Annotated in this window: 194 protein-coding genes, 3 tRNA genes and 7 pseudogenes (1 of these 204 cut by a window edge); 114 read left to right on the forward strand and 90 right to left on the reverse strand. The window is 72.9% G+C overall.

Features of this window, described 5'->3' with window-relative positions:
* The first annotated feature begins 146 nt into the window (after positions 1-146).
* The 3 genes from BS72_RS16255 (at position 147) to BS72_RS16265 (ending at position 3,184) form a co-directional block, all read left to right on the forward strand.
* On the forward strand, positions 147-1,241 hold the full coding sequence (locus BS72_RS16255) for a metallophosphoesterase (protein WP_037911338.1): 1,095 nt from the start codon (positions 147-149) through the stop codon (positions 1,239-1,241).
* Positions 1,242-1,742: 501 nt separating this feature from the next.
* Positions 1,743-2,624 carry a hypothetical protein gene (locus tag BS72_RS16260; protein WP_037911339.1) on the forward strand — a complete coding sequence of 294 codons (882 nt, stop codon included), beginning with the start codon at positions 1,743-1,745 and terminating at the stop codon, positions 2,622-2,624.
* 176 nt (positions 2,625-2,800) lie between these two features.
* The gene (locus tag BS72_RS16265; RefSeq protein WP_157856256.1) at positions 2,801-3,184 is read left to right on the forward strand and encodes a hypothetical protein; all 384 of its coding nucleotides are present in this window, start codon (positions 2,801-2,803) and stop codon (positions 3,182-3,184) included.
* A 105-nt stretch (positions 3,185-3,289) separates the two neighbouring features.
* Here the strand turns inward: BS72_RS16265 and thiC are convergent, their stop codons facing one another.
* A complete protein-coding gene (thiC, locus tag BS72_RS16270) occupies positions 3,290-5,047 on the reverse strand; it encodes a phosphomethylpyrimidine synthase ThiC (protein WP_037911344.1) in 1,758 nt (585 codons plus the stop codon).
* Between the two features lie 173 nt (positions 5,048-5,220).
* Here thiC and BS72_RS16275 point away from each other — a divergent pair, with 173 nt between their 5' ends.
* Complete coding sequence (locus BS72_RS16275) at positions 5,221-6,780, forward strand: YibE/F family protein (protein WP_037911346.1); 1,560 nt, start codon at positions 5,221-5,223, stop codon at positions 6,778-6,780.
* Positions 6,781-6,906: 126 nt separating this feature from the next.
* Here BS72_RS16275 and BS72_RS16280 read toward each other — a convergent pair whose 3' ends face one another.
* Together BS72_RS16280 and BS72_RS16285 are read right to left on the reverse strand one after the other, a co-directional pair.
* Positions 6,907-7,125, reverse strand: a complete 219-nt coding sequence (locus BS72_RS16280; RefSeq protein WP_037911352.1) for a DUF5326 family protein — start codon at positions 7,123-7,125, stop codon at positions 6,907-6,909.
* A 168-nt stretch (positions 7,126-7,293) separates the two neighbouring features.
* The gene (locus BS72_RS16285) at positions 7,294-7,611 is read right to left on the reverse strand and encodes a cupin domain-containing protein (protein ID WP_037911354.1); all 318 of its coding nucleotides are present in this window, start codon (positions 7,609-7,611) and stop codon (positions 7,294-7,296) included.
* 80 nt (positions 7,612-7,691) lie between these two features.
* Here BS72_RS16285 and BS72_RS16290 point away from each other — a divergent pair, with 80 nt between their 5' ends.
* From BS72_RS16290 to BS72_RS16300, 3 genes are all read left to right on the forward strand, one after another.
* Entirely contained in the window at positions 7,692-8,069 is a 378-nt protein-coding gene (locus BS72_RS16290; RefSeq protein WP_037911357.1) for a phage holin family protein, read from the forward strand.
* A 164-nt stretch (positions 8,070-8,233) separates the two neighbouring features.
* Complete coding sequence (locus BS72_RS16295; protein WP_078901413.1) at positions 8,234-9,442, forward strand: cystathionine gamma-lyase; 1,209 nt, start codon at positions 8,234-8,236, stop codon at positions 9,440-9,442.
* Positions 9,443-9,500: 58 nt separating this feature from the next.
* On the forward strand, positions 9,501-9,998 hold the full coding sequence (locus BS72_RS16300) for an NUDIX domain-containing protein (RefSeq protein ID WP_037916199.1): 498 nt from the start codon (positions 9,501-9,503) through the stop codon (positions 9,996-9,998).
* 45 nt (positions 9,999-10,043) lie between these two features.
* On the opposite strand, the gene BS72_RS16305 is transcribed toward BS72_RS16300, so the two are convergent.
* The 3 genes from BS72_RS16305 to BS72_RS16315 all read right to left on the reverse strand — a co-directional run bounded on the left by BS72_RS16305 (position 10,044) and on the right by BS72_RS16315 (position 13,266).
* Complete coding sequence (locus BS72_RS16305; RefSeq protein ID WP_037911362.1) at positions 10,044-10,679, reverse strand: HAD family hydrolase; 636 nt, start codon at positions 10,677-10,679, stop codon at positions 10,044-10,046.
* A 200-nt stretch (positions 10,680-10,879) separates the two neighbouring features.
* Positions 10,880-12,292 (reverse strand): serine hydrolase domain-containing protein, encoded by a 1,413-nt coding sequence (locus tag BS72_RS16310; RefSeq protein ID WP_232792431.1) that lies wholly within the window; start codon positions 12,290-12,292, stop codon positions 10,880-10,882.
* A 98-nt stretch (positions 12,293-12,390) separates the two neighbouring features.
* Positions 12,391-13,266, reverse strand: a complete 876-nt coding sequence (locus BS72_RS16315; protein WP_051951171.1) for a class I SAM-dependent methyltransferase — start codon at positions 13,264-13,266, stop codon at positions 12,391-12,393.
* A 445-nt stretch (positions 13,267-13,711) separates the two neighbouring features.
* Between BS72_RS16315 and BS72_RS16320 the strand changes: the two genes are divergently transcribed.
* The 3 genes from BS72_RS16320 (at position 13,712) to BS72_RS16330 (ending at position 17,716) form a co-directional block, all read left to right on the forward strand.
* A complete protein-coding gene (locus BS72_RS16320) occupies positions 13,712-14,260 on the forward strand; it encodes a carboxymuconolactone decarboxylase family protein (RefSeq protein WP_037911366.1) in 549 nt (182 codons plus the stop codon).
* A gap of 297 nt (positions 14,261-14,557) precedes the next feature.
* On the forward strand, positions 14,558-16,459 hold the full coding sequence (locus BS72_RS16325; RefSeq protein ID WP_037911370.1) for an FAD/NAD(P)-binding protein: 1,902 nt from the start codon (positions 14,558-14,560) through the stop codon (positions 16,457-16,459).
* Positions 16,460-16,510: 51 nt separating this feature from the next.
* Positions 16,511-17,716, forward strand: coding sequence for a putative PEP-binding protein (locus BS72_RS16330; protein ID WP_407639045.1), 1,206 nt, complete (start codon positions 16,511-16,513; stop codon positions 17,714-17,716).
* Positions 17,717-17,989: 273 nt separating this feature from the next.
* Here the strand turns inward: BS72_RS16330 and BS72_RS16335 are convergent, their stop codons facing one another.
* The gene (locus BS72_RS16335) at positions 17,990-19,342 is read right to left on the reverse strand and encodes an MATE family efflux transporter (protein ID WP_063836087.1); all 1,353 of its coding nucleotides are present in this window, start codon (positions 19,340-19,342) and stop codon (positions 17,990-17,992) included.
* Between the two features lie 1,167 nt (positions 19,343-20,509).
* Between BS72_RS16335 and BS72_RS33225 the strand changes: the two genes are divergently transcribed.
* Positions 20,510-21,010, forward strand: coding sequence for a barstar family protein (locus BS72_RS33225; protein ID WP_107498806.1), 501 nt, complete (start codon positions 20,510-20,512; stop codon positions 21,008-21,010).
* A gap of 27 nt (positions 21,011-21,037) precedes the next feature.
* Here the strand turns inward: BS72_RS33225 and BS72_RS16355 are convergent, their stop codons facing one another.
* The gene (locus tag BS72_RS16355; RefSeq protein WP_037911378.1) at positions 21,038-21,634 is read right to left on the reverse strand and encodes a hypothetical protein; all 597 of its coding nucleotides are present in this window, start codon (positions 21,632-21,634) and stop codon (positions 21,038-21,040) included.
* Positions 21,635-21,825: 191 nt separating this feature from the next.
* On the opposite strand from BS72_RS16355, the gene BS72_RS36555 reads away from it, so the two are divergent.
* Entirely contained in the window at positions 21,826-21,999 is a 174-nt protein-coding gene (locus BS72_RS36555) for a hypothetical protein (RefSeq protein WP_157856257.1), read from the forward strand.
* A 293-nt stretch (positions 22,000-22,292) separates the two neighbouring features.
* Here BS72_RS36555 and BS72_RS16365 read toward each other — a convergent pair whose 3' ends face one another.
* Both BS72_RS16365 and BS72_RS16370 read right to left on the reverse strand, forming a co-directional pair.
* Positions 22,293-22,595: a hypothetical protein gene (locus BS72_RS16365; RefSeq protein ID WP_037916223.1), complete on the reverse strand. Its 303-nt coding sequence runs from the start codon at positions 22,593-22,595 to the stop codon at positions 22,293-22,295.
* Between the two features lie 8 nt (positions 22,596-22,603).
* Positions 22,604-24,061, reverse strand: a complete 1,458-nt coding sequence (locus BS72_RS16370) for a S1 RNA-binding domain-containing protein (protein WP_232792432.1) — start codon at positions 24,059-24,061, stop codon at positions 22,604-22,606.
* A gap of 285 nt (positions 24,062-24,346) precedes the next feature.
* Here BS72_RS16370 and BS72_RS16375 point away from each other — a divergent pair, with 285 nt between their 5' ends.
* Both BS72_RS16375 and BS72_RS36560 read left to right on the forward strand, forming a co-directional pair.
* A complete protein-coding gene (locus BS72_RS16375) occupies positions 24,347-24,775 on the forward strand; it encodes a hypothetical protein (RefSeq protein ID WP_037911388.1) in 429 nt (142 codons plus the stop codon).
* 66 nt (positions 24,776-24,841) lie between these two features.
* The gene (locus BS72_RS36560) at positions 24,842-25,174 is read left to right on the forward strand and encodes a hypothetical protein (RefSeq protein WP_157856258.1); all 333 of its coding nucleotides are present in this window, start codon (positions 24,842-24,844) and stop codon (positions 25,172-25,174) included.
* Positions 25,175-25,409: 235 nt separating this feature from the next.
* On the opposite strand, the gene dnaB is transcribed toward BS72_RS36560, so the two are convergent.
* Positions 25,410-26,858 (reverse strand): replicative DNA helicase, encoded by a 1,449-nt coding sequence (dnaB, locus tag BS72_RS16380; protein WP_037911390.1) that lies wholly within the window; start codon positions 26,856-26,858, stop codon positions 25,410-25,412.
* 523 nt (positions 26,859-27,381) lie between these two features.
* Between dnaB and BS72_RS16385 the strand changes: the two genes are divergently transcribed.
* The gene (locus BS72_RS16385) at positions 27,382-28,716 is read left to right on the forward strand and encodes an MATE family efflux transporter (RefSeq protein WP_037916224.1); all 1,335 of its coding nucleotides are present in this window, start codon (positions 27,382-27,384) and stop codon (positions 28,714-28,716) included.
* 283 nt (positions 28,717-28,999) lie between these two features.
* Here BS72_RS16385 and rplI read toward each other — a convergent pair whose 3' ends face one another.
* From rplI to rpsF, 4 genes are read right to left on the reverse strand one after another with little or no spacing between them, the layout of a single operon-like run.
* Complete coding sequence (gene rplI, locus BS72_RS16390; RefSeq protein ID WP_037911392.1) at positions 29,000-29,449, reverse strand: 50S ribosomal protein L9; 450 nt, start codon at positions 29,447-29,449, stop codon at positions 29,000-29,002.
* Between the two features lie 11 nt (positions 29,450-29,460).
* The gene (rpsR, locus tag BS72_RS16395; protein WP_037911393.1) at positions 29,461-29,697 is read right to left on the reverse strand and encodes a 30S ribosomal protein S18; all 237 of its coding nucleotides are present in this window, start codon (positions 29,695-29,697) and stop codon (positions 29,461-29,463) included.
* Positions 29,698-29,742: 45 nt separating this feature from the next.
* Complete coding sequence (locus BS72_RS16400) at positions 29,743-30,330, reverse strand: single-stranded DNA-binding protein (RefSeq protein WP_037911395.1); 588 nt, start codon at positions 30,328-30,330, stop codon at positions 29,743-29,745.
* Between the two features lie 55 nt (positions 30,331-30,385).
* Complete coding sequence (gene rpsF / locus BS72_RS16405; RefSeq protein ID WP_037911396.1) at positions 30,386-30,676, reverse strand: 30S ribosomal protein S6; 291 nt, start codon at positions 30,674-30,676, stop codon at positions 30,386-30,388.
* A 256-nt stretch (positions 30,677-30,932) separates the two neighbouring features.
* Here rpsF and BS72_RS16410 point away from each other — a divergent pair, with 256 nt between their 5' ends.
* The 3 genes from BS72_RS16410 (at position 30,933) to BS72_RS16420 (ending at position 33,799) form a co-directional block, all read left to right on the forward strand.
* Complete coding sequence (locus tag BS72_RS16410; RefSeq protein WP_037911399.1) at positions 30,933-31,235, forward strand: hypothetical protein; 303 nt, start codon at positions 30,933-30,935, stop codon at positions 31,233-31,235.
* Positions 31,236-31,543: 308 nt separating this feature from the next.
* Complete coding sequence (locus BS72_RS16415; RefSeq protein WP_037911401.1) at positions 31,544-32,665, forward strand: lipid II:glycine glycyltransferase FemX; 1,122 nt, start codon at positions 31,544-31,546, stop codon at positions 32,663-32,665.
* Between the two features lie 93 nt (positions 32,666-32,758).
* On the forward strand, positions 32,759-33,799 hold the full coding sequence (locus BS72_RS16420; protein ID WP_037911403.1) for an alanine racemase: 1,041 nt from the start codon (positions 32,759-32,761) through the stop codon (positions 33,797-33,799).
* A 111-nt stretch (positions 33,800-33,910) separates the two neighbouring features.
* Here BS72_RS16420 and BS72_RS16425 read toward each other — a convergent pair whose 3' ends face one another.
* Both BS72_RS16425 and BS72_RS16430 read right to left on the reverse strand, forming a co-directional pair.
* Positions 33,911-35,446: a glycosyltransferase family 87 protein gene (locus BS72_RS16425; RefSeq protein WP_063836089.1), complete on the reverse strand. Its 1,536-nt coding sequence runs from the start codon at positions 35,444-35,446 to the stop codon at positions 33,911-33,913.
* Positions 35,447-35,607: 161 nt separating this feature from the next.
* A complete protein-coding gene (locus BS72_RS16430) occupies positions 35,608-38,370 on the reverse strand; it encodes a transglycosylase domain-containing protein (protein WP_198545905.1) in 2,763 nt (920 codons plus the stop codon).
* A gap of 340 nt (positions 38,371-38,710) precedes the next feature.
* On the opposite strand from BS72_RS16430, the gene BS72_RS16435 reads away from it, so the two are divergent.
* The 3 genes from BS72_RS16435 (at position 38,711) to BS72_RS16445 (ending at position 41,879) form a co-directional block, all read left to right on the forward strand.
* A complete protein-coding gene (locus tag BS72_RS16435; RefSeq protein WP_037911404.1) occupies positions 38,711-39,349 on the forward strand; it encodes a PadR family transcriptional regulator in 639 nt (212 codons plus the stop codon).
* A 23-nt stretch (positions 39,350-39,372) separates the two neighbouring features.
* Positions 39,373-40,455 carry an inositol-3-phosphate synthase gene (locus tag BS72_RS16440; RefSeq protein ID WP_037911407.1) on the forward strand — a complete coding sequence of 361 codons (1,083 nt, stop codon included), beginning with the start codon at positions 39,373-39,375 and terminating at the stop codon, positions 40,453-40,455.
* Positions 40,456-40,577: 122 nt separating this feature from the next.
* Positions 40,578-41,879, forward strand: coding sequence for an MFS transporter (locus BS72_RS16445; RefSeq protein WP_037911409.1), 1,302 nt, complete (start codon positions 40,578-40,580; stop codon positions 41,877-41,879).
* 90 nt (positions 41,880-41,969) lie between these two features.
* Here the strand turns inward: BS72_RS16445 and BS72_RS16450 are convergent, their stop codons facing one another.
* Positions 41,970-43,400 carry a CCA tRNA nucleotidyltransferase gene (locus BS72_RS16450; RefSeq protein WP_051951174.1) on the reverse strand — a complete coding sequence of 477 codons (1,431 nt, stop codon included), beginning with the start codon at positions 43,398-43,400 and terminating at the stop codon, positions 41,970-41,972.
* A gap of 264 nt (positions 43,401-43,664) precedes the next feature.
* Here BS72_RS16450 and BS72_RS16455 point away from each other — a divergent pair, with 264 nt between their 5' ends.
* The 7 genes and pseudogenes from BS72_RS16455 (at position 43,665) to trxA (ending at position 53,865) form a co-directional block, all read left to right on the forward strand.
* Entirely contained in the window at positions 43,665-45,998 is a 2,334-nt protein-coding gene (locus tag BS72_RS16455; RefSeq protein WP_232792433.1) for a DUF6049 family protein, read from the forward strand.
* 26 nt (positions 45,999-46,024) lie between these two features.
* Complete coding sequence (gene murJ, locus BS72_RS16460; RefSeq protein ID WP_037911410.1) at positions 46,025-48,547, forward strand: murein biosynthesis integral membrane protein MurJ; 2,523 nt, start codon at positions 46,025-46,027, stop codon at positions 48,545-48,547.
* Positions 48,548-48,682: 135 nt separating this feature from the next.
* A pseudogene (locus BS72_RS16465) lies at positions 48,683-50,757 on the forward strand (protein kinase family protein).
* Between the two features lie 27 nt (positions 50,758-50,784).
* Complete coding sequence (gene sigM, locus BS72_RS16470) at positions 50,785-51,462, forward strand: RNA polymerase sigma factor SigM (RefSeq protein ID WP_051951175.1); 678 nt, start codon at positions 50,785-50,787, stop codon at positions 51,460-51,462.
* 581 nt (positions 51,463-52,043) lie between these two features.
* A complete protein-coding gene (locus BS72_RS34215; RefSeq protein WP_157856259.1) occupies positions 52,044-52,409 on the forward strand; it encodes a hypothetical protein in 366 nt (121 codons plus the stop codon).
* Positions 52,410-52,530: 121 nt separating this feature from the next.
* The gene (trxB, locus tag BS72_RS16480; RefSeq protein WP_037911414.1) at positions 52,531-53,481 is read left to right on the forward strand and encodes a thioredoxin-disulfide reductase; all 951 of its coding nucleotides are present in this window, start codon (positions 52,531-52,533) and stop codon (positions 53,479-53,481) included.
* A 54-nt stretch (positions 53,482-53,535) separates the two neighbouring features.
* Entirely contained in the window at positions 53,536-53,865 is a 330-nt protein-coding gene (gene trxA, locus BS72_RS16485; RefSeq protein ID WP_037916237.1) for a thioredoxin, read from the forward strand.
* Positions 53,866-53,975: 110 nt separating this feature from the next.
* Here trxA and BS72_RS16490 read toward each other — a convergent pair whose 3' ends face one another.
* From BS72_RS16490 to rpmH, 9 genes are all read right to left on the reverse strand, one after another.
* Positions 53,976-54,593 carry a GNAT family N-acetyltransferase gene (locus BS72_RS16490; protein ID WP_037911416.1) on the reverse strand — a complete coding sequence of 206 codons (618 nt, stop codon included), beginning with the start codon at positions 54,591-54,593 and terminating at the stop codon, positions 53,976-53,978.
* A gap of 74 nt (positions 54,594-54,667) precedes the next feature.
* On the reverse strand, positions 54,668-55,777 hold the full coding sequence (locus BS72_RS16495) for a ParB/RepB/Spo0J family partition protein (protein WP_037911418.1): 1,110 nt from the start codon (positions 55,775-55,777) through the stop codon (positions 54,668-54,670).
* On the reverse strand, positions 55,774-56,892 hold the full coding sequence (locus tag BS72_RS16500; protein WP_078901418.1) for a ParA family protein: 1,119 nt from the start codon (positions 56,890-56,892) through the stop codon (positions 55,774-55,776). The genes BS72_RS16495 and BS72_RS16500 overlap by 4 nt, the downstream gene beginning before the upstream one ends.
* A gap of 268 nt (positions 56,893-57,160) precedes the next feature.
* Positions 57,161-57,961, reverse strand: coding sequence for a 16S rRNA (guanine(527)-N(7))-methyltransferase RsmG (gene rsmG, locus BS72_RS16505; protein WP_078901419.1), 801 nt, complete (start codon positions 57,959-57,961; stop codon positions 57,161-57,163).
* A 102-nt stretch (positions 57,962-58,063) separates the two neighbouring features.
* Positions 58,064-58,579, reverse strand: a complete 516-nt coding sequence (locus tag BS72_RS16510) for a Jag family protein (protein WP_037911422.1) — start codon at positions 58,577-58,579, stop codon at positions 58,064-58,066.
* 15 nt (positions 58,580-58,594) lie between these two features.
* Positions 58,595-59,806 carry a membrane protein insertase YidC gene (yidC, locus tag BS72_RS16515; protein ID WP_037911424.1) on the reverse strand — a complete coding sequence of 404 codons (1,212 nt, stop codon included), beginning with the start codon at positions 59,804-59,806 and terminating at the stop codon, positions 58,595-58,597.
* A gap of 2 nt (positions 59,807-59,808) precedes the next feature.
* Positions 59,809-60,126, reverse strand: coding sequence for a membrane protein insertion efficiency factor YidD (yidD, locus tag BS72_RS16520; RefSeq protein WP_037911425.1), 318 nt, complete (start codon positions 60,124-60,126; stop codon positions 59,809-59,811).
* Complete coding sequence (gene rnpA / locus BS72_RS34220) at positions 60,123-60,521, reverse strand: ribonuclease P protein component (RefSeq protein WP_078901421.1); 399 nt, start codon at positions 60,519-60,521, stop codon at positions 60,123-60,125. The genes yidD and rnpA overlap by 4 nt, the downstream gene beginning before the upstream one ends.
* A gap of 19 nt (positions 60,522-60,540) precedes the next feature.
* A complete protein-coding gene (gene rpmH / locus BS72_RS16530) occupies positions 60,541-60,678 on the reverse strand; it encodes a 50S ribosomal protein L34 (protein ID WP_037911426.1) in 138 nt (45 codons plus the stop codon).
* Positions 60,679-61,087: 409 nt separating this feature from the next.
* On the opposite strand from rpmH, the gene dnaA reads away from it, so the two are divergent.
* The 11 genes and pseudogenes from dnaA to BS72_RS16580 all read left to right on the forward strand — a co-directional run bounded on the left by dnaA (position 61,088) and on the right by BS72_RS16580 (position 76,089).
* Complete coding sequence (gene dnaA / locus BS72_RS16535) at positions 61,088-63,088, forward strand: chromosomal replication initiator protein DnaA (RefSeq protein WP_037911427.1); 2,001 nt, start codon at positions 61,088-61,090, stop codon at positions 63,086-63,088.
* A gap of 1,149 nt (positions 63,089-64,237) precedes the next feature.
* On the forward strand, positions 64,238-65,368 hold the full coding sequence (gene dnaN / locus BS72_RS16540; protein ID WP_037911428.1) for a DNA polymerase III subunit beta: 1,131 nt from the start codon (positions 64,238-64,240) through the stop codon (positions 65,366-65,368).
* Between the two features lie 166 nt (positions 65,369-65,534).
* A pseudogene (gene gnd, locus BS72_RS16545) lies at positions 65,535-66,419 on the forward strand (phosphogluconate dehydrogenase (NAD(+)-dependent, decarboxylating)); the annotation flags it as partial.
* A gap of 11 nt (positions 66,420-66,430) precedes the next feature.
* Entirely contained in the window at positions 66,431-67,594 is a 1,164-nt protein-coding gene (gene recF, locus BS72_RS16550) for a DNA replication/repair protein RecF (RefSeq protein ID WP_037911433.1), read from the forward strand.
* 74 nt (positions 67,595-67,668) lie between these two features.
* Positions 67,669-68,208, forward strand: coding sequence for a DUF721 domain-containing protein (locus BS72_RS16555; RefSeq protein ID WP_037916239.1), 540 nt, complete (start codon positions 67,669-67,671; stop codon positions 68,206-68,208).
* 645 nt (positions 68,209-68,853) lie between these two features.
* On the forward strand, positions 68,854-70,854 hold the full coding sequence (gene gyrB, locus BS72_RS16560; protein WP_037911437.1) for a DNA topoisomerase (ATP-hydrolyzing) subunit B: 2,001 nt from the start codon (positions 68,854-68,856) through the stop codon (positions 70,852-70,854).
* Positions 70,855-70,898: 44 nt separating this feature from the next.
* Positions 70,899-73,562, forward strand: a complete 2,664-nt coding sequence (gyrA, locus tag BS72_RS16565; RefSeq protein WP_037911438.1) for a DNA gyrase subunit A — start codon at positions 70,899-70,901, stop codon at positions 73,560-73,562.
* Positions 73,563-73,577: 15 nt separating this feature from the next.
* Positions 73,578-74,168 (forward strand): DUF3566 domain-containing protein, encoded by a 591-nt coding sequence (locus tag BS72_RS16570; RefSeq protein ID WP_107498807.1) that lies wholly within the window; start codon positions 73,578-73,580, stop codon positions 74,166-74,168.
* Between the two features lie 48 nt (positions 74,169-74,216).
* Positions 74,217-74,290: transfer RNA gene (locus BS72_RS16575), tRNA-Ile, on the forward strand.
* A 230-nt stretch (positions 74,291-74,520) separates the two neighbouring features.
* Complete coding sequence (locus tag BS72_RS37275) at positions 74,521-74,661, forward strand: DLW-39 family protein (protein WP_198545906.1); 141 nt, start codon at positions 74,521-74,523, stop codon at positions 74,659-74,661.
* Between the two features lie 105 nt (positions 74,662-74,766).
* On the forward strand, positions 74,767-76,089 hold the full coding sequence (locus BS72_RS16580) for a hypothetical protein (protein WP_037911443.1): 1,323 nt from the start codon (positions 74,767-74,769) through the stop codon (positions 76,087-76,089).
* Between the two features lie 417 nt (positions 76,090-76,506).
* Here the strand turns inward: BS72_RS16580 and BS72_RS34230 are convergent, their stop codons facing one another.
* Positions 76,507-77,772 carry a serine/threonine-protein kinase gene (locus BS72_RS34230; RefSeq protein ID WP_198545907.1) on the reverse strand — a complete coding sequence of 422 codons (1,266 nt, stop codon included), beginning with the start codon at positions 77,770-77,772 and terminating at the stop codon, positions 76,507-76,509.
* Between the two features lie 178 nt (positions 77,773-77,950).
* Here BS72_RS34230 and BS72_RS16595 point away from each other — a divergent pair.
* A tRNA-Ala gene (locus BS72_RS16595) sits at positions 77,951-78,023 on the forward strand.
* 120 nt (positions 78,024-78,143) lie between these two features.
* On the opposite strand, the gene BS72_RS16600 is transcribed toward BS72_RS16595, so the two are convergent.
* Positions 78,144-78,641, reverse strand: coding sequence for a pyridoxamine 5'-phosphate oxidase family protein (locus BS72_RS16600; RefSeq protein ID WP_037911447.1), 498 nt, complete (start codon positions 78,639-78,641; stop codon positions 78,144-78,146).
* Between the two features lie 346 nt (positions 78,642-78,987).
* Entirely contained in the window at positions 78,988-79,761 is a 774-nt protein-coding gene (locus BS72_RS16605; protein ID WP_051951178.1) for a DUF5324 family protein, read from the reverse strand.
* 223 nt (positions 79,762-79,984) lie between these two features.
* Between BS72_RS16605 and BS72_RS16610 the strand changes: the two genes are divergently transcribed.
* Positions 79,985-80,533 (forward strand): peptidylprolyl isomerase, encoded by a 549-nt coding sequence (locus BS72_RS16610; protein ID WP_037911450.1) that lies wholly within the window; start codon positions 79,985-79,987, stop codon positions 80,531-80,533.
* Between the two features lie 303 nt (positions 80,534-80,836).
* A complete protein-coding gene (locus BS72_RS16615; protein ID WP_037911453.1) occupies positions 80,837-81,703 on the forward strand; it encodes a rhomboid family intramembrane serine protease in 867 nt (288 codons plus the stop codon).
* Positions 81,704-82,120: 417 nt separating this feature from the next.
* On the opposite strand, the gene crgA is transcribed toward BS72_RS16615, so the two are convergent.
* Positions 82,121-82,375 carry a cell division protein CrgA gene (gene crgA / locus BS72_RS16620; protein WP_037911455.1) on the reverse strand — a complete coding sequence of 85 codons (255 nt, stop codon included), beginning with the start codon at positions 82,373-82,375 and terminating at the stop codon, positions 82,121-82,123.
* Positions 82,376-82,515: 140 nt separating this feature from the next.
* On the opposite strand from crgA, the gene BS72_RS16625 reads away from it, so the two are divergent.
* The 5 genes from BS72_RS16625 (at position 82,516) to BS72_RS16645 (ending at position 86,692) form a co-directional block, all read left to right on the forward strand.
* Entirely contained in the window at positions 82,516-83,298 is a 783-nt protein-coding gene (locus tag BS72_RS16625; protein WP_078901425.1) for a DUF881 domain-containing protein, read from the forward strand.
* Positions 83,299-83,570: 272 nt separating this feature from the next.
* The gene (locus BS72_RS16630) at positions 83,571-83,771 is read left to right on the forward strand and encodes a hypothetical protein (protein ID WP_051951179.1); all 201 of its coding nucleotides are present in this window, start codon (positions 83,571-83,573) and stop codon (positions 83,769-83,771) included.
* Positions 83,768-84,421: an aminodeoxychorismate/anthranilate synthase component II gene (locus tag BS72_RS16635; protein WP_037911458.1), complete on the forward strand. Its 654-nt coding sequence runs from the start codon at positions 83,768-83,770 to the stop codon at positions 84,419-84,421. The genes BS72_RS16630 and BS72_RS16635 overlap by 4 nt, the downstream gene beginning before the upstream one ends.
* Complete coding sequence (locus BS72_RS34240) at positions 84,418-85,929, forward strand: class E sortase (protein WP_037911462.1); 1,512 nt, start codon at positions 84,418-84,420, stop codon at positions 85,927-85,929. The genes BS72_RS16635 and BS72_RS34240 overlap by 4 nt, the downstream gene beginning before the upstream one ends.
* Before the next feature lie 10 nt (positions 85,930-85,939).
* Entirely contained in the window at positions 85,940-86,692 is a 753-nt protein-coding gene (locus tag BS72_RS16645) for a class E sortase (protein ID WP_037911465.1), read from the forward strand.
* Positions 86,693-86,869: 177 nt separating this feature from the next.
* On the opposite strand, the gene pknB is transcribed toward BS72_RS16645, so the two are convergent.
* From pknB to BS72_RS39920, 6 genes and pseudogenes are all read right to left on the reverse strand, one after another.
* On the reverse strand, positions 86,870-88,864 hold the full coding sequence (gene pknB, locus BS72_RS16650; RefSeq protein WP_037911467.1) for a Stk1 family PASTA domain-containing Ser/Thr kinase: 1,995 nt from the start codon (positions 88,862-88,864) through the stop codon (positions 86,870-86,872).
* Between the two features lie 416 nt (positions 88,865-89,280).
* On the reverse strand, positions 89,281-90,741 hold the full coding sequence (locus BS72_RS16655) for a peptidoglycan D,D-transpeptidase FtsI family protein (RefSeq protein WP_037911469.1): 1,461 nt from the start codon (positions 90,739-90,741) through the stop codon (positions 89,281-89,283).
* Positions 90,738-92,120, reverse strand: a complete 1,383-nt coding sequence (locus BS72_RS16660) for an FtsW/RodA/SpoVE family cell cycle protein (RefSeq protein WP_037911472.1) — start codon at positions 92,118-92,120, stop codon at positions 90,738-90,740. Before BS72_RS16660 ends, BS72_RS16655 begins: the two co-directional genes overlap by 4 nt.
* 28 nt (positions 92,121-92,148) lie before the next feature.
* Positions 92,149-93,705, reverse strand: a complete 1,557-nt coding sequence (locus BS72_RS16665) for a Stp1/IreP family PP2C-type Ser/Thr phosphatase (protein ID WP_232792434.1) — start codon at positions 93,703-93,705, stop codon at positions 92,149-92,151.
* 90 nt (positions 93,706-93,795) lie between these two features.
* Positions 93,796-94,320: an FHA domain-containing protein FhaB/FipA gene (locus BS72_RS16670; protein WP_037911475.1), complete on the reverse strand. Its 525-nt coding sequence runs from the start codon at positions 94,318-94,320 to the stop codon at positions 93,796-93,798.
* A 10-nt stretch (positions 94,321-94,330) separates the two neighbouring features.
* Positions 94,331-95,226: pseudogene (locus BS72_RS39920) on the reverse strand (FhaA domain-containing protein).
* A gap of 615 nt (positions 95,227-95,841) precedes the next feature.
* On the opposite strand from BS72_RS39920, the gene BS72_RS16680 reads away from it, so the two are divergent.
* A tRNA-Leu gene (locus tag BS72_RS16680) sits at positions 95,842-95,925 on the forward strand.
* Between the two features lie 338 nt (positions 95,926-96,263).
* Here BS72_RS16680 and metG read toward each other — a convergent pair.
* Positions 96,264-97,880: a methionine--tRNA ligase gene (gene metG, locus BS72_RS16685; RefSeq protein WP_037911478.1), complete on the reverse strand. Its 1,617-nt coding sequence runs from the start codon at positions 97,878-97,880 to the stop codon at positions 96,264-96,266.
* 517 nt (positions 97,881-98,397) lie between these two features.
* On the opposite strand from metG, the gene BS72_RS16690 reads away from it, so the two are divergent.
* The gene (locus tag BS72_RS16690) at positions 98,398-98,973 is read left to right on the forward strand and encodes a TerD family protein (protein WP_037911479.1); all 576 of its coding nucleotides are present in this window, start codon (positions 98,398-98,400) and stop codon (positions 98,971-98,973) included.
* Positions 98,974-99,111: 138 nt separating this feature from the next.
* Here the strand turns inward: BS72_RS16690 and BS72_RS16695 are convergent, their stop codons facing one another.
* From BS72_RS16695 to BS72_RS38380, 3 genes are all read right to left on the reverse strand, one after another.
* Complete coding sequence (locus tag BS72_RS16695; RefSeq protein WP_037916253.1) at positions 99,112-99,546, reverse strand: MarR family winged helix-turn-helix transcriptional regulator; 435 nt, start codon at positions 99,544-99,546, stop codon at positions 99,112-99,114.
* 230 nt (positions 99,547-99,776) lie between these two features.
* Complete coding sequence (locus tag BS72_RS38375; RefSeq protein WP_063836090.1) at positions 99,777-101,390, reverse strand: ATP-binding SpoIIE family protein phosphatase; 1,614 nt, start codon at positions 101,388-101,390, stop codon at positions 99,777-99,779.
* Between the two features lie 210 nt (positions 101,391-101,600).
* Positions 101,601-102,920, reverse strand: a complete 1,320-nt coding sequence (locus tag BS72_RS38380) for a PAS domain-containing protein (protein ID WP_232792435.1) — start codon at positions 102,918-102,920, stop codon at positions 101,601-101,603.
* Positions 102,921-103,354: 434 nt separating this feature from the next.
* Here BS72_RS38380 and BS72_RS16705 point away from each other — a divergent pair, with 434 nt between their 5' ends.
* The 5 genes from BS72_RS16705 (at position 103,355) to BS72_RS16725 (ending at position 108,412) form a co-directional block, all read left to right on the forward strand.
* Positions 103,355-104,182, forward strand: coding sequence for a J domain-containing protein (locus tag BS72_RS16705; protein ID WP_037911480.1), 828 nt, complete (start codon positions 103,355-103,357; stop codon positions 104,180-104,182).
* Between the two features lie 338 nt (positions 104,183-104,520).
* The gene (locus BS72_RS16710; RefSeq protein WP_037911481.1) at positions 104,521-104,856 is read left to right on the forward strand and encodes a rhodanese-like domain-containing protein; all 336 of its coding nucleotides are present in this window, start codon (positions 104,521-104,523) and stop codon (positions 104,854-104,856) included.
* Positions 104,857-105,334: 478 nt separating this feature from the next.
* Positions 105,335-106,000, forward strand: coding sequence for a DUF5819 family protein (locus BS72_RS16715; RefSeq protein ID WP_037911482.1), 666 nt, complete (start codon positions 105,335-105,337; stop codon positions 105,998-106,000).
* A complete protein-coding gene (locus BS72_RS16720; RefSeq protein ID WP_051951180.1) occupies positions 105,997-107,526 on the forward strand; it encodes an HTTM domain-containing protein in 1,530 nt (509 codons plus the stop codon). Before BS72_RS16715 ends, BS72_RS16720 begins: the two co-directional genes overlap by 4 nt.
* Positions 107,527-107,650: 124 nt before the next feature.
* Positions 107,651-108,412: a TrmH family RNA methyltransferase gene (locus BS72_RS16725; RefSeq protein WP_037916257.1), complete on the forward strand. Its 762-nt coding sequence runs from the start codon at positions 107,651-107,653 to the stop codon at positions 108,410-108,412.
* Between the two features lie 326 nt (positions 108,413-108,738).
* Here the strand turns inward: BS72_RS16725 and paaN are convergent, their stop codons facing one another.
* A complete protein-coding gene (paaN, locus tag BS72_RS16730) occupies positions 108,739-110,415 on the reverse strand; it encodes a phenylacetic acid degradation protein PaaN (protein WP_037911483.1) in 1,677 nt (558 codons plus the stop codon).
* 371 nt (positions 110,416-110,786) lie between these two features.
* Here paaN and BS72_RS16735 point away from each other — a divergent pair, with 371 nt between their 5' ends.
* Positions 110,787-112,382, forward strand: a complete 1,596-nt coding sequence (locus BS72_RS16735) for a 3-hydroxyacyl-CoA dehydrogenase (protein WP_037911485.1) — start codon at positions 110,787-110,789, stop codon at positions 112,380-112,382.
* A complete protein-coding gene (locus BS72_RS16740) occupies positions 112,379-113,035 on the forward strand; it encodes a TetR/AcrR family transcriptional regulator (RefSeq protein WP_037911487.1) in 657 nt (218 codons plus the stop codon). Before BS72_RS16735 ends, BS72_RS16740 begins: the two co-directional genes overlap by 4 nt.
* A 266-nt stretch (positions 113,036-113,301) precedes the next feature.
* On the opposite strand, the gene BS72_RS16745 is transcribed toward BS72_RS16740, so the two are convergent.
* On the reverse strand, positions 113,302-113,799 hold the full coding sequence (locus BS72_RS16745) for an Lrp/AsnC family transcriptional regulator (protein WP_198545908.1): 498 nt from the start codon (positions 113,797-113,799) through the stop codon (positions 113,302-113,304).
* A gap of 181 nt (positions 113,800-113,980) precedes the next feature.
* Between BS72_RS16745 and pdhA (BS72_RS16750) the strand changes: the two genes are divergently transcribed.
* The 7 genes and pseudogenes from pdhA (BS72_RS16750) (at position 113,981) to BS72_RS16780 (ending at position 122,061) form a co-directional block, all read left to right on the forward strand.
* A complete protein-coding gene (pdhA, locus tag BS72_RS16750) occupies positions 113,981-115,090 on the forward strand; it encodes a pyruvate dehydrogenase (acetyl-transferring) E1 component subunit alpha (protein WP_037911489.1) in 1,110 nt (369 codons plus the stop codon).
* 77 nt (positions 115,091-115,167) lie between these two features.
* Positions 115,168-116,139, forward strand: a complete 972-nt coding sequence (locus tag BS72_RS16755; protein WP_232792627.1) for an alpha-ketoacid dehydrogenase subunit beta — start codon at positions 115,168-115,170, stop codon at positions 116,137-116,139.
* Entirely contained in the window at positions 116,139-117,548 is a 1,410-nt protein-coding gene (locus tag BS72_RS16760) for a dihydrolipoamide acetyltransferase family protein (RefSeq protein ID WP_037911494.1), read from the forward strand. The genes BS72_RS16755 and BS72_RS16760 overlap by 1 nt, the downstream gene beginning before the upstream one ends.
* A 180-nt stretch (positions 117,549-117,728) precedes the next feature.
* Positions 117,729-118,424 (forward strand): annotated as a pseudogene (gene mobA, locus BS72_RS16765) (molybdenum cofactor guanylyltransferase); the annotation flags it as partial.
* A gap of 202 nt (positions 118,425-118,626) precedes the next feature.
* Positions 118,627-118,920, forward strand: a pseudogene (locus tag BS72_RS16770) (DUF6457 domain-containing protein); the annotation flags it as partial.
* Between the two features lie 499 nt (positions 118,921-119,419).
* Positions 119,420-120,922 carry a molybdopterin molybdotransferase MoeA gene (locus BS72_RS16775; RefSeq protein WP_051951182.1) on the forward strand — a complete coding sequence of 501 codons (1,503 nt, stop codon included), beginning with the start codon at positions 119,420-119,422 and terminating at the stop codon, positions 120,920-120,922.
* A 131-nt stretch (positions 120,923-121,053) separates the two neighbouring features.
* Complete coding sequence (locus BS72_RS16780; protein WP_051951183.1) at positions 121,054-122,061, forward strand: potassium channel family protein; 1,008 nt, start codon at positions 121,054-121,056, stop codon at positions 122,059-122,061.
* Positions 122,062-122,118: 57 nt separating this feature from the next.
* Here BS72_RS16780 and BS72_RS16785 read toward each other — a convergent pair whose 3' ends face one another.
* Complete coding sequence (locus tag BS72_RS16785; RefSeq protein WP_198545909.1) at positions 122,119-123,732, reverse strand: MFS transporter; 1,614 nt, start codon at positions 123,730-123,732, stop codon at positions 122,119-122,121.
* A 315-nt stretch (positions 123,733-124,047) separates the two neighbouring features.
* Between BS72_RS16785 and BS72_RS16790 the strand changes: the two genes are divergently transcribed.
* The 3 genes from BS72_RS16790 (at position 124,048) to BS72_RS16795 (ending at position 127,182) form a co-directional block, all read left to right on the forward strand.
* Positions 124,048-125,004 carry an NAD(P)H-quinone oxidoreductase gene (locus BS72_RS16790; RefSeq protein WP_037911498.1) on the forward strand — a complete coding sequence of 319 codons (957 nt, stop codon included), beginning with the start codon at positions 124,048-124,050 and terminating at the stop codon, positions 125,002-125,004.
* A gap of 1,260 nt (positions 125,005-126,264) precedes the next feature.
* Positions 126,265-126,441, forward strand: coding sequence for a hypothetical protein (locus tag BS72_RS36565; RefSeq protein WP_157856260.1), 177 nt, complete (start codon positions 126,265-126,267; stop codon positions 126,439-126,441).
* A gap of 177 nt (positions 126,442-126,618) precedes the next feature.
* A complete protein-coding gene (locus BS72_RS16795; RefSeq protein ID WP_078901426.1) occupies positions 126,619-127,182 on the forward strand; it encodes a bacterial proteasome activator family protein in 564 nt (187 codons plus the stop codon).
* 299 nt (positions 127,183-127,481) lie between these two features.
* On the opposite strand, the gene BS72_RS16800 is transcribed toward BS72_RS16795, so the two are convergent.
* A complete protein-coding gene (locus BS72_RS16800) occupies positions 127,482-127,817 on the reverse strand; it encodes an EthD domain-containing protein (protein WP_037911503.1) in 336 nt (111 codons plus the stop codon).
* 143 nt (positions 127,818-127,960) lie between these two features.
* Here BS72_RS16800 and BS72_RS16805 point away from each other — a divergent pair, with 143 nt between their 5' ends.
* Complete coding sequence (locus tag BS72_RS16805) at positions 127,961-128,329, forward strand: MerR family transcriptional regulator (protein WP_037911505.1); 369 nt, start codon at positions 127,961-127,963, stop codon at positions 128,327-128,329.
* A gap of 147 nt (positions 128,330-128,476) precedes the next feature.
* On the opposite strand, the pseudogene BS72_RS16810 reads toward BS72_RS16805, so the two are convergent.
* Positions 128,477-130,163, reverse strand: a pseudogene (locus BS72_RS16810) (protein kinase domain-containing protein).
* Between the two features lie 434 nt (positions 130,164-130,597).
* Here BS72_RS16810 and BS72_RS16815 point away from each other — a divergent pair.
* A complete protein-coding gene (locus BS72_RS16815) occupies positions 130,598-132,247 on the forward strand; it encodes a protein kinase domain-containing protein (protein WP_063836092.1) in 1,650 nt (549 codons plus the stop codon).
* Positions 132,248-132,377: 130 nt separating this feature from the next.
* Here BS72_RS16815 and BS72_RS16820 read toward each other — a convergent pair whose 3' ends face one another.
* Positions 132,378-133,394 carry a phosphotransferase enzyme family protein gene (locus BS72_RS16820; RefSeq protein ID WP_232792436.1) on the reverse strand — a complete coding sequence of 339 codons (1,017 nt, stop codon included), beginning with the start codon at positions 133,392-133,394 and terminating at the stop codon, positions 132,378-132,380.
* Positions 133,395-134,046: 652 nt separating this feature from the next.
* Here BS72_RS16820 and pdhA (BS72_RS16825) point away from each other — a divergent pair.
* The 4 genes from pdhA (BS72_RS16825) to BS72_RS38385 all read left to right on the forward strand — a co-directional run bounded on the left by pdhA (BS72_RS16825) (position 134,047) and on the right by BS72_RS38385 (position 138,197).
* Positions 134,047-135,240 (forward strand): pyruvate dehydrogenase (acetyl-transferring) E1 component subunit alpha, encoded by a 1,194-nt coding sequence (gene pdhA / locus BS72_RS16825; protein WP_037911508.1) that lies wholly within the window; start codon positions 134,047-134,049, stop codon positions 135,238-135,240.
* A 1-nt stretch (position 135,241) separates the two neighbouring features.
* On the forward strand, positions 135,242-136,228 hold the full coding sequence (locus tag BS72_RS16830) for an alpha-ketoacid dehydrogenase subunit beta (RefSeq protein ID WP_037911511.1): 987 nt from the start codon (positions 135,242-135,244) through the stop codon (positions 136,226-136,228).
* 19 nt (positions 136,229-136,247) lie between these two features.
* Positions 136,248-137,711, forward strand: coding sequence for a dihydrolipoamide acetyltransferase family protein (locus BS72_RS16835; RefSeq protein WP_037916277.1), 1,464 nt, complete (start codon positions 136,248-136,250; stop codon positions 137,709-137,711).
* 291 nt (positions 137,712-138,002) lie between these two features.
* Positions 138,003-138,197: a hypothetical protein gene (locus tag BS72_RS38385; protein ID WP_232792628.1), complete on the forward strand. Its 195-nt coding sequence runs from the start codon at positions 138,003-138,005 to the stop codon at positions 138,195-138,197.
* 242 nt (positions 138,198-138,439) lie between these two features.
* Here the strand turns inward: BS72_RS38385 and lepB are convergent.
* The 3 genes and pseudogenes from lepB to BS72_RS16850 all read right to left on the reverse strand — a co-directional run.
* Positions 138,440-139,048, reverse strand: a pseudogene (gene lepB, locus BS72_RS38390) (signal peptidase I); the annotation flags it as partial.
* Positions 139,049-139,147: 99 nt separating this feature from the next.
* A complete protein-coding gene (locus BS72_RS16845; protein WP_037911514.1) occupies positions 139,148-139,876 on the reverse strand; it encodes a hypothetical protein in 729 nt (242 codons plus the stop codon).
* Entirely contained in the window at positions 139,876-140,247 is a 372-nt protein-coding gene (locus tag BS72_RS16850) for a hypothetical protein (protein WP_037911516.1), read from the reverse strand. Before BS72_RS16850 ends, BS72_RS16845 begins: the two co-directional genes overlap by 1 nt.
* A 283-nt stretch (positions 140,248-140,530) precedes the next feature.
* Here BS72_RS16850 and BS72_RS16855 point away from each other — a divergent pair, with 283 nt between their 5' ends.
* Together BS72_RS16855 and BS72_RS16860 are read left to right on the forward strand one after the other, a co-directional pair.
* Positions 140,531-141,217 carry a GntR family transcriptional regulator gene (locus tag BS72_RS16855; RefSeq protein ID WP_078901831.1) on the forward strand — a complete coding sequence of 229 codons (687 nt, stop codon included), beginning with the start codon at positions 140,531-140,533 and terminating at the stop codon, positions 141,215-141,217.
* Positions 141,214-142,560 (forward strand): MFS transporter, encoded by a 1,347-nt coding sequence (locus tag BS72_RS16860; protein ID WP_051951185.1) that lies wholly within the window; start codon positions 141,214-141,216, stop codon positions 142,558-142,560. Before BS72_RS16855 ends, BS72_RS16860 begins: the two co-directional genes overlap by 4 nt.
* 139 nt (positions 142,561-142,699) lie before the next feature.
* Here BS72_RS16860 and BS72_RS16865 read toward each other — a convergent pair whose 3' ends face one another.
* From BS72_RS16865 to BS72_RS16885, 5 genes are all read right to left on the reverse strand, one after another.
* On the reverse strand, positions 142,700-144,031 hold the full coding sequence (locus BS72_RS16865) for a cytochrome P450 family protein (protein WP_037911521.1): 1,332 nt from the start codon (positions 144,029-144,031) through the stop codon (positions 142,700-142,702).
* Between the two features lie 410 nt (positions 144,032-144,441).
* The gene (locus tag BS72_RS16870) at positions 144,442-144,804 is read right to left on the reverse strand and encodes a DUF742 domain-containing protein (RefSeq protein WP_037911524.1); all 363 of its coding nucleotides are present in this window, start codon (positions 144,802-144,804) and stop codon (positions 144,442-144,444) included.
* A complete protein-coding gene (locus BS72_RS16875; RefSeq protein ID WP_063836093.1) occupies positions 144,801-145,316 on the reverse strand; it encodes a roadblock/LC7 domain-containing protein in 516 nt (171 codons plus the stop codon). Before BS72_RS16875 ends, BS72_RS16870 begins: the two co-directional genes overlap by 4 nt.
* Entirely contained in the window at positions 145,313-147,511 is a 2,199-nt protein-coding gene (locus BS72_RS38395; RefSeq protein ID WP_051951186.1) for a sensor histidine kinase, read from the reverse strand. Before BS72_RS38395 ends, BS72_RS16875 begins: the two co-directional genes overlap by 4 nt.
* A gap of 212 nt (positions 147,512-147,723) precedes the next feature.
* Positions 147,724-148,551: a maleylpyruvate isomerase family mycothiol-dependent enzyme gene (locus BS72_RS16885; protein WP_037911526.1), complete on the reverse strand. Its 828-nt coding sequence runs from the start codon at positions 148,549-148,551 to the stop codon at positions 147,724-147,726.
* A gap of 134 nt (positions 148,552-148,685) precedes the next feature.
* Between BS72_RS16885 and BS72_RS16890 the strand changes: the two genes are divergently transcribed.
* The gene (locus BS72_RS16890; RefSeq protein ID WP_037916292.1) at positions 148,686-149,498 is read left to right on the forward strand and encodes a carbon-nitrogen family hydrolase; all 813 of its coding nucleotides are present in this window, start codon (positions 148,686-148,688) and stop codon (positions 149,496-149,498) included.
* 2 nt (positions 149,499-149,500) lie between these two features.
* Here the strand turns inward: BS72_RS16890 and BS72_RS16895 are convergent, their stop codons facing one another.
* Positions 149,501-149,929, reverse strand: coding sequence for an ATP-binding protein (locus tag BS72_RS16895; RefSeq protein ID WP_037911529.1), 429 nt, complete (start codon positions 149,927-149,929; stop codon positions 149,501-149,503).
* 260 nt (positions 149,930-150,189) lie between these two features.
* Between BS72_RS16895 and BS72_RS16900 the strand changes: the two genes are divergently transcribed.
* The 3 genes from BS72_RS16900 to BS72_RS16910 all read left to right on the forward strand — a co-directional run bounded on the left by BS72_RS16900 (position 150,190) and on the right by BS72_RS16910 (position 151,519).
* Positions 150,190-151,032, forward strand: a complete 843-nt coding sequence (locus BS72_RS16900; protein WP_051951187.1) for a helix-turn-helix domain-containing protein — start codon at positions 150,190-150,192, stop codon at positions 151,030-151,032.
* 9 nt (positions 151,033-151,041) lie between these two features.
* Positions 151,042-151,233, forward strand: coding sequence for a hypothetical protein (locus tag BS72_RS16905; RefSeq protein WP_037911531.1), 192 nt, complete (start codon positions 151,042-151,044; stop codon positions 151,231-151,233).
* Positions 151,234-151,327: 94 nt separating this feature from the next.
* On the forward strand, positions 151,328-151,519 hold the full coding sequence (locus BS72_RS16910; RefSeq protein ID WP_037911533.1) for a hypothetical protein: 192 nt from the start codon (positions 151,328-151,330) through the stop codon (positions 151,517-151,519).
* Between the two features lie 36 nt (positions 151,520-151,555).
* On the opposite strand, the gene BS72_RS16915 is transcribed toward BS72_RS16910, so the two are convergent.
* A complete protein-coding gene (locus BS72_RS16915; RefSeq protein ID WP_037911535.1) occupies positions 151,556-152,095 on the reverse strand; it encodes a class IV adenylate cyclase in 540 nt (179 codons plus the stop codon).
* A gap of 325 nt (positions 152,096-152,420) precedes the next feature.
* Between BS72_RS16915 and BS72_RS16920 the strand changes: the two genes are divergently transcribed.
* Both BS72_RS16920 and BS72_RS16925 read left to right on the forward strand, forming a co-directional pair.
* Entirely contained in the window at positions 152,421-154,613 is a 2,193-nt protein-coding gene (locus tag BS72_RS16920; RefSeq protein WP_232792437.1) for an acyltransferase family protein, read from the forward strand.
* Between the two features lie 207 nt (positions 154,614-154,820).
* Positions 154,821-155,360, forward strand: a complete 540-nt coding sequence (locus BS72_RS16925) for a GNAT family N-acetyltransferase (protein WP_037911540.1) — start codon at positions 154,821-154,823, stop codon at positions 155,358-155,360.
* A gap of 113 nt (positions 155,361-155,473) precedes the next feature.
* On the opposite strand, the gene BS72_RS16930 is transcribed toward BS72_RS16925, so the two are convergent.
* Entirely contained in the window at positions 155,474-155,968 is a 495-nt protein-coding gene (locus BS72_RS16930) for an LURP-one-related/scramblase family protein (protein WP_037911542.1), read from the reverse strand.
* Positions 155,969-156,256: 288 nt separating this feature from the next.
* On the opposite strand from BS72_RS16930, the gene BS72_RS16935 reads away from it, so the two are divergent.
* Together BS72_RS16935 and BS72_RS16940 are read left to right on the forward strand one after the other, a co-directional pair.
* A complete protein-coding gene (locus BS72_RS16935) occupies positions 156,257-157,258 on the forward strand; it encodes a Fic family protein (protein WP_198545910.1) in 1,002 nt (333 codons plus the stop codon).
* 58 nt (positions 157,259-157,316) lie between these two features.
* Positions 157,317-159,179 carry an NHL domain-containing thioredoxin family protein gene (locus tag BS72_RS16940; RefSeq protein WP_037911547.1) on the forward strand — a complete coding sequence of 621 codons (1,863 nt, stop codon included), beginning with the start codon at positions 157,317-157,319 and terminating at the stop codon, positions 159,177-159,179.
* A gap of 234 nt (positions 159,180-159,413) precedes the next feature.
* Here the strand turns inward: BS72_RS16940 and BS72_RS16945 are convergent, their stop codons facing one another.
* The gene (locus BS72_RS16945; protein WP_037911549.1) at positions 159,414-159,860 is read right to left on the reverse strand and encodes a MerR family transcriptional regulator; all 447 of its coding nucleotides are present in this window, start codon (positions 159,858-159,860) and stop codon (positions 159,414-159,416) included.
* A gap of 109 nt (positions 159,861-159,969) precedes the next feature.
* Between BS72_RS16945 and BS72_RS16950 the strand changes: the two genes are divergently transcribed.
* Complete coding sequence (locus BS72_RS16950) at positions 159,970-160,821, forward strand: SDR family oxidoreductase (RefSeq protein WP_037911551.1); 852 nt, start codon at positions 159,970-159,972, stop codon at positions 160,819-160,821.
* 217 nt (positions 160,822-161,038) lie between these two features.
* Here BS72_RS16950 and BS72_RS16955 read toward each other — a convergent pair whose 3' ends face one another.
* From BS72_RS16955 to BS72_RS16970, 4 genes are all read right to left on the reverse strand, one after another.
* A complete protein-coding gene (locus BS72_RS16955) occupies positions 161,039-162,181 on the reverse strand; it encodes an ABC transporter substrate-binding protein (RefSeq protein ID WP_037911554.1) in 1,143 nt (380 codons plus the stop codon).
* Between the two features lie 377 nt (positions 162,182-162,558).
* Positions 162,559-162,798 carry a hypothetical protein gene (locus tag BS72_RS16960; protein ID WP_037911557.1) on the reverse strand — a complete coding sequence of 80 codons (240 nt, stop codon included), beginning with the start codon at positions 162,796-162,798 and terminating at the stop codon, positions 162,559-162,561.
* A gap of 213 nt (positions 162,799-163,011) precedes the next feature.
* Positions 163,012-164,304 (reverse strand): M18 family aminopeptidase, encoded by a 1,293-nt coding sequence (locus BS72_RS16965; protein ID WP_037911558.1) that lies wholly within the window; start codon positions 164,302-164,304, stop codon positions 163,012-163,014.
* A gap of 242 nt (positions 164,305-164,546) precedes the next feature.
* Complete coding sequence (locus BS72_RS16970) at positions 164,547-166,373, reverse strand: acyl-CoA dehydrogenase (RefSeq protein ID WP_037911560.1); 1,827 nt, start codon at positions 166,371-166,373, stop codon at positions 164,547-164,549.
* Between the two features lie 177 nt (positions 166,374-166,550).
* Here BS72_RS16970 and BS72_RS16975 point away from each other — a divergent pair, with 177 nt between their 5' ends.
* From BS72_RS16975 to BS72_RS16985, 3 genes are all read left to right on the forward strand, one after another.
* Entirely contained in the window at positions 166,551-167,024 is a 474-nt protein-coding gene (locus BS72_RS16975; protein WP_037911563.1) for an SseB family protein, read from the forward strand.
* Positions 167,025-167,329: 305 nt separating this feature from the next.
* Complete coding sequence (locus BS72_RS16980) at positions 167,330-168,310, forward strand: pirin family protein (RefSeq protein ID WP_037911565.1); 981 nt, start codon at positions 167,330-167,332, stop codon at positions 168,308-168,310.
* Positions 168,311-168,573: 263 nt separating this feature from the next.
* Complete coding sequence (locus BS72_RS16985; protein ID WP_232792438.1) at positions 168,574-169,101, forward strand: hypothetical protein; 528 nt, start codon at positions 168,574-168,576, stop codon at positions 169,099-169,101.
* A 10-nt stretch (positions 169,102-169,111) separates the two neighbouring features.
* Here BS72_RS16985 and BS72_RS16990 read toward each other — a convergent pair whose 3' ends face one another.
* Both BS72_RS16990 and BS72_RS39925 read right to left on the reverse strand, forming a co-directional pair.
* Positions 169,112-170,755 carry an ATP-binding SpoIIE family protein phosphatase gene (locus BS72_RS16990; protein WP_232792439.1) on the reverse strand — a complete coding sequence of 548 codons (1,644 nt, stop codon included), beginning with the start codon at positions 170,753-170,755 and terminating at the stop codon, positions 169,112-169,114.
* The gene (locus BS72_RS39925) at positions 170,674-171,474 is read right to left on the reverse strand and encodes a hypothetical protein (protein WP_232792440.1); all 801 of its coding nucleotides are present in this window, start codon (positions 171,472-171,474) and stop codon (positions 170,674-170,676) included. Before BS72_RS39925 ends, BS72_RS16990 begins: the two co-directional genes overlap by 82 nt.
* 168 nt (positions 171,475-171,642) lie before the next feature.
* On the opposite strand from BS72_RS39925, the gene aspS reads away from it, so the two are divergent.
* Together aspS and BS72_RS17000 are read left to right on the forward strand one after the other, a co-directional pair.
* Positions 171,643-173,406 (forward strand): aspartate--tRNA ligase, encoded by a 1,764-nt coding sequence (gene aspS / locus BS72_RS16995; RefSeq protein ID WP_037911569.1) that lies wholly within the window; start codon positions 171,643-171,645, stop codon positions 173,404-173,406.
* An 836-nt stretch (positions 173,407-174,242) separates the two neighbouring features.
* Positions 174,243-174,479 carry a DUF397 domain-containing protein gene (locus BS72_RS17000; protein WP_037911570.1) on the forward strand — a complete coding sequence of 79 codons (237 nt, stop codon included), beginning with the start codon at positions 174,243-174,245 and terminating at the stop codon, positions 174,477-174,479.
* Between the two features lie 361 nt (positions 174,480-174,840).
* Here BS72_RS17000 and BS72_RS17005 read toward each other — a convergent pair whose 3' ends face one another.
* On the reverse strand, positions 174,841-175,320 hold the full coding sequence (locus tag BS72_RS17005; RefSeq protein WP_037911573.1) for an ATP-binding protein: 480 nt from the start codon (positions 175,318-175,320) through the stop codon (positions 174,841-174,843).
* 181 nt (positions 175,321-175,501) lie between these two features.
* Between BS72_RS17005 and BS72_RS17010 the strand changes: the two genes are divergently transcribed.
* Positions 175,502-176,368, forward strand: a complete 867-nt coding sequence (locus tag BS72_RS17010) for a helix-turn-helix domain-containing protein (RefSeq protein ID WP_037911575.1) — start codon at positions 175,502-175,504, stop codon at positions 176,366-176,368.
* A 654-nt stretch (positions 176,369-177,022) separates the two neighbouring features.
* The gene (locus BS72_RS17015; RefSeq protein ID WP_051951189.1) at positions 177,023-178,483 is read left to right on the forward strand and encodes an LCP family protein; all 1,461 of its coding nucleotides are present in this window, start codon (positions 177,023-177,025) and stop codon (positions 178,481-178,483) included.
* 147 nt (positions 178,484-178,630) lie between these two features.
* Here the strand turns inward: BS72_RS17015 and BS72_RS17020 are convergent, their stop codons facing one another.
* Positions 178,631-179,098: a PPOX class F420-dependent oxidoreductase gene (locus BS72_RS17020; RefSeq protein WP_407639046.1), complete on the reverse strand. Its 468-nt coding sequence runs from the start codon at positions 179,096-179,098 to the stop codon at positions 178,631-178,633.
* 149 nt (positions 179,099-179,247) lie between these two features.
* On the reverse strand, positions 179,248-179,472 hold the full coding sequence (locus tag BS72_RS17025; protein WP_037911580.1) for a DUF2277 domain-containing protein: 225 nt from the start codon (positions 179,470-179,472) through the stop codon (positions 179,248-179,250).
* A 216-nt stretch (positions 179,473-179,688) separates the two neighbouring features.
* Here BS72_RS17025 and BS72_RS17030 point away from each other — a divergent pair, with 216 nt between their 5' ends.
* Positions 179,689-180,552: a chitosanase gene (locus BS72_RS17030; protein WP_037911582.1), complete on the forward strand. Its 864-nt coding sequence runs from the start codon at positions 179,689-179,691 to the stop codon at positions 180,550-180,552.
* 123 nt (positions 180,553-180,675) lie between these two features.
* Positions 180,676-181,686 carry an aldo/keto reductase gene (locus tag BS72_RS17035; protein WP_037911585.1) on the forward strand — a complete coding sequence of 337 codons (1,011 nt, stop codon included), beginning with the start codon at positions 180,676-180,678 and terminating at the stop codon, positions 181,684-181,686.
* Positions 181,687-181,793: 107 nt separating this feature from the next.
* On the opposite strand, the gene BS72_RS17040 is transcribed toward BS72_RS17035, so the two are convergent.
* Positions 181,794-182,489 (reverse strand): hypothetical protein, encoded by a 696-nt coding sequence (locus tag BS72_RS17040; protein WP_051951190.1) that lies wholly within the window; start codon positions 182,487-182,489, stop codon positions 181,794-181,796.
* Positions 182,490-182,798: 309 nt separating this feature from the next.
* Here BS72_RS17040 and BS72_RS17045 point away from each other — a divergent pair, with 309 nt between their 5' ends.
* The 5 genes from BS72_RS17045 to BS72_RS32435 all read left to right on the forward strand — a co-directional run bounded on the left by BS72_RS17045 (position 182,799) and on the right by BS72_RS32435 (position 190,152).
* Complete coding sequence (locus BS72_RS17045) at positions 182,799-184,151, forward strand: efflux RND transporter periplasmic adaptor subunit (RefSeq protein ID WP_037911587.1); 1,353 nt, start codon at positions 182,799-182,801, stop codon at positions 184,149-184,151.
* Positions 184,151-186,316 carry an ABC transporter permease gene (locus tag BS72_RS38405; protein ID WP_078901430.1) on the forward strand — a complete coding sequence of 722 codons (2,166 nt, stop codon included), beginning with the start codon at positions 184,151-184,153 and terminating at the stop codon, positions 186,314-186,316. Before BS72_RS17045 ends, BS72_RS38405 begins: the two co-directional genes overlap by 1 nt.
* A 109-nt stretch (positions 186,317-186,425) precedes the next feature.
* A complete protein-coding gene (locus BS72_RS37295) occupies positions 186,426-187,268 on the forward strand; it encodes a hypothetical protein (RefSeq protein WP_051951191.1) in 843 nt (280 codons plus the stop codon).
* A 91-nt stretch (positions 187,269-187,359) separates the two neighbouring features.
* Positions 187,360-188,100: a response regulator transcription factor gene (locus BS72_RS17060; RefSeq protein ID WP_037916318.1), complete on the forward strand. Its 741-nt coding sequence runs from the start codon at positions 187,360-187,362 to the stop codon at positions 188,098-188,100.
* Between the two features lie 258 nt (positions 188,101-188,358).
* Positions 188,359-190,152: a sensor histidine kinase gene (locus BS72_RS32435; RefSeq protein ID WP_232792441.1), complete on the forward strand. Its 1,794-nt coding sequence runs from the start codon at positions 188,359-188,361 to the stop codon at positions 190,150-190,152.
* A 309-nt stretch (positions 190,153-190,461) separates the two neighbouring features.
* Here BS72_RS32435 and BS72_RS38410 read toward each other — a convergent pair whose 3' ends face one another.
* The 6 genes from BS72_RS38410 to BS72_RS17095 all read right to left on the reverse strand — a co-directional run bounded on the left by BS72_RS38410 (position 190,462) and on the right by BS72_RS17095 (position 195,452).
* Complete coding sequence (locus BS72_RS38410; RefSeq protein ID WP_051951193.1) at positions 190,462-190,923, reverse strand: DUF3618 domain-containing protein; 462 nt, start codon at positions 190,921-190,923, stop codon at positions 190,462-190,464.
* Positions 190,920-191,318 carry a phage holin family protein gene (locus BS72_RS17075; protein ID WP_037916326.1) on the reverse strand — a complete coding sequence of 133 codons (399 nt, stop codon included), beginning with the start codon at positions 191,316-191,318 and terminating at the stop codon, positions 190,920-190,922. The genes BS72_RS38410 and BS72_RS17075 overlap by 4 nt, the downstream gene beginning before the upstream one ends.
* 111 nt (positions 191,319-191,429) lie before the next feature.
* Complete coding sequence (locus BS72_RS17080) at positions 191,430-192,419, reverse strand: metal ABC transporter permease (RefSeq protein ID WP_078901431.1); 990 nt, start codon at positions 192,417-192,419, stop codon at positions 191,430-191,432.
* Entirely contained in the window at positions 192,416-193,291 is an 876-nt protein-coding gene (locus BS72_RS17085; RefSeq protein WP_037911588.1) for a metal ABC transporter permease, read from the reverse strand. Before BS72_RS17085 ends, BS72_RS17080 begins: the two co-directional genes overlap by 4 nt.
* A gap of 205 nt (positions 193,292-193,496) precedes the next feature.
* Entirely contained in the window at positions 193,497-194,312 is an 816-nt protein-coding gene (locus BS72_RS17090; RefSeq protein WP_232792442.1) for a metal ABC transporter ATP-binding protein, read from the reverse strand.
* A gap of 171 nt (positions 194,313-194,483) precedes the next feature.
* On the reverse strand, positions 194,484-195,452 hold the full coding sequence (locus tag BS72_RS17095) for a metal ABC transporter solute-binding protein, Zn/Mn family (protein ID WP_037911591.1): 969 nt from the start codon (positions 195,450-195,452) through the stop codon (positions 194,484-194,486).
* 174 nt (positions 195,453-195,626) lie between these two features.
* Here BS72_RS17095 and BS72_RS17100 point away from each other — a divergent pair, with 174 nt between their 5' ends.
* Complete coding sequence (locus BS72_RS17100; RefSeq protein ID WP_037911593.1) at positions 195,627-196,019, forward strand: hypothetical protein; 393 nt, start codon at positions 195,627-195,629, stop codon at positions 196,017-196,019.
* Between the two features lie 235 nt (positions 196,020-196,254).
* Here BS72_RS17100 and BS72_RS17105 read toward each other — a convergent pair whose 3' ends face one another.
* Complete coding sequence (locus BS72_RS17105; RefSeq protein WP_037911597.1) at positions 196,255-197,238, reverse strand: aldo/keto reductase; 984 nt, start codon at positions 197,236-197,238, stop codon at positions 196,255-196,257.
* 162 nt (positions 197,239-197,400) lie between these two features.
* Here BS72_RS17105 and BS72_RS17110 point away from each other — a divergent pair, with 162 nt between their 5' ends.
* The 3 genes from BS72_RS17110 (at position 197,401) to BS72_RS17120 (ending at position 199,348) form a co-directional block, all read left to right on the forward strand.
* Positions 197,401-197,850, forward strand: coding sequence for a type II toxin-antitoxin system PemK/MazF family toxin (locus BS72_RS17110; protein WP_037916333.1), 450 nt, complete (start codon positions 197,401-197,403; stop codon positions 197,848-197,850).
* A 278-nt stretch (positions 197,851-198,128) separates the two neighbouring features.
* The gene (locus tag BS72_RS17115; protein ID WP_037911599.1) at positions 198,129-198,692 is read left to right on the forward strand and encodes a hypothetical protein; all 564 of its coding nucleotides are present in this window, start codon (positions 198,129-198,131) and stop codon (positions 198,690-198,692) included.
* A gap of 83 nt (positions 198,693-198,775) precedes the next feature.
* Entirely contained in the window at positions 198,776-199,348 is a 573-nt protein-coding gene (locus tag BS72_RS17120; protein ID WP_037911601.1) for a PH domain-containing protein, read from the forward strand.
* A 46-nt stretch (positions 199,349-199,394) separates the two neighbouring features.
* Here the strand turns inward: BS72_RS17120 and BS72_RS17125 are convergent, their stop codons facing one another.
* On the reverse strand, positions 199,395-199,778 hold the full coding sequence (locus BS72_RS17125; protein ID WP_051951948.1) for a DUF805 domain-containing protein: 384 nt from the start codon (positions 199,776-199,778) through the stop codon (positions 199,395-199,397).
* Between the two features lie 227 nt (positions 199,779-200,005).
* Here BS72_RS17125 and nadE point away from each other — a divergent pair, with 227 nt between their 5' ends.
* Positions 200,006-200,851, forward strand: a complete 846-nt coding sequence (nadE, locus tag BS72_RS17130) for an ammonia-dependent NAD(+) synthetase (RefSeq protein WP_037911603.1) — start codon at positions 200,006-200,008, stop codon at positions 200,849-200,851.
* Positions 200,852-200,977: 126 nt separating this feature from the next.
* Here the strand turns inward: nadE and BS72_RS17135 are convergent, their stop codons facing one another.
* Positions 200,978-201,877 carry a hypothetical protein gene (locus BS72_RS17135; RefSeq protein WP_198545911.1) on the reverse strand — a complete coding sequence of 300 codons (900 nt, stop codon included), beginning with the start codon at positions 201,875-201,877 and terminating at the stop codon, positions 200,978-200,980.
* 205 nt (positions 201,878-202,082) lie between these two features.
* Positions 202,083-203,462, reverse strand: a complete 1,380-nt coding sequence (locus BS72_RS39575) for a VWA domain-containing protein (protein ID WP_078901432.1) — start codon at positions 203,460-203,462, stop codon at positions 202,083-202,085.
* Positions 203,463-203,621: 159 nt separating this feature from the next.
* Here BS72_RS39575 and BS72_RS32445 point away from each other — a divergent pair, with 159 nt between their 5' ends.
* Complete coding sequence (locus BS72_RS32445) at positions 203,622-204,368, forward strand: DUF4232 domain-containing protein (protein WP_232792631.1); 747 nt, start codon at positions 203,622-203,624, stop codon at positions 204,366-204,368.
* A gap of 164 nt (positions 204,369-204,532) precedes the next feature.
* Here the strand turns inward: BS72_RS32445 and BS72_RS17150 are convergent, their stop codons facing one another.
* The 5 genes from BS72_RS17150 to BS72_RS17170 all read right to left on the reverse strand — a co-directional run bounded on the left by BS72_RS17150 (position 204,533) and on the right by BS72_RS17170 (position 209,888).
* Positions 204,533-204,811: a hypothetical protein gene (locus tag BS72_RS17150; protein WP_157856171.1), complete on the reverse strand. Its 279-nt coding sequence runs from the start codon at positions 204,809-204,811 to the stop codon at positions 204,533-204,535.
* A 42-nt stretch (positions 204,812-204,853) separates the two neighbouring features.
* A complete protein-coding gene (locus BS72_RS17155) occupies positions 204,854-206,056 on the reverse strand; it encodes an IS110 family RNA-guided transposase (protein WP_198545818.1) in 1,203 nt (400 codons plus the stop codon).
* Between the two features lie 325 nt (positions 206,057-206,381).
* Complete coding sequence (glpK, locus tag BS72_RS17160; RefSeq protein WP_037911605.1) at positions 206,382-207,899, reverse strand: glycerol kinase GlpK; 1,518 nt, start codon at positions 207,897-207,899, stop codon at positions 206,382-206,384.
* Positions 207,900-207,956: 57 nt separating this feature from the next.
* Positions 207,957-208,805, reverse strand: a complete 849-nt coding sequence (locus tag BS72_RS17165) for an MIP/aquaporin family protein (protein WP_037911607.1) — start codon at positions 208,803-208,805, stop codon at positions 207,957-207,959.
* A gap of 630 nt (positions 208,806-209,435) precedes the next feature.
* On the reverse strand, positions 209,436-209,888 hold the full coding sequence (locus tag BS72_RS17170; RefSeq protein WP_051951949.1) for a hypothetical protein: 453 nt from the start codon (positions 209,886-209,888) through the stop codon (positions 209,436-209,438).
* A 743-nt stretch (positions 209,889-210,631) separates the two neighbouring features.
* On the opposite strand from BS72_RS17170, the gene BS72_RS17175 reads away from it, so the two are divergent.
* Both BS72_RS17175 and BS72_RS17180 read left to right on the forward strand, forming a co-directional pair.
* Positions 210,632-212,563 (forward strand): helix-turn-helix domain-containing protein, encoded by a 1,932-nt coding sequence (locus tag BS72_RS17175; protein WP_037911610.1) that lies wholly within the window; start codon positions 210,632-210,634, stop codon positions 212,561-212,563.
* 60 nt (positions 212,564-212,623) lie between these two features.
* On the forward strand, positions 212,624-212,962 hold the full coding sequence (locus BS72_RS17180; protein WP_037911612.1) for a zinc-ribbon domain-containing protein: 339 nt from the start codon (positions 212,624-212,626) through the stop codon (positions 212,960-212,962).
* A gap of 202 nt (positions 212,963-213,164) precedes the next feature.
* Here the strand turns inward: BS72_RS17180 and BS72_RS32450 are convergent, their stop codons facing one another.
* Positions 213,165-215,213, reverse strand: a complete 2,049-nt coding sequence (locus tag BS72_RS32450; protein ID WP_157856262.1) for a cell wall-binding repeat-containing protein — start codon at positions 215,211-215,213, stop codon at positions 213,165-213,167.
* A 385-nt stretch (positions 215,214-215,598) separates the two neighbouring features.
* Here BS72_RS32450 and BS72_RS17190 point away from each other — a divergent pair, with 385 nt between their 5' ends.
* Complete coding sequence (locus BS72_RS17190) at positions 215,599-216,216, forward strand: TIGR03086 family metal-binding protein (protein ID WP_037911614.1); 618 nt, start codon at positions 215,599-215,601, stop codon at positions 216,214-216,216.
* Between the two features lie 147 nt (positions 216,217-216,363).
* On the opposite strand, the gene BS72_RS17195 is transcribed toward BS72_RS17190, so the two are convergent.
* Together BS72_RS17195 and BS72_RS17200 are read right to left on the reverse strand one after the other, a co-directional pair.
* A complete protein-coding gene (locus BS72_RS17195; protein ID WP_198545912.1) occupies positions 216,364-218,352 on the reverse strand; it encodes a S53 family peptidase in 1,989 nt (662 codons plus the stop codon).
* Between the two features lie 740 nt (positions 218,353-219,092).
* Complete coding sequence (locus BS72_RS17200; protein WP_037911620.1) at positions 219,093-219,803, reverse strand: GH25 family lysozyme; 711 nt, start codon at positions 219,801-219,803, stop codon at positions 219,093-219,095.
* Positions 219,804-219,947: 144 nt separating this feature from the next.
* Between BS72_RS17200 and BS72_RS17205 the strand changes: the two genes are divergently transcribed.
* The gene (locus BS72_RS17205) at positions 219,948-220,622 is read left to right on the forward strand and encodes a hypothetical protein (RefSeq protein WP_037911622.1); all 675 of its coding nucleotides are present in this window, start codon (positions 219,948-219,950) and stop codon (positions 220,620-220,622) included.
* Between the two features lie 270 nt (positions 220,623-220,892).
* Here the strand turns inward: BS72_RS17205 and BS72_RS17210 are convergent, their stop codons facing one another.
* Complete coding sequence (locus tag BS72_RS17210; protein WP_037911624.1) at positions 220,893-221,732, reverse strand: SDR family oxidoreductase; 840 nt, start codon at positions 221,730-221,732, stop codon at positions 220,893-220,895.
* Positions 221,733-222,109: 377 nt separating this feature from the next.
* Between BS72_RS17210 and BS72_RS17215 the strand changes: the two genes are divergently transcribed.
* From BS72_RS17215 to BS72_RS17235, 5 genes are all read left to right on the forward strand, one after another.
* Positions 222,110-223,024 carry a helix-turn-helix domain-containing protein gene (locus BS72_RS17215; RefSeq protein WP_051951198.1) on the forward strand — a complete coding sequence of 305 codons (915 nt, stop codon included), beginning with the start codon at positions 222,110-222,112 and terminating at the stop codon, positions 223,022-223,024.
* 220 nt (positions 223,025-223,244) lie between these two features.
* Positions 223,245-224,210, forward strand: a complete 966-nt coding sequence (locus tag BS72_RS17220) for an aldo/keto reductase (protein ID WP_037911626.1) — start codon at positions 223,245-223,247, stop codon at positions 224,208-224,210.
* Between the two features lie 250 nt (positions 224,211-224,460).
* Positions 224,461-224,751: a hypothetical protein gene (locus BS72_RS17225; RefSeq protein WP_037911628.1), complete on the forward strand. Its 291-nt coding sequence runs from the start codon at positions 224,461-224,463 to the stop codon at positions 224,749-224,751.
* 138 nt (positions 224,752-224,889) lie between these two features.
* Positions 224,890-226,497 carry a hypothetical protein gene (locus BS72_RS17230; RefSeq protein WP_078901435.1) on the forward strand — a complete coding sequence of 536 codons (1,608 nt, stop codon included), beginning with the start codon at positions 224,890-224,892 and terminating at the stop codon, positions 226,495-226,497.
* A 74-nt stretch (positions 226,498-226,571) separates the two neighbouring features.
* Positions 226,572-227,585 (forward strand): FAD-dependent oxidoreductase, encoded by a 1,014-nt coding sequence (locus tag BS72_RS17235; RefSeq protein ID WP_107498943.1) that lies wholly within the window; start codon positions 226,572-226,574, stop codon positions 227,583-227,585.
* A 34-nt stretch (positions 227,586-227,619) separates the two neighbouring features.
* On the opposite strand, the gene BS72_RS17240 is transcribed toward BS72_RS17235, so the two are convergent.
* Positions 227,620-228,426, reverse strand: coding sequence for a peptidoglycan recognition protein family protein (locus BS72_RS17240; RefSeq protein ID WP_078901834.1), 807 nt, complete (start codon positions 228,424-228,426; stop codon positions 227,620-227,622).
* Between the two features lie 262 nt (positions 228,427-228,688).
* Positions 228,689-229,561, reverse strand: coding sequence for an SDR family NAD(P)-dependent oxidoreductase (locus tag BS72_RS17245; protein ID WP_037911629.1), 873 nt, complete (start codon positions 229,559-229,561; stop codon positions 228,689-228,691).
* A 112-nt stretch (positions 229,562-229,673) separates the two neighbouring features.
* On the opposite strand from BS72_RS17245, the gene BS72_RS17250 reads away from it, so the two are divergent.
* Both BS72_RS17250 and BS72_RS17255 read left to right on the forward strand, forming a co-directional pair.
* Entirely contained in the window at positions 229,674-230,264 is a 591-nt protein-coding gene (locus BS72_RS17250; RefSeq protein WP_037911633.1) for a TetR family transcriptional regulator, read from the forward strand.
* A gap of 403 nt (positions 230,265-230,667) precedes the next feature.
* Positions 230,668-230,686, forward strand: the beginning of a protein-coding gene (locus BS72_RS17255; protein WP_232792443.1) for an FAD-binding and (Fe-S)-binding domain-containing protein. The gene runs 2,798 nt beyond the window's last position; only the first 19 of its 2,817 coding nucleotides appear in the window; the start codon lies at positions 230,668-230,670; its stop codon lies beyond the right edge, outside the window.

The following is a 230,686-nucleotide window of genomic DNA, read 5'->3' on the forward strand; positions in this document are numbered from 1 at the left end:
CTCCGCCGGGGGACACGGCGCGGTTCCGCGCGGGGAGTACGGCCCGGTTTGTCGGGACCTTGCGAAAACCAGGTGCCCGGGTATGTCACAACGCGCCAGCCACGTTTCTATGATGGGCGGATGGTGGCGCGAGCGTGGAGGGGTCGATGACTCAGGGGGCAGATCAGGGGTACGAGCCCGGCACCGGGTACGAGCCCGCGCCCGGCTACGGAACGGCGCCCGAATTCCAGCAGGCGGCCCCCTACGCGCCGGGCGGCCCGACGGCTCCCCCGCCCGGCTACGACACCGTCCCGCCGCCGGCGCCCCCTCTGCCGCCGGGCTACGAACCCGCCCAGCCGGAGACCCCGTTGGCCTCCGCCGAGTACCCGCCCACTGCCCACGACCTGCCCGTGATCAGCGACGGCGGAGTACCCGCCGACGGGCTCGGGCCGCTCTACGTCGTCGGCGACGTCCACGGCTACCTGGACGAGCTCCTCGCCGCGCTCCAGGAACGCGGGCTGGTGGACGGCGAGGGCCACTGGTCCGCCGGCACGGCCAGGCTCTGGTTCCTCGGCGACTTCACCGACCGCGGGCCGGACGGCATCGGCGTCATCGAGCTGGTGATGCAGTTGTCCGCCGAGGCCGCCGCGGCCGGCGGCTACTGCCGCGCGCTGATGGGCAACCACGAACTCCTGCTGCTGGGCGCCCACCGGTTCGGCGACACGCCGGTCAACTCCGTCGGCGGTACGGCCTCCTTCCTGGCCGCGTGGCGGCTCAACGGCGGCCAGCCCACGGACATGGAACGGCTGGAGGACCGCCACCTCACCTGGATCTCCCGACTGGACGCGGCCCACCTCACCGACGGCCACCTGCTGATGCACTCCGACACCACCGCCTACCTCGACTACGGCAGCAGCATCGAGGAGATGAACGACACGGTCACCGGCGTGCTCCAGCGCGGCGACGCGGACGAGTGCTGGGACCTGTTCCGCAAGTTCACCAAGCGGTTCGCCTTCCGCGGCGACGGCGGCGCCAGCGCCGCCCGCGAGCTGCTGGCCACCTACGGGGGCACCAGGGTCGTGCACGGCCACAGCCCGATCCCCTACCTGCTGGCCGAGGCAGGCGGCGACTCACCTGAGGAGCCGACGGGCCGCTCGGTGCTGGGGCCAATGGTCTACGCGGAGAACCTCGCGGTGGCGATGGACGGCGGCGTGACCATGGACGGAAAGCTGCTGGTCGCCCAGCTCCCGCTGGAGGGCTAGGTCCGCCCGGTAGCCAGGTGTCCTGGTCGAGGAGGCGACCGCCAGGCGGCCGAAGGCCCTCGTAGTGGGCTGTCCGGGTTTCGGCCAACGCGGCGCGTGCCCGTGCCAGGCGGCGAGCGGGGCAGACCTTGCAGGGCGGGGGCAGTGGTGCCCGCCGTGGCGTCAGGCAACGACCTGGCGCCAGGCAACGACGTGGTGCCGGGACCGGCCAGGACCCGCGGACCGGACGCCGGAAGAAGCGCCGGGCCGATCCGATGACGCCCGACAGCGTCCGACCGCGTCCGATGACGCCCGACAGCGTCCGACGGCGTCCAACCGCGTCCGATGTCGCCGGTTCTTCACGGCTCTGACCCGGTCCGGCGCCAATTCCGAGCGTGCCCTGTCACGGCCCGTCATCCCGCCCTACTATCGGCAGTATCCGTAGGGACACCGTCTCCTGGCCCGAGTGGCCTGCCCGTTCCACGTGGAACATGCGCGCCCGGGAGGTCGGAGCATCGGGGGATGCACATGGCCAGCGCTCCACTTCTGCTCGACCAGGACCGCCCGGACTTCGAACACGTCCTTGACGAGGCGCTCCGTATCGTCCTCGACAGCGTCGGCGGTCAGGGCGAGTCGCCGCTCACCGCCGAGCAGTTGCGCAGGCTGGCGTTGGCCGCGGCCGAAGCGGTCGTCGCCCGCGCCCCGGAGGAGTACGCCGCCTACCGCACGGCGCGTGCCCGGTCCCGCGAGGAGGCCGGCGGGGAACAGGACCGCAAGGAGGCCGGCGGGGAGCAGGCCCGCGAGCAGACGGAGCCCCACGGCGACCGGGCCTTCAGCCACGCGGCCCTGGGGATGGCCGAACGCTCCGGTTCCGGCGCGGGGATATGCGCGTTGCTGGCTGTCCTGACCCCGTTCCTCGCCGGAGCGGCCGCGGTGCTCCTGCTGCTCATCGGCTACGCGATGGCCGCTGTCTCCCCGGAACCGGGGATCGCGGCACCGCTGCGCACCGCCGGGTGGTTCTTCGCCGCGGTGGCGGCCGCCGCCGTCCTCCTGGGAGCCGTCGGCCTGCTGCTGACCGCCCTGCGCGACGGAGCGGCGGCGGTCCAGGACGCCCCGGAGCCGCTGGCCCCCGAGGTGGCGCGGGCCCGGTCGGAGTGGCACGGCGCACTGCTGGCGCGGGCGCTGCTGCCCTTCCTGGAGGATGCGTTGGCCGAGGCTTCGGCGGTCCCGCCGGCCCCGGCTCCCCGCGCCGGTTCCCGCATGCCTCAGCTGGGCTACACCCGGCCGCGGTACTCCTCCCCGCTCGAACCGCACCCGGGCCCGCCCCGCTTCAGCTCCCCCGACTTCGGCGGCCCGGACTTCGGCGGCCCGGACTTCGGCGGCCCCGACCGCCGGCCCGAGTGACCTGACCCGAGCGACCCGCCGCTCGTACCCGCGCCATGTCCACCCCGGACCGCCCGCTGCCGATGGGGCCCGCGACCGGTGCCGCCCGGATGGCCCGTTCCGGCTCGCGAACCGTACGGCGGCTTGTTTGACTGCTCGCGTACCTGGCCACGACGGGATCGGAACGGGAGCGGCCCATGCGCGTCCGTCGTACGTTCGCAGTGCTGTCCACGGTCGTCCCGCTGGTTCTGGCGGCGGCGGCCTGCTCGGACTCCTCCGCAGGGCAGGTGATCGGCACCCGGGGGGTCGCGTTCGTCCAGCGCATCGACAACCCCAACCAGGCCGCAGGCGCCTGCCACCGTTTCAAGGGCGTCGGCGTGGACCGGGTCGCCAACAACACGGCGGTCGACATCTGGCTGCACAAGGGCCCCAACTGCAACGACCCCAACGGCCAGCCGAGCGTCTACCTGGCCACGACCCTCACGGCGAACACGAAGGACACGCGCGGCCTCTGGCGCAGCTTCACCACCCAGGGCTGGCCCCCGCCCGTCCCCCCGAACGTCCACTCCACCGTCAACTGACGCCCCCGCCGCCCGCACACCGGCCCAGGGCCCCCACCCCGGCGCAGCCCAAGGGGGTGAGGGCCCCTGCCCGGGGCCCTCACCCAGCGGTCAGTCAGCCAGCGGTCAGTCAGCCAGCGGCAGGTACACCCGGTTGCCCGCGGCGGCGAACTCCGCGGACTTCGCGGCCATGCCGGCCGCGACCTCCTCGTCGGTCACCTCGACCACCTCGGGCGCCGCGGCGCCATGGGTGCGGCGGATGTCCTGGGAGATCTTCATCGAGCAGAACTTCGGCCCGCACATCGAGCAGAAGTGGGCGGTCTTCGCCGGCTCCGCGGGCAGCGTCTCGTCGTGGAAGGCGCGAGCGGTGTCCGGGTCGAGCGCCAGGTTGAACTGGTCCTCCCAGCGGAACTCGAAGCGGGCGTCGGACAGCGCGTCGTCCCAGGCCTGCGCGCCCGGGTGGCCCTTGGCCAGGTCGGCGGCGTGCGCGGCGATCTTGTAGGTGATGACGCCGGTCTTCACGTCGTCCCGGTCGGGCAGGCCCAGGTGCTCCTTCGGAGTGACGTAGCAGAGCATGGCCGTGCCCCACCAGGCGATCATCGCGGCGCCGATCCCGGAGGTGATGTGGTCGTAGGCGGGCGCGACGTCGGTGGTCAGCGGGCCGAGGGTGTAGAACGGCGCCTCCTCGCAGATCTCCTGCTGGAGGTCGATGTTCTCCTTGATCTTGTGCATGGGCACATGGCCCGGCCCCTCGATCATCGTCTGCACCTGGTGCCGCTTGGCGACGGTGTTCAGCTCGCCGAGGGTGCGCAGTTCGGCGAACTGGGCCTCGTCGTTGGCGTCCGCGATGGAGCCGGGGCGCAGCCCGTCGCCGAGGGAGAACGTCACGTCGTACGCGGCGAGGATGTCGCAGAGCTCCTCGAAGTTCTCGTAGAGGAAGTTCTCGCGGTGGTGCGCCAGGCACCAGGCGGCCATGATCGAGCCGCCGCGGGAGACGATGCCGGTCTTGCGGCGGGCGGTGAGCGGCACGTACCGGAGCAGCACGCCCGCGTGCACGGTCATGTAGTCGACGCCCTGCTCGGCCTGTTCGAGGACGGTGTCCCGGTAGACCTCCCAGCTCAGCTCCTCGGCGCGGCCGTCGACCTTCTCCAGCGCCTGGTAGAGCGGGACGGTGCCGATCGGCACCGGCGAGTTGCGCAGCACCCACTCGCGGGTGGTGTGGATGTTGCGACCGGTGGAGAGGTCCATCACCGTGTCGGCGCCCCAGCGGGTGGCCCAGGTCATCTTCTCCACCTCCTCCTCGATGGAGGAGGTGACGGCGGAGTTGCCGATGTTGGCGTTGACCTTCACCAGGAACCGCTTGCCGATGACCATCGGCTCGATCTCCGGGTGGTTCACGTTGGCCGGCAGCACCGCGCGTCCGGCGGCGATCTCCTCGCGGACCGTCTCGGGCGGGACGCCCTCGCGGAGCGCGGCGAACTCCATCTCGGGTGTGGTCTCGCCCCTGCGCGCGTACGCGAGTTGGGTGACGGGGCGGCCGGGCGCGCCGCGGCGGGGGAGCCGCCGGCCGCCCGGGAAGACGGCGTCGAGGTTGCGCAGACCGCCCGGCCGGAGGCCGTCGTCCTCCGGCCGGACCGGGCGGCCCGGGTACTCCCCGGTGTCGCCGCGGTCGGTGATCCACTGCTCCCGCAGGGGGGCGAGCCCCTGTCGTACGTCGGTCTCCGCCGTCGGATCGGTGTACGGGCCCGAGGTGTCATAGAGCGTCACATCGGTTCCGTTGGTGAGGTGCACCTGGCGGACCGGCACCCTCAGATCGGGCCGTGACCCGGTGAGGTACGCCTTGTGCCAGCCGATTTCGCGCGTGCGTGCATCCTGCGTGGTCATATGAGACCCATCTCCCTACGCCGGCATTACCCGGTAACAGGTTCAGCGGTCGGCGCAGCGCTCGCCCTCGGCGATGTCAGCGCCCTCTCAGCCCGGTGCTCCGAGCTCCCGCGTTTGCAAAGGTGGTGCCAACGGTAGCCGTTGGACGCGGACAACCACCAGGGGCCCTTGCGATGATCGGCCCCGTGGACACCCCCCAGTACGACAACGGCGCGGGCCCGGGCCGACCGCACCACCGGGACGGCGGGCAGGGACGGGCGAACGTCCCGGCCGGCGGGCCGCTCCCCGACCACAGCCCCAGCCCCAGCCCCAGCGACGGCTCCGGCTTCGGCTTCGGCTCCGGCTCCGGCTCCGGCTCCGGCTCCGGCCACCACATCGCCGGCCCGGGCCACGGGCACGGCCACGGGCACAGCCACTCCCACGGTCCGGCCACTCCGGCCTCGCGCCATCTGCGGAAGGTCATCGCGCTGATCCTGGTGCCGTTCGCCGGCGCGGTCGTCGCGGGCCTGGTGCTGCTGTGGCCGGGCGGCGCGCCGGCGCACGCCCGCACCGGTGTCGGCTTCGACCAGCAGACCCAGCCGGGCCGCGTGGTGACCCTCACCGACGTGTCGTGCCGCACGGTGGGCGCGGCGCCGGACACCGGCACCTCGACGTCCGGAGCCTCCGGAACATCGGGAGCCTCGGGTACGGCGGGCGGCTCCGCGACGGGCTCGGGCGCCGCGGACGACCACTGCCAGCAGGCGGTGATCGAGGTCACCGGAGGCCCCGACAAGGGAACGCGGTTCACCGACGTCGTCCAGCCCGACCAGACCCGCCGCTACACCCGCGGCGAGGGCCTGGTGCTGGCGTACTCGCCCGACGCTCCGAAGAGCCTGCGCTATTCGGTGACCGACGTCGACCGGGGCCTGCCGCTGGCGGTGCTGGCCGGTGCCTTCGCCCTGGTCGTGGTCGTGGTCGGGCGGCTGCGCGGGCTGACCGCGCTGGTGGCGCTGGTGGTGTCGTTCGGCGTGCTGACGCTGTTCATCCTGCCGGCGATCCTGCACGGCGACGATCCGCTGCTGATCGCGGTGGTGGGCGCCAGCGCCATCATGCTGATCGCGCTCTACATGTGCCACGGGCTGAGCGCCCGCACCTCGGTGGCCGTCCTCGGAACGCTCTGCTCGCTGTTCCTGATCGGCCTGCTGGGCAGGTACTTCATCGACTGGGCGCGGCTGACCGGGAACACCTCGGACGAGACCGGTCTGATCCACAACCTCTACCCGGGCATCCAGACCAAGGGCGTCCTGCTGGCCGGGGTGATCATCGGCTCGTTGGGGGTGTTGAACGACGTGACCGTGACGCAGGTCTCGGCGGTGTGGGAGCTGCGGGCCGCCGACCCCGGCGCGGGCTGGCGGCAGCTCTACCGGGCCGGGATGCGGATCGGCCGGGACCACATCACCTCGGTGGTGAACACGCTGGTGATGGCCTACGCGGGGGCGGCGCTCCCGCTGCTGCTGCTCTTCTCCATCGCCCGCAGCGGGGTGGCGCAGGTCGCGGGGAGCGAGCTGGTGGCCGAGGAGATCGTCCGGACCCTGGTGGGCAGCATCGGCCTGGTGGCCTCGGTCCCGCTGACGACGGTACTGGCCGCGCTCGTCGTCAGCTCCGACCGGCGCCCGGCCCGGGCCCCAGCGGACGTGCCCCGGCAGGCGGCCGCGCCCGGCGGTGGCGGCGGGAGCCACCGCAGGGCGCGGTGATCGCTCGGCCTCCCCGAGCCGCCCGGGCTCCCCGGGCACCCCGGCCTCGGCGGCGGGAGCCCGGGCCGGTGGGGAGGCGTCCCCGGCCGGTGGCCGCGGGCTCCGGGCCCTCGGCCACCGGATGGGTCACCAGTCGCGGCCCCGGCCGCCACCGCCGCCGGAGGTGAACCGCTTCACGACGAGCACCAGGGCGCCGACCAGCACCACGAAGACGATCACCTTGAACAGCAGGCCCACGACGATGCTGATCAGGCTGGCGATCAGGCCGCCGAAGACGACCAGCGCGATGACCGGGATGCCGATCCACTTGACCCACCAGGGCAGGCTCTTGAGCAGCTTCTCCATGACGTTCTTCTCGCTCCTAGGTCGCTGCGCGGGCGCGCGGTTCGACGTGACGGTGCCGTACTGGGTGCCGTACTGGGGTGCGGTACCGGGGTGCCGTACTGACGACTGTAGGGCCACAGGGCGGGTCGGCGGAGGTGCCGGAGACCGGAGAGGACCCTGATCTCGCCCCTAGGGTTCCGGAGGCGAGAAGACCACGACCACCCTGAGGTCCTCGGTGATGTGGTGGAAGCGGTGCGGTGTGCCGGCCGGCACGTACGCCACGCTGCCGCGCGCGACCGTGGTCGTCTCCTGCCCCACGGTGAGCGACGCCCGCCCGCTGACCACCAGGTACACCTCGTCCTGGGCGTGCGGCTGCTGCGGATCGCTCTCGCCGGCCTTCAGCGCGTACAGCCCCGCGGACATGTTCCGCTCCTTGAGGAAGCGCAGGTAGGCGCCCTCGTTCGCCGCCCGCTCCGCGTCCAGGTCGTCCAACCGGAACACCTTCATCACACGCTCCTCTGCTGCGGTACGGCCACGGTTCTGTCCGATCCTCTTTTCGGCCTGCTCATACCTGCGACGATCACACCATGAAGAATTTCCTCGTCAAGACCCTGGCCAACGCCGGGGCCCTGGCCGTGGCGATCCTGCTGATCAAGGACATCACGCTCTCGGGTGGCTCAACCGCGCACAAGGCGCTCACCCTGATCCTGGTCGCGCTCGTCTTCGGCGTGGTGAACTGGCTGGTCAAGCCGGTCGTGAAGGTGTTGTCCTTCCCGTTGTTCCTGCTGACCCTCGGGCTGATCACCCTGGTCGTCAACGCGCTGATGCTGCTGCTGACCTCCTGGCTGGCGGGCAGGCTGCACCTGGACTTCCACGTCCACGGCTTCTGGACGGCGGTGGTCGGCGCCCTGATCGTCAGCATCGTGTCCTGGGCCCTGCACCTGGTGCTGCCGGACGAGGACTGAGCGCCAACGGCTCACCCGAAGGCCCGGTCCGCCGGCCACCGCGCACCCACCCCGGGCCGCGGTGCGGCCGGCGGGCACGGAGAATGACGGAGCGGGGGACCTGGGCCGGGGGATCACGGGTACCGACAGGACGCAGAACAGCGAGCACGGAGGCGGCGCGAGCCATGGGCGACGGGCACAGCAGGGAAGACGGTCACACCGCGGGCGGTCCGGCCGCACATCCGGCAGCCGGTCCGGCCGGGGGGGACGTCGGGGACAGCACGCGTAGCGTGCACGCCGGGCGGCCGCCGGCCCGGGCGTACGAGCCCTCGCTGCCGGGGCCGGTCTTCGTCTCCCACTACCACCTGCCGGGTGAGCCGGTCGGCCCGTACACGTACGGGCGGGACGACAACCCGACGTGGGACGGGCTGGAGTCGGCCATCGCGCAGCTGGAGGCGCCGGACGACCCGGACGCCTCCACCCTCGCCTTCGCCTCCGGCATGGGCGCCGTCTCCGCGGTGCTGCTCTCCCAGGTGTCCTCGGGTGACGCGGTGGTGCTCCCGTCGGACTGCTACCAGACCACGCGGGCACTGGCCGACCGGCTGCGGTCCTACGGGGTCGAGGTCCGGATGGCGCCGACCGCCGGGGACGCGCAGCTGCCGCTGATCGACGGGGCCCGCCTGGTGTGGCTGGAGAGCCCGTCCAACCCTGACCTGGACGTCTGCGACATCCGTCGGCTGGCCGACGCGGCCCACGCGGCCGGGGCTCTGGTCGCCGTGGACAACACCCTGGCCACCCCGCTCGGACAGCGGCCCCTGGCGCTCGGCGCGGACTTCTCCGTGTCCAGCGGCACCAAGGCGCTCAGCGGCCACGGCGACCTGCTGATCGGGTACGTCACCACCCGCGACCCGGAGCTGGCGGCGTCGGTCCGGCTGTGGCGCAAGACGATCGGCGCCATCCCCGGGCCGATGGAGGCGTGGCTGGCCCACCGTTCCCTGGCCACGTTCGCGCTGCGGGTGGACCGCCAGGCGGAGAACGCGCTGGCGCTGGCCGAGGCGCTGCGGGAACGGCCCGAGGTGTCGGAGCTGCGGTACCCGGGGCTGCCGACCGACCCGTCGCACGCACTGGCCTCGGCCCAGATGCGCCGGTTCGGCAGTGTGGTGTCCTTCACGCTGCCCGACCAGGCGTACGCCGAACGGTTCCTGGGCGCGCTGCGGATGACCGCGGAGGCGACCAGCTTCGGCAGCGTCCAGTGCACGGCCGAACGCCGGGCGCGCTGGGGCGGCGACGCGGTGGCGCCGGGCTTCGTCCGGTTCTCCGTCGGGGTCGAGGACGCCCGCGACATCGTGGCGGACGTGTTCCAGGCGCTGGACGCGGCCGCCGCAGGCGAGTAGCGCTGACCGCGGCGCGGGCGGACGTTTGGCGTTCCCCGCGCCGCGGCAGATCTCAGGCATGCCTCAGGACACCCTCCCCAGTTCCGCCACCCGCCCGGTGATCAAGCGCACCGCACGCGGGATCATCCTCGACGGCGACCGCCTGATCCTCATCAAGCGCACCAAGCCCGGCATCGCCCCGTACTGGGTCACCCCCGGCGGCGGCGTGGAGGAGGAGGACTCCGGCCTGGTCGCCGCCCTGGAACGGGAGATCGACGAGGAGCTGGGCGGCAAGGTCAGCTCGGTGGTACCCGCCTTCGTCGACACCACCGAGCACATCGAGGACGACGGCTCACACGGCGTGAAGGTGCAGTACTTCTTCCTCTGCCACCTCGACTCGATGGACCTGGACCGGCGGCACGGTCCCGAGGTGGAGGACCCGCACGGGCAGTACGAGGTGGTCCGGGTGCCCTTCACCCGGGTCGGCCTGGCCTCCGTGGAGATCGTGCCGCTGACGCTCCGGCACTACCTGGACGCCAACATCGAGGGACTGCTCGGGCTGCTCCGCGGGGAGTGAACGCCCGCTCCGCCCGCCATCCCCACGGGCCCGCGCCGGGAGAGGTCAGACCCCTGCCACCAGCGCGTACGCCTCACGCAGGTCGCCGCCGCGGTAGTGGTGGGTGGCCAGGGCGCTGACGTGGTCGTCACCGTTGACCGCGACGGAGACCGGCACCACGGCGAACAGATCTGTGTCCGACCGGGAGTCGCCGTAGGCGACGCAGTCAGCGCGGCTCACCCCGTACTGGGCACAGAGTTCGTCGGCGACGGTCACCTTCGAGGAGGGCAGCAGAATCCCCGCCGTGTCCAGGACGACGCCGGGCCGGAAGGGCAGCGTCGGGTACGCGGAGGCGCGGGCGGCGTGGGCGCCCCATGCGCGCAGCCGGCTGACGAAGAAGTCCGGGGAGAGCGAGACGACGGCGCAGAACTCGCCTCGGGCGGTGATCTCGGCCCACACCTCGCGGATGCCGGCCAGCCAGGGCGAGGCGGCGAAGGCCGCGGACACGTGCTCCTCGGTGAGTTCGTCCCACATCGCGAAGGCGCGCTGGGAGAACACCGGCGGATCGATGACCCCGTCGAGCAGTTGCTGTTCCAGCTCCTGGAACTGCGCCACCTTTCCGAGCTGCTCGGCTATCTGCATCGGCGCGGAGGTGCCACGCAGCAGGGTGCCGTCCATGTCGAAGATGTGCAGCCGCGACACCGCGTTCCCCTCCTGTCACCCGGCCCGGATCGGGCCGTACGCGCCGATTGTTCCACGTGAAACACGCACCCCGATCGGGAGGTCGCCGCTCCTCAGGCTGCGGATTCCGGGCGCGACACGGGGCCGCGGCACCAGGGGAACGGGGGGCGGAAGCTCGGTAGAGCCGTCCAGATCGTCCCGCTCCCCCGGTGCGCGCGGCGCTACTCCCCTGCGGACAGCCCCTGGTTCCAGCCCTGGAAGCCGCCCGGGATCGGCGCCGTCTCGTCGTAGGGCTCGCGGGTGAACATGAAGGACCCCAGGTCGAGGTGGCTGACCGAGCCGTCCTCCCGGCGCACCACCCGCAGCGTCTCGCCGCCGTAGTAGCCGTCGTGCCCGGTCCACGTCCCGTCCTGTTCCACGTGGAACCGGGTGCCCTGCCGACCTGCCTGGCCGATGCGAGCCAACGAGAGCTCACCGTCGGCGGACACCCGCAGTGCGAAGGCCGAGGTGCCCCAGTACCAGGGGCCGGCCAGCTCCAGCAGCGCCGGGTCGAGCCGGTCCGCCGGGCGCCAGGGAGTCGGGAAACGCGGCTCGGCGTCGGCGGCGATGGCCAGGAGGTCTGCCGCGAAGCCGCCGATGGCCGACCCCGAGGTGGAGTTGGCGAAGGCCACCGCGCCCAGCCCGTCCGCGACGCTCACCCAGATCGCGGCCAGGAAACCGGGCATGGAACCGGTGTGGCCGGCCAGGCTGCGGCCGCCCGAGCGGAGGAGTTGCAAGCCGAGCCCGTACCCGTTGTCGGGTGCCGTCGGGTCGATGGGGGCGGCCGATTCCCGCATGCGCTCCACGGCGGTGGCCGGCAGCACACCGTCCTGGCCGCCGGCCAGGAAGGCCGCCCACCGCGACAGGTCGGCGGCGGTCGACCACAGCTCGCCCGCGGGCGCCATCCGCCCGGTCTGCTGGACCGCCTCCGGCACCATCACGTCGGCCCACGGGTGCACGGCGAAGCCTCCGGCGGCCGGTGCCTGCGGCTCGCGCGTCGTACGGCGCATTCCCAGCGGCTCCAGCACCTCCTCGCGCAGCGCCTCGTGCCACGGCAGCCCGCGCTTGGCCTCCACCAGGGCGCCGAGCAGCGCGTACCCGGGGTTGGAGTAGTGGAAGCGGCGCCCCGCCGGGTGCCTGACGGGGTCCGCGCCCAGAACGTCCGCCAGCTCCGGCCGCACCGTGCCCGGGGTGCGCTCCCACCAGGGGCTCGGCGTCTCGGAAGCCAGGCCTGAGGTGTGCGCCAGGAGCTGGCCCACCGTCACCTCGGGCACGCGCAGGTCCGTCAGGTGGGCGCCGACCGGGTCGGTCAGGCCGACCAGCCCCTCCTCGGCGAGCCGCATCACCAGGACCGCGACGAAGGACTTGGTGATGGAGCCGATCCGGTACTGGGTGTCCGCGTCGGGCTCGTGGCCCTCGACCATGCTCGCCGAACCGCTCCACACCATCCGGCCGTCCCGGACCAGCGCTCCCACGACGGACGGTGCCCGCCCCTGGGACTGCTCCGTGGCGACCCGGTGCGTCAACGCCCGACGGGTTCCCGGCAGCAGTTCGGCGTCCCGGTACCCGGCCGCGGACTCGGTGGCCTCGCTCACTTCATGCCCTGCCTTCCTGCCCGGCCCCTCGCAGGGCAGGGACCACGCCGGGCGCGGGCATGCCCGCCGCCGAACGGCAGTGCCGCACCACGGCGGGGCTACGCGTCCACCCCCGGTCCACCATGGTCGGCCCGCCCGAAGCGGACCGAGATGATCGACATCCGCATCGACCGTACTACCGGCAGCCGGTGCGAGAACGGGGCGACCGCGAAAAGGCCCCGGCCGCGCGGCAGCGGCAGGCTGCGCACCGAGGTGATGCGCGGTGAGGCAGCGGCCACCTTCCGGTACTCGCCGACGTCCATGCCCCACTCCCAGCGCGGCGCCCGGTAGCCGCCCTCGCGGTCGTACTTTCCGGCCTGGTTCTGGCGGACCTGGGCCCGCGGCAGCGCGTCGAAGAGGAACCAGCCGCCGGGGAAGCGCTCGGCGCAGGCGGCGATCAGCTCCTTGGCCCGGGCCTCGGGCAGGTACATCAGCAGGCCCTGTGCGGTGATCAGGACCCCCTTGGCCAGGTCGGCGGGGTCGATCGCGTCCGCCCACCTCAGGTCGAGCGCCGAGCGGGCCAGGGTACGGCGGCGCGGCGGGTCCTGGGGCAGCAGCCTCTCGCGGAGGGCGACGGTCTCGGGCAGCTCGACGGTCAACCAGCGCACCCGTCCGTCGTCCACCCGCCAGAACTGCGTCTCCAGCCCCTCCCCGAGGGCGACCACGGTGCCGCCGGGGTGCTCGGCGAGGAAGCGGCGGACCTCGTCGTCGAAGGTGCGCACGCGGAGCGCGTGCCACTGCGACATGGTCGTGCCGCCGAACCTCGCGAAGGGGTAGTCGATCCGGTCGACGAGGTCGACCGCCAGCGGGTCGTCGAGCAGCCGGTTGCCCGGCGGGCGACGGGCCTCGGCGGCGCGGTTGTACAGGTTCCACAGCAGCGTCTCGGGGACGCCCTCCAGGTCGACGGTGATCCGGTCCGCAGCACCTTCTGTCATAGCGCCACCCTGCCACCCCGTGGCCCGGCCGCCCGTCCGGCCGCCCCTTCCGGCAGGACCGTATCCGCCCGATCGGCTGTGCCGGACCGGTTGACGCCACCGGTGCGGGGTGCCCAGCGGCCGCCGGAGAGCACACCCGCCAGCGCTCCCCGATGCCACACCCCTGTCGGCCCCCACCTCCTCGCAGGCCGCCCCGTTGGCCCCGGGGCCGAGGCAGGGACCGGAAGGGGGCGAGGCCGAGGCCGAGGCCAGCACCAGGTGCCAGGTGCCAGGTGCCGGCAGCTTCGGCTCTGCTGAGGAGCCGGGAGGAGGAGGCGGGCTCACCACGGAGACGAACGGGCCGGCAGGCCACGTACGAAGGTATGCGGTGGCCACCGGCCGGGTATGCCGCATCGGCACACCCGGAAGACGAGGAACACCCACCACCACGAGGAGAGGCATCCACATGCCGCGGATTCCCGTCCACACCGTCGACACCGCGCCCGCAGCCAGCGGGGAGACCCTGCGGCTCCTGGAGAAGCGGTTCGGAAGGGTACTCAACATCCATGGGGGGATGGCCCATTCACCCGTGGTCCTGGAGACCTACGCAGCGATCAACGCGGCCATAGCCGAGCACGGCACCTTCGACGGCCGCACCCGCGAGGCGATCGCCCTGGCCGTCGGCGCGGTCGACGCGTGCGCGTACTGCCAGTCGGCGCACACCGTGTCGGCGAAGGCGGCGGGCCTCAGCGAGGAGGAGACCGTGGCGATCCGCCGCGGCGACGCGGGAGACGACCCGAAGCTGGACGCCCTGCTCCAGGTCGCGCGGGAGGTCGCCGGCGACATCGGTGAGGTCTCCGACGCGGTCTGGGACAAGGCCCTGGCCGAGGGCTGGACGGACACCGAGCTGACGGAGGTGTTCGCCCACGTGGCGGCGAACCTCTACACCAACTACTTCAACCACTACGCCCGTACCGACCTCGACGTCCCGGCCGCCCCCGCCCTGGACGCCTGACCGTCCGCGACCGCGCAGTCCGGGCCGCCCCCGGACTGCGCGCCGACCGCCGGCCCCCGACAGCGCCGACCGCGCCGCACCGCGCCGCCTCGCGCACCCCCACACTCCGCCCGGGGTTCCGGCGTCGGCTCGGATCGGGCGCCGTTTCGGCCGGAACAGGCGGAAACCACCCCGCCCCGCCGCCGTTCTGAGAGATCAACAGTCCGTTTCCGGGGGCAACTTGGCGCCCCGTCAGTATTCTGATGCCCGGTACGAGACCGCAGGGCCCGGCACCCATCGTTCAAGGGCGGAGGCTTCATGAGTCGGACGGGCGTGCGCCCCAGAGTTCTCGTCGTAGGGGCAGGACTGGCCGGTACCGCCACGGCGATCCGACTGCTCCACTTCGCCCGGGAGCCGCTGGAGATCGTCCTCCTCGAACGGCGCCCCGACTACCGGTCCGCCGGCGTCGCCTACCACCGGGACGGCAACCCCTGGGAGCACGTGTTCAACATCCAGGCGGGCCGGATGTCGGTGTTCCGGGAGGACGTCCTCGACTTCGTCCGCTGGGCCAACCGGGAGGCCGACCGCCGGGACTGGCCGCAGCCCTGGGCCGGGACGACGTTCGTCGAGCACGGCGCCGCGCCCCGCCGGATCTTCCACGACTACCTCGACGTCCGGCTGGCCGAGGCCAGGAGGGAGTCCTGCCCCGGCGTCGTCCTCGTCGAGGCGGACGGCGAGGCCCTCGACCTGGACGTGCGCGCCGAGGGTGCCGCGGTGACCCTGCGCGGGTTCGCCGCGAGCGGTCTCGACGGGCTGCGTACCGGACCGGCCCCGGGGACGGTGGTGCTGGACGCGGACCACGTCGTCCTCGCCACCGGCCTCGAACTCAAGGAGCCGCCCTTCGCCACCGAGGTCGCCGGGCACGGCTCCTTCGTGCGGAACCCCTACTCCGCGGCCGGAATCCGCAAGCTCGGGGAGCTCCCGGCCGGCGCCACCGTGGCGATCGTCGGCTCCGTGCTGAGCGCGTACGACTCGGCCGGCCTGCTGCTGCGCAACGGGCACACCGGGCGGATCCACCTCATCTCCAGGTCCGGGACGATCTTCCGCACGTACCCCGGCGGCCACGAGCACGGGGTGCTGCGGCTGCCCTGCCCCGCGTCCCTGCTGGAGCCGTACCGGAACCGCGAGGAGTTCCTCGCCCGGGTCCTGGCCGAGTGGCGCGCGGCGTGCTCGACGGTCGAGAAGGAGCACGCGGACGTCGACCCCGTGATCGTCGCCGAGCGGGTGTCCAAGGCGTGGGAGCCGTACCTCCCCGAGGCCATCGAGCGCATACCCACGGCCGACCTGCGGGGCCTGCTGGACGAGTTCAGCACCGCGATCGCGGCCCTGCGGGTCGGCGCGATGGAGTACACGATGGCGGTCATCGAGCGCGCGATGCGGCCGCAGGACGGGCCGTTGAAGCTGGTCGTCGGACGGGTGGAGGCGATCACCCCGGCGGAGTCGGGACGGCTGGTCGTCTCGGTCGCGGCGCGGGACGAGAAGCACTCCATCGAAGCCGACCTGGTGGTGTCCAACTTCGGCAGGGAGTCGGACTACGCCAGGGTCGGGCAGCCGCTCTGGCGCAACCTCCTCCGCAAGGGGATCGCGGTGCCCCACGCGCGCACCGGGCGCGGCCTGGAGGTCGACAGGAACGGAACGCTGCTGGACGCCACCGGACAGCCGGCCGGTCCGGTCTCCGCGGTCGGCGTGCTGAGAGAGGGCGACGAGATCGTACGGAACGGCCGGACGGGCGCGTTCACCTTCAACCTCGCCGCGATCAAGAACCACTCGATCGCCGTCGCCGCGTACGCGATCGAACGGCTGCAACTCCGGCAGGACGGCCTGCTTCACGCCGTGGACCAAAACCCCCACTTCGGTACTTTTGTCAGCAACCCAGAAGAAGCGGATCGGGCGGCGTTGGAGGAGGCTGTAGTCCTGGAGGTGCGAAGGATGGCCACGCGGACCCGGAAAGAGCGGGGAGCACTCGACTCCCGGCTGGACGAACGCATCCGCACCCTGAACGGCCATCCGACCCTTCCGACCGATGCTTCCCGGCGCGACCGCCTGCTGAGGACGGCCGTCAACCGGGTCGCTGTACGACGGCTCACCGACGTCTCCGTGACGCCACGGCAGCTACGTCGGCAACTGGGGATAGCGAACGCCGACGATCCGGAGGGCTAGTTGAACGGGCGACGGATTCTGGGGTCTCTCCTCGTCGGCGGCACCGAGGGTGTGCTGCGAGGCGTCTGCAACCGCACAAGAAGACCACGCGAGGGAACCATCCTCGTCGCCCCTTCGCTCGAAGCGGGCCTGTACGAAGCGATCGTGGCGGCGCGCGCGGTCGTCTGCGGCTCCGGCGGACTGACCGGCCACATGCAGTCCCTCTGCCGCGGCAGGGGGATACCGGTGCTCCGCGTCGACGAGGCGGACCTCGCCGACCTGGACGGCGAGGTGACGCTGTACCTGGAGAGCGCGTCGATCGTCGTCGAGTCGGACACGCCTCCGCGGACGGGCACGGAGGGCGGCAGCCCCTCGCTGGACGACCTCGGCTCGGCGTGCGCGGTCATCGCGGACCTGCGGGACATCACCACCATCAACTCCTCCGGGCCCAACGCCGGACGGGTCGAGTCGTTCTTCATCCGCGAGGAGTTCCTCTGCCTCGCGCTGGGTCTGAGCCCGCTCGACGCCATGGACGGCGGGGCCGCCGGCATCGCCGCCTACGGACAGGCCGTCGCCGACCGGCTGTGCGACTTCACCGAGGCGCTCCTGCCCGGCCAGCGCCTGGTCCTGCGCATGCTCGACCTGCGCTCCGACCACGCGGCCGGCGTCACCGAGACCGCCCCGGTCGCGGTCGAGCCGAACCCCGAGATGGGCCTGCACGGCGCCCGCTGGCTGCTCGGCTCGGCCACCTACCGCGACGCGCTGCACACGGTGCTGGCGTCCCTGCGCGAACGGCTCGGCGGCGAGGCCGAGCGCATCGGGCTCTCGGTTCCGTTCGTCAACGACGAGGTGGAGTTCGCCCAGCTCAGGGCCCACCTCGAACTGCCGGCCGGGACACCCCTGTCCGCCTTCATCGAGACCCCCTCCGCCGTGCACGCCACGTCGGCGATGTGCTCCATGGGCGTCAGCGAACTGTTCGTCGGCATCAAGGACCTGGTGCAGTTCTATCTCGCAGCGGACCGGGGCAACCACCTGGTGGCCGACTTCTACCGCACCCGTCACCCGGCCGTCCTGGACGGAGTGCGCAGGGTGGTCGAGTCCGCGCGCGCCGCGGGCACGCCGGTGCGGGTCTTCTCGCTGGCCTCCGACCTCGCCCACTACCTGGAGCACCTGCCGACCCCCGACGGCTACATGATGTGCACCGCCGAACTCCAGCAGCTGATCGTCCAGTCCCACTCCCGCCCCCAGCCGCGCCGCCACCCCCAACCCCAGTACTGACCGCTCGTCGCCGGCGGGCCATCCCCCCTCGGGTATCGGCGCGCCCGCGCTGGTGGGGTGACAGGAAGCGAAGGGGGACCGGCCCGAAACACGAGGACCAGTAGGTCCTGGTCCTCCGGGGGCGGTGCGCCGCCGGTATCACCGTCGGCGCGCCGCCGGTATCACCGTCGACTTCCGCCTCACGCCGGCCGTTCGACGGGCCCGTCCTTGCGGGGCTGCGGGCAGAGTCCCGCAGGACGGGTGCGTCCGCAGCTTCGTACCCCCACCCGGGGTTCAGCCCGTCGCGGCGGCCGCCTGGGCGCCGCCCAGGGCCGACAGCCTCCGTATGTGCCCTACGGCGATGAGCGGCACCGACACGCCGATCAGATTGCAGTACGCCACCGCCTCGTAGAAGCCTTCCGCGCTGCCGACGGCGTGTGCCGCCCACGCGCTGACCGCCACGATCAGGCCGAAGTAGATCACGTTGAGCACGATGGCCCGGAAGCCGCCGCCGGTTTCCTCCATGACGGTCAGCGCTGTGAGCACGGGTCCCTGGACGGCGTAGGTCAGGGCGATGGCACCCAGGTAACTGCCCGCGGCCGCGGCCACCCCGGCGTCGCCGCCGATCAGCCGCGCCAACGGGTCATGCACCGACCACACCAGCACCGCCACGGCCACGTAGGTCACGGCCGCGACCTCGATCCCGCCGCGCATCGAGGACCGTATCCGCAGCCATTCGCCCGCCCCGCGCTGCTGGTTGATGGTGATCGCTGTGGCCGTACCCAGGACCGTGCCCGGCAGCAGCACGAGGCTCTGCAGCGTGGAAGCGACCGTGAACCCCGCCACGGCGTTCTCCCCGTACCTCCCGAGGACGCCGATGACCGCAAGGTTGTAGGCCGAGATCACGACAAGGGACGTGGCGATGGGCACACCGATGCGGCGCAGGTCGGTGAGCACCTCGGGCCGCCATGTCCGGAGGGCCGGCGGATGCCACAGCTCGGTGCGGCGCACCAGGGCCAGGCCCGTGATCAGCCCGGTCAGACCGGCTGTCGCCTCGGCGACGGGTACCGCCGCGATCCCGATGCCGGCACCAAGTCCGAGGCCGGCCACAAGGCCGATCCGCACGCTCGCCGTGCAGACGACCAGGACGGTGGCCTGCCGCACGTACCCGTAGCCGCGCAGACCGGACGCGCAGAGTTCCACCCCGACGGCCAGCAGGCTCGCGGCGCAGGTCCAGCGCAGGAAGGAGGTGAACGTGCCCCGCAGTTCGGCGTCCACATGGAGCAGGCCGGTCAGGGAGGGAGCCGCGACCGCGAGGAGCAGGTACAGGGCCGCGCCGAGCCCGAGCCATACCCTCGCCAGGCTCGCGGAGTTCGACATGACGTCCCGGGGACGCCCGGCCCCCTTGCTGATCGCGGCGGCGGCCTGGTTGCAGACCGCGAACCCCACACTCAGGGCAAGGACGATGAGGCTGACAGGCTGGTACAGGGAGCGTATGTAAACCGTGTCTCCGCCCATACGCCCCAGAACGGCGATGATCCCGAGCTGGACAGCGAAATTGAGGAATTCGGCCACAAAGAGAGGAACAGCGAGGCCGGATACGGTCCGCCGCGCGTCCCTCCTGTCGCGAGCGGCCAAGGAGTGCACGCGGACCTCCCGGTGTGGAACGGCGCGGGGCGCGAAATGAGGACGAGTTCCGGGACGGTATCGAAATTCACGCGAAAATGTCCACAAGAGCCTGGCCGGCTCAGGCGCCGGTCACAGATTGCCCTGCGTGCTGAGCGGCCGCACGGTGTCGCGGGCGCGGTGTCGCGGGCGCGGTGTCGCGAGCGCGGTGTCGCGCGCTGGGGCGAAGGCTCGGTGCCCGCGGGCTTTGCCCCTCCGCCACTGGGTCCCGCGGCCGGCGTCATCTGCCGCGTCTCCGACCTCAACCGCAGCGGCACTCTCGTCGTCCGGAGCGGGGAAGAACACTGTGTCGTGGGCCATCCCAGGATGGTGACAGCCGGCCGGACCGAGCGAGTGGTGCCGCTGGCGTGATGCCTCGGCGAGGGTGCGATGCTCCATGGCTTCTCGAATCCGCTGAAGGCGGTCCCGACAGCGCCGATCCGTGAGGGCCGGCCTGATCAGCGGCGGTACTGGTTCGAGTTCCGTTCGGCTCACGGCCCGGCGTCCGCCGCGTGGACGGAGTCCGATGCGATCAAGCAGTCGGTGACAGCCTGGGCCGTACGCCAGTACGTGCACCAAGAGAGCTTGGAACTCCCACACGTCTGAGCGAATTCGACCTCAAAGCCTGGCCAATCTCACGACAATGTCGTACCCGACATCCACCCGACATCGATCGTGAGATTCCGACACGGGAAATGAGGCCCTACACACATGTAGGTTCCGCGTTCCGCTGACCTTTGCTGTCGCTGTGACCTGGGAACGTTCCCGGCGTTCCGCGCGCTGCGTGACACCTTGATCATTCCGCGCTCTTGTAGCACTTTTTCGGGCCATCGTTCGGCTTCGGATGTCCAGACAGGAATGGCACGCGCATGTTGTGCCCCCCTGGACTCCGGGTTCATCGCGCAGTGCGCGCGGCCCGTAGGCTCTGGCCAGGTCGACTGAGCAGGCTCCGCAGAAGGCAGTCAAGCTCTGGCAGGATTGCGCGGATGCGTACGACTTCCTGGAGCAGATTCGGCTCAGACCCGAAATGTGGCTGCCAGACGGGTCGCTCCTCCACCTGCAGTCGATCCTCACCGGCTGCCGGGTCGCGCTGGGCGTGCACGGCATCGGCGAACCCTTTGACTTCTGGCCCGGAGAGCGCTTCACCCAATGGCTGCACGAGCGACGCGGGACATCCAGTTCCCTGACCTGGGCAGCCGAGATCGAACGCATCACACCTCCGGACAGCACCCCGGTCGCCGAGTTCTTCGTCCTCCTCGACGCCTTCCGGCACGACGTCGCGCCCGCACCCGTCGAGGCAGTCCGCAGGACGGGGCTGCCCTCCAGCTCCCGGACTACTACGGCCGCAACCTCGACGCCCTCAACGACTGCCTCGGAGATGTCGCCTGCTACGGCCCGTACGACGACTCGCCGGAAGGCGCCGGCCTCGTGCTCGTCATGACGGACTATGACCGCTTTGCCACCGTCTCCCCGCGGACGGCGCAGATCGTCCCGGACGTCATCGCCAACCAGGCCCGTCAAGCCGCCGTGCTCCAGCGCCGCTTCTTCGCCCTGATCCACAGCAACGACCCCGACATCCGCTTCGAACCCGTCGGAGCCACCGCCGTCATGTGGAATAGCGAAGAATGGCTGGACTCGCGGCGCCGGTGAGAACGGAGTGTCGCCCGGCTCGCGCAGTCAGAACGGCTCGAAGCCCGGCATCACCGGGCCGATCTCGCCGGCGGCAGCCATCTCCTCCAGATCCTCCGGCTCCAAGAACTCCAAGGCCTCCGGTTCGACACCGTGATACCGGTCGACATCCAGTAGGCGCTTCACGAACGCAAGGGCGAAGCTTGAGAACGGGCCGTCAAACGTCTCGCACCCTTCTTCATGGGCCATCGTGACGATCTTCCATCGATCCGGATCCGGGTCGCAGGGGAGGAAGAAGTGCTCGTCGCCGCTGTAGTCGTATCCCCACGAGATCAGCCCACCGGCCTCGGGGTGGAAGGGGTAGGGGACATGCTCGAAGTCGCCCCGGTCGAGGTTCCTGTCACGGCGCTCCGTGAAGAGTGCGTGTGTCTTGAGCATGCGCTCCAGAAGTGGGCTCGATCCACGCGGGTGGAAGACGACGAGCTCGCCGGAGATGACTCCACTCCCGTAGGCGTCCAGGAACGTTGTGAAGTCACCGGGCAGAGCCGAGCCTACGTGCCGCTCGATTTCATCCCAGTCGTCCGGGGCGGTCGTCCGGCGGGAGGGCTCGCCAAGCAGGGACTGCAACTTTTGCAACGAGGACACGCACCACTCCCAAGCTCCAGCGGTCAGTACTCCGCCGACGCGAACCTAGTGGCCACCGGCCTCCAGTGCCAGTGCTCAGCCTTCGTTCTCACGGCACCCATCCCGAAAACGATCAGTTAGCCGCTGTCCGATGCTCCCCGAGGTGGACCGCAAATCGTTCGGTGTGACTCCCGATCACGGAGGATGCATCGATGACCAGTGAGAACGTGGCCGAGGACGAGGCCGGCGAGCTGGCAGTGGCTGTGTCGGCGAAGGTCGTAGACAACCAGCTGATCGACGAGTCACGAACCCTCCCCAGCCCTGACGTTTCGTCACCCAACCGAGTGAAGGCCAGGACCTGCGAGTCCACGATTCCTGACCAATAGACCAAGCAGAGGTCACGGAATCGTGGAAAAGGTCAGCGAAACGCGGAACCTACAACACTTGTAGGTTCTCAGCCTCGATGTCATCCGACCGGCTGGGCGACCTGCGCCTTCGGCCCGTTCTCAATCGGATGACATGGCTCCGGATTCTCAGTTGCGTGACAGATCCTCTCGGCTCCGGTGCTTCCTCAGCAGGCGGTCGAGAGGCGTTGAGCGGTGTCGACGGCTCGGACAGTGCGTGGAAGGGTCGGGGTCATGTCGCGATGATGCCAAGAAGTCTCCGCGGGGCCGAGGGGTCAGCTGGGCTGGGATGCGATCTGCCGACGAGCAGAAGCCCAGACTTCCTGAAACTCCTCGGAGGTGAGTTGTTCGGGGTCGTGGCCTTCCCATTCCGAGAGGGGCAGCTCGGCCGTGATCCCGAACCTGCTGTCGTACTCATCGAGGCGGCCAGCTTCCTGGGCCTGCTCCCATTCTGTGAGGGAGGCAGCTGCGATCGGGGTCAGCTCGGGGCCTTCCAGTTCCACCTGCCGGATCACCCAGCCTTCGGCGTCGACCTCGAAGTAGAACCAGGTGTCTTCCTCGTCCCAGTAGCAGCGCATCCACGTCGTCACTGGTCAACCTGCCTCTGCGACAGGGCAATACGGCGCCGCGGGACATCGACATCGATGATCTTCACCGTGAGCACGTCGCCGACCTCAATGACGTCCTCCGGCGCTTGATCCAGCTCGCTGGTGTGCACGAGGCCCTGGAAGCCGTCCTCTCGGTCTTCCATGCGGACGAAGACTCCGAACGGGAGGACTTTGGTGACCGGTCCGGTGGCCACCTGTCCAAGCTGTTGCGCGACCTGGGGCCACGGGTCCTCCTGCACTGCTCGCAGCGACAGCGGCACCCGTTCCCGGACCATGTCGACGTCGAGGACTTCGGCTGTGATCTCCTGGCCGACGCTGACGATGTCGGACGGGTGATTGAAGGGACGCCAGGACAGCTCCGGAATGTTGATCATCGCGGTGAAGCCGCCGATGTCCACGAAGGTGACACCGAAGTCGGCGATGGATGTCACCGTGCCGGTGACGACTTGGCCGCGCCGCAGGGTCTTCAGGAACGCCCAGTCCCGGTCGCTGGGCGTCGGTTCGGTCTGCCAGCGAGCGCGCAGAACACCGTCGCTGTCCGGCAGCACAGCGGTGAACAGTGGGAGATCTTGACCGGCATACATGGATACGACACCGGCAGCGCGCGCGCTGGCGAGCTGGGAGGTCACTGCCTCGAACTGGGTCTCGTCCACGACCGTGCTCGTGATCTGACCGTCCTCGTTCTCCCAGACGACCTCCACCAGGCCCTCGTCGGGTAGAGCGGCCACGGCCGTGCCGACGTCGGTGAGCAGGTCCGGCCAGACCGCCAACTGGGATCGTGGGGCCAGCCGGGAGCGCACGGTCTCGATGCTGTCGCGGGTCAGGCGGTGCCACCGGGACGCGTTCCCTGCGAAGATCTCCTCCAGGAACACGGCACGGTGGGCGCTGACGGTCCAGTGCAGGCGGTCCCAGAAGTCGGCGTCGGCCGGGCGCTGCACGTAATCAGGATCGTCGGGGGCGAAATCGTACGGCGATGCGTCCAGGCATTCCGGGAACAGGCCGAGCGCACGGGTGCGGGTCAGCGCGCCTTCACAGGGCCGACTGCTGCCGATGTAAAGGTACTGGTCCCAGCCGACGTGCACCGTGAACTCTCCCTCCGCCTCCAATCGGCACCAGGCACCGCTGTCGCGGAGCATGGCCCGTACAAGTTCCAGGCCGAGGGCAATCGACACCAGTGCACCGTCGTGGAAACCGGCGAGGCCAGCGGGAAAGAGGTCCGCCAGGCCGTAGCCGTCGACCGGTGGCTCCAGACCGAAGTGAGCGAAGCCTCCGAGCTGCGGCTCGCGGACGGCCAGCTGGTCGACGCCGGCGTCCTCGGCGAAGGCGGCGACGGCCTGAAGATAGGTGGCTTCGATCGGCCCGTGGTCGCTCGTCGCGGGCTCAGTGCCGGCGTAATGCCCGTGCTGGTCGCGGTCGGCGGGGTTGTACTTCGTCACCTGGTAGACGTAAGGCAGCACGTCACTGCCCGCCGGACATCGACGACGTGGATGCGTTCTGACGGCATTCGAGGGCGCGGTAGACGGTGGCACGGCTGGACAAGAAGAACTCAGTGGGGTCGGCGATGGTCACCTCGACATGATCGCCCAGTTGCTCGTGAGTCAGCTCGGACTTCCGGTATCCGGGCGCAGGGCTTCGCGGTGGCTGGCACCTCCGAGAGGGCGGAGCGGAATGCCGAGTTCGTGTGCCCAGCGGTTCATGCTGGAGGTACTTACCCCCATCTCATGTGCGAGCTCGGGAAGCGGCCGTCGGCACGTGACGTACTGATCGAAGAGCCACTCTCGGTCGACAGGGTGGTGGCTGCGGCGTCCTCGCTGCAGCGGGATCCCGTGTTCCCGGGCGAGACGGGTGATGGTCTGCCGCGAGACGCCCAGGCCGTCAGCGATGGCCTTCGCGGACTGGCGCTCGTCGAGGTATCGGCGCCGCAGTTCCTCTTCGGGGACGCCACGGATGGCGTGGCTGACTCGTCCCAGGGCACGGGCCTGAGACGGTGTGAGCGGTTGGGCCTGCGCGGGGTGCTCTTCCAGCGCGAGGAGCACGGCCTCGATGCTGACGCCCAGCGCCACGGCTGCAGCACGAGCCGGGCAGCGGCGTCCTCGGACCAGGCCGTGCAGGCGCTGGATTTCGATGCCGTTAGCGTCGTGTCCAGGTAGGTCGAGGTCGTCCAGCAGGTTGGTCAGAGGGTGCCAGGTAACGGGTTCTCGCCGTATGCCGTTGCGGTGGAGGAAAGCACGGGCGGCCTCGCGCAAACCCTGCCGGATCTGCGGGGTTCACACTTCCGTGAAGCGCTCGGCTTCCGCGCGGAACATGTTGTGGTCGGCAGTGGGGAATTCGGGCGCATGCTCGATTGGGGTGCCGCTGATCTGGGTGAACACAATGCATCGGGCGATGCGGAGTCGTCGTCCGGTGCCTGGATGCTGGCCGGCGTCCCGGCAGATCTGCGCCAATGTCTCAACGGACGGCAGGTCGGCGTAGTCCAGGCCGCGGCGGCGCTCGTAGTTGATGGGGTAAGGACGGGCGTCCAGGTGGTCGGCGAGGCGGGTCAGGGCTGAGGCGGTGATCTCCCAGCGCGGGGGCCAGCACCCGCCGATAGGCTCCGCGGGTGGGGCTGAGGCGCACAGCCCATTGTGGCCACATGGCTGCGGGGAGCCGGCTTGAGCGACGGCGGAGGCGCTGCCGTTGCCTGGCGGCGGACGGGGGCACCGGGTCTGCGGCCGTCCGATAGCGCAGTTGGTCACCGGGGCGCATCGAAGCTGCAAGAGCTGCCAACTGCACCTTCCGCAGGACTCAGCCCAGGTTCTGGGCCATGTCCACGAAGCGGGAGTAGTGGCCCTGGAAGGCCACGGTGATCGTGGCTGTGGGGCCGTTGCGGTGCTTGGCGACGATCAGGTCGGCCTCACCGGCGCGCGGGGACTCCTTCTCGTAGGCGTCCTCACGGTGCAGGAGGATCACCATGTCCGCGTCCTGCTCGATGGAGCCGGACTCGCGCAGGTCGGAGACCATCGGCTTCTTGTCGGTGCGCTGTTCCGGACCTCGGTTCAGCTGGGAGAGGGCGACCACCGGCACCTCAAGCTCCTTGGCGAGGAGCTTGAGGTTACGGGACATGTCCGAGACCTCCTGCTGACGGCTCTCGGGCCGCCGGGAGCCGCCGGACTGCATGAGCTGGAGGTAGTCGATGACGACCAGCCGCAGGTCGTTGCGCTGCTTGAGGCGCCGGCACTTGGCGCGGATCTCCATCATCGACAGGTTCGGCGAGTCGTCGATGTAGAGCGGCGCCTCGGTGACGTCCGACATCCGGCGGGCGACCTTGGTCCAGTCGTCGTCCGTCATCGTGCCCGACCGCATGTGGTGCAGGGCCACCCGTGCCTCGGCCGACAGCAGGCGCATGGCGATCTCGTTGCGCCCCATCTCCAGGGAGAAGATGACGCTGGGCATCTTGTTGGCGATCGAGCAGGTCCGGGCGAAGTCCAGCGCGAGGGTCGACTTGCCCATCGCGGGACGGGCGGCCACCACGATCATCTGACCGGGGTGCAGGCCGTTGGTGAGGGAGTCGAGGTCGGCGAAGCCGGTGGGCACGCCGGACATCTGGCCACTGCGGGAGCCGATCGCCTCGATCTCGTCGAGGGCGCCCTCCATGATGTCGCCGAGCGGCGCGTAGTCCTCCGAGGTGCGCTGCTCGGTGACCGCGTAGATCTCCGCCTGGGCACTGTTGACGATCTCGTCGACGTCCCCGTCGGCGGCGTACCCCATCTGCGTGATGCGGGTACCGGCCTCCACGAGGCGGCGCAGCACGGCGCGTTCGTGGACGATCTCCGCGTAGTACTCGGCGTTGGCCGCCGTGGGCACCGCGTTGACGAGGGTGTGGAGGTAGGGGGAGCCGCCGATGCGGGCGATCTCGCCGCGCTTGGTCAGCTCCGCGGCCGTGGTGATGGGGTCGGCCGGCTCGCCGCGCGCGTAGAGGTCGAGGATCGCGCTGTAGATGGTCTCGTGCGCCGGACGGTAGAAGTCCTGCCCCTTGAGCACCTCGACGACGTCGGCGATCGCGTCCTTCGACAGCAGCATGCCGCCGAGGACGGACTGCTCCGCGTCCAGGTCCTGCGGGGGAACCCGCTCGAAACCGCCGCCGCCTTCGCCGAAACCCTCCTCGTCGCCGCCCCGCTTGCGGAACTGGCTGACGGCGGGGCGTTCGCCGGAGAGCTCGCTCCACCGGTCTTCGGCCGTCTCGGGCTGGCTCATTCCCGCCCCCTCCTCCCGTCCGACCGGTTCTCCCGGGTTGCGCGTGCGTGCCACTCTTTCACGGCGGCGCGTGCCTTCTCGCGGCGGCCGCGCCGATCCGCCGACGCCTCCCGGCGGCCGTGCGGCACGCGTCGGGGGACGGTCCACGGTAGGACTGGCGGCCCCCCGGACCAAGCCGGTTATCCACAGGCGGTGTGGATGAATCGGGGATACCTGTGGAGAACTGCCCCCAACCTGTGTACAGCCCTTGGGACGACGCTGTGGACAAGTCGGTGGGCGGCCCGGCGCGACCCCTCTGAGCTGCGCTTCTTTCGTCCATAGGCTGTGCAGGAGAAAAACTTCGGCGCCGAAATCAAGATCACGACAAACGACGCGGAGGAGATCACTCTACGCAGTCGACGGTAATGGATGTCCACAACTTTCGCCTCTTACCTGTGGACGGCTACCCTGGTCCGTCGTGACCCCTGTGGACCCCGCCGCCCGGCCGCCCGCGCCGCACCGCCCGAACCGCCGTCCCGCACGGCTGCCGGTCGCCGCCCGCCGCCGGCACGACCGGGAGATCCTGGCGCTCGCGCTGCCCGCCTTCGGGGCCCTGGTGGCCGAGCCGCTCTTCGTGATGGTCGACAGCGCGGTTGTCGGCCACCTCGGCACCGCCCAGCTCGCCGGGCTGGGGGTCGCGGCAACGCTGCTGACCACGGCGGTGAACGTCTTCGTCTTCCTCGCCTACGCGACCACCGCCGCTGTCTCCCGCCGGGTCGGCGCCGGGGACCTGCCGGCCGCCCTGCGCCAGGGCATGGACGGCGTCTGGCTCGCCCTGCTCCTGGGGGCCCTGGTGATCGCCGCGGTGCTGCCCACCGCCCCCGGGCTGGCGGAGCTGTGCGGCGCCTCCCCGACCGCGGCCCCCTACGCGGCCGAGTACCTGCGGATCAGCGCCCTCGGCATCCCCGGGATGCTCGTCGTGCTGGCCGCCACCGGCGTACTGCGCGGCCTCCAGGACACGAGGACGCCCCTGGTGGTGGCGGTCGCCGGCTTCACGGTCAACGCGGGCCTCAACGCCCTCCTGGTCTACGGCACCGGCCTGGGCATCGCGGGATCGGCCTGGGGCACCGTCACGGCCCAGACCGGCATGGCCGCCGCCTACCTCGTCATGGTGGTCCGCGGGGCCCGGCGGCAGGCCCCCCACGAGTGGCGCGGCGTACTGCGGCCGCACGCCGCCGGTATCCGGACCTGCGCCCGGGCCGGGGTGCCCCTGCTGGTCCGGACGGTCAGCCTGCGCGCGGTCCTGGTCATCGCCACCGCCGTCGCGGCACGCCTGGGCGACACCCAGATCGCCGCCCACCAGATCACCCTCACCGTCTGGTCACTGCTGGCCTTCGCCCTGGACGCCATCGCCATCGCGGGCCAGGCGGTGATCGGCCGCTACCTCGGCGCCGACGACCCGGACGGTGCCCGCGCCGCCTGTTCCCGGATGGTCCAGTGGGGGCTGCTCTGCGGCGCCGGGCTGGGGATCGCGGTGTCCGCGGCGCACACCCTGGTCGGCCCGGTCTTCACCGCCGACCCGGCCGTCCGGCACGCCCTCGCGAGCGCCCTGCTGGTGGTGGCTCTGGTCCAGCCGGTGTGCGGTGTGGTCTTCGTCCTGGACGGGGTACTGATGGGCGCCGGGGACGGCCCCTATCTGGCCTGGTCGATGCTCGTCACGCTGGCAGTCTTCGCCCCCGCGGCGCTCGCCGTCCCGGCGCTCGGCGGCGGGCTCACCGCACTCTGGTGGGCGATGGGCCTGATGATGCTCACCCGGCTCGCCGCGCTGTGGCTGCGCTCCCGCTCCGGCCGCTGGGTGGTCACCGGCGCCTCGCGCTGAAGCACCTTCGCCCGCCCCCGAAGCCTCCCCGGAAGCCGCCCCCGAAGCCACGCCCGAGACCAGAGGCCAGAGGCCAGAGGCCGAAGCCGAAGTCCACGCCCACGCCGACTCCGGCTCCGGCTCCGGCTCCGGACAGCGAAGAAGGCCGGACCCCTCACTGAGGGGCCCGGCCTTCTTCGTGTCCCACTCTGTTCCACGTGGAACAGAGTGGGACAAACGGGCTGCACCGTGCGGACCGGGCGTTGTCCGCCCGGTCCGACGGCAGGCGCCGTGTCGGACCGCGTTACGCGGCCACCACCTGGATGTCGAGGACAGCCTCGACCTCGGCGTGCAGGCGCACCGACACCTTGTGGGAGCCGAGCGTCTTGATGGGCGCCGCGATCTCGACCCGGCGCTTGTCGACGGCCGGGCCACCGGCCTGCTTGATCGCCGCGGCGATGTCCGCCGGGGTGATCGAGCCGAAGAGGCGGCCGGTGTCGCCGGCGCGGGTGCTCAGCTGCACGTTGACAGCCTGGAGCTGGCCCTTGACGACGTTCGCGTCCTCAAGCGAGTGGATCTCGCGGATGCGGCGCGCGCGCCGGATCTGCTCGACGTCCTTCTCGCCACCCTTGGTCCACGCGATGGCGAAGCCCCGCGGGATCAGGTAGTTGCGGGCGTAGCCCGGCTTGACGTCGACGACGTCGCCGGCGGCACCGAGGCCACTGACCTCGTTGGTGAGGATGATCTTGGACATGGTCACCCTCCTCAGCGGGCCGTCGAGGTGTACGGCAGCAGCGCCATCTCGCGGCTGTTCTTCACCGCGGTGGCAACGTCACGCTGGTGCTGCGTGCAGTTGCCGGTCACGCGGCGGGCACGGATCTTGCCGCGGTCGGAAATGAACTTCCGCAGCATGTTCGTGTCCTTGTAGTCCACGTACGCGGTCTTGTCCTTGCAGAAAGCGCAGACCTTCTTCTTAGGCTTGCGCGGGGGCGGCTTCGCCATGGTGTCTCTCCTGTGCGTTCAAGAAGTTTTGAGGTTCGGTCCGCCCTAGAAGGGCGGCTCGTCCGAGTAGCCGCCGCCGGAGGAGCCGGAGCCGCCGCCCCAACCACCTCCGCCACCCTGCTGCTGGCCGCCGGCCGGCGCGCTGGTCGCCCAGGGGTCGTCGACGGGTGCACCGCCGCCGCCCTGCTGGCCGCCCCAGCCGCCGCCGCCCTGCTGCTGGCCGCCACCGCCGAAACCGCCGCCCTGCTGGCCGCGCCCACCGCCACCGCCGCTGGTCTTGGTGACCTTGGCGGTCGCGCTGCGCAGGCTGGCGCCGACCTCGTCGACGTCCAGCTCATAGACCGTCCGCTTGACGCCCTCGCGGTCCTCGTACGACCGCTGCTTCAGCCGGCCCTGCACGATGACGCGCATGCCCCGCTGGAGCGACTCGGCGACGTTCTCCGCCGCCTGACGCCAGACCGAGCAGGTGAGGAAGAGGCTCTCGCCGTCCTTCCACTCGTTGCTCTGGCGGTCGAAGGTGCGGGGGGTGGACGCGACACGGAACTTCGCTACCGCCGCACCGGACGGAGTGAAGCGCAGCTCGGGGTCGTCGACGAGATTGCCGACGACCGTGATGACGGTCTCGCCTGCCATTGGGATGACCTCTCGAGTGGCTGGGCAGTGCTGGTGGCTGCTCGGAATTCCGGTACTAGTGGAGTTCCGGACGCAGGACCTTGGTCCGCAGGACCGACTCGTTCAGGTTCAGCTGGCGGTCCAGCTCCTTCACGACGTCAGGCGTGGCCTTCAGGTCGATGACCGAGTAGATGCCCTCGGGCTTCTTGTTGATCTCGTAGGAGAGACGACGACGGCCCCAGGTGTCGACCTTCTCCACGCTGCCGCCGCCGTTGCGGACGACGGACAGGAAGGACTCGATCAGCGGGGCGACAGCGCGCTCCTCGAGATCGGGGTCGAGAATGAGCATGAGCTCGTAGTGACGCATAGGGGTAACCCACCTCCTCTGGACTCAACGGCCACGGCGTTTCCGTGGCAGGAGGGTTTGTGCTTGCGTCGCAACGGTAACCCGGACCGCCGACAGAGCCTCGCTCCGCGGTAGCCCGGCAGAAGACCGGTGCAGGCCGTACAGCCTACCCGGCATCGCCCCCCGGGTTGAAATCCACCCGCTTATGCCCTCAATCTGTACACATCGGGTGCGGACGGCGCTACCTTGCGCCACCTCTCCACTACGGAGGTGCCCCATGGCACAGCAGCACGCGGCTCATCCCCACCACCGGCTCAGTTTCAACACCGACGGCCGGCGCCACCCCCTTGAGAACTCGCTGGTCGTGGTGACCCTCGTCCTCGGCATCGCCGCCGTGGTCACGGCGGGCTTCCACCACCTCCACCTGACGAGCTCCACCACCGGGCTGCTCGGCATCATCACCGGCGGCTTCGGCCAGTACATCTCGGCCACCACCGCCGAGCGGTTCGCGTTCATCATCGGTCTCGGCATGTCCGCGCTCGGCTTCTACCTGGGCGTGGCACACGGCGGCTTCTCCTAGGCCCTGTCCGACCAAGACCGCCGCCCGCCACCCGGAACTCCCGTCCGGCCCGCCCGGCCCGCCCGGCCCGCCCGGCCCGGCCCGTCCTCCGTCCGCACCCGGCCCGTACCCCGTCCGGCCCCCGTCCGTGCTTCCGGCCCGGACGGGGGCCGGACCGCCGGGCCCCGCCCCGGTTGCCGGGCCGAAGGGCGCGGTGGCCGGGGGTTCCCCCGGACCGCCCGCGAGGTGGGAGTAGTGGCGGCGCTCCACCCTCGCAGTAGGCTTCGGGCCAGTAACGCCCGCAGACGTGAGCATGGGGAGCGCCCCGCATGAGCCTGACCCTGAGGACCATCAGTCGCGAGCAGCACCTGGCCTACATCCAGAGCCTGCCGTCGGCGAGCCACTGCCAGGTCCCGGCATGGGCTGACGTGAAGAACGAGTGGCGCTCCGAGAGTCTGGGCTGGTTCGAGGGCAAGAGCGGGCAGCTGGTCGGGGTCGGGCTGGTGCTCTACCGGCAGATCCCCAAGGTCAAGCGGTACCTCGCGTACCTCCCCGAGGGCCCGGTGATCAACTGGTACGCGCCCAACCTCGACGAGTGGCTCCAGCCCATGCTGCGCCACCTCAAGGACCAGGGCGCCTTCACCGTGAAGATGGGTCCGCCGGTGATCATCCGGCGCTGGGACGCCTCCGCGGTCAAGGCCGGCATCGCCGACCCGGACGTGAAGCGGCTGCGCGACGTGGAGGCCACCTTCATCGAGCCGCGCGCCTTCGAGGTGGCCGAGCGGCTGCGCCGGATGGGCTGGCAGCAGGGCGAGGACGGCGGCGCGGGCTTCGGCGACGTCCAGCCGCGCTACGTGTACCAGGTGCCGCTGGAGAACCGGTCCCTGGACGACATCCTCAAGAACTTCAACCAGCTGTGGCGCCGCAACATCAAGAAGGCCGAGAAGGCCGGCGTCGAGGTGGTGCAGGGCGGCTACGACGACCTGCCGGTGTGGCAGAACCTCTACGAGATCACCGCCACCCGCGACCACTTCCGCCCGCGCCCGCTGAGCTACTTCCAGCGCATGTGGACCACGCTCAACGGCGAGGACCCCAACCGGATGCGGCTGTACCTGGCCGTGCACGAGGGCGAGGCGGTGGCCGCGGCCACCATGCTCACCGTCGGGCAGCACGTCTGGTACTCCTACGGCGCCTCCGCCAACCACAAGCGGGAGGTGCGGCCCTCCAACGCGATGCAGTGGCGGATGCTGCGCGACGCCTACGCCATGGGCGCGAGCGTCTACGACCTGCGCGGCATCAGCGACTCGCTGGACGAGAGCGACCACCTCTTCGGCCTGATCCAGTTCAAGGTGGGCACCGGCGGCCAGGCTGCCGAATACTTGGGCGAGTGGGACTTCCCCCTCAACAAGCTGCTCCACAAGGCACTCGACTTCTACATGTCGCTCCGCTGACGGCGGGCCCCGCACGGGGCGTACCCGCCGGCACCCCGAGCCACTTCGAGTCACTTCGAGCCACTCCGAGCAGAGAAAGGTCCTGACCAGGCGATGGCGCTCACCCTGTACGTCGACACCGCCCGCTGGCGCGCCCACCACCAGTCGGTGGTGGACCAGTTCCCCGCCCTCGTCCCGGTGTGCAAGGGGAACGGCTACGGTTTCGGCCACGAGCGCCTGGCGGACGAGGCGACCCGGCTGCGTTCCGACATGCTCGCCGTCGGCACCACCTACGAGGCCGCCCGGATCAAGGACTTCTTCAGCGGCGACCTGCTGGTCCTGACGCCGTACCGGCTGGGTGAGGAGCCGGTTCCGCTGCCGGACCGGGCGATCCGCTCGGTCTCCTCGGTGGAGGGCGTGCGCGGCCTGGTCGGCGCCCGGGTCGTCATCGAGGTGATGAGCTCCATGCGGCGGCACGGTGTCGCCGAGGACGATCTGGGCAAGCTGCACGCCGCCATCGACGACGTGCGCCTGGAGGGCTTCGCCATCCACCTGCCGCTGGACCGCCCGGACGGTACGGACGCGGTGGAGGAGGTCTTCACCTGGATGGAGCGGCTGCGCTCGGCCCGTCTGCCGCTGCACACCATGTTCGTCAGCCATCTGCGGGCCGCCGAGCTGGCCGCGCTCCAGCAGCAGTTCCCGCAGACCCGTTTCCGGGCCCGGATCGGCACCCTGCTGTGGCTGGGCGACCACGACGCGACGGAGTACCGGGGGGCGGTCCTCGACGTCACCCGGATCGCCAAGGGCGAGCGGTACGGCTACCGGCAGGAGAAGTCCGCGGCCGACGGGCACCTGGTGGTGGTGGCCGGCGGCACCTCGCACGGGGTGGGCCTGGAAGCGCCCAAGGCGCTGCACGGCCTGATGCCGCGGGCCAAGGGGGTGGCCCGGGCCGGGCTCGCCACCGTCAACCGCAACCTGTCGCCGTTCGTGTGGGCGGGCAAGCAGCGGTGGTTCGCCGAGCCGCCGCACATGCAGGTGTCGATCCTCTTCCTGCCCAGTGACGTGGCCCCGCCGGCCGTCGGCGACGAGCTGGTGGCGCATCTGCGGCACACCACCACGCAGTTCGACCGGATCGTGGACCGCCAGCCGGCCTGATCCGCGGCGTCGCTCCCGTCCGCCCGGCGGTGGACGAGGAGCCGCTCCAGCGCCGGGCGCAGCGGAAGGGGGCGCCGCCACTCGGCGGCGCCCCCTTCGTCGTCTCCGCGGCTACTCGCCGGCCTCGGCCGGACGTTCCGCCCAGCGGCCGGTACCCGGGTCCCCGCCGAGGTCGCTGATGTCGTCGACGTCGCCGAAGGCCGCCGCGTGCCGGCCGCCGTGCGCCGCGGGGGCGAGGACGAACGCGTCCGGGGCGCCGTCCAGCACCCCGCCGGCCGGGTCGTCCGAGCCGTCCTGCCGCAGGACGTCGTGCTCGGGCAGCAGGATGTCGCGCACCACCAGGGCGCACAGGTACAGCACGCCCAGCACGTGGACGACGACCGCGAGGTGGTAGGCGTCGGCCGTCAGCCCGTGGTGCTTGGCGCCGGTGACGTAGGCCAGGCGGTACCAGATGCCGAGGAAGTACAGCACCTCGGCGCCCTGCCAGATCAGCAGGTCGCGCCAGCGCGGTCGGGCCAGCACCGCCAGCGGCAGCAGCCACAGGACGTACTGCGGGGAGTAGACCTTGTTGCTGACCAGCAGCGCGGCCACCACCAGGAAGGCGATCTGGCCCAGCCGGGGGCGGCGCGGGGCGTAGAGGGACAGGACGGCGATCGCCACGCACAGCAGCAGCATCAGCGCCGTGCCGTAGGCGTTGACCCCGTCGAGCGACGCGCCCGAGCGCTCCTTGATGACCAGCCACAGCGAGCCGTAGTCCGTGGTGCGGCTCTGGCTGAAGCTGTAGAACTGCGCCCACCCGTGCGGGGCGAAGACGATGACCGGCAGGTTGACCACCAGCCAGGCGCCGACCGCCCCGCCGAGGGTCGCGCCGAACTGCCGCAGCCGGCCGGCCCGCAGGCAGAGCAGGAACAGCGCGCCCAGGAGCAGCACCGGGTACAGCTTGGCCGCGGTGGCCAGGCCGATCAGCACTCCGGCCCAGCCGGGCCGGCCGCGCGACCACAGCATCAGTCCGGCCGCGGCCAGCGCCACCGCGAACAGGTCCCAGTTGATGGTGGCGGTCAGGGCCAGCGCGGGGGAGAGGGCGACGAGCAGGCCGTCCCAGGGGCGGCGCCGGTTGGTGCGGGCGGTGAAGACCACCAGCGCGACCGCGCACACCATCAGCATCCCGGCGTTGACCAGCCAGTACACCTGGGCGCTGTGCGGTTCCGCGCCGGCCGGGGTGAGCCAGGAGGCGACCTCCATGAAGAGCCCGGTGAGCACCGGGTACTCCAGGTAGTGGATGTCCTGGTTCTGGCTGAGCGAGACGGGGATGCGGTCGAAGTACGGCACCAGGTCGGCGGCGAAGCCGCGCTGCGTGTACAGGTGCGGGATGTCGGAGTAGCAGGCGTGGATGTACTGCGGGTCGCCGAACTGGAACCAGCCGCCGGAGTAGCAGGACACCTTCTGCACCATGCCGAGGGCGAACATGCCGATCACGGCGAGCACCATGATCCGCAGCGGGTTCCACCAGGAGCCGCCGGCCAGGACCCTGCGGCCGGCCGGGCCGCCGATGATCTCGCTGGCCGCGGCGGCCACCGAATCCTCGTCGGTGGGGCGCACGGGGAGGTCTCGCATGTCGTCCTCTTCGCGGTGGCGCACGCTCGTCATGGCGCCATCCTGCCGTACGCGGCTGTGCGCGTGAGAGTCCCGGCACAGGTCGACCCGGGCCGATCGTGCTCGGCCCGGGTCGACGGGTACTGCCTGGGTTGGTGCTCCGGCCGCTCGCGCGGGGCCGGCGCCCGGTCAGGCCGCCGGGCGCCGGGCTCGGGTCACTGGGTGGCGGCGTTCCCGCCGTTGCCCTTCGTTCCACCCGCGCCGTTGTTGCCCCCGCCGCCGCCCGCGCCGTTGCCGGGCCCGGTGGTCGGGGTGGTCGTCGGTGTCGGGGGTGCGGTCGTCGGGCAGCTGAAGATCGTGCACATCTGGGTGGGCGGGGTGTAGGTGGGCGTCGGGCTCGTCGTCTCGGTCGGCGGAGTGGCCGGCGCTGTCGTGGTGGTCGCCGGCGGCGTCGTGGCGGTCGGCGGCGTGGTCGGCGCGGTCGGCGTCGGGCTCATGGTGTTGGTCGGCTTCGGCGCCGGGGCACCGGGCTCGTTCTGCGCCGTGCCGATCGAGGTGGCCTTGGGGAAGCCGGGGTCGGGCTTGCCGTTCAGGGCGACCTTCATGTAGTCGGTCCAGATGGTGGCGGGAAGGGCACCACCGTGGACGGACGTGGTGCCGCCGGTGCCGGCCATGGGCAGCAGGCCGTGCTGCTTCGGGTCCTCACGGAACATCACCACGGAGGTCGCCAGCTGCTGGGTGTAGCCGACGAACCAGGCGGACCGGGTGCCGCCGGGGCTGTCGGTGGTGCCCGTCTTGCCGGCCGCGTCGCGCTTCAGGGCCAGGGCCGCGGTACCGGTGCCCTTCTTCACCACGTCCTGGAGCACGCTGGTCACGTTGTTGGCCACGTCCGGCGGGAAGACCTGCTTCGGCTTGGGCTGGGTGAAGCCGGCCACGTCGGCGCCGTCGTGCTCGACCCGGGTCACCGAGTACGGGTCGACCGCCTTGCCGGAGTCGGCGAACGTCGAGTACGCGTCGGCCATCCGGATCGGGCTGGGCGTCGAGGTTCCGATGGAGAACGACGGGACCAGCGACTCCATGCTGGAGGGGAGCAGTCCGGCCTTCTCCGCGGTGTCCCGCACCTTCGGCAGTCCGACGTCCTCGCCGAGCTGCACGAACGGGCTGTTGATCGAGTCCTCCATCGACTCCCGCAGCGGGATGAAGCCGCGGTCGATGCTGTCCTCGTTCTTCTGTTTGAAGGGGCTGTTGGTCTTGTCCAGCACGACGTTGCCGTTGTGGTCCTTGATGACCAGCTCGTCGTCGGCGTTGTACTTGCTGTCCGGGGTGATCGGCTTCCCGTTGCTGTGGTTGGTGCCGTACATCATCGCGGCGGTCAGCACGAACGGCTTGAAGGTCGATCCGACGGGGACACCGGAGGTGTCGGCGTTGTTGTTGAACTGCCCGTGCTCGTAGCCCTCGCCGCCGTAGATGGCGACGATCGCGCCGTCGCCCGGCACCACGGAGGCCGCGCCGAACTGGACGTTGGTGTCCGCGTCCGAGCCTCCGAAGTCCTTGGTGTCGTCACCGAGGTACTTGTGGGTGCCGCCGGGTTTGATGTTCTGCTTGCGTACGGTGTCAACCGCCTTCTGGAGGGCGTTGACGTCGGCCTTCTTGAAGGTCGTGTAGATCTGGTAGCCGCCGAGGGCCAGGTCCTGCTCGGTGATCTTCGGGCTGGAGTGCTGCTCGACGTACTGGTTGGCGGTCGACACCAGGTAGCTGATCTGGCCGGTCATGCCCGTCTGCGCCTTCAGCCCCTGCGGCATCGGGTAGGTGGTCCACTTGGCCCGCTCCTGCGCGGTCATGTGGCCGTACTTGACCTCCTGGTCCAGGATCCAGCTCCAGCGCGCCTTGGAGTTCGCGGTGTTGCTCGCCGCGGTGGCCTGGGGGTCCAGGTCGGTGTGGCCTATCGGGTCGAAGTACGTCGGGCCCTTGAGCAGGGCCGCGAGGAAGGCGCACTGGCTGGGGTTGAGCTGCTCGGCGTCCACCCCGTAGTAGGTCTGCGCCGCGGCCTGGAGCCCGTAGGCGCCGCGGCCGAAGTAGGAGGTGTTGAGGTAGCCGGTGATGATGTCGTCTTTGCTGACCTTCGCGCCGACCTTGACGGAGATGAAGAGCTCTTTGAACTTGCGGCTGATCGTCTGCGACTGGTCCAGCATCGAGTTCTTCACGTACTGCTGGGTGATGGTCGAGCCGCCCTGGGTCTCACCGCCCCGGGCCATGTTGTAGAGCGCGCGGGCGATGCCCTGCGGGTCGACGCCCTTGTCGGTCTCGAACGTCTTGTTCTCCGCCGAGATCACCGCCCAGCGCATCGCCGCCGGGATCTGGGCGTACGTGATGTTCTGCCGGTTGACCTGCGCCCCGCCGGCGGCCACCATGCGCGAGCCGTCGGACCAGTAGTAGACGTTGTTCTGCGCGGTGGCGATCTTGTTCTCGTTGGGGACGTCCACCATCGCGTAGGCGATGCCGGCGATGCCGACGAGGGTGCCCACGAAGCCGATGAACACCGCGGTCACCTGGCGCCAGGAGGGCATCCAGCGCTGCCAGCCCTCCTTGCCGAAGCGCGGGTAGTCGATGAACCGCCGCTTGCCGGGCCGACGCCCAGCGCGCCCGTCCGGGCCCGCTCCGCCGGGACCGGTGCCCGCTCCGCCGTTCCGTCGCCGTCCGCCGCCCCGGCCCTGGGCGGCACGGCGGGCGGCGGCGCGGCCCTCGTACGGCTCCGCGCGGCGGCCGGAGGGAGGACCCGTCCGATGGCTCTCGGACGAGGTTCCCGGGCCGTCGGCCCTGCCCTCCGGGCGGCGGCCCATGGCGGACCCGTCGTCCGGAGGGCCTCCGGCTGCTCGCCGTCCACCGGGGGGAGGGGTGGACGGCTGCTGTCCTCCGCGCCGGGCGGCAGCACGGCCGCCGGACGGCGACTGCGGCGGCTTGCGACGGTGCTCGCTCATTGAACAGCTACTCCTCGACAGGCGGGCTTGCCTGCAGGCATCGATGACATTGCGGTCGGGCCCCCCTGAGCGCGGCCGCCTAGGGCCGCACCGCACCATGGATCATGACGCACCCCGGCGCTCCGGGGTTCCCGTGCGCTGCTTGGCGAACAGAGTACGCAGGGCCAAAATCCTCCGAAGGCCAATATCGGGCGCAAATCGGACGGTTGGCCGTTCACAGGTTGTCGGATGTGACACCGCTCACCGCGGCTCGCCTTGCACGATGTCTCGGCACGTTCTATCGTCCTGATGTATCGGCTCGATACATCAGGTTGAGACAGCGATGACGAGGGGACCAGGGTTGAGCAAACGCTCGGGAATCCTCGAGTTCGCCATACTCGGCCTGCTGCGCGAGTCGCCGATGCACGGCTACGAGTTGCGCAAGCGGCTCAACACCTCACTCGGGGTGTTCCGCGCCTTCAGCTACGGGAGTCTGTACCCCTGCCTGAAGACGCTGCTCACCCAGGGGTGGCTGACCGAGGAGACGGCGCCGGACAGCGACCCGCTGACCACGCCCCTGTCCGGCCGCAGGGCGAAGATCGTCTACCGGCTGACGGCCTCGGGCAAGGAGCACTTCGAAGAGCTCCTCGCCCACTCCGGGCCCGACGCCTGGGAGGACGAGCACTTCGCCGCCAGGTTCGCCTTCTTCGGCCAGACGTCGAAGGACGTCCGGATGCGTGTTCTCGAAGGGCGGCGCAGCCGCCTGGAGGAACGGCTGGAGCGGATGAGCGCCTCCCTGGCGCGAACCCGCGAGCGGCTGGACGACTACACGCTCGAACTGCAGCGGCACGGCATGGAATCGGTGGAGCGCGAGGTCCGATGGCTCAACGAGCTGATCGAGACCGAGCGGGCCGGACGGACTGACCGTCCGGGCGCCGAGCGGGACGACGACAACAACCAAGAGAACGGCGGCCGACCCGGGGAACGGGGAACCGCGTGACGACTTCACAAGGAGCAACCGGAATGGGTTCGGTTCGCGTAGCCATCGTGGGCGTTGGCAACTGCGCCACGTCGCTGGTGCAGGGTGTCGAGTACTACAAGGACGCCGACCCGGAGGCGAAGGTCCCGGGCCTGATGCACGTGCAGTTCGGCGACTACCACGTCGGTGACGTCGAGTTCGTCGCTGCTTTCGACGTCGACGCGAAGAAGGTCGGCCTGGACCTCGCGGACGCCATCGGCGCCAGCGAGAACAACACGATCAAGATCGCCGACGTGCCGACCACCGGCGTGACCGTCCAGCGCGGCCACACCCTCGACGGTCTGGGCAAGTACTACCGCGAGACGATCGAGGAGTCCTCCGAGGCCCCGGTCGACGTGGTCCAGATCCTCAAGGACCGCCAGGTCGACGTCCTCGTCTGCTACCTGCCCGTGGGCTCCGAGGACGCGGCGAAGTTCTACGCCCAGTGCGCCATCGACGCCAAGGTCGCCTTCGTCAACGCCCTCCCGGTCTTCATCGCCGGCACCAAGGAGTGGGCTGACAAGTTCACCGAGGCCGGTGTCCCGATCGTCGGCGACGACATCAAGTCCCAGGTCGGCGCCACCATCACGCACCGCGTGATGGCGAAGCTCTTCGAGGACCGCGGTGTGGTCCTGGAGCGCACCATGCAGCTGAACGTCGGCGGCAACATGGACTTCAAGAACATGCTCGAGCGCGAGCGCCTGGAGTCCAAGAAGATCTCGAAGACGCAGGCCGTCACCTCGCAGATCCCCGACCGCGACCTCGGCGCCAAGAACGTGCACATCGGCCCGTCCGACTACGTGCAGTGGCTCGACGACCGCAAGTGGGCGTACGTCCGCCTTGAGGGCCGTGCCTTCGGTGACGTCCCGCTGAACCTGGAGTACAAGCTCGAGGTCTGGGACTCCCCGAACTCCGCCGGTGTCATCATCGACGCCCTGCGCGCCGCGAAGATCGCCAAGGACCGCGGTATCGGCGGCCCGATCCTCTCCGCCTCCTCGTACTTCATGAAGTCCCCGCCGGTCCAGTACTTCGACGACGAGGCCCGCGAGAACGTCGAGAAGTTCATCCGCGGCGAGGTCGAGCGCTGACCCCGCTGAGGGGTCAGCACTGACCCCTCAGCGCCGCGCGTCCCCAGGGCGCGCCGTCGCAGCACCAGCCGAGGCCCCGGGTCCAGTACCCGGGGCCTCGGCTGTCGTGTGAGGCTAGGCCCATGGGTGTTCTGCGCGACCTGCGCATGCTGCTGCGACTGCCGGACTTCCGGCGGCTGCTGACCGTCCGCCTGCTCTCGCAGCTCTCCGACGGTGTCTTCCAGGTCGCACTGGCCGCCTATGTGGTCTTCTCGCCCGAGAAGCAGGCGTCACCGGGGGCCGTCGCCTCGGCGCTGGCCGTACTGCTGCTGCCCTACTCGCTGCTCGGCCCGTTCACCGGGGTGCTCCTCGACCGGTGGCGCCGCCGCCAGGTCCTGCTGGTGTGCAACCTGCTGCGGGCCGTGCTCTGCTGCGGAACCGCCGCCCTGGTTCTCCTCCAGGTGCCGGACTGGCTCTTCTACCTCGCCGCCCTCTGCGTCACCGGGGTGAACCGCTTCGTGCTCGCCGGGCTGTCGGCGGCGCTTCCTCGCGTGGTGGACGAGCGGCACCTGGTCACCGCCAACGCGCTCTCCCCCACCGCCGGCACCCTTGCCGCGACCGTGGGTGGCGGAGCGGCCTTCGTGGTGCATCTCTTCCACGCCCCGGGCGCCGGAGCCGACGCCGCCACCGTGCTGCTGGGTGCCGGCCTCTACCTCTGCGCCGGCCTCTCGGCACTCACCCTCAGCCCCGGCCTGCTGGGGCCGGACGATCTGCCCGACCGGCCGCGGGTGGGCGCGGAGGTACTCGCCACCGTCCGCGGTCTGGCAGCCGGGATACACCACCTCGGGCAGCGGCCGACCGCACGGCAGGCGCTCACCGCCATGACGGCGATGCGCTTCTGCTACGGCGCCCTCACGGTCACCCTGCTCGTGCTCTGCCGCTACGCGTGGTCCGACCCGACCGACAGCGACGCCGGGCTGGGGCTGCTGGGATTGGCGCTGGGGCTGTCGGCGGCCGGATTCCTCGCCGCCGCGCTGGTCACTCCCTGGGCGACAGACCGTCTCGGCACGGCGGGCTGGACCACCGTCTGCGCGGCCGGCTCCGCCGTACTGCTGCCGCCGCTGGGGCTTCCCTTCACCCCGGTGCCGATGATGGCCGCCGCCTTCGTGCTCGGCGTCACCGTGCAGGGCGCGAAGATCGCCACCGACACGGTCGTGCAGACCCACGTCGACGACCACTACCGCGGCCGGGTCTTCTCGCTCTACGACGTCTTCTTCAACGTTTCCTACGTCGGAGCCGCAGCCCTGGCGGCACTGGTGCTACCCGCCGACGGGCGCTCCCCGGTCCTGGTGATCGCCCTCGCGGCGATCTACGCCGTGGTGGCCTTCACCATGTTCCACGTGGAACGTCCCGCCCTGTTCCACGTGGAACAGGAAGAGGGCTGAACCCGCGCCCGTGTTCCACGTGGAACACGGGCGGAACGGTCCGCTCAGAGGGCGCACCGAAGGCGCTCAGGCCCGGAATACCGAAGGGGCTCAGCCCTGGGCGGCCTGCCACTCCCTGAGCGCGGCCACCGCCTCGTCGTGCTCCATGGGGCCGTTCTCCAGCCGCAGCTCCAGCAGGTGCTGGTAGGCGCGGCCGACCAGCGGGCCCGGCGGCACCCCCAGGATCTCCATGATCTGGTTGCCGTCGAGGTCCGGTCGGATCGCGTCCAGCTCCTCCTGCTCCATGAGCGCCGCGATCCGCTCCTCCAGGCCGTCGTAGGTGCGCGAGAGCGCCGCGGCCTTCCGCTTGTTGCGGGTGGTGCAGTCCGACCGGGTCAGCTTGTGCAGCTGCTCCAGCAGCGGCCCGGCGTCCCGGACGTACCGCCGCACCGCGGAGTCCGTCCACTCGCCGCTGCCGTAGCCGTGGAAGCGCAGGTGCAGCTCCACCAGCCTGGCGACGTCCTTGATCTGGTCGTTGGGGTACTTCAGCTGCGTCATCCGCGCCTTGACCAGCTTCGCGCCCACCACCTCGTGGTGGTGGAAGGACACCCGGCCGTCGGACTCGAAGCGGCGGGTCTTCGGCTTGCCGATGTCGTGCAGCAGCGCCGCCAGCCGCAGGGTCAGGTCGGGCCCGTCGGTCTCCAGGTCGATCGCCTGCTCCAGCACCGTGAGCGTGTGCTCGTAGACGTCCTTGTGGCGGAAGTGCTCGTCCCGCTCCAGCCGCAGGGCCGACAGCTCCGGCAGCACCCGGTCGGCGAGCCCCGTGTCGACCAGCAGCCGCAGCCCCTTGCGGGGATGGTCGGAAAGGAGCAGCTTGTTCAGTTCGTCACGGACCCGCTCGGCGGAGACGATGGAGATCCGGTCCGCCATCTCCGTCATGGCGGTGACCACCTCCGGCGCCACCTCGAAGTCCAGCTGCGCGGCGAACCGGGCGGCCCGCATCATCCGCAGGGGATCGTCGGAGAAGGACGCCTCCGGCGTGCCCGGCGTGCGCAGCACGCGCGCCGCCAGGTCGTCCAGGCCGCGGTAGGGGTCGACGAACTCGACCTCGGGGAGCGCCACCGCCATGGCGTTGACGGTGAAGTCCCGGCGGAGCAGGTCCTCCTCGATGGTGTCGCCGTAGGACACCTCCGGCTTGCGGGAGGAGCGGTCGTACACCTCGGAGCGGTAGGTGGTCACCTCGATCTGGAAGCTCTTGCCCTCCGGGGTGTCCTTTCGGGCACCGACCGTGCCGAAGGCGATGCCGACCTCCCACAGGGCGTCCGCCCACGGCCTCAGCACGGCCAGCACCTGCTCCGGCCGGGCGTCCGTGGTGAAGTCCAGGTCGTGGCCGAGGCGGCCCAGCAGCGTGTCCCGCACCGAGCCGCCGACGAGGGCGAGCCGGTGCCCGGCGGCGCTGAAGAGCCGACCGAGGTCTTCGGCCACCGGCTCGATCCGGTGGTGGGCCTGCGGGGTCTGGGCGGCATTGGTGGGATTCGGCACAACGTCAAAGAGTACGGGTCCCGGGCACCCCCGCGCTGCCACGTATGACGCGGGTGCCGGCCGCGGCTGCCCGGCCCCCGCTGCCATGACTCCGTGGCACGCCGGCACAGTGCCGATCGTTACCATGCCACCACGCACATCCGTGGAAACGAACGACCGGCACACGACCAACGAGGGACGGGCGAACGCGTGGGCGACGCGGCACAGGCGACCGGAGAGCGTCCGTCGGCACCACGCCGGCGCTGGTGGCGGGGGACAGCGCTGGTGGCGGGCACCGCTCTCCTGGCCGGCCTCCTCCAGGGCGTGGGGGCGACCGCCTCACAGGCCGCGCCGAGGACAGTCGACAAGACCGGTACGGGGTCGCGGACGGCGGCGCTCACCCTCGACAAGCTCTCCCCCGCCATCCCGGCCAAGGGGGACTCCATCACCGTGGCGGGGTCGGTGGTGAACAACGGCAGGACCACCATCACCGGCGCCCGGATCGCCGTCCACATAAACGGCCACGGGCCCCTGCGCTCCCGCAGCGCCATGGAGAGCGCGGCCGCCGACACCGGCTACAGCGCCTCCACGGACGGCTACGAGATCAACGGTCACACCGTGCAGGTGGCCGATCTCGCTCCCGGGCACAGCGCCGCCTTCACGATCACCTTCCCGGTCAGCGCCCTCTTCCTCGGCGCCAGCGGCGTCTACCCGGTCGGCGTCAGCCTGGACGGCCAGGACGCCGCCGAGCCCTGGAGCCACGTGCTGGGCATCAAGCGGACCTTCCTGCCCTGGTACCCCGACGGCGAGTCCGCGAAGTCCACCAAGATCAGCTTCCTGTGGCCGCTCACCGACGTGCCCCACGTCGACCCCCGCGGCGACACCGCCTCCCAGGAGAGCCCGATCTTCCGGGACGACGGCCTGGTGCGGGAGCTGCAGTCCGGCAACGGGTCCGCCACGTCCGGCGGCCGGCTGTGGCAGATGGTCGAGCTCGGGAAGCAGCTCCCGATCACCTGGGTGATCGACCCGGACCTACTGGCCACCGTGGAGGCGATGACCAAGCCCTACCGCGTGGAGGGACACGGGGGTGACGTCACCCACACCACGCCCGGCACCGGGTCGGCCGTCGCCGAGAAGTGGCTCAACGAACTCAAGGGCGCGGTCGGCGGCGCCCAGGTGATCGCCCTGCCCTTCGGCGACCCCGACATCGCGTCGCTCGCCCACCACGGCAAGGGCATCAACAGCAACCTGCGGCTGGTGCAGACCGGCGAGCAGCTCGGCAAGACCACCGTGGACACCATCCTGGGGACCCAGTCGACCACCGGGGTCGCCTGGCCGGTCGACGGGGCCATCGACCCCTCCATCGTCTCCACCGCCCGCACGACGGGCGCGAAGACCGTGATCGCCCGCAGCGACTCGCTGCGGGAGAGCCCCACGCTCAGCTATACGCCGAACGCCGCCCGTCCCATCGGCGGCGGCAGCACCGCGGTGGTCGCCGACGCCACCCTGTCCACCGCCTTCGACGGCGACATGAGCAAGCCGCAGAACGCGCTGCTCGCGGTGCAGAACTACATCGCCCAGACGCTGCTGGTGACCATGGAGTCGCCCGACACGCAGCGCGACATCCTGGTCGCCCCCGAGCGGATGCCGACCGCGGCACAGGCGCACGCCATGGCCACCGCGATCAACGCCACGGACACCACACCGTGGGCGGAGTCCGTCGACTTCAGCAGCACGGCCAAGGCCACCCCTGACCCGCAGGCGTCACGGCACGTCCCCGCCAGCTCCGCGTACCCGAGGTCGCTGCGTGCCCAGGAACTGCCCGCGGAGGCGTTCCGGCAGCTCCACGAGGTCCAGGTACACCTCAACAACTTCGTGACGATCCTCACCATCAAGGACCGGGTGACCGTCCCGTTCCGCAACTCGATGCTGCGGGCGATGTCCACCGGCTGGCGCGGGAACAGCAAGGGCGAGACGGCCTACCGCAACGCGATCGGCGCCTACCTCACCGACCTGATCAACGCGGTCCACATCCTGAGCAAGTCGGACCTCACACTCTCCGGCCGCAGCGGCACCATCCCGGTCACCGTGAAGAACGACCTGGGCCAGCCGATCACCGGCCTGGTCCTCAAGCTCGGCTCGAACTCCTCCATCCGTCTCAAGATCAAGAACGCCGAACGGCCCATCTCGATCGACGGCGGCCATACCCGTACCCTGAAGTTCGAGACCACGGCGAGCGCCAACGGCCTCGCCCAGGTCACCGCCCAGCTCTACACGCAGCAGGGTGCGCTCTACGGCGAAACCGTGAGTTTCAACGTGGAGCTCACCAACGTCACCGACCTGGTGATGCTCATCATCGCCGCCGGACTGCTCCTCCTGGTCCTGGCGGGGGTGCGCATCTACCGGCAGCGCAAGAGGCACGCGGCCGGCGGCGGAGCGGACGGCGGCGACGGCGAGGGCGGCGACGGGACCGGCAGTGACGGCGGCGACGACAACGGCGACCAGAACGGCGATGAGGACGAGGACGGCGCTGATCCCGGGCACCCGGGTGACCCGGGCACGGACACCGGTCAGGAAACCCGGGAGCCGTCTCCGGCAGGTGAGAAGGTGGACGGATAGCCAGCGGACAATAAGGTGGGGCACTGATGAACGCGCCGTACGACGGTGATCGCGACTCTGCGGGCCGGCCGCCTCACTCGGCCGACCAGCAGCCCTCACCTCACGACCCCTACGTCCAGGGCACCTACGCCTACGACCCCTACCCGCACCAGGGCACGGGGCCGGGGCCGGCCGAGGACGGCTTCTACGACCAGGACGCCCAGCCGCCGCACCAGCAGCCGTACGGCGGCCAGCACTGGCAGCAGACCGCCCACCCGCACATGCCGTACGGCGACAACCCCGCGATGCTCTACGTAGGGGTGGACGACCTCGGCCAGACGGGCGGCATGCCGGTCTTCGACGCCTACGAGCACCTCTTCCGCGACCAGCGGACGGGCGGCGGGCAGCCTGAGGCCGCACCCGCCCAGGGCCCGGGGCAACAGGGCTGGCAGCAGGGCTACCAGCAGCCCTATCCGCAGCAGCAGGACCCGCGGTACCAGCAGGGCTACCCGCAGGACCCGCAGCAGGCCCCGCACGGCTACCCGCAGCAGGACTACCAGGCGCAGGGCTACCAGCAGCAGCCCGGTGAGGGCGGCCCCGGATACGGGTACGGCGACGCCGGCTACAGCCAGCCCACGACCTACCACCACGACCAGCCGTACCCGCAGCAGGGCTACGCCGACCCGCACCATCCCGCGGGCACGCAGCAGTACGGCCAGGCTCCCTACGAGGAGCAGACCCAGTACGCGCAGGGCACGTACGCCCCGCAGGGCTACGGGCCCGGCCAGGCCCAGGAGGCCGGGTACGCCGACCCGCGGTACGTCCCCGAGCACCCGCAGGTGCCGCAGCCCGAACCGGTGGACGCCGGCGAGGCGGCGGCTCCGGCCGCCGAGGCCACCGGGCCGATGCCGGTCACCCCGGCCCCGGAGACCGGCGCGCGGACCAACATCCTCAAGTCGAGCGCGCTCATGGCGGCCGGCACCCTGGTCTCGCGCGTCACCGGCTTCGTCCGCACCCTGGTGATCGCCGCGGCGATCGGCCTGGCCACCCTCGGCGACTCCTACGCGGTCGCCAACACGCTGCCGACGATGATCTACATCCTCACCATCGGCGGTGGCCTCAACTCCGTCTTCGTCCCTCAGCTGGCCCGTGCCATGAAGGACGACGACGACGGCGGCGCGGCGTACGCCAACCGGCTGCTGACCGTGGTCATGGTGGCGCTCGGCGGCATCGTCGCCGTCACGGTGGTCGGCGCACCGCTGCTGATCAAGATCATGTCCCCGAAGATCGCGGCGGATCCTGACTCCTACCGGGTGGCGATCGCCTTCGCCCGCTACTGCATGCCGACGATCTTCTTCATGGGCGTGCACGTGGTGATGGGGCAGGTGCTCAACGCCCGCGGCCGGTTCGGCGCGATGATGTGGACGCCGGTGCTGAACAACCTCGTGGTGATCTTCACCTTCGGGATGTTCATCTGGGTCTACGGCCCCTACAGCTCCACCCACATGGACGCCACCACGATCACGCCCCAGGGCGTCCGCCTGCTCGGCCTGGGCACGCTGCTGGGCCTGGTGGTGCAGTCGCTGTCGATGCTGCCCTACCTCAGGGACGCCGGCTTCAAGTTCCGGCCGCGGTTCGACTGGCGCGGCCACGGCCTGGGCAAGACGGCCAAGCTGGCCAAGTGGACGTTCTTCTTCGTGCTCGCCAACCAGGCCGGCCTGATCGTCGTCACCCAGCTCGCCACCTGGGGCGGCATCAACGCCGACAAGAGCGGCTACCAGGGCACGGGCATCACCGCCTACAACAACGCGCTGCTGATCTGGCAGATGCCGCAGGCGATCATCACCGTCTCGGTGATGGCCGCGGTGCTGCCGCGGATCTCCCGGGCCGCCGCCGACGGCGACGTCACGGCGGTCCGCGACGACATCTCCTACGGTCTGCGCACCTCCGCCGTGGCGATCGTCCCGGCCGGCTTCGCCTTCCTCACCCTCGGCGTGCCGATGTGCAGCCTGCTCTACGCCAGCACCGGAACGGAGTCGGCCCGGAACATCGGCTTCATCCTCATGGCGTTCGGCGTGGGCCTGATCCCCTTCTCCGCCCAGTACGTGCTCCTGCGCGGCTTCTACGCCTTCGAGGACACCCGCACCCCCTTCTACAACACGGTGGTCGTGGCCGCGGTGAACGCGGCGGCCTCCATCGTCTCGTTCGTCGTACTGCCCAACCGGTGGGCTGTGACCGGTATGGCGTTCTCCTACGGCCTCGCCTACGCGGTGGGCGTGGGCGTGGCCGCCAAGCGGCTGCGGGCGCGGCTCCAGGGCGACCTGGACGGGCGCCGGGTGATGCGCACCTACGCGCGGCTGGCGGGGGCCTGCATCCCGGCCAGCCTGGTCGCGGGCGCGGCCGTCATCGTGGTCTTCAAGGAACTCGGCAGCGGCGCCACCGGCGCGCTCGCCGCGCTGGTGGTCGGCGGCTGCCTGCTGCTGGGGCTCTTCGTGGTGACCGCGAAGCGGATGCGCATCCAGGAGATGACCGCGATGATCGGCATGGTGCGGGGCCGACTCGGGCGCTGACCAGGGGGAGCGGCTCACCAGGCAGCGAGCGCACCGCCCTTCGGGGCCACGGGTGTCGTGCGGACAGCCGGAGTACGGGCACAATTGGCATCGGCTGTCAGCGGCCCGACGTGAGGTGCGTGCCAGGTGCGGGCGATGGATGGGGAGGCAGGAACGACGGTGGCGGATCGGAGCACGGCCGCCGTCGGTGTGGCCAACGAGGGCGCCGAAGAGCCGCCCGTCGCCCTCGGGGAGGGCGCCACGACCGACGGACCCACGAACGACGGACCCACGACCGACGACCGGACCGACGACGAGACCGCCGAGGGCGGCGCGGAGAAGGCCCAGGACAGCTCCGCGAGCGACCCGGGTGCCACCGTGCCGATCAAGGAGGCCGGGGAAGGCCCGGGGGACAGCACGGGCGCCGTGGACGGCGATGGAGAGGCCGTGGAAGGGCACCAGAGCGACGCTGGGGAGCTTTCCGGCACCACCACCCAACCGTTGCCGGAGAAGCCCGGGAGCACCGCGTCTGACGCCGCCGACGCCGCCGACGGCGTCGCGACACCCGCCGCAGCGGACACGGCGGCCACCACGCAGGTCGTGGGCGGGGCCGCTTCCCCCCGGACCACCGCCGAGCGGAAGGGCTCCGGCAACGGCTCCGCCAGCGCCGCCGCGCGGGAGAACGGGACCGCCCGGCCGGCGAAGCCCAGGACCACCGCGCCCGAACCGCACAGCGGCCACAAGTTGGCCCGCCGCTACCAGCTCGCCGAGTGCGTGACCCGGGTGGACGGCTTCAGCAGCTGGCGGGCGGTCGACGAGAAGCTGCGCAGGGCCGTCGGCATCCACATCCTCCCCGCCGACCATCCGCGTGCCCGCTCGGTGCTCGCCGCGGCCCGCTCCGCGGCCCTCCTCGGCGATCCCCGTTTCGTCCAGGTCCTCGACGCCGTCGAGGAGGGCGACCTGGTCTACGTCATCCACGAGTGGCTGCCCGACGCCGCCTCGCTCGGCGACCTGCTCGCGGTCGGCCCGCTCGACCCGCACGAGGCCCAGCACATGGTGAGCCAGGTCTCGCAGGCGATGGCCGCCGCGCACCGCGAGGGCCTCTCCCACCTGAAGCTGGACCCGGGCGCGGTGCTGCGTACGGTCTCGGGTCAGTACCGCATTCGCGGCCTCGCGGTCACCGCGGCGCTGCGCGGCCTCACCGCCGACCGCCCCGCCCGCCAGGACACCGAGGCGGTGGGCGCCCTGCTGTACGCCTCCCTCACCCAGCGCTGGCCGTACGAGGAGGACGCGCACGGGCTGGCCGGCCTCCCCAAGGGCGTCGGCCTGATCGCCCCGACCAGGTGCGCGCCGGAGTCCACCGCGGACTGTCCGAGGTCGCCATGCGCGCGCTGGCCAACGACGGTGCCACCGCCTCGCGCGAGGAGCCGCCCTGCACCACCCCGGAGGAGCTGGCCAAAGCGGTCGCCGCCATCCCGCGCATCCGCCCGGTCGAGCACACCCCGCCCGCCTACGCGGTGCCCACCTTCAGGCAGGCGCCGCAGCCGCCCCTCGGCGCCGGCCGGCACCCCGTACCGCCGCCCGCGCCGCTGCCTCCCACACTGCCCGGCCGGACCGGGCGCATCCTCAAGGGAGTGGTCGGCGCCATCGTGGTGGCCGCCATCGGCCTGGCCAGCTGGCAGCTCGCCGACACCCTGAAGTCGCGCGAGGACCGGCCCGGCCGCCATGCGACGTCCGGCGCGGTGGCGTCGCAGAGCGCGCCCGCCAAGCCCGCCACGCACCCGATCAAGATCGTCGGCGCCCAGGACTTCGACCCGTACAGCGACGACGGCAGCGAGAACCCCGAGAAGGTGCCCAAGGCCATCGACGGGAACACCTCCACCTACTGGGAGACGAGCTGGTACTCCACCGCTGATCTCGGCAGCCTCAAACCGGGTGTCGGGTTGATCGTCGACCTCGGCAGCGCCCACAAGGTCGGCAAGGTGAGCGTCGACCTCATAGGGGGCAGCACCTCCGTGGATCTGATGGCCGCGGGGAAGGACGCCGCTTCGGCACCCACATCGCTCGACGGCTTCACCAAGGTCGCCTCGGGCTCCGGAGCGCAGCAGCTGACGCTCGTCCCGCAGTCGGACGTGACCTCCCGCTACCTGCTGGTGTGGCTGACGAAGCTGCCGCAGATGCAGGACGGCCACTACCGTGGCCGGATCGCTGAGATCAACGTGACCAGCTGACCGCGTCTGCGGACTGGGGGGTCTGCCTTGGAGGGAAGCCCGCACGGCGGAAGCCCGCACGGCGACGCCGAGCTCCTCGCCCGGCACGTCGCGGGCGACCCCGACGCCTTCGCTGAACTTGTCCGGCGCCACCGCGACCGCCTCTGGGCGGTGGCGCTGCGGACGCTGGGGGACCGCGAAGAGGCCGCTGACGCCCTCCAGGACGCCTTCGTGTCGGCGTTCCGCTCCGCACACACCTTCCGTGGCCAGGCCGCCGTCACGACGTGGCTGCACCGCATCACCGTGAACGCCTGCCTGGACCGGATTCGGCGAGCCGCCACCCGGCGCACGGCTCCCGTGGCGGAAGAGGAACGCCTGGACGCGCTGATGGAGCCGCAGGAGTCCGCGGAGGCGCCGGCGGAGCGCGAGGAGCTCCACCGGGAGGTGCTGGCCGCCCTCGCGACGCTGCCCGCCGAACAGCGGGCCGCCCTGGTCCTCGTCGACATGCAGGGCTACTCGGTGGCGGAGGCCGCAGCGATCCTGGAGGTGCCCACGGGCACGATCAAGAGCCGGTGCGCCCGGGGCCGGGCCCGCCTGGCGCCCCTCGTACGCCACCTCCGCTCGGCGGAGAGCGGAAGCCCGGGCGGTACGCCGGGAAGGAACCGGACGGAGCAGAGACCCGTCCCAGAGACAGGCACGCAGCGGGACGGAGGTGGACAACGGTGACGACGGCAGGAGACGGGGACGTCCACCCCGATGTGGTCGAGATCTCCGACCTCGCTGAAAGCCTGCTCCCCGCGGAGCGGGCAGCGGAGGTGCGAGCGCACCTCGCCGCCTGTGCCGCGTGCGCGGACGTCCTGGCCGTGCTCGACGACGTGCCGGGACTCCTGAGCGCACTGCCGTCCCCGGGGCCGCTCCCCGACGATGTGGCGGACCGCATCGACGCGGCGCTCGCCGACGAGGCACTGCGGGGCGCCTTGGGCGGTGTTCCACGTGGAACTGCGGCGCCGGAAGCTCCTGCCGCTGTTCCACGTGGAACAGCGGTGCCGGTTCCACGTGGAACAGCGGGGGCAACTGATCGTCCTCATGGACCCACCGGTCCCGGCCGATGCTCCGGGGCCTCCCGGGCGGCGGTTCCGTGGTCGGGTGAGCGGCGAGGGCGCGTGCGGCGGCGCGTGATCTACGCCGCAGTGTGCGCTGCCGCTGCCGCTGTGCTCGGGGGGGCGATCTACGGCATCACCTCGTCCGGCTTGGGTACGGGTGCCAGCAATGAGTCCTCAGGTGCGAAGAGAGCCGACACGGCCACGGTGGGCAGCTCAGTCGGCGAGCAGGTCCACCGGCTGCTGTCGGCTTCCGGCAGCACGCAGCCCAGGGGGGAAGCCCCGGTGGCGCCCGACCGTGCCCGGACGCCGATGCTCAGCGGACCGGACGCCTCGCCCACGGGCATCTCGGGTCAGGCCGCTGCCACAGTGCCCTCGTGTGTGGTCAAGGCCACCCAGCGGCCCCAGGCGCCGATCGCCGTGCAGCGGGAGCTCTTTCAGGGGGTCGACTCCTACCTCCTCGTGCTTCCGCACCCGGCCGACACCACCAGGGTCGATGCGTTCGTGGTCAAGGCCTCCTGCACCGGGTCCACCTCAGGCACCGTCCTCTACCGGGCGACGTACTCGCGTTGACGGCTCGCCGGTGAGCACCCTCACGGTGGGCCGCGGGGGAATGCCGGGCCCGTAGTATCCGTTAGGCAGGACAAGAGTCCAGCCAGGGCCCCAGCAGCACGGCAGAGACGAGGAAATCCCCGTGACCGACGTCCGTAACGTGATCATCATCGGTTCTGGGCCCGCGGGGTACACCGCGGCGCTCTACACGGCGCGTGCGTCTCTCAACCCGCTGGTCTTCGAGGGCTCCGTCACCGCTGGCGGGGCGCTCATGAACACCACCGAGGTGGAGAACTTCCCCGGGTTCAGGGACGGCATTCTGGGGCCGGATCTGATGGACAACATGCGCGCCCAGGCTGAGCGCTTCGGCGCCGAGCTGGTGCCGGACGACGTGACCGCGGTGGACTTCAGCGGTGACATCAAGACGGTGACCGACTCCGCCGGCACGGTCCACCGGGCGCGCGCGGTGATCGTCACCACCGGTTCCCAGCACCGCAAGCTCAACCTCCCCAACGAGGACCAGCTCTCGGGCCGCGGCGTCTCCTGGTGCGCCACGTGCGACGGCTTCTTCTTCCGCGACCACGACATCGCCGTCATCGGCGGCGGCGACACGGCCATGGAGGAGGCGACCTTCCTGTCGCGCTTCGCCAAGTCGGTGAAGATCGTCCACCGCCGGGACAGCCTGCGGGCGTCCAAGGCGATGCAGGAGCGCGCGTACGCCGACCCGAAGATCTCCTTCGTCTGGGACAGCGAGGTTGCCGAGATCCACGGCGACGGGAAGCTCTCCTCCCTGACGCTGCGGAACACCGTCAACGGAGAGACTTCCGAGCTCCCCGTCAGCGGACTGTTCATCGCGATCGGCCACGACCCGCGGACCGAGCTCTTCAAGGGCGTGCTCGACCTGGACGCGGAGGGCTACCTCAAGGTCCAGTCTCCGAGCACCCGCACCAGCGTCCCCGGAGTGTTCGCCGCCGGCGACGTGGTGGACCACACCTACCGTCAGGCGATCACTGCGGCGGGCACGGGCTGTTCGGCCGCACTGGACGCCGAGCGCTACCTCGCTGCGCTGTCCGACTCCGAGAAGACCGCCTGACCTTCCCCGTCCCCCCTACCTACTGAGGAGGCCACCGTGGCCGAGAACACCACCGTGAGCGGCAAGCCCAAGAGCGTCACCGACGCCAGCTTCGCAGACGAGGTCCTGGCGAGCGACAAGCCCGTGCTCGTCGACTTCTGGGCGGAGTGGTGCGGTCCGTGCCGCCAGATCGCCCCGTCGCTGGAAGCGATCGCTGCGGAGCACTCCGAGGCGATCACCATCGTGAAGCTGAACATCGACGAGAACCCCGTCACGGCTGCCAAGTACGGCGTCATGTCGATCCCGACGCTGAACGTCTACAAGGGCGGCGAGGTCGTGAAGACCATCGTCGGTGCGAAGCCGAAGGGCGCCCTGGAGCGGGAGCTGTCGGACTTCATCGGCTGACGCTGATACACCGACGGCGGTGGCCCGTCGTGTTCCACGTGGAACACGACGGGCCACCGCCGTTTTGTGGTCCCGCTGCCGCGTGGCGATGTGCTCCTCGGGCAGCCGGGTCACAGGGGGCGGAGCGCCGGCTCCTTCTGAACCGCGCCCAGCAGCCGGTCGATGGCCATCTCGACATCCTCACGCCAGGACAGCGCGGACCGCAGCTCCAGCCGCAGCCGCGGGTAGCGGTGGTGCGGTCGTACGGTTTTGAATCCGACGGCGGTCAGGTGGTCGGCGGGGAGAACGCAGGCAGGCGCTTCCCAGGCGGCGTCGCCGAACGCCTCGATCGCCTTGAAGCCGCGCCGGACAAGGTCCTTGGCCACGGTCTGCACCAGCACCCGCCCCAAGCCCTGTCCCTGGTAGCCGGGCACCACCCGGGAGGTCATCAACTGCACCGCGTCACCCGAGACCGGACTGGTGGGAAAAGCGATGGAGCGGGGCACGTAGGCGGCCGGGGCGTAGAGCACGAACCCGGCCGGGACATCGTCGACATAGACCAGCCGACCGCAGGAGCCCCACTCCAGAAGGACGGCGGAGATCCAGGACTCCTTCTCCAGCTCGGGCCGGCCGTTGTTGACCGCGGCCGCGCCGGTGACCGGGTCGAGCTCCCAGTAGACGCAGCGGCGGCAGGACCGGGGCAGGTCCGGGAGATTGTCCAAGGTGAGCGGAACCAGCCGACGCCCCATGTGCCGAGCCCCCGTCTCTCGCGGTCCACCGCTCCTGGACACCCCGGCTCAGATCGGGCCGGGGTGTCCCTGCTTCACTCGGCGCCGTCTCCGGAGTCCTCGCCGTCCTCGGCGCCATCGCCCAGGGGGCTCTCCATGACCTTGCCTTCGCCTGGAGCCATCGTTCCCAGAATCCGCTCCAGATCATCCATCGACGCGAACTCGACCACGATCTTTCCGCGCTTTTGACCCAGATCCACCTTCACCCGGGTGTCGAAGCGGTCGGAGAGTCGCGACGCGAGGTGCGCCAGCGCGGGGGAGATCCGGCGGCCGGCCCGGGGAGCCGCGGACTTCCGCGACGCCTTGGGCTCACTCGCCGCCAGCGCCACGATCTCTTCGACAGCCCGGACCGAGAGGCCCTCGGCCACGATCCTGTGGGCGAGCTTGTCCTGCTCGTCCGCGTCCTCCAGGGCGAGCAGGGCCCTGGCGTGACCGAAGGAAAGGACACCGGCCGCCACCCGTCGCTGGACCGGGGCGGAGAGCCTCAGCAGCCGGAGGGTGTTGGACACCTGCGAGCGGGAGCGGCCGATCCGGTCGGCCAACTGCTCGTGAGTGCAGGCGAAGTCCCGCAGTAGCTGGTCATAGGCGGCTGCCTCCTCCAGCGGGTTCAGCTGAGCCCGGTGGAGGTTCTCCAGAAGCGCGTCCAGGAGGAGCTTCTCGTCGTCCGTGGCACGGACGATGGCGGGAATCCGCGCCAGCCCCGCCTCACGACAGGCTCGCCAGCGACGCTCCCCCATGATCAGTTCGTAGCGCTCGGAGCCGACCTGGCGGACGACCACCGGCTGAAGGAGCCCCACCTCCTTGATGGAGATGATGAGCTCGTTCAGCGCATCCTCGTCGAACACCTCGCGGGGCTGACGCGGGTTGGGCGTGATCGCGTCCAACTCCAGCTCGGCGAAGTAGGCCCCGGACACCGGAACCTGCGTGGCGGAGACGTCCGGCTCTGTTTCACGTGAAACAGGGATGTCCACCACGCCGGAGGAGTGCTCCGGCACCCGGCGCTCCACCAGCCCGGCTACCTTCGCCGCCGCAACGCCCCGGTCCGGCGCAAGGGTCGCCCCGGGCGCCGACGTTCCGGTCGGCTGCGGTGCCGCGGGGATCAGCGCGCCAAGACCGCGGCCGAGCCCTCTGCGTCGATCACTCACTGAATCCCCTCCGAGATGCTGTGCGGGTTGTGCTCATGCTGCTCTGCGTGCTCCGGGGCGTACTCGACGGCCACCGAGCTCGGAAGCCCACGCAGCGCCATCTCCCGCGCCGCCTCCAGGTAGGAGAGGGCACCACTGGACCCCGGGTCGTACGTGAGAACGGTCTGCCCGTAGCTGGGGGCCTCGGAGATCCGAACCGACCGGGGGATGCTGGTGCGCAGCACCTCCTTGCCGAAGTGGGTACGCACCTCCTCGGCGACCTGGGAGGCCAGCCGCGTCCGCCCGTCGTACATCGTCAGCAGGATCGTGGAGACGTGCAGCCGCGGATTGAGGTGGGCCCGGACCAGGTCCACGTTCTTGAGCAACTGGCCGAGTCCTTCCAGGGCGTAGTACTCGCACTGGATCGGGATGACCACCTCGGCGCCGGCGACCAGCGCGTTGACGGTGAGCAGGCCCAGGGAGGGCGGGCAGTCGATGAGGACGTAGTCGAGCGGCTGCTCGTAGCCCTCGATCGCCCTCTGCAGCCGGCTCTCCCGGGCCACCAGGGAGACCAGTTCGATCTCAGCACCGGCCAGGTCGATAGTGGCCGGTGCGCAGAAGAGACCTTCGACATCGGCCACCGGTTGGACGACCTCGGAGAGCGGCTTACTCTCCACCAGGACGTCGTAGATGGAGGGGACTTCGGCATGGTGATCGATGCCGAGGGCCGTCGAGGCGTTGCCCTGCGGGTCCAGGTCGATCACCAGAACCCGGCCGCCGTGAAGCGCCAGCGAGGCCGCGAGGTTGACGGTCGTCGTGGTCTTACCCACGCCGCCCTTCTGATTGGCCACCACCATGACCCGGGTCTGGGCGGGCCGAGGCAGGCCCTTACCGGCACGACCCAGTGCCTCGACGGCCAGTTGGGCCGCACGGCCAATGGGGGTGTCATCCATAGGAGGCAATGTTTCACGTGAAACATTGCTGCCGAACCCCGGGGGCCCGGAAAGGGGTCCGCCGGCGGGGTCGGCTGAGCGGGGACCCGGGACCGGATCGGTCATCGGCCCCGCGATGTTGGCGTCGGACCGCAAGGACTCACCTTCCTCGACTTCAGGCTCGATATGAGAAGAGCCTGCCATGCCTGAGGGGTGCTGAACCAGCGACGCCCGATTGGCTGTGGATAAATCGCGGGATTGCCGCGGCGAGTTCGTGGCCGGAGTAGACCTGACGGATGTCCCGGCACGCTCCTCAGCCGCGGCCCGGCCACGACTGAGGACTCCGGGCAGAAGAGAGCGACGTTTCACGTGGAACACGATGCACAGCGGCTCGCCGCTATGTCGGGAGACACTCCGGATTGTTCTGGTTTGACCGACACCAAGTGCCTGCCGGATCACCCGGCAGGCTCAGTCAGCGGCGCCGGCGCCCCGCGCTACCACCACGCGACGCCCGGTTGGCGCGCGCGGCCTTGGCCCGGCGCGTGGCGGCCCGCACACCACCTGGGCTCTCGCCGACCTCCACCCGCACCACCGTGGAGAGCGGATCGACGATGCCCTCACCCACCTGGACGATGGACGCGCCGACCGCCCCGAGCCGGCTCAGCGCCGCCCGTGCCGCCCGCAGCTCCTCCTCGGCGGTGTCCCCCTTGAGGACCGCCATCTCGCCGTGCGGCCGCAGCAGGGGCAGCCCCCAGCCGGCCAGCCGGTCCAGCGGGGCCACCGCACGCGCCGTCACCACGTCCACCGGCGCCAAGGAGCCCACCAGCTCCTCCGCCCGACCGCGCACCACCGTGACGTTGCCCAGGCCGAGAAGGGTGACGGCCTCCTCAAGGAAGGTGGTCCGCCGAAGCAGCGGCTCCAGCAGCGTGATCCGCAGGTCGGGCCGGACCAGCGCCAGCGGGATGCCGGGGAGCCCGGCACCGGAGCCGACATCGCACACCGAGACGCCTTCCGTGATCACCTCGGAGAGCACGGCGCAGTTCAGCAGATGCCTCTCCCACAGCCGGGGTACCTCGCGCGGGCCGATCAGTCCCCGGCGCACCCCGGAGTCCGCGAGCAGCTCGGCGTAGCGCACGGCGTCAGGGAACCGGTCGCCGAAGACCGCTTCCGCCTGCTCGGGCGGCGCGGGAAGTTGCGCTGCTGCCTCATCGGACACGGGTGCTGTCCCTTCCTCGGTTCTCCACGGCACGGACTCGACCGGCAAATTCAGCATCAGAGTTACAGGTTCGGCCCCGCCTGCGAACAGGCGGGGCCGACAGGAGGCACGCGGCGGGACCGATCAGTCCGGGGTCGGGCCCAGGCCGGTCCGCCGAGGTCAGGCCGGGAGGACGACCACTCGGCGCTGGGGCTCCTCGCCCTCGGACTCGCTCCGCAGCCCCGCGGCGGCGACCGCGTCGTGCACGACCTTGCGCTCGAACGGGGACATGGGCTCCAGCTTCACCGGCTGCCCGGTCTCCCGGGCCTCCTCGGCGGCGCTGGTCCCCAGCTTGGTCAGCTCGGCACGCTTACGGGCGCGGAAGCCCGCGACGTCCAGCATCAGCCGGCTGCGCTCCCCGGTCTCCCGGTGCACGGCCAGACGCGTCAGCTCCTGGAGCGCCTCCAGCACCTCGCCGTCCCGGCCGACCAGCTTGTTCAGGTCGCGGCTGCCGTTGTCGCCGATGATCGACACGGACGCACGCTCGCCCTCGACGTCCATGTCGATGTCACCGTCGAGGTCGGCGATGTCGAGCAGGCCCTCCAGGTAGTCCGCGGCGATCTCACCCTCCTGCTCCAGCCGGGACAGGCTCTCGGCGTCGCTCTCGGGTGCCGTGGTCGTGTTGACGTCGCTCACGCCTGGACTCTCCTCTTACTTCTTCTTCGACAGGTTGCCCGGCTTGGCCTTCGAGCCGCCGGTCTGCTTCCCGGAGGAGCCGCCCTGCTTCGAGCCGCCCGCCCGCGGCGCGCCGGACCGCGCGCCCGCGCGGGGAGCACCGGGGGTCTTCGCGCCCGAGGACCCCGACGTCTTGGAGCCGCCCGACCGCGTGGCACCGCCCGAGGACCCACCGGACTGCTGCTGCCCCTGCTTCTCCGACGACGCGGAGCCCTCGGTCTCCTCGTCGGACCGCTGAGCCGCCTGCTGCTCGACGCGGGTACCGGCCGTGCGCTGCGACTTGCTCTGCCGCTTCGGCTGGGTCCGGTTGGCGCGGGCCTCCTCGGCGGCCTCCTTGGCCTTGATCTCCTCCGGCGCCTCCACGAGCTTGCCCTTGGCCCGCAGACGCTCCTGGCGCTGCTTGAAGGCCAGGCTGCCCGGGGTCGGGTTGCGGCGGATGACCACCAGCTGCTGGCACATCGTCCACGCGTTGGTGGTGAGCCAGTAGAGCAGCACACCGACCGGGGCGAAGATACCGAAGACCGCGAAGATCAGCGGGAACACGTACATCAGCATCTTCTGCTGCTGCATGAACGGCGTGTTCACCGACATGTCCACGTTCTTGGTCATCAGCTGGCGCTGCGTGTAGAACTGCGACGCCGACATCAGCACGATCATGATGATCGTCACCGTGCGCACCTCGGCGTGGCTGGCGTTCAGCTGGGCCAGGGTGGCGGTGCTGTCCATGAACTTCGCCGGCAGCGGGGCACCGAAGATGTGCGCGTGCTGGGCGCTCTGGACGAGGTTCTCGTGGATCACGCCGACCGTGTTGCCCTTCGCCACGTTGCTCAGCACGTGGTAGAGGGCGAAGAAGAACGGCGACTGGATGAGGATCGGCAGGCACGAGGAGAGCGGGTTGGTACCCGTCTCCTTGTACAGCTTCATCATCTCTTCCGACTGCCGCTGGCGGTCGTTCTTGTAGCGCTCCTGGATCGCCTTCATCTTCGGCTGGAGCACCTGCATGTTCCGGGTGGACTTGATCTGCTTCACGAAGAGCGGGATCAGTGCCGTCCGGATCAGGACCACCAGCGAGACGATGGACAGGCCCCACGCCCAGCCGCTGTCTGCGTCGAACACCAAGCCGTACAGCGAGTGGAACTGAACGATGATCCACGAGACGGCGTCATACAGGGGGTTCAAGATCCCCACGGTCAGGCTCCTTGGGCGTGAGAGGGTCCGGTGGGCTCGGGCGTGACGGGCCCGTCGGAGCCGCCCCGCAGGTAGCGGCGCAGCAGTTCGTGCCATCGAGGCCGCTTACGCGGTGGGACGTGGTCCACACCACCGGGCGACCAGGGGTTGCACCGCAGAATGCGCCACGCGGTCAGGGCCGTGCCCTTGATCGCGCCGTGCCGGTCGATGGCCGTATACCCGTAGTGGGAGCACGAGGGGTAGTAGCGGCACACCGGACCGAGCAGCGGACTGATCGTCCACTGGTAGATCTTGATCAGTGCAAGCAGCGGATACTTCATCGAGCCACCCTCCCCTCGGCTTCGCCATGGGAATCGCGACCCAGCAGCCGCTCGAGGGCGGCATCGAGATCGAGGGCCAGCTGAGCGTGGTCCGCGCTGCCGGCCGCGGGCAGCGCTCGTACTACCACAAGGCTACCGGGGGGAAGCAGGTAGAGACGGTCCCGCACGATGTGACGTAGGCGGCGGCGGACCAGGTTGCGCTGGACCGCGTTACCGACGGCTTTGCTCACGACGAAACCCGCACGCGCCGGGGGACGCTCTCCCCTGGGCGCGTGCGGGTCCGTGGCGTCGCGGCGCAAGTGGACAACCAGCAGCGGGCGACCCGCGCGGCGTCCACGGCGCACCGCTTCACCGAAGTCCTGTCGCCGCCTCAGCCGATTCTCGGTGGGCAGCACGGCATGAGACCTGTGTCAATCAGGCGGACAGGCGGGCGCGGCCCTTGCCACGGCGGGACGCGATGATCGCGCGGCCGGCGCGGGTGCGCATACGCAGACGGAAGCCGTGGGTCTTCGCACGACGGCGGTTGTTCGGCTGGAAGGTGCGCTTGCTCACTCGGAGGCTCCAGAAGAGAGGTGTTCAACAGCGGTGCGTCGCCTGGCTGTCACCGTGCGCCCACGAGAACGCTCGCGGACCTTCCGGGTGTACCGCTTTGACGACCGCCCGGAGGCCCGAAGGACCCGGAGGATCTTCGCCCATCAGTAGGCAGGCGGCAGCAGCCATCGACAACTCGACCTCGATACGGTACGTGCGGCTAGGCCATCTGGTCAAACCCGCCTCGCGCAACGCCGGGGTTTGTACACACCCTGTGGACAACAACTTGAACCACGGACGGTGCCCTGACTACCGTGGCTTGACTCCGGTCCGATCCGCCTACCGGCTTCGGACACTTCCCGCCAGGCCGGAGAACCACACTTTCGCGGGACATCTCAAGCACCACCAGCGACCCGAGAGAGCGTGCACTGTGGCCGACGTGACTGCCGATCTTGCCGCAGTGTGGCCTCGGGTCCTCCAGCAGCTGCTCCTGGACAGCGAGCTGAAACCCAAGGACGCGGAGTGGCTCCAGCGCACCCAGCCGCTGGCCCTGGTGGCCGGCACCGCGGTGCTCTCGGCCCCCAACGAGTTCGCCAAGAGCGTCCTGGAGGGGCGGCTGCTGCCGCAGATCACCGAGGCCCTCAACCGTGAGTTCGGCCACATGGTGGGCATCGCCATCGCGGTGGCCTCGGGCGGCGACCAGGAGCCCGCACCGGCCCCGCCGTCCGCCCCGGAACCCTCCGACGAGCCCCGGATGCGCCCGGCCTACCCCGAGCACCAGGACTGGCAGCAGCCGAAGCTCGGCAGCTGGGGCGTGCCCGCCCCGGCCGACTACCAGGACCGCGGTACCTACGAGCTGCGCCCGGAGTCCTCGGACGCCTACGACACCCGCCGGGTCGGCCTCGACCCCCGGGACGGCCGCGCCCCGCGTGACGGACGCGACGGACGTGACGGACGTGACGGATACGACAGCCGCGACGGTTACGAGGACCGCAGGGGCGGCGGGTACGACGAGCGCCGCGACGCCTACGAGGACCGCCGCGAGCCCTCCGCGCCCTATGACGACCGGCGCGACACCGGGTACGAGGAGCGACCGGACGCCCGTGACTCCCGCGACACCCGGGACTCCCGTGACAGCCGCGACGCCCGCGACGCCTACGAACGTCCTGAGCCCTACGACGACCGCCGCTACCGGCCCGAGCCGCGCGACGGCTACCCCTCCGTACCGCACCAGGTCCACCCCGGCGCCCCGGGCGGCCCCGGCGGGTACCCCCCGCCGGGCGGCTACCAGCCGCCGCACGTGCCGGCCGCCCGCAGCGAGCAGCCGTCGGCCGGCCGAGGCGGCGCCCACGGCTCCGGCGGTGCGCCGGGGCAGGGCTCCGGAGGCGGCTCGGTGGAGCCGACCGCGCGGCTGAACCCGAAGTACCTCTTCGACACGTTCGTCATCGGCGCGTCCAACCGCTTCGCGCACGCCGCCGCGGTCGCCGTCGCCGAGGCCCCGGCCAAGGCGTACAACCCGCTCTTCATCTACGGCGAGTCCGGCCTGGGCAAGACGCACCTGCTGCACGCGATCGGGCACTACGCGCGCAGCCTCTATCCGGGCACCCGGGTGCGGTACGTCAGCTCGGAGGAGTTCACCAACGAGTTCATCAACTCCATCCGGGACGGCAAGGCGGACGCCTTCCGCAAGCGGTACCGGGACATGGACATCCTGCTGGTCGACGACATCCAGTTCCTCGCCCAGAAGGAGTCGACGCAGGAGGAGTTCTTCCACACCTTCAACACGCTGCACAACGCGAACAAGCAGATCGTGCTCTCCTCCGACCGGCCGCCCAAGCAGCTGGTCACCCTGGAGGACCGGCTCCGCAACCGCTTCGAGTGGGGTCTGATCACCGACGTCCAGCCGCCCGAGCTGGAGACCCGGATCGCGATCCTGCGGAAGAAGGCGGTGCAGGAGCAGCTCAACGCGCCGCCGGAGGTGCTGGAGTTCATCGCCTCCCGCATCTCCCGCAACATCCGCGAGCTGGAGGGCGCGCTGATCCGCGTCACCGCCTTCGCCAGCCTCAACCGGCAGCCGGTGGACCTCCAGCTGACCGAGATCGTCCTCAAGGACCTGATCCCGGGCGGCGAGGACTCGGTTCCGGAGATCAGCGGCACGGCGATCATGGCGGAGACGGCGGCGTACTTCGGGCTGGCCGTGGACGACCTGTCGGGCTCCTCGCGCAGCCGGGTCCTCGTCACGGCCCGGCAGATCGCGATGTACCTGTGCCGCGAGCTCACCGACCTGTCGCTGCCGAAGATCGGCGCGCTCTTCGGCGGGCGCGACCACACCACCGTGATGCACGCGGACCGCAAGATCCGCTCCCTGATGGCCGAGCGGCGGTCGATCTACAACCAGGTGACCGAACTCACCAACCGCATCAAGAGCTGAGAGCCGAGAGCCGGGTTCCGCGCTCCTCAGCGCCCCCTGCCGTACCCGAGGCCGGCTGTCTCCCCTCTGAGGGGAGGCGGCCGGCCTCGGCGTTCCCGGGGAGGCGCCGCGGCCCCTACGGCGCCTCCGGGGCCTCCCGCGCCTTCCGCGGGCGGCTGGCGCCCCTCACGCCTTCCACCCCTCCGGCGCCTCCCAACGCCCCCCCACGCCTCCCGCAGGCGCCTGGCGCGCCTCCCGGTGTTCGGCTCGCACGGCTCGTCCCTCGGGTTCGCCCTGCGGCTTCCTGCGGCCTTCCGGCGATTCTCCGACGGCACGCTCAAGCCCTCAGCAGCCGCAGCGGAGCGCCTCTCAGGGCCGGTCCACAGCTGTGGACCGGGGTTCCGACGACGGCTGACGGTCGTCCCACACGGTCCGGTGTGTTCGATTTTCTCCGCAGGGGCGCCGTGGTGATCCGTTTCTCCACAGTTGGGGGCCGAATCGGCTGTCCACAGGCTGGGGACAGCGGAGTTGTCCCGATTCGCCTCCACAGGCGACCCCTCGCGCGCACCATCGTCCCAGGTCACGCGGCTGTGGAAATGTGGGCAACCTGATTCCACAGACTGTGGACATCACAGAGGGTGCCGCACTGCCCGTCCGGAGTTGTCCACCGGCTGCCCACAGGATGCCCTGGGTTGTGCACAGCGACGGGGTGCTTCTCCACATCTCTGTCCACTGTTCGGCAAGGCGACACGGCAAGTCTCACCATCGAGTGAAAGCCGTCACACCGCCGAGGAGGATTGGCCTGGGGAGAACCTGGGTATTCCTGGGGACGCAGCTGGGGAGAACCCGCAGTCACCTGTGCATCGCGTGTGCACAACTTTCGGCCGTCCACAGCGGGGCCGGTTTGTCCACCGCCTCCGCCCACAGGCCCGGTGGACAAAAAACAGGGTCTGACCTGCGCGGATAGTGGTTATCCACGGTATCCACACCCCCTACTACTACGACTGCACATAGAGAGCTGAAGAGTCGGTTCGAAGCGGGGGCTGTGCACAACTCGGCCCGGTGCCGCCCCGCCCCGCCGATCACGGCTTGACGCCAAGCGGCACCTGCTGTCAGTCCGGTGCGTCAGACTGGTGGGCGACAGCCAGCAACAAGCAGGAGGCGGTTCCGGTGAAGATCCGGGTGGAGCGCGACGTACTCGCCGAGGCAGTGGCTTGGGCAGCCCGCAGCCTCCCGGCCCGTCCCCCGGTGCCTGTCCTCGCCGGTCTGCTCCTCAAGGCCGAGGAGGGGCGGCTGAGCCTGTCCGGCTTCGACTACGAGGTCTCCGCCCGGGTCGCGGTGGACGCGGAGGTCGACGAGGAGGGCACCGTCCTCGTCTCCGGCCGGCTGCTCGCCGACATCTCCCGCGCCCTGCCCAACCGCCCGGTGGAGATCTCCACCGACGGCGTCCGGGTCACGGTCGTCTGCGGCAGCTCCCGCTTCACCCTCCACACCCTGCCTGTGGAGGAGTACCCGGCACTGCCCGCGATGCCCACCGCCTCCGGCACCGTCCCCGGCGAGGTCTTCGCCGCCGCGGCCGCCCAGGTGGCCATCGCCGCCGGCCGGGACGACACCCTGCCGGTGCTCACCGGCGTGCGGATCGAGATCGAGGGCGACACCGTCACCCTCGCCGCCACCGACCGCTACCGCTTCGCGGTCCGCGAGTTCCTGTGGAAGCCGGAGCAGGCCGACATCTCCGCCGTCGCCCTGGTGCCGGCCAAGACCCTGCTGGACACCGCCAAGTCCCTCACCAGCGGTGACACCGTCTCCATCGCGCTGGCCGGCGCGGGCGCGGGCGAGGGGCTGATCGGCTTCGAGGGCGCCGGCCGGCGCACCACCACCCGGCTGCTGGAAGGCGACCTGCCGAAGTACCGCACGCTCTTCCCCACCGAGTTCGCCTCGGTCGCGGTGATCGAGACGGCGCCGTTCGTCGAGGCCGTCAAGCGCGTCGCCCTCGTCGCCGAGCGGAACACCCCGGTACGGCTCAGCTTCGAGCAGGGCGTGCTCACCCTGGAGGCCGGCTCCAGTGACGACGCACAGGCTGTGGAGAGGGTCGACGCCAAGCTGGAGGGCGAGGACATCTCGATCGCCTTCAACCCCACCTTCCTGCTGGACGGGCTGAGTGCCATCGACTCCCCGGCCGCGCAGCTGTCCTTCACCACCTCGACCAAGCCCGCCCTGCTCAGCGGCCGGCCCTCGGTCGACGCGGAGGCCGACGAGGCCTACAAGTACCTGATCATGCCGGTCCGGCTCTCCGGCTGACCGCGCTGGACGAGTCCGTTCCGGCGCGCCGCAGCGTGCCGGAGGACGTCCGCCGCAGGACCGGGCCCCGGCGCGACGTAGGCTCGGATCAGGTCAGGACGTCAGCACACACGCGCGACGGGTCGGGCGGTGACACCGTCACCCGTCAGCGGTTTCGAACGAAGGGTCTGTGATGGAGCTCGGTCTCATCGGTCTGGGGAAGATGGGCGGCAACATGCGCGAGCGCATCCGCCGCGCCGGCCACACCGTCATCGGATACGACCGGAATCCGGACATCGCGGATGTCCACAGCCTCAAGGAGCTTGTGGACGCGCTCCCCTCGCCCCGCGTGGTGTGGGTGATGGTGCCCGCGGGCGCCGCCACCCAGTCCACCATCGACGAGCTCGGCGAGCTGCTCTCCCCCGGCGACCTGGTGGTCGACGGCGGCAACTCCCGCTGGACCGACGACGAGAAGCACGCCGAGCAGCTCGCCACCAAGGGCATCGGCTTCGTCGACTGCGGCGTCTCCGGCGGCGTGTGGGGCCTGGCCAACGGCTACGCCCTGATGTACGGCGGCACCGCCGAGGACGTCGCCAAGGCTCAGCCGTTCTTCGACGCGCTCAAGCCCGAGGGCGAGTACGGCGCCGTGCACGCGGGCAAGGTCGGGGCCGGCCACTTCGCGAAGATGGTCCACAACGGCATCGAGTACGCCATGATGCAGGCGTACGCCGAGGGCTGGGAGCTGCTGGAGGCCGTCGACTCCGTCACCGACGTGCGTGAGGTCTTCCGCTCCTGGAAGGCCGGCACGGTGATCCGCTCCTGGCTGCTCGACCTGGCCGTGGACGCGCTGGACAAGAGCGAGCACCTGGAGAGCCTGAAGGGCTTCGCGCAGGACTCCGGCGAGGGCCGGTGGACGGTGGAGGCGGCGATCGACAACGCGGTGCCGCTGCCCGCCATCACCGCCTCGCTCTTCGCCCGCTTCGCCTCCCGGCAGGAGGACTCCCCGCAGATGAAGATGATCGCCGCGCTGCGCAACGAGTTCGGCGGCCACGCGGTCACGGCGGCCGAGTAGCCTCCGGGCGTATGCACGTCGCGCACCTCTCGCTCGCCGACTTCCGCTCCTACGCCCGGGCCGAGGTCTCCCTCGATCCGGGCGTCACGGCGTTCGTGGGCCCCAACGGCCAGGGCAAGACCAACCTCGTCGAGGCGGTCGGCTACCTGGCCACCCTGGGCAGCCACCGGGTCGCCGCCGACGCCCCGCTGGTCCGGCTGGGCGCGGAGCGGGCGGTGGTGCGCGCGCAGGTGGCGCACGACGGCCGGCAGCAGCTGGTCGAGCTGGAGATCAACCCCGGGAAGGCCAACCGGGCCCGGATCAACCGCTCCTCGCAGGTCCGCCCGCGCGACGTGCTCGGCATCCTGCGCAGCGTCCTCTTCGCTCCGGAGGACCTCGCCCTCGTCAAGGGCGACCCCGGCGAGCGCCGGCGGTTCCTCGACGAGCTGGTGACGGCCCGCGCGCCCCGGCTGGCCGGGGTGCGCGCGGACTACGAGCGGGTGCTCAAGCAGCGCAACACGCTGCTGAAGTCGGCCGCGATGGCCCGTCGGCACGGCGCCCGTACGGCCGGGGCCGGCGGCCGCACCGGTGGCGCCGACCTGTCCACGCTCGACGTGTGGGACCAGCACCTGGCCCGGGCCGGTGCCGAGGTGCTGGCCCAGCGGCTCGACCTGGTGGCCGCTCTCCAGCCGCTGCTCGACACGGCGTACGACCAGCTCGCCCCGGGCGGTGGCCCGGCCGGCCTGGAGTACCGCGGCACCCTGGCCGGCGACGCGCCGTCGGCCGGCGCGGACGCCCGCGAGGAGCTGTACGGGCGGCTGCTGGAGGCGCTGGGCGAGGCCCGGCGGCAGGAGGTCGAGCGCGGTGTGACGCTCGTGGGGCCGCACCGTGACGATCTGGTGCTGAAACTGGGCCCGCTGCCTGCCAAGGGCTATGCCAGCCATGGGGAGTCGTGGTCCTATGCCCTGGCCCTGCGGCTGGCCTCGTACGAGCTGCTGCGGGCGGACGGCCGGGAGCCGGTGCTGGTCCTGGACGACGTCTTCGCCGAGCTGGACACCAAGCGCCGGGAACGGCTGGCGGAGCTGGTGGCCCCCGCCGAGCAGGTGCTGGTGACCGCGGCGGTGGACGACGACGTGCCGGACGTGCTGACGGGGGCGCGGTTCTCGGTGGAGAACGGAACGGTGGAGCGGCAGTGAGCGGACGGCGGGGAGCGGACGGGGGAGCGGAGCGGGTCCAGCCGGCGGGCGGGAGCCCGTCCGAGGCAGCGGCGGTGCCGCGGCAGGAGGGCACCGCGGCGGGTACCGGGGCCGCCCCTTCCTCGGGTGTGGACCTGGCGCGGGTGGCGCTGCGCGCGGCCAAGGAGCAGGCGAAGGCCCGGGGCGCGGCGGCGCAGCAGCGCCGGCAGGCCCGCCGCGGCGGCCTGCGCAGCGGCGCGCGCGCGGACGGGCGGGACCCGCTGCCGCTGGGCGCCGCGATCAACCGGCTGATCACCGAACGGGGCTGGGAGGCGCCGGCCGCGGTGGGCGGCGTGATGGGCCGCTGGCCGCAGCTCGTCGGCCAGGAGATCGCCCTGCACTGCTCCCCCGAGCGCTACGACGAGGAGGAGCGGGTGCTGACCGTGCAGTGCGACTCCACGGCGTGGGCCACCCAGCTCCGGCTGTTGGCCCCGACGCTGGTGGCCCGGCTGAACACCGACCTCGGGCACGGCACCGTACGGCTGCTGAAGGTGCTGGGTCCGGCGGGGCCCAGCCGTTCCTACGGGCGGCTGCGGGCCCCCGGCAGCCGCGGCCCGGGTGACACCTACGGGTGAGGGGCGATGCCGCTCACGGGTCCGGCCGCGGCGCCGGGTCCGGGCGGCGCCCGATTCCGAGAGGCCCGGTTCGGGTGAGATTCGCTGTACTTCCGCCCTGCTTCGACCGATCCCGACCGGCATTGACGGCGCTTGGCGGGCTTTGACCGGGATCGCTCCGTGTGGTTCGGGCGGTGGGCGGCGGCGGAGCCGCCAGGGGGCCGACGCGGAGTGTCGCCGCGTTGACGCGTCCGACCAGCGACGGAACCCGGCCATGTGACGTACGGAACCGTCGCGGTCCCGCCGCGCCTCAGTTTTCCCAGGCGGCACCGCACGCCACGGACGTTGCCACCCGACTGGCGTGATCCACGTCACATATGACGACCTGTTGATACCCCTGCCGAGCGTAGCGGGGGGTTGACAGCCGGAAGCCCTGAGTGCCGTCGTGAGCGGTTTTGGCCCGGGGGCCGTGTGGAGGGAGTCGGGCGAGCGGGGTTTTGGGCGGCACATGGGAACTCAGGCACCGCCAAAGCCCCATTCGTGTCGGCGCTACCGGTAGACTGGTAACACACCGCCCTCCCCTGGCAGTCCGACGGGCCCGACAGGGGGAACCCAGCGGACCATGTCGAACGACGCAGCCGATCCCGCCTCGGCGGGGACCGGCTCGTGCTGTGCCAGAAAGGGCGCTTCGTGGCCGATTCCGGCAACCCCAACGAGAACTCCACAAGGTCCTACGACGCCAGTGCGATCACCGTGCTGGAAGGGCTCGACGCGGTGCGCAAGCGCCCCGGCATGTACATCGGCTCGACCGGCGAGCGCGGCCTGCACCACCTCGTGCAGGAAGTGGTCGACAACTCGGTCGACGAGGCGATGGCCGGCCACGCGGACACCATCGAGGTCACGGTCCTTCCCGACGGCGGCGTGCGGGTCGTCGACAACGGCCGCGGCATCCCGGTGGGCATCATCCCCTCCGAGGGGAAGCCCGCCGTCGAGGTCGTGCTGACCGTGCTGCACGCCGGCGGCAAGTTCGGCGGCGGCGGCTACGCCGTCTCCGGCGGTCTGCACGGTGTCGGCGTCTCCGTGGTGAACGCGCTGTCGACCCGGGTCGCGGTCGAGGTGCGCACCGACGGCTACCGCTGGACCCAGGAGTACAAGCTGGGCGTGCCGGTCGCGCCGCTGGCCCGGAACGAGGCCACCGAGGAGACCGGCACGTCGGTCACCTTCTGGGCCGACCCGGACATCTTCGAGACCACGGACTACTCCTTCGAGACGCTCACGCGGCGCTTCCAGGAGATGGCGTTCCTCAACAAGGGTCTGAAGATCTCCCTGACCGACCTGCGCGCGGACCACGTGGACGAGGAGGGCGCGCCGCTCACGGCGACGTACCACTACGAGGGCGGCATCGTCGACTTCGTGAAGTACCTCAACTCGCGCAAGGGCGAGCTGGTCCACCCGACCGTCATCGACGTCGAGGCCGAGGACACCGAGCGGATGCTGTCCGCCGAGGTGGCCATGCAGTGGAACACCCAGTACAGCGAGGGTGTCTACAGCTTCGCCAACACCATCCACACCCACGAGGGCGGCACCCACGAGGAGGGCTTCCGCGCCGCGCTGACCCAGCTGGTCAACCGGTACGCGCGGGAGAAGAAGCTGCTGCGTGAGAAGGACGACAACCTCACCGGCGAGGACATCCGCGAGGGTCTGACCGCGATCATCTCGGTCAAGCTCGGCGAGCCGCAGTTCGAGGGCCAGACGAAGACCAAGCTCGGCAACACCGAGGCCAAGGCGTTCGTGCAGAAGGTCGTCTACGAGCACCTGGCCGACTGGCTGGACCGCAACCCCAACGAGGCCACGGACATCATCCGCAAGGCGATCCAGGCGGCCACCGCCCGGGTGGCGGCCCGCAAGGCGCGCGACCTGACCCGCCGCAAGGGGCTGCTGGAGTCCGCCTCCCTGCCCGGCAAGCTCGCCGACTGCCAGTCGAACGACCCGGCCAAGTGCGAGATCTTCATCGTCGAGGGTGACTCCGCCGGCGGCTCGGCGAAGTCCGGCCGGAACCCGCAGTACCAGGCGATCCTGCCGATCCGCGGCAAGATCCTCAACGTCGAGAAGGCCAGGATCGACAAGATCCTGCAGAACCAGGAGATCCAGGCGCTGATCTCCGCCTTCGGCACCGGCGTGCACGAGGACTTCGACATCAGCAAGCTCCGCTATCACAAGATCATCCTCATGGCGGACGCCGACGTCGACGGCCAGCACATCAACACCCTGCTGCTGACCTTCCTCTTCCGCTTCATGCGCCCGCTGGTCGAAGCCGGCCACGTCTACCTCTCCCGTCCTCCGCTGTACAAGCTCAAGTGGGGCCGGGACGACTTCGAGTACGCCTACTCCGACGCGGAGCGGGACGCCCTGATCGCGCTGGGCCGGGAGAACGGCAAGCGGGTCCGCGAGGACTCCATCCAGCGCTTCAAGGGCCTCGGCGAGATGAACGCCGAGGAGCTGCGGGTGACCACGATGGACATCGACCACCGGGTGCTCGGCCAGGTCACGCTGGACGACGCGGCCCTCGCTGACGACCTGTTCTCGGTGCTGATGGGTGAGGACGTCGAGGCGCGGCGCTCCTTCATCCAGCGCAACGCCAAGGACGTCCGCTTCCTCGACATCTGAGTCGGCCCCAGCAAGCCGCAGCTCGAAAGGACCGAAGACCACCCATGGCCGACGAAACCCCCACGCCCTTCGGCGCGGACACCCCCGAGCCCGGCACCCCCGCGGGCACCGGGACCGGCACCGACTCCACCATCCGTATCGAGGCCGTCGGCCTTGAGACGGAGATGCAGCGCAGCTACCTCGACTACGCGATGTCCGTCATCGTCTCGCGTGCCCTCCCGGACGTGCGGGACGGTCTGAAGCCGGTGCACCGCCGGGTTCTCTACGCGATGTACGACGGCGGGTACCGCCCGGAGCGCGGCTTCTACAAGTGCGCCCGCGTCGTCGGCGACGTCATGGGCACCTACCACCCGCACGGCGACTCGTCGATCTACGACGCGCTGGTCCGCCTGGCCCAGCCGTGGTCGATGCGGATGCCGCTGGTGGACTCCAACGGCAACTTCGGCTCGCCGGGCAACGACCCGGCGGCGGCCATGCGCTACACCGAGTGCAAGATGGCGCCGCTGTCGATGGAGATGGTCCGGGACATCGACGAGGAGACCGTCGACTTCCAGGACAACTACGACGGCCGCAACCAGGAGCCGACGGTGCTGCCGTCGCGCTTCCCGAGCCTGCTGGTCAACGGCTCCGCGGGCATCGCGGTCGGCATGGCCACCAACATCCCGTCGCACAACCTGCGCGAGGTGGCCGAGGGCGCCCAGTGGTGCCTGGCCAACCCCGATGCGTCCAGCGAGGAGCTGCTGGACGCGCTCATCGAGCGGATCAAGGGCCCCGACTTCCCGACCGGCGCCCTCGTGGTGGGCCGCAAGGGCATCGAGGAGGCCTACCGCACCGGGCGCGGGTCGATCACCATGCGCTCGGTGGTGGAGGTCGAGGAGATCCAGGGCCGCCAGTGCCTGGTCGTCACCGAGCTCCCCTACCAGGTCAACCCGGACAACCTCGCCCAGAAGATCGCCGACCTGGTGAAGGACGGCCGGATCGGCGGCATCGCCGACGTCCGCGACGAGACCTCCTCGCGCACCGGCCAGCGCCTGGTGATCGTGCTCAAGCGCGACGCCGTGGCCAAGGTCGTGCTCAACAACCTGTACAAGCACACCGACCTCCAGACCAACTTCGGCGCCAACATGCTGGCCCTGGTCGACGGCGTGCCGCGCACCCTGTCGCTGGACCAGTTCATCAAGCTGTGGGTGGGCCACCAGATCGAGGTCATCGTCCGGCGCACCCGGTTCCGGCTGCGCAAGGCCGAGGAGCGGGCCCACATCCTGCGCGGCCTGCTCAAGGCGCTGGACGCGATCGACGAGGTCATCGCGCTGATCCGGCGCAGCGACACGGTGGAGATCGCGCGCTCGGGCCTGATGGGCCTGCTGGAGATCGACGAGATCCAGGCGAACGCGATCCTGGAGATGCAGCTGCGCCGGCTCGCGGCCCTGGAGCGGCAGAAGATCGTCCAGGAGCACGACGAGCTCCAGGCCAAGATCGACGAGTACAACCGGATCCTGGCCTCTCCCGAGCGGCAGCGGCAGATCATCAGCGAGGAGCTCCAGGCGATCGTCGACAAGTTCGGCGACGACCGGCGGAGCAAGCTGGTGCCCTTCGACGGCGACATGTCCATCGAGGACCTGATCGCCGAGGAGGACATCGTCGTCACGATCAGCCGCGGCGGCTACGTCAAGCGCACCAAGACCGAGGACTACCGCTCGCAGAAGCGCGGCGGCAAGGGCGTGCGCGGCACCAAGCTGAAGCAGGACGACATCGTCGACCACTTCTTCGTCACCACCACCCACCAGTGGCTGCTGTTCTTCACCAACAAGGGCCGGGTCTACCGCGCCAAGGCGTACGAGCTGCCCGACGCCGGCCGGGACGCCCGCGGCCAGCACGTGGCGAACCTGCTCGCCTTCCAGCCCGACGAGCAGATCGCCCAGATCCTCGCCATCAAGGACTACGAGGCGGCGCCGTACCTGGTGCTGGCCACGAAGTCCGGCCTGGTGAAGAAGACCGCGCTCAAGGACTACGACTCCCCGCGCTCGGGCGGCGTGATCGCCATCAACCTGCGGGAGTCCGACAGCCCCGAGGGCGGCGACGGCGTCCAGGACGAGCTGATCGGGGCCGAGCTGGTCTCCGCCGAGGACGACCTGCTGCTCGTCAGCCGGAAGGCCCAGTGCATCCGCTTCACCGCCACCGACGAGGCACTGCGCCCGATGGGGCGGGCCACGTCGGGTGTGAAGGGCATGAGTTTCCGGGAGGGTGACGAACTTCTCTCCATGAACGTGATCCGCCCCGGAACGTTCGTCTTCACGGCCACGGACGGCGGCTACGCCAAGCGCACCGGGGTCGACGAGTACCGGGTCCAGGGCCGCGGTGGCCTGGGCATCAAGGCCGCCAAGATCGTCGAGGACCGGGGCTCCCTGGTGGGCGCGCTGGTGGTCGAGGAGACCGACGAGATCCTCGCCATCACCCTCAGCGGCGGTGTGATCCGCACGCGGGTTGTCGAAGTCAGGGAAACCGGACGTGACACCATGGGCGTCCAACTGATCAACCTCGGTAAGCGGGACGCGGTGGTCGGTATCGCGCGTAACGCCGAAGCGGAGGAGGATGCTGCCGGGGACGGTGCCGCTGAGGGGAGCGGTGAGCCGGCCCCGGGCGGCGAGGCAGCGCAGGACACGGCGGTCGAGGGCGGCAGGCCCGAGGCCGGTGAAGCGGAGGAGTAAGCCGTGAGTGGAGCCATGGGCCCCGCGGGCGGGTCCGGCAGGACGGGCGGTGCCCATGGCTCGGCCGGTGCGGCCGGCGTCGGAGGATCGCAGGAGGGGACGTACACGGTGACGGACACCCGGCAGGCGCCGCACGAGCCGCCGTCGGCGTACGCGCCGCCCGGGGCCTCGGAAGGGGCCGATCCAGGGGCGGGGGTGCGGCGGCCGCGTCCGGCGGCCCGTACGGTGCCGCGCACCCGCAAGGCGCGGCTGCGCGTCTCGAAGGCCGACCCGTGGTCGGTGATGAAGGTCAGCTTCCTGCTGTCCATCGCGCTGGGCATCTGCACCATCGTGGCGGTGGCCGTGCTGTGGATGGTGCTGGACGCGATCGGCGTCTTCAGCACCGTCGGCTCCACGATCAGCGACGCGACCTCGACCGAGGGCGGCAAGGGCGGCTTCGATCTGGTGTCGTTCCTGTCGCTGTCCCGGGTGATGATGTTCACCACGGTGATCGCGGTGATCGACGTCGTGCTGGCCACCGCGCTCGCCACGCTCGGGGCCTTCATCTACAACCTCTCCTCGGGTTTTGTGGGCGGTATCGAGCTGACCCTGGCCGAGGACGAGTAACGGATTTGGGGCACAGCCCCCGTGTGCGCTAATCTTTCCGTGCAGCGCGGGGCTATAGCTCAGACGGTTAGAGCGCTTCCCTGATAAGGAAGAGGCCACAGGTTCAAGTCCTGTTAGCCCCACTCGCGTTGAAAGTGGCGGGCCCTCGGGCCCGCCACTTTTGTCGTACCGGGCTGTAGTGGGCTGTACGGCCAGGTCAGCGGCCCGGTCGGAGGCGGGGCGCGGGCAGGCCCGCGGAGTGCCGGAACGGGCCGCCGCCGAAGCGGGTGGCAGGTCACCGTTCGGTATCGACTGCTGTGTATAGTCGGGCTGGTCAGCAGCCGTCTCGCACCAGAAGGAGGAGGGTCACGAGATGAAGAAGATTCTCCTGATCGCACTGGCCGCCGTCGCCGGTCTGTTCGTTTACCGGCAGATCCAGGCGGACCGCGCAGAGCAGGACCTGTGGACGGAAGCCACCGACTCGGTCCCGGGCGGTAGCGGCTCGAACGTCTGAGACGCCGAGCGCACGCCCCGCACGGGGGCGTGCGGGTGCTCTCCGGGCCCCGACCGCACGACGCGGCCGGGGCCTTCGCCGTGGGTGAGGGGGGACGATCAGCGCATGACACGCACGACGTTCACCGCGGGCGCGGTCCTGATCCTGCTGGCCGTGCTCAGCGGGCCGGCGGTGGCCGACGGCGGTAACGGCGGAGGTGGCGGCGCGGCCCCGGCCGCCCGGGCTCCGGCGCTCTGGCAGCCGCGGGGGCCCGAGCTGGCGGGCGCCGACAACACCACGGACGCGCCGCAGATGAAGCCCGACGTGACCTTCCGCGACACCATCGCGCCGGGCCAGACCCGCATGTACGGGCTGGCGCTCGACTCCGTGTCCACCGCCTACGCGTCGGTGTTCGCCGTCCCGCCGACGGGCGCGGCCGTCTCCCTGGCCGACGGCATCGAGCTCAAGCTCACCGCCCCCGACGGCACCGAGTGCGACGGCTACGACGACCACTTCGGCGACGACGGCGACGCCCACCCGCTCGGGGGCGCCGTGGTGCGCTCCACCGGCCCGGACGACGACTGCGCGAGCGCCGACCAGTACACGCTCCAGGTGCACCGCACCAGCGACGGGAAGGGCGACGACCAGCGCCCCTGGGCGCTGGAGCTGCGGACGGTGCTGGAGCCCGCGCTGAAGCCCGGTACCGCCCCGGTGGCGCCCCAGCCCACCGTCAGCGCCTCCCCGACCCCGCTCACCGCCGGCACGTCCCGGCCGGCCCACGGCGGCGTCAGCCCGGAGACGGCCGCCGCGGTGAAGACCGGCGTCTGGAAGGACCGGGTGCTGCCGGGTGAGACCCGCTTCTACGAGATCCCCGTCGACTGGGGCCAGAGCGCCACGATCTTCGCCGACTTCTCCAACGCCCCGGCCGCCGGCACCGGCGTCTTCGTCGGCTCCGGCGTGCGGCTCGCCGTCTACAACCCGCTGCGGCAGTTCGTGCACGACCGCGAGGACATCTACGACGGCAACCCGGCCGCCCTGTCCGAGCAGCTGGCGCCCGTGGCGTACGGCAACCGCGACTCCGACGACGACAGCGTGGCGCCCGTGCGGTGCGCCGGCTGGTACTACGTCGCGCTGACCGTGAACCCCAGGCTGGCCAAGGTGCTCCCGGACGGGCTGCCGGTGACGTTGCGGGTGCAGGTCTCGGGCACCGTCCAGCCCGCGCCGGTGTACGCCTCGGACCCCTCCGGTGCCGGCATCGGGGTGGGCGGCCACGACCTGGCGCAGGCGGACGGCACCGCCACCGGCGGCTCCGGCTCCTCCGGCCGGCCGGCCCTGCGGCTGGTCGCCTACGGCGCCTTCGGCCTCGGCGCCCTGCTCCTGCTCGCCCTGGCCGGCTGGTACGGGACGGCGTGGCGGCGGACGGGCGCGGCGGCGCGGCACGGCGGCTGAGGTTCACGCCCCTTCGCGCCCTTCACGCTCCTCGGTCCGGCTGCGAGACCCCGCGCCGAGGGGCGTGAGCCCGTCCAGCGGGGCCGCCTGGCGCCTGGCGGCCCTGTCGGGCGCCTCTGGCGGTCGGACAGCGCGCAGAGGCCGCTGCGGGGCCGTCCTGGCGGCCCCGGCCGGGTGAGCGGCTCGGGCGGCGCGGCCGGGCGGCTCCGGTGGCGCGGCCGCACCGGTTCGGCTGGTCAGGAGGCGGCGAGGGCGGCGATGCCCACCGCGAAGCAGAGCAGGGCCAGCACCAGCATCGGAACCGCCACCCGCGCCGGCGGACCCGGCCGTGGCCGGCGGTGCACGGGCTGCTCCGTCGAGGCGGTGTCCGGCTGCGGCGCCTGCGCCCCGCCGCCCGGCTGCAGGCCGGGGGCACCCTCATAGGGCCGGGCGGCCGGAACCGGGGCCATGTACGGAACCGGCGCGACCGCCGGCGCGGGCAGCGGCATCGGTGGTGCGGGCGGGTCCACCCGGGTGCGGGTGTGGGTGAGCGGACCGGCCGCGACCGGGTCCGCGAAGCCGGCCGCGGGGGCGGCGGCGTCGCGCCCGCGGAGGGTCCCGGACCGCTGCGCCGGGCGGCTGCCCGGGGTAGGCGGAGGCGCCGCCCTGTCCGCCCGCCGGCCGCCGCCCGTGGCCCGTGGCAGCGCCGTCGTGCCCGCCTGCCGACGGCTGTGGCTGCGCTTGCGGTTGCGGCTGGCGCGGTGCCGGGAGCCCGCCCAGCCGGAAGGTGTCGGCTGCCCCGGCGTCCTGATCGTCGCGCAGCGGACCCCCCGGGCCGAACCCCTCCGGCAGCGGGCCGATCCGGTCGGTGATCTCCAGCGCGCCCGGTGCCTCACCGCCCGCCGGGTCCGGCAGCAGCTCGACCGCGGCGGCCAGCGCCTTGCGGGCCCCGGTCGCGGTGCGGAAGCGGGCGTACGGGTCGGGCTGGAGCAGCGCCCCGACGACCTGCCACAGCGGGGCGGGGACGCCCACCGGCGCGGGCGGCATCCCCGAGGCGAGGAACCGCTGCTGGATCGCGTCGGCGTCAGGGCGCTGCCCGATCAGCAGGTACAGGGCGACCAGCCCGACCGCGTACAGGTCGGCGGGGAAGTCCGGCTCGGCGCCCAGTAGTTGTTCCGGTGCGAAGTAACCGGGCGTGCCCACCACGTAGTTGGCCTCGGTCAGCCGGGCGTCGCCCTTGCGCATGGCGATGCCGAAGTCCGACAGCCGTACGTGCGGGGTGCCGGTGCCGGTGGCCTCCAGCAGCACGTTGGCCGGCTTGATGTCCCGGTGCACCACCCCCTCGGCGTGCACCGCCGAGAGGCCGGCCAGGAGCTGGTCAAGCAGGACGCACACCAGGTGCGGGGGGATGCGGCCGTAGTCGCCGACCAGGTGCGAGAAGGAGCCGCCGCGCACCAGGTCCATGGTGAACAGCACCTTGTCGTCGTCGGCCGCCCAACTCGTCGGGGCCAGGACGTGGGGGTGGTCGATCCGCAGCGCCTGCTCCCGTACGAAGCGCAGCAGGGCGTGGGCGTCGCTCTGCTGGAGCACCTTGGCCGCGACGTAGCGCGCCCGCCGGTGGTCCCACGCCCGCCACACCGCGCCCACGCCGCCGCGCCCGATCGGGTCCACCAGTTCGTAGCGGCCCGCGAAGACCTCACCCATGGCCGTCCGTCCGCCCCTTCGTCCTGTCCGTCCGCCGGCCGCCCGGCGCCGGCTGTCCCCGACGACGCCCTCGCGGGGAACTCTGCCAGCCCGGCCGCCCCCGCGCGAGGCCCTTCGTCCGGCCCGCCCCGGTGGGGTCGGCCTTCCGCCGCGGAACCCGGTACGCTGTCTGCGGCACGGGGCCTTAGCTCAGTTGGTAGAGCGCTGCCTTTGCAAGGCAGATGTCGGGGGTTCGAATCCCCCAGGCTCCACTCCAGGCCAGGGCCCCTCCCGAACAGCTCGGGAGGGGCCCTTCGGCGTTCGGATCCCCCATGGATCCCACATCCCCCGGTGGTGGCCGGACCGTCGTCCGGCGCTGGCAGGCGGCGGGGTCAGTGGCGCCGGCGTTCCTCCCGCCGCCGGATCAGCTCCTCCACCGCGCTCGGGAGGGTCGTCTCGAAGTCGATCAGCTTCGCCCACGTGGGCACCACGGCGATCCGCACCATGCCGTCGTAGAGCGAGCGGACCTCGGCCTCCCACGCGGTCCGCTGCTCGGGCGTCATGGAGTAGGTGCCGGACATCGTGAGGTACTCGTCCGGGATGCCCTCCACGGTTTCGAGTTCGGCCCGCCCCCGGATGAGCAGGATCTTCGGCGGATGCACCTCGGTGTCGATGGTCAGGGCAACGGCCGGGTCGTGCCGCAGCGCCGGCACCTTGGCGGCGTTCTTCGCGGTGCACATGACGATCTCCGACCCGTTCCACGTGAAACCGATGGGAACGCACCGCGGGGTGCCGTCCTTGGCGATGTAGGCCAGACGGGTGAGGTCGCGAGCCAGGAGCTCCTGGCTGGCCGGACGGTTCAGGACCTCGGTGACCTCGCTCGGTTGCACGGTCGACCGCCTTCCGTTGTCGTTCCCCGGGGCCGGCCGCGTCGCGTGAGCGGACCCGCCCGGACGTAGGGGTCGATCCTCCCCGATCGAAACGGCTCTCGCAGCGATGTTCCACGTGGAACGGGGTGCGGAACGGCTGCCGACACTGCCGGGCGCCGAGCCGGTGGACCGCCACGGCCGCGACCGCTGAGCGCCGCCGAGGCGCTGACCGGCCCGCCGCCCCGACGGGTCGGCTCTCGCGAACGCCGTGTACGGGCCTCCTGGGGCGCCCGGGCACGGCGTTCGCACATCGGGGAGATCGGGGAGTACGGGCAGTACGGGGAGATCGGGGAGTACGGGGAAGTGCTCAGCGGTCCCCTTCTCCGTCCCTCCGCTCCGCGTCGATCCCGTGGCCGGTGGCGTCCGGTGCCAAGCCGTCGACGTGGTCGACCCTGGCCGAGGAGCCGTTCAGGGACCCGCCCTCGTCGAGCGGGTCGACGACGGTGAGAGTGGCGCTGCCGTTCATGCCGGAGCGCTCCCCCACCTCGGTGGCCTCGGAGGGCTCCACGAGCCACTCCGGGTTGTTCTGGCTGCTCCACCAGCGCCAGACCGCCAGACCCACCCCGCAGGCGACGGCCGCGAAGGCCGCGTCCACGGCGATCCGGCCGGCCTTCTCACGGAACAGGCGGCGGCGTACCAGCCGGTCGATGTCGGCGGCGGAGACGTTTCCGCGCAGCGCCTGGACGGCCGCCGAGCCGCGCATCACCGCCTCCTCGCCGACCGGCACCGCCACCGAGCGGGTGACGGCGACCGCCGTGCCCACCCGCGGCGCGGTGTAGTCGACGGCGGCCTGGGCTCCGTCGCGGGTACGGCGGGCCGCGGTCTCCACCGCCACCACGGCCTTCGGCGGAACGGCCGCCCATGCCTGCTCGCGGACCTGGTCGACCCGGTCGGCCAGCTTGGCGTCGTAGTTCTGCTTGGCGAGCACGCTGGCCTGGCGTCCGTAGACACCGGCCTGCCGGCCGTAGATGATCACGGTGTCCTTGGCCGTGTTCGCGTACGGCGCCGCCACCTCCGCGGCGCGCCGCACGCTCTCCTTCGTCACGTCGGCCGCGTGGCGCACGCTGTCGATGCGGGTCACGAGATCCTCCTCCTCGGTGCCTCGGTGGCGTACGGTCTTCGCCTGTCCACCCGGTTCGCAATCATGCCCGCCCGCCCCGGCTACGGCATGTGCGGCAAGCCATCCGGGTCAGGGTGACCGGTTCCCCTCGTGCCCGGAGGCCCGTCTCGGGGGAGCGGGCCCCGGGCCGTCCCCGTCGTGCAAGGATTTGGGCCCTGCCAGTGAAGACGAGGGAAGGTAGATCGTGGCCGAGCAGCTCTACGCCACCTTGAGGACCAACCACGGCGATGTCGTGATCCGGCTGCTGCCGAACCACGCCCCCAAGACGGTGAGGAACTTCGTGGGGCTGGCGGAGGGGAGCCGGGAGTGGACCGATCCGCGCACCGGCCGGCCGACCACCGAGCGGCTCTACGACGGCACGGTGTTCCACCGGGTGCTGTCCGGGTTCATGATCCAGGGCGGCGACCCGCTGGGGAACGGCACCGGTGGCCCCGGCTACGAGTTCCCCGACGAGTTCCACCCGGACCTGGCCTTCGACCGCCCCTACCTGGTGGCCATGGCCAACGCCGGCCCCAACACCAACGGCTCGCAGTTCTTCATCACCGTGGCGCCGACGACCTGGCTGACCCGCAAGCACACCATCTTCGGCGAGATCGCCGACGAGGCCAGCAAGAAGGTGGTGGACAGCATCATCTCCACCCCCACCAACCCGCGCACCGACCGCCCGCTGGAGGACGCGGTGATCGAGACGATCACGGTCCGGAAGGTGGAGCAGAGCGGGAAGGCCCTCTGAACCCCGGCTGACGGTTCCGGTGGCGGTCCGGTGGCTGTCCGGCAGTGGTCCGGCAGTGGTCCGGGGCCGGGCGGCCCGGGGCGACCCGGGGCGGCCGTCCGGGGCGGGTCCGGGGCTGTCCGCCGGTCCCGGGCTGGGGTGGACGGCCGGGGGCCACTCCGGCCGTCGAGGCTTCCTGTGAGATCCCCTAAGCTTCCCCGGGAGCCTCCCGTACGGTGCGGGAACACCGCGCCCCGCCCGCTCGTACCACAGTCGAGGGGGCGCGCGAGTGCGCAGGGCCCGGCGTCAGGGGAGTGGGGCGTGATGGAACAGGCGGTCTGCTGCTACCGGCATCCGGATCGGGAGACGGGCATCCGCTGCACCCGGTGCGAGAAGCCCATCTGCACCGCCTGCATGATCAGCGCGTCGGTGGGCTTCCAGTGCCCGGGGTGCGTCAGCAGCTCCGGCTCCGGCAACCACCCGCGGGTGACGCAGGCCCGCACCGTCACCGGCAGCCGGATCGGCAGCGGCGACCCGTTCCTGATCACCAAGCTGCTGATCGGGATCAACGTCCTGGTGTGGCTGCTGGAGCTGTCCCTCGGCAACAGCTTCGTGAACCACTACGACCTCTACGCCGCGTGCGCGCCGGCGCCTTACCACGGCGTCTGCGGCGGGGTGGCGCACGGCGAGTGGTACCGGGTGATCACCTCGGCGTTCCTGCACGACCGCGGCAACCCCACGCACATCGGCTTCAACATGCTGTCGCTGTGGTGGATCGGCGCCCCGCTGGAGCAGCGGCTGGGGCGGGCCCACTACTTCGCGCTGTACCTGGTCTCCGCGCTCGGCGGCAGCGCCGCCGTACTGCTGCTCGCCCCGGACCTGCCGACCCTCGGTGCCTCGGGCGCGATCTTCGGCCTGTTCGGCGCCACCGCCGTGTACCTGCGCCGGCTGCGCTACGACATGCGCCCGATCCTCGTCCTGCTCGCGCTGAACGTCGTCTTCACCTTCACCTGGGCCAACGTGAGCTGGCAGGCCCACCTGGGCGGTCTGGTGGCCGGCACGCTGGTCGCGGTCGGGATGCTCTACGCGCCCCGGCAGCGGCGGACGCTGGTGCAGTGGGGGACGACGGCGGTGGTGCTGGCGCTGTCGCTGGCCCTCATGGGAATCGGTGTGGCGCAGGTCACATCCTGACGTCCACGCCACCCGTGTCCCTGGTGTTGATCGGACGTTATCCACAGTGCGGGTGGCTGTGACCCGGATGCTGTGCACAGCGGGTGGAACGGGGGCGGCAGAGGGTGAAGGAGACTCGTCGGCCGCGCCGCTGCCCGGGCAAGATCGTCCGCGGACCTGGGGCGATAGGCCGTACACGGATCGTGAGCAGGGCGGGGATCCGGTGCCGGCCGGGCCGGAAAAGCGAGACGACCGGCGGCCCGGTCACCGGGCGCCGGTCGTATCGGCGTCAACCTCGTAGAGGTTATCCACAGATCTTCTGACCTTTTCCCCACTGTGGATAACCATGTGGACAAGTGCGCTGCCCTTCCCCGCACACCCCGCTGGGACAGCCCGGCGGCCGACTGGAGAACCGCGGCCCCGGCTGGCTCCGCGGAGCTACTTCCACTGAGTGGAGACGACGAAGCCGCCCGCGATGAACCCGAAGCCGACCACGATGTTCCAGTTCCCCAGGGCGTCCACCGGCAGGCTGCCCTGCGTGACGTAGAACAGCACGATCCAGGCCAGCCCGACCACGAAGAACGCGAGCATCAGCGGCGCGACCCAGCCGCGGTTGCTGAGCTTTATGGCGCCTGCGTTCTTGACGGGCGGCGGGGTGAAGTCTGCCTTCTTGCGGACACGTGACTTCGGCACGAGGAACTCTCCTGTCGATGCGCTGCGCAACCGCACGGTTCTGCGGGGTCAGCCTGGCGGGTGTGGGGCGTTGGAGGCACTGCCGCTCCGGGCCTCCGTCAGCGTAGTGCTTCCTCGGGTTGTAAGGAGCAGGGTATTTGGTGAGTGGAGCCAGCGGCACCTCCCCCACCCCATCGTCTCTGCGTGTGCACCGAAAGGTAGCGCTGCGTGTGCTCAGTGCGGGAGTCTTCGCACTGGCCGGGCTGATCTTCTGGACCAGCTTCGACACCGCCAAGGGCGTCGACATCCGCAGCGACGACCCGTTGCCGAGGCTCTCCGACACCGTGCGCGCCGGGAGCGCCCGGGACGAGCGCCTCGACCGCCAACTCGCCGGCCTCCGCTCCGACGTGGACCGGCTCACCCGGCAGGGCAGCGGCCTCGGCTCCGCCGAGCGGGCCCGGGACGACGCCCTGGCCGAGGCGGCCGGCACCGCCCCGCTGACCGGCCCCGCGCTGGAGGTCACCCTCGACGACGCCCCGCCCGACACCGTCCCGCTGGTGCCGGACGTCCCCGACCCGAACCCCGACGACCTCGTCATCCACCAGCAGGACATCCAGGCGGTGGTGAACGCGCTGTGGCGAGGTGGCGCCGAGGGCGTCCGGGTCATGGACCAGCGGCTGGTGTCCACCAGCGCGGTGCGCTGTGTCGGCAACACCCTGATCCTCCAGGGCCGCGTCTACTCCCCGCCCTACCGGATCACCGCCGTCGGCGACCGGACCGCACTGCGCCGCGCCCTCGACGCCAGCTCCGACATCGGCACCTACCTGGAGTACGCGCGCGCCTACGGGCTCGGCTGGAAGGTCGGCGGCAGCGCGAAGGCGACGCTCCCCGGCTACGGCGGCTCCGTCGACCTGCGCTACGCGAGCCCGGTGGACCCGGGCTGAGCCTCGGCGGGCGGGCTGTGCGCCGGGTGTGCGTCGCGTGTGCGTCGCCGGTGGTGTTCCGATGGGGCGGCGGTGAGCCGTCCGTGCTTCTGCCGTGTACCTCCCCGGCACGGACGGATGACGGCCTGTCATCCCGCCGTGAGCTGGGCCGGGGTGATTGTGCGAGTCCGGATCGAACGGCCCGACCCGATGCCGAAGCTTTGTCCGGTGGACGCCCCCAGGCCGCCTGTCTCCCTTTACCCTGTTGCGTGGACACTGAAGGAAGGCATGCCATGTACGGCTGGATCTGGCGGCACCTGCCGGGCAACACGTGGGTGAGGTCGTTGATCTCCCTCGTCCTGGTGCTCGTCGTCGTCTACCTCCTCTTCCAGTACGTGTTCCCCTGGGCGGAGCCACTGCTGCCGTTCAACGACGTGACCGTCGACAACAACAACGGTCTGGGCGTCCTGCAAGGAGTGGCTGCCGTCAGATGAGCGCACGTGTCCTCGTGGTCGACAACTACGACTCCTTCGTCTTCAACCTGGTGCAGTACCTCTACCAACTCGGCGCCGAGTGCGAGGTGCTGCGCAACGACGCGGTCCGCCCCGGCCACGCCGAGGGGTTCGACGGCGTGCTGCTCTCGCCGGGGCCCGGCACACCGGAAGAGGCCGGGGTGTGCGTGGACATGGTCCGGCACTGCGCCGAAACCGGGGTGCCCGTCTTCGGCGTCTGCCTGGGTGTGCAGTCCATGGCGGTGGCGTACGGCGGTGTGGTGAGCCGTGCCCCCGAACTGCTGCACGGCAAGACGTCGCCGGTGTTCCACGAGGGGGTCGGCGTCTTCGAAGGGCTGCCCTCGCCGTTCACCGCGACCCGCTACCACTCCCTCGCGGTCGAACGGGACACCCTTCCGGACGAGTTGCAGGTCACCGCGTGGACGGAGAACGGGATCGTGATGGGGCTCCGGCACCGCGACGCCGCCGTGGAGGGGGTGCAGTTCCACCCGGAGTCGGTGCTCACCGAGTGGGGGCACCGGATGCTCGCCAACTGGCTCGCCGCGTGCGGTGACCAGGGTGCGGTGGACCGCTCCCGCGGGCTGGCACCAGTGGTCGGGGCCGGCGGTCCGACCGGGAGGGTCGGGGCGTGACCACGCTCCGGCCGGAGCGTTCCGCCGACGGCTCGACGTCCTACGAGGACACCGGGCAGTTCGAGGCTGCCGTGGGGCAGTTGAACGACCCCCTCAACGACCCGCTGCCCGGACGTCCCGCCGCGGTGCCCGACCCCCGCCCGGCCGGACCGGCCCGCCCCGGCGGGCGGCACGGCGCCGTGCCGCCCGGGTACGGGCAGACGCGGCCCGTCGCGCCCCCGCAGGGAGTCCTCCCGAGGCACCGCGGGCCCGCCGAGGCCGCTGATCCCTTCGCCGTCCCCGTTGTACCCGTCGCCCCCTCCGTTCAGGCCGGCGGCTACCCCGCCCCGCCCGGCAACCCCTACGGGCCGTCGGCCGAGCAGGCTCCCGAAGGCGGGGACGGGCTCGTCAGCTGGTTCCAGCAGCAGTCCCAGGCATCCCCGCAGGACCGGTTCCGGCAACAGTCCCAGGACCGGTTCCTGGACCGTCCCCAGGACCCGCCTCAGCGGTCGGACCACCGCGGGGGCCCGGCGGGCTCCACCGGGGAGGCCGCCGACCAGACGGCGAAGCTGCCGGTGGTCGGGGCGGTACCCGGCCACGGCGCCGGCGAGGACACCGCCGTCCTGGCCGCCGTGTCGACCGAGGCGACCTCGGCGGGTGCCGCCGGCGTTCCCGGCACCGCCCCCGGGGAGCCCGGCGGCCGGGCCGCCCGGCGCAAGGCCGCGGCCAGGAACGGCGGCCACCGGGCCCGCGGGCGGACGCCGGCGCAGCCGCCGGCCGCACCGCCCGACGCCGCCGTGCCCATGACGCGGATGGAGGCCCGCCGGGCCGCGAAGGCGGCCAAGGAGAGCCCCGCGGTGGTGGCCAGCCGGGTCATAGGCGAGGTGTTCATCACCGCCGGCGTGCTGATGCTGCTCTTCGTCTCCTACCAGCTCTGGTGGACCAACGTCCGCGCCCACGAGCAGGCCGACAGCGCGTCGAACAAGCTCGAACAGCAGTGGAAGACCGAGCAGTCCGACCCGGACCGCGCCCCCGGCACCTTCTCGCCGGGTCAGGGCTTCGCGATCATGTACATCCCGAAGCTGGACGTGAAGGCCCCGATCGCCCAGGGCGTCGACAAGACCAAGGTCCTCGACCACGGGATGGTCGGCCACTACGACGGCGCCCTGAACACCGCGATGCCCTGGGACAAGTCCGGCAACTTCGCGGTCGCCGCCCACCGCAACACGCACGGCGAGCCGTTCCGCTACATCAACCACCTGGTGCCCGGCGACAAGGTGGTCGTGGAGACGTCCACCACCTACTACACGTACCAGATCACCAGCTCGCTGGCCTCCACTCCGCCGACCAACATCAGCGTGCTCCAGCCCGTCCCGGTCGGCTCGGGGTTCACCCAGCCCGGGCGGTACATCACCCTCACCACCTGCACGCCGGAGTTCACCAGCACCAACCGGCTGATCGTCTGGGGCAAGCTGGTCGAGGAGCGGCCGCGCAGCGAGGGCAAGCCCGACGCGCTGGTCGACAACTGAGCCGCCGGCCATGGCCGCGGCAGGCACGGACGAACGGGGCAGTGTGACCACCAGCGCGCAGGGCAGGAGACCGGGCAGGATCGCCCGCACGGTCAGCGTCGTCGGCGAGGTGCTGATCACCCTGGGGTTGGTGCTCGCGCTCTTCGTCGTCTACTCGCTGTGGTGGACGAACGTGGTCGCCGACCGGCACGCCCAGGCGGCCGGCGACAAGGTCCGCAAAGAGTGGGCGCAGGCCCAGGCCGGGAGCGGCAAGGGAGCCGTACCCCGCGGGCTGGACACCAAGGACGGCATCGGCTTCCTGCACGTGCCGGCCATGGGGCACGGCTACGAGGTGCTGGTGAAGAAGGGCACCTCCACGAAGGTGCTCAACGAGGGCGTGGCCGGCTACTACACCGAACCCACCCCGGCCGCGATGCCCTGGGACAGCACCGGCAACTTCACGGTGGCGGCACACCGCGACGGGCACGGCGCGAAGTTCCACAAGATCGACAAGATCCACGTCGGCGACCCGGTCGTCTTCGAGTCCAAGGACACCTGGTACGTCTACAAGGTCTACAAGGTCCTCGACCAGACCTCGAAGTACGACGTGGCGGTGACCGACCAGGTCCCCAAGCAGTCCGGCAAGACCCGTCCGGGCCGGTACATCACGCTGACCACCTGCACGCCCGTCTACACCTCGCTCTACCGCTACGTGGTCTGGGGCCAGCTGGTGCGGACCCAGAAGGTCGACGCCCAGCGCACCCCGCCCCCCGAGCTGCGCTGACAGCTCCCCCCGGGGGAGGCCCGCGGTGGGAAGCCCGGGTACGACGGTGGCCCGGGTACGGCGGAGGGCCGGTACCCGCGACGGGCCCACGTACGACGAAGGGGTCCGCGGCCTGGAAACCAGGCCGCGGACCCCTTCGCCTCGTGCGCTACCGGAGGGCCGGCGCTTCTCCCGGCACTAGCCCCCGAGCCCGCCGAAGCCGCCGCCGTTGCCGTTGCTCTTCGCGGTCAGCGTGATCTGCTGGTTCTGCTGGAGCTGGGTGCCCTGCGGCGGGTCGGACAGCATCACCGTGGCGTCGTCCCCGGCCGGCTGGCCGTTCATGAGCACCGCGTTGATCTGGAGGTTCAGCCCCATCGCCTGGAGCGCCGCCTTCGCCGCGCCGACGCTCTGGCCGGTCAGCCCCGGCATGGCCTGCGTCGTCGCCGGCGGCGTGGTCTGCGGGCCGGACGAGATGGTCAGGCTGATCTGGGTGTCCAGCTCCTGCGAGCTGAGCGGGTCGGGCGTCTCGTTGATCACGGTGCCGGCCGCCGAGGCGTCGGCCTGCTGGGTCTCCGTGATGTTGGTGAAGCCCGCGCCCTTGAGCGACTGCTCGGCCGCGGCCTGCTGCAGGCCCATGACGTTCGGCACCTGGACCTGCTTCGGTGCCTCGGCCACGGTCAGGGTGATGGTCGTGCCCTTGGGCTGCTTGCTGCCCGGGGACGGGTCCTGGGAGAGGACCGTGCCGTCGTCCTGCGTGGTGGAGGTCTGCGTCTTCTTCTTGACCTGGAAGCCCGCGTCGGTGAGCTGGCTGTAGGCGTCGTTGTACTGGTCGTTGCGGACGTCCGGGACCGCCAGGGGCGCGGAGCCCTTGGAGAGGTTGACGGTGATCGTCTTGTTCGCCGGCACCGCCGCGCCGTTCGCCGGGTCCTGCTTGCAGACCAGGTTCTTGTCCACGTTGTCGCAGTAGACGTCCGGACCCTTGACCAGCGTCAGGTCGACGTTGCCCGCGGTGCGCTGGGCGTCGGCGTAGGAGCTGTTGACGAAGTTGGGCACGGTGGCGTCACCGCCCGGGGAGTGCCCGCCGAAGAGGGCCTTGCCCAGGAAGATCGCGCCGATCAGCACCAGCACCCCGGCCACCACGAGCAGCACCGTGGAGGTGTTGCCGCGCTTCTTCTGCCGGCGCCGGTCCGGGCGGTCGTCGTAGCCGTAGCCGCCGTCGTCGTCCCGCATCGGCGGGAGCATCGTGGTGTGCGACTCCTGGTGCGTCGGCAGGGCCGTGGTGGCCCCTCCGTCGCCGTAGCCGTGCGGGTAGCCGTAGCCGGCCGAGCCCATCGCCGCGGTCGCGCCGACCGGCTGGCCGTCCAGCGCCGCCTCCACGTCGGCCCGCATCTCGTCGGCCGACTGGTAGCGGTAGTCCGGGTCCTTGGTGAGCGCCTTCAGCACGATGGCGTCCATCGCCGGCGTGACCTCGGGGTCGAAGACCGACGGCGGCTGCGGCTCCTCCCGCACGTGCTGGTAGGCCACCGCGACCGGCGAGTCGCCGACGAAGGGCGGCCGCACCGTCAGCAGCTCGTACAGCAGGCACCCGGCGGAGTAGAGGTCGGAGCGGGCGTCGACCTGCTCGCCCTTGGCCTGCTCGGGCGACAGGTACTGGGCGGTGCCGATCACCGCGGCCGTCTGCGTCATCGTCATCCCGGAGTCGCCCATGGCGCGGGCGATGCCGAAGTCCATCACCTTGACCTGGCCGGTCCGGGTGAGCATGACGTTGGCCGGCTTGATGTCGCGGTGCACGATCCCGGCGCGGTGGCTGTACTCCAGCGCCTGGAGGATGCCCACCGTCATCTCCAGCGAGCGTTCGGGCAGCAGCTTGCGCCCGGAGTGGAGCAGCTCGCGCAGGGTGGAGCCGTCCACGTACTCCATGACGATGTACGGGATGGAGATCCCGTCGACGTAGTCCTCGCCGGTGTCGTACACCGCGACGATCGACGGGTGGTTCAGAGAGGCGGCGGACTGGGCCTCACGGCGGAACCGGGCCTGGAAAGACGGGTCGCGGGCGAGATCCACCCGGAGCGTCTTCACAGCTACGGTACGCCCGAGGCGGGTGTCATGGGCGAGGTACACCTCGGCCATGCCGCCGCGGCCGAGCACCGAGCCCAGCTCGTACCGGCCGCCGAGGCGACGCGGCTCTTCCATAGCTCTGCCCTCTCCTCATTCCCGTTCTCACCCTGAAAGCGGACCGGACCAGCCGGGGTCGCGTCAAGCCAGACCTGCGGTCCTGCCCGGGCCTACGCTACCGGTCGTCCCAGGCGCAACTCCGGCCTGGCGGCGCGCTGATACCCGACCGGTACCTGGCGGGACGGCCGCCGGACCGTGACGCTCGTCTCACGTGCCGCTGGTCACGCGGGGCTTCGTCCGGGGGCTGTCCGCCAGCTACCCGTTGATCATCTGATGGTCATCTAGGGGCCTTCCGGAGCCTTTCCGATCCCTTTCCGATCCCTTTCAGACCCTCTCGGAGCCCTCGCTGTGCCGTTACGAGCCTTTACGAGCTTTACGAGCCCTCACGAGCCTGACGAGCTCCTGCGAGCCTCTCGCGAGGTGGGCGGTGCCGGTCACTTGCCGAGGACCGCCTCCATCACCTTCTTGGCGATCGGCGCCGCGAAGCCGCCACCGGAGACGTCGGCGTGGTTGGCGGAGGCGTCCTCGACGACGACCGCCACCGCGACCGGCGAGCCCTGGTCGGTCTTGGCGTACGAGACGAACCAGGCGTACGGGATGCCCTTGTTGTCGACACCGTTCTGCGCGGTGCCGGTCTTGCCGCCGACGGTCACGCCCGGGATCTGCGCGTTGGTTCCGGTGCCGCTGCTGACCACCGTCTCCATCATCGACTGGAGCTTCTGCGCGTTCTCCGGGGAGAGCGGGGTGCTCAGCTGCGTGGGCGTGGTCTGGGCGATCGTCGACAGGTTCGGCGCCTCCAGCTTGTCCACCTCGTACGGCTTCATCAGCTTGCCGTCGTTGGCGATCGCCGAGGCGACCATGGCCATCTGGAGCGGGGTGGCCGCGGTGTCGAACTGGCCGATCGAGGACTGCGCCAGGTGGTCGGGGGTCATCGTCGTGTCGAAGTTGCTGGCGGCGGAGCGGACCGGGACGAACTGCTCCTTGTTGAAGCCGAACTGCTCGGCCTCGCTCACCATGTCTTTCAGGCCGACGTCGTCACCGAGCTTGCCGAAGACGGAGTTGCAGGAGTACTTCAGCGCGTCTCGCAGCGAGGCTTTCTTGCAGGGGATGTTGCCCTCGTTCACCAGAGGCGTGGTGGTACCCGGCGGGGTGTAGGGGTCGGGCGAGTCCGTCTTGGCGTCGATGTCGCTCGACGTGCCGTCCTGGAGCGCGGCGGCGGCGGTGACCAGCTTGAAGGTCGAACCCGGCGGGTAGGTCTGGCGCAGCGCCCGGTTGAGCGTCGGGTCGTCGGCGTCGCTGGTCTTCTGCAGCGACGTCCAGTTCTTCTCGTCGGTCAGCGAGTTGCCGGCGATGGACGACGGGTCGTAGGAGGGCGTGCTGGCCATGGCGAGGACGGCGCCGGTGCGCGGGTCCAGCGCCACGACGGCGCCCTTCTTGCTGCCGAGGCCGTCGTACGCGGCCTTCTGGGCCTTGGCGTTGAGGGTGGTCACCACGTTGCCGCCCTGCTTCTCCTTGCCGGTGAGCAGGTCGACGGTGCGGTTGAAGAACAGCCGGTCGTCGTCGCCGGTGAGGAACTTGTCCTCGACGCCCTCCAGCATCGTGGTGCTGTACGCCTGCGAGGCGAACCCGGTGACCGGCGCCCACATCGGGCCGTCGGTGTAGGTGCGCTTGTACTTGAAGTCGCTGCCGGTGGTCTCGGTGTGGCCGGTTATCGCCTTGCCGTCGACGATGATGTCGCCGCGCGGCTCCGCGTACTGGTTGATCGCCACCCGGCGGTTGTGCACGTCGCTGGAGAGCTGGTCCGCCTCGACGAACTGCACGTAGTTCACGCGCACGAGCAGGGCGAGGACGAGCAGACCGCAGAAGACCGCGACCCGCCGAAGGGGTTTGTTCACTGGCTGCGCACCACCTGGGTCGCTTCGGCGTCGGGTGAGGGGGCGGGGCTCGGCGCGGGGCGCCGGGCCGTGTCGCTGATCCTCAGCAGGATCGCGATGAGTGCCCAGTTGGCGATCACGGAGGAGCCGCCCTGGGCGAGGAAGGGCATGGTCATACCGGTCAGCGGGATCAGCCCGGTGACGCCGCCGGCGACCACGAAGACCTGGAGGGCGAAGCCGCCGGACAGGCCGATGGCCAGGAGCTTGCCGAACGGGTCGCGGGCGGCCAGCGCGGTGCGGATGCCGCGCTCGATCAGCAACGCGTACAGCAGCAGCACGGCCATCAGACCCGCCAGGCCCAGCTCCTCGCCGACGGTGGCCAGGATGTAGTCGCTCTTGGAGGCGATGCCGCCGATCAGCCGCGAGTAGCCCTGGCCGAGGCCGGAGCCGAACAGGCCGCCGGAGCCGAAGGCGTACATCGCCTGCGCGGTCTCGGTGACGCCGCCGTTCTGCAGCGCCAGCGGGTGCAGCCAGTCCGTGACGCGGACCTTGACGTGGGCCTCGGTGGAGCCGACCACGAAGGCGCCGGCGCCGCTGAGCAGCAGGCCGAAGACGATCCAGCTGGTCCGCTCGGTGGCGACGTACAGCATGATCACGAAGAGGCCGAAGAAGAGCAGCGAGGTGCCGAGGTCGGTCTCGAAGACCAGGATGAGCAGGCTTATCGCCCAGATCACCAGGATCGGGCCGAGGTCGCGGCCGCGCGGCAGGTACAGGCCCATGAAGCGGCGCGAGGCCAGCGCCAGGGCGTCCCGCTTGACCATCAGGTAGCCGGCGAAGAAGACCGCGATGATGATCTTGGCGAACTCGCCCGGCTGGAGCGAGCCGATGCCGGGCAGCCTGATCCAGATCCGCGCGCCGTACACCGGCGGGAAGAAGACCGGCAGGATCAGCAGCACCAGCGCCAGGACCATCGAGATGTACGTGTAGCGCTGGAGTACCCGGTGGTCCTTGAGGAAGAACAGCACCAGGCCGAAGAGCACCAGGCCCAGGGCGGACCACATCAGCTGGTTCGGCGCCATCGGGGCGCCGAGCCGGGGCTCCTGGTCCAGCCGCCAGATCAGCACCAGGCCGAGGCCGTTGAGGAGGGTGGCGATCGGCAGCATCAGCGGGTCGGAGTACGGGGCGAACTTCCGCACCAGCAGGTGCGCTATGCCAGCCAGCAGGCCCAGCCCGAGGCCGTACTCGGCCAGCCCGGCGGGCACCGAGCCGTGCTTGGCCAGGCCGGCGTCGGCGAAGGCGTAGACCGGGATCGCGACCGCGAAGACGAGCAGGGCCAGTTCGGTGTTGCGCCGGTTGGGCGCGCCGACCGAGGTGATGGTGGTGGTGTTGCTGGAGCTCATGGTGAGCCGGTTCCTCCTGCCGCGGCGGTTACTGCTGGACCGAGCCGCACTGCTCGGCCAGCTTCTTCTCGTCGGGCGTCAGGGATGGTGCGGGCTGCGCCGTGGGGCTGCTGCTGGGGGTGGTCTTGTTCGTGCCGCCGGTCGTGCCGGTCGTGGACTTCGTGCCGGTGCTGCCGGTCGTGGACGTCGTGCCGGTCGTGGACGTCGTGGTGGCCTTGGTGCCGGACCCCCCGGCGTTCTTCGTGGTCTGCTCCGTCCTGGCCGCGGAGCTCTTGGCGGTGGCGACCTTCTGGCAGACCGCCGCCTGCTGCGCCAGCGCGTCCGCCTTGTCCTTCGCCTGGCGGAGGCTGCTGACGGTGATGCTGTCCTGGACCTGCTTGCGCTGGTACGCCGGCAGGTACTTGAGTTCGATGTCGGTGCGGTCGTCGTGCACCTTCGACAGGTCCAGCCCCACCAGCTTCTGGTCCAGGCCCTGGTACACGGCCACGTGGTCGCCCTTGGCGCCCACGTAGTACTGGTTCTGCGTCCAGGTGTAGGCGCCGTAGACGCCGCCGGCCACCACCGCGAGCACCACCAGGGTGATGACGCTCCGCTTGACCCACCGGCGCTGCGCGGGCTTGTCCAGCTCGGCGTCCTCGTAGGCCCCGAAGGAGCCGAGGGGGCCGTCGGGCAGCGGGTCGCCGCTCCCGGGCGGGCCGAACGCGCCGGCCGGGCCGGCCTGGTGCGGGGTCCGGCCGAGCTCGGAGGCGCGGCCGGCCGGGGTCTGCAGGTGGCGCGGGTCCTGGGGGGCCGTCTGGTGCTCGGCCACCGCCCCGACCACCACGGGGGTGTCGTTGAACTGGGCGGCCGGCGTGTCACCGTCGTCGGTGTCCAGCACGTCGGCCACGATGCAGGTGATGTTGTCCGGGCCGCCACCGCGCAGCGCCAGCTGGATCAGCTCCTGCACGGTCTCGTGCGGGGCCTGGTAGCCGGCGAGGGTGTCCTCCAGGGTCTGCGCGCTGACCACGCCGGAGAGGCCGTCGGAGCAGATCAGGTACCGGTCGCCGACCCGCACCTCGCGGATGGAGAGGTCCGGCTCGACCCGCTCACCGCTGCCCAGCGCCCGCATCAGCAGCGAGCGCTGCGGGTGCGTGGTGGCCTCCTCCTCGGTGATCCGGCCCTCGTCCACCAGCCGCTGCACCCAGGTGTGGTCCTGGGTGATCTGGGTGAGGACACCGTCGCGCAGCAGGTACGCCCGGGAGTCGCCGACGTGCACCAGGCCCAGCCGCTGCCCGGTCCACAGCAGCGCGGTGAGCGTGGTGCCCATGCCCTCCAGCTGCGGGTCCTCCTGGACCATCTGCAGCAGCTGGTCGTTGGCACGCTGCACGGCGGTGCCGAGCGAGGTGAGGATGTCGGAGCCGGGGATGTCGTCGTCGAGCGTGACGATGGAGGAGATCACCTCGGAGGAGGCGACCTCACCGGCGGCCTGGCCGCCCATGCCGTCGGCGATGGCGAGGAGCCGCGGACCGGCGTAGCCGGAGTCCTCGTTGCCCTCGCGGATCATGCCCTTGTGCGAACCGGCGGCGAATCGCAGGCTCAGCGACATGCGCACCTCCCCCGTCGGTTCCGGGTACATCCGCACGCTGCCCACCCTCTCGTCGCTCGCGCGTCGTGGCTCCGCTGCCCCATTGTGCGACTACTTCCGCAGCTCGATGACGGTCTTGCCGATGCGGATCGGCGCACCCAGCGGGACCGGCGTGGGTGTCGTCAACCGGTTGCGGTCCAGATAGGTGCCGTTGGTGGAGCCGAGGTCCTCGACGATCCACTGCCCACCCTGATCGGGGTAGATCCTGGCATGCCGGCTGGACGCGTAGTCGTCGTCGAGCACGATCGTCGAGTCGTGCGCCCGGCCGAGGGTGATGGTCTGGCCCTGGAGGGCCACGGTGGTGCCGGCCAGCGAGCCCTCCGCGACCACCAGCTTGGTGGGGGCGCCGCGCCGCTGGCGGTTGTTCTGCGGTGGCTGCTGCTGCTGTTGCCGGGCCGGCGCCGCCTGCTGGCGCTGCTGCGGCGGCCGGGAGCGGTCGTCGCCCCGGCGGGCGCCGCGCTGGGTCACCCGGGTGCCGAAGAGGTCACTGCGGATGACCTGGACGGCCACGATGACGAACAGCCACAGCACGGCTAGGAAACCCAGCCGCATGACCGTCAGGGTCAGCTCTGACATTGGCCCCGCTTCACCCCTCGGCTTGCCGGTAAACGATGGTGGTGCTCCCCACGACGATGCGGGAGCCGTCGCGGAGCGTAGCGCGCTGGGTGTGCTGCCCGTCCACCACGATGCCGTTCGTGGAACCCAGGTCCTGGACGACCGAGGGGGTACCGACCCGGATCTCGCAGTGCCGGCGGGACACGCCGGGGTCGTCCACCCGGACGTCGGCCTCGGTCGAGCGGCCCAGGACGAGGGTGCCACGGGAGATCTGGTGCCGGGTGCCGTTGATCTCGACCCAGCGGCGGGTGTGCGCCGCCGAGGAGCCCGGCTGGACGCCGGTGCCGGGCAGCCGGGTGACCGACGCGCCGCCGGCCGGCGGCGCGGGGGCATCGGCGGCGGGGCGGCCGGGCGCTGCGGCGCCTCGGCGCGGCTCGGGCGCTCCTGCGGCGGGGCCGGGTGGCCGCCGTACCCCTGCGGACTCTGCGGGTACTGCGGCTGCGGCCGGCCGGCCGGCGGGTGCTGCGGCGACTGGCCCTGGAACTGCGACTCGCTGGAGGCCAGGGTGCGGCTGCGCACCCGGTACAGGCCGGTGTCGAGGTCGGCGGCACGCTCCAGGTGGACCCTGATGCCGCCCATGAACGTGTAGCGCTGCTGCTTGGCGTAGTCCCGCACCATGCCGGCGAGCTCGTCGCCGAGCTGGACGGCGTAGGGGCTGAGCCGTTCGTAGTCGGGGGCGCTCAGTTCGACGATGAAGTCGTTGGGAACCACCGTGCGGTCGCGATTCCAGATCGTGGCGTTGTTGTCGCACTCGCGCTGCAGCGCGCCCGCGATCTCGACGGGCTGGACCTCGCTCTTGAAGACCTTGGCGAAGGTGCCGTTCACCATGCCCTCCAACCGCTGCTCAAAACGCTTCAGCACACCCATCGGGCACCTCCCTCCGCCTGGCCTCCTCAGCCGTGGCTCGTCGTTCTCCGATACTGCTTACTGATCGTATCCACGCGTGGGAAAAACCCGCGGTTCCCTGTTCGCGCCCGCTCCGCCGGTGTCCACTGTCACACTGCCCGCTGTGTGCGCCGTGCCGCCGGCCTCCCGCTCACTGCGATGGTAGAGGCGCCGCCGGGCGGCGGTCCCCGCTTCACCGTGCCGCGGGCGGTCCGGTGGGCAACCCCAGTGTCCCGCACCGGCGAGCCGTTCCGTGCCCGCTCCCTCCGGGCTCCCCCTGGCGGGTTGCCCGCCAGGCCCGGCCGGCCGGCTCGTTCGGCCGGATCGGCCTCGGCGTCGGTTCCCTGCGGGTTCCGTGCCGGGTGGGTCGGTTTCCGTGCCGGGTGGGGGACGGGCTTCGGCGCGGCACCGGGGGTGCGGTCGCTGGGGGCGGGAACGGTTCGTGCGTCATCGAGGGGCTGCCCCGGGGGTGGCCTGGCAAACGGATGTGATTCCACCGCCGACGGCGTGCTAATCTTCTGCATGTCGGACGGAGCAACGACACCGGAGAGACCGAAAAGGTCAGGAAGGTGCGGGACTCCAGAGGACAACACCCATGCGCGGGTGGCGGAATAGGCAGACGCGCTGGATTCAGGTTCCAGTGCCCGCAAGGGCGTGGGGGTTCAACTCCCCCCTCGCGCACAAGGAAGTACCTGGAAAAGGTGCTCCCGGCAGTGATTCAGATCACTGACGGGGGCGCCTTTTTCGTTTGTCCGGAACGGCCTTTCCGCCTCGGATGCCGGCGGTGCCGCAGCACGAAGCCGGGTGCTCGGCCGTGCGGTTCTGCTCAGGGCTCGCACCGGCCCGGCGCGGGGCCGTCGGCGCGCGAGCGGCCGGGGCGGGGGCGGCCGGCGCGGGGGCGGGGCCGGACGGCTGCGGGCTCCTGGCCGCCTCGGGGCCCGAACGGCACCGCGCCGCCCACCGGGTGACCGGGGGCGGCGCGGAGCTACGGCGTGTGGTGCGGGGGAGAGCCGCCGGTGTCACGCGGTGGGCTTCTCCTCCAGACGCGGGAAGAGGACCGCGCCCTTGGTGACCTTCGTGCCGGCCGGGAGCCTGCCCCAGCCGCCCGCCTCCTGGACCAACTGGTCGTCGAGCGCGCCGAGCGACTCCTCGGCGCCGAGGGACTCCCACAGCTTCCGGGAGGTCTCGGGCATGACCGGGTGGAGCAGGACCGCGACCGCGCGCAGCGACTCGGCGGCGGTGTAGAGGATCGTCGCCAGTCGCGCCAGGCCCTCGTCGGAGGTGTCCTTGGCGACCTTCCAGGGCTCCTGCTCGGTGATGTAGCCGTTGACCTGCTTCACGAAGTCGAAGACCGCCAGGATGCCGCCCTGGAAGTCCAGCTGGTCGCCGATCTTCCGGTCGGCCTCCCGGACCGCGGTGGCCAGGCCCTCGTGGACCGCCTTCTCGGCCTCGCTGTCGGCCGTGGCCGCGGGCAGCGCGCCGTCGAAGTACTTGCCGACCATGGCCGCGACGCGGGACGCGAGGTTGCCGTAGTCGTTGGCCAGCTCGCTGGTGTAGCGGGCGGTGAAGTCCTCCCAGGAGAACGAGCCGTCCTGGCCGAAGGCGATCGCGCGCAGGAAGTACCAGCGGTAGGCGTCGACGCCGAAGTGGGAGGTGAGGTCCTGCGGCTTGATGCCCGTCAGGTTCGACTTCGACATCTTCTCGCCGCCGACCATGAGCCAGCCGTTCGCCGCGACCCGGCCGGGCAGCGGCAGGCCCTGCGCCATCAGCATGGCCGGCCAGATCACCGCGTGGAAGCGCAGGATGTCCTTGCCGACGAGGTGGACGTCGGCCGGGAAGGTCGACTCGAACTTCTCCTGGTTCTCGTTGTAGCCGACCGCCGTGGCGTAGTTCAGCAGCGCGTCGACCCACACGTAGATCACGTGCTTGGCGTCCCAGGGGATCGGGATGCCCCAGTCGAACGTCGAGCGGGAGATCGACAGGTCCTGGAGGCCCTGCCGGACGAAGTTCAGGACCTCGTTGCGGGCGGACTCGGGCTGGATGAAGTCCGGGTCGGCCTCGTAGTGGGCGAGCAGCCGCTCGCCGTAGGCGCTGAGCCGGAAGAAGTAGTTCTCCTCGCTGAGGATCTCCACCGGCTTCTTGTGGATGGCGCACAGTTTCTGGCCGGCGAACTCACCCTCGCCGTCGAGCAGTTCACCGGGGAGCTTGTACTCCTCACAGCCGACGCAGTACGGGCCCTCGTATCCGCCCTTGTAGATCTCGCCCTTGTCGTACAGGTCCTGTACGAACTCCTGGACGCGATCGGTGTGGCGCTTCTGCGTGGTGCGGATGAAGTCGTTGTTCCCGATCTCCAGGTGCTCCCAGAGGGGCTTCCAGGCGCCCTCCACGAGCTGGTCGCACCACTCCTGCGGGCTGACCCCGTGGGCGTCGGCCGAGCGCATGATCTTCTGACCGTGCTCGTCCGTGCCGGTGAGGAACCACACCCTCTCGCCGCGCTGGCGGTGCCAGCGGGTGAGCACGTCGCCTGCGACGGTCGTGTAGGCGTGGCCCAGGTGAGGAGCGTCGTTGACGTAGTAAATAGGGGTGGTGACGTAGTACGCCTTTCCGCCCTGCTGCTCAGATCCAGTGGCCGCCATGGTCGAAATCCTACTGGCTGTGCGGCAACGCGATCGCCTCGATATTCGGGGACGTGAACACGGGGCGACCAGGGCCGGCAAGGGGCGGCGGGCATCCGTCGGTGACCCCCGACACTTTTCGCATCCGTGTCCGGAGGCTTCCGCCGGTGGGTCCGCGTCCGGACGGTACGGCGCGGGCTCAGTCCGCGGGCCGGGGCGGCGGCCGCCGGATGGCGGGCGGGTCCCGGGCCGGGTTCGTTCTGGGACCCGGAGGGGCTCGGGAAGGGCGCGGAGGGGCTCGGGAAGTGCTCGCAAGGGACCCGGAGGAAGCCTGGTGGGGGCCTGGTGGGGCCCGAAAGGGGGAGAGGCGTCAGGAAGGCGGCGCACGGCGTCAAGAAGGTGTGGGAAACGCCGCCGGCACCCGCCCGGGCGCTGGCACCTCGGCGGGAACCCGTGCAGTGTGGTGTGCGTTGAATCTGTTGGGCAAAGGAATCGTCAAAAGGCGCGGTCCGCGCCGAACCGAGCAGGGAGAACCACCATGGGTGTCAGCCTCTCCAAGGGCGGGAACGTCTCGCTGACGAAGGAGGCGCCCGGGCTCACGGCGGTCACCGTCGGCCTGGGCTGGGATGTGCGCACCACCACCGGCGCGGACTTCGACCTCGACGCGAGCGCGCTGCTTCTCGACACGGCCGGCCGGGTCGTGTCGGACAAGCACTTCGTCTTCTTCAACAACCTGAAGAGCCCGGACGGCTCCGTGGAGCACACCGGGGACAACCTCACCGGTGAGGGCGAGGGCGACGACGAGTCGATCAAGGTGAACCTCGCCGGCGTGCCCGCCGAGGTGGACAAGATCGTCTTCCCGGTCTCCATCTACGAGGGCGACACCCGGCAGCAGAGCTTCGGCCAGGTGCGCAACGCGTTCATCCGGGTGGTCAACCAGGCCGGCGGCGCCGAGATCGCCCGCTACGACCTCTCCGAGGACGCCTCCACCGAGACCGCGATGGTCTTCGGCGAGCTCTACCGCAACGGTGCGGAGTGGAAGTTCCGCGCGGTCGGCCAGGGCTACGCCTCGGGCCTGCGCGGCATCGCCCAGGACTTCGGCGTCAACCTCTGAGTCCGAGGCCCGAGTCGTCGGCCCGAGGCCGGACCGAGGAGCTGAGGGCCTGCGAGCCTCCGCTCCCACGGTCGGCCGCACGGCCCGTCCGCGGCCTTCCGCCGCCGCGCCGATCCCTGAGCCGCCCGGGCGGGCCGCTCAGGGGTGCGTGGCGGCGGACTCGTTGTAGCGCACCAGGTAGGCGGCGAAGCGGGCCAGGTCCTCCGGGGCCCAGTCGGCCAGCCGCTCCTGGAAGGTGTCCCGCCGCCGGGTACGGGCCGAGGCGAGCAGCTCGACCCCGCGCGGCGCGAGGTGCAGGACGTGCACGCGGTGGTCCGCGGGGTCCCTGCGGCGCTCCAGCAGGCCCGCCTGCTCCAGCGCCGCCACCTGCCGGCTCACCGTCGACTTGTCCAGCAGGTAGTAGGCGGCCAGGTCGGTGGCCCGGCAGCCCTGCTGGTCCTCAAGGTGCGCCAGGATGGTGTAGGAGACCAGCGACAGCTCCGGGTGCATGCGGGCCGCGGTGGCGCGCGCCCGCCGGGCGAACGCGGTCAGCTCGTGCTGGATCGTGTCCAGGGCCTCTTCCGCTCCGGACATCGCCACCGGCCCTCCGCCTCGTCGCCACGTGTCGGCGTTTGTCGTCGCTTGTCGCCCTCGGAACAGCCGGACGGGAACGACCGGCCATCCGGTCCCCCATCCGGTTGTATTGTACAACGACATTTCCCGGGTGGCACCGCCCGCACACCCCTCCGTGCCGCTCCCGCACACCCCTCCGTGCCGCTCCCGCACACCCCTCCGTGCCGTCCCCGCACGTCCGCTCCCGCGCGTCACGACGGCAGCGGCAGCTCGAACCACACGACCTTCCCCACGGCCTTGCGGCTCGTACCCCACCTGCGTGACAGGTGCGAGACCAGGGCCAGTCCGCGCCCCCCGACGTCGTCGGCGTCGGCGCGCTGGAGCTGCGGCAGGTTGTGGTTGTCGTCGCTCACCTCCACCAGCAGCTTTCCCACCCGCATCAGCCGCAGCTCCACCTCGTACGAGGCGGCCTTGATCGCGTTGGTGACCAGCTCGCTGACGAGCAGCTCGGCGGTGTCGCTGAGGCGCTCCAGTCCCCAGGCGGCCAGCTGCCGCCGGGTGAGCTCGCGGGCGCGGCTCACCTCTCCGTCGTTCACCAGCAGCGTCCAGCGCACCACGTCCTGCGGGTCCACGCCCTCGAAGCGGGCCACCAGCAGGGCCACGTCGTCGCCGCGGTCCTCGGAGTGCACCTGGGCGAGGATCTGCGCGCAGACGTCCTCGGGTGACTGCTGCGGCTCGATCACGTTCGCGCACAGAGCCGCCAGGCCGGCGTCTATGCCCTGGCCGCGCACCTCCACCAGGCCGTCCGTGCACAGCACCAGCCAGCTGCCGTCGGGCGCGGACAGCTCCACCGTCTCGAACGGCACCCCGCCCACGCCGATGGGCGCCCCGCCGGGGATGTCCAGCAGCTCACCGCGGCCGTCGGAGCCGGCCAGCACCGGCGGGATGTGCCCGGCGTTGGCGATGGACAGGGTGCGGTGGATCGGGTCGTAGACGGCGTAGACGCAGGTCGCGAGGTGCTCGGAGCTCAGCCGGTGGGCGAGGTTGTCCAGATGCCGCAGCAGCTGCGCGGGCGGCAGGTCCAGCGCGGCCATCGTGATCACGGCGGTGCGGAACTGCCCCATCACGGCCGCCGCCTGGAGCCCGTGCCCCATCACGTCGCCCACGATCAGCGCGACCCGGCCCCCGGGAAGCTGGATGGCGTCGAACCAGTCGCCGCCGACCTGCGCCTGCCGGTCGCCGGGCATGTAGTGGTGGGCGATGCGCACGCCCGGGATGCGCGGCGGACGGGTGGGCATCATCGACCGCTGCAGCGTCGCAGCGGCCTGCGACTCCTGGCGGTGCAGCCTGGCGTTGTCCAGGTGGACCGCGCCGCTGGCGGCGAGTTCGGTGGCGGTGACGACGTCCCGGCTGTCGAAGGGCCGTCGCCCCGGGCCGCGCAGGAAGCCGATCCGCCCGAGCACCGTGCCGCGCGCGGTCAGCGGCGCCACCACCAGCGAGCAGCCGGCCAGCAGCGGGCCGAGCGCCGGTACGCCGAGGTCCTGCGCCACCCCGGGCGCTATCGCCGGGTCGACCACCGGCACCAGGACGGTCTCGCCGCGGCCGCCCGGCACGACGGCGTCGGCGGGCAGGGTGATCAGTTCGTCCTCGGGCAGCGCCGCGTCCCAGCGGGGGCGCGGCTCGCCGTACACCGCGGCCACCCGGCGGATCAGCACCGTGCCGGCCGAACGGCCCTCGGTACGCGGCTCACCGTCCGAGAAGAGGTGGTCGACGACGAGGACGGCAGCCGAGTCGGCGAACCGGGGAACGGTGACCGCGCACAGCTCACGGGCCGTGGTGTGCAGGTCGAGGGTGGAGCCCACCATCGCGCCGGCCGCCCGCAGCAGGGCGAGCTGCTCGTCCAGGGCGTGGCCCGCGGCCGGATGGCCGGCACCGCCCCGGGTGTCGGCGTGCTCCTGGGGCGCGGGCCCGGCGGCGGGGCGTCCCGGGTGGGCCGCGCCGTCCGCGCCCCCAGGGGGCGGACGCGTCCGGTGGGCCGGGCGCCGCCGGGGGCGGCAGCGGCGGCGGTACTGCCGTCAGGGCGGACGCGGCCGACAGGTCGCCCGCATGAGGGGCGGGCCCCGCGGCGGCGGGCGGGGGCGCGGTCTCCTGGGGGCGGGGCGGTCGCGGCGCGGCCCGGCGAGGAGTTCACGCGTCACGGGCCGCACGGTGCCGGGGACCGGCCCGGGGCGGTCGTGCGGCAGCACCGGCAGCCGGATTCCGCCCTCGACGTCGAGCGAGGGGTGGCCCAGGGCGGCGATCCGGCGGACGAGGCGGTCCCGGCGCCCGGGGCTCGTCCCCGGCAGCACACCGGCGAGCAGCGCGGTCGGCGGCCCACCGGCGATCGGGGCGGCGGCCGCGCTGCCCGCCCGTGGCGGCTCGGCGGGCGGTCGGGTGGACGACCCGGTGGGCGTCTCGGTGGACGACGTGGCGGGTGCCGGTGATTCCGCCGATTCCGGCGATTCCGGCGGCTCTGTTGGCTCCGGTGGCTCCGCGGGCGGTTCGAACACCGCCCGCACCGCGATGTCCTGGCGCTGCGGCCCCTCCGCCAGGTAGGGGAGCAGCCGGCCGCCCATGGCGATCCGCAGCCCGCCGGTGCGCAGCGGCTTGGCGTGGGCGGCGAAGGCCAGCAGGCTGTGGCCGGCGGGTTCGACCAGCCGGTACGCCCACCACAGCACGTCCTTGAGGACGCCGTCGCGGTCGGTGGCGGCCAGGGCGCCCGCCCACGAGGGCTGGGCCAGCTCGTCCAGCAGGTCCAGGGGGTCGTGGCGCGGAGAGGCCGACCGCGCCGCGCCGGCACCTCCGGACGGTCGGCCGGTGGTCAGCAGCCCGGAGGCGCGGTGGCCGAAGACGTTCTCCCAGCGGTGGCCGAAGAGCTCCTCGGCGCCGCGCCCCCAGTAGGAGATCCGGCCGTCGGGGTCCACGCACAGGACGGCCAGCCGCACCAGGGCGGTGATCCCGGTGGCGGAGCCGGGGGCGGGCCGGGTCCCCGGCAGCCGTACGGCGGGCGGCCGGGACGGCACCGGCGCGGATGGCGCGGCCGCCGGGCCGGCGGGTGCGCCCGTCCGTACGGCGGCCGCCCCCTCGGCGGCCCCGGTGGGCACGGCGCTTCCGGCGCTTCCGGTGGGTACGGCGGCGCGGGCAGGCGGCGGCCCGGGCATCGCGGCAGCCGGCGCGGCGGGCACCGCGGGCTGGGCAGGCGGTGGCCCGGCGGGTGCCGGTGCTCCGGGCCCGGACGCGACCCGCGCCCCGCCGGTCGGGCGGGGACCGCGGACGGCGGGCGGCTCGGCGGGGCTGTCGGCGTGGTGATCCTGGTCGGTGGCGGAGTGCTGCCGGAAGGTCTCGTCCAACGTCATGCACCTGAGGGTTCGGCGCCGATGGTTCGTGTGCCCTCCAGGCAAGCACGAATCTTTGGGCAAAGTGCGTCGAACGCGTGGATTGCCCCTCCACCGTGGGACGCTGACGGCCCGTCCGGTGGTCAACTGGCGCGCCGGGCGGCCGCGTCAGGTGCACACCGGCGCGGTACGGGGACGGTACGGCGCGGTACGGGGACGATGCGGGGCGGTACGGGGACGATGCGGCGCGGTACGGGGACGATGCGGCGCGGTACGGGGACGGTACGGAAGGGGCGGGCAGTGCGCATCGGACGAGCGGGCCGGAGAGGGACGGGCGCGGCAGGGTGCGCCTCGCCGCGGCCGACGGGGCGCGCTCTGCCGCCGAGGCGCCGCCGACCCGCCGTGCGGGACCGTGGGAAAGCCGCCCCGACCTCAGCGGGCACTAGGCTGTCCGAGTGACCAACAGCTCCGGAACCGGGCCCTCCTCCGCTTCCGCCGCCGCCTCCGAGCCGCTCTCCGCGGGCAACGAGAGGCTCGCCAAGGCGGTGCGGGCGGCTGAGCAGGCGTTGATCGAGTTCGAGATCGCGGTGGAGACCTTCCGGGTCGAGGTGGAGAACTTCTCCCGGCTGCACCACCAGCGGTTGGGCCCGATGTACGCCCGGCTCGACGAGCTGGACGCGCTCATCGCGGAGGCGGTGGCCGCCCACAGCGGTGATCGCGCCGACATCGAGCGGGCCTGGGAGGCGCGGGCGCTGGTGATGCCGATGCCGGGCGTCGAAGAGCTGTTCGACGGCCTGCTCGGTGCCGACGGCGTACGCCCCGTCGAGGACCCCGACCCGCCGCGCCGGGTGCGCCCCGGCAAGGAGGCCCAGCGGCTCTACCGCGAGCTGGCTCGCAAGGCCCACCCCGATCTCGCGCAGGACGAGGCGGAGAAGGAGCGCCGCAGCGCCTTCATCGCCCGGGTGAACGAGGCGTACGCCCACGCCGACGAGGACGCCCTGTGCGCTCTGGTCGCCGAGTGGGAGGCGGGGCCGCCCTCCGAGGAGCAGCTGCCGGACGAGGCCGAGGTGCTGTACGCCCGCCTGGAGTGGCTGGCCGAGCGCAAGGAGCGGCTGGCCGCCGCGGTGGCCGAGCTGGACGAGAGCGCGATCGGCCAGATGATGAAGCTGGCCCCGGAGGACCCGGACGGCCTGCTCAACGAGATCGCGGAGCAGCTCCTCACCCAGGTCTCGCGGCGCGAGGCCCGCCTGGCGGAGCTGGTCCGCGGCGGCCCGGGGGCCTGACCGGACTCCTGGCGGAGCCCCGACGACCGCTGGAACCCGAGCGGTGGCCTGACGGGGCTCCGGCTGGTGGTGCCGTCGCCGTCGGTGGTGCCGTCGGTGACAGCGTCGGTGGTGCCGTCGGTGACAGCGACGGCGGTGCCGGCGGTGTCGTCGGCGTCGGGCGCCGGGCACGGGCGTCGCGGGGGCGCCGGTCTTCCGGGTACGCGGCGGTGCTGAGGTACGTTTGCACGGATGCCCGAGGTGGTCGGCGCCGGCCGCGCCCGCTCGGCGCGGAGCCGTGGCGCCCCGCTCCGGTTCGGGCTCCCGTCCTTGCCGCACTTCCCAGGAGGCCGCACCCGATGTTCCACTCCCAGCTGCCCTCGGTGGACGCCGCCTCGGTGCCCCTCGACGCCTTCCTGCTCGACGTGCGCGAGCCCGAGGAGTGGGCCGCCGGGCACGCCGACGGTGCCGTGCACATCCCGATGGGCGAGGTCGTGGCGCGCATGGCCGAGCTGCCCGAGGACGGCCGGGTGCACGTGGTGTGCCGGGCGGGCGGCCGATCCGCCCAGGTCGCCCAGTACCTGATCGCCCAGGGCGTGGACGCGGTCAACGTCGACGGCGGCATGCTCGACTGGGAGGCCGTCGGCCGTCCCCTCGTCGCCGACGGCTCCGCCGGGGACCCCTACGTCCTCTGACGTCTCGCTCGCTTACGTCTCCCCCGCTTCGGGCCCCCGCTCCTTCCCGCTTCCGGACCGGGGGCCCGGCTCTTTCCCGTACCCTCCGCGGCCCGCGACCGGGCAGCCGTCCGGTACGGAGCCGCTACCGGGCCTCTCCCGCGCCCGTACGCCAACCACCAGCCCGCGCCGGGCCCGCACCCGGGCCGGTACTCAGCCCTCGCCGGGCCCGCGCGGAGCCGCACTGAACGTCCGCTGAACACGGCCTGAACGCCTCCCAGGACAGCCGGGCGCCGCTCCTTCCCGCCCCACCCGGCCTGCGACGCGCGGGCGGGACGGGCCTGCGGCGGGCGGGGCCGGTCCGCGCGCCGGACCGGGCAGATGCCGCCAAGGCACTCATGTGTGCGACAGCGAGTGGGTAGTGTCGCCGCGGAACCCTGTCAGGAGCGTGACGGGTGCGTGTCGGGCGGTAGCCGGGCACCGTGAGAGCGGAGAGACGATGGAGCCGAGGGAGGGGCCGCCGCCCAGCGCGTCGGTGCTGTCGCTGCCCGGACGGATAGTCGTGGCGCTGACGGTGGGCGCGGTGGCCGTCGGTGTGCTGTTCCACCTGGGGATGGTGTTCCTGTACGTCGCACCGTCGAACACGCTCACCAAGGAGCACGCCACCGCCGTCAACGACTACATCTACCCGGAGTTCGAACAGAACTGGAAGCTGTTCGCGCCGGACCCGCTCCAGCAGAACGTCCACATCGAGGCGCGCGCCCAGGTGGCCGCGGCCGACGGCGGCCAGCAGACCACCGGCTGGGTGGACCTCACGGCGGCGGACGTCTCGGCGATGCGGCACAACCCGCTGCCGAGCCACGTGAACCAGAACGAGCTGCGCCGCGCCTGGGGCTACTACACCGACACCCACAACGACCAGGAGCAGGCCACGGCCGGGCAGGGCAGCCAGCTGAGCGCCGACTACCTCCAGCGGATCGTGCGGGACCGGTTCGGCAGCCACCTCGACGGCGGGACCGTGGTGCGGGTGCAGGTGCGCTGCGCCACCACGCCGGTGCCGCAGCCCTCGTGGGTCGCCGGCGCCTCCGCCACCACCACGCAGTTCCGGGTGCTGCCCTGGTGGGTCGTGGGCACCGGGTCCTCCCCGGTGGGAGCCTCCTCGTGAGCGCGTCGCACGGCCACGCCGGCCGACCCCCGGAGAACCCGCTCCCCGGAGCCGCCGCCGCGCTGGACCGCGCGGTGAGCCGCGGCCTGGCCGCTGTCACCGGGGGTGCCCTGGGCCGCTACCAGAGCGCCGTGGTGCGCATCGGCATGGCGTCGACCTGGCTGCTGTTCCTGCTCCGGGAGTTCCCGCACCGCGACCAGCTCTACGGGCCGGGCAGCGCCTGGGGACCGGACCTGGCCAAGTCGCTGATCGCCGGCAACCACGCCTTCACCGTGCTGCTGTGGAACGACGGCCGCGGCTGGTTCGAGCTGTGCTACGCCCTCGCCGTCGCGGCCAGCGCCACGCTGCTGCTCGGCTGGCGCACCCGCACCTCGGCGCTGATGTTCATGATCGGCGTGCTCTCGCTGCAGAACCGCAGCGTCTTCATGGGGGACGGCGGCGACAACGTCGTCCACATCATGGCGATCTACCTCGCCTTCACCCGGTGCGGCCAGGTGTGGTCGCTGGACAGCCGGCGCGCCCGGCGGCGGGCGGAGGCGTCCGCCGCAGCCGCCGACCCGGCAGACCTGGCAGCCCCGGCCGACCCGGCACACGCGTCCGGGGCGGCCGTGGCCGAGCCGGCCGACCCGGTCGGGATCGCGCTGTGGGTGGTGCTGGGCGGTGCCCTGGTGGCGGCGACGCTCGCCGGACGGCTGTCCACCGGCTGGGGGCTGGTCTTCTGGGGCTGCCTGGCCGGGCAACTGCTGTGGTGGGCGGTCCGCCGCTACGCTCCCGGCGAGCCGCGCACCGTCATGGACATCATGGGCAACGTCGTGCACAACGGCGCCATGCTGGTGCTCGCCGCCGAGGTGTGCCTGGTCTACTCCACGGCCGGCTGGTACAAGATCCAGGGCAGCCGGTGGCAGGACGGCACCGCGCTCTACTACCCGCTGCACCTGGACGACTTCACCCCCTGGCCCGCGTTGTCGCACGCGCTGGCCGGCAACGGCGTGCTGGTCATGATCATCAGCTACGGCACGGTGATCGTGCAGGTCGCCTTCCCGTTCACCCTGTTCAACCGGCGGGTGAAGAACGTGCTGCTGGTCGGCATGATGCTGGAGCACGCCTCGATCGCGGTGGTGCTGGGGCTGCCGTTCTTCTCGCTGGCGATGATCGCGGCGGACGCCGTCTTCCTGCCCACCGGGTTCCTGCTCTGGCTGGGGTGGCGGCTGACCTCCCGCCCGGGCCGCGGCGCGGAGGCCCGGGCGCGCTCGCCGGGGTGCCGGGGCCGCGCCCGTCCGGCGACGGGGCAGCCGGGCCCGAGCCTGGGCCTGGGTCGGAGCTCGACCCCGTTCCCGGCCCGCCCGGGCACACCGCCCTCGACCCGGCGGACGGCACGCCGCCGCCCGGCCCGGCACCCGCCTGACCTGCGCGCTTCGGCGGCCTCCGCCGAGGTCTCCGGCCACGGCGCCCGCTCCGCGCCCGCTCCGCGCCCGCTCCGGACCCTGCTCCGGGCGGGCGCGGTGCCGCGCCGGCGGGCGCCTTAGGGTGGGCGGCGTGACGGAGGAAACGGGCGGTACGGGGACGCGGGGCACGGACGGCGGGTCGGCCGGGGCCGGTGCGGCGGATGCCGGGCGGGGTGCGGCCGGCGCCGCCTGGGACGTCGACGCGGTGGCCGCCCGGTGGCGGGCCGAGCAGCCCGGCACCGTGCTGCTCGACGGCTTCCACGCCCTCAAGCACGCCCTGCGCTTCGGCGCCGACGTCCGCCTGGCGGTGGCCGCCGACCGGGTGGCGGCGCTGCGGCTGGCCGAGGAGCTGGCTCCGGACCTCATGGGGCGGCTCGGCGCGGAGCTGGCCGAGGTGGGTGCCGCGGGGCTGCGGCAGCTGGTGCCCCGGCCGCACCCGACCGGGGTGGCCGCCCTCGCCACGCCCCCGGATCGGGCCGCCCACCTGGACGTCCTGGTGCGGCAGCCCCGGCAGGCCCCGGTGGTGGTGCTGGACAGCCCGCGCAACCTCGGCAACGTGGGGGCCGTCGTCCGCCTCGTCGCCGGCTTCGGGGCCACGGGCCTGGTGACCACCGGCGACCTCGACCCCTGGCACCCCAACGCGGTGCGCTCCGGCGCCGGACTGCACTGGGCGACCGCGGTGGCGCGGGTGGAGAGCGGCGAGCTGCCGCCCGGCCCGCTCCTCGTCCTCGACCCGGAGGGCGAGGACCTGCGCCGCACCGAACTGCCCGACGACGCGCTGCTCGTCTTCGGCTCCGAGCGGCACGGGGTCGACCCCGACCTGCGGGCCAAGGCCGACGCCCTGGTGTCGCTGCCGATGCGCGAACGCGTCTCCAGCTACAACCTGGCCACCAGCGTGGGCATGGCGCTCTACCACTGGACGGCCACCTCCCGCTCCCCCCGGGTCCCTGGCGGACCTCTCCTCTGACCTCAGCCGATCGCGCTCCCGGGCACAGCCGACTTCAGCCCATCGCGGTCGTCCTCAGCCGACTTCAGCCGAACGCAGTCGACCTCGGCTGACCTCGTCCCACCTCAGGCGGCCTCGGCGGCCGGGCGGCTGGCGGCCGGGGGCGCCGGAGGACGGCCGCCGTCCCCGTGGGTGCGGAAGGCCCGGTGGGGCGGGGCGACGGTCCTCGGCGGCGGCCGGCACCGTCCGCCGCCGACCACCACCGGGGCCCATCCGCCGTCACCCGACTGGTCAGCCGTCACCCGGGACGGTCGGCCGCCGCCCGGGATAGCGGCGGGAAGCGGGAGTCACGCGGGTCTGCGCACCTCCACCGTCCGGAAGCGGCTCGCGACGAAGGCGGCGTCGCAGAGGGCCGCGTTGGCCGCGGGGTTGCCGCCGGAACCGTGGAAGTCGGAGAACGCGGCGGTCTGGTTGACGAAGACGCCGCCGGTGAGGTTCAGGGAGAGCTGCGCGCACTCCTCGAAGCAGACCTCCTCAAGGCGCCGCTCCACCTCGGGCGACGTGGTGTACCCGGAGACGGTCATCGCGCCCTTCTCCCGGACGGTATGCCGCAGCAGTTCCAGGGCGGCCTCCGTGGAGTCCACGGCGACGGCGAAGGAGACCGGGCCGAAGCACTCGGACAGGAAGGCCGATCCGGCGTCAGGCGCCGCGCTGTCCAGGGCGATCAGGGCGGGGGTGCGTACCACGGCCTCCGGGAACTCCGGGTTGGTGACCGCCCGGGAGGCGAGCGCCACCTCGCCCAGCTCTGCGGCGGCCTCCAGCCGTGCCTTGACGTCCGGGTTGACGAGGGCGCCGAGCAGGGCGGCGGCCCGCGCGTCCTCGCCGAGCAGGCCCTCCACGGCGGCCGCGAGGTCCGCCACGACCTCGGTGAAGGCCCGCTTGCCCTGGTCGGTGCCGATGCCCTCCCGGGGGATCAGCAGGTTCTGCGGGGTGGTGCACATCTGGCCGCTGTAGAGCGACAGCGAGAAGGCGAGGTTGGCGAGCATGCCGCGGTAGTCGTCGGTGGAGTCGATGACGACGGTGTTGACGCCGGCCTTCTCGGTGAAGACCTGCGCCTGCCGGGCGTTCTGCTCCAGCCAGTCGCCGAAGGCGGTCGAGCCGGTGTAGTCGATCAGGCGCACCTCGGGCCGCAGTGCCAGCACCTTCGCCAGACCCTCTCCGGGACGCTCGACCGCCAGGCACACGAGGTCCGGTGGGAACCCGGCCTCGGCCAGCACCTCGCGGGCGGCGGCCACGGTGAGCGCCAGCGGCAGCACCGCCCGCGGGTGCGGCTTGACCAGCACCGCGTTCCCGGTGGCCAGCGAGGCGAACAGGCCCGGGTAGCCGTTCCAGGTCGGGAAGGTGTTGCACCCGACGACCAGTCCGATGCCGCGCGGCACCGGCGTGAAGGTCTTGCGCAGCTCCAGCGGCTCCCGCTTGCCCTGCGGCTTCGTCCACTCCGCCTCCGGCGGAGTCCGCGTCTGCTCGGCGAACGCGTACGCCACCGCCTCCAGGCCGCGGTCCTGGGCGTGCGGGCCGCCGGCCTGGAAGGCCATGGTGAACGCCTGGCCGGTGGTGTGCATGACGGCGTGGGCGAACTCGTGGGTCCGGGCGTTGATCCGGGCGAGGATCTCCACGCACACCAGCGCCCGGGTCAGCGGCCCCGCCTCCCGCCACCGGGGCATGGCGGCCCGCATCGCCGGCAGCAGCGCGTCCGGGTCCGCGTGCGGGTACTCGACGCCGAGGTCGATCCCGTAGGGCGAGCGCTCGGAGCCTGTCCACCCGTCCGTGCCGGGCTGGTCGAGCGGGAAGCGGTGGCCGAGCAGTGCCTGGAAGGCGGCATGCCCGGCCTCGGCTTCCGGGTACGCCTTGGGGTGCTCCGGGTGCGGCGACCAGAACGCGCGGGTCCTGGCGGCCTCCAGCGCCTGGTCGAGCGTGCCGCGGTGGCGCTCGGCAAGGACCGTGGGGGACAGGTCGACGGACATGGGACCAACTCCTCGTCGAGCTGGGCTGCTGGCAGGGACATCGCTACATTAACCGAATGTTCGGTCGGTCAGCGGGTCGCCGTCCCCAACCTGTGGATAACTTCGCGCGACCTGCTCGGCCTGCCGGTGCGGGGCGTGCTTCGGACCGTCGGGCGGGGGACGGAGGGAAGGAGGGACGCGGGCGGTCCGCGCCGCGCGGGGCCGCGGGGGGACGGCGAAATGCCCTGAAGAAACGAATAATCCCAAGAGCTGAAGACTCGAAGCGCCAGAAGAACCCGAAGCAGTGGAAGAACTCAACGCGCCAGAAGAACCCGAAGCAGTGGAAGAACCCGCAGGACCCCCAGGAATCACGAGGGCGACGAGGAGCCGACGTGACCGCAGTGGACCGCAACCGCACCGTCGCCGTCGTGGGCGCCGGCACCATGGGTCAGGGCATCGCCCAGGTGGCGCTGCTCGCCGGCCACCCCGTGCTGCTGTACGACGCAGCGCCCGGCCAGGCGGCCGCGGCCGTCGACGCCGTCACCGGGCGGCTGGACCGGCTGGTGGCGAAGGGCCGGCTCGGCGCGTCGGAGCACCGCGAGGCGGTGGCCCGGCTGCGCGCGGCGGAGGGGCTCGCGGAACTGTCCGGCGCGGGGCTGGCCGTGGAGGCCGTGGTGGAGGACCTGGACGTCAAGCGGCGGCTGTTCGCCGCGCTGGAGGAGGTGGTCGGCGAGGACTGCCCGCTGGCCACGAACACCTCCTCGCTGCCGGTGACCGCCGTGGCCGCCGGGTTGCACCGCCCGGGCCGGCTCGTGGGCATGCACTTCTTCAACCCGGCGCCGCTGCTCCCGCTGGTGGAGGTGGTCTCGGGCGCCGAGGGCGAGCCGGCCGCCGCCCAGACCGTGCACGACACCGCGGCCGCCTGGGGCAAGACACCCGTCCTCTGCACCGACACCCCGGGGTTCCTGGTCAACCGGCTGGCCCGCCCGTTCTACGCCGAGGCGCTGCGGGTCTACGAGGAGCGGGCCGCCGACCCGGCCACCCTGGACGCGGTGCTGCGGGAGTGCGGCGGCTTCGCGATGGGCCCGTTCGAACTGACCGACCTGATCGGCCAGGACGTCAACGAGGCGGTGACCCGCTCGGTGTGGGAGGCGTTCGGCCGCGATCCCAAGTTCGGGCCCTCGCTGGCGCAGCGGCGCCTGGTGGAGGCCGGCCGGCTCGGCCGCAAGTCCGGCCGCGGCTGGTTCCCGTACGGGGGCGCCGAGGGCCGGGACGGCTCCGCGGTCCCCCAGACGGCCGAGCTCGTGCTGGCTCCGCCCCACGTCACGGTGGTCGGCCCGCTGGGGCCGGCCGCCGCGCTGCCGGGGCTCATCGAGCGGGCCGGCGTCGAGGTGCGCCGTGCGGAGGGCCCGGACGTGGTGGACGGGCAGGACGGGCAGGAGCTTCCGGACGTGCCGGACGGGCGGAGGGGGCCGCTCGGGCCGGACGCGGCGGCCTCCGGGGCGATTGTGCTGCCCGGCGGCACCTGCCTCCACCTGGCGGACGGGCGGCTCCCCGGGACGCCGGCCGTCCAGTTCGACCTGGCGCTGGACTACGCGAAGGCGTCGAGGATCGCCATCGCCCCCTCGGCGGGGGTGCACGCCGAGGCGGTGGCCCAGGCGACCGGGCTCTTCCAGGCCCTCGGCATGGCGGTCAGCGTGGTCCGGGACGTTCCCGGCCTGGTGGTGGCCCGCACGGTCGCGATGCTGGTGGACCTCGCCCTGGACGCCGTGGCCCGGGAGGTCGCCACGGCCCCCGACGTGGACACCGCGATGCGACTGGGCGTCAACTACCCCGTCGGCCCGCTGGAGTGGGGCGAGCGGATCTCGGCGGGCTACGTGTGCCGCCTCCTGGACGCCCTGCACTCCTGGTACCCCACCGGCCGCTATGCGCCCTGCCCGGAGCTGAGGCGGCGTGCGGCCGGGGCTGATGATGTGATCTCCTCATGACCATGTCGAAGCGCGACACCTATACGCCGGAGTCGCTGCTCGCGGTGGCCGTCCAGGTCTTCAACGAGCGCGGCTACGACGGCACCTCGATGGAGCACCTCTCCCAGGCGGCGGGCATCTCCAAGTCCTCGATCTACCACCATGTGCGGGGCAAGGAGGAGTTGCTGGACCGGGCGGTCGGGCGGGCCCTGGCCGGGCTCTTCGGCATCCTCGACGAGCCGGCGGCCCGCGAGGGCAGGGCCGTGGAGCGGCTGGAGCACGTCACCCGCCGTACCGCCGAGGTGCTGGTCGAGGAGCTGCCCTACGTGACGCTGCTGCTGCGGGTACGCGGCAACACGCGGACCGAGCGCACGGCCCTGGAGCGGCGCCGGGAGTTCGACCAGCGGGTGGCGGACCTTCTGGGCCAGGCCGTCCGAGAGGGCGACCTGCGCGCCGACGTGGACGCCCGGCTCGCCACCCGGCTGCTCTTCGGGATGATCAACTCCGTGGTGGAGTGGTACCGCCCCGGCCCGCGCGACGGCGACGGCGACGGAGCCGGGCCCGGCCAGGGGCTCGGAGAGGACGGCCACGGCCCACGGGAGGGCGAGCGGGTCGCCGACGCGGTGGTCCGGCTCGCCTTCGACGGGCTGCGCGTCCCCCGCCGGGCCGCCTGACCCGCTCCCAGGAGGCCGCAGGCTCGGGCTCCTGCCACAAAGGGCGCCCGGCCCCCGGGCCACCCGCCCGCCCGGACGGCTCAGCGCGGCTCCGGGTGGTCCCCCAGCACTGGCTCGTGCCTCTCCCGGGGAGGTCTGCCCCGCTCGCCGCCCTGGCACGGGCACGCGCCGCGTCGGCAGAAAACCCGAGCAGTCCAGGACGAGGGCTTCCGGGCGCCTTGCGACCGCCCGCGCCAGGACACCTCGCTACCGGCAAACGGTGCCGGTCACGGCACCAGGTCGGTCTCCTCGAAGACGAGCAGGGTGCGGCTGCTCAGCACCCCCTCGATCGCCTGGATGCGGGTGAGGACCAGCTCCCGCAGGCTGCGGTTGTCGACGGTGTGCGCCAGCAGCAGGACGTCGAAGTCGCCGCTGACCAGTGCGATGTGGACCACGCCCGGCAGCGTCACCAGCTGCTCGCGGACCCGCCGCCACGAGTTCTGGACGATCTTCAGCGTGATGTACGCCGACGTGCCGTGGCCGGCCCGCTCGTGGTCGACCCGGGCGCTGAAGCCGCGTACGACGCCGTCCTCGATGAGCCGGTTGATCCGCGCGTAGGCGTTGGCCCGGGAGACGTGGACCCGCTCGGCGACGGAGCGGACCGAGGCCCGGCCGTCCTCCTGGAGCAGCCGCAGTATCGCGTGGTCGACCCCGTCCAGCGGCCTGGTCCGGCCGTTCCCGCGCCCGTCGGCGTCCGGGCCGTCGGCCATCCGTTCGCTCGCCATCCCCCCACAGCTCCTTACCATGGACGATACGGCTCCATCTCAGGCCGGGCAGGACCGTTTGTCCACAGGCGGAAATCCCCCGTAGCCAAATTGCCTCCGGCGACCGAACAATCGGTTGGGAGGGCGCGATCCGCCCGCCCGACCCGAACCACAGGTCACCGACCACAAGGAGGTGCTCGCGATGACCGTGCTGGAGACCCCTGCCTGGCGTCCCCGTACCGACGCCGCGCCGCTGATGCCCGATCCCGAGCCGTTCCGGCTGCTGGGCACCCCGGAGGCCGCCGGGCTCGATCCCGCCCTGCTGCGGCGGGCGTACGGCGAGCTGGTGCGCGGCCGCCGCTACAACCGGCAGGCCACCGCCCTCACCCGGCAGGGGCGGCTGGCGGTGTACCCGTCCAGCACCGGTCAGGAGGCGTGCCAGGTCGCGGCGGCGCTGGCGCTGGGCCCGCGCGACTGGCTCTTCCCCAGCTACCGGGACACCCTCGCGGTCGTCGCGCGGGGGGTGGACCCGGTCGAGGCCCTGACGCTGCTGCGGGGCGACTGGCACTGCGGGTACGACCCGAAGCTCACCCGGACGGCTCCGCTGAGCACGCCGCTGTCCACCCAGCTGCCGCACGCGGTGGGCCTCGCCCACGCGGCCCGGATCAGCGGCGACGACGTGGTCGCCCTGGCCATGACGGGGGACGGCGGCACCAGCGAGGGCGACTTCCACGAGGCTCTGAACTTCGCGGCGGTCTGGCACGCGCCCGTCGTCTTCCTGGTGCAGAACAACGGCTTCGCGATCTCCGTACCGCTCGGCAAGCAGAGCGCCGCCCCCAGCCTGGCCCACAAGGCCGTCGGCTACGGCATGCCCGGCCGCCTGGTGGACGGCAACGACGTGGCCGCCGTCCACCGCGTCCTCACCGAAGCCGTCGAACGGGCCCGCGGCGGCGCAGGCCCCACCCTGGTCGAGGCGGTCACCTACCGGATGGACGCGCACACCAACGCCGACGACGCCACCCGCTACCGGGACGAGGAGGAGGTCGCGGCCTGGCGCGGCCATGACCCCGTCGACCTGCTGGAACGCGAGCTGGCCGGCCGCGGCCTGCTCGACGCGGAGCTGCGGCGGCGGGCCGCGGACGCGGCGGAGGCGTTCGCCGCCGACCTGCGGGAGCGGATGAGCGCCCCGGTGGAACCCGACCCGGCCGAGCTGTTCGCCCACGTCTACGCAGAGCCCACCCCGCAGCTGCGCCGGCAGGAGGCCCAGCTGCGGGCGGAGCTGGCCGCCGAGCGCGAGCAGGAGCACCACTGATGGCCGCCCACGCGACGGCCTCCGCGACCGCCCCGGCCGGCCCCGCGCCCGGCGCCGGGGGCCGCAAGCCCGCCACCATGGCACAGGCCCTCAACCAGGCGCTGCGCGACGCCATGGCCGCCGACGAGCGGGTGCACGTCATGGGCGAGGACGTCGGCACCCTCGGCGGCGTCTTCCGGATCACCGACGGACTGGCCCGCGAGTTCGGGGACACCCGCTGCACCGACACCCCGCTCGCCGAGGCCGGCATCCTCGGCGCCGCCGTCGGCATGGCCATGTACGGGCTGCGCCCGGTGGTCGAGATGCAGTTCGACGCCTTCGCCTACCCGGCCTTCGAGCAGTTGGTGAGCCACGTGGCCCGGATGCGCAACCGCACCCGGGGCGCGGTGCCGCTGCCGGTCACCATCCGCGTCCCGTACGGCGGCGGCATCGGCGGCGTCGAGCACCACAGCGACTCCTCCGAGGCGTACTACCTGCACACCCCGGGGCTGCACGTGGTCACCCCGGCCACCGTCGCCGACGCCTACGGGCTGCTGCGCGCCGCCATCGCCTCCGACGACCCGGTCGTCTTCCTGGAGCCCAAGCGGCTGTACTGGTCCAAGGCCGAGTGGTCGGCCCGGGAACCGGAGCCGGTGCCGCCGATCGGGCGGGCCCTGGTGCGCCGCGCCGGACGGTCGGCCACGCTGGTCAGCTACGGGCCCTCGGTGCCGGTCTGCCTGGAGGCGGCCGAGGCGGCCAGGGACGAGGGCTGGGATCTCGGGGTGGTGGACCTGCGCGGACTCGTCCCCTTCGACGAGGAGACGGTCGCCGACGCCGTGCGGGCCACCGGGCGGGCCGTGGTGGTCCACGAGTCGTCCGGGTTCGGGGGCGCCGGGGCGGAGATCGCCGCGCGGATCACCGAACGCTGCTTCCACCACCTCCAGGCGCCCGTGCTGCGCGTGGCCGGGTTCGACATCCCCTACCCGCCGCCGATGCTGGAGCGGCACCACCTGCCCGGCGTCGACCGCGTCCTGGACGCGGTCGCCCGTCTCCAGTGGGAGGAGGGCTGATGGCCGAGGTCAAGGAGTTCACGCTGCCGGACCTGGGTGAGGGCCTCACCGAGGCGGAGGTCGTGCGCTGGCTGGTGGAGGTCGGCGAAGTGGTGGCCGTGGACCAGCCCGTGGTCGAGGTCGAGACGGCCAAGGCGGTCGTCGAGGTGCCCTGCCCCTACGGCGGGGTCGTCACCGCCCGGTACGGCACGGAGGGCGAGACCGTGGCGGTCGGCCGCCCCCTGGTCACCGTGGCGGTCGGCCCCGCCGTCACCGCGCCCTCGGGTGCGGGCACCGCCGGGCCGGAGGAGGCCCGGGACGAGGCGTCGGGCAGCGTCCTTGTGGGCTACGGCACCGGCCCGGCGGCGCGGCGCAGACGGGCGCGGGTGCGGCCGGCGGCCGACGGTCGGGAGCCGGCGCCCCCGGGAGGGCCGGCCGCACCGGACCGCGCCGGGGAGCGGGGCCTCGCGGGACCGGTGGCCGTGATCTCGCCCCTGGTACGGCGACTTGCCCGGGAGCAGGGCCTCGACCTGCGCAGCCTGACGGGCACCGGTCCCGACGGCCTGATCCTGCGCGCCGACGTCGAGCGCGCCCTCGGAACGCACCCGGGCGCCGAGGCCGCCACCGCCTCCTCCGCCCTGGCCACTGACTCGACCACTGCCCCGGCCACTGCCCTGGCCACTGCCCCGGCCGCCGTGGCGGACGGCGCCGTCCGCGTACCGCTGCGCGGCATGTTGGGCGCCGCCGCCGAGAAGCTCGCGCGCAGCCGCCGGGAGATCCCGGACGCCACCTGCTGGGTGGACGCCGACGCCACGGAACTGCTGGCGGTACGGGCGGCGATGAACGCGCGGCATGCCGGAAACGCGCGGAACCCCCAGCGGGGCGGGGCCCCGGAGCCGGTGTCGGTGCTGGCGCTGCTGGCCCGGATCACCACGGCCGCGCTCGCCCGCCACCCCGAGCTGAACGCCACCGTGGACACCGGACGGGGCGAGGTGGTCCGGCTGCCCGCGGTGCACCTGGGCTTCGCCGCCCAGACCGATCGCGGCCTGGTGGTGCCGGTGCTGCGCGACGCCCACACGCTGACCACGGCCGCCCTCTCGGCCCGGCTGCGGGAGCTGACCGAGGCCGCCCGGACCGGCGCGCTCGCCCCCGCCGACCTCACCGGCGGCACGTTCACCCTCAACAACTACGGGGTGTTCGGCGTCGACGGCTCCACCCCGATCCTCAACCACCCGGAGGCGGGCATGCTCGGGGTCGGCCGGATCACCCCCAAACCGTGGGTGCGCCAGGGAGAACTGGCGGTCCGCCAGGTCGTCCAGCTCTCCCTCACCTTCGACCACCGGGTGTGCGACGGTGCGGTGGCCGGCGGCTTCCTGCGGTTCGTCGCCGACTGCGTGGAGGACCCGGCGGTGCTGCTCGCCGCCGTCTGAGCGGATACTCCCGGTATGGCGAGCGGCAGCGGTTCCGGGTCCGGCGGTGGTCCGTACCCCGGCGGTGGTCCGGAGTCGGGTGGCGGTTCGGAGCCGGGCGGCGAAGGGTACGCCGGCAGCGCTTCCGGGGCCGGCGGCGCTCCGGGGTCCGGCGGCTGCGGGTCGGCGGCCGGGAGCGCGGTGGTCCCGGCCGCCGATGTTCCGGACCCGTCGGGCGCGGGACCGGCGTACGACGTGGTGGTGCTGGCCGGCGGCGCGGCGCGGCGGCTGGGCGGCGCGGACAAGCCCGCGCTGGCGGTGGGCGGCCGGGCGCTGCTCGACCGGGTGCTCGCGGCCTGTGCGGGCGCGGCGGCGACGGTGGTGGTCGGGCCGCGCCGACCCACCGCCCGGCCCGTCCGCTGGGCCCGCGAGGAGCCGCCGGGCGGCGGCCCGCTGCCCGCGCTCGCCGCCGGGCTGGCCGAGCTGGACCGGCTGGGCGCCGGGTCCGGTACGGCCGTCCGCCCCGGCGTGGTGGTCGTGCTGGCCGCCGACCTCCCCTTCCTGACGTCCTCGACGGTGGCCGCCCTGGCCGGTACCGCGCTCCGGCCGCCCGGCACCGCGCTCCGGCCCGGTGGCGTTCGGCCGGACGGGCCGGACGGGCGGGACGGCGTCCTGCTCGTCGACGCCGCGGGCCGCGACCAGCCGCTCGCCGCCGCCTACCGGGTCGAGCCGCTGCGCCGGGAACTGGCCCTGCTGCGCGGCGAGCACGGAGGGCTGGCCGGGCTGCCTCTGCGGCTGCTGGTGGGGGAGCTGGCGGTCGGACGGCTCCCGGACCCTGGCGCCGAGGCGTTCGACTGCGACACCTGGGAGGACGTCGCCGCCGCCCGATCCCGGCTGGGCGACTGCGAGGGCGACGGCGAGGGCCCGGGCAGCGGGTGAGCGGCGAGGTGAGCGGTGAGGCGAGCGGGCACGGCGGTCTCACGGATCACGGTGCCGGGTCGGGGTGCCGCTGATGGGCCGTCACGGGGGTGAAGCGCCGTACGGGTGAGCGACAACGGGGGTGAGCCTGCGTGTCGCCGGGGCCCGGATCGGGGACGATGGACGGGTGCTGGATGAATGGATCGCAAGTGCCAAGCGGGAACTCGGGATCGAGCTGGACGTGGACACCGACCTGCTCCTGGACCTCGCCAAGGATGCGGCCCACGGCGTGGCGCGGCCGGCGGCCCCGCTGACGACGTTCCTCGTGGGATACGCGGCCGGTCGTGCGGGGGACCCCGAGGCGGTGCGCCGGGCGGCGGAGAAGGTGGCGGAGCTGGCCCGCGGGTGGGCCGAGCGAGAGGCTGCCACCGGCGCCGGTGCCGCGCCCGGCCGTGACGCGGAACCGGCGGGATGAGCCGCCCCGGCGCCGGTCCGCCCGCAGCGCCGGGCCCCGGCGGGCAGCGCGGCCACCAGGGCGTCGGCGGTGGGCCCGCCGACTCCGCCCGCGCTGCCGCCTCCACCCGCCGTGCCGACCCCGCCGACCCTGCCGACTCGGCATTCCCCGTCGAGCCGGACGACTGGGGCCTGGACGCCGTGCTCGGCCTGGCGGACCAGCGCCGGCGCGGCCCGGAACGCGTGGAAGACGCGGACCGTGCGGACCGTGCGGGTTCGCCCGGCGCGCGGGCCACCGACCGCGAGGCCGACGACTGCGGCCTGGACGACGCGCTGGCCCTGGCCGACCAGCGCCGCCGTCCTGTCGCGCCCGCGGTCCCCGCGGTCCCCCTCGGTCCCCGGCCAACGACCCGCTCGCCGTCGCCCTGCGCCACGGCACCGAGGAGGCCCGGGGCGACCGCCCGCCCGGCCGCCCCGGCGCCCCGCCGCCGGCCCGCGCTCCGGAGGCCGCCGACCCGTCTGTGGGCCTGTGGGACGAACCCGCTGACGGCCCGTCCGCCGCGCCCGCCCCCGCCCGGGAGCGCGCCGGGTACACCGGGTACGCCGAGTACAGCGAGTACGGCGGGCACACCGAGTACGGCGGGCGCGCCGAGTGCGCCGTGCCCGCCTCCGGCCGCGCCCGAGCGGCCGATCCCCAAGCCCCCTACCGCCGCCACGGCACCGGCGTCCCCGCGCCCGCCGACCGGTCCGCCGCCGGGGACGCGCGGGGCACTGGAGCGGCGCCCCGCCACGGCGCCGTGCCCTGGCACGAGGCCCGGCGGACGGCCCGCGCCGCCGCCCGACGGCTGGGCGAGCGCGTGGTACCGCTCGGCGACGAGGCGCTGGGCACCGCGCTGGCCCGGGGCCTGGCCGCGTTGACGGACCTGCCGTCGTTCGACTCCTCCGCGATGGACGGCTGGGCGGTCGCGGGCCCCGGTCCGTGGCTGCTGCGCGGCCGGGTGCTGGCGGGTCGGCAGCCGGCGCGGCCGGTGCTCGACGGGCACGCGGTGGAGATCGCGACCGGGGCCCCGCTGCCGCCGGGTACGACGGCCGTGGTGCGCAGCGAGCACGGCGTCGTCGAACGGCACACGGACGGCGACCGGCTGGCGATGGGCCCGGACCGCCTCGCGCCGGCGCCCGGCCAGGACACCCGCCCGCGCGGCCAGGAGTGCCGCCGCGGCGACGAACTGCTGCCGGCCGGCGCCCTCGTCACCCCGGCGGTGCTGGGCCTGGCGGCGGCGGCCGGCTACGACCAGCTCACCGTGGTGGCGCGGCCCCGGGTCGAGGTGCTGGTGGTCGGCGACGAGCTGATGGCCGCAGGGGTGCCCCGGGACGGCCGGGTGCGCGACGCGCTCGGTCCGCTGCTCCCCTCGTGGCTCCGTGCCCTGGGCGCGGAGGTCACCGGGGTGCGCCGGCTGCCGGACGACGCCGGTGCGCTGAGCGCGGCCGTCGCCGAGGCGGTCGCCGCGCGCGGCGCGCACGTCGTGGTGACCACGGGCGGTACGGCCGCCGGTCCGGTCGACCACCTGCGCGCGGTGTTGGCGCGGGAGGGCGCGCGGCTGCTGGTGGACGGGGTGGCCGTCCGGCCGGGCCATCCGATGCTGCTGGCCGCCCTCCCGCCCGCCGCTGGCGCCCCCGGGGCCCTGCTCGCGGGGCTGCCGGGCAACCCGCTGGCGGCGGTGGCGGGCGTGCTGACCCTGGTGGCGCCGCTGCTGCGGACCCTCGCCGGGCTCCCGGCACCCGCGCCGTACACCGCCCCGCTGACCGAGGCGCTGACGGGCCATCCGGTGGACACCCGGCTGGTGCCGGTGGTCTTCGACGACGACTCGGCGGCCCACCCGCTGCGGTTCACCGGGCCGGCCATGCTGCGCGGCCTGGCCGCCGCCGACGGCATGGCGGTGGTGCCGCCGGGCGGGGCGCGGGCCGGCGAGGAGGTGACCGTCCTCGATACCGGCCTGCTCGGGCCGGCCTGGGGCGGCCGGTGAGAGCCCCGCGCGTCCGGTGGAGGCGGGCGGAACGGGAAGCCCCGCGCGTCCGGTGGAGGCGGGCGGAACGGCGAGCCCGCCGGGACGGGACCCCGCCGCCGTACGACCGTCCGGCCGCGGCGGGCCCCCGGGTGGCGTTCCCGCACCCGCCCAGGGGGCCGCTGCGCCAGGTGGCCCGGCGGCTGCTGGTGGCGGTGCTGGTCCTCGTCGCGACGGTGGTGCTGGTGTGGGTCGACCGCGGCGGCTACCACGACGCGGCGGGCGGCTCCCTGTCCTTCGTGGACGCGCTCTACTACGCCACGGTGACGCTCTCCACCACCGGATACGGCGACATCACGCCGTACAGCACGGGCGCCCGGCTGATGAACGTCTTCCTGATCACCCCCTTGCGGGTGGTGTTCCTCATCATCCTGGTCGGCACCACCCTGGAGGTGCTGGCCGAACGCACCAGGGAGCAGTTCCGGCTCCGACGCTGGAGGAACGGCTTGTACGACCATGTGGTGATCGTCGGGTTCGGTACCAAGGGGCGGGCCGCGGCGAAGACGCTGACCGGCCACGGGGTGCGGCGCGGCCGGATCGTCGTCGTGGACCCCGACCCGAAGGCCGTGCACGCGGCGACCGACGAGGGGTACACCGGGGTGGCCGGCGACGGCACCCGCGAGGAGGTGCTGCTGCGCGCTGAGGTGGCCCGCGCCCGGCAGATCGTGGTCGCCACCCAGCGCGACGACACCGCCGTGCTGGTCACCCTGACGGCCCGCCAGCTCAACCGGGGCGCGCCCATCGTCGCCTCGGTGCGCGAGGAGGAGAACGCGCCGCTGCTGCGGCAGTCCGGCGCGACCTCGGTGATCACCAGCTCGGGAGCGGCCGGGCGGCTGCTCGGCCTGTCGATGATCAGCCCGAGCGCGGGCCGGGTCATGGACGACCTCATCAGCTACGGCAGCGGCTTCGACCTGGTGGAGCGGCCGGTGGACCACTCGGAGGTCGGCCGGGCGCCGCGCGAGCTGCGCGACCTGGTCGTCTCGGTGGTCCGCGGCCACCGCCTGCTGGACCACGACGACCCGGTGGCCACGCCGTTGGAGGCGACGGACCGGGTGATCGCGATCCACCGCTCCGGCCCCCACGAGGTCCGGTCGGCCTGAGCTTTCGGTGGGCCGCCCTGGGCCGCCCTGGGCCGCCCCGGGCCGTCTGGGCCGTCCTCAGCCGGCGGCCTTCGCCGTACCGGCCGGGGTGCGGGGAGGCACGGGACGCCGCCGCAGCGCGTCCCCGGCGCCCGCCGGCAGCCGCAGCGCCCCGGCGGCGGCGCCCAGCGCGCCCAGCGCGAGCAGCAGGAACGCGGTGCCGTAGGAGAGCGCGAGGGAGGTGTGGCCGAACAGGCCGTGGGTGAGCGGGCCGCCCAGCCGCAGCGCCACGCCGGCGGCGGCCACGCTCAGGCCGGCGGCGGTCTGGAAGACGGTGGCGTTGAGCGTGTTGGCGTCGCGCATCCGGTCGGCCGGCACGTCGGCGAAGGCCAGTGTGGAGTAGCCGGTGAGGCCGAGCGACCGGGCCGCGCCGCTGGCCACCGCGATGACGGCGATCAGCCACAGCGGGGTGCCGGCCGTCAGGAACGCGCACGCCGCCATCGTCCCGGCCAGCGCGACACCGGAGACGGCCAGCAGCGAGCGGTACCCGAAGCGGCCGAAGAGCCACCCCGTGGCGGGCTTGATGCCGATGTTGCCGACGAAGACGAAGAGCACCAGCGACCCCGAGCGCACGGCGCTCCACCCGAAGACCTCCTGGAAGAGCAGCGGCAGCAGGAACGGGACGGCGGCCACCGCGAGCCAGAACGACGTCCCGCCCCACACCGAGGAGCGGAAGGTGCGCACCTCCAGCGTCCCCAGGTCCACCAGCGGGCGGCGGGTGCGCCGCAGGTGCCGTACGGCGAGCACGAGCAGCACCGCCGACACCGCCGCGAAGCCGGCCGCCGGCCCCCACGCGGCGTCCTGGTCGGAGAGCAGGTGCCCGGTGTAGGTCAGGGTGCCCAGCCCGGCGGACGTCCACAGCACCCCCGGCCAGTCCAGCGTGCCCGCCCCGGCCGTCGGGCCGCCGTGGACCAGCCGCCAGGCGAACCCGAACGCGACCGCGCCCAGCGGCACGTTGACCAGGAACATCCACTGCCAGTCGGCGTAGGTGCTGATCACCCCGCCCAGCAGCGGCGCCGCCACCGGCGCCAGCAGCGCGGGCCACACCATGTAGGAGACGATCCGGGGGATGTCCGGCTTGGCGATCCCGGCCATCGCCGTCAGCCGGCCGACCGGCACCATCATCGCCCCGCCCGCGCCCTGCACCACCCGCAGCGCCACCAGGGTGCCCAGGTCGTGGGCGCAGGCGCAGGCCGCCGACGCCGCGGTGAACAGGACGATGGCGGAGAGGAAGACGGTCCGGGCGCCCAGCCGCGCGGTGAGCCAGCCGCTGAGCGGTATGAGCACGCCGAGGGTGAGCAGGTAGGCCGTGACGACCAGACCGATCGCCGTCGCCGAGACGCCCAGCGAGGCACCTATCTTCGGGGCGGCGGTGGAGACGATGGTGCCGTCGAGGTTCTCCATGAAGAAGCAGCCCGAGACCAGCAGGGCGACGGCGCGCTGCCGCGGGCTGATCCCTGGCGCGTGGTCATCGGACGGCGCGGACGGCGCGGACGGTCCGGCAGGCGGGGCGGGTACCGACGGTACCGACGGTGCGGACGGGCTCGACGGTACCGACGGCGCGGTCACGGGTGCGGACGGGGTCGTCAGGGCCGCTGCGGCAGCTGGGCTCGTCGTGTCGGGCTCGGTCATGTGTACACCCTGCAAGCAGGTGAGAGCTGATCACAAGATCCTCCTGGTCAAGGGACCTTTGCACGGGGTGCAACAGGACAGCGCCCGCACTGCCGGACCGGCCGCGTGCCACTGCCCCAAGGGAGGGTGTCGTCACCGGCGCGGCGGAGGTGACGAGCGCGGCGCCGTCGATCGCCCTCGTACATGGCCCGGCACGTCCGCCACGACACCGACCCGGCGCCGGCGGGACGGTGGTGACCGGCGGGACGGTGGTGACCGGCGGGACGGCCCTGTCGGGCCGCGGGAGGAGCGGGCGCCGGAGTAGCCTCGCGAAGCATGTACGCGATCACCATTCCTGAGCCCGGTGGCCCGGAGGCGCTGACCTGGGCGGAAGTAGCCGATCCGGTGGCGGGCGACGGCGAGGTCGTCGTCGAGGTCGCCGCGACCGCCGTCAACCGCGCCGACATCCTCCAGCGCCAGGGCTTCTACCCGCCCCCGCCGGGCGCGTCCCCCTACCCGGGGCTGGAGTGCTCCGGGCGGATCGCCGAGGTCGGCCCGGGGGTCACCGGGTGGGCGGTCGGCGACGAGGTGTGCGCGCTGCTCGCGGGCGGCGGCTACGCCCAGCGCGTCGCGGTGCCCGCCGGCCAGCTGCTGCCGGTGCCCGAGGGCGTCGGACTGGTCGAGGCGGCCGCGCTGCCGGAGGTGACGGCCACGGTCTGGTCCAACGTCTTCATGGTGGCCCATCTGCGGCCGGGCGAGACGCTGCTGGTGCACGGCGGGTCCAGCGGCATCGGGACGATGGCGGTGCAGCTCGGCAAGGCGGTCGGGGCGCGGGTGGCGGTCACCGCGGGCAGCGCGCGGAAGCTGGCCTTCTGCGCGGAACTGGGCGCCGACGTGCTCATCGACTACCGCGAGCAGGACTTCGTCGCGGAGGTCACCGCGGACGTGGTGCTCGACATCATGGGCGCGAAGTACCTGGCGCGGAACCTCGACGCCCTCGCGGTCAACGGCCGGCTGGTGGTCATCGGCATGCAGGGCGGCGCCCGCGCCGAACTCGACCTCGGCAAGCTGATGGCCAAGCGCGCCGCCGTGGCGGCGACCTCGCTGCGCAGCCGTCCGCTGGCGGAGAAGGCCGCCGTCATCGGCGCCGTCCGGGAGCACGTGTGGCCGCTGATCGCGGCGGGTACGGTGCGGCCGATCGTCGACCGCGTGCTGCCGCTGGCGGAGGCGGCACAGGCGCACCGCGTCCTGGAGTCCAGCGACCACATCGGCAAGGTCCTGCTCCAGGCCTGAACGCCTCGCCGGAAGGCCGCGCCTCGCGCGAAGGCCGCGCCTTCCCGGAGCACCCACACCTGAACGTCCTGCCCGGCCGTCCTGCCTGACGTCCTTGCCCGCATGTGTCCCTGCCCGCACTGTCCCTGCCCGACTCCCTCTGCCTGAACCGCCTGCCTGAACGTCCCCGCCGGCCTCGTCGCAGCCCCGTGGCAGGCCAAAGGGGCCGCCCGGGCCGCCGGGATGCCGCCCCTCGTGCTCCGTGTGACGCTTGACGTACACACGGTTGTCGCGAGGGAGGCGCTGGGCGTGCGGTGTCGGGAGGCGGGCAGGCGGGCGCGACTGCGGCGGGCGGCGGCCGGGACGGCGGTGGCCGCGGCGGCGCTGCTCGCGGCGGTCGGTCCCGGTCCCGGGGGCGCCGCCCCGCAGCACTCCGCGTTCCGGGGGACCCCTGCCGGCGGCCGGGCGGACGCCCGGCCTCGGGCCGCCGGAGCCGCGCCCGGGAACGGCCCGGCCGCCCCGGCCGGCAGGGCACCCCAGGCGGCACCCCAAGCCCCTTATGTCGCACCGCAAGCCCCCCACGGCGCGCCCCACATCCCTGACGTCGTGCCGCAAGCCGCTCCGGGAGCGGCCCCCGGCCGTCCGCCCCCGCTCCGGGCCGCCCGCAGCCTCCGCCGGGCGGGGCCGCGCCCTCCCCGGCCCGTCCGCAGGGCCCCGGCGTACCGCCCGCCCCCGGCCTGCCGCCGGGCGCCGCCGTGCCGTCGGCGCCGTCCAGGCCGGGCCCGACCCAGGTGCCCGGGCTGCCGGGCCTGCCCGCCGGCCCGCGGCCGACCACCGCGCCGGCCCGTCCGGTGGCCCCCGCCCGGCCCCACCCGCCCCGCCACGGGGGCGGCGCCAGGGCCGGGTACGCCGTCCACCGCGCCCGGCCACTCCGGTCGGCCCGTCCAGCCGGCCCAGCCTGGCGGCGCACACCCGCCCACACCCGGGAACGCGAAGCCGCCCCCGGCGTCCGCGAAGCCGCTCCCCACAGCCGGCGGGAACGGGAAGGCGCCGCCCGCGTCCGCGAAGCCGCCGCCCTCGGCCGCCCTGCCGGGCCGCCCGGCGCCGTCCCCCACGACCGGCCCGCTCCACTCCGGCCGTGCGCCCGTCCGCCCCGCGGAGCAGGGCTCCCGGAACCCGCTCCGGCCGCGCCCGCACCGGGACACGCGCCCGTTCCCGCCCGTTCCCGGGACCGGGCAGGCGGCCGGGAACGGCCTCGACAGCGGAGCCGTCGCAGGACAGGTGCCCGCACCGGTCGGCGCGGTCCCGCAGCCGACGGAGGCGACCGGGCAGGGTGGCGGCCCGCCGCCCCCCTCGGCCAGCGGCCACCAGATACGGCGGGTGCTGCCGCTGGGTGCGGGCATGCTGCTGGTCGGACTGGGACTGGGCTTCCTGGGACTGCGGCTGCGCCGGGGATGAGCCCATGGAGCGGACCGTTTCCGTACCGCCCCCCGTACCGCCCCCGAACCGTCCCCGCCCACCGTCCCCGTACTGGTCCCCGGACTGCCCGCGGACTGCCCCCCGGACCGTTCCGACCCGGGCTCCCGACCGGGCTCCCGATCGGGCCGCGTCGGACGGGTGCGCGACAATGGGGAAATGGAGATGCCCATGAACGAACGCTCGCCGGAGAACTCGCAGAAGCCGCAGGTCCTGGTCGTCGGAGCGGACGGTCTCGCGTTCGGCAGCGCGCCGGGCGAGGGCGCGGAGGGCGACGAGCCCCGCGAGGTCCCGGTCACGGAGATGGTCGAGCAGCCCGCGAAGGTCATGCGCATCGGGAGCATGATCAAGCAGCTCCTGGAGGAGGTCCGCGCGGCTCCTCTCGACGAGGCGAGCCGGGTCCGGCTGAAGGAGATCCACGCCAGCTCGGTCAAGGAGCTGGAGGCCGGTCTCGCGCCTGAACTCGTGGAGGAGCTGGAGCGGCTCTCGCTGCCCTTCACCGAGGACAAGGTGCCGAGCGAGGCCGAGCTGCGGATCGCCCAGGCCCAGCTGGTGGGCTGGCTCGAAGGGCTCTTCCACGGCATCCAGACCGCGCTGTTCGCCCAGCAGATGGCCGCCCGGGCGCAGTTGGAGCAGATGCGCCGCGCGCTGCCGCCCGGGGCGATCCCGCACGAGGACGACGTCCAGGGCCACCAGGGGCGTTCCGGCGGCCCCTACCTGTAGGACCGGCGGCCGCCGACGGCGGAGACGCGAGGGCCGGGCCGGCCGCGTACAGCACGCGGCCGGCCCGGCCCTTTCCCGTATGACGGGTCCTCCCGGGCGACGGCTCGGGCCGGGAACCGACGCGCGGCCCAAAGGGCTGGTGCCGCTCCCGGCAGGGTGTGCCCCGCTCGCCGCCCTTGCACGGCCCTCCGCCGCGTTGCCGTACCGGCCGAGCAGGCCCACTACGAGGCCGGTTCGGCGCCTTGCGGCCGACCGCACCAGGACATCTCGCCACCGGGCGAACCGTGCCGGTCGCGGCCCTAGACCACGACCGTTTCCTCAGCGACCACCACCGCCACCGTATTCATGTCGATGAACGTGCTCTCGTCCGGGTTCACCAGCTCCTTGTAGTTCTTGGACGCGAAGAAGGTGTTGTGGTCCGCCCAGTTCTCGAACCAGATCTCGGTGACGCCGTCGTACGCGGGGCTCGGATACCCCTCGGCGGGCACCGGGTGGGAGACGGTGTACTTCTTCACGTACTGCCGTGCTTCCGGAATGGAGGTGAACAGCGGGGCGTGGTGGTTCCGGTGATGGTCGACGAATTCCTCGAAGGTCATCCCGTCCACGCGGTTGATCATGTAAATGAACTTGATCACGGACTTCTCTCTTTCGTGCTCGCGGACGTGAGAGGCCGGCGGCCGGAGCCCGGCCGGTGGGCCGCTGGCCATGGGGTTAACCTAAACGCTGACATTGATGTCAAGGGCAAGTCGTCAAGGCCCGGTGCACACGAGGGGTTGGGATGCGGATAGGTGAGTTGTCCGCCCGCACGGGAGCGAGCCGTCGATCGCTGCGCTACTACGAGCAGCAGGGACTGCTGGCCAGTACGAGATCTCCCAGCGGCCAGCGGTGCTACGACGACGAGCACGTCCGACGGGTGGCGCTGATTCAGGTGTTTCTGGCGGCCGGCATGTCCAGCAGGACCATCGTGCGGCTGGTCCCCTGCATGACGGAGCCCGACATGAACAGAGCCACACAGGCCATGACCGCCATGAACGAGGAGCGAACCCGCCTTTCATCCACCATTGACGGCCTGGTCGCCGCCAGAGAAGCGCTTGATCACCTGATCAACGACAACCGCACCTTTCTGGCGAACCTGGCGGACGGCTAGCGCCGGGAGCGGCACTGGTGCCGGGAGGGCACCAGGCCGTCGGCCCGACCGGGTCCGCGTTCGGGTGTCCGTCCCGGCGGTGAGCCGTCCATGCCCGTCGGATCGGGCCACGCACGGTGGTTGGCCGTGCCGGCGGGCCGAGGAGGCTCAGCCGGCGCTCCTGCCGGTCGAGACCCAGATCGTGACCGGCCCGTTGGTCCTCGGGTCGTAGTCGTCCTCGTCCGCGGGGGACTGCGCCGTCACCGCGCCCTTGCCCCACAGCTGCTCGTCCATGGGCTTGATCGTGTACCTCCAGCCCGCGGCCTTCATGCAGGCCACCACGGAGTCCACGTAGATCGTCCGGAAGTTCGGCATCGTCATGATGTCGGGCCTGCCCGGGTTGATCAGGTCGTTGTGGGCATCGGTGCACTCCCGCGTCTCGATGGTGCGCGTCTGGTCGCCCGGCACGACGGTGCCGGTGGCCGTCGGCCGGGCCGGTGCCGAGGCGGGCCGCCGGGATGGCGCCGACGAGGCGGACGAGGTGGGCGAGGCGGACGGCGGCGGGGAGTTCGCCGGGTCCGCGACAGGGCCGCCGTCGCCGCTCTTCGCCACCACCAGCATCGCGATCAGCGCGACCACCGCCACCGCGGCCACCGCGGCCAGGATCAGGGGAGTGGACGAGCGGCCGCCCCCGGCCCCTCCGGCCCCGACGGCCACGGTGCCTGCGGCGGAACGGGGGTGTGCGGCACCGGGTACGCGGGAGCGTGCGGCGGGGTGTGCGGCACCGGGTAGCCGTAGGCGGACGGCGGTGGCGTCGTCGGGCCGAAGCCCTGCTGCGGCGGTGTCGGCGCGTACGGCGTCGGGAGCGGCGGCGGGGCGGGGGCGGGGTCGCGGCCGGCGGGACGGCCGCGGCGGCCCCCTCGCCCTGGCTGGTCACGGGCACGTCGCCGGCGGCCATGGGCGCGGCGCCGCTCCGGGTCGCGGCGAGCAGCCGGTCGACCTCGTCGTGCATGGCGTCGGCCGTCGGGAACCGCTCGGCGGGGTTCTTGCGCAGCGCGCGGCCGACCAGCGCGTCGACGGCCGGGCCGAGCGCCCGGTTGACCGCCGAGGGCGCCGGCGGCGCCTCCCGCACGTGCTGGTAGGCCATCCCCAGCGCCGAGTCCGCGTCGAACGGCGTCCGTCCGGTGAGCAGTTCGAAGAGCAGGCAGCCGACGGAGTACAGGTCGGAGCGCTCGTCCAGGCCGCGGCCCAGGGCCTGTTCGGGGGAGAGGTACTGCGGGGTGCCGACCACCACGCCGGTCTGCGTCATGGAGGTGACGCCGGACTGCATGGCGCGGGCGATGCCGAAGTCCATCACCTTCACCACACCGCGGCGGGTGACCATCACGTTGCCGGGCTTGATGTCGCGGTGCACCAGGCCCGTCTCGTGGCTGGCCGCGAGCGCGGCCAGCACGTCCCCGGTGATCTCCAGCGCCCGGTCGGCGGGCATGGCCCCGTACCGGGTGATGTCCGCGGCCAGGACGTCGCCCAGCGGCCGCCCCTCGACGTACTCCATGACGATGTACGGCACCGGGCGGCCGTCGAGGTGGTCCTCGCCGGAGTCGAAGACCGAGACGATGTTGGGGTGGTTGAGCTTGGCCACGGACTGCGCCTCGCGGCGGAAGCGCTCGCGGAAGGACTGCTCGGCGCCCAGGTCGGTGTGCAGGGTCTTGACGGCGACGGGGCGGTCCAGCACCGTGTCGTGCGCCAGGTGGACCGAGGCCATGCCGCCCTCACCGAGCAGGCCGCGCAGCAGGTAGCGACCGCCACCGACCGAGCGCCCCGTGTACCCGCTCTGTGCGGCGTCCCCACTCATCGGAACCGCTACCCCCTGAAGGTCCTCCGGGGGGGCACACATGACCCCCGAGTTCGCCCGCCAAGTCTGGCTCATCGCCTTGGCGCGTCAAGTTCGTCGACCGTCCCTTCACCTGACGCGCATCGTGCACGCACACACGGCGGTGACGTGCGGGTGCGAGGCGCCGGACGGGCGGGTACGGCGGGGCGGCCGGGAGGCGCGGAGGGGGTGCCGGGGGGTCCGGGCTGTGGATCACCGCTCTTCGGCGTGGGGAAAAGCGGTACGGTGGCGCATCGGAGGCGTGGCGTCGGGCAGGAGACCTGAGGCGGGCCGCCAGACCCGCGGGGGTGCCGTCCCGGCCCGGGAGCCCCGGGCACCCGGCCCCTGACGACTCGATGATCCCCACGACACGGCTCGATGATCCCCAAGACACGGACGGACGACGGCGAGGACTGATGGCCGACCCGAACGAGACCAGCGCCCCCACCGGCCCGGTGGGGACACCCGCGCCCTTCGGTGTCGGGTCCATGGTCGGTGACGGCCGCTACCGGCTGACCGGCAGGCTCGGCCGCGGTGGCATGGCCGAGGTGTTCGCCGCCGAGGACGTACGGCTCGGCCGCAGCGTGGCCGTCAAGCTGCTCCGCAGCGACCTGGCCGAGGACGCGGTGGCCAAGGCCCGGTTCGCCCGCGAGGCCCAGTCGGTGGCGGGGCTCAACCACCACGCCGTCGTGGCCGTCTACGACTCCGGCGAGGACCAGACCGCGAGCGGCCCCGTCCCCTACATGGTGATGGAGCTGGTCGAGGGGCGGACGATCAAGGAGCTGCTGACCGGGGCGACGCCGCCGCCGGCCGACCAGGCGCTGCTGATCGTCTCCGGCGTCCTGGAGGCCCTGGCCTACAGCCACCAACACGGCATCGTGCACCGCGACATCAAGCCCGCGAATGTGATCATCACCACAACGGGCGCGGTGAAGGTGATGGACTTCGGCATCGCCCGGGCTCTGCACGGCGCGTCGACCACCATGACGCAGACCGGCATGGTGATGGGCACCCCGCAGTACCTCTCCCCCGAGCAGGCCCTCGGCAAGACCGTCGACCACCGCAGCGACCTCTACGCCACCGGCTGCCTGCTGTACGAACTGCTCACGCTCCGGCCGCCGTTCGTCGGCGAGTCCCCGCTGTCCGTGGTCTACCAGCACGTCCAGGACGAGCCGGTGCCGCCGTCGCGGATGAGCGACCGGGTGCCGCCGGAGCTGGACGGCCTGGTGCTGCGCTCGCTCGCGAAGCAGCCCGACGACCGCTTCCAGAACGCCGAGGAGATGGGCGGGGTGGTCGGCTACGCCCACCAGGCGCTCACCCAGCGCGGCGGCTGGACCGGCGGCATGTGGAACACCGGCGCGGTGACCGCCGTGACGCCCACCGCCCCCACCCGGCCGGTCCAGAGCGCCGGGTACGGCTCCAACACCGGGTACGGCTCCGGTGGCGGATACGGCACCGGGTACGGCGGCGACGGGACCACCGGGACCGCCCCCGTGCCGCTGGCCGCGGGGAGCGGCACCGGCGGCGAGACCGGCTACGGCTACGGGGGCGCGCAGTCCTCGGGCGGCGGCGGTGGCGGCGGGCGGTGGCTGCGGCCGCTGCTCTTCGTGGCCGCGGCGGTGGTGGCCATCGCCCTCGGCGTCTACTTCGCGACCCAGGGCGGTGGCGGCGGGGCCACCCCGGCGAGCAGCACGACCGCGCCGTCCGTCACCCAGGGCCCGGACCAGCAGCCGTCCGACCAGCCCACCGACCAGCCGCCGGACACCGGCCAGTTCAGCGCGCCGCCCACGTACGACCAGAGCGACGCCCCGACCACGGCGCCCAGCGAGACCGCGTCGACGACCCCGAGCAGCACCGAGACGACCACCATGGCGCCCAGGCCGACGCACACCACGCCGACGGTCGCGCCCACCACGCCCACCCAGAAGGCCCCTCCCACGACCTCGGCGCCCGACCCGTCCGGCGGGGATTCGGCGGGCCAGGGCGGCACCGGTGGCAGCTCCGGCGGCTCGGACACCGCGGGGGCCGGCGACAGCGGGACCAGCGCCCCCGGGGGCGGCAACTGAGCCAGGCGGTGCCGGCACCGTCGGACCGCGCGAGCGGACCCGGCGGTGCCCTTCGCCAGCCGGGCCTGGGCAGGCGTGCGGCGGCCCGGCCCTTCGGTCGGTCGCTCGCTCGGTCGCTCGCTCGCTCGGCTCAGTCCGTGAACGCGTCGCGCACCATCGCGTACTCGCGGGTCCACCACACCGCGAGCGCCGCGGAGGCGGGAAAGAGCGGGTCGGGGCGCTTGTCGCTGCACTGGTAGCGCCAGTGCAGCATCCAGAAGTCGTTCAGCCGCTCCCACCAGACCCGGTGGACGGCCGCCGCGACCTCTCCGGCCGCCACCCCGGCCGCCCGCCGGTAGGCGCGCGCGTAAGCGCGGACCTTGGGCAGTTCGAGCCGGCCGTCCACCGGGTGCAGGAAGAAGATCACCGCGGCCCGTACCGCCTCCTCGGCGCGCGGCCGCACGCTCAGCCGGTCCCAGTCGACGATCGCGGTCGGTTCGTCGCCCCGGTAGAAGAGGTTGAGCGGGTGGAAGTCGCCGTGCACCCAGCCGCTGACACCCCCCTCCGCGGCCGGCGGGCGGCGGTGGGCGTGCCGCCGCAGCAGCGCGCGCCGTTCCAGCAGCCGGTACACGGCCAGCGCGTCGAAGGAGTCGTGCGGGCGGTGCCGACGGGCCAGGCCGAGCAGCTGGTCGATCTGGGCGTGGGTGCGTTCGGGGTCGGCGCTGGGGTGCCGCCCGGCCGGCGGCACCGGCTGGATGCGGGCCAGTCCGGTGTGGACCAGCCCCAGGAGGGTGCCCAGCCGCCGGGACTGCCCCTCCGACAGCTCGGTGCCCTCGCGGTGCCGGCCCTCGATCCACGGGAAGAGCGCGTAGCCCCAGCCGTCGGCCACGGTGACCGTCTCGCCCGAGCGGTCCGGCAGTGGCGCGGCCGCCGGCAGGCCGAGCCGGGCCAGCCGCCGGGTGGCGCGGTGCTGCCGGACGATCACCCGGGGGTCGGCGGTGTCCGCGGCCACGTAGTGCTTGAGGAAGTAGCAGCCCCTGGGAGTGGTGATCCGCCAACCCCGGTTCAGCAGCCCGCGTGGTACGGGTTCGCAGGTCAGCGGGGTTCCGATGTCGTAGCGGCGCAGGAGGGCGGTCAGCGCCGGCGGCCGCGGTGCCGTGCCCGTCACGCGGCTCAGCGTAGATCATCAACGGCACCCGCCCCCGCGGAGTGGCGCACCCCCCTCCGCTTCTGGTAATGGGGCTTCGTGAGCCGGGCGCACGCCCGCGCACCGAGCGGCGCGCCACCACGGCCGCGGCGCCAGGGCCGCGGCACCACGGCCGCGGCAGCGGAGTCCGCCGCGGTGCGCGGGCGCGGTGCCGCTGAGGACCCGGCGCGGGCCGCGCCGATTCCGGACGCGCCCCCGTCCGCTCCCCGTCCGCCCACCGTCCGCTCACCCTCCGCTCCCCGTCCGCCCCCCTCCGCTCCCCCTCTGCTCCCCGTCCGCCCCCCGCAGGTCCGCGCGCCGGGAGAGCCGTCCGGCGGGGGCGTTCACCTCCTTACGCGTGGTTCCGAATGGGGATACGGTGCGAGTGTCCCGGCGGTGGCCTGCGGGAACAGCGGAACTACTAGGAAATCCAACAAAACCGCAGGTCAGAAAGTTGCCCTCCGCCTACGCGCACGCCCGGGGTTATGGGTAACGTCTAGTCGCAGGCCATCGGCCGAGGCACTTTTGACGCCTGGCCCGGCCATGCCGCACACACCCCGTGCGACACGTCGGGCAGGTGAGCCGCACTGGACTCCCGGCGGATCCCGGGGGCCGGACAGACGGAGGAGCGAACGTGAGCGTGAAGAGCACTGCCGCTGGGAGGACCCCTGCCAAGGGCAGCGGGAGTACCGCCCGTGGCGGCGCGAAGCGCCGTGGCGGCCAGCCCGGGCTCGTGCAGCTGCTGACCCCGGAGGGCGAGCGGGTCGAGCACGCCGAGTACTCCATCGACCTGACACCGGACGAGCTGCGCGGCCTGTACCGCGACATGGTGCTGACCCGGCGCTTCGACGCCGAGGCGATCACCCTGCAACGCCAGGGCGAGCTGGGCCTGTGGGCCTCGCTGCTGGGCCAGGAGGCGGCCCAGATCGGCTCCGGCCGGGCCACCCGTTCGGACGACTACATCTTCCCGACCTACCGTGAGCACGGTGTGGCCTGGACCCGCGACGTGGACCCGCTGAACCTGCTGGGCATGTTCCGCGGGGTCAACAACGGCGGCTGGGACCCGAACGAGAACAACTTCCACCTCTACACCATCGTGATCGGCGCGCAGACCCTGCACGCCACGGGCTACGCGATGGGCCTGGCGATGGACGGCGCGGACTCGGCGGTGATCGCCTACTTCGGCGACGGCGCCTCCAGCCAGGGCGACGTGGCGGAGTCCTTCACCTTCGCGTCGGTCTACAACGCGCCGGTGGTCTTCTTCTGCCAGAACAACCAGTGGGCGATCTCCGAGCCGACGGAGAAGCAGTCCCGGGTGCCGATCTACCAGCGCGCGGCCGGCTTCGGCTTCCCCGGCGTGCGGGTCGACGGCAACGACGTGCTCGCGGTGCTCGCGGTGACCCGGGCGGCGCTGGAGCACGCCCGCAGCGGGCAGGGCCCGATGCTGGTGGAGGCGTTCACCTACCGGATGGGCGCCCACACCACCACCGACGACCCGACCCGCTACCGCTCCGACGAGGAGCGCGAGGAGTGGGCCGCGAAGGACCCGATCGCCCGGCTGCGCAGCTACCTCGACAAGCAGGGCCTGGCCGACGAGGGCTACTACGCCGGCGTCGAGGCGGAGGCGGACGCGCTGGCCAAGCGGGTGCGCGACGGGGTGCGGGGGATGCCCGACCCGGAGCCGATGGCGATCTTCGAGCACGCCTACGCCGACGGCCACCCGCTCGTCGACGAGGAGCGCGCCCAGTACGCCGCCTACCGGGACTCCTTCGCCGACAGCGGCGACAGCGCCGACAACTCCGCCGCCGACGCCGGGAAGGTGCGCTGACATGTCGCAGACGGCAACCCAGATGACCATCGCCAAGGCCCTCAACGAGTCGCTGCGCACGGCGCTGGAGAACGACCCCAAGGTCCTGATGATGGGCGAGGACGTCGGCCGGCTCGGCGGCGTCTTCCGGATCACCGACGGGCTCCAGAAGGACTTCGGCGAGAACCGCGTCATCGACACCCCGCTCGCCGAGTCCGGGATCGTGGGCACCGCGATCGGCCTGGCGCTGCGCGGCTACCGTCCGGTGGTGGAGATCCAGTTCGACGGCTTCGTCTTCCCCGCCTACGACCAGATCGTCACGCAGATGGCGAAGATGCACGCCCGGGCGCTGGGCAAGATCAAGCTGCCCGTCGTGGTGCGCATCCCCTACGGCGGCGGCATCGGCGCGGTGGAGCACCACAGCGAGTCGCCCGAGGCGCTGTTCGCGCACGTGCCGGGGCTGAAGGTGGTCGGGCCGTCGAACCCCTCGGACGCGTACTGGATGCTCCAGCAGGCCATCGAGTGCGACGACCCGGTCATCTTCCTGGAGCCCAAGCGGCGCTACTGGGACAAGGGCCTGGTGGACGTCTCGGCGGTGCCGACCGCCCTGCACAAGGCGGTCGTGGCGCGTCCGGGCACCGACCTGACGCTGGCCGCGTACGGGCCGATGGTCAAGGTCTGCCTGGAGGCGGCGGCCGCGGCGGAGAACGAGGGCCGCAGCCTGGAGGTGGTCGACCTGCGCTCCATGTCGCCGATCGACTTCGACACCGTCCAGGAGTCGGTGGAGCGCACCCGGAGGCTGGTGGTCGTCCACGAGGCGCCCGTCTTCTACGGCTCCGGCGCGGAGATCGCCGCGCGGATCACCGAGCGCTGCTTCTACCACCTGGAGGCACCGGTGCTGAGGGTGGGCGGCTTCCACGCCCCCTACCCCCCGGCCCGCCTTGAGGAGGAGTTCCTGCCCGGCCTGGACCGCGTACTCGACGCCGTCGACCGCGCGCTGGCGTTCTGAGGAGAGGGTTGTGACGATCATGGCCGTGAGTTCGGAGCAGGCGCAGCGCTTCCGTGAGTTCAGGATGCCGGACGTCGGCGAGGGCCTGACCGAGGCGGAGATCCTCAAGTGGTTCGTCGGCGTCGGTGACACCGTCGCCGACGGGCAGGTCGTGTGCGAGGTGGAGACCGCCAAGGCGGCGGTCGAGCTGCCGATCCCGTTCGACGGGGTGGTGCGCGAGATCCGCTTCGCGGAGGGCACCACGGTGGACGTGGGGACGCCCATCATCGTGGTCGACGCGGGGGAGCAGGCGGGTGGCGCGGCCGCGCCGGCCGCCGCCGGTCCCGCGGTGGTTCCGGACGCCGTTCCCGCCGTTCCCGCCGTCGAGGCGGCACCGGCGGAGGAGAAGCCCGCCGCGCGGACGGCGGTGCTGGTCGGTTACGGGGTGGCGCCGTCCACGACGACCCGGCGGCCGCGCAAGCCGCAGGTGCCGGCGCCGGCCGCCCCGGTCCAGCCGGCGACCGAGGTGCCTCCGGTCCAGGCCCCGGTCGAGCCCGCTGCCCCGCAGGCGCCGGCCCAGCCGGCCGCCCCCGAGGACGGCCGGGACGGGGCGAGCCCGATGGTCTACAGCAGGCCGCTGGCCAAGCCGCCGGTGCGCAAGCTGGCCAAGGAACTGGGCATCGACCTGGCCACGGTGGCGCCCACCGGGCCGAACGGCGTCGTGACCCGCGAGGACATCCGCGCGGCCGCGGCCCCCCCGGCCCAGCTGCCGCCCGTCCTGGAGCCGGCCCCGCAGGGACGGGAGCGGGAGGTGCGGGTGCCGGTCAAGGGCGTCCGCAAGGCGACCGCGCAGGCCATGGTGGCCAGCGCCTTCACCGCGCCGCACGTCACCGAGTTCGTGACGTTCGACATCACCCGCACCATGAAGCTGGTCCAGGAGCTGCGGGCCGACCCGGCGTTCGCCGGGGTCAAGGTGAGCCCGCTGCTGCTGGTGGCCAAGGCGCTGCTGGTGGCGATCCGGCGCAACCCGGAGATCAACGCGGCCTGGGACGAGGCCAACCAGGAGATCGTCCACAAGTCCTACGTGAACCTCGGGATCGCGGCGGCCACCCCGCGCGGCCTGATCGTGCCCAACATCAAGGACGCGCAGGACAAGACGCTGCCGGAGCTGGCGGCGGCCCTCGGCGAGCTCGTCGGCACCGCGCGGGAGGGCCGTACGGCGCCGAACGCGATGCAGGGCGGTACCGTCACGATCACCAACGTCGGCGTCTTCGGCATCGACACCGGCACGCCCATCCTCAACCGGGGGGAGTCCGCGATCCTCGCCTTCGGCGCGGTCAAGCTCCAGCCCTGGGTGCACAAGGGCAAGGTGAAGCCGCGACAGGTGACGACGCTGGCGCTCTCCTTCGACCACCGGCTGGTCGACGGCGAGCTCGGCTCCAAGGTGCTCGGCGACGTCGCGGCGATCCTGGAGCAGCCCAAGCGGCTCCTCACCTGGGCCTGACGGCCTGAGCGCGCGGCCGGACCCTCCACCGGGTCCGGCCGGCTGACCAACCGAGTCGGCTGACCAACTGAGTCGGCTGACCGACCGGGCCGGCTGACCGACCGGGCCGGCTGACCGACGTGCCGACCGGCTGACCGACGTGCCGGCTGTCCCGGCACGTCGGTCGGCCCGGTCACCGGTCACTCGATCGGCTGAGGGCCCTGTGCCTTTTCCGACGCCCGGGACCCCGGTCGGCCGCAGCTCAGCGTGTTGTCCCGGGGTTCCGTCCCGTTTTGTGCTGCCATCGACCGTATGGCAGTTACTGTCTCCGTTGTGCTGCTTCTGCTGCTGCTGGCGAGCATGCAGATGCGCAACCGCGCCCTCAAGCCCAGCCACGCGATCACCTGCGTGCTGCTCGGCTTCTGCCTGGCTTCCTCCAGCCTGGCCCCCACCATCCAGTCCACGCTCACCTCGACGGCGTCCCTGGTCAGCACCATCCACCCGTGACCGGGGACGGTTGACTCCGGTTCGGGCTCGCTGAGGCCGCTGAGGCCGCTGAGTCCGGTCAGGCGCCGCTCAGGAGGCGGTCGGCGGCACCTGGGCGGTCGGCCCCAGGCCGGTGGCCGCGGCCGGCGGCGGCCGGAGAGGAAGGTGACCAGCGCGCCGACCGCACCGGCCAGCGCCACCAGGGCTCCCGCGCCGGCGACGGCGAGGTACGGCACCGCGGTCCCGTCGGAGACCACCCGGCCGCGGATGTCGGAGGCCGGCAGGGTGCCCGAGGACAGCTCCAGGTGCATGCGCGAGTCAACGGAGTCGGCGCGGTGGTCGCCCAGGAGGAAGACCCGGCCGGCCGGCACGGTGATGTCCACCGGAGTGAGCAGGTTGGACTGGCCCTGGGAGACGTAGGGTTCGTGCACCGTACGGCCGTTGATCCGCAGCGGGCCGGTGGTCGGAAGCACCACGTGGTCGCCGCCGACGCCGATCACCCGCATGAGGTGCATCTCGGGACGGCCCCACTCCGGGGCGGTCAGCAGGACGGCGTCGCCGCGGTGCGCACCGGCGCCCGACCCCTTCTGGATCGTGAGGTGCGAGCCCGGCGTGTAGGTGGGCGCCATGGACTGGCCCGGCTCGGTCACCTGCTCGAAGTCGCTCCGGAGCCGGATCAGACTGCCGGCCGCCACCAGTACGCCGACGAGGGCGACGACGAGCAGCAGCGCCACCCGCCCCCGCCGCACCGGCCGAGGCGCGACAGGTGGAGCCGGTGGCCACCCCGACGGCCCCCCGGGCGGCCCGAACGGCTGCCCTTCCGGTTGCCCGGCCGATCCCCGGAATTCGGACGGAGGTGTTTCCATGTTCATGTCCCCTCCCCGCCGCGCATCCTAGGGGACCGCGCCGACAGCCGTGTCCCCGGGCCGGACGGCCTGTCCGGCGGGATCGCGTCGGCCCGCCGCCAGAGATCAGCGCGGCTCCGGGCCCGGGGACTGTCGGCCGTTCGAGGCTGAGAGCGCCGCCCGCAGCCGCTCCGGGTGCCGCGTCGGTACGACCCAGGTCAGGCTCTCCTCGCCGGGCACCAGCACCCGGAAAGGCCGGCCGAACTCGTTGGGGAAGAACCACGCGGGCCGGGTGCGAGGGAAGCGACCCCAACCGCCGTCGAGTTCGATCACCAGGGCGGCCCGCATGAAGGGGGCGCTCAGCACGCCCAGCCGGCAGGCGGTCATCGTCCGAGGCTTGCCCCAGCGGTTGCTGAGGGTGAAGAACTCCGGCGCGCGCTTCAGCCGCTGGACGGTCGCCGGGTCGGTCGCCACCCGCAAGCTCCGTACTCCGGCCAGCGGACAGGCGAACAGCGCTCGGTTCTGCCGGGTTGCCCTGGGCGTCCGGCGGCCGGCCGCAGTCGAACGGACAGCTCCGATTTGCAGCTCACCGTCCGCGATCCGCACGCCGGTCGGCCAGTTGCGTTGGAGCATCACTCCGAAGCCCAGGGAACACAGGACGAACGCCGGAGCCGCGACCCCCCACAACGCGTCGCGACCTATGGCCACTCCCGCCACACAGGCGGCGGCCAGCACGCCGGGCAGCACCGCCCCCAGAACGACCAGCGGCCAGCGCAGGGCCACCCGGTCCTCGGCGTAGACCAATCCCGCGAACGGCGGGTCGAGTTCTGCGGCGGTCCGCTGCGACCGGTCCATCAGGATCGCCCGGCGACCATCAGGTCCCGCATGATCCCGCGCACGCCCTCCCGGTCGTGCTCCGACACCGGCTCGCCGTCGTCCCTTCCGCCGGCCAGCAACTCCGTCCGCTCCCCGGTGGTGCGCAGGGCGACGGTGAAGCCGCGGAAGTCGGCTCCCTCGTCGTGGCGGAAGACCGAGACGCGGCGGGAAGGCAACCGGCCGCCGGGCGAACGGGTGCTCTCAGGAGCCGGTTTGGCCGCCCACTCGGTGAGCCAGTCTGCCGCTGTTCCACGTGAAACCAGGACGTAGCGGTAGAACCGTCCGAGCACCCCCAGCTTCACCAGGTGCGGAAACGGCCCCGGGGGCGCCGCCTCGGAGAACTCGCCCATTGGTGATGGCCTCCCTGCCTGGCTGTCGTGCCCGTGCCTGTGCCTGTGTGCGTGCCTGTGCCCGCGCCCGTGCCGTACGTGCCGTACGTGCCGTACCCGAGCCTGGCGCATACGCGGGGTGAAGTGGTGGGCGGAGTGAGGATTTTGCCTTGGGGTGGGGAGGGCGTGGGGTGGCCTTGGCCAGGGCGGCTGTCCGTCGGTCGGGGGTGGGGGAGTCCGGGGGTGTCCGCATGGTGGTCGGGAGGTATGGGGGGCGGGCTGTTGTATCTATGATGTGCGCATCATGGATACCGCTGCTGCTCCGCGTGAGGACGCCGCGGTCGGGGGGATGACGAAGGTCCTGCCCGCCGCCGAACGCGTCTATCTGCACGTCAAGACCGGTGTGCTGAACCGCAGTTACGAGGGCGGGACGCTGCTGACCGAGGGCGGCCTCGCCGAGGCGGTCGGTGTCTCGCGCACCCCCGTCCGGGAGGCCCTGCTGCGGCTGGAGGCCGAGGGGCTGATCAAGCTCTACCCGAAGAAGGGCGCGCTGGTGCTGCCGGTGTCGGCGCAGGAGATCGCCGACGTGGTGGAGACCCGGCTGCTGGTGGAGCGGCACGCGGTCGCCAAAGTGGTCGGCGCGGTGCCGGCCCGGCTGATCGAACGGCTGGAGGAGTCGCTCGCCGAGCAGCGCGAACACGCCGCCGCCGGGGACCTGGTGGCCTTCTCCGCGGCCGACCGCGGCTTCCACGCCGAGATCGTGCGCGCCGCCGGCAACCGCATCCTGGCCCATCTCTACGACCAACTACGCGACCGACAACTGCGGATGGGAGTGGCCACCATGCATGCCGAGCCGAGCCGGGTCGCCAAGAACCTCGCCGAGCACGCCGAGATCCTGGACGCCCTGCGCGAGGGCGCCGCCGAGGCCGCCGCCGGCATCGTCGAGCGGCACGTGTCCTGGGTGAGCACGCTGGCCCGGGGCGAGTCGTGAGCGCCGCGGCACGGCAGGCCGGGGCCGACTCCGGCAGGTCCCTGCCCGGTGACCCACCGGGCGGCACGCGCGCCGCCCTGGTGTGGGGGACCGGCACCCTCGTCTACTTCGTGGCCGTCATCCACCGCACCAGCCTGGGCGTGGCCGGCATCGACGCCGCCCACCGCTTCCACATCGACGCGTCCGCGCTGTCGACGTTCTCCATCCTCCAGGTGCTCGTCTACGCCTCCATGCAGATACCCGTCGGCCTGATGGTGGACTCGCTGGGCACCAAGCGGGTGCTGATGCTCGGCGCGGTGCTCTTCACCATCGGCCAGGGCGCGTTCGCGCTCTCCCACTCCTACGGCATGGCCCTCGGCGCGCGGGCGGTGCTCGGCTGCGGCGACGCGATGACCTTCGTCAGCGTGCTGCGGCTGGGCTCGCGCTGGTTCCCCGCCCGGCGCGGACCGGTGATCGCCCAGGTCGCCGCGCTCTTCGGGGTGGCCGGCAACCTCGTCTCCACGGTGGCCCTGTCCCGGCTGCTGCACAGCGCCGGCTGGACCCCCACCTTCCTGGGCACCGCCCTGGGCGGCGCGGTGGTGCTGGTGCTGGTGGCGCTCTTCCTCAAGGACCACCCCGAGGGGTACGCCCCGCCGCCGGTGCCGCAGGCCGCGCGCCGGCCGGTGCGGCGGCAGATCGCCGACGCCTGGTCGGAGCCCGGCACCCGGCTGGGCATGTGGACGCACTTCACCACGCAGTTCCCCGGCATGGTCTTCCTGCTGCTGTGGGGACTGCCGTTCCTGGTCGAGGACCAGGGGCTGTCGCGGGGGGCGGCGGGCGGCCTGCTCACCGTCGTCGTGGTGGCGAACCTGGTCTTCGGGCCGATCTTCGGGCAGGTGATCACCCGTCACCACGGCGCCCGGATGCCGCTCGCCCTCGGCGTGGTCGGAGCGAACACGGTGCTGTGGGCCGTGGTGCTGACCTGGCCCGGCGGGCAGAACCCGGTGTGGCTGCTGACGGTGCTGTGCGTGGTGCTGGGCGCCTGCGGGCCCGCCTCGATGATCGGCTTCGACTTCGCCCGCCCGGCCAATCCGCCGGAACGATTCGGCACCGCCTCCGGCATCGTCAACATCGGCGGGTTCACCGCGTCGATGATCACCCTGTTCGCGGTGGGCGTGCTGCTCGACGCCACCGGGAACGACTACCGGATCGCCTGGAGCGTCATCTTCGTCCTGCAGGCCGTCGGAATCTGGCAGATCCTGCGGTTGCGGCGGCGTGCCGAGCGGCGGGAGCGCGAGCGGTTCGCGGTCAGCCGGATCGAGAGCGTCCACCGCACGCAGACCCCGGCGGTGCACGACTCCTGACGGCGCCGGGGAACGCGCCCGCCCGGAGACCTGCGGGCCCGGGCCGGCGCGGGGGCCTGGGCCCGGGGCGGACGGCCCCGGGCGGTGTTCCCGGCTCAGATGTCCTGCACCGGTGTGCCGTCCTGCACCGGTGTGCCGCCTACACCGGTGTGAAGACCACCGGCAGGGTGGCCGGGCCGCGCTGCCACAGCGACGGGCGCCAGCGCGGGTCGGGTGCCCCGGCGGGCAGTGCCAGGTCCGGCAGCCGGTCGAGCAGCACCTCGACCGCCGCCGACGCGATCACCCCGGCCAGCGCCGCCGCCGGCTCCGGGCAGCGGTGCGGGCCGTGGCTGAAGGCCAGGTGCGCCTGGTTGCCCAGGATGTCGGGCGGGTGCCCGGCGGCGGGCGCGACGCGCGGGTCGGTGTTGGCGGCGGCCAGGCTGAGGACCAGGCAGTCGCCCCGGGCGATCCGCTGCCCGCCCAGCTCGGTGTCGCGGACGGCCCACCGGCCGATGATGTTCTGCGTCGGCGGTTCGGTCCACAGCACCTCGGTGAGCGCCTGCCCGACGCTGCGCCGTCCGCCGGAGAGGGTCAGCGCGAACCGCTCGTCGGTGAGCATCAGCCGCAGCGCGTTCCCGATCCAGTCGGCCGTGGGGCGCCGTCCGGCGGCGAGCAGGGTGAGGAGGTCCTGGACGATCTCCTCGTCCGTCAGATCGGCCGGGTGCGCCAGCAGGAGCGTCGTCACGTCCGCGCCGGGGCCGGGCCGGGCGGTGCCGGACCGGGCCCGCGCCCGCCGGGACCGCTCCACCAGCGCCTGGACCGCGCCGCGCACCCGGGCCGCCGCCGCGTCCGCCTCCAGCGGCCGGGCCCGCCCGGCGCGCCCACCGGAGCGGTGGCCGCCGGTGTCGGGGTCGGGCACGTACGGGCCGTCGGGCGGCCGGGTGGTGCGCTGCTGCGGGCCGACCGAGGTGTCCCGGGCCAGCTCCGCCGTCTCGTGTTCGCGCAGCCCCAGCAGCCCGGCCATCACCTGGAGCGGGACCGGTTCGGCGTACTCGGCCATCAGGTCGGCGCGGCCGGTCCGGGCGAAGCGGTCGACGGCGGCGTCCGCGGCCTGCTCGCCGCGCCGCCGCAGCTCGAACGGGTCGACGCCGGCGAGCACGTCCGAGATGGCGCCGGCCCGCCGCCGGTGCTCGGCGCCCTCGGTGAAGCGCACCGACGGGGTGTGCGCGATGTCGGCCAGCAGCGGCCAGTCCGGCGGGATGCTGCCCCACGCGTGCCAGCGCCGGGGGTCGCGCACGAACAGGTCCGGGTTGCCGGCCACCTGGTGCACCTCGTGGTAGCCGAGCACCAGCCAGGCCGGCACCCGCTGGTGCAGCAGGACCGGCGCGACCGGCCCGTACCGCTCCCGCAGGGCCCGGTAGTACGCCGCCGGGTCGCGGTGGTCGAAGTCCGGCCGCGGCTCGGCCGTCGCCGGGCCGTGCGGAGCCGCCATGCCCTGCGGCGGGACGGGGGTGCGCCGCGCTCCCGCACCCGGGCGCCTCCGCACGCGGGGTGCCCTCCGCAGGCGGGACGCCTCCCCGCCTGGGACGCCTCCCGCGCCCGGGCCGGGGGCCGCTGCCCCCCGGCCGTGCCCTGCGGAGGGGCCGGGTCCCACGGAGGTACGGGCTGCGGCGGGCCGGGCAGTTCGAGGGCGCGGGAGCGGCTCCCGGTGGCGGCCTCCTCCCGTCCGCCCGGCGCGGACGACGCCGGCTCGGCCTCCTCGCCCTCCCCGTACCAGGTCACCGCGCGGCCCTCCCCGAACCAGCGCCCGAACCGGGAACGCCGACCGCGCCGGCTCCGGCCCGGAGGCCGGCGGCAGGGCCCGGGACCGGGCGGCCCGGCGAGGCGGCCGCGCGCCACGGGTCAGAGGTTCTGCAGCGCACGGAGCACCTTCTCCAGCATCTCGGCGGCGGGCGGCACCGCGGGTTCCGGGCCGGCCAGGGTCGGCCGGCGGACGGCGACGCACCCGGCGTCGATGAGGTCGCCCAGCAGCACCCGGACCACCCCGAGCGGCAGGCCGAGCCGCCCGGCCAGTTCGGCGACGGCGACCGGGCGGCGGCACAGCGCGAGGATGCGCACGGCCTCGGACGGCATGCCCGGCACCGGGCCGCGTTCGCCGACCACCCGGGTCATCAGGTCCAGCGCCGAGCCGGAGGCACTGCGGCGGCCCCCGGTGAGCGTGTACAGCCGGTCCGGCGCGCCGCTGTAGACCGGGCCGGTTCTCATGCCCGCGGCTTCCCGTAGCCGCGGGCCGGAGAACCGGTACGGGAACGCGTACCGGTACCGGTACCGGCACCGGAGCCCGTACCGATGGTCGTACCCGCGGTGCCCGGGGCCCGGTACGCCACCCTCCCGTCGTCGGCGAGCGCCGCGCGGACCGACTCGGCCACCAGCCCCATCCCCCGGCCGATGGCTCCGGCGTCGGCGAACTCCTCGCCGATGACGGCGAGGTGCGCGGCGGTGCCGGCCTCCACGATGAACAGGGTGCCGCCGTGGAACTCCGTCATGGACTGGCGCACCCCGCCACTGCCGTCCCCGAACTGCGCCGATGCCCCTCGCGTCAGGCTCTGTATGCCCGAGGCGATGGCCGCCAGGTGGTCGGCCAGGTCCACCGGCAGGCCGGGTGACCGGCCCAGCGTGAGCCCCTCCCCCGACAGCACCAGTGCGTGCCGGGCGCCGGGCGTGTCCGCGACGAACTCCCCCAGCAGCCCTTCCAGCGCCAACCCGCCGCTCGTCATGGCTCCGTCTCCCCTCCCGTGGACGCGGTGCCGTCACCCCCGGCTGTCCCACGGCCGTCCGCGCCCGGACCGGCCGAGGGGGCTGGACCGCCCGGGCGGTCCGGTGCGTCCCGGTGCGGCGCGCTGTGCCGCCCGGTCCGCCCGGCGCCCTGACGGCCCGGTAAGCGGACGGGCGCGGACCCCTCAGCGGGGCCCGCGCCCGTCTCCCCTGTCTCCTCCGAGGGGATACCCGCGCCAAGGCCGGATATAGCCTCTGCCGCCCGTTCCGTCGGACGGCCGGTGCCTCTCGGGGCGATCTGCCCCGCCGCCGCGTCCCGGAAGGCGCCGAACCGCTCCCCCGCCGTGGTCTCCGCCACCGACCGGGCCCGCGCGGTGCGGGCGTCGTACGCGCCGCCGGCCGGTCCGCCGGCCGGTCCGCCGACCCCGCCGCCGACCGGGCTGATCTCCGCGCCGCCGGTCGCCTCGTCCTCGGCCATGGCGGCGGCCAGCCCGTGCCCCCGGGTGCGCCGGGGCAGCCCGCCGCCCGTGCCCGGCCCGTACGGCGCGTCCGGATACCCGCCCGGGTACCCCGATCCGCCGACGGCCGGCTGGGCCGTACCCGCGCCGTACCCGCCCGGGTACGGCCGCCGCGCCGCCGTCCCGCCGGCAGCCGAACCGCGTACGGGCGTCGGCGGGTACCCGCCGGGAGCCGGGCCGTCCGCGTGGTCCGGGCGGCCCTCGCGGACCGCCTGCTCACCGGCGCGCGTACCGCTGCCGCGCGTACCGCTGCCGCGCGAACCTCCGGCCCGGGAACCACCCGCGTATCCGCCAGGGGCCGTGCCCGCGTACCCGGCCTCCGCGTACCCGGGCACCCCGGGAGCGGCCTCCGCGTACCCGGAAGCGCCCCCGGCGTACTCGGGAGCGGCCTCCTGCGGGCCGTCCGCGGCCAACGGGGTGCGGGTGACCAGCGCGGCGGGGACGAGGACGACGACGCCGGTGCCGCCGCGCGAGGACGGCCGGAAGGACACCCGCAGCCCGTGCCTGCGGGCCAGGCATCCGACGACCGCGAGGCCCAGCCGGGGGCCGCCGAGCTGCCGCAGGTCCAGCGGGGCGTCGCCGACCAGCCGCCGGGCCCGCGCCAACTCCGTGTCGGGCATGGCGCGTCCGGCGTCCTCGACGGTGATGACGACCCCGGCCTGCGCCTCCTCGACGTAGACGTGCACGTCCTCGGTCGGGGCGGAGAAGTTGCAGGCGTTGTCCATCAGTTCGGCCAGCGCGTGCATGACGGCCTCGGCGGCGTGCCCGGCCACCGCGGCGGCGCTGGTGGAGTGGAGCCGCACCCGCTGGTAGGCGTGGATACGGCCGAGCGCGCCGCGCAGCACGCTCTCCATGGGGATCGGCCGGGTCCAGCGGCGGCCGGTGCGGGCGCCGGTGAGTACCGCGACGCTGTCCGCGAGCCGGCCGGCCTGGGCGGTGCAGTGGTCCAGCCGCAGCAGGTCGTCGAGGACCTGCTCGTCGTGGCGCTGCTCCAGCTCCCGCAGGTCGGCGAGCATCCCGGTGGTCAGGGCCTGGACGCGGGCGGCGGCCTCGGCGCAGACGGCCGTCACGGCGGCCCGCAGCCGCTCGCCGTCCCCGGCCTCGGTGACGACCGCGTCCAGCACCGAGCGCAGCGCGGGGGAGTCCGGCGCGGCCACCGTGGACAGCACGGCGGCCGGTGCCTCCCCGGCCCGCACCCGGCGGACGGCCAGCGGCAGTACGGATTCCGCCAGCCGCGCGGCGGCGGCCTCCAGCTCGGTCGCCCGCGCGGTCTGCTCGTGCAGTGCGGTCCGGGCGGTTGTCTCGGCACCGGCGGCGGCCCGGCGCCGGGTGTCCGCCTCGCGCACCGCGCGCCGCGCGGTCTCCAGCTCCTCGGCTGCCCGCCGCGCCGTCTCGGCGTGCGCCGCCTGGGCGCGGGCGGCCTCCTCGCGGACCGCGTCCACGCCGTGGCGCAGCGCGCGGGACAGCCGCCGCCGGGACAGCGCGAGGCCGACCACGGCACCCACGAGCACGGCGGCGAGCGCCCCGGCTCCGGCGACCAGCGGACGGTCGGCGGCGGCCGCGGCCCGGCCGACCGCCCAGAAGCAGCCGGCACCCGCGACCGCGGCCGCCGCGACGGCGGGCGCGGCGGTGCGGAGGAGCGGCGAGTGGTGCGGTAACGGTGAGTCTTCGGCTGACATCTCGGTACCTCATCGCGGGCGGCCGCGAACCGGCCGCCGTTCCGGGAACGTTGACGTGCACATGTGAGCAAGGTCGGTCCGCCTCACCCTACTCGCCGAACCCGCCCTCAACGCCCGGTTCACGAGGGTTGCCTCGCCGGACCGTCACGAGATGATCACCACACGTACCCGGCGCGGACGCGACACCCCACGTCAGCGCGGCCGCCACCCCGTCAGGTGGTGACAGCCAGATGGGACAGGATCGCCTCCGCGAGTTCCGGGTCGCCCTCCACCTTCAGCTCCGAGTCGCGCACGACGGCCGGGCGGACCCGTCCGGTCAGCAGCCGCAGAAACGTTTCCCAGTCGACGACGAACGTCACCGTCGGGCCGAGCGAGACGGCCGAGTCGATGGTGCCGGTGCCGTCGGCGGTCACCCGTACGGTGCGCATGAACTCCAGCGGCCCGTGCACGTCGAAGACCACCGCGGTGCCCGGCTTGGCCCCGGCGTCCTTGGCGACCACCTTGGGCAGCGAGCGCAGCAGGTAGTCGCGGGAGTACACGGCCCCGGCGGAGGCGAGGTTCGCCGGCTGCTTCAGGGCGCGCCGCAGGTCCTGCTCGTGCACCCACACGTCGAAGACGCGCTGCCACAGCAGCTCTTCGAGGGTCGTCTCCGGGCCGCCGATACCGCGCACCTTCGTCTCCGGCGCGCGGGACTCGTTCCGCAGCTGCCGGGCCCGGCGCAGGATCGTGTAGTCGAGCTCGGCGGTCATCTCCGGCGAGGTGTGGTGGCGGCGGATGTCCACCGGCACCTCGGTGTAGCGGGCCGTCTCACTGGTGATGTGCCGCAGGTCCCTGGGCAGGCTGTGGATGGGCCGAGGGTCGCCGAGCAGTTCGCACTCGAAGCCGATGAGGTGGGAGACGACATCGCGTACCGACCAGTAGGGGCACTCCGTCGGCCGGTTCCAATCCCCCTCGCTGAGTGGCGCGACCATCTCGTTGACGGACTCGATGGAGTGGGTCCAGGCGTCGATGTACGGCTGGATCTTGCTGTGGACGGTCACGGGACCCCTCGACGGTCAGAGCGCGGTCGTGGTGGTTTGGCGCCTGGGTTAGTGTTCGCGCGGGCGCCCACGCAGTGCTTTCGAGTGACGATGGTAGGCCCGGCTTGACGACCCAACGTATGGGCGGTGACGAAGTGCGCGCAACGCTTCTCCAGATCGACGTGGACCCGGCCGAGAAGCCCGCTGACCGGCGGGCGCGGGTGGCGGCGCTGGTGAGGGCGCAGGTGGGGGCCGACCTCGTGGTGCTTCCCGAGCTGTGGCCGGTCGGCGCGTTCGCCTCCGACGCCTTCGCGGACGAGGCCGAGCCGCTGGGCCCCGCCCTGGACGCGAGCCCCACCGCCGAGGCGATGGCGGCGGCGGCCCGGGACGCCGGGGTGTGGCTGCACGCGGGCTCCGTCGTGGAGCGGGACGCGGACGGGCCGCTGTTCAACACCTCGCTGGTCTTCGCCCCGGACGGGTCCCTGCGGGCGGCCTACCGCAAGATCCACCGGTTCGGTTTCGACCGGGGAGAAGCCACTCTGATGGCTGCGGGCCAAACGGTGACCACCGTCCGCCACCCGGCCGCCGTGCTGGGGCTCGCCACCTGTTACGACCTGCGTTTTCCCGAACTCTTCCGGCTGCTGGTGGACGCCGGCGCGGAAGTCCTCGTCCTCCCGGCCGGCTGGCCCGCCCGGCGGCTGCCGCACTGGCGGGTGCTGGTCCAGGCCCGGGCCGTCGAGTCCCAGGCGTACGTACTGGCGTGCGGTACGGCGGGCACGCACGCGGGCGTCGAGCAGGCCGGACACAGCCTCGTCGTCGATCCATGGGGCGAGATCCTGGCGGAGGCGGGTCCGGGCGAGCAGGTCCTCACCGTCGATTTCGACCCCGCCAGGGTCGCGGCCACCCGCGCGGAGTTCCCCGTCCTGCGCGACCGCGTCCTCGGCCTAGCTCCGCCCGAAAGAGCGTAACCTCACGCGCGCTTGACGTCCGGCCCGACGGCGAGCCCCGCCACGACCGACCTGCCCCGCACCGGGCGCGGCACGACCCCCCACGCGGCCGCCACCGCCTCCACCAGCAGCAGCCCGCGCCCCCGCTCCGCGTCCGCCCCGGCCTGCCGCACCACCGGCTTGAGCCCACCGGAGCCCGCGTCCGACACGGCCAGCCAGTAGTGCCCGTCGGCCGGCCACAGCACCACCTCCACCTGCTCCTCCTCACCCGTACAACTCCCGTACCGGATCGCGTTGGTGACCAGCTCGCTCGCGACGAGCCCCAACTCGTCGCCCAGCTGCCGCCGCAGCGGCCCGGGCAACGCCTCCGTGACGACGTGCCGGGCCCGCCGCACGCAGGCCGGGTCGGCGGGGAAGCGCCAGAAGGAGGGCACGACAGGGATTTCGGGCATGGCGAACTCCGTTGTGAAGGGCGAGAGTTGATGTCGCCGGTGGCCTACCGCCCTGGTCGCGGGCACCCCGTCCCAAGGCAGGCGGGCATGCTCGCGCGGTGCGCTTCCGGCGTCGCGGTGTGTAGCTTGCGCGTGACTTCACGCTAGCTCCTATGATGGCGTCGCGCCACGAGTTCGATGGCAAATTGCCACAACGAGTGGATCGCCACGCTGGAGCACGGCAGACTGTCCCGGTGGCCCAGTCGGAAAGGACGCTGGCGATGCGTGAACCTACTGCGCGGCAAAGGCGCCTTGGTGATGAACTACGACAACTGCGCCTGTCAGCAGGTCAAAGCACCGAGTACGCCGCCCGTCTGCTTGGACTGGACCGTGCCAAGATCTCCAACATGGAGGCGGGCACCCGCATCATCAGCTCCGAGCGAATCCGCACGCTGGCCAGCAACTATGACTGCGCTGACGACGCCTACGTAGCCGCACTGGTGGCCATGGCGGAGCAGCGTGATCACGGTTGGTGGGAGCGCCACCGTGGCACTCTGCCGCCGGGGCTTCTCGACATCGCTGAACTTGAATGGCACGCCAGGCGCATCCTCACTGTGCAAACCGTGCACGTACCAGGTCTGTTGCACACGGAGGACTACGCTCGCTCCATCTTCGACACGGTTCTCCCGCCGCTGTCACGTCTGGAGGTTGAGCTGCGAGTGCAGCATCGGTTGGAGCGGCAGCGTGTTCTCGACATCCAGCCTGCGCTGCCGTACGTCGGATACGTCCACGAAGCGGCACTACACATGCAGTTCGGGGGTCGCAAGGTCATGCGGGATCAGCTCGATCGCCTGTCTGCCGCATCGGAACGCGACCACATCACGGTGAGGGTGATTCCCTTCGACATCGGAATCTTCCCGGGTGCAGGGCATGCCCTTCTCTACGCGGAGGGGCCTGTGCGCCAACTCGACACTGTGCAGGTGGACACTGCTCACGGAGCCGAGTTCGTCCACGCCGAGGCTCAGCTCGCCAAGTACCGCGCGCACCTCGACTGGATGGACGAGCACTGCTTGAGTCCATCGAAGTCCCGTGACGTCGTTCACTCCATCGCCCGTCAGCTCTGAGGAAAGTCCATGCCTGAAGTCACCTGGGAAGAGCCCTTCTGTGGAGAAGGCAACAACTGCTTCCGCCTTGGCACCGACGCTGACGGCAACGGGTACATCGCCGTCGCCGGTCAGGAGGAGCGCTACCTCACGGACTCCCTCGAAGCCCTTCGTACCCTGATCGCGGACATCAAGGCGGGCAAGGCCGATCACCTGCTCTGACAGCTGCTGGACGAACGTCCGGGCTCAGGGTCAGCCGCACTCCACAGTGGGTAGGCATGGCAGCGTAGGGTTCGTCGTCTCTCAGGAGGGCCCGATGGCCGACATCACCTGGGAAGAGCCCTACTGTGGAGAAGGCAACAGCTGCTTCCGCCTCGGCACCGACGCCGACGGCAACGGGTACATCGCCGTGGCTGGTCAGGAGGAGCGTTACCTCACGGACTCCGTGGAGGCCCTTCGTACCCTGATCGTGGACATCAAGGCGGGCAAGGCCGACCACCTGCTGTAGCCGGGGAGCCACTCGGACGGGCTTCTCCTCCCTGGGTCAGCTGGTGAAACGCAGGTCGGGGATGTCGCCCAGGTCGATGCCGTACCGGGCGTAGACGGCCGTGGTGTTCTCGCTCGTGAGGTCGGCGCGGCTGATCCCCAGCCGGTCTGCGGCCAGCCAGACCTGCTGGGCGTCGTCCCCCTCGATCTCCAGGTACGGCGGGATCAGCGGCCAGGTGTCGATCTCCAGCCGCACTGTGTCCAGTAGCCAGGACGAACGCCGGTTCTCCTGGTACGCCTTGGGCTCGAAGCCGAGGCGGCCCAGGAGTTCGTGAGTCGTGTCGAAGTCGCCGACGGCGGTCTCGGTCTCAAGGGTCCCGTCCACCCCGGTCCCGGAGATCTCCTTGACGCACAGCGTCACCTCGCTGCCGGTGTCCCGGAGGCGAATCCACCGGCCCGTCTCGCCCGGACGGATGTCGTAGACGTACCGGCGCATCACGCGGTCTGCCACGTGCTCTCCGCCCACTGCGGCGATCCGCAGGGCGGTGTCGGCAGGGTCGACCTCCAGGGCCTTCGCTTCGAACTCGATCTGCGGCATGCGATCACTCTTCCCCAAGCGTCAGGTAGGTAGGTGAGGCGGAGGGCAACCCGGGAGAACGCTCATTGGCAAGGAGATCACCCTGCCCGAGCGGGTTTGACCACGTTCGCTGAGCCCGATCGGCCAGCCGCGTCTGTGTGCGATGAACGCCCCTACTCAGAAAGGGAGTTCGAGGTTTCCTGTGAACCCGGGGCGAACGCTGGACGGGCCCCGGGTTGCGCGGGGGCGGAGAGCCGCGGAACTCCCTGTTCGGAGCGCAACTGATCGGTGGTGGTGCCAGTCCCACGAGTGTCCCCGTGGATTCGTGAGGAACGAGGAAGACACCGTGACCCAAGCACTGCTGCGGCCCGGACGACGCCCGCCGAGGCCGGAAGCGGCGGGGCACCCGCCGGGTGGGACCGGGGACCGGCGGGCGGACATCCAGGGGCTGCGGGCCGTGGCCGTCACGCTCGTCGTGCTGTCGCACGCCGGGGTCCGGCAGTTCAGCGGCGGCTACCTGGGCGTCGACGTCTTCTTCGTCATATCCGGCTTCCTCATCACGTCCATGCTCGTGGGCGAGCTGGACCGCACCGGCCGCATATCCGTGCCGCGCTTCTACGCCCGGCGGGCCCTGCGCCTGCTGCCCGCCTCCACCCTGGTCGGGGTCGTGACGCTGGTCGGGTCGTACCTCTACCTCTCGAAGGCGCGCTTCGCCGAGTACGCGGGCGACGCGATCGCGAGTGGCCTGTACGCGGTCAACATCCGCCTCGCCGTGAACGGCACCGACTACCTCCAGGCGACCGACCCGCCCTCGCCCTTCCAGCACTTCTGGTCGCTGGCCGTGGAGGAGCAGTTCTACGTGGTGTGGCCGCTGGTGCTGGCGGCCGCGTACCTGGTCGCGCGGCGCGGGCGAGCAGCACGAACGGCGGCAGCGGAGGCAGGAGCGGAAGGGCGGACGGACTGGAGCACGGAAGGGCGGACGGACTGGCGGACGACCGCCGTGCCGGCCGGGATCGCCTTCGTCCTCCTCGCGATCTCGTTCGTCCTGAGCGTCCACACGACGCGGACCTCCCCCTCATGGGCCTACTTCGGCTCGCAGACGCGGGCGTGGGAGCTGGCCGCCGGGGCGCTCCTCGCGCTCTGCGCCAACCGTCTGCGGAGCATGCCGCCGCTGCTCGCCGGGACACTCTCCTGGGTGGGCCTGGCGGCCGTCGTCGGGGCGGCCCTCACGTTCGACGACACCACCGCGTTCCCCGGGTACGCGGCCCTCGTTCCCGTCGCGGGCACCGTGCTCGTACTGGCGGGCGGCAGCGTCCGCAGCCGTTTCGGCGGTGAGATGCTGCTGCGGCAGCGCCCGTTGACCGGCATCGGCGGCCTCTCCTACGGCTGGTACCTGTGGCACTGGCCGCTGCTCGTGATCCTGCCCAGCGCCCTGGACCGGCCCGGTGCCGGCGTGCGCACCCGGCTCGCGGTGTGCGTGTTCGCCCTGTTCCTGGCCTGGCTGACGCTGCGGTTCGTGGAGAACCCGATACGGTTCGGCGCCGCCTTCCGGAACCGCCCGCGCCGGGCGCTGGGGCTGGGGGCCGGCCTCACGGCGGGGGCCGTGGCGCTCGCCGTCCTCGCGGCGCTCTTCCCGCCCGCGATCGACTCCGGCCGCCCGGCGCCGAGCCTGGCCGCGGCCGTCGAAAAGGCGGCGGACCCGCAGGCACGCCTGGCCCAGCTGCTGGCCGAGCCGAACAAGGTCATCCCCAGCAACCTCTCGCCCGGCCTCACCAAGATCAAGGCGGCCCGTTCCGCGGTGTACCGGGACGGCTGCCACGTCAGCACGACCTCGGTCGCCGTGCCGCCCTGCGTGTACGGCGACCCCGCGTCGGACACCACGGTGGTGCTCTTCGGCGACTCGCACGCCGCCCAGTGGTTCCCGGCCCTGGAACTCCTCGCCCGTGAGCGCCACTGGCGGCTCATCTCCCTGACGAAGGCGTCGTGCAAGGTCGCCGACGTCACCATCATCAGCGGCGGCAAGCCGTACACCTCGTGCGACACCTGGCGTTCGAAGGCCCTGGCGCGCATCGCCGAGCTGCGGCCCGACCTGGTGATCACCTCCTCGTCCGACGCCGGCAACCCCGCACACCCGGACCCCGCGGGCGCGCTCCAGCAGTGGACGAAGGGCTTCGAGCGGACGTACAAGGCGCTCGGCGCGAGCGGGGCCGAGGTGGCGGCGCTCCTCGACACGCCGTGGCCCGCGTCGGACGCGGTCGACTGCGCGGGGACGCATCCGCTGGACCTCGGGCGGTGCGCGAACACGCGCGGCGGCGCGGAGCAGGACCCGCACAAGCCCGCCGCCATCCGGGCCGCCGCGAAGGCCACCGGGGCCACGGTCATCGACCCCTGGCCCTGGATGTGCGGGTCGCGGGTGTGCCCGGTGCTGGTGGGCGACACGTTCGTCTACCGCGACGACAGCCACATGGCGGACGCCTACGCGCATGCCCTGGCCCCGGTCCTCGGCGCCGAGCTCACCCGGCGGTTCACGAAGCTGTGAGCGCGCCGTGACCCGTCCGGCGCGCCCCGCGGCCCTGGGCGCGCCGGACGACCGGTACGTGCTGGACGACCGGTACGTGCTGGACGACCGGTACGTACGGCAGGTGTACGAGGCGGCTGCGACGGCCGTCTCGTACACCGCCGGGCGGGGCCGAGAGGGTGAAGGACGAGGCGATGGCCATCGCCTCTCGCCCGGTAGTCTGAGAGCGTGTCAGATCTTGGTATCGCCGCCTGGCCGCCCGCGCCGATCAGGACCGAGAGGCTCGTGCTCCGTGAGCCCGAGGCCCGGGACCGTGCGGCGTTCGTCGAACTGCTGGCGTCGCCGGAGGCGCACACCTACCTCGGCGGCCCCCGCCCACGCGGCGAGCTGGAGCGCGAGCTGCCCGCGACACCCGAGCGGTGGCCCGGGAGCTTCGTCGTCGATCTCGACGGGGCGATGATCGGCCAGATCCTGCTCAGGAGGGCAACGGAGCACCGCTGCCCGGCTGCCGCGGGGAAGGCCGACCTCGGCTACCTGTTCCTGCCCCGGGCATGGGGGTTCGGGTACGCCACCGAGGCGTGCGCGGCGGCACTCGACTGGTTCGACGGCGTCCTCCCCGGCGAGCCGGTGGTGCTCACCACCCAGAGCGCCAACACCGGCTCGATGCGCCTCGCGGCCAAACTGGGGTTCACCGAGGTGGAACGGTTCCAGGCATGGGACGCCGAGCAGTGGCTCGGCCTGCGGCCCCCGGTCACGCCGTCCGCCTGAGCCCGGGGCGCCAGCGGCGCCAGAACGCGGGCTGCGAGGCTCCCGCCTCCGGTGCGTGCCCGAGCGGGAGCCCCGCGGTCCCCCCCGGAGCCGGCGGGGGCGGCCACACCGGCTCAGTGGGAGTCGTGCTCCTTGTCGACGAGGCGGTCGACGCACACCGCGACGGCGATCAGCATGGACGCGTCCGCGTCGTCCCGTTCGACGTCGATGGCGTACGCGTCGCGCAGGGAGAACCAGCGGCGCGAGATGCGGGCCAGGCGCTCGCCCTCCCACTCGATGTCGTACTCCTTGTCGAGCAGGTCGCCGCGGATCTCCAGCTCCTCGCCGGAGGCCAGCTCCGCCCGGTACACGTCGTGGAGCAGCGCCAGCCGCTTCTTGCGGACGGTGACCAGGGTCTGGCCGTCCCGTTCGATCGTCATGGCGTCGCGCAGGCTGAGCAGCTTCTGGTGCACCACCGCCACCACCGCCCCGGACGCGTCCTGGATCTCCAGCGTCTCCCGCAGCCGCAGCACCTTGCCGTCGACGTAGAACGCCCGGCGCCCGTGCTCGTCCTCGACCCAGTAGTCGTCGCCGACCGCGAACATCTTCTCCCGCACCACGTATTTCATGCGCGTATGCCTACCCCGCGGGGCACCATTCGAAGGCCCTCGCAGGTCGCAACCGTCCGCAGGACCCTCGAAAGGGCCACGGCCGGCGGAGCCGGCTGTCCGGGCGCTCGAAGAAGATCCTGGACGGCGGCCCACGCCCGGTCCGACAGACGCGCCGACCCCGCCCTGTGGGCGGACGACGGTCCTTGTCAGACGGGACGAGTTGATAAGTTCATTTTGCTGGTGCTCGCATGTATCAAGTTCGCGGAGAGACCCATGGCAGGTAGGGGACGGCCCAGTCGTACCACCGTGTACTCACGACTGGACGCGGCGCTGGCTGAGCTGAACGAACGCTTCGGAGGGTTGCCGAGCCCGAGGGAGGCCCAGGAGATCTGGGACGACATCTGGCACGAGGAGGCCCACCACTCGACAGCCTTGGAAGGCAACACCCTCGTTCTGCGAGAAGTCGAGGCCCTCCTCGAACAGGGGCGGGCCGTCGGAGCCAAACCGCTGCGGGAGTACAACGAGGTCCAGGGCTACGCGGATGCCGCGCGATGGGTCTACGGTCAAGCTCTGGAGCCGGACGCCTGGCACGATGGGCGACTCCTCACCATTGCCGAGATCCGCCACATCCATCACGCGGCCATGACACCGGTCTGGGACGTGGCTCCCCACGCTGACGCCAACGGCAGGGAGACGCCCGGGAACTTTCGGGAGCATGCCATCGCCCCCTTCGCGGAAGGGATGACCCCTCCGGACTGGCCGCTCGTGCCTGCCTGCGTCGAGCAGTGGGTCGGCGACGTCTGTGCCGTCGGGCGCGGCATCGAGAGCGGTGGAGACCTGGGCAAACCCCTGCCGGAAGTCCTCGCGGATATTCACAACCGTTTCGAGCGTATCCATCCGTTCATCGACGGTAACGGGCGTACGGGCCGACTGGTGCTGAACCTTGTCCTGGTGCGTCTGGGGTACCCGCCGATCATCATTCTCAAGAGGCAGCGGGACGCATACCTGTCCGCGCTCCGCCGCGCGGACTCCGGCGACTGCGGAGCTCTGGGGGAACTGGTGGCGAGGGCGATGGAGGACAACCTGAACCGCTTCATCGTCCCCAACGTCGCCGGCCCGGCCCGCTTGGTGCCTTTGGCGGCTCTCGTGGACGAGGAGCACTCGCTGGCCGCCCTGCGGCAGGCGGCGCAACGTGGTCGGCTCAGCGCGGTCCAAGGAGCGGACGGGGTCTGGCGCGCTTCTCGAAAGTCCGTGGCCGCGTACCGTGCCAGCAAACACAAGCGGAGGCCCAGAGCCGGTGACGGCTGAGGCTGAGGTCGGGACCCGTCCGGAATGCGGTGACCCGGTGATGCGGTTGGATGGAGGTATGACTGCACGTGCACGCGTCCGGGCGCCTGAGCTGGTGGGCAAGGGCGGCTGGCTGAACACCGGTGACAAGCAACCCACCCTCGCCGACCTGCGCGGCTCCATCGTGATCCTCGACTTCTGGACGTTCTGCTGTGTGAACTGCCTGCACGTCCTGGACGAGCTGCGGGAGCTGGAGGAGCGGCACCGCGACACGGTGGTGATCGTGGGGGTCCACTCGCCGAAGTTCGTGCACGAGGCCGAGCACGGCGCCGTGGTGGACGCGGTGGAGCGGTACGGGGTGCACCACCCGGTGCTGGACGACCCGGAGCTGGCCACCTGGCGGCAGTACGCCGTACGGGCGTGGCCGACGCTCGTGGTGATCGACCCCGAGGGCTACGTGGTGGCCCAGCACGCCGGCGAGGGGCACGCCCACGCGCTGGAGCAGCTGGTCACCCGGCTGGAGCACGAGCACGCCGCCAAGGGCACCCTGCGCCGGGGCGACGGACCGTACGTGCCGCCGGAGCCGGTCGCCACGGACCTGCGCTTCCCCGGCAAGATGGTGGCGCTGCCCGGCGGGCACTTCCTGGTGTCGGACTCCACCCGGCACGCCCTCGTGGAGCTGGCCGCCGACGGCGAGACCGTGGTGCGGCGGATCGGCACCGGCGAGCGCGGCCTGGTCGACGGCGACCCGGGCACCGCCCGGTTCAACGAGCCGCAGGGCCTCGCGCTGCTGCCCCCGGTGGCGGGGACGACCGGCGTGGGCAGCGTGATCGTCGCCGACACCGTGAACCACGCGCTGCGCCGGGTGGACCTCGAAACCGGCCTCGTCACCACCGTCGCCGGCACCGGCCGCCAGTGGTGGCAGGGCTCGCCCAGCTCGGGGGCGGCGCTGGAGGTGGACCTGTCCTCGCCGTGGGACGTGGCCTGGTTCGAGGACCGGGTGTGGATCGCGATGGCCGGCGTGCACCAGCTGTGGACGTACGACCCGGCCACCGGCCGGGTGGGTGCCGCCGCGGGCACCACCAACGAGGGGCTGGTCGACGGGCAGGCCGGCGACGCCTGGTTCGCGCAGCCCTCGGGCCTGTCCGCAGCCGGCGGCCGGCTGTGGGTGGCCGACTCGGAGACCTCCGCCGTGCGCTGGGTGGAGCAGGGCGCCGGGGACGACGACGGCTACGTGGTGCGCACCGCCGTGGGCACCGGCCTCTTCGACTTCGGGCACCGGGACGGCCCGGCCGGCCAGGCGCTGCTCCAGCACCCGCTGGGCGTCACCGCGCTGCCGGACGGCTCGGTCGCCGTCAGCGACACCTACAACAACGCGCTGCGCCGCTACGACCCGGCCACCGGCGAGGTCTCCACGCTCGCCACCGACCTGCGGGAGCCCTCGGACGCCGCCGTGGTGGACGGCGACATCCTGGTGGTGGAGTCGGCGGCGCACCGGCTGACCCGGATGCGCCTGCCGGAGGAGGCCGTACGGGTGGAGGCCGTCGCGCACCGCACCCGCCGGGAGGCCACCGAGGTGGCGGCCGGGCCGTTCCGCCTCGACGTGGTCTTCACCGCGCCGGCCGGCCAGAAGCTCGACGACCGCTACGGGCCCTCCACCCGGCTGCTGGTCAGCTCCACCCCGCCGGAGCTGCTGGCGAAGGGCGCCGGCAAGGGCACCGACCTCTTCCGCGACCTGGAGCTGGACCCGGCGGTGCCGGAGGGCGTGCTGCACGTCTCGGCGATGGCGGCGTCCTGCGACGACGACGAGGCCAACGAGTACCCGGCCTGCCACGTCCACCAGCAGGACTGGGGCGTCCCGGTGCGGCTGACCGGGGACGGCGCCGCCCGGCTCGGGCTGGTCCTCGCGGGCATGGACCCCGCCGAGGCCGAGCAGGGCTGACGCGACGGGGGACCGGGTCGGGCCGCTTGAGCGGCCGATCCGGGACCGGGCTCCCCGGTCTCGGGCCGCTCCCTGGAGCCAGGTCGCGCCGGAGAGCCGGCTGGCGCTCCGGCGGCACTGCCCTGCCCGACCCGCGGGCTCCGCTGGGCGGCTGAGCGGATGAGCGGCTGGGCTGCTGGGCTCCGGGGCCGGTGCCGCCGGACCCGCGGGTGGGGAACGGCGCGGCTGCCGGTGCTACTCCGCGCCGGGCTCCGGGGGGCACTCGGGGCCGTTGCGCCACAGGTCGTCGGCGGTGCCCTCGGCGAGGTGCCGGGCGTAGACGCCGACCTTGCGGTGGATGACGGCCAGGGCCTCCTGGAGGTCGGCGATCTGGTGCTCGACCCTCTCCTCGTGCCGGCGCAGGAGCGCGAACCGCTCCTGCTCGTTGCCGCTGCCCGCCAGGACGAGTTCCGCGTAGCGGCGGATCTCCGGCAGCGGCATCCCCGTCGCGCGCAGCTTCGTGCACACCCGCAGCCACCCCACCTCCTCCCGGGTGAACACGCGCCGCCCGGCGGCGTTCCGGCGCACGGGCGCCAGCAGTCCCTCCTGCTCGTAGAAGCGCAGCGTGTAGGTGCTCAGCCCGGTCAGTTCACCGACCTCGCCGATACTCCACGTGGACCCGATCTCCTCAGCGGTGGTCATGACCGCGAGCTTACAAACCCCTCGTGCGGTGGGGCGTGTTGCCGCCGGTTGACTTCGAGTCGACTGGAACTCCTAGCGTCGGTAGGGCATTCGACGAAAGGAAAGCCCCATGTCCGCCACGTGGTTCATCACCGGCACCTCGTCCGGCTTCGGCCGCCTGCTCACCGAGCGGCTGCTGGCCCGAGGCGACCGCGTCGCCGCGACGCTGCGCCGGCCCGAGGCACTGGACGACCTGCGCGAGGCCCACGGCGACCGCCTGTGGACCGCCCGGCTCGACGTGACCGACGCCGAGCAGGCGCGCCAGGTCGTCGACGACGCCTTCGCCCGCTTCGGCACGGTCGACGTGGTCGTCAACAACGCCGGCTACGGCGTGTTCGCCTCCGTCGAGGAGGCGAGCGACGAGCAGATCCGGCAGGTGATCGACACCAACCTGCTCGGCTCGATCAACGTCATCCGCGCCGCGCTCCCGCACCTGCGCGCCCAACGGAGCGGCCACATCCTCCAGGTCTCGACCGCCGGCGGCCAGACCACCTACCCCAACTTCGGCTACTACCACGCCTCGAAGTGGGGCATCGAGGGCTTCTGCGAGACGGTGGCCCAGGAGATCGCCCCCTTCGGCATCCACCTGACCATCGTCGAACCCGGCGCGACGCCGACCGGATTCGGCCGGTCCATGGCCACCGCACCGGTCATGCCGGAGTACGAGGACACCCCGGCGGGCATGGTGCGGCGCGCCGTCGCGAGCGGCCAGCTCCCCCTGCCCAACGACCCGGGGAAGATCGCCGACGCGATGATCGACGTCGTGGACACCGGGTCCGCGCCCCTGCGCCTGCCCCTCGGCGTCGACACCTTCCGCGACGTCCGGGCGTCCCTCGCCGCCCGCCTCGCCGAGCACGACGCCCACCGGGACGCGGCCCTCGGGGTGGCGAGGACGGACGTCGCGGCCGAGGCGGCGGGGTAGCGGGACCGCGCGGTCCCGTCGGGGTGAGCGGGCGGCCCGCAGGTCAGCCCGCGCGCCTCACCGTGCCGTCCGCGCGGCCTCGCAGGCCGGGCGCGACCACTGGCCGGGCGCGCCACTGGCCGGGCGCGTCGGCGGCCTGGCGCTCCAAGGCCGGTGCCCCAGGGCCGGTGCCCCAGGGCCGGTGCCCCAGGGCCGGTGCCCCAGGGCCCTTCCGGGGTCAGTGCTTCAGGGGCGCGTACGAGGACGGCCTGAGCGTCTTGGTGAGGTCCACGAAGCCCGGCTGGTACTGCACCAGCCGCCCGTTGCTCACCTCCTGGTACACCACCTTGGTGTTGACCATCCGCGAGTGCTCCGGGATGCCCAGCAGGTCGCTGTCGGTCCAGCCCAGGGGCGGGGTCAGGCCGCCCGTGGACAGCCCGGTGGTGGCGCTCATCGCGCGGCGCACGCTTTCGGCGGTGACCTTCACCTTGGTGCCCATGGCGGCCGCCACCTTCGTGAACACCTGGTAGGCGATCCAGGTCGTCTGCACCCCGGGGTCGGCCACGTCGATGGCGTCGTCGTCGAAGGCGTACTTGTTGACCACCGACTTCATCTCGTTCCACACGGGGGACGAGGTCGGCGGGTACCAGCTGGTGATCCTGGTGCCTTCCAGGGGGCTCTTCGCCCCGCCGCTCGCGTCGATCACCGACTGCTGCACGCTGCCGATCACCGACGACAGCTGCACCTTCGGCTGCTTGTCGCCGACCCGCCGCAGAGCGTCGAAGAAGGTGCTGGTGTGCTCGCCCAGCACCGCCGACACGCAGGTGGAGTGGAGGTCGTCGCCGACCGCCTGGGTGGCCACCGCGGTGTAGTCGGTCGAGTTGTCCTTGGCCAGCATGTCGTCGACGTCCGGCTTGCCCGCCGCGTTCAGCCCCTCGTCGAGGAAGATCGGGAACTGGTCGCCGGTGATGGAGTCGGGCCGGACCAGCCGCACCCGCTTGCACGTCTGCGCCAGTTGCAGCCCGCTGCCGGCCAGCAGCGCGGGAAGGCCGCCGTTGATCGGGAAGGACATCAGGCTCTGGAACTCGTCCTCGGTGATGCCGTACCCGCCGATGTAGGGGATGTCGTCGGCTTCGAGGGCGGAGATGAAGCTGCTGCCCTCCTCGCTGTACGAGCCGACGACCGCCACCGCGCCCGCGTCCGACGCCTGCTTCTCGCACGTGGTGACACCGACGGGGTCGTCGTGCTCGTTACAGGTGAGCACCTTCAGCTTGCGGCCGTTGATGCCGCCCTCGGCGTTGACGTACGCCTCGATCGCCTTGGCCATGGCCGGCATACCGGGCATGTTCGTGGCGTCGGTGTCCTCGGGGGCCCAGGTCATCACCACGATCGGCCCGGACGAGCCCCCCGACGTCCCTGGAACCACGCCGCACCCGCTGACCAGCGCGGACGCAGCCAGCAGCGGTATTGCGGCACGGCGAACCATGCGCCGGTGTCCAAGGGCCATGTGGGGGAAGATTCTCCCCCGGGCCCAACTCCCGGGTATCCGGCCGTCAACGGAGGGCCATGTTCGGGTGAATTGCAGGCGTCCCGCCTGTGTGTCCGTGATCACGGAACCGGTTGCCCGGCTGTCGCCCTGCCCTTCCGGGGCGGGGGTGGCTCCTGATGCGGCGGGTGCCGGTGCGGCGCCGCCCTCGGTCGCGCGGGGCGGCCGGGGTGGCGGTCGCGTCGTGTTCCACGTGGAACACGACGGGCGGCTCAGTAGCGGCGGTCGCTCGGGTAGTAGCGCTCCTCGACGACGGGCGGCAGGTCGCCGTCCGCGGTCGGCGGGATGCGGCGACGCTTGAAGATGCTCACGTACGCGGCCAGGCCGATGATGCCGACGCCCATCATGATCAGGCCGATGAGGTCCATGTTGACGCCCTTGGCATGCCAGTCCGTTGCGAAGGTGATGATCGCGCCCAGCGCCATCAGGATGATGCAGCCTCCGATGCCCACGGTGCCCGCCTCCTCGGCGACTTGACGGTGTGTGGCTTCGGCAGTCGCCTACCCGGGCCCATGGACCACATGCACCCGCACGTCCGCACCCGCGTCAGTGTCCGCGTCCGCACCCTTGCGTGCCCGCGTCCGAACACGCCGCCGCCCTCCGCGCTTTCGAGGAGCACGGAGGGCGGCGGCGCGTGGCCGCGGGTGGCGGCGGGGGCGTCCGGCTCAGCCGGCCAGGAAGGCGGCGAGCGAGGCGGCCAGCAGGTGCGGGTCGTCGGCGCCGCACATCTCGCGGGCGGAGTGCATGGACAGGATCGGCACGCCGACGTCCACGGTGGTGATCCCGTGCCGGGCCGCGGTGATCGGGCCGATGGTGGTGCCGCAGGGCACGGAGTTGCTGGACACGAAGTGCTGGAACGGCACCCCGGCCCGCTCGCACGCCTCGGCGAAGACAGCCCGGCCGATGGCGTCGGTGGCGTACCGCTGGTTGACGTTCGTCTTCAGGATGGGCCCGCCGTTGGCGCGCGGGTGGTGGGTGGGGTCGTGCCGCTCGGCGTAGTTCGGGTGGATGGCGTGGCCGACGTCCGAGGAGACGCACACGCTGCCGGCCAGCGCCCGGTGCAGGTCCTCGGCGGAGCCGCCGCGGGCCAGTACGGACCGCTCCAGCACCCGGCCGAGCAGGGGGCCCTGCGCACCGGTGTCGGACTGGCTGCCGGTCTCCTCGTGGTCGAAGGCGGCCAGCACCGGGATGGACGGCGACTCGCCCGCGCCCGCCGCGGCGGCCAGCGCGGCCAGCCCGGCGTGCACCGACAGCAGGTTGTCCAGCCGCGGCGAGGCCAGCAGCTCGCGGTCCCGGCCCAGGTAGGCGGGGGTCTGCGCCTCGTAGGCCATCAGGTCCCAGCCGAGGACGTCGTCGACGGCCAGCCCGGCCTGCTCGGCCAGGAAGGCGACCAGCTCGCCCTCGTGCGGCTCGCCCAGGCCCCACACCGGCTGGAGGTGGCGCTGCCGGTCGAGGGTGAGCGCGTCATTGGCCGAGCGGTCGAGGTGGATGGCCAGCTGCGGGACGCGCAGCATCGGCCGCCCGGTGTCCACCAGGCGGGTCTCGCCGCCGCGCAGCGCCAGCCGCCCGGCCAGGCCGAGGTCGCGGTCGAGCCAGCTGTTGAGCAGCGGGCCGCCGTAGACCTCCACGGCCACCTGGCGCCAGCCCTGGGCGCCCATGTCGGGCTGGGGCTTCACCCGGAGGTTCGGCGAGTCGGTGTGGGCGCCGACGATCCGGAACGGCGTCGTGGGCGTCGCGCCCTCCGGCACGTACCAGGCGATGAGGGCCCCGCCCCGCAGCACGTACCAGCCGCCGGGGCCGCCCTCCCACTGCTCGGTCTCGGCCGCCGGTCGGAAGCCCGCCTCGGCCAGCCGCTCGGCGCCGGTGGCGGCGGCGTGGTAGGGCGTGGGGGCCCCTTGGACGTAGGCGGCGAGGTCGTCGGTGTGGCTGCGGTCGAAAGCGGGAGGGTGCGTGCTCATGTCCGACACCTTAGTTTCGGGCCCGCCGCCCGGTCGCGCCGCCACCCTGGCCCCGCCGCCACCCCGCGCCCCAGCAGTGGGTATCCGACCCGGCCGTAGGCCGGACGGCTGACCGCCGGCGGCGGGAGGCCGCTCCGTACACGGCCGCCCCGCACGCGGCCGTGCCGCCGCCCCGTGGTGGAGCGGCGGCACGTCAGGCGCGGGCGGGGCGGGGGAGCGGGGCCCCCGGGGCGGGGCCCCGCTCAGAAGGCGTCCTCGGGCACGTCCATGACGTCGAGGTCGACGCCCTCGGCCAGGGCCCGCTCGGTGGCCAGGCCCGGCAGCACGGTGGCGGCGAAGAACCGGGCCGCGGCGACCTTGCCCGCGTAGAACGCCTTGTCCCGGCCGGAGGCCGTGGCAAGCTTCTCGGCGGCCACCGCCGCGCCGCGCAGCAGCAGGAAGCCGACGACCACGTCACCGGAGGCCAGCAGCAGCCGCGAGGTGTTCAGACCGACCATGTAGATCGAGCGGACGTCCTGCTCGGTGGCGGCCAGGTCGGTCAGCATGGCGCCGACGATCGCCTCCAGGTCGCCGGCGGCCCGCGCCAGCTGCTCGCGGGCGGCGGCCAGCTCCTCGCCGCCGGCGCCGGCGGCGAGGAACTTCCCGATCTCCTCGCTCATCGCGCCCAGCGCCTGCCCCTGGTCCCGGACGATCTTCCGGAAGAAGAAGTCCTGGCCCTGGATCGCGGTGGTGCCCTCGTAGAGGGTGTCGATCTTGGCGTCCCGGATGTACTGCTCGATCGGGTAGTCCTGGAGGTACCCGGAGCCGCCGAGCGTTTGGAGCGACTGCGCGAGCTGCTCGTAGGACCTCTCCGAGCCGTAGCCCTTGACGATCGGCAGCAGCAGGTCGTTCAGGCCGCGCAGCCGGGACGCGTCCTCGCCGGCCGCCTCGGCCGCCTGGATGGAGTCCTGGACGCTCGCCGTGTAGAGCACCAGCGCGCGCATGCCCTCGGCGTACGCCTTCTGCGTCATCAGGGAGCGGCGCACGTCCGGGTGGTGGGTGATGGTCACCTTGGGCGCGGCCTTGTCGGTGAACTGCGCCAGGTCAGGGCCCTGGACGCGCTCCTTGGCGTACTCCAGCGCGTTGAGGTAGCCGGTGGACAGGGTGGCGATGGCCTTGGTGCCGACCATCATCCGGGCGAACTCGATGATCCGGAACATCTGCCGGATGCCGTCGTGCTTGCCGCCGACCAGCCAGCCGCGGGCCGGGCGGTCGCCGCCGAAGGTCATCTCGCAGGTGTTGGACGCCTTCAGGCCCATCTTGTGCTCGACGTTGGTGGCGTACACGCCGTTGCGCTCGCCCAGCTCGCCCGTCTCGTGGTCGAACTCGTACTTCGGCACCAGGAAGAGCGACAGGCCCTTGGTGCCGGGGCCGGCGCCCTCGGGGCGGGCCAGCACGTAGTGGAGGATGTTCTCGGACAGGTCGTGCTCGCCCGAGGTGATGAAGCGCTTGACGCCCTCGACGTGCCAGCTGCCGTCCGCCTGCTCGACGGCCCTGGTGCGGCCGGCGCCCACGTCGGAGCCGGCGTCCGGCTCGGTGAGCACCATGGTGGAGCCCCACCGCCTCTCGACGGCGAGGGCCGCGATCTTCCGCTGCTCCTCGGTGCCCTCCTCGTACAGGACGCCGGCGAAGGCCGGCCCGGAGGAGTACATCCACAGCGCCGGGTTGGCGCCCAGCACCAGCTCGGCGTAGGACCAGACGAGGGAGCGCGGGGCCGTGGTGCCGCCGATCTCCTCGGGCAGGCCGAGCCGCCAGTACTCGGCGTCCATGAACGCCTGGTAGCTCTTCCGGAAGGACGCCGGTATCGGGGCGGTGTGCGTCACCGGGTCGAAGACCGGCGGGTTGCGGTCCGCCTCGGTGAAGGACTCGGCCAGCTCGTTCTCGGCCAGGCGGGCCAGCTCGGCCAGGATCTCGCGGGCGGTGCCCCCGTCCATGTCGGCGAAGAGGCCGCTGCCGTAGACCTGGTCGCGGCCCAGGACCTCGAAGAGGTTGAACTCGATGTCGCGGAGGTTCGACTTGTAGTGGCCCATGGCGGAGGCTCCGTCTCACGGTCGGGGTGCGGGCGTCTGTCGGGGTCAGCGGGACGCGCGCACGTAGGGGGTGCTCACCTGAAATGATGCTACCCGTCGGTAATAACAAGCAACCCCTGCCGGCCCGATGTGACGCTCTCCTCGCCCCGGAGGTGCGGGCTGGATACGCTGGGCGCCGTGTACGGCTACGAGCAGAGCGGCAATCCCGGAATGGGCGGTCCCATGGGTGGGCAGCCCATGGGCGCGCCCATGGGTGGGGGCTACGAGCAGTCGCCGGCCTACCCCGAGCCCTCCCCGCCCTCGCTGGCCGACGCGGTGCGGGCCTTCACCACGGGGGCGATGGCCGCGGAGGACTTCCAGGCGATCTTCGCCACGTCCAAGGTGTACTGCCCCCGGGGCGACAACCCCGGCTTCCTCGCGCTCCACGACACCCAGCAGCCGGTGATCCCGATGTTCACCTCGCTGAAGGAGCTGCGGCGGTACGCGGGCAAGGAGTCCAAGTACTTCGTCATCACCGGCGCCGAGGTGCTCGACCTGCTGCCGACCGGCTACGGCTTCGTCCTGGACATCGAGGGCCGCCACCGGATGGTCTTCGACGCGAAGGCCGTCGAGCAGATGGTGGACTTCACCATGCGCCGGATGTACGGCTGAGCGCCTGACCCGCGGCGCCTGACCTGCGGCGTCTGACCCGCGGCGCCGCCGCCTCGCGCGCCGCCGCTCCCGACGCCGCCGGCCCGACACCCGCGCCGGCCGGGTTCCACCGCCCGCCCCCGGCGCCGCCCCGTCCGTGTGCGGCGGTGTCCGGTGGGTCCGGCGTGCGCGGTGCGACCGTTGTGTCCGGAATCGGATAGTACGTGTGGCCTCCGCCACTGCCTCACGTGAGGGAATCACTACGCCTTGCTAGATGTTCACCGTTCAACTAAATTGGAAGCAGAACATCTCCGAAGGAGGCCGCTATGCCTGCCGTGACCGTTGAGAACCCGCTGACCCTGCCGCGCGTGACCGCGCCCGCCGAGGCCCACCCGCGCCGCGTCCTGTCCGTCTCCACCGCGCCGAGCGGCCTGGAGGGCGAGGGGTTCCCGGTTCGCCGGGCGTTCGCCGGCATCGACTACCGGCACCTGGACCCGTTCATCCTCATGGACCAGATGGGTGAGGTCGAGTACCAGGCCGGCGAGCCCAAGGGCACCCCGTGGCACCCGCACCGCGGGTTCGAGACGGTGACGTACATCATGGACGGCACCTTCATCCACCAGGACAGCCACGGTGGCGGCGGCACCATCACCAACGGCGACACCCAGTGGATGACCGCGGGCTCCGGCCTGCTGCACATCGAGACGCCGCCCGAGTCCCTGGTGATGAGCGGCGGCCTCTTCCACGGCCTCCAGCTGTGGGTGAACCTGCCGAAGTCCGCCAAGATGATCGCGCCGAAGTACCAGGACCTGCGCGCCGGCGGCCTGAAGCTGCTGACCTCCGGCGACGGCGGCGCGCTGATCCGGCTGATCGCGGGCGACCTCGACGGCCACACCGGCCCCGGCGCCACCCACACCCCGATCACCATGATCCACCTGACGCTGACCGCGGGTGCCTCGGTCACGCTGCCCTGGCGGCAGGACTTCAACGCGCTCGCCTACGGCCTGGCCGGCAACGGCTTCGCCGGCTCGGAGTCCCGCCCCTTCACGATGGGCCAGGCGGTCGTCTTCGGCCCCGGCGGCGCGGCCGGCGGTGACTCGCTCACCCTGCGCGCCGACACCGTCCAGGACTCGCGCAGCTCCTCCTTCGAGGTCGTCCTGCTCGGTGGCCGGCCGATCCGCGAGCCGATGATGCAGTACGGGCCGTTCGTCATGAACACCCACACCGAGCTGGCCCAGGCGTTCGACGACTTCCAGGCCGGCCGCCTCGGCAGCATCCCGGCCGACTCGCCGCACGGCCGCAACTGACGCCGCGGCAGCCGCACGGCCCCCACCCGGTTTCCGGGTGGGGGCCGTCGTGCGTCCGGCCGCAGCCGCGGCACCGACGTGCGGCGCCCCCGTCGGCCCGCGCCCGTTCGCCTGCCGGGTCGTCCGCCGGCCCGCCCGCCCGCTCGCCGGCCGGGCGGCACCGGCCCGGGCTGCCGGGGAAGCGCGGGCGCTACGGGTATCGTCACGCGGAGCGCCCGGGTGGTGACGCAGCGCGCCCGGCGGTCGGACGAAAGGCGGGCCCGGTGGCCGGGAGCACCCTCAGCGCCCCGCAGCCCAGCCCGGGGCGGGTGTCCCGGGAGCGGCTGCTCTTCGGCGGCGTCTACGGGACGGTGCTGGCCAGCGCGCTGGCGGCCGCCCTGGAGAACGACAGCGGCTCGCCCAACGCCGGCTACGACGCGCTGTGGATCCTCGTCTCGGCGGTCGCCGCGGCCGCCGCCCACGGCTACGCGCACGCCGTGGCCCAGTGGAGCGGCGGGAAGTACCAGGGGCGCAGGGTCATGCTGCTCACCCTCCGCTCGGTGGTGGAGGAGTGGCCGCTGGTCGCCGCGGTGCTGCCCACGGTGGTCGCCCTGCTGGGCGCCTACGCGCACTGGTGGGGTGAGGACCACGCGATCAACATCGCGCTGGGCGTCAACACCGTCGCCCTCTTCGGCTGGGGCCTGTGGGCCGCCCGGGTGGCCGGCCAGGGCTGGGGCACGGCCTGCCGGGTGGGCTGCACGGACGTGCTGCTCGGCCTCTTCATCATCGCCGCGAACATCCTGAGCCACTGAGTGGACCCCCTCAGGGGCGGTCCGGCCGGCCCTCCGGGGAACGGGTCCCGCCCTCCGGGGAGCGGGTCTCGAAGAGGTCGAACCAGATCGACTTGCCGTCGCCCTGCGGGTCCACCCCCCACGCGTCGGCCAGCTCCTCGATGAGGAACAGGCCGCGGCCGGAGGAGGCCAGCTCGCCGGGGTCGCGGCGGTGCGGCATGTCGTCGGAGCCGTCCGAGACCTCGACGTGCAGCCGCCGGGTGCCCGGCATCCCCGTCACCCTGGCGATCAGGGTCGCGTTGCCGTCGGTGTGCACCAGCACGTTCGTGACCAGCTCGGACACCAGCAGCACGGCCGACTCGAACTGGTCGGCCGAGCTCCAGTCGTGCAGCATCGCCCGGACGTCGTCGCGGGCCGAGCGGATCTGCCCCGGATCCGCCTGCGGGACGGTGAGGACGGTGCGCCGCTCGGGGACGGCGCAGGTGGGGCCGTCCGGGTCGCGGCGGAGCAGCAGCAGCGCGACGTCGTCCTCGCGGCGGTCGGCCAGCGGCCCGGTGGTGCGGTGCGAGGACGGCCCGTGCACCGCCTGCACCAGGGAGTCGGCCAGCTCCTCCAGCGCCTCGGCCGGCCCGACCTCGAAGACCTCGCACAGCCGCCGCCACCCGCTGTCCATGTCGTGGCCGCCGGTCTCGATCAGGCCGTCGGTGCACAGCAGCAGCACCTCGCCGGGCTCCAGCACCAGCCGGGTGGTGGGGTAGTCGGTGTCGAACTGCACGCCCAGCGGCGGGCCCTCCGAGGTGGTGCGCAGGATCGTGGTGCCGTCGGCCAGCCGCACCGCGGGCTCCGGATGCCCGGCCCGGGCCACCTGGAGCGTGCCGTCGGCCGGGTCGACCTCGATGTAGAGGCAGGTCGCGAAGCGCGGGTCGTCCGGGTCGGCGCCGCCGTCGGCGAGCCCGTACAGGAACCGGGAGGCGCGGGAGAGCACAGCGTCGGGGCTGTGGCCCTCGGCGGCGTACGCCCGCAGCGCGATCCGCAGCTGGCCCATGATGCCCGCGGCCCGTACGTCGTGGCCCTGCACGTCGCCGATGACCAGCGCGGTGCGGCCCGAGGGCAGCTCGATCACGTCGTACCAGTCGCCGCCGACCTGGAGGCCGCCGCCGGTCGGCACGTAGCGGGCGGCCATCGCCATCCCGTCGATCTGCGGCTCGCGGGTGGGCAGCATGGTGCGCTGGAGTCCGTCGGACAGCTCCCGCTCCGACTCGTGCAGATGCGCCCTGGACAGGGCCTGCGCCAGCATCCGCGCCACGGTGGAGAGCACCGAGCGCTCGTCGGGGGTGAACTCCACCGGGTCCCGGAAGCCCGCCATCCACGCGCCGATCGTGGTGCCGGCGACGGTCAGCGGCAGGTACGCCCAGGAGCTGCGGCCGAACGGCTCCACCATCGGCCAGCTCTCCGGGTACATCCGCCGGTACGCCTCGGGGCTGGTGACGTAGACCGCCTGGCCGCTGCGGATCACCGCGGCCGCCGGGTAGTCCTTGTCCAGCGGGAGGGGGGCGGCGAACGCCGCCGTCAGCTCCTGGCCGTGGTGGCCGATCACGGTGAGGTGGTCGCCGTCGACGCCGAAGACGGCCAGGCCGTCGGGGGAGAAGCCGGGCATGGAGAGGTTGGCCGCCACCCGCAGCACCTCGGCGGTGGAGTCGGCCTCGGCCAGCGCCCGGCCGGCGTCCAGCAGGAACGCCTCGCGGGCCCGGCGCCAGTCCCGGTGCGGCAGCGTCCGCTCGCGGGCCGTCCCGGCGGAGCCCCGTCCGGCGGCGGGCGCGAGCAGGTCGTGCCGGTCGTGGCCGGCGTAGGCGGGGGCCGGGTCGGTGCTGAGCCGGCCGCGGGGCCGCCGCCGGCGCGGTTGCCGGTCGTTCCGGGGGCGGTGTGCGGGTCGGGCGCGGCGGGCGTGCCGGGCCTTTCGTACGCGGCGGGCGCCTCCCGCGCGGACCCGGAGCTGGCGTCGACGGGACCGCTGCCGCCGGCCGCGCCGTCCTCGTCCTCGTAGCCCCCGAGGCGGGCGGGTTCGCGCAGCTCGTGGAGGGTGCCGCTGAGCAGCGAGCCGCGCGGGCGCAGCCGCACCTGGACCGTCCGCTCCACCGTGCCGGCGTCCCCGACCACCCGCAGCGACGCCTCCGCCACGGTGCCCTCGGCGGTGGCGAGGGAGACCGCGCCGGACAGCGCCACGTAGTCGGCCGGATGGAGCCGGGCGCGTACGGCGGCGTAGCGGTGCGTGGCCGCGCCGCCGGACAGGCCGAGCAGGCGGGCGGCCCGGCCGTCGACCGCCACGGTGCCGGCGGACTCGTCCCACTGCCACACGCCGCACCCCACAGCGGCCAGGACCTCCTCTGTGCGCATTACTCCACCTTATGGTGATTAGCGTGGTATGGGCCAACTATTCGGATGGGGATGGGGCATCCGGCGCCGGTAGGCTGAGGTGGGCTCCTTGACGGCCCACCGCGTCCCGACCGTCGTACGACGGTCTCGTGACCACCCACCCGCCCCACCCCTGCCGAGGACGAACTGATGCACCGGTACCGGTCCCACACCTGCGGAGAGCTGCGCAGCACCGACGTCGGCACCGACGTCCGCCTGTCCGGGTGGCTGCACAATCGCCGAGACCTGGGCGGCATCCTCTTCGTCGACCTGCGCGACCACTACGGCTTCACCCAGCTGGTGGTCCACCCGGGGTCGGCGGTCTACGAGCAGCTCAGCGGCCAGTCCAAGGAGTCCGTGCTGCGGGTGGACGGCCGGGTGGTGGCCCGCGCCGCGGAGAACGTCAACCCCGACCTGCCCACCGGCGGGGTCGAGGTCGAGGTGGCCTCCGTGGAGGTGCTGGGCGCCGCCGAGCAGCTGCCGTTCCCGGTCTTCCCGGAGGACAACGCCAACGAGGAGATGCGGCTCACCAACCGCTTCCTCGACCTGCGCCGCCAGCGCATGCACCGCAACATCATGCTGCGCACCCAGGTGATCGCCTTCCTGCGCCGCGAGATGACCGCGCTCGGCTTCAACGAGATGGCCACCCCGATCCTGTCGGCCACCTCCCCCGAGGGCGCCCGCGACTTCCTGGTGCCCTCCCGGGTGCACGCCGGCCGCTTCTACGCGCTGCCGCAGGCGCCGCAGCAGTTCAAGCAGCTGCTGATGATCTCCGGCTTCGACCGCTACTTCCAGATCGCGCCCTGCTTCCGCGACGAGGACTCCCGCGCCGACCGCTCGCCGGGCGAGTTCTACCAGCTCGACGTCGAGATGAGCTTCGTGGAGCAGGAGGACGTCTTCTCGGTCATCGAGAAGGTGATGACCGACCTGTTCACCGAGTTCGGCGGCGGCCGCCCGGTCACCTCGCCGTTCCCGCGCATCCCGTTCCGCGAGGCGATGGTCAAGTACGGCAACGACAAGCCGGACCTGCGCACCTCGCTGGAGCTGGTCGACGTCTCCGACCTCTTCGCCGGGCACGCCTTCAAGGCGTTCGCGGACAAGCACGTGCGGGCGCTGGCCGTGCACGACACCGCCGACCAGCCGCGGAAGTTCTTCGACGGCCTCGGCGAGTACGCCGTCTCCCTCGGCGCGCAGGGCCTGGCGTGGGTGCGGGTCGGCGAGAACAACGCGCTGACCGGCCCGATCGCGAAGTTCCTGACCGAGGAGGACACCGCGGCGCTGCTCGGCGCGGTGGGCGCCAAGCCCGGCAGCGCGATCTTCTTCGGCGCGGGCGAGTTCGACGAGGTCTCCAAGATCATGGGCCCGGTGCGGGTGGAGGCCGCCCGCCGGGCCGGGCAGTTCGAGGAGAACGTCTTCCGCTTCTGCTGGGTCGTCGACTTCCCGATGTTCGAGCGGAACGAGGACACCGGCGGGATCGAGTTCTCGCACAACCCCTTCTCCATGCCGCAGGGCGGCCTGGAGGCGCTGGAGACCAAGGACCCGCTGGACATCCTGGCCTGGCAGTACGACATCGTCTGCAACGGCATCGAGCTCTCCTCCGGCGCCATCCGGAACCACGAGCCCGAGGTCATGTACAAGGCGTTCGAGATCGCCGGGTACACCCGGGAGACCGTGCAGGCCGAGTTCGGCGGCATGCTGCGCGCCTTCCACTTCGGCGCGCCCCCGCACGGCGGCATCGCCCCGGGCGTCGACCGCATGGTGATGCTGCTCGCCGACGAGCCCAACATCCGCGAGACGATCGCCTTCCCGCTCAACCAGAACGCCCAGGACCTCCTCATGGGCGCCCCGTCCGAGGTCGAGGAGACCCGGCTGCGCGAGCTCCACATCCAGCTGCGCAAGCCCGCCAAGCCCTGACCCTCGGCGCGTCACCTTCTCCGCTTCCCGGGCCACCAGCCTCCCGCTGGTGGCCCGGCGGCGTTCACGGGGGCGTTCGCGGGGGCCTTTACGGGCGGTACGGGCGGTACGGGGCCGCCGGGCTCGTCCGGCTTGCGGGGCGGCGGGACGGAGGGCGGCGGGGCCGCAGAGCCGCGGGACCGCTTCGGCCGCTCAGGGAGCGCCCTCGGGGCCCGGAGGCGCGCCGCCGTGCGCGGGCCGGCCGCGGTCCGCGCGGGAACCGGCGGAGGGGTCCCGAACGTCGAACCGGGCAGAGGCGGTTCGGCCCGGAAGTCCGCCGCTTCCCCGCGTCTCCGCCGAGCCGATCCGCCGCGCAACGCTCTGCCGTCCTCCTCCTCGCCGTCTCCCCGGCGGTCCCCGCCGCCACCCCGGCCGTGAACCCGTTCGCCGTCGTCACGGCCGTCAACTCGGCCCGCGGTAGCGGGCAGTCGGCGGATGTCGACGCGGAGTACCGACACCCCGTCAGACAGCCTCCGTCCCCGCGCTTGAGCCCCGCCGATTTCGGGAACACCGGAAGTGACGGGGCAGTGCGAGATTGCGGAAAGCTCTCCATTCGTAGCGCGGAGTGAGGAATTCGGTGGCGGTTTTCCTGCCGCTCCGCCCAATACCGTGTCCGATCGGCCGGCTGGTCACGGATACGGATGATCCGGCTCCGCGACAGCGGACAACTCGACCCAAGAACGACCTCGGACCTGACCCACAGTGACTGCACGTGCACATGCACGTGCTGATGCACGGGACTCGGGTCCGGGTTATCATCTGCCCTAAAGGACAAGGAACTTGACCAGGAGTCGCTGATGGCCCGGGTACAGAATGGAATGGCGGCGGAGGATCTGACCGGCGTGGTCTGGCAGAAGAGCCGCCACAGTAATGCCAATGGCACATGCATGGAGTTCGCCGCCCTCCCGGACGGCGAGGTGGCGGTGCGCAATTCGCGGTTCCCGGAGGGTCCGGCGCTGGTTTACACCCGGGCCGAGATCGAATCGATGATCATCGGAGTCAAGGCCGGGGAGTTCGACCACCTCATGCCGTGAACGCGGCGCCGGCGGCCCATGGGGTCGTCCGGCGTCGTCGGTTGACGGGTGGCAACGATGTCATGAGCGGGGTGCGCCTACGGAAGCCGTGGTGCGGCGGCACGGCTTCCGACTTCGCGCGCCCGGGCCGGCACGGCCGGCGCAGGTGGCGCGGCCGGCTCGGTCGGAGTGGGGTCGGCTGGAACGCCGGCGCCCGGCCGACGAGGCGGACGCCCCGACCCGGGCCGGGTTCCGGTGGGCGGTCGCGACGGCGCGGCTCCGAGGGGCCGTTCGGCGTCCGTTCAGCGGTGGGCGGCGCGGCGCGTCGGGGTGAGGCGCTTCGGTGCGCGCTTCGGTGCGCGGCGGTTCGCCGGGCGGCGGCTCACAGCGCGCTCCCCGCGGGTGCGAGGAAGAGCGCCCAGACCACCTTTCCGGTCTCGGTGAGCGGGTGCCAGCCCCAGCTCTCGCTGAAGGACTCCACCAGGTGCAGCCCGCGGCCGGTCTCGGCGACGAAGTCCGGGTCCTTGGCGATCGGCGGCACCGTACTGGGGTCGCCCACCGCGCACACGACGCGCGAACTCCACCGGACCAGGCTGAGGCGCACCGGGGACCCGGGCGTGCCGATGGGCACGGCGTACCGCAGCGCGTTGGTGACCAGTTCGGAGGCGACCAGTTCGATGGACTCGCGCAGCGCGGTGGCGTCCCATCGCTGGAGGGTGGAACCGATGAAACGGCGGGCCTCACGTACCGACTCGGGTGACGCGGGCAGTCCGCACGTGGCTCCGTCGGCGGCCGCGAGGCGCTCGGGCGCGAGGATTCCCTGCCATAACGGTTCCAGTACCGCTGCTGCCTCTGCTCTCATGCGAGCCCCCGAGGTGTTTGCACGTCCACCATGCTCATGGATCAGTACCCAACCATGCAAGGGCGTCTGCACGTGCATCTGCAAGGAATTGATGCACGAGACGTTGGAGAGTGACTGTATGGGTACTGCGCGCAGCACAAGAGTGGCAGACTGCTGATGAGCTAAGGGCGGAGCGTGACTTATGAGCGCAGGACAGCCGGGAGGCGGGTCCATCGTGCGGCGCATGCTGCTCGGAGCGCAGCTGCGGCGGCTGCGGGAGAGCAGGGGTATCACCCGGGAGGAGGCCGCCTATCTCATCAGGGCGTCCGAATCCAAGATCAGCAGAATGGAGTTGGGCCGGGTCAGCTTCAAGGAGCGTGACGTAGCCGACCTGTTGACGCTGTACGGAGTGGCGGAGGAGGCGCAGCGCCAGCCGCTGCTCGGGCTGGTCCGCGAGGCCAACGCGGCCGGGTGGTGGCACGGTTACTCCGAGGCCATGCCGTCGTGGTTCCAGACGTACGTCGGGCTGGAGGAGTCGGCCGCCCTCATCCGCACCTTCGAGGTCCAGTTCGTGCACGGCCTCCTCCAGACCGAGGAGTACACCCGGGCGGTGGTCCGGCTCGGTCATCCCGACGCGCCCGAGTCGTCGGTGGAGAAGCGGGTCGGCCTGCGCCTGGAGCGGCAGAAGCTCCTCGTCTCCGAACGGGCGCCCCGCTTCGTGTCGGTGATGGACGAGGGCGCGCTGCGCCGGTCGTTCGGCGGCCGCGAGGTGATGCGGGGGCAGGTGCGGCACCTGCTGGACACGGCCGAGGCGGAGAACATCGACGTCCGCGTCCTGCCCTTCACCACCGGCGGCCACGCGGCCGGCGGCGGCGCCTTCACCCTGCTGGGCTTCCCCGACTCCGACCTCCCCGACCTCGTCTACCTGGAGCAGCTCACCGGCGCGCTCTACGTCGACAAGCCCGACGACGTGCGCGAGTACACCAAGGCGATGGGCATCCTGGACGGGGCCGCGCTCACGCCCGCCCAGTCCCTCGACTGGCTGCGGGAGTTCCAGCGCGAGCTGTGAGCGGCGCCCACCGGCCGCCGGACCCGGCCCGGCGTCACTCGCCCGGGTGATTCCGGCAGGGCGCCGCCGTGCGGGTCCGCCACGGGCCGCCGCCGTCCCGGTACGTTGGCGCGGGCCGCGGCCTGCCCGCGGGACCGCTGACGGCGCGAACTCCGCCCAGGACGGCCCGCGTTCGGCGGCCCGGTCTGCCGTGCCCTACCGACGGCGAGGCCGTGGCCCTCGGCGGGCGGTGGGTGGTGGCGCCGAATCCCCTGGTGAACTCGGCCTGGGCGGAGCCCCCGAGGCGCCGCCCCGGCCCGCCGCCCGCCGCGTCGCGCCACCGCCCCCGGCGATGCCGGGGCGGGCCTCCCGGTCCGTCCGGACACCTCGCCGGCCGTCCCACGGCCGTCCCACGGCCGGTCCCGTGGCCCGACCCGGCGCCCCAACACCCCGACGGTAAGTAAGGGTTCGCTAACGCATCCGAACGGGTGCCAGTCCCCGTTGAACCCACGCGTGACCACCCCAGCACGTACAGTGGCAAGCCGGTCGCGGCCCGGCCGTCCTCCGGCGGGCGCGGCACCGGCCCGGACCACGTCCGGGCGGAGGGCACACGCGGAGGGCACACGTGGGCACCGCTGGTTCCGGCGGGCCACCGGAGCGAAGGTGTTGTGGGGAATGGGCGTTCGCGGACACAGGCGAAAACGGGGCCGCAGGGAGTGGATCATCGGCGCCGCGGCGGCGCTGGTGCTCCTGGTGGTGGGCGGCGCCGGCGCCGTCTACCTGAAGCTCGACGCCAACATCTCCACCTTCGACTCGGCCGGCCTGAGCAAGGACCGCCCCGGGGCCGGAACGGCCGACGCCGACGGCCACCGGGCCGTCAACGTCCTGCTGATCGGCTCCGACAGCCGGGCCGGCAGCAACGCGTCCCTCGGCGGCAGGGGCACCTCCGGGGTGATCGGCCGCTCGGACACCACGATCCTGCTGCACGTCTACCCCGACCACCGGCACGCCGTCGGCGTCTCCATCCCCCGCGACGCGCTCGTCGACATACCCCCCTGCCTGCTCCCCGACGGCACCTGGTCACCGGACCAGCCCTCCGCGATGTTCAACGCGGCCTTCTCGATGGGCGACACCGCCCAGGGCAACCCGGCCTGCACTCAGAACACGGTGGAGAAGCTGACGGGGATGCGCGTCGACCACACCGTCGTCGTCGACTTCGAGGGCTTCGCGGCGATGACCTCGGCCGTGCGCGGTGTCGACGTGTGCGTCCCCCAGGACGTCTACTCCGCCGACATGAACCCCGACCTCACCTACCGCGGCAAGCTCCTGCTGCGCCGCGGGCGCCACACGCTCTCCGGCCGCCAGGCGCTGGACTACGTCCGGATGCGGCACGGCCTCGGCGACGGCTCCGACGTCGGCCGGATGATGCGCCAGCAGGCGTTCCTCTCCGCGCTGATCGCCAAGATCAAGGGCGAGGGCATGAACCCGCGCACCCTCCTGCCGCTCGCCGACGCCGCCACCAGGTCGCTCACCGTGGACCCTGGACTGGGCAGCGCGGCGAAACTGGTGTCCTTCGGGCTGTCGCTGAAGCGCGTCGACCTGAAGGACATCGAGTTCATCACCGCGCCCTGGCAGTACGCCGGCTCGCGCATAGACCTGGTGCACCCGGCCGTGGACGAGCTCTTCGCCGACCTGGCCGCCAACCGGCCGCTCAAGGGCCTGGAGGCCACGGGCCACCGGGCCGCGCCGCACCCGGCCGCCTCCCCGATCGTGGACGGCTCCGGCATCGCGGTGGGCGTCTTCAACGGCACCACCACCGACGGCCTGGCCGGCGAGGCCGCGCGCCGGCTCACCGCCTCGGGCTTCACCGTCACCGGAACGGCCACCGCGCGCTCCCAGGACCACCCCACCACCCTGGTGGAGTACGGCTCCTCCGACGTGGCGCAGGCCCGCACCCTCGCCACCCTCTTCCCGGGGTCGCAGCTGGTCCCGCTGCCGGTGCGGGGCATCAACCTCGTCCTCGGCCAGGACTTCGCGAACGCGTCCTCGGGCTCGTCCGCCGGGCTGCCCAAGGCGGTCGCCGACGGCGCCCGCAGCGCCGCCACCGACGCGTGCGCGAGGCTCTCCTACGGCTGACCCGCGGGGCCGGCCGGGCGCACACCGCAACCCGCCCCGTGCCGCCCCCAGCGGCGCCGCCCCGCAGGGCGCCCCTCGCGCGGCCCTTCGTCCAGGTCGGGCGAGGGGCGCGACGCGGGCGCGTGGTCTGCCCCTGTGCCGCGCGTCCTACTCGGTGAGGCGGGCCTGCGCGGTGACGCGGTCGACGCGGCCGAACACCAGGCACTCGCCCGGCACCGCGTTGCGCGCCCCGAACTCCGGCCCGCGCTTCTCCCCCATGTAGCGGACGCCGAGCCGGGTAGCCCAGTTCTGGAGCGCGACCGGGTCCTCGACGAGCTCGGCGGTGCACTCCAGCAGGACGAACGAGTACGGCGGCTCCTGGTCGTCCACGCACAGCGCGAAGCGCGGGTCGCGGCTCAGCGCGCGGCCCTTGAGGGAGGAGAGCCCGGTGTTGAAGACGACCCGTGGCCCGGTGCCGCCCCCACCTCCGCCCCCGCCCCCGGCCTCGTCACCGTCGCCGTCGTCGATCAGGAACCAGACGGGGGTCACGTGCGGACGCCCGTCCTTGCGCGTCACCGCGATCTTTCCGGTACGGGTGCCGGCGTTCGCGAAAGCGCGCCACTCGGCCTCGGTCATGGTCGCCATGGCGGAAGGCTAGGGCGCACGGCTACCCGGACCCCGCCGCCCGGCGGCGACGGGCCGGCGGTTTCGCCCAGGTGGTCGGGGTGTCCCGGGCTTGGAGGAGTCCTTTGGAGTCCGTCTGAGTCCGTCTGGGTTCTTTGGAGTCAGCCCGTCTTCGCGGCGGCGCCGCGCACCTCCAGGCCGTCCAGGAGCTCGGCGGTGGCGGCGGCGACCGCTGCCACGGCCGCGTCGAACACCTCGCGGTTGTGGGCGGCGGGGGCGCGGAAGCCGGAGATCTTCCGCACGTACTGGAGCGCGGCGGCCTGGACGTCCTCGTCGTGGACCTCGGGCGTCATCGGGGGGCGGAGCGTCTTGATGCTTCGGCACATGCCTCCAGTGTCGCGCGGGACACGCGGGCCGTGCGGCGCTCTTGGCGCGAAGGGGCCGTGGTGCTTCAATGCTGTGTGGTGGTTAGGAAGCTTTCCTAACCAACGTGCTGGCGTCCGCTCACCACCGGATCACCCGACAGCACCCCGCCACGCACCCAGCCACCGACCCATGGCCGCGGCCCCGTACCCCGGGACCGGCCGGAAACGGAGACGCCCGTGCACACCTCCCCCCACCCCGCCGCCTCCGCCGCCGCGCGGACGACCCGGGTCCGCCGCAGGACCGCCCTCGGCCTGGCCGTCGCTGTGCTGGCCGGCGGCGCCTCCCTCGCGCTGGCCGGACCCTCCGGCGCCGCCACCGCCCCCGCCGGGCTGGACGACCCGCACAAGAAGGAGATGGCGATGGAGCTGGTCTCCTCCGCCGAGAACTCCACCCTCGACTGGACGTCGCAGTACAAGTACATCGAGGACATCGGCGACGGCCGCGGCTACACCGCCGGCATCATCGGGTTCTGCTCCGGCACCGGCGACATGCTCGAACTCGTCCAGCACTACACCGACATGGAGGCCGGCAACCCGCTGGCGAAGTACCTCCCGGCGCTGGAGAAGGTCAACGGCACCGACTCGCACTCCGGCCTCGGCTCGGCCTTCGTCAGCGCCTGGAAGACCGCGGCCAAGGACACCGTCTTCCAGCAGGCCCAGGACGACGAGCGCGACGACGTGTACTTCAACCCGGCCGTGGACCAGGCCAAGGCGGACGGCCTCGGCACCCTCGGCCAGTTCATCTACTACGACGCCATGGTCATGCACGGCCCGGGCGACGACGCGGTGAGCTTCGGCGGGATCCGCAAGACCGCGATGAAGAAGGCGAAGACGCCCGCGCAGGGCGGCGGCGAGACGGCCTACCTGAACGCCTACCTCGACGCGCGCAAGGCCGCGATGCTCACCGAGGCCGCACACGACGACACCAGCCGGGTGGACGACGAGCAGCGGGTCTTCCTCAACGCCGGCAACCTCAACCTGGACCCGCCGCTGCACTGGAAGACCTACGGCGACTCCTACGAGATCCTCACCCTGCCGTAGCGCCGGAAGCCGCCTCCCCGGGGGTGTGCGGGCGCCTGCGCACCCCCGGGCTCTTCCGAACTCCGTGTCCCCGCAAGGGAATCACCGTGTACTGGAGTGGACTCCACGGTGTTTGCTGCCGTCATGGAGTACACACAGCTCGGCCGGACCGGGCTCAGGGTCGGCCGTCTCGTCCTGGGCACGATGAACTTCGGCGGCGCGACGAGCGCCCAGGACAGCCGTGCCCTGATGGAGACCGCGCTCGGCGCGGGCGTCAACCTCTTCGACACCGCCGACATCTACGGCTCCGACGACCGCAAGGGCCTCACCGAGGAGATCCTCGGCGACTGGTTCGCCCAGGGCGGTGGCCGCCGGGACAGGGTGGTGCTGGCCACGAAGGTCTACGGCCACGCCGTCAACGACGGCCGCGAGTGGCACGATCCCGGCTGGCCCAACGACGACCGGCTGTCCGCCCGGCACATCCGGCAGGCCGCGGAGGCGAGCCTGCGGCGGCTGCGCACCGACCACATCGACGTCTACCAGTTCCACCACGTGGACCGGAACACGCCGTGGGAGGAGATCTGGCAGGCCGTCGACGTCCTGGTCCAGCAGGGCAAGATCCTCTACGCCGGCTCCAGCAACTTCGCCGGCTGGCACATCGCGCGGGCCAACGAGGCCGCCGCCCGGCGCGGTTCGCTCGGCCTGGTCAGCGAGCAGTGCCTCTACAACCTCTTCGAGCGGCGGGCCGAGGCCGACGTGATCCCGGCCGCGCAGGCGTACGGCCTCGGCGTCATCCCGTGGTCGCCGCTGCACCAGGGGCTGCTGGGCGGCGCGCTGCGCAAGGAGCGCGAGGGCGGCGGCCTGCGCACCTCCGGCGGCCGGGCCGGGCGCGGCCTGGCCGACCCGGCCGTACGGGCGCGGATCGAGGCGTACGAGAAGCTGTGCGCCGACCACGGGCTGGACCCGGCCGAGGTGGGCCTGGCGTGGCTGCTGACCCGGCCAGGCGTGACCGGCCCGATCGTCGGCCCGCGTACGGCGGGGCAGCTGGAGTCGGCGCTGCGGGCGGCGGAGCTGCGGCTCACGCCGGAGTTCCTGGCCGCGCTCGACGGGATCTTCCCCGGCCCGGGGCCTGCCCCGGAGTCGTTCGCCTGGTAGCGGCGCCGTGCGGACCGCCTCCGCCGGCCCGGCGGGGACGGGTGGGGGCTCCGAGGCGCCTCAACGGGCGCCCCGGAGCCCTCCGCCCCGTTCCGTCAGGGCCGGGTTCAGCTCGCCGTGGGGCTGGAGCTGGGGCGCTGCGGCAGCAGGACCTTGCAGGTCGCGTACGCCTTGGCGTACTTGGGGTCGGAGGTGTTGAACGCCCCGGGGCCGCTGCCACCGTGACCGCCGGCGCCGGGAGGGGCCGTCGCGGTGGGCACCGTGACGCCGTGGTCCTTGAGGCAGCTGGTGAACGCCTGGAAAGCGCTGCTGTTCATGCCGCCGCCCTGGCCGCCCGGGCCGCCGCGGCCGCTGAACGAGGGCCGCTTGGACGCGCACGCCTGCAGCGCCTGCTGGGTCTTGGGGTCGGCGGAGGCGCCGCCCATGCCGGGGAAGCCCCCGCCCCCGAAGCCGCCGCCGTAGCCCCCGCCGTAGCCGCCGCTGGGCCGGCCGCTCGGCGCCCCGCTCGGACGTCCGCTGGGCCGGGTGCCGCCCGAGGGGCGGTTGAACGTCGGCAGGTTCACGCCGTGCTGCGAGAGGCACTCCCGGTAGGCGTCCATCGCCTGCCCGTTCGCGCCCCCGCCGGCGGCCGCGCCGGAAGCGGAGGCACTGGCCGAAGTGGTGGAGCCGGCGGTGTCCTTGCCGCTGCTGGAGGAGCCCGAGCAGGCGGCCAGCGCCATCGCCCCGGCGGCGAACACGGCGACGCACGCTCCGGCGCGCACCGCGGCGCGCCCGGCGACGGGCCGGCGGGTGGTCGTGGTCATGTCCGGGTCTCCTCGCTTCCACAGGATCGGTCGGCCGGTTGTGCCGCCCGCGCGCACGCGCGGCGGAACGGTGCCCGCGGACGACCCCCGAACTGAACCGCACCGAGGTGGGGGATGCCGGGGACCTGCCTGTGAGTTCCCGGGGAACGTGTCGTCCCACCCGCCCCAGGAGTATCCACGGGTGGGGTGCTATGGGGGGTTTGGAGGCTTTCGCCGGTCGGGGTGGCGGCTCGGGACGGCCCGCCGCTCCCAGTCAACTCCCAGGTGGCTCCCAGTGCTTCAAAGGCGGGGCGGTCCAGGATGCGCGCCATGAAGGTGCTTCCACGGCGGCGCAGGGCCGTCCTGATCAACTCGGTGCTCGGCGTGGTGGTCCTGGCCGGCGCCGGCGGCGCCTGGGCGGCGGTGCACAACGGAGGCGGCAGTTCGGCCGCCTCCACCAGTGCCCGGACCGCGACCGTGACCAGCGGAACCGTGACGGCGACAGTCTCCGGCTCCGGCACGCTCTCCTCTCCCAGTGACGCCGGTGTGGACTTCACCACCGGCGGCACCCTCACCGAGGTCGACGTCAAACCCGGCGACAAGGTGAAGAAGGGCCAGGTCCTCGCGAAGGTCGACACCACCGCTTCCGACGAGACGCTCCAGCAGGACGAGGAGCAGCTGACGGCCGCGCAGGCCAGTCTGACGAAGGTCGAGGAGGGCGAGTCCACCTCGACCCAGTCCTCGGGTTCCAACGGTTCCAACGGCTCCAACGGAGGCGGTCAGGGCGCGGTCGTGACGCCCACCCCGACGCCGACCGTCGATCCCGCCCAGCTCGCCTCCGCGCAGGCCCAGGTGACGCAGGCGCAGAACGCCGTCGACAGCGCCCAGCGCGCGGTCGACGGCTGCGTGCTGAAGGCGCCGGCTGACGGCACGGTGGCGTCCGTTGCGGGCGCCAAGGGCGACACGGTCTCCGGCACCGGCGGCTCGTCCTCGGGCTCCGGCTCGGGCGGCTCGTCCGGCTCGTCCGGCTCGTCGTCCTCGTCGTCGTCCTCTTCTTCTTCGAGTTCGACGCCCAGCGGCTTCGTCGTCCTGACCAACCCGTCGGGCATGCAGGTCAAGGCGAACTTCTCCGAGGCCGACTCGCTGAAGATCAAGGCCGGCCAGGCCGCCACGGTCACGCTGAACGCCGAGTCCGGCACGGTCCTCCAGGCGAAGGTGCTCTCCATCAGCTCGCTGCCGGTGAGCAGCGGCTCCAGCGGTGGCGGCTCCAGCAGCAGCGCCGTGCAGTACGCGGCCGTCCTCGGCATCACCGACGACACCTCGAACCTGCGCACCGGCCTGAGCGCCAGCATCCAGGTGACCACCGGTGAGGCGCAGAACGCGCTGAGCGTGCCGACGGCCGCGGTCTCCGGCACCGGCTCCAACCGCACGGTGCTGGTCGTCAACGCCGACGGCTCGACCACCCGTACGGCGGTCACCGTCGGCGTCGAGGGCGACAGCACCGACCAGATCACCAGCGGTCTGAAGGCCGGCCAGCAGGTGCAGATCCCGCAGGTGGCGTCCTCCAGCAACGGCGGCTTCCCGAGCGGCGCGTTCCCCGGCGGGTTCGGGGCGGGCGGCGCGAGCCGCTTCGGCGGCGCCGGTGCCGGCGGCTTCGGCGGCGGCCGCGGGGGTGCCCGCTGATGGGCCAGTCGCTGACCAGGCGGCTCGCCGGCCGGCTGGGCGCGTCCCGGCCGGGCTCCGGCACCGCCCCCGGCGGCCGCCCGGCGGGTGCGGGCGGCCCGGACGGCGACGGGCCCTGGGGCCCGGCCCCGGTCATCGAGGTGCGCAGCCTGCGCAAGACCTACGGCCAGGGCGACGCGGTCGTGCGCGCCCTGGGCGGCCCGGTCGCGGCACCCGGCGCCCCGGACGGCGTCGACCTGGTCGTCGAGCAGGGCGACTTCGTCGCGGTGATGGGCAGTTCGGGCTCCGGCAAGTCCACCCTGATGAACATCCTCGGCTGCCTGGACGTGCCCACCTCCGGCCGCTACCTGCTGGACGGCATCGACGTCGGCGGCCTGGACGAGCACCAGCTCTCCCTGGTCCGCAACCGCAAGATCGGCTTCGTCTTCCAGTCGTTCAACCTGGTGCCGCGCACCCCCGCGCTCGCCCAGGTCGAACTGCCGCTGGCCTACGCCGGGGTGCGGTCGTCGGAGCGGCGCCGCCGGGCGCTGGCCGCGCTGGCCCTGGTGGGCCTGGCGGACCGCGTCGACCACCGGCCGAACGAGCTCTCCGGCGGCCAGCAGCAGCGGGTCGCGGTGGCCCGCGCGCTGGTCACCGCCCCGGCGATGCTGCTCGCCGACGAGCCGACCGGCAACCTCGACAGCCAGAGCACCGAGGACGTGCTGTCCGTCATCGACCGGCTCAACGCGGCCGGCCGCACGGTGGTCCTGATCACCCACGAGGACGAGGTCGCCCGGCACGCCAAGCGGGTGCTGCGGCTGGTCGACGGCCGGATCATCTCGGACGTGCGGCAGGCGGCCGTCGACGGCCCGCCGCCCGCGCTGCTGGACCCCGCGGCGTTCCCGGCGGCTCCCGCCGGGCGCGGGCGTCGCCACCCCGGCCCTGACCGGTGCCCGCCAGGACGGAGGCGCCCGGTGAACCCGTTCGAGATCCTGCGCTTCGCCGTCGGCGGCCTGGCCGCGAACAAGGTCCGCTCCGCGCTGACCATGCTCGGTGTGCTGATCGGTGTGGCCGCCGTCATCATCCTGCTGGCCGTCGGCAACGGCTCCTCGCAGTCGGTCAAGGACTCCATCGAGAAGCTGGGCACCAACGCGCTGACCGTCAGCTCCGGCGGCGGCTTCGGCTCCGGCAACTCCTCGCAGGGCACCAAGCCGCTGACGGTGGACGACGCCCGCGCGCTGGCCAACCCGTCCGACGCGCCCGACGTCGACTCGGTCGCGCCCGAGGTCACCACCTCGCAGACCGCGATCTACGACGGCACCTCGCACTCCGTCGGCCAGGTCGTCGGCACCTACCCGGCGTACTTCAAGACGTCCAACAGCAAGGTCGTCAAGGGCGACTACTTCAGCGCCGACGACGTGCTCAACTCCCGGAAGGTCGCGGTGATCGGCTCCACCACCGCCACCGACCTGTTCGGCACCGTCTCGCCGATCGGCAAGAAGATGGTGATCGGCGGCACCCCGTTCACGGTGGTCGGCGAGCTGGCCACCAAGGGCGGCACCGGCTTCCAGGACCCGGACGACACGGTCATCGCGCCGCTGCCGACCGTGCAGAACGCCTTCACCGGCTTCGGCTCGCTCTCGCAGATCCTGGTCGAGGCGAAGTCCGCCACCGCCACCACGAAGGCGCAGAGCGAGATCACCACCGTCCTGATGGGCACCCACGGCATCAAGGACTCCAGCGACGTCGACTTCCAGGTCTCCAGCCAGCAGTCGCTGCTGACGACCCAGTCCGACACCAACAAGACGTTCACCGTCCTGCTGGGCGCGGTGGCGGCGATCTCGCTGCTGGTCGGCGGGATCGGCATCACCAACATCATGCTGGTCACCGTCACCGAGCGGACCCGGGAGATCGGCATCCGCAAGGCCATCGGCGCCCCCCGGGGCGTCATCCTCGGCCAGTTCCTGGCCGAGTCCACGCTGCTGTCACTGATCGGCGGCGGGCTGGGGGTGGTGGCCGGGCTGATCGGCTCGCGCTTCACCATCGTCGGGATCAAACCCGTGGTCATCCCCACCTCGGTGTGGGGGGCGTTCGCCATCGCGGTGGCGATCGGGCTGTTCTTCGGCGGCTACCCGGCCAACCGCGCGGCCGGGCTGCGGCCGATCGAGGCGCTGCGGCACGAGTGAGGACGCCGGCGCCGGGCCCCCTGCGGCCCGGCGCCCCCGGGGCCTGCGGCGTGCAGCCGGCAGCCCACACCAGACACAGGCATGACACGTAAGCGAGGGAGAAGCCGAGATGGCGCGACGCCGCACCGAGCTCGACCGGGCTGCCGCCGGAAAGCGGCTGCCCGCACCCGCCAGCCCGCAGGGCGGCGCGATCGAGATCCTGGACAGCGACACCGGCGTGCTGGAGGTGGCCACGGCGGACACCGCCCGGCTGCCGGTCACCACCCCCGGGGCCGGGCCCTACGAACTGGCCGGCGAGCGGCCCGAGGACATCCTCGCGGAGCCGCCGGACGCCCGGGACGTCTCCGCGGAGCTGGCCGCGCCGCCGCGCCGCAAGCTGCCGTGGCTGACGCTGGTGCTGTCGGCGTGCGTGGTGGCCGCGGCCGCCTTCTCCGGCGGCGCGCTGGTGGAGAAGCACCAGCTCAACGGCGGCTCCGGGCGGACGGCGGCGTTCGGCGCCGCGGGCGCGTCCCGCACGGGTGCGGGCAGCCGTACCGGCGCGGGCGGCTTCGGCGGGTTCGGCGGCGCCGGCGCGACCGCGGGCGGCTCGCAGGGGACGGGCGGAGCGGCCGGGGCCGCGGGTGCGCTGACCATCGGCACCGTCAAGCTGGTCGACGGCGACACCGTCTACGTCACCGACGCCCAGGGCGACATCGTCAAGGTCACCACCGGCAGTTCCACGAAGGTCAGCGAGACCAAGACCGGCAAGGTGTCCGACCTCAAGGCCGGGCAGACGGTCACCGTCCTCGGCACGAAGGACTCCGACGGCAACGTGAAGGCGACCACCGTCACCCAGGGCGGCTCGACCGGCTTCGGCGGGTTCGGCGGCGGCTTCGGCGGCGGGTTCGGCGGCGGTTCCGGTGCCGGCGGCACCGCGACGGCGGGCGGTTCCGGCTCGGGTTCGGGTAGCTGACATCCTCTTCACAGCTACGCCGCGTACGGTGCGGCCACCGGTCGGCACCCCCGCCGACCGGGCCGCATCCGACGACGGCCGGGAGGAGCGCGTGGAAGCACCCGAGGCCAGCCTGCTGGTCGTCGACGACGAACCGAACATCAGGGAGCTGCTGTCCGCCTCCCTGCGCTTCGTCGGCTTCAAGGTGGCCTCGGCCGCGTCCGGCGCGGACGCGCTGGCCGCCGTCGCCCGGGAACGGCCCGACCTGGTCGTCCTGGACGTGATGCTGCCCGACATGGACGGCTTCACCGTGGTGCGGCGGCTGCGCGAGGAGTCCGGGCCGCACCCGCGGAGCGGCGGCGCCGACCGGCTGCCGGTCCTCTTCCTCACCGCCAAGGACGGGGTGGACGACAAGATCAGCGGGCTGACGGCCGGCGGCGACGACTACGTCACCAAGCCGTTCAGCCTGGAGGAGCTGATCGCCCGCATCCGGGCGATCCTGCGCCGCACCGGCGGCCCCACCGACGACGGCCGACTGGTGGCGGGCGACCTCGAACTCGACCCGGTCGGCCACCAGGTGCTGCGCGGCGGCCGGCCCGTGTCGCTGTCGCCGACCGAGTTCAAGCTGCTCGCCTACCTGATGGCCAACGCCGACCGGGTCGTCTCCAAGCTCCAGATCCTCGACCACGTGTGGGCGTACGACTTCGGCGGCGACCTGAGCATCGTCGAGTCGTACATCTCCTACGTGCGGCGCAAGGTGGACTCCGGCGCGGACGGCGCGCCCAAGCTGATCCACACCGTGCGGGGCGTCGGCTACGTGCTGCGCCGCCCGCCGCTGCCGCCGCAGGGCTGAGCCGTGGCCGCACCCCCGCCGCCGGCCGGGCCCGGCCCGGATTCCGCGAACGGCTCCTTCGGGCCGGGCGGTTCGGTCGGGCCGTACGGTGCCGCTTCGGCGGACGGTGCCGGCGGGCCGCGCCCGGACGAGGCGGGCGTGCCCCGGGCGCGGCAGGCGCCGCCGTCGGCCGCGCCCGGGGTGCCCTCGGCCGTGCCGCCCGGGTCCGGGTCCGGGTTCGGGTCGCGCGGGGACGCGCGCGATGGTGTCCGGCGGGCGGTGCGGCGGGTGGCGGTGCGGCGGCTGGCGGGCTTCCGCTGGTCGGCGGTGCCGCTGCGGTCCCGGCTGGTGCTGCTGTCGCTGGTGCTGGTGCTGCTCGGGCTGGCGGTCAGCGACACCGTCGTGCTGGGCTCCGTCCGCGGCCAGCTCGTACAGCGGGTCGACCAGCAACTGGACCGGTACGGCCAGCCGCTGGCCCGCCGCCTGGGCACCGACGCCCTTCCCGGCCGCCGCGACCTCCCGCCGGGCCCGGGTATCGGCGCGGGCACCGGCGGGGGCCGGACGGGCACCGACACGACGAACGGCGACCGGTCGTGGCTGCCCAGCCAGTTCGTGGTGGCCTTCGCCGCCGCCGACGGACGGCTGGCCGAGCAGTTCCGGCAGCCCGTGGCGGCCGGCGACCCGCAGCCGCTGTGGCCGTCGATGGACGCCGACGAGCTGCGGGCCCGCATGAACCGGCCGTTCGACGTGCCCAGCGACCACGGCGGCGGCAGCTGGCGGGTGCTGATCGTGCCGGTCACGCAGGAGGCCCCCGGGCACGGCGGCGGCGTTTCGGACGGCTCCGGCGGCACCTCCGACGGCGCGTCGAACGGCCCGTCCGACGGCGTGTCCGGCGGCGTCCCCGGGGCGGGCGCCGCGGCGGCCGTCGGCGGGGGCGGCGGGCAGGGCGGTACGGGTGGCCCGGCCGGACCCGCGGACCCGGGGGCTCCGGGCGGCCCCGGGGGGGTGGACGACGTCCAGGGCCCGGGCGGCGGGGGCGGGGCGGCGCTGCCGGCCGGCGTGGTCGTCGCGTCCTCGCTGGACGACGTCTCCACCACCACCAGCCGGCTGAGCACGGCGTTCCTGCTGATCGGCGCGGTGGTGGTGGCACTGCTCGGCGTGGCCGGGTGGTTCGCGGTGCGGGCCGGGCTGCGGCCGCTGCGCCGGATCGAGGAGACCGCCGCGGAGATCGCGGCGGGTCGTCCGCTCTCCCACCGGATGCCGGAGGCGTCCCCCCGGACCGAGGTCGGCCGGATGTCCTCGGCGCTCAACGGCATGCTGGCGCAGATCGAGTCCGCGTTCGCCGCCCGCGCGGCCTCCGAGCAGCGGATGCGGCGCTTCGTCGCGGACGCCAGCCACGAGCTGCGCACCCCGCTGGCCGGCATCCGCGGCTTCGCCGAGCTGTACCGGATGGGCGCGCTCGCCGACGAGGCCGACGTACGGCGCACCATGGCCCGGATCGAGAGCGAGGCGGTGCGGCTGGGCGGCCTCGTCGAGGACCTGCTGACACTGGCCCGGATGGACGAGCAGCGCCCGCTCCAGCTGGCGCCGATGGACCTGCGCACGCTGGCCGTCGACGCGCTGCACGACGTCACGGCGCTCGACCCGGCCCGCGAGGTCACCCTGACCGGCCCGGGCGGACCGGGCACCCCGCCGGGCCCGGCCCCGGTCGTCGGCGACGAGGCCCGCCTGCGGCAGGTCGTGGCGAACCTCGTCGGCAACGCGGTGGCCCACACGCCCCCCGGCACCCCGGTCCGCATCGGCGTCGGCACGGCCGACGGCCACGGCGTCCTCGAAGTGGCCGACAGCGGCCCGGGCCTGGCGCCCGAGCAGGCCGCCCGGGTCTTCGAGCGCTTCTACCGCGTGGACGCCTCCCGCTCCCGCGCCACCGGCGGCGGCGCGGGCCTGGGCCTGTCCATCGTCTCGGCCCTGGTCGCGGCCCACCACGGCACCGTCGAACTCGCCACCGCCCCCACCAAGGGCTCCACCTTCCGCATCCGCCTCCCCTCGGCCCCCCACGTCGAGAGCGTGTGACCCCCGAGCCCGGCCGCCCGCCGCGGAGCGTCCGTCAGGCGGCCTGGTCGGGGCGGCCGGTCACCGAATCGGCGGGTGCCCGGCGAGGACGACGGTGTCGTCCCACGCACCGACGGGCTTCAGCCGCGCCACGGGGTCGCCAACGCCGGGGCTGCCGCGGGCAGCTCCGGTGTCAGCCCCGACTGCCGGCTCTCAGATGTGGCCCGATACGAGCGAACGAGGTCGCTACGGCTGCAGAAGTCGCGTTCATGCCACGAACCATGGCGTGATCCCCGGGGCGGACGGCGGCGATCTGCCCTTCGGCCGCTCTCAGTCGCGGTGCGGGAAGACGGCGTGGAGGACGGCGTAGGTCGTGGCGGCAGCGGCGGCTGCCGCCGCGGTCGGGGGATGCGGTGGACGATCGAGGCAGGGGCGTCCGCGCGGGTGGCGCCCGAAGTGGAGGCCGGGGGAGGGCCGCGGCGGGGCCGGGGGGAGGGCCGTGGCGTCGTCGGAGCCGGCGGTCGTCGAGCGGGTCGACGGCGGGCGGACCCGCGACCGGGCCTGGCCGGCGCGGCTGCGGGCCTGGTCGGCCGCCTGGACGGCACGGGTGCGGGTGCGGGTCTCGGCGCCGCGGAGGCGGGCGGCGGTCTCGCGGGCCTTGGCCTTGGCGCGGGCGGGGACGTCGACCTTCGCGGCCAGCTCCTCGACGGTCTGCCCCAGCGCCTCACGGGTCCGTTCGATCTGCCGTTCCAGATCGACGAGCTGCGGATCGGTACGGGTCGTCCGGGTCATCGCTTGGCCCTTTCCTTCAGGACCACCAGGTCGCGGTGGACGTTGTCCATCGTCCCCTCGGGCATCGGCGGTACGGCCTGCTTGACCTTGTGGCGCCCGAGCAGCGCCGCGATGCCGGCGATGATCAGCAGCCCGGCGGCCACCGTGAGCGCGGCCAGCCACAGGGACAGCGGGATCGCCAGGGCGGCGACGGCCGCGGTGACCAGGGCGGCCAGCGCGAAGAACCCCATCAGCCCGGCCGCGCCGAACATCCCGCCGCCGATCCCGGCCCGCTTGCCCTTCTGGGCCAGCTCGGCCTGAGCCAGCTTCATCTCCTGCCTGACCAGGTCGGAGAGCTGTTCGGTGCCCTCCTTGACCAGGGTGCCCACCGAGCGGGACCCGTTCGCGTACGCCACGGCCTTCACCTCCGACACGAGGGGTTGTGACGAGGACCGGGTTGCCCGAAGCGGCGGAAGGAAACGTTCACCCGTGAGCCCCGCCGTGCAGCCCGCCGCCCGGCCGACCGTTCAGCCACCCAGCCCACCCGGCCCCCTCAGCCCGCCGCTCCCCGCCGTCCGCGGCCCGCGACCCTCGCCGCCCCGCCGCCGCACGGCCGCGACCCCGTACGCGGCGGCGTACCCGGCGGTCGCGGTGGCCGTGATGGCGAAGCTCGGCGGCAGCCCGGGGACGGCGTACCCGAGGGCGAGCCCCGTCCACAGCTCGGCCACGCCGAGCGCGCCCGCGAGCGCCAGCGCCCGGTACGGCCGGGCGGTGAGCCGGTGGGCGGCTCCGGCGGGGGCGGCGAGCAGGCCGAGCAGCAGCAGCGAGCCGACCGCCTGCGTGGCCTCGGCCGCGCACAGCCCGACCAGCACCAGGAAGCCGTAGCCGAGCAGCCGCACCGGCACCCCGCGGGCGGCGGCCACCTCGGGGTCGACCGAGGCGAAGAGCAGCGGCCTGGCCAGGACCGCCGTCGCCGCGCACACGCCCGCGCCGACGGCCGCCGCGGTGTACGCCTGCCCCGCCGACAGCCCGAAGACCGAGCCGAAGAGCACGCTGGTGCCGGCGCCGCCGTCGGTACCGGAGCGCCCGGCCGCGTGGCCGGAGGTGTAGAGGGTGAGGAAGAAGACGCCCAGGCCCAACGCCCAGGAGAAGAGGCCGCCGATGGCCACGTCGTCGGCGGTCCGCGCGCCCCGCCCCAGCGCGCCGAGCAGCAGCGCGACGGCCACACACCCCGCGTACAGGCCCATCCGCAGGTCGTAGCCGAGGGCGAGGGCGGCGAGCGCGCCGGTGAACGCGGTGTGGCTGAGCGCGTCGCCGGTGAAGACCTGCGCGCGCAGTACGAGGAAGTACCCGACGAGTCCGGCCGCCGCCGCGATGGCGGTCCCGGCCAGCAGCGCGTACCGCAGGTACGGGTGGGCGAGCGGGCCCGCGGTGAGCGGGTCGAGGGCGAGCCGGTGCAGGGGGTGCCCCGCGGCGGTGGCCAGCAGCACGGCGGGGGAGGGCAGCGGGGGCGTCATGCGGGCACCGCCCCGAACCGGCGGGCCGCCGTCCGCGCGGCGCGGGCGAGGACGTACCCGCCGAAGGAGAACGTCGACACGTAGAAGCCGATCGGACAGGGCGAGTAGTACGCGGCGAGCAGCCCGAGCCAGGTGGCGGCCAGCGCCAGCAGCACCGACAGCAGCAGGCCGCGCGCGGGGCGGGCGGTGAGCTGCTGGGCGGTGGCGGCGGGCATCACCAGCAGGGCGAAGACCAGCAGCGAGCCGGTGATCTGGCCGACCTCGGCGGCGGTGGCGCCGAGCAGCAGCAGGAAGACGGCGCCGAGCGCGCGCACGGGCACGCCGCGGGCTGCTGCCACGTCCGGGTCGGCGGAGGCGAAGAGCAGCGGACGGCCCACCACCGCGAGCACGGCGAGCACCGCGGCGGCCACCGCGGCGAGCACCGCCACCTGGGTCGCCGTGATGCCGAGGAAGCTGCCGAAGAGCAGCGCGTCCACCCCGCCGAGCAGGCCCTTGTACAGCGCGGTGAAGAGGTATCCGCAGGCCAGCAGGAACGCCTGGACGGTGCCGGTGAGCGCGGCCCGGGGCCCGCCGGAACCCCGCCCGGCCGGGGCCGGCAGCACGGCCAGCACGAGGGCGGCGGCGAGGCAGAACCCGAAGTACCCGGCGGTGCTGCCGACGCCGACCAGGGCGGCTCCGGCCGCTCCGGGGAAGCCGACGGCGGAGAGCGTGTGCCCGGCGAACGTCTCCCGCCGCAGCACGGTGAACCATCCGACGCATCCGGCGAGCACGGCGACGACGGCGCCGGCCCGGAAGGCGTTCACCATGAACGGGTACGCCCACATGTCCCGGAAATCGGCAACAAGGTTCCAAGAAAAGACAACTGACGTCATGTCACATCGCCTCGGAGATATGCATGTTGATCAACGCCCTTCCGGTAGGACCTGTTTGACTCGACGGTGGTGAACGGGGCGTCGCGGACGCGGATGTGGTGGATCGGCCTTCTGTGGGGACCTGTTGTCCGGCCTCCCTTCGATCGGCCTGGGAGGCCGGAGGGTTGGCCAACTCGCTGTGACCGACTGGGTGCTTTCGGTTATGTCATGGGGTTCGGGAGGCGTGGTGACCGACGCCGCCGTGGCCCGACGGGCCCGCGCGGTAGGCCTCGTGGCGGTCCGCGTGGTCGGTGGGCGGTTCCTGCTCGCCGACGACGACCAAGCGCCCCGACGCGGTCCGCAGCACCTCGATCGGGGTGCCGTAGAGACGGCTCAACGTCTCGCTGGTGACGACCTCTTCGGGTCGGCCGCCGGCCGCGCCGCCCTCGGCGATGTACACCACCTGGTCGAGGTGGTGCAGGATCGGGTTGACGTCGTGCGCCACCATCACCACGGCCACGCCGTGCTCGTGGCAGACGCGGCTGACGAGGGCGGCCACCGCGTGCTGGTTGGGCAGGTCCAGGCTGTCCAACGGCTCGTCGAGCAGGAGCAGTTCGGGGCGTCGCACCAGCGCCTGGGCGATCAGCAGCCGCTGCTGCTCGCCGCCCGAGCAGGCGCCGATCGGGCGGTGGGCGTACCCGGTGGCGCCGACCGTCTCCACCGCCTCGGCCACCCGCCGCTCGGCCTCGCGGGCCCGCCGGCCGCCCAGCCGCGACGGGAGCGGGGTGCCCCAGCGCGCCCCGTCCAGGCCGAGCCGGACGATGTCGGTGCCGCGAACCCGCAGGCCCGGGTCGAAGCCGCGCCGCTGCGGCAGGTACCCGACCCGGCTCCCGGCACGCCCCGGCCGGTCACCCAACACCCGCACCTCGCTGCCGGGTTCGGGCCGTACTTGGCCGAGCAGCAGCTTGAGCAGGGTGGACTTGCCGACGCCGTTCGGCCCGAGCACCGCGGTGAACTGCCCCGGCAGCACCCGCAGGTCCACCCCGGACCACAGGGTGCACCCGCCCACCCGCACGCCCGCGCCCCGCAGTTCGACGACCGGCTCGCGGCCCTCCGACGCGGCGCCGGGCCGGAGGGGCTCGGGTGCGAGGGGCTCGGGTGCGCGGGGCCGCGGGGCCGTGGGGGCCGGGGAGGCCGCGGGCCGGTTCGCCGCTCACCTGCCGGTCGCCTGGTGGAGCGCCGCCGCGAGGCCCTTCAACTCGGCCGTCTGCCACTGCTGGAAGCTCGCCCCGGCCGGCGCCAGCGTCTCGGTGACGGTGGCCACCGGGATACCGGCCGCCTTCGCCGCCTTGACCTGCTCACGCACGTCGGGTGTGGAGTTCTGGCTGTTGTAGACGTAGACCCTGATCGCGTGGGTGGCGATCTGCCGGTCCACGGTGCTCTTGTCGCGGGCGGTGGGGTCGGTGCCCTCGCTGATCGCGCTGAGGAAGGTGTCCGGGGTGAGCATCCTCAGCCCCAGACCCTGCGCGAGCGGGCTGACGATCGACTCGGACGCACCGATCGGCGTGCCCGCGTACACCGCCTTGATGTGGGCGATCTCCTGGTCGTACGGGCCGAGCGCGGTCGTCTCGAACGCGGTCCTGCGGGCGGCGAAGTACGCGGCGTCGGCCGGGTCGATCGCCGTGTAGTCGGCGGTGATCCGGTCGATCACCTGGTGCACGTCGGCAGGCGAGTACCAGCGGTGCGGGTTGCCGCCGGGCTTGACGCCGACGAGGTCGCCGACCCGCAACTCCCGGCGCCCGTCCGCCGGGGAGGCCGCGAGGAGCTTGTCCGCCCAGGTGTCGTAGCCGATGCCGTTGACGATCGCGTACTGGGCTCCGGCGGCGGTGCGGGCGTCTGCCGCGGTGGGTTCGTAGTCGTGCGGGTCGGTGGCCGGATTGCTGATGACGCTGGTCACCGCGGCGTGGCTGCCGCCGAGTTGGGCGGCGATGCTGCCCCAGAAGTTCTCGGCCGCGAGGACGCGGATGGGGGCCCGGTCGCCGGCCTTCGCCGCGTCGGCGGCGGGCGGGTTGTCCGGGGAGGCTGCGGATGTCGAGCAGGCGGTCGCCGCGGCGCCGGTCAGCAGGAGCAGGACGGCGGCGGCGAGGGGGCGGGCCGGTGAGCGGCGTATCGGGAAGCGCATGCTTGCGACGGTAGATGGAAACGATTGTCAACATCAAGTGATGTCGAGAAGAAACTGGGAATCGTTACCAAGAAGAGGGCGGCCTACCGGTCCGCGTCCACCGACCGTGGGCGTACTCTCTGGTATGTAGGCACTCAAATGGTGCATATGTTGCTACCGGTTCGAGGTGGGCACATGACGCTACGTGACTCCGCATCCGGCCTGGGCGCCGCCTCGGGCGGGGCTGCCGCTTCCGACGCCTCCCCGCCGCCCGAGCCTCCCGCTCCGGTCGACCGGTACGCCTACGTGTCGGAGGAGGCGCACCAGCGGGCCCTCCTGCTCAGCGAGGTGGCGGCCGACGGCGTCGCCGGGTTCGCCCGGGTGCTCCGGCGGGCGGCCTCGGGGGACCCTGTCGCGGCCAGGCTCACCGTGTCGTCCATGCTCAGGGCGGTGCCGCCGCTGACGGCACTCCAGGTGCACGAGTTCCTCTCGCTCGCGCGCGTCCGGGAGTCCGACCTCGCCTCCGAGATCACCCCGGACCAGCGGGTGACGCTCATGGCGCTGATCCAGCGCTCGCCGCACATGTGACCGGCGGCCCGCACGGCGTCCCGCATCCGGCATCCGCACGGCGTCCCGCGTTCCGCATCCGGCATCCGCACGGCGTCCCGCGTCCCGCACGCGTCCCGCCGCGCACGGGGCCGAGGTGAGCTGGGGCGGGGTAGGGCGTGGCGGCTTGATCTGGGCTTGTACCGGCGGGAAAGCGACGGGCGGCGGCACCCCGGAAGCCCCCGGAGTGCCGCCGCCCGACGGGCCTGCGGCCGGTTTACCAGTGGTGGTGCACCTGCGCCCGGACGCGGCGGTCGTAGAGGTCGCCGACGCCGTCGAGCACCTCCTGGTCCAGCGGGGGCAGCGTGGCCGCCGCCGCGTTCGCGCGGGCCTGCTCCACCGAGCGGGCACCCGGGATCACCGAGGTCACGCCGGGCTGCTGGATGATCCAGCGCAGCGCCGTCTGCGCGGGCGTGGCGCCCTGCGGCGCCAGAGCGGCGAACTCGGCCGCCGCCTCCAGGCCGGTCGCGTAGTCCACGCCCGAGAACGTCTCGCCCTGGTCGAACGCCTCACCGTGCCGGTTGTACGTGCGGTGGTCGTTCTCGGCGAAGACGGTGTCGCGGGTGTACTTGCCGCTCAGCAGGCCCGAGGCCAGCGGCACCCGTGCGATGACGCCGACGCCGGCCCGCGCCGCCGCGGGCAGCACCTCCTCCAGGGGCTTCAGCCGGAACGGGTTGAGGATGATCTGCACGCTCGCCAGGTTCGGCCGGGCGATGGCGGCCAGCGCCTCCGCACAGGTCTCCACGCTCACCGCGTAGTTGGCGATCCGCTTCTCGGCGACGAGGGTGTCGAGCGCGTCGTACACCTCGTCGCTGGAGTAGACGGCCGTCGGCGGGCAGTGCAGCTGGACCAGGTCCAGGGTGTCCACGCCGAGGTTGGCGCGCGAACGGTCGTTCCAGGCGCGGAAGTTGTCCAGTACGTAGTTCTCGGGCAACTGGTCGGCGCGGCGGCCCATCTTCGTGGCCACGAACACGTCCGCGTCCGGGCGCGCCTTGAGGTAGCGGCCGATGAGCTGCTCGCTGCGTCCGTCGCCGTAGACGTCGGCGGTGTCGAAGAACGTGACGCCGCTCTCCACCGCGGCGTCGAGGACGGCGGTGGCGTCCTCCTCCCGGACCTCGCCCCAGTCAGCGCCCAGCTGCCAGGTGCCGAGGCCGACGACGGACACCTCGCGGCCGGTCCGGCCCAGTACTCGCTTCTCCATACGGCTCTCCATACCGCCGACCCTACGTTTCCGCTCGCGGCTCCGCGTCCCCGGCCGGGAGCCCGGCGTCCGGCCGGGGTCCGGGTGCGGGAGGCCAAGAGCCGCCGGAACGTTTCCGCGCCGCCGGGACGCGCTCGGTGATCATGGCCTACCGTCGTGCGGGTGACGACCTTCACCGACAGCCATGCCGAGTTCCCGGGCGCCAGCGGCCCGTACGCCACCACCGAGGCCGACCCGCGCGAGGTCGGCCGAGTCCGCACCGAATACGCGCCCGCACACGACGGCGACCCCGATCCCGGCGAGATCGTCTGGACGTGGGTGCCCTACGAGGAGCACGACGGCCGGGGCAAGGACCGCCCGGTCCTGGTCGTGGCCCGCGAGCCGCACGGCACCCTGCTCGCGGTCCAGCTCACCAGCAAGCACCACGACGCCAGCGAGTACCAGGCGATCGGCGCCGGCCCCTGGGACCGCGAGGGCCGCGACTCGTGGATCATCCTCGACCGCGTGATGCGCCTGCACGAGCAGGGCATGCGGCGGGAGGCCTGCGCGCTGGACCGGGGTCGGTTCAACCTCGTCGTCAACCGGCTCAAGGAGCTCTACGGCTGGTCCTGACGGCCACCCGGCCCCCGGGCGGCGGCGCGGCGACCCGCCCGACCCGCCGCCCAGGGGCCGCCTGTTCGGCCCGCTCCACCGCGTCCCGAACACGGTGAGGAGGCCGCCCCCCAGGCACGCCGCCGTCCGCGATGCCCGTTCCTCCCTCGTGCCGAGCCCGCCGCCCGGCTCGCCCGAAGCTGCGGCTTCTCCCGGGGCGAAGGTGGAGCACACGGGTTCCCCTGGTCGGCTTCCGGAGCCGTACTCGGGGAACTAACCTTCCGGGCAAGGGGGTTGTCATGGGGGACGAAGAGATCACCTTTCCGTTCCAGGGGCCGGGGGGCCGGCTGGAGATCGGGGTGAGCCGGTGGAGCACGCCCCACGTCCTGGGGATTCTCTGCGTTGCGAACGTCGTGTGGCTGCTCCCGGACTACGGGTCCGGCTGGAAGACGCGTGCCTTCGTCAGCGCGTTGTTCGGCCTGGCCTGGTTCGTCGCGTACCGGGAGTACCGGCAGGTGCGGGACAAGGGGACGTTGGTGCGGATCGATGCCGCGGGCGTGACCGTCCTCGGCGAACCGACCGTGCCGTGGGCGGACATCTCCCGGGTGCTGCTGACCAGCCGGTCCACCACCGAGGGTGTGGTGTTCATCGCGCGGCCCGGCGTCCGACTGCCCTTCTTCCAGCCGCTGATGTTCCTGCAGCGGCGCGAGGTGGTGGCCAGACGCCGGATCAAGGACTGGGGTACCCCGCTGGTCCTCGTCCCCGCCGGGCTCGACATCCCGGCCCGTCTGATCGTCGACGCCGTGCGGTGTTTCGGCGACGGCGTCCCCGTCGAGAGCGAAGGGCCCCGGACGGCCGGCTGACCGCGCAGGGCCCGGTCGGCACCGGGGGGTGACCCGGTCGGCCATCCGGTGGTGGACTAGCCTCACGACGTCAGGGGGTTGCCATGGGGGACGAGGGGTTCGCCCTCCCGCGACAGCGGCCGCAGGGGCCGCTGGAGATCGGGATGGGCCGGCAGTGGCGCTTCTACCGGGTGGTGGCGATCCCCGGAGCGGTGTCGGCCGTGCGGCTCTTCTTCGGACACGGGGCGGACTGGTGGGCGTCCCTGTTCCTCTGCGTCCTGATCGTCGTGCTGTGGGTCTCCATGCTGCTACGGCAGTGGCGCTGGCGCGCCAAGGGGGCGCTGCTGCGGATCGACGAGCGGGGCCTGACCATCGTCGGCCGCCGGACCGTGCCGTGGGCGGACATCGCCGAGGTACGTCTGACCCGCAAGTCCTCATGGGAGGGCGTGGTCTTCGTCGGGCGGCCGGGCGTCGAACTGCCCTGCTTCCGCATCGTCCTTCTCACCGTCCGGCGTCCTGACCGTGCCGCCCGAAAACTGGCCGGGCAGTGGGGCAGTCCGCTGGTCCTCTTCCCGACGCTGCTGGACGTCCCGGCCCAGGGGATCATCGACGCGGTCCACCGCTACGCCGCCGGCATCCCCATCCACGGCGCCACCCCCTACGCGGCCGCCGCCTGACACCGGCCGCCGCCTGATCCGCCGCTCCGGCGTCACCAGCCCGGCGTCACCACGCGGCGGGAGCCCCGGCCGGGAAGCCGACGCCGTCGGGGCCGGGGCCATGGGAGTTCGGGCCCTGGTAGCTCGCACCGCACATGAACACCAGCATGAGGATGCCCCCGACGAGGGGGACGAAGCTCAGGAGCAGGAACCAGCCCGAGCGGTTGGTGTCGTGCAGCCGCCGTACGTGGACGGCCAGGGTGGGGACGAGGACGGCCAGCCAGTAGAGGGCGAAGAGAGAGGCGGCGACCTCGGAGCCCGACAGCCCCAGGAGCACGAGGAGGACGCCGTAGACGCACACGTTCACCAGGACGTACATCCAGTACTCCTGACGGGTGGCGCGCCCCGAGAAAACGGCGTACTTCCTGAGCGCTTCGATGTACCAACGCACGGCGAGTCCCCCCAAGGACATGTTCGGACGTACCCGTCGTCACAGAAAGAAAGCGGTCAGGCGACAGAGCGTAGGGTTCCGGTTCGCCTTCCGTCAAAGGGAAAGCGGCCTGCCCGCCCGCGCGCCCGGCTCCGGTGGGGGAGCGTGGGCGGGGCCGGGCGGGGCCGGGCGGGGGTGCGGGTGAGTGCGGGTGCCGGGTGGGGAAGGACGGAAGGTACCGTACGCCGATGAGCAACCTCAGGCAGCGGATCGCCACCGAACTCGGCGTCAGTGCAACTGTTGAGCCCAAGGCCGAGATCCGGCGGCGGGTGGACTTCCTCAAGGAGTACCTGCGGTCCACGCCCGCGAAGGGCTTCGTGCTCGGGATCAGCGGCGGCCAGGACAGCACCCTGGCCGGGAGGCTGTGCCAGCTGGCGAGCGAGGAGCTGCGCGCCGAGGGCCACGAGGCCGCCTTCGTCGCGGTTCGGCTGCCCTACGGGGTGCAGGCGGACGAGGCGGACGCGCAGACCGCGCTGGCGTTCATCCGGCCCGACCACTCCGTCACGGTGGACGTCAGGCCGGGAGCGGACGCCGTCGCGGCGCAGGTGGCGCTCGGCCTGGGCGGGCTGCTCGACGGCGCGGCCGGGCTGCGGGACTTCGTGCGCGGAAACGTCAAGGCGCGCGAGCGGATGGTGCTCCAGTACGCGATAGCCGGGCAGCTGGGCATGCTCGTCGTGGGCACCGACCACGCGGCCGAGGCGGTCACCGGCTTCTTCACCAAGTACGGCGACGGCGGCGCGGACGTCACCCCGCTGACCGGTCTCACCAAGCGGCAGGGCGCCCGGCTGCTGGCGGAGCTCGGCGCTCCGGCGAGCGTCTGGGAGAAGGTGCCGACGGCCGACCTTGAGGACGACCGTCCCGCGCTGCCGGACGAGGTGGCCCTCGGCATGACCTACGGCCAGATCGACGACTACCTGGAGGGCGCCGAGGTCGCGCCCGAGGTGGCCGCGAGGCTGGAGTCGGTCTACCTCGCGACCCGGCACAAGCGGGCCGTGCCGGTCACGCCGTTCGACGGCTGGTGGCAGCAGGACTGAGGCGGGGTGCGCTCGTCGTTCACGGAGCGGGTGAGCGGGTGAGCGGGTGAGCGGGTGAGCGGGCGGCGCTGAGGCCGACCGGGCCGAAGGGGCCCGGCCGGCCTCAGCGCACCGCCCGTTCGCCGTTCAGCGCTTGGCGCGGCCGGCCTTCGCCGTGGCTCCGGCCTTGGCGTCGGACGGCTCCTCGGCCTCGGCTTCCTCGGCCTCGTCCCCAGCCTCGGCCTTGTCGTCGGCGTCGGCGTCGGTCTCGGTGTCGGCGTCGGTCTCGGTGTCGGCCTTGTCCTCGGCGGCGGTCTCGGCCTCGGCGTCCTTCGCGTCGGCCGAACCCTCGGCCTCCACCGCGGCGGCGGTCTCCTCGGCCTCCACCGCGTCCTCGGTGGCGGCCTCCGCGGCCGGCTCCTCGTCCTCGAAGTGGGCGTCGAGGAGCGTGTCGAGCCGCGTGGCCCACTCCTTGAGGGTGCCGCGGGAGGGCGCGTCGACCTCGACCTGGTACCAGCGCCGCTCGGTGGTGTAGGCGGTCACCGTGAAGCGCTTGCCGAAGCGGGCCGTGTCGATCTCGACGGCGCCCAGCTCGTCCCAGGTGAAGTCCGCCTCCTCACCGTCGAGCCCGAAGCGGATGCCCTTGCGGTCGGCCGTGACGAAGGCACGCCGGTCGCGCGCCTCGAAGTCCGGCTCGCCGCCGTCCTCCTCGGCGTCCTCGGCCTTCTCCGCGCTCTGGGCGTCCCCTTCGGCGTCCAAGGCCGCCTCGGCAGCCTTGGGAGCCGCCTCCTCGGCCGCCGTGTCGGCTGAAGCGTCGGCCGGCTCCTCGGCGGTCTCCTCGGCGGGTTCGTCGGCGGGCGCGGCCGGCGCTGCCGGGGCGTCCTTCGGGGTGCCGGGCGCGTCCACGGCCGCCGGCTCCGCCTCGGAGCCCGGCTGCGGGCGGTCGGCGGCCGGTGCCGGCGGCGGGGTCAGCCCGGGGACGTACGCCGGATCGACGCCTGCGGCGGGCACGGACGGTGTGATCGAACCTATGCGCTGCTGCTCCACGGCAAGCAGTATGGCCGATGAAGCTGTGCCCGCAGTAAGCGCGCAAGGTAACAACATGGCAGCCCTCGGACTCCCCGCCCGCCCACCGCCGCACTTTTCGGGCGGGCGCGGACAGCGGTCCGCGGAAGTCGCCGTCCCCCACGGCAGAGTGAACGTCCGAACGGGAGTTGACATCTGCCCCGGGAGGGCGCGGGCGGCGCGGAACTCACACGACGCCGGCCGCGCGGGCCGCGGCGAGCCAGGCGGGGAAGCGGGCGGTCAGCGCGTCGTACAGCTCCGCGTCCGGGTGGCGGCGCGGGTCGTCGCCGGCGGCGAAGAAGCCGGCGTTCGGTGTGGTCCGGCCGCTGAGCTCCTCCAGGGAGCTCAGGTACCGCAGCCGCTTCGCGGAGCCGAAGCCGACGAACTGCCAGAAGACGGGGAGGCCGCTGCTGCTCTGGAGCAGCCGCTTGACGGCGCCCCGGTCGGCGGGGACCCCGTCGGTCTGGAAGATGACGAACGCCGGGTCGGTCGCCCCGCACTGCCTGTAGTGGTCCAGCACCGCCCGCATCGCCGGCGCGTAGGAGGTGCCGCCCCAGCTGAGGTGCCGGTGCAGCTGCTGGACGCGTCCGGTGTGGTTGTCGAGCGAGATCTCGGAGAAGAGGTCGACCTTGCCGGAGAAGAAGACGACGGGCACGACACCGTCGTCGTCCAGGTTGGCGGACAGGCCCAGGACCTGGTCGGCGAGGTGCTGCATGGCACCGCTGCCGTAGTGGCCGGACATGCTGCCGGAGTGGTCCATGACCAGGTAGACGGCCGCCCGCTGCCCGGCCAGGCCCTTCTTCTGGAGCGACACCCCCGCCTGCTTGTACAGGCTGACCAGGGCCGGCGCGGCCCGCTGCACCTTCTCCAGGCTGATCGCCGGCGCGCCCGTGCCCGCGCCCGTGCCCGCGCCCCGTCCCGGCCCGGGGCCGCCGCCCGCGCCTACGCCCGTTCCGGTTCCCGCGCCTACGCCCGTTCCCGTGCCCGTTCCCGTCCCGGAGCCGCCGCCCGCGCCAGTACCCGTTCCCGGCGTCTCGACCTGCCCCGCGCCGAGCGCCTGCGCCGCCTGCGCCATCCCGCCCGGGTACCCCTGGTCCTCCGCCCGTACGGTCCAGCCGCCGGTGGCGCCGAGGAGCCGCCGCCAGCCGCCGCCGTGCCGGGTGAGCCGCGCGACCAGTACGGCGCTGCCGGCCGGGTGAGCGGTCGGCGGCTGGTAGGGGAGCGTGCCCCCGGCCGAGGACACGGTGAGCCGCGGCTGCCCGTCGGGGGTGCGCGCCGGGTCGGTGCGGACCAGCACGGCGACGGTCCGCACCTCCGCCGGCACCGCCGCGAAGTCGATCCGGACGGTGCTCCGGCGCACCTCCACCCCGTCCCCGCCGGGCGCGCCGGCGGATACCAGGCCGCTGCCGGGCCGCACCCTCCCGTCGGCGGTGAGCAGCGCCACCGCCACCTCCGCGCCGCCGTCCGCCACCTCGACGCGGGCCTCGGGGCCGTCGAGCCGGGCGCTGCCGCCGGGCGCGAGCCCGCTGCCGGTGCCGCCGCCCGATACGTTGCCGGAGCCGTTCATGGCTGCCTCCCCATCGGGCCGCCGCCCCCTGCGGCCGGCCCGCGTGCCACTGTGGCACCGGCGTGGAGCGTTGAGGTCAGGGTTCCTTCCCGGTTGTGTCACAGGGCCGTCGGGGCCGCCGCGGGGGTGCCCCGGATGTGTGAGGATCACCGCGTGGGCATGGGGTGGGGAACAGCTGGGGCCCGGGCCGTGCGCCGCGCCCTCCCGGTGCTGCTCGCCGCGGCGGTCGCGCTGCCGCTGGCGGGCTGCCGGGGATCGGGCGAGGCGCCGCGGGCACGCACGGCGGCGGGCGGGGCCGTACCGGAGACGACGGCGGCACCGGGGACGTCCGGCACGCCGTCCCCGCCCGCCCCGGCCGGCACACCCACGCCGCCGTCCTTCCTCGTCCACGCCGAGACCCTGCCGCCCTGGGGCCTGTCCGGCGAGCCCGGCGGCAGGCCGGCCACGCCGCGGGCGTCCTCGCCGGCCCCCCGAGGCGGCATCTGCCCCGTCTCCGGGCTGCTGGTCTCCGGGGAGGTGCCGGACGCCGCCATGGGACTGCGGGTGCTGACCGTCAGCCTCACGGACTGCTCCGAAGACGACCGTGTCGTCAGCGGCTACCCGCAGCTGGAGGTGCTGGGCACCGACCACCGCCCGGTGCACGTGGACGTGCACCACGGCATCACCGTCACCGACGCGGTCGACGACCCCGCGCCCACCACCCTGCGGCTGCACCCGGGGGAGCGGGTGGTCGCCGCGCTGGCCTGGCGGAACCTCGTGACGGGCACGGGGGAGGGCACCGACGCGCCGGTCGTCGGCAGCGCGCTGCGGATCACCGTCGACGGGGCCGCGCAGACCGTGCCCGCCACCCTCGACCTGGGCAGCGCCGCCCGCCTCGACGTCACCGCCTGGTACCAGGCCGACTGACCGGCCCTGACCGGCCCTGACCGGCCCTGACCGGCCCTGACCGGCCCTGACCGGCCCTGACCGACCCCGACCGGCCCCACCGACCGACCGGCCCGCCGGACAGCGCGGCGCCCCGCCGCGGGGGGTGCCCCTATGGGTTTAGTCAACCTGCGTGGGACGGCGCCTCAGCTGTCGGTTGCCGGTTCGGCTCCGGTGTGTGCGTAGATCCAGCCGGCCGGGGCATCGGTGGAGCGGACGGCTTCGTAGACATGCCGATTCGGGCCCGCTGGTCCGCCGCTCGCCCGCAAGGGCGAGGGTGGCGTCCCGTCCTGGAGGAGGTGCACGATCTTGGTGCGGCCTTCGAAGGGGCCACCGACGACGGGGATGCCGACGGTGTTGTTGACAGTCTCGCCGGTGAGCCAGCGATTGACGGTCGTCATGTGCTCGGAGTCTTCGGCGGCCATGAACACAGCGGATCACGGGCGATGCTGGGTGGACAAGAGGGCTCAGGTCGTGGCGGCGGACCGGGATTCATAGAAGGTTCCGTCGCGGAGCATGGCGAACAGGACGTCGGCCCGGCGTCGGGCGAGGCAGAGCAGGGCTTGGGTGTGGTGTTTGCCCTGGGCGATCTTCTTGTCGTAGTAGGTCCGGGAGTCCGGGTCGGCGAGGGCGGCGAACGCGGAGAGGAAGAAGGCTCGTTTGAGCTGCTTGTTTCCTCGTCTGGAGGGTTGTTCGCCGCGGATGGAGGAGCCGGAGCTGCGGGTGGCGGGGGCGAGGCCGGCGTAGGCGGCGAGGTGGGCTGCGGAGGGGAATGTGCTGCCGTCGCCGACGTCGATGAGGATGCGGGCTCCGGTCCTGACGCCGATCCCGGGCATGGACGTCAGGACCTGGGAAAGAGGGTGGGCCTCCAGGAGTTCCTGGATCCGGGCGGCGAGGAGTTTGCGTTGGTCGAGGACAGCAGTCAGGGAGCCGGCGAGGCTGGGGACGATCAGTGCGGCAGCGTCGGTGCCGGGGACGATGACGGTCTGCTCGTCCAGTGCCGTGAGGATGTCGTCGACCAGCCGTTCGGCCATGCGCGGAGCTTTCGGGCGTATCAGGGTCACCAGCTGCCGGCGTCCGGCCTTGCGGATCTGGGCCGGAGACCCGAACCGTCCCAGCAAGGTCAGGACGGCCGGGTGCTGGATGCGCGGGCCGAGGACTCGCTCCAGGTGGGGGTGGATCTGGGTGAGCAGGCCGCGGAGCCGGTTGCTGATGCGGGTGGCCTCGCCGGCCAGGTCGTCGTCGAAGCCGACGATCATTTCCAGCTCGGCGATGGTCTCGTCTTCCAGGTCGACCGAGCGCAGCGTGTGCGGCATCACGCGGGCGGCGTCGGCGATGACGAAGGCGTCGCGGGCGTCGGTCTTGGCCTCGCCGGGATACAGGTCGGCGATCCGCCGCATCGTCAGGCCGGGCAGGTAGGCGACCGGGCAGCCCATGTCCCGGGCTACTGCGAGCGGCAGGGCGCCGATGGAGGCGGGCTGGTCGACCACCACCAGCACGGTCCCGTGCTTGGCCTGGAGTTTGCCGAAGACTTCGCGGAGCTTGGGCTCGCTGTTGGGCAGCCGCTTGTCGAACGCCTTCTTCCCGGCCGGGGTGACGGCGGTGGCGTGGTGTTCGCCCTTGCCGACGTCCAGGCCGAGGAAGGCTCCGATGTCGCTGGTGTCGATCACGTGCGTCCTCTGGTTGGTCCCGCCCGGCCGTCCCACGGCACCGATCGCCACATCCACATTACGAAGAGCCTCCCGACCTGCGGACAAGCCGGTGGTCATGCCCCTAATCAGCGGTCTGTCGATGCCTCCGGGACCGGTGACACCACCCCCCAGGCCATGCATTCAACAGGGGGGAGCAGTCATGCCGGTCCCGGAGGCCGGGAGCCCCGTTGCGGGGCCACCAAAAAGGTAATGGGGGTGCGGCGGGGCGCTGAGGGCGAGCCGTGAGCGGCGGGCGCGGCTCGTCACCACACGTGACGGACCGTCATCAACCCGCTCCCGCAGGTCAGTCGACCTCGACCCAGTCCAGGGTGCGGTCCACGGCCTTCTTCCAGCCGGCGTACCCGCTCGTCCGCTGCTCGTCGTTCCACTGGGGATCCCAGCGCTTCGACTCGTGCCAGTGGGCGCGCAGTTCGTCGGTGTCCCGCCAGAAGCCGGTGGCCAGGCCGGCCGCGTAGGCCGCGCCGAGCGCGGTGGTCTCGGCGACGACGGGACGGCTGACGGGGACGCCGAGGATGTCCGCCTGGGTCTGCATGCACAGGTCGTTGGCGGTCACCCCGCCGTCCACCTTGAGCACGTCCAGGTGGACGCCGGAGTCCTGCTCCATCGCCTCGACCACGTCGCGGCTCTGGTAGCACATCGACTCCAGCGTGGCCCGGGCCAGGTGCCCGTCGTTGTGGTAGCGGGCCAGGCCGACGATCGCGCCGCGCGCGTCGGAGCGCCAGTAGGGCGCGAACAGGCCCGAGAAGGCCGGCACGAAGTAGATGCCGTCGCTGCCCTCGACCGTCCTGGCCAACCGCTCGCTCTCGGACGCGTCGGAGATCACGTGCAGCTGGTCGCGCAGCCACTGCACCGCCGAGCCGGTGACCGCGATGGAGCCCTCCAGCGCGTAGACGGCCGGGGCGTCGCCGAACTTGTAGGCGACGGTGGTGATCAGGCCGTGCTCGGAGCGCACCGCCTCGGTGCCGGTGTTCAGCAGCAGGAAGTTGCCCGTGCCGTAGGTGTTCTTGGCCTCGCCCGGCGCGAAGCAGACCTGGCCGACGGTGGCCGCCTGCTGGTCCCCGAGGACGCCGGCGATCGGCACCTCGTGGCTGGTCGGCCGGGAGGTGCGGGTGCCGCCGTACGCGTTCGCGTCCGAGGACGGGTTGATCTTCGGCAGCATGGAGCGGGGGATGCCGAAGATGCCCAGCAGCTCGTCGTCCCAGTCCAGCGTCTCCAGGTCCATCAGCATGGTGCGGCTGGCGTTGGTGACGTCGGTGGCGTGGATGCCGCCCTTCGGGCCGCCGGTGAGGTTCCACAGCACCCACGAGTCGGTGGTGCCGAAGACCGCGTGGCCCTGCTCGGCCGCCTCGCGGACCCCGTCGACGTTCTCCAGGATCCACTTGATCTTGCCGCCGGAGAAGTACGTGGCCGGCGGCAGCCCGGCCCGGCGGCGGATCAGGTCGCCGTGGCCGTCGCGCTCCAGCGCCTTCGCGATGGAGTCGGTGCGGGTGTCCTGCCAGACGATCGCGTTGCCGTACGGGCGCCCGTTGCGCGGGTCCCACACCACTGTGGTCTCGCGCTGGTTGGTGATCCCGATGGCGGCCAGGTCGGCCGCGGAGATGCCGGCGTTGCGCACCGCCGTCTGGATGACGACGTTGGTCCGCTCCCAGATCTCGGTGGGGTCGTGCTCCACCCAGCCCGGTCGCGGCAGGTACTGGGTGTGCTCCAACTGGTGCCGGGCCACCTCGTTGCCGTCGTGGTCGAAGATCATGAAGCGGGTGCTGGTGGTCCCCTGGTCCACTGCTCCGACGAAGTCCGCCATGGATCTGCTGCCTCTCGTGGGTCGAAGAACGCGGTCGGCCGGTCTGTCGCGGCTGCCTCAGTCCTCGTCGGGGATGGGGGCTCGTCCTGCGGGCTGGGCCTCGGCGCTCGGCAGCCAGAAGCCGACGAAGAGCTTGTAGATGACGCCGCCGATGAGGCCGCCGACCAGCGGGCCGACGATCGGCACCCAGAAGTAGAGGTTCCCCCACTGGTCGCGCCAGGCCGTCTTGTAGCCGGTGATGTAACTCGCCAGCCGCGGGCCGAGGTCACGCGCCGGGTTGATCGCGTAGCCCGCGTCCGCGCCGTACGCCATGCCGATGGCGACGACCACCAGGCCGATGATGAACGGGCCCATGTTCGCCCGCGGCGGGTTGTTGAGCACGTCGGTGATGGCCAGGATCAGGATCAGCAGGATCGCGGTGCCGATGACCTGGTCGCGGAAGGCGCCCCACTCGTGCACGCCGGCCGTGAGCGAGCCGTTGCCGGGCAGGGTGGAGAAGACGGTCTGCGTCTTGATGGTGTGTCCGGGATCGGCGTGCGCCAGGATCTCGGTGTAGTTCCACCGCACCAGCAGGGCCGCCACGAAGGCGCCCAGGACCTGTGCGATCCAGTAGGGCACGACCTTCTTCCAGGAGAAGCCCTTGAAGGCCGCCAGCGCCAGGGTGACCGCGGGGTTGAGGTGGGCGCCGCTGAGCCGGGCCGCGAGGTAGACGCCCAGCGTCACGCCCAGCCCCCAGGCCCAGGCGATGCTGTCGTGGCCGCCCAGCCCGCCCTTGGGGTCGGTCAGCGCGCCGCCGGCGGCCACCTGGGCCACCACCGCGATCCCGAAGAGGAGAAGGATCATGGTGCCGGCGAACTCCGCGGACAACTCGCCGAGCAATCCCGTCTCGCGTTGACGTTTCGCCATCGATGCCTGCTTCCCGCCGGCCCGCTGAGGCGGCCGGCTGTGGCTCATCACGCATGTGTGCTCCACTCACGGAAGCACGACAAAAAGGGCGCGGCGCGCACGAGTGGGCCGTCCGGTGGAACTCTCGGAGGTCGACGGCGTGTCATGTGCCCCGGGCATGTATGAGGCTGCTCCCGAGGGCCGCGCGTACGGTCCGGGGGCGCTTCGGGAGCCGGTTCAAGGGGTGGTTCGGGGACAGGTCGGGGCCGGTTTCGGGGCCGGGCCGGGAACCGATGGTGCACCGGTGCCGTGTGCGGAACCGGAATGGTGCACCGGTGCCGTGGTGCCGGGTCCACGCGGTCCGTAGCGTGGTGATCGAGCGGTCATGGGGGGCGAAAACCCGGGGTGGGGCCGCTCGGACGTCCGGGCCGGACGTCCGCGTCACGCGGTCTCGGGGGAGGCCGAGCGGACGTCCGGTCCGGCCTCGGAACGGCCCGGCGCCGGTGGCCCCGCGCGGGGGAAGGGGCCACCGGCGCGGGCTTTCACGGGAGCGGGCTTTCACGGGAGCGGGCTTTCACGGGAGCGGGCTTTCACGGGCACGGGCTTTCACGGGCGCGGGCTCTCCGCCGCTCGGAAGTACGGCCCGCGGCGTCACATGTCCCGGCAGCCTTCGGCTTCGAAGGTCGCCATGGGGACGGTCCTCGGCGTGTCGCTCGCGCTGTCGTACCGGACGTCTCCGGGGGTGAGCCGGTCCCGGCCGGCCGGGGTGAAGGAGACGCTGCCCGCCGACCAGGAGTTGTCCTCGGTCCAGCCGTAGAGGGCGTATCTGGTCCCGGGGGTGAGCCGGCGCGGGGGGACGGTCGCCGGCCAGCCCGGGGAGGGCGAGTCCAGGGGCCAGGTGGCGAGGCCCGCCGAGAGACGGTGGACCGCGGTCCATGAGCCGGCGTCCGTCTGTCCGCGGGCGTCGTCGCTGTCCACGGAGAGCGTGGCGCCGTCGACGTGGTGGCCGCAGACCAGCATGACGCCGAGGAGGTGGCCGTCGGCGGAGACGGAGATCCCGGCGACGGCGTCGATCGGGACCGTGCACCCGGAGAGCGATGCCATGGCCAGACCTGCCGCGACCAGGCCCGCGAACCACCGGAACACCGGCCGTGGAACGGTCACCCGCATGTGTCCCCTGTCCCCGTCCCCGCGACGTCCCTGCCCCGTCCCCGCGACGTCCCCGTCCTCGCGACGTCCACGACGGTAGGGGAGCGGCCGCGCCCTGACGGGCACCGCCGCCGCACCGCCGTCCCTCCGTTGCACGGCCGTTGCGGCCCGGTGATCGCGCCCGGCCCCGGAGCGCGGGGCGCGAAGCCTGCCCGGAAGCGCCCAGGGCCCGCTGTCACCGGACCTCCACATCGGACCTGCCGTGCGAGGGCGGCCCGCACGTACCATCACTGGCGTGTTCCCTTCAGCGGTTCGGTCCCCCACCCGTTCCGCCGGCCCCGCGGTGGTGGCGCCGGCTCCGTGCCGCGGCGTGCCCCGGCTCCGCACCGGCGGCGTGACGCCCCCGCCGGCCGGCCCGCGCGGTACGGACGGGGCGGGCCCGTGCTGACGGTCCGGCAGGTGGCGGACGACCCCGCCTACGCGGCGGTCCTGCTGGTCGACGGCGGGGCCGCCCGCGAGGTCGGGCGGCTGCTGGTGCTGCCGGACGCCGCCCCGCCCCCGGAGCGCGCGGCGGGCGCGCTCGTCGTCGTCGGACCGGGCCGCGACCGCCCCGAACTGCTGCCGCCCGCGCTGGCCGCGGCCGGCGCCGCCGGCCTGGTGCTGGCCGGGGCGGCCCCGCGGCGCCGCTGCCCGCCCGGGTGCGCGGGCCCGCCCGGGAGTACGGCCTGCCGCTGCTGGCCTCGGAGCGCGACCACAGCGAATGGGAGGCGCTCGCCCCGCGCCTGGCCCGGGCCGGGGAGGAGCCGGCCCAGCGCCACCCGGTCCGGCACCAGCCGGTCCAGCGCCACCCCGTCCAGGAGTCGCCGGTCCGGCGTCACCCCGTCCAGGAGCCGCCGGTCCAGCACCAGCCTGTCCAGGAGTCGCCGGTCCAGCACCGCGACGGCCGGCTGGCCGGGCTGCTGGAACGGCTGCCCGCGCCGGGCGGCGACCTCCGCACGGCCGTGGGCCGGCTGACCGCGTTCCTCGCCGACCAGCTCGACGCCGAGGTGGCCGTCGGCACCGGCGAGGGCGTGCTCGCCGCCGCGCCCGCCACCGCCCGCGCCGCGCTCGCCCCCTTCCTGGCTCGGCCTTCCCGGACGTCGGCCGCGTCGGAGGCCGCGCCAACGTCCCCGCCGTCGCCCGCGCCGTGGCCAGCGCCAGAGGGCGCCGCCGGTCCGGGCGGCCCCGTGCGGGGGCCGGACCAGCGCCGCACCCAGGAGGGCCGGTTCGCACGGACCATCCCGCTCACCGGCGACGGCGACGCCGTCCTCGTCGTGGCCACGCAGGCCCCCGCCCCGCCGCCCGACCGGGGGTTCGCCGACTACACCGCGCGGGCCCTCACCCTCACGCTGTCCGGGCTGCGGGAGCAGCGCGCCCGGCGGGTGATGGACGAGACGCTGCGGGAGGTGCGGCTGTCGGCGTTCCAGCTGCTGATGACCGGCAACACCGTCTCCGCCCAGCGGGTGATGGCCGGCCTCGCGCACCGGCTGCTCGACTGCGAGCGGGCCCGGGTGTTCATCCTCGACTGCGCCCGGGCCGGCCGGGACGCCGTGCTGGCCGAGGCCGAACTCGTCCTCGGCGACCGGGCCATGGCGGTGCGCTGCCCCGCCTTCCAGCGCCACGTCATCGTGGTCGCCCCCTGCCACCACGGCACCGACCCGGAGGCGCGTCTGCGCGGACTGCTCGACACCTTCGCCGGACAGCGGGTGCTGCTCGGCGGCAGCCTCGACCACGCGCTGGAGGCCGTCGCCGACGCGTACGGCGAGGCGCTCGACGCGCTGACCCGTTCCCCGCACAGCCCCGACCGGGCGGTGATGGCCGCCCGCGCCACCGGCGTACTCGACGTGCTGCCGCCCGGCCCCGCCCGGAGCTGGGCCGCCACGCTGCTGCGGCCGGTGCTGCTGCTGCCGCGCGGCGGCGGCCCGGCACTGGAGACGGCCGCGGCGGCGCTGGAGTTCGAGGCGGCGGCCGCCGCCAAGGTGACCGGCGTGCACCGCAACACCGTCACCCGCCGCACCCGGCAGGTCTTCGACGCGGTCGGCCTGGACCAGGAGGAGGTGCTGGACCGGGTGGTGCTGTCGCTCGCCGCCCAGCTGCTGGCCCGGCACGGCACCGCGCCCGCCGAGGACGGCGACCCGGGCCTGCACGCTCTGCTGACCGGGTCCGCCGTCCGCTCCTGGGGCGAGCGGACGCTGCGCCCGCTGGCCGCCGACCGGCGGGACCTGCTGCGCACCGTGCGGGCGTGGGTGGGGTGCGGCTGCCGGGTCGGCCCGGCAGCCGAGGAGCTGGGGCTCGCCGCCAAGACCGTCCGCGCCCACATCCGCGCCGCCGAACGGCTGCTCGACCGGGACCTGCTGCCGGGCCTGCCCGAGGACCCGGTGTCGGGCACCGGCTACCGGCTGGCCAGCATCCGCCCGCTGGCCGTCGCGCTGTACGCCGCGGCCGGGCCGGACGGACGCCGCCCACCGCTGCCGCTGCGGCCCGTCCCCCGCCCGGCGCCGGGCCCCGGGGCCGCTGCTGCCGCCGCGCCGGGACCCGGAACCGGAACCGGAGGTTCGCGCATATCCGCTGCCGGACCTTCACCTTCGTAGGGCACACTCTGCTTTCACGGAATCCGTCACAGGGGCGGGGATTCGGACGGAAGGTCACTCATGCTCATCCTCTTCGGTACGCGGAGCTACGTGTACCAGCTGGCGATGCTGACGCTGGTGTGCGGCCGCTGCGGCAACCCGGCCGCCCACGCGCTGCGCAAGCGCGTCACGAAGTTCACGCTGTTCTTCATCCCGCTCTTCCCGATCAGCACCAAGTTCTCCACGCAGTGCACGTTCTGCGGCGCGCAGAGCCAGGTCGAGAAGGCGCAGGCGGAGTCGCTGCTCGCGCAGATCGGAGCGGCGGCGCCGGCCCCGCAGCCGCAGGTCGCGGGCCAGCCCGCCGGGCAGGGCCAGCCTGCCGCGGGGCAGGGCCAGGACGCCAACCCGCAGCAGGGCTGACCGCCCGCGAACCCGGCCCGTCGGACGGTCCGCGGACACCCCCGGGCCCGGTCGCAGTGGCGACCGGGCCCGGGGGTGTCCGCGTTCGGGGGAGGCACCGCGTGAGGGGAGGCGCGGCGGGCGGCAGAGAGCCCCGCACCCCTTTCGGGGCGCGGGGCTCTGTGCCGGGCGGCCGGAGGGCCGCCGTCGCCGGGCGGTGGGGTTACCGCTGGCTGACGCGCGCGCCGGTGCGCGCCGGGTGGGCGTCGATCAGGGACCGGGAGGCGCTCCCGGCGGCCGGGGCCGCGGGGGACGCCGGAGCCGCCGGGACGGCCGTGCGCGCGGTCGTCAGCGGCGAGGCCGCGGACTTCGCGGTGGTGGCGGCGGGGGCGGGGAGGTTCCCGCCGGCCGCCCAGACCGTGGACAGGTACGTGCTGCTGATACCGATCGCGTTCCCGATGTCCGCGCGGTTCTGGACCGAGTACGCGTCGTTGCCGCCGAAGGTCTGCACGTTCTGGACGGAGGCCGACTCCTGGGCGAGGTACGCGGCGGAGTTCGAGGACAGCACGTCGACCGTGGACCACAGGGCCGGACCGTACGTGGCGGTGACCGCGTTGCCGGCGACGGCGTTCTGCCAGGTCCAGGTGTCCTGGACGGTGGCCACGTTGGGCGCCGCCCACCAGAACTTCGCCAGGTTCACGGCGGTGATCTCGTTGGAGCTGCCGCTGACGTCCCAGAAGCTCCACTGCTTGCTCAGCGGGGTGGTCTCCATCGCCGTGAGGGCGTTGGTGCCGACCGTGACGAGGTTCGTCGTGGCCGGGTCGAGGGAGTTGAGGTAGTTCTGCACCGAGCTCTCGATGGTGGTGCCCCGGGTGAGCAGCACCACGCCCAGGCCGCGGTAGCCGAGCGCGCCGGCCGCGGTGGAGGCGGCGATCGGGTCGTGGTAGTCGCTGCCGTCCGCGACGAAGACCCACTTCGGGGCCGCGGTGATCTGCGTGGCCACCCGCGCGGAGACGGCGGCCAGGTCGGTGCCGTCCAGGCGCAGCGCCTTGTAGCCGAGGGCGGTGATCTGGTCGGCGACGCCCGTGCCGAGCAGGTTGGTGCCGCCGACCAGGTAGACGGTGCTGCCCTTGGGCAGGGACCGGGTGAGCTCGGCGCTGACCGAGGCGTCCACCGCGTTGGTGGACGTCATCAGCACCGGGGCCTGCTTCTCGGCCGCCAGCGAGACGGCGGGGGCGGCGTAGGTGGCGTTGTCCTTGTTGACCAGGACGGCGGACCGCGCGGCGATCAGCCCGTCCTGGTGGGCCGCGCCGGCGGTGTCGAAGGTCCAGCGGGAGGCGGCGTCGTCGATGCCGATCGCACCGGTGCCGTAGACCCGGTCCAGGGTGTTGTCGCGTACCGGCTGCCAGGACGGCTTCTCGCCGGTGCTGCTGATGGTGCTGGTCGAGCCGTCCGCGAGGTTCTCGACCCGCACGGTGGTGGCGCCGGTCGCGGTGTCGCGCGAGTCGTAGGCGATCCGGCCGCCGGCCGGGTCCCACGACGGGTGCAGGTGGTCGGCGGCGTCCGAGCTGACCTGCTTGACGCCGCTGCCGTCGGCCTGCGCGGTGAACAGCTGGCTGACGCCGTCCACGGCGCGCGTGAAGACCAGCTGGGTGCCGTCCGCCGAGTACTCCGCGTCGGCGGCGTTGGCGATGAGCTGCGTGACGGTGTCGGCGGTCGGGTCGTACGTCCAGATGGCCGACGTGGCGGCGCCGCAGGGCGCGGTGCGGGTGAAGGCGACCGTGCCGTAGGGGCTCGTCGTCGGCTGCGTGTCGCAGTCGGCCGCCGGCTCCTGGACGGACGTCAGCAGCGGCTGCGGGTCGTACGAGTTGTCGGAGGGCCCGTACAGCAGCTCCGACCCCGTGCTGCTGAGCAGGTAGCTGCCGTCCGACCAGTACACCGCGTCCTGGTAGGTCGAGCCGCGGGTGCTGCCCTGCGGCCAGCCCACGGTGACGGGGGAGGACGCGCCGGTGACCCGAGCTGTCGCCAGCTGGTCGGTGGCCTGTCCTCCGCTCACCACCCGGCTGCCGTCGGGGGCCCAGGCGGTGCTGATCCCGCCGCTGTTCGGGATGCCGGCGACGGTCGTCGCGCCGGACCCGTCCGGCTGGACGGTCTGCACGCCCGAGCCGCTGTTCAGTGCGATCGACCCGGTCGTCGCCGAGATGCTGAGCGCCTGCGCGCCGGGCACGGCGAAGCAGGCGGTTCCCACCGCCATGCAGGCAGCGGTCGTCATCGCCGCGAGGGTGCGGCGAGTTCGAATCCTCAAAGTCCCCCCCAATGGGTGTGTGGTGCCGCTGAGACCAGCTCACCGGCTGGAGGAATCTAGCCCCGTGAAGATCGTCTTAAAGGTTCGTTCACTCAAACATCTGATGAACGATCATCTTCGTTTGGGCGTCGCGTACTTGACGGTTTCGTGATCGGCGGTGGCGGTGGCGGTGATCGTGGCTGTGACGGCGGCGGTGTCGGTGCCGGCGGTGGTCCGGCGGGCGGCTCGTACCGAGAGGTCCTGGACGGAGCGATGAGTTTCCGGGTGCGCCGCGGTCCTGTTCTGTGAGCGGGGCCGGTGCGGCTCCGGAGGCGCGCGGCGGGACGGGTTCGGGAGAGAGGCGGCGGCAGCCATGGCGGACACGGCGGGGAAGGCCCCGGGCGGGGGCGGTCAGGTGGATCTGGGCGGGGCGGCGCGCAGGGTCGCGGAGCTGGCCGCGGGCGTGGGGGAGGGGCGGCTGGCGGACCCGACACCCAGTCCGGGGATGGCGGTGCGCAACCTGCTTGGGCACCTGGTCGGCCTCAGCCAGGGGTTCCAGTACGCGGCCCGCAAGGAGCGGACCGAGCACACGGGACGCAGCCCCGCGGCCACCGTGCCGGACGTGGACGACGACGGCGCCTGGCGGGACGAACTCCCGCTGCTGCTCGACGGGCTGGCGGAGGCCTGGCGGGATCCGGCGGCCTGGGAGGGGATGACGCAGATCGGCGGGGTGGAGCTGCCCGGCGGGCAGGCCGGGCTGGTGGCGCTGAACGAACTGGTCGTCCACGGCTGGGACCTGGCCCGGTCCACCGGCCAGCCCTACGACGCGGAGCCGGCGGAGCTGGACCTCTGCCGGGAGCTGCTGGCGGCCTCGGTGGAGCAGCGGCCGATCCCCGGGCTGTTCGACGTCGCCGTCGAAGTGCCGCCGGACGCGCCGCTGCTGGACCGGGTGATCGGACTCAGCGGCCGCGACCCGTCCTGGCGCCCCTGAGCCGTACCCGAGCGGGGTCCGTCCGCGTCCGGTCCTGGCCGCCCCCGGGGAAGCCGGCACCTGGTCAGGGCCGTCCCGGGAAAGCCCGCGGGCCCCGGGCGCGGAGTGCTCCGCGCCCGGGGCCCGCGGGGTGCGGACGGCTCCCGGTTACCGCTGGGAGGTTGAGAAGGACCGCAGGTAGGACAGGTTCGGCGAGCCGACGCCGGTGGCGACGTCGTAGCCGCGGACCGCGTTGAGCGAGGTGTCCTGGCCGAAGGCCACGAGCTTGGCGTTCAGCACACCGTTGCTGAGGCCGAAGTCCGCCACGCTGCTCAGCGGGGTCTTGCTGACCTGCGCCTGGTGGTCGACGACGTCGGTGAAGACGTTCGAGCGGGCGTAGATCGCCGGGTTGGCGAAGCCGAGCGCGTGGTGCGCCGCCTGGATGGCGTCGGCCTGGACGGCGGCGAACTCCGGGGAGGAGACGCTGGTGCCGCCGTAGCCGCCCTCGCTGTACGCCGCACCGTCGGAGAGGCCCACGGAGACCGAGGTGTAGAGGTCGCCGACCATCGACACGTCAGGGGTGACGCGCTGGGCGGTGCGGCTCTTCGCGCCGGTCATCAGGGTGTGCGAGACCGAGCTGGGCACGACGCCGCGCTGGTAGGACGGCTGCGCGAAGTCCTCGCTGGTGCCGCCGCCACCGCCGAAGTAGAACGGCGCCGGGACGGACGGGGTCCAGCTCTTGCCGTCGGCCGACAGCAGGGACCGCAGGGTGCCCATGTCGGTCTCGAAGCCGTAGGAGCCGCTCTTGTCGGCGATGCCGAGCGCGGTGCCGCCGACCGAGGTCACCCACGGGTCGGAGTCCGGCCAGTTGGCCTGGGCGCGGGAGGTGTTGGCCTGGCAGTTGGCACCGGTGGCGGCCGCCAGCGGGCTGCTGTCACCGCAGTCGCCGGCTGAGAAGCCGACGGTGATGCCCTCGACCGCGGCCTGCTTGAAGACCTGCTCGTACGCGGCGATCTCCGACGCGGTCACGTCGGTGTCGTCGGTGGTGTGCATCACCTCGCCCCACGAGTTGGAGATCACGTCGGCGAGGTGGTGGTCGACGATCGTGCTGATCGCGTCCAGCAGGTCGGTGTCCTCGCAGGAGTTCGCACCCACGTAGACGACGTTGGCGTCAGGGGCGAGCCCGTGCGCCATCTCGACGTCCAGCGCCTCCTCGGGCGCCCAGCCCTCGGGGCCGCCGCACGCGTCCTGGCTGTTCCACTGCGAGGAGTCCACGACCTCCTTGTACTGGCCCGCCTTGAACGCCTTGTCACCGTGGTTGACCGCGTACTGGTTCGCGTCGGCCTGCATGGTGGAGCTGGCGTAGGCGTCCACGATGGCGATGGTGGCGCCCTTGCCGGTCAGCTTGGAGGTGTCGATCCCGTACGCCTTGCGCAGCTGCGAGGGGACGAGCGAGCACTGGTCGTACGACACCGGCTTGTCGGTGTAGCCCTGCGGCGCGCCCGTGGCGGTCTTCTGGCCCCAATAGTCGGAGCAGGTCGCCGTGGTGGACAGGCCGCCGCCGCTCTTGGCGCCGGTCGGGGCCGTCGTGTCGACGCGCTGCGAGTCCGGCTTGACAACGTTATCTCCGGCCGAGGTGAAGCCGACCACGCCGAGGATGTCGGCGGCGATCGAGCCGGGGACGACGACGTCGTGGGCCGGCGCGTGACGCAGCTTGCCGCTCACGGTGTAGTTGTGCACCGAGGTGCCGAACGCCTTGGTGACGGCGGCGTTGGTGCCCTTGACGGTGATGGCGTGCTGCGTGGTCCCCGTGATCGTCAGGCCGGCGTCCCGCAGCCACTTCTGGACCGCGGAGATCTGCGCCTGCGTGGTGCCGTACCGCGCGTCGTACTGGGCGGGGGTCAGGAACGTGCCGTAGTCGGCGCTGCCGGGGTCGGAGACCGAGGTGGCGTAGGCGGTCAGGCCCGCCGCGTCCTGGCCGGCCAGGTAGACCGTGCCGGTCAGCTCGGTGCCCGAGGACAGCGTGCCGGCGTCGGCCGAGGCGGTGGCCCAGGAGGGGTGGCTGCCCGAGATCGTCCTGGCGGACGGGGTGGGCGCCGCCGCCTGGGAGGGGCCGGCGAGGACCAGCGAGCCGGCGAGGGTGGCAAGCGATGCCACCGCGACGGCGCCGGCCCGCACGCGGAGCGTCCGGGGGGTGCGTATGTCGGTGATGACGACTCCAACAAATAGGTGCGAAAGGGAAGTGCTTCGGCCGTGTGCGCGGTGCCCGCGTACACGGCCGATACAGCGTGTAGTGTGCACGCCATTCACCGAGTGTGGGAATAGTGAACAGCCAGGAAAGAGCGGGCTTTTACCGGATCGAAAGAAACCCTCGGCTTTACATGCCCGCAGATGGGGGCGTAAGGGCTGATCTGCCCCTGATTGCCTGCGAGTCCGTGCTGGCGGTGGCTCGCCGGGCGGTGGGCGGTATTCCGCCACCGCGAGAATTGACGGTGGCGGGAGGGGGTTCGGAGGCGGCCCGGCATTCGGTGGCCGGAGCTGAATGCGTTCGCTATCCGCAATTGGGTGAATGGGTCGTGCGGTGGCAATTCGGGGCGGCCGGTGCGGTCGATTTCCAGTAATCGCGGACAACCACCGACAATCATCGACAACGGCCGTAACCGCCGACAACCGATGGCAACCGCCGACAACCGCGTACAAGGTCGGTACCGTCCCGCACCCGCCTCGTGCGAACCTTCCGGCGCGGTGGACCCGTGGGCACCTCCCGGCCCGCGGAACCCGCGCTCACCAGGCGGCCGGGCGGGAACGCGCGCGGGGCCGGCCCCGCGCGTCGAGCGCGCCGGCCGGCCCCGCGGGTGGGGGTGGGACCTCCCCGGGTGCCTGCTCCTCGGGTGGTGTCAGGTGTTGTCCGCGAGGTTGCGGAGGCCGGTGAGCGGCCCGTTGAAGTAGTCCTGGTCACCGGGGAAGGTGCCCGAGTCGTCGTGCTGCCAGAAGGTGTAGTACGGCCAGCCGGCCGGCAGCGTTCCCGGGGTCGAGGCGTACCGCGCGATGAAGAGCGGGTCGTTCGAGGCGAACTGCGAGGTGTTGCCGGTGCAGGTGGTCCACCAGTCGGTGGTGGTGTAGATGGCGGCCCACCGGGCGGTCTTGGCGTGCACCTCGTCGACGAAGGCCGCGATCCAGGAGCGCATCGCGCTCTGGCTCAGCCCGTAGCAGGTGGGGCCGTCGCCGTACTCGATGTCGAGCAGCGGCGGCAGCGTCTTGCCGTCCTTGGACCAGGAGCCGCCGTGCGAGGTGAAGTAGTCCGCCTGGGCCTTGCCGCCGGAGGTGTCCGGGGTGGCGAAGTGGTAGGCGCCGCGGATGAAGCCCGCGTAGTAGGAGTTGGTGTAGTTCGCGTCGAACTGGGGGTCGTGGAAGGAGGTGCCCTCGGTGGCCTTGATGTAGGCGAAGCGGGCGCCCTTGCTGTAGGCGGCCGGCCAGTCCACCGTGCCCTGCCAGTTGCTGACGTCGAATCCCTGAGTCCGCGGCACGGTCGTGGTGGCCGTCGCGGTGTCGGGGGTCGCGGCCCGTCCGGTGGCGCGGCCCTCGTGGGCGGGGACGCTGGAGCCCATCCAGTGCTGGCCCGGGAGTTCGCGGCCCTGCTGCGTGGTGGTGGGCGCTGTGGGCGTGCCCGTGGGGCTCGGCGTGGGACCGGGGGTGGCGGGCGTGGCGGGGCTGGGCGTGGCGGGGCTGGGCGTGGGGTGGAGGGGCTGGGCGTGGCGGTGGCCGTGCCGGTGGGGCTGGGCATGCCGGGCAGGCTGGGCATGTTCGGCATGCTGGGCATGCTGGGCGCGCTGGGCATGCTGGGCATGCGGCCCTCGTGGGCGGGGATGCTGGAGCCCAGCCAGTGCTGGCCGGGCACCCCGCGGCCCTGCTGGGGGGCGGTGGTCGTGCCGGTGGGGCCGGCAGGGCTCGTCATGCCGGTGGAGCTGGTGGTGGTGCGGCCCTCGTGCGCGGGGATGCTGGAGCCCATCCAGTGGTGGGGCTGGGACCGGCGGATCGTCTCGGGGCCGGCCCGGCCCGGGGCGGCGGTGGCGCTGCCGGCCAGCATGGTGGCGCCGGCCAGCAGCGCGGCCAGGGCCGCGACGGTGCCGCCCACCCGCTGGAGCGGGTGGCGCCTGGCTGATCGGAGTCGTGGACCGGGTGCTGCGGGATGCATGGGTGCCCTCCAGGGGACGGGTGCTTCCTCAGGCGTGGCCGTGACTGCCCGGGGTGACGAGGGCGTACGGCCCCACCCCGGCGGAAGAACAGCTGGTAGGCGTTATTGGACCAGAGGGTCCGCGCGCAGCCCGGCGTGGACGCGCACCCCCGCCCGTAATGGGCGTTCGGTTGCGGCGACGGCGACCCCAATGGATTACCCGGTGGGATGTCACGCCACCCGGGCGGCGTAGTCGGCGGTGTTGCGACCCCACCCGTCCACCCGTTCCCTCGTCACGTGCCGCTGCTGCGGCGGCGTACGGGCGGGGGACGGGCGAGGGGGCGGTGAAGGGACAGGGGCCGCGGGTCCTCGGTGACGCGAAGTCAGGCTCCGGGCTGGGCATCCGGGTCGGAAGCCGCAGCGCGCTGCCGGACCGCAGCCGGCCGGCAGCGCGGACGCACCGCCTGTTCGTTCACTGCACGGGCTGGGCCGTGGGCAGGACGGTCGGCTCGCGAAGGGTGGATCAGGCGGCGTCGTCGCAGGCCGTGGCGGCGGACCTGTCCCGCCAGGCCGCGAGGTCGTCCTGGAGGCCGCGGATCTTGACCAGCCGGCGTTCGACCGCGTCCCGGCCCAGGGCGAGGTGCCCGGGGAGCCTGTCCCCGCTGGTGACCTCGTGGATCAGGGCGGCGCCCTTGACCGGGTCGCCGAGCTGGGTGTGGTTGGCGGTGTCGATCCAGTCCAGGGTGGCGCGGGCGGGCGTGCCGGCGTAGGCGGGCAGGCGCTCGGCCGCGGTCGACAGCGAGGTGGTGTCGAGGAAGTCGGTGCGGAAGACGCCGGGCTCCACGACCATGCTCTGGATCCCGAACGGCTCCAGCTCCGCCGCGAGCGCCTCGCTGATGCCGGCCACCGCGAACTTCGAGGCGCTGTACACGCTCACCCCGGGCTCCCCCTCGAAGCCGGAGCGGGAGCCGATGTGCACGAGCTTCCCCGCTCCGGCCGCCCGCATGACAGGCAGGACGGCGCGGGTCATGTTGATCAGCCCGAAGACGTTGAGGTCGAACAGCGAGCGCGCCTCGGCTTCGGTGATCTCCTCCAGCGCACCGAGCAGGCCGCGGCCCGCGTTGTTGACGAGGACGTCGATCCGGCCGAAACGCCCCACGGCCGTCTCGACGGCCGCGGTGATCTCGCCGCTCCGGGTGACGTCGAGGGTGACGCCGAGGACCCGGTCGGAGCGCCGCAGGTCGTCCGGCAGCCGCTCCGGGTTCCGGGCGGCGGCCACGACCGTGTCACCGCCCCGGAGGGCGGCCCGGGCGATCTCCAGACCCAGCCCGCGGGACGCGCCGGTGATGAACCACGTGGACATGAAATGCCTCCATACCGTCTGCATGTCGTTGAGACGTCCAGCGCCGTGACCGGCGAGGTCTGCCCAATGGCGAGGTGTCCTGGCGCGGGCGGACGGCCGCCAGGCGGCCGGAGGCCCTCGCAGTGGGCTGCTCGGGTCTCGGCCGACGCGGCGCGTGCCCGTGCCAGGGCGGCGAGCGGGGCGGACCTTGCCCGGAAGCGCACTGGGTCGTCTGTTCGGAACAGGGCCCCGGCCGCCACTCCCGGCGGCGGGCCCGGCTTCCACTGAACCAGCTCCGAGCAGCCAGAAGAGGCCGCAGAAGGGCCCGCCCGATCGGGGGACGAAGTGGGCCACCCTCGCCGTCGTCGAACCCCCGGCGAGCGCGCGATGCTGGACCGATGGACTGTGAGCGCCCCAGCAGCACGCCGATGGCGGAGTTCCTCCGCTCCGCCCGCGCGCGCCTCACCCCGCGGGAAGCCGGGATCGACGATTACGGCCCGGGGCGGCGCCGGGTGTCGGGCCTGCGCCGGGAGGAACTCGCCCGGCTGGCCGGGGTCAGCGTGGACTACTACACGCGCCTGGAGCAGGGCCGCAGCCGCAGCGCCTCCGCCGAGGTCCTCGACGCGCTCGCCGCCGCGCTGCGCCTGGACGACGCCGAGCGCAGCCACCTGCACACCCTCGCCCGGCCGCGCCCGACCCGGCGCCGCCGGCCCCGCCCGCAGCGCGTCCACCCCGCCACCTGGGACCTGCTGGACACCCTCCAGCAGGCGGGCCGCCCCGGCTTCGTGCTCGGGCGGCGCCTCGACGTGCTGGCCCACAACCAGCTCGCCGGACGGCTGATCACCGACTTCCGCGCGCTCCCCGCCGCCGAGCGGAACCAGGCCCGCTTCGTCTTCCTCGACCCGCACGCGCGCGAGCTGTACCGGGACTGGCCCCGCGTCGCCGCGGACACCGCCGCCATGCTCCGCCTCGACGCGGGCCGCCACCCGGACGACCCGGCGCTGGGCGCCCTGGTCGGTGACCTGTCCATCCGCAGCGCGGAGTTCCGCCGCTTCTGGTCGGACAACAAGGTGCACCGGCGTACGACCGGCACCAAGGACTACCACCACCCGCTCGTCGGCGACCTCACCGTCACCTACCAGGCCCTCACCCCCGGAGACGACCCGGACCAGATCCTCTTCGTCTACGGCGCCGAACCCGGCGGCCCGTCCGAGACCTCGCTGCGCCTGCTGGCCCAGTGGAGCGGCGCGGCGGCCGGTACCGGCGGCGTCACCGAGCCGGCCCCAGGAGGGCTGGGCGGCGCCGGCCGCTGACCCGTCTCGGCGCGGGATCGGGGAGCGTTCCTCGGACCAGGCTCCGGCGGGGTGGGGCGGCGGGCCGGATCCAGCGCTCCGGCCGCTGGATCCTTTCGATCTTCTGCTGGACGGCCCGCCGGGCCGGGCCCGATGCTGGAGGCCGCCGGGAGGCGGCCCGTCGGGCGCGCCTCCGCCGCCACGGGGCACCGCCCCGTCAGGACCACAGGAGAAGAGTGCCGTGCGCTACCGCGAGCTGGGCCGCAGCGGGCTGCGGGTGTCCGAGATCGGCTACGGAGCATGGGGGATCGGCGGTGGGGCGTGGGTCGGCGCGACGGACGACGAGTCGGTGCGGGCCCTGCACCACGCGATCGACTCGGGCGTCAACCTGATCGACACCGCCCGCGGCTACGCCGAGAGCGAGCGGATCGTCGGGCAGGTCGTCCGCGAGCGGGCCGGCGACGAGGTGCTGGTCGCCACGAAGGTCCCGCCGAAGAACGGCCGCTGGCCCGCACCCGAGGGGGTCGGGCCGCAGGACGCGTTCCCCGGCGAGCACATCCGCGAGAGCCTCCGCACCAGCCTGCGGGCCAGCGGGCTGGACCACTTCGACGTGCTCCAGTTCCACGTGTGGAGCGACGAGTGGGTGGGCCGCGGGGACTGGCTGGAGGCCGTCCAGGACCTCAAGGAGCAGGGGCTCGTCCGGCTCTTCGGCGTCTCGATCAACGACCACGAGCCGGACAGCGCGCTGGAGCTGGTGCGCAGCGGCGTCGTGGACACCGTCCAGGTCATCTACAACGTCTTCGACCAGGCCCCGGCCGAGTCGCTGCTGCCGGCCTGCGCGGAGCACGGGGTGGGCGTCATCGTCCGCGTCGCGCTCGACGAGGGCGGCCTGACCGGCGCCGTCCGGGAGGGCGCCACGTTCCCCGAGGGCGACTTCCGCAACCGCTACTTCCGCGGCGACCGGCCCGCCGAGGTGGGGCGCCGGGTGGACGCCATCGCCGCCGACCTGGACATCCCGGTCGACGCCCTGGCCGAGACCGCGCTGCGCTTCGTGCTCAGCGCCCCGTCCGTCTCCACCGTGATCCCGGGCATGCGCTCGGTGCGCAACGTCGACCGCAACACCGCCGTCAGCGACGGCCGCACGCTGGACGCCGACCAGCTCGCGACCCTGGCCAAGCACCGCTGGCAGCGCAACTACTACGCCTGAGCGCTTCCGGGGTGCCGGGCGGACGGGCGGCGCGCGGGGCGGCCTTTGACCTGGGTGGCCGGGTTCGGCCCGGCCGCCGGTCGGCCCCGCGGTCCGAGGCCCCGCGGCCCCGCGGTCCGGTGGCCGTCACCTGATCGCCGGGCACCCGCTGGCGAGTCGAGCCGGATACACAGAGTAACACAAGCGCATACTCTGTGTCACCAACGCGGACGGTATCCGTCCGCCCGCACCGACTCACAGGAGGAACGGCATGCGACGTGTCGCAACCGTGCTGGGCGGCCTGGCGATGGCCGGGTCGCTGGCGCTGAGCCTGTCCGGCTCGGCCTGGGCCGCCCAGGGCACGCTGGTCGTCAACGGCACGACCTACCAGGACCCGAGCGGCTGTTACAACGCGCAGGTATGGCCACTGTCCGTCACCAACAACACCGACCAACTGGTCACCGTCTACGCCGGCCTCAACTGCACCGGAGGGGTGCTGGCCCTGCTGGCCCCGGGGAGTTCCGAGGTCGACGAGTTCGGCGCCAGCGTCTCCGTCAACTGATCGCACCGGCGGGCACCGGTGGTGCCGGGGAGGCCCCGGCGCCACCGAAGCGCCGACGCCCGTCCTGAATCGGACATTCGGCGCATCGGGCGGTGTGTCGGACGGGGCCGCCGCCGCCCGCGCTGCCAGGTTGGCGGCATGGCGGAACCGGTGAAGGTCCCGGCCGCGGCGCCCGTCACGGGGAGCCGCGCGCCGGGCGGCAGGGACGGGGCGGCGGCGCGGCCGCGGTCCGGGCGGCGCGGCGCGGTCCGCGACCGGGCCTGGCCGGGGGCGGTCGCGACGGCGTACGGCCTCGCCCAGCTGGCCCTGGTGGTGCCCGGTACCGGCCTCGGCTGGGACGAGACGGTGTACACCAGCCAGGTCAGCGGCTCGGTGCCGGCCGCGGTCTTCAGCGCCCCCCGGGCCCGGGGCATCAGCCTGCTCGCCGCGCCCGTCGCCTCCTGGAGCGACTCGACGCCGCTGCTGCGGGTGTGGATGGCGGTGCTCTCCTCACTCGGCCTGTACCTGGCGCTGCGCGCCTGGCGCACCCTGCTGCCCGCGCCGGTGCTCGCCCTCGCCGGCGCCCTCTTCGCCACCTTGTGGATCTCGCTCTTCTACGGCCCCCAGGTGATGCCCAACCTGTACAGCGCCTACGGGGCGATGGCCGCCGTCGGCTGCTTCCTGCGGGCGGCCCGCGACCCCGCCGACCGGTGGGCACCCGTGGGCCTGTGCGTGGGCGTCGCCGTCACCGGGCTGATGCGGCCGCCGGACGCGGCCTGGCTGCTGGCCCCGCTCGCGGTCGCCGCGCTGCTGACGCCCGGCGCGCGCCGGCCGGCGGTGTGGGCGGCGCTGGCCGGGGGTGCGGTGCTGGGCTGCGGCGAGTGGGTCGTCGAGGCGTACACCGCCTACGGCGGCCTGCCCGAGCGACTGCGCCGGGCCAGTGCCGTCCAAGGCGGCACCGGGCTGAACCTCGCGGTCGACGACCAGGTCAGGGCGCTGGACGGGCGGGCGCTGTGCCGGCCGTGCACCGTGCCGTGGCGGCACCCGGTCACCGCCGTGTGGTTCTTCGCGCTGCCCGTGGCCACCGCCGCCGGCGTGGCCGCGGGGGTCCGCGCCGGGCGGCGGGCCGCGGTGTGGCTGCCGACCGCGGTCGCCGCGTCCATGGCCGTGCCGTACCTCTTCCTGCTCGGCTACGCGGCGCCGCGCTTCCTGCTGCCCACGTACCTGCTGCTGGCCGTCCCCGTCGCCTGCTGCGGACACCCGCTGCTGGCCCGCGCCCGGCGACCGGCCGCCGACCGCCGGCGGCGGATCGTGAACGCGCTGCCCGCCGCCCTGGCGGTGGTCGCGCTGTGCGCCCACCTCGCGGTGCAGGGCGCGGTCGCCCGCGGTGCCGTGGACGGCAACCGTGCCATGCGCCGCGCCTACGACACCGTGGCGGCCCGGCTGCACGCCGCCGGGGTACGCCCGCCGTGCGTGCTCAGCGGTGACCACGCCGTGCCCATGGCCTACTACGCCCGCTGCGCCTCCCGGCAGATCGGCGGCCCCGACGCCGCCACCACCCCGGCCGGGCTGCGGGCCGACGCCCGGACCCGGCCGGTGGCGCTGCTGGTCCGCTACGGCCGGGTCCCCGCCTACGCCGCCGGCTGGCGCCGCCTCACCCTTCCCGACCTGCCGGCCCTGCACGGCTACTCCGCCTACCTGGCACCCGGCCCGGCCGGCGCCGCGGGCAACGGTCCGGACGACGGCCCGGCCGGCGCCGCGCCGTAGGAGTCGGCATCCTTCGGCGTGGCACCGTCCGGATACGGCGGCCCGGGCTGGGCCGAGGTGCTGGAATGGGCGGCATGGCAGCTGAACCCGAACCCGTGCGGCCGGGCGGCCCGGCCGCCGAGGGCGCGTTCCCGTCGGGACCGGGGCCGGGTCCCGCACGAGGGCCCGAGGTCCCGGCCCCGGGCGGGACGCCGGAGGGCGTCGAGCTGATCGTCGTCGGGGGCGGGCCGGCCGGGTGCGCCGCCGCGCTCATGGCGGCGAGCGTCGGGCTGCGCTCGGTGGTGGTCGAGGAGGCCGGCCGGCTGTGCGGCAAGCTGCGCGGGATACCGGCCGTGGACAACGTGGCGGGCGGCCACCGCGGCGGCCCGGAGCTGGCCGACGCCATCGCCGCCGACCTGGCCCGGACCCCGCTGTGCCGGGTCGAGCTGGGTGTCCGGGCGGTCCGGGTGCGCGCCCACGGCGACCGCGCCTCCGTCACCCTGGACGACGGGCGCCGGCTGCACGCCCCCTACGCGGTGGTGGCCACCGGCACCGGGCCGCTCGGCCCGCGGGTGGCGGGCTGGCTCACCGTACGGCCGGGTGCGCGGACGGCCGGGTTGTGGGGCGCCGAACCGCCGCCGCGGGCCCGGACCCTGCTGGTGCTGGGCGCCGACCGCCCGCTCGGCACCTTCCTGCGCGCCCACCCCGGCCTGGACGCGCGGGTCCTGGTGGCCCACCCGCCGGAGGACGACTACAAGGCCGACGAGGTGCGGGACGACCCGCGCGTGGAGCTGCTGCCGGTGGCCGGGCTCACCCTGCTGCCGCCCGGCTCCGGGCCCGTGGCGCGGTGGACGGCCCGGGACGGGCGGAGCGGCGCCAGCGAGGCCGACGCGGTCCTGCTCAACCTCGGCAGCGCGCCCGCCCCGCCACCCGGGGACCTGGTCCGCGACAGTGCCGGGTACTGCCCGCCCCGTTCCCAGCCGCCGCGCCTGTTCACCGCTGGGGACCTGCGGTCGGCCCGCTTCCAGCGGATCATGGCCGCGACCGGCTCGGGCGGCGAGGCCGCGCTGCGGGCGTACTACGAGCTGAGCGGCGTGCCGACCGGGTGACGCCGGCCGCGCGGGACCGGATGCCCGGAAGGGGTCACCCCAGCGGGGCCCACCGGCTGCTCCTGGGCACGGCCTCGGACGTGCTCCGGGGCTGGGGGCGCGGCGCGTACGTCGCCTTCCGGCGGAGCGCCGCCGCGGTGCGCCGTATCCACGGGAGCTGGTCGTAGAGGGCGTCGCCGGGGCAGTCTGTCTGGTAGGCGTCGCGGTGGCCGGAGATGGCGTGCAGCTCGGCGGCGGTGCCCTTGGCGAAGCGGCTGCGGCTGTCGGTGGAGACCAGCCGCACCTCGCCGTTCGGGTCGACGCCGGGGGCGAGCTTCCAGGCGGCTATGGCCGCGATGGACTCCAGCATGGGCCGGGGGACCTTCTGGCCGGGCCCGAAGTTGCCCAGGGCCGCTATGCCGACGCTCTCCACGTTGAAGCCCTCGGTGTGCGCGCCGCGCACCGCCGCGTCGACGCCGCCGGCCCGGCCCTCGTAGATGGTGCCGCAGCGGTCGACGACGAAGTTGTAGCCGAGGTCGTCCCAGCCGAGGGCGACGTGGCTCTCCTCGATGCCGCGCAGCATCGCCGGGACGTCCCGGCGGCAGTCGTAGTCGTTCGGGTTGTCCGTGTGGTGGATGAAGACCGCTTTGACCTCGGTGTCGTAGAGCGGCGGCCCGGACACCGCGCGGGGTTCGGCGTGCCACGCCGTCCGGCTGACGACGGCCGGGCGGAGCTGCGCCACGTGGAGGAACGGGCGGACCCGCGGCGGTACCTGCGCGTGGTGCTGCGGCGTGGAGCAGGAGGCCAGGAACACCAGTGACAGTACGGCCGCGACCTGGGTGGATCGGGGAAGCGGCCGCATGCCCTCAGGGTGCGGCGGGTCGTCGCGGTGGGACATTCGGCCCAGCCGTTCGGGTGAATTCCGGAGCGGTGCCGTGTGCGGGGCCGGGTACCACGGGAAAGGCCGGGACCCACGGAAACGGCCTTCCCGCCTGGCCCGGCGGGTGCGGGGCCGTCGCCACGGCCACCGCCGGGTCAGGGCGCGGGCAGAACGCGCCCTGACCCGCCGGACCGGGCGGGGCGGCCGTTCAGGGGTCGCCCCAGTGCTCGTCTCGGCGGTCGCCTCAGTGGTCGCCGCGCCCCAGCGGGTCCAGCTGCTCCGGGGTCGCGTCGTCGAACGCGGTGGACCGGCTGAGTTCGGCCCACCGCTCGTCCTCGGCGAGCAGTTCCCGCCCGGCGGCGGTGGCGTAGGCGTAGGCGTCGGGGCCCACGAGCAGCCGCAGCGGCGGCTCCTCCATGGCCGCCACGTCCAGCACCAGCCGGGCCACCTTCGCCGGGTCGCTGGCGGAGGTGGCCGCGCCGGAGTCGTGCATCGCGGCCATCCGGCCGACGGTCGCCTCGTACTCCGGCCGGATGTCGGCGATCCGCATCGAGGAGCCGGCCCAGTCCGTGGCCATGCCGCCCGGCTCCAGCACGGTGACCTTGACGCCCAGCGGCCCGACCTCCCGCGCCAGCACCGAGGAGAAGCCGCCGACGGCCCACTTGGCCGACTGGTAGGCGGACAGCCCCGGCGTGGCCAGCCGGCCGCCGACCGAGGAGACCTGCACGATGTGACCGGAACCCTGCTCGCGCAGCACCGGCAGCGCGGCCTGGGTGAGCCGCACCACGCCGAGGAGGTTGGTGTCGATCTGGGCGCGGAAGTCGTCGAAGTCGACGTCCTCCACGGGGGCCACATTGGCGTACCCGGCGTTGTTGACCAGCACGTCGAGGCGGCCGAAGCGGTCCACGGCGGTGCGGACGGCGGCCCGGACCTGGACCTGGTCGGTCACGTCGAGCGGGACGACGGCGACCTGGTCGCCGTACTCGGCCACCACCTCGTCCAGCGCCTTGGGGGACCGCACACCCGCCACCACCTGGTGCCCGGCACGCGCGGCGGCGCGGACGATCTCGCGGCCCAGGCCCCGGGAGGCGCCGCTGACGAGGAAGACGGAAGGCATGGGAGGCTCCGTTCGGCGAGGTTGCTGACTAACCGGTTGATTAGCAACGCCCCCATAGGACCTCCTCCGCGAGCCTTTGTCAACTATCCGGTTAGTAGATAAGCTGGTCGGTATGAGCCCTGCCTCCGCCACCTCCCCCACCGGCCGCGACGCCGAAGCCACCCGCCGCAGGCTGCTGGCCGCCGCGACGGAGGAGTTCGCCGCGTACGGCATCGCGGGGGCGCGGGTGGACCGCATCGCGACGGCGGCGCGGAGCAACAAGGCGCAGATCTACCACTACTTCGGCAGCAAGGACGGGCTGTTCGACGCCGTCTTCGACGCCATGTGCCGGGAGACCCTGGACGCCGTGCCGATCGACCCCGACGACCTGCCCGAGTACGCCGGCCGCCTCCACGACTCCTACCGCGCCCGGCCCTGGGTGCAGCGGCTGGCCACCTGGTACCGGCTGGAGCGGGCCGGCTCAGGCGAGCAGCTGGCGGTGGTGCGGGACAGCTACGCGGCCAAGATCGAGGCGGTCGCCGCCGCCCAGCGCGCCGGCCGGCTCACCGACCGCTTCGAGGCGGCGGAGCTGCTCGGCCTGGTCCTGCACCTGTCCGGCTTCTGGAGCACCCAGACCCCCGAGCTGGACGCCCGCCTCGACACCGTCAACGACGCGCACCGCCGCCTGCTGGTGGTGGACGCGGTGGCCGCGCTCATCGCCTGAGCCTCGGCCCCGCCGGCCCCCACCGGACCGCCGGCCCCCACGGGACCGCCGGCCCCACGGGACCGCCGGCCCCACGGGACCGCCGGCCCCCACGGGACCGCCGGCCCCGTCCGCGTACCCGGAGCCGGCCCCGCCGCGTCCCGGCCGGGTCCCCGGTCCACGGGCCTACGCTGGCCGGGAGGACCGGGCCGCGGGTGGACGGGTGCCGGGCGGAACCGCCGCCGGGCGGCGCGCGGTCGGACGGCGGCTCCGGGAGGCACCGTGGCAGCGGACAAGGCAGCCGGGACAGCCAGGACGGACGGGACGGGCGGGACGGTCGCCGGGCGCGGGGCCGGGCGCGGGGCCGGCGGACGACCGGGGGCGGGAGCTGGCCGCCGAGCTGGCGCGGGCTGGGGTGGCCGAGGTGGACACCTCGGTGCGGC

Origin of the sequence: Actinacidiphila yeochonensis CN732 (assembly GCF_000745345.1) — a bacterium.
Taxonomy (GTDB): Bacteria; Actinomycetota; Actinomycetes; order Streptomycetales; family Streptomycetaceae; genus Actinacidiphila; species Actinacidiphila yeochonensis.

Bases quoted from the DNA above. Each gene is read 5' to 3' on its own strand.
- BS72_RS16255 (WP_037911338.1), top strand. From the start codon at position 147: ATGACTCAGGGGGCAGATCAGGGGTACGAGCCCGGCACCGGGTACGAG.
- BS72_RS16260 (WP_037911339.1), top strand. From the start codon at position 1,743: ATGCACATGGCCAGCGCTCCACTTCTGCTCGACCAGGACCGCCCGGAC.
- BS72_RS16265 (WP_157856256.1), top strand. From the start codon at position 2,801: ATGCGCGTCCGTCGTACGTTCGCAGTGCTGTCCACGGTCGTCCCGCTG.
- thiC (WP_037911344.1), bottom strand. From the start codon at position 5,047: ATGACCACGCAGGATGCACGCACGCGCGAAATCGGCTGGCACAAGGCG.
- BS72_RS16275 (WP_037911346.1), top strand. From the start codon at position 5,221: ATGATCGGCCCCGTGGACACCCCCCAGTACGACAACGGCGCGGGCCCG.
- BS72_RS16280 (WP_037911352.1), bottom strand. From the start codon at position 7,125: ATGGAGAAGCTGCTCAAGAGCCTGCCCTGGTGGGTCAAGTGGATCGGC.
- BS72_RS16285 (WP_037911354.1), bottom strand. From the start codon at position 7,611: ATGAAGGTGTTCCGGTTGGACGACCTGGACGCGGAGCGGGCGGCGAAC.
- BS72_RS16290 (WP_037911357.1), top strand. From the start codon at position 7,692: ATGAAGAATTTCCTCGTCAAGACCCTGGCCAACGCCGGGGCCCTGGCC.
- BS72_RS16295 (WP_078901413.1), top strand. From the start codon at position 8,234: ATGGGCGACGGGCACAGCAGGGAAGACGGTCACACCGCGGGCGGTCCG.
- BS72_RS16300 (WP_037916199.1), top strand. From the start codon at position 9,501: ATGCCTCAGGACACCCTCCCCAGTTCCGCCACCCGCCCGGTGATCAAG.
- BS72_RS16315 (WP_051951171.1), bottom strand. From the start codon at position 13,266: ATGACAGAAGGTGCTGCGGACCGGATCACCGTCGACCTGGAGGGCGTC.
- BS72_RS16320 (WP_037911366.1), top strand. From the start codon at position 13,712: ATGCCGCGGATTCCCGTCCACACCGTCGACACCGCGCCCGCAGCCAGC.
- BS72_RS16325 (WP_037911370.1), top strand. From the start codon at position 14,558: ATGAGTCGGACGGGCGTGCGCCCCAGAGTTCTCGTCGTAGGGGCAGGA.
- BS72_RS33225 (WP_107498806.1), top strand. From the start codon at position 20,510: ATGGCTGCACGAGCGACGCGGGACATCCAGTTCCCTGACCTGGGCAGC.
- BS72_RS36555 (WP_157856257.1), top strand. From the start codon at position 21,826: ATGACCAGTGAGAACGTGGCCGAGGACGAGGCCGGCGAGCTGGCAGTG.
- BS72_RS16365 (WP_037916223.1), bottom strand. From the start codon at position 22,595: ATGCGCTGCTACTGGGACGAGGAAGACACCTGGTTCTACTTCGAGGTC.
- BS72_RS16375 (WP_037911388.1), top strand. From the start codon at position 24,347: ATGTGCGAGCTCGGGAAGCGGCCGTCGGCACGTGACGTACTGATCGAA.
- dnaB (WP_037911390.1), bottom strand. From the start codon at position 26,858: ATGAGCCAGCCCGAGACGGCCGAAGACCGGTGGAGCGAGCTCTCCGGC.
- rplI (WP_037911392.1), bottom strand. From the start codon at position 29,449: ATGTCCAAGATCATCCTCACCAACGAGGTCAGTGGCCTCGGTGCCGCC.
- rpsR (WP_037911393.1), bottom strand. From the start codon at position 29,697: ATGGCGAAGCCGCCCCCGCGCAAGCCTAAGAAGAAGGTCTGCGCTTTC.
- BS72_RS16400 (WP_037911395.1), bottom strand. From the start codon at position 30,330: ATGGCAGGCGAGACCGTCATCACGGTCGTCGGCAATCTCGTCGACGAC.
- rpsF (WP_037911396.1), bottom strand. From the start codon at position 30,676: ATGCGTCACTACGAGCTCATGCTCATTCTCGACCCCGATCTCGAGGAG.
- BS72_RS16410 (WP_037911399.1), top strand. From the start codon at position 30,933: ATGGCACAGCAGCACGCGGCTCATCCCCACCACCGGCTCAGTTTCAAC.
- BS72_RS16415 (WP_037911401.1), top strand. From the start codon at position 31,544: ATGAGCCTGACCCTGAGGACCATCAGTCGCGAGCAGCACCTGGCCTAC.
- BS72_RS16420 (WP_037911403.1), top strand. From the start codon at position 32,759: ATGGCGCTCACCCTGTACGTCGACACCGCCCGCTGGCGCGCCCACCAC.
- BS72_RS16425 (WP_063836089.1), bottom strand. From the start codon at position 35,446: ATGACGAGCGTGCGCCACCGCGAAGAGGACGACATGCGAGACCTCCCC.
- BS72_RS16430 (WP_198545905.1), bottom strand. From the start codon at position 38,370: ATGAGCGAGCACCGTCGCAAGCCGCCGCAGTCGCCGTCCGGCGGCCGT.
- BS72_RS16440 (WP_037911407.1), top strand. From the start codon at position 39,373: ATGGGTTCGGTTCGCGTAGCCATCGTGGGCGTTGGCAACTGCGCCACG.
- BS72_RS16445 (WP_037911409.1), top strand. From the start codon at position 40,578: ATGGGTGTTCTGCGCGACCTGCGCATGCTGCTGCGACTGCCGGACTTC.
- murJ (WP_037911410.1), top strand. From the start codon at position 46,025: ATGAACGCGCCGTACGACGGTGATCGCGACTCTGCGGGCCGGCCGCCT.
- BS72_RS16490 (WP_037911416.1), bottom strand. From the start codon at position 54,593: ATGGGGCGTCGGCTGGTTCCGCTCACCTTGGACAATCTCCCGGACCTG.
- BS72_RS16500 (WP_078901418.1), bottom strand. From the start codon at position 56,892: ATGGCAGGCTCTTCTCATATCGAGCCTGAAGTCGAGGAAGGTGAGTCC.
- rsmG (WP_078901419.1), bottom strand. From the start codon at position 57,961: ATGCTGAATTTGCCGGTCGAGTCCGTGCCGTGGAGAACCGAGGAAGGG.
- yidD (WP_037911425.1), bottom strand. From the start codon at position 60,126: ATGAAGTATCCGCTGCTTGCACTGATCAAGATCTACCAGTGGACGATC.
- recF (WP_037911433.1), top strand. From the start codon at position 66,431: ATGCACGTCGCGCACCTCTCGCTCGCCGACTTCCGCTCCTACGCCCGG.
- gyrA (WP_037911438.1), top strand. From the start codon at position 70,899: ATGGCCGACGAAACCCCCACGCCCTTCGGCGCGGACACCCCCGAGCCC.
- BS72_RS16570 (WP_107498807.1), top strand. From the start codon at position 73,578: ATGGGCCCCGCGGGCGGGTCCGGCAGGACGGGCGGTGCCCATGGCTCG.
- BS72_RS37275 (WP_198545906.1), top strand. From the start codon at position 74,521: ATGAAGAAGATTCTCCTGATCGCACTGGCCGCCGTCGCCGGTCTGTTC.
- BS72_RS16580 (WP_037911443.1), top strand. From the start codon at position 74,767: ATGACACGCACGACGTTCACCGCGGGCGCGGTCCTGATCCTGCTGGCC.
- BS72_RS34230 (WP_198545907.1), bottom strand. From the start codon at position 77,772: ATGGGTGAGGTCTTCGCGGGCCGCTACGAACTGGTGGACCCGATCGGG.
- BS72_RS16615 (WP_037911453.1), top strand. From the start codon at position 80,837: ATGGAACAGGCGGTCTGCTGCTACCGGCATCCGGATCGGGAGACGGGC.
- BS72_RS16630 (WP_051951179.1), top strand. From the start codon at position 83,571: ATGTACGGCTGGATCTGGCGGCACCTGCCGGGCAACACGTGGGTGAGG.
- BS72_RS16635 (WP_037911458.1), top strand. From the start codon at position 83,768: ATGAGCGCACGTGTCCTCGTGGTCGACAACTACGACTCCTTCGTCTTC.
- BS72_RS16645 (WP_037911465.1), top strand. From the start codon at position 85,940: ATGGCCGCGGCAGGCACGGACGAACGGGGCAGTGTGACCACCAGCGCG.
- pknB (WP_037911467.1), bottom strand. From the start codon at position 88,864: ATGGAAGAGCCGCGTCGCCTCGGCGGCCGGTACGAGCTGGGCTCGGTG.
- BS72_RS16660 (WP_037911472.1), bottom strand. From the start codon at position 92,120: ATGAGCTCCAGCAACACCACCACCATCACCTCGGTCGGCGCGCCCAAC.
- BS72_RS16665 (WP_232792434.1), bottom strand. From the start codon at position 93,705: ATGTCGCTGAGCCTGCGATTCGCCGCCGGTTCGCACAAGGGCATGATC.
- BS72_RS16670 (WP_037911475.1), bottom strand. From the start codon at position 94,320: ATGTCAGAGCTGACCCTGACGGTCATGCGGCTGGGTTTCCTAGCCGTG.
- metG (WP_037911478.1), bottom strand. From the start codon at position 97,880: ATGGCGGCCACTGGATCTGAGCAGCAGGGCGGAAAGGCGTACTACGTC.
- BS72_RS16690 (WP_037911479.1), top strand. From the start codon at position 98,398: ATGGGTGTCAGCCTCTCCAAGGGCGGGAACGTCTCGCTGACGAAGGAG.
- BS72_RS16695 (WP_037916253.1), bottom strand. From the start codon at position 99,546: ATGTCCGGAGCGGAAGAGGCCCTGGACACGATCCAGCACGAGCTGACC.
- BS72_RS38375 (WP_063836090.1), bottom strand. From the start codon at position 101,390: ATGGTGGGCTCCACCCTCGACCTGCACACCACGGCCCGTGAGCTGTGC.
- BS72_RS38380 (WP_232792435.1), bottom strand. From the start codon at position 102,920: ATGACGTTGGACGAGACCTTCCGGCAGCACTCCGCCACCGACCAGGAT.
- BS72_RS16710 (WP_037911481.1), top strand. From the start codon at position 104,521: ATGTTCCACTCCCAGCTGCCCTCGGTGGACGCCGCCTCGGTGCCCCTC.
- BS72_RS16715 (WP_037911482.1), top strand. From the start codon at position 105,335: ATGGAGCCGAGGGAGGGGCCGCCGCCCAGCGCGTCGGTGCTGTCGCTG.
- paaN (WP_037911483.1), bottom strand. From the start codon at position 110,415: ATGTCCGTCGACCTGTCCCCCACGGTCCTTGCCGAGCGCCACCGCGGC.
- BS72_RS16740 (WP_037911487.1), top strand. From the start codon at position 112,379: ATGACCATGTCGAAGCGCGACACCTATACGCCGGAGTCGCTGCTCGCG.
- BS72_RS16745 (WP_198545908.1), bottom strand. From the start codon at position 113,799: ATGGCGAGCGAACGGATGGCCGACGGCCCGGACGCCGACGGGCGCGGG.
- pdhA (WP_037911489.1), top strand. From the start codon at position 113,981: ATGACCGTGCTGGAGACCCCTGCCTGGCGTCCCCGTACCGACGCCGCG.
- BS72_RS16755 (WP_232792627.1), top strand. From the start codon at position 115,168: ATGGCACAGGCCCTCAACCAGGCGCTGCGCGACGCCATGGCCGCCGAC.
- BS72_RS16760 (WP_037911494.1), top strand. From the start codon at position 116,139: ATGGCCGAGGTCAAGGAGTTCACGCTGCCGGACCTGGGTGAGGGCCTC.
- BS72_RS16785 (WP_198545909.1), bottom strand. From the start codon at position 123,732: ATGACCGAGCCCGACACGACGAGCCCAGCTGCCGCAGCGGCCCTGACG.
- BS72_RS16790 (WP_037911498.1), top strand. From the start codon at position 124,048: ATGTACGCGATCACCATTCCTGAGCCCGGTGGCCCGGAGGCGCTGACC.
- BS72_RS16795 (WP_078901426.1), top strand. From the start codon at position 126,619: ATGGAGATGCCCATGAACGAACGCTCGCCGGAGAACTCGCAGAAGCCG.
- BS72_RS16805 (WP_037911505.1), top strand. From the start codon at position 127,961: ATGCGGATAGGTGAGTTGTCCGCCCGCACGGGAGCGAGCCGTCGATCG.
- BS72_RS16815 (WP_063836092.1), top strand. From the start codon at position 130,598: ATGGCCGACCCGAACGAGACCAGCGCCCCCACCGGCCCGGTGGGGACA.
- BS72_RS16830 (WP_037911511.1), top strand. From the start codon at position 135,242: ATGTCGCAGACGGCAACCCAGATGACCATCGCCAAGGCCCTCAACGAG.
- BS72_RS16835 (WP_037916277.1), top strand. From the start codon at position 136,248: ATGGCCGTGAGTTCGGAGCAGGCGCAGCGCTTCCGTGAGTTCAGGATG.
- BS72_RS38385 (WP_232792628.1), top strand. From the start codon at position 138,003: ATGGCAGTTACTGTCTCCGTTGTGCTGCTTCTGCTGCTGCTGGCGAGC.
- BS72_RS16845 (WP_037911514.1), bottom strand. From the start codon at position 139,876: ATGGACCGGTCGCAGCGGACCGCCGCAGAACTCGACCCGCCGTTCGCG.
- BS72_RS16850 (WP_037911516.1), bottom strand. From the start codon at position 140,247: ATGGGCGAGTTCTCCGAGGCGGCGCCCCCGGGGCCGTTTCCGCACCTG.
- BS72_RS16855 (WP_078901831.1), top strand. From the start codon at position 140,531: ATGGATACCGCTGCTGCTCCGCGTGAGGACGCCGCGGTCGGGGGGATG.
- BS72_RS16865 (WP_037911521.1), bottom strand. From the start codon at position 144,031: ATGGCGGCTCCGCACGGCCCGGCGACGGCCGAGCCGCGGCCGGACTTC.
- BS72_RS16870 (WP_037911524.1), bottom strand. From the start codon at position 144,804: ATGAGAACCGGCCCGGTCTACAGCGGCGCGCCGGACCGGCTGTACACG.
- BS72_RS16875 (WP_063836093.1), bottom strand. From the start codon at position 145,316: ATGACGAGCGGCGGGTTGGCGCTGGAAGGGCTGCTGGGGGAGTTCGTC.
- BS72_RS38395 (WP_051951186.1), bottom strand. From the start codon at position 147,511: ATGTCAGCCGAAGACTCACCGTTACCGCACCACTCGCCGCTCCTCCGC.
- BS72_RS16895 (WP_037911529.1), bottom strand. From the start codon at position 149,929: ATGCCCGAAATCCCTGTCGTGCCCTCCTTCTGGCGCTTCCCCGCCGAC.
- BS72_RS16900 (WP_051951187.1), top strand. From the start codon at position 150,190: ATGCGTGAACCTACTGCGCGGCAAAGGCGCCTTGGTGATGAACTACGA.
- BS72_RS16905 (WP_037911531.1), top strand. From the start codon at position 151,042: ATGCCTGAAGTCACCTGGGAAGAGCCCTTCTGTGGAGAAGGCAACAAC.
- BS72_RS16910 (WP_037911533.1), top strand. From the start codon at position 151,328: ATGGCCGACATCACCTGGGAAGAGCCCTACTGTGGAGAAGGCAACAGC.
- BS72_RS16915 (WP_037911535.1), bottom strand. From the start codon at position 152,095: ATGCCGCAGATCGAGTTCGAAGCGAAGGCCCTGGAGGTCGACCCTGCC.
- BS72_RS16930 (WP_037911542.1), bottom strand. From the start codon at position 155,968: ATGAAATACGTGGTGCGGGAGAAGATGTTCGCGGTCGGCGACGACTAC.
- BS72_RS16940 (WP_037911547.1), top strand. From the start codon at position 157,317: ATGACTGCACGTGCACGCGTCCGGGCGCCTGAGCTGGTGGGCAAGGGC.
- BS72_RS16945 (WP_037911549.1), bottom strand. From the start codon at position 159,860: ATGACCACCGCTGAGGAGATCGGGTCCACGTGGAGTATCGGCGAGGTC.
- BS72_RS16950 (WP_037911551.1), top strand. From the start codon at position 159,970: ATGTCCGCCACGTGGTTCATCACCGGCACCTCGTCCGGCTTCGGCCGC.
- BS72_RS16955 (WP_037911554.1), bottom strand. From the start codon at position 162,181: ATGACCTGGGCCCCCGAGGACACCGACGCCACGAACATGCCCGGTATG.
- BS72_RS16965 (WP_037911558.1), bottom strand. From the start codon at position 164,304: ATGAGCACGCACCCTCCCGCTTTCGACCGCAGCCACACCGACGACCTC.
- BS72_RS16970 (WP_037911560.1), bottom strand. From the start codon at position 166,373: ATGGGCCACTACAAGTCGAACCTCCGCGACATCGAGTTCAACCTCTTC.
- BS72_RS16980 (WP_037911565.1), top strand. From the start codon at position 167,330: ATGCCTGCCGTGACCGTTGAGAACCCGCTGACCCTGCCGCGCGTGACC.
- BS72_RS39925 (WP_232792440.1), bottom strand. From the start codon at position 171,474: ATGCGCACAGAGGAGGTCCTGGCCGCTGTGGGGTGCGGCGTGTGGCAG.
- aspS (WP_037911569.1), top strand. From the start codon at position 171,643: ATGCACCGGTACCGGTCCCACACCTGCGGAGAGCTGCGCAGCACCGAC.
- BS72_RS17000 (WP_037911570.1), top strand. From the start codon at position 174,243: ATGGCCCGGGTACAGAATGGAATGGCGGCGGAGGATCTGACCGGCGTG.
- BS72_RS17005 (WP_037911573.1), bottom strand. From the start codon at position 175,320: ATGAGAGCAGAGGCAGCAGCGGTACTGGAACCGTTATGGCAGGGAATC.
- BS72_RS17010 (WP_037911575.1), top strand. From the start codon at position 175,502: ATGAGCGCAGGACAGCCGGGAGGCGGGTCCATCGTGCGGCGCATGCTG.
- BS72_RS17015 (WP_051951189.1), top strand. From the start codon at position 177,023: ATGGGCGTTCGCGGACACAGGCGAAAACGGGGCCGCAGGGAGTGGATC.
- BS72_RS17020 (WP_407639046.1), bottom strand. From the start codon at position 179,098: ATGACCGAGGCCGAGTGGCGCGCTTTCGCGAACGCCGGCACCCGTACC.
- BS72_RS17025 (WP_037911580.1), bottom strand. From the start codon at position 179,472: ATGTGCCGAAGCATCAAGACGCTCCGCCCCCCGATGACGCCCGAGGTC.
- BS72_RS17035 (WP_037911585.1), top strand. From the start codon at position 180,676: ATGGAGTACACACAGCTCGGCCGGACCGGGCTCAGGGTCGGCCGTCTC.
- BS72_RS17040 (WP_051951190.1), bottom strand. From the start codon at position 182,489: ATGACCACGACCACCCGCCGGCCCGTCGCCGGGCGCGCCGCGGTGCGC.
- BS72_RS17045 (WP_037911587.1), top strand. From the start codon at position 182,799: ATGAAGGTGCTTCCACGGCGGCGCAGGGCCGTCCTGATCAACTCGGTG.
- BS72_RS38405 (WP_078901430.1), top strand. From the start codon at position 184,151: ATGGGCCAGTCGCTGACCAGGCGGCTCGCCGGCCGGCTGGGCGCGTCC.
- BS72_RS37295 (WP_051951191.1), top strand. From the start codon at position 186,426: ATGGCGCGACGCCGCACCGAGCTCGACCGGGCTGCCGCCGGAAAGCGG.
- BS72_RS38410 (WP_051951193.1), bottom strand. From the start codon at position 190,923: ATGACCCGGACGACCCGTACCGATCCGCAGCTCGTCGATCTGGAACGG.
- BS72_RS17080 (WP_078901431.1), bottom strand. From the start codon at position 192,419: ATGACGCCCCCGCTGCCCTCCCCCGCCGTGCTGCTGGCCACCGCCGCG.
- BS72_RS17085 (WP_037911588.1), bottom strand. From the start codon at position 193,291: ATGACGTCAGTTGTCTTTTCTTGGAACCTTGTTGCCGATTTCCGGGAC.
- BS72_RS17095 (WP_037911591.1), bottom strand. From the start codon at position 195,452: ATGCGCTTCCCGATACGCCGCTCACCGGCCCGCCCCCTCGCCGCCGCC.
- BS72_RS17100 (WP_037911593.1), top strand. From the start codon at position 195,627: ATGACGCTACGTGACTCCGCATCCGGCCTGGGCGCCGCCTCGGGCGGG.
- BS72_RS17105 (WP_037911597.1), bottom strand. From the start codon at position 197,238: ATGGAGAAGCGAGTACTGGGCCGGACCGGCCGCGAGGTGTCCGTCGTC.
- BS72_RS17115 (WP_037911599.1), top strand. From the start codon at position 198,129: ATGGGGGACGAAGAGATCACCTTTCCGTTCCAGGGGCCGGGGGGCCGG.
- BS72_RS17120 (WP_037911601.1), top strand. From the start codon at position 198,776: ATGGGGGACGAGGGGTTCGCCCTCCCGCGACAGCGGCCGCAGGGGCCG.
- nadE (WP_037911603.1), top strand. From the start codon at position 200,006: ATGAGCAACCTCAGGCAGCGGATCGCCACCGAACTCGGCGTCAGTGCA.
- BS72_RS39575 (WP_078901432.1), bottom strand. From the start codon at position 203,462: ATGAACGGCTCCGGCAACGTATCGGGCGGCGGCACCGGCAGCGGGCTC.
- BS72_RS32445 (WP_232792631.1), top strand. From the start codon at position 203,622: ATGGGGTGGGGAACAGCTGGGGCCCGGGCCGTGCGCCGCGCCCTCCCG.
- BS72_RS17150 (WP_157856171.1), bottom strand. From the start codon at position 204,811: ATGGCCGCCGAAGACTCCGAGCACATGACGACCGTCAATCGCTGGCTC.
- glpK (WP_037911605.1), bottom strand. From the start codon at position 207,899: ATGGCGGACTTCGTCGGAGCAGTGGACCAGGGGACCACCAGCACCCGC.
- BS72_RS17165 (WP_037911607.1), bottom strand. From the start codon at position 208,805: ATGGCGAAACGTCAACGCGAGACGGGATTGCTCGGCGAGTTGTCCGCG.
- BS72_RS17170 (WP_051951949.1), bottom strand. From the start codon at position 209,888: ATGGCATCGCTCTCCGGGTGCACGGTCCCGATCGACGCCGTCGCCGGG.
- BS72_RS17180 (WP_037911612.1), top strand. From the start codon at position 212,624: ATGCTCATCCTCTTCGGTACGCGGAGCTACGTGTACCAGCTGGCGATG.
- BS72_RS32450 (WP_157856262.1), bottom strand. From the start codon at position 215,213: ATGACGACCGCTGCCTGCATGGCGGTGGGAACCGCCTGCTTCGCCGTG.
- BS72_RS17190 (WP_037911614.1), top strand. From the start codon at position 215,599: ATGGCGGACACGGCGGGGAAGGCCCCGGGCGGGGGCGGTCAGGTGGAT.
- BS72_RS17200 (WP_037911620.1), bottom strand. From the start codon at position 219,803: ATGGGCTCCAGCGTCCCCGCCCACGAGGGCCGCGCCACCGGACGGGCC.
- BS72_RS17210 (WP_037911624.1), bottom strand. From the start codon at position 221,732: ATGTCCACGTGGTTCATCACCGGCGCGTCCCGCGGGCTGGGTCTGGAG.
- BS72_RS17215 (WP_051951198.1), top strand. From the start codon at position 222,110: ATGGACTGTGAGCGCCCCAGCAGCACGCCGATGGCGGAGTTCCTCCGC.
- BS72_RS17225 (WP_037911628.1), top strand. From the start codon at position 224,461: ATGCGACGTGTCGCAACCGTGCTGGGCGGCCTGGCGATGGCCGGGTCG.
- BS72_RS17230 (WP_078901435.1), top strand. From the start codon at position 224,890: ATGGCGGAACCGGTGAAGGTCCCGGCCGCGGCGCCCGTCACGGGGAGC.
- BS72_RS17235 (WP_107498943.1), top strand. From the start codon at position 226,572: ATGGCAGCTGAACCCGAACCCGTGCGGCCGGGCGGCCCGGCCGCCGAG.
- BS72_RS17240 (WP_078901834.1), bottom strand. From the start codon at position 228,426: ATGCGGCCGCTTCCCCGATCCACCCAGGTCGCGGCCGTACTGTCACTG.
- BS72_RS17245 (WP_037911629.1), bottom strand. From the start codon at position 229,561: ATGCCTTCCGTCTTCCTCGTCAGCGGCGCCTCCCGGGGCCTGGGCCGC.
- BS72_RS17250 (WP_037911633.1), top strand. From the start codon at position 229,674: ATGAGCCCTGCCTCCGCCACCTCCCCCACCGGCCGCGACGCCGAAGCC.